The 230,686-nt window shown below is 41.3% G+C and carries 225 protein-coding genes, 2 tRNA genes, 6 pseudogenes and 2 riboswitches (2 of these 235 running past the window's edge); of the genes and pseudogenes, 175 read left to right on the forward strand and 58 right to left on the reverse strand.

The features are described 5' to 3' along the window. The 58 genes and pseudogenes from AC4PHI_RS00730 to AC4PHI_RS01015 form a co-directional block, all read left to right on the forward strand. Window positions 1–424, forward strand: the 3' end of a protein-coding gene (locus AC4PHI_RS00730) for a Cna B-type domain-containing protein (protein WP_492200424.1). Its footprint begins 2,606 nt before the window's first position; the window shows 424 of its 3,030 coding nt (coding positions 2,607–3,030); the start codon falls outside the window, past its left edge; the stop codon is at window positions 422–424. Between the two features lie 186 nt (window positions 425–610). Continuing rightward, window positions 611–922, forward strand: coding sequence for a DUF7768 domain-containing protein (locus tag AC4PHI_RS00735; RefSeq protein WP_492200425.1), 312 nt, complete (start codon window positions 611–613; stop codon window positions 920–922). After that, the gene (locus AC4PHI_RS00740) at window positions 919–3,162 is read left to right on the forward strand and encodes a phage/plasmid primase, P4 family (protein WP_492200426.1); all 2,244 of its coding nucleotides are present in this window, start codon (window positions 919–921) and stop codon (window positions 3,160–3,162) included. The genes AC4PHI_RS00735 and AC4PHI_RS00740 overlap by 4 nt, the downstream gene beginning before the upstream one ends. Before the next feature lie 164 nt (window positions 3,163–3,326). Next, complete coding sequence (locus AC4PHI_RS00745) at window positions 3,327–3,608, forward strand: PDDEXK family nuclease (RefSeq protein ID WP_492200427.1); 282 nt, start codon at window positions 3,327–3,329, stop codon at window positions 3,606–3,608. Continuing rightward, window positions 3,589–4,935, forward strand: a complete 1,347-nt coding sequence (locus AC4PHI_RS00750; RefSeq protein ID WP_492200428.1) for an SNF2-related protein — start codon at window positions 3,589–3,591, stop codon at window positions 4,933–4,935. Before AC4PHI_RS00745 ends, AC4PHI_RS00750 begins: the two co-directional genes overlap by 20 nt. Continuing rightward, window positions 4,928–5,446, forward strand: coding sequence for a hypothetical protein (locus AC4PHI_RS00755; protein WP_492200429.1), 519 nt, complete (start codon window positions 4,928–4,930; stop codon window positions 5,444–5,446). The genes AC4PHI_RS00750 and AC4PHI_RS00755 overlap by 8 nt, the downstream gene beginning before the upstream one ends. Next, the gene (locus tag AC4PHI_RS00760) at window positions 5,436–5,879 is read left to right on the forward strand and encodes a hypothetical protein (RefSeq protein WP_492200430.1); all 444 of its coding nucleotides are present in this window, start codon (window positions 5,436–5,438) and stop codon (window positions 5,877–5,879) included. The genes AC4PHI_RS00755 and AC4PHI_RS00760 overlap by 11 nt, the downstream gene beginning before the upstream one ends. 102 nt (window positions 5,880–5,981) lie before the next feature. Further along, window positions 5,982–6,335, forward strand: coding sequence for an HNH endonuclease (locus tag AC4PHI_RS00765; protein WP_492200431.1), 354 nt, complete (start codon window positions 5,982–5,984; stop codon window positions 6,333–6,335). A gap of 127 nt (window positions 6,336–6,462) precedes the next feature. Beyond that, window positions 6,463–7,044 (forward strand): P27 family phage terminase small subunit, encoded by a 582-nt coding sequence (locus AC4PHI_RS00770; RefSeq protein WP_492200432.1) that lies wholly within the window; start codon window positions 6,463–6,465, stop codon window positions 7,042–7,044. A gap of 1 nt (window position 7,045) precedes the next feature. Further along, window positions 7,046–8,175: pseudogene (locus tag AC4PHI_RS00775) on the forward strand (DNA cytosine methyltransferase). Next, window positions 8,162–9,286, forward strand: coding sequence for a methionine adenosyltransferase (gene metK, locus AC4PHI_RS00780; protein ID WP_492200433.1), 1,125 nt, complete (start codon window positions 8,162–8,164; stop codon window positions 9,284–9,286). The pseudogene AC4PHI_RS00775 and the gene metK overlap by 14 nt, the downstream one beginning before the upstream one ends. Then, complete coding sequence (locus AC4PHI_RS00785; protein ID WP_492200434.1) at window positions 9,283–10,527, forward strand: site-specific DNA-methyltransferase; 1,245 nt, start codon at window positions 9,283–9,285, stop codon at window positions 10,525–10,527. The genes metK and AC4PHI_RS00785 overlap by 4 nt, the downstream gene beginning before the upstream one ends. A gap of 126 nt (window positions 10,528–10,653) precedes the next feature. After that, entirely contained in the window at window positions 10,654–10,830 is a 177-nt protein-coding gene (locus tag AC4PHI_RS00790) for a DUF6900 domain-containing protein (RefSeq protein WP_164845520.1), read from the forward strand. Window positions 10,831–10,832: 2 nt separating this feature from the next. Then, window positions 10,833–11,483, forward strand: a complete 651-nt coding sequence (locus AC4PHI_RS00795) for a hypothetical protein (protein ID WP_492200435.1) — start codon at window positions 10,833–10,835, stop codon at window positions 11,481–11,483. Next, window positions 11,470–11,694, forward strand: coding sequence for a DUF4314 domain-containing protein (locus AC4PHI_RS00800; RefSeq protein ID WP_492200436.1), 225 nt, complete (start codon window positions 11,470–11,472; stop codon window positions 11,692–11,694). Before AC4PHI_RS00795 ends, AC4PHI_RS00800 begins: the two co-directional genes overlap by 14 nt. Next, window positions 11,691–11,885 carry a DUF5049 domain-containing protein gene (locus AC4PHI_RS00805; protein WP_492200437.1) on the forward strand — a complete coding sequence of 65 codons (195 nt, stop codon included), beginning with the start codon at window positions 11,691–11,693 and terminating at the stop codon, window positions 11,883–11,885. The genes AC4PHI_RS00800 and AC4PHI_RS00805 overlap by 4 nt, the downstream gene beginning before the upstream one ends. 118 nt (window positions 11,886–12,003) lie before the next feature. After that, window positions 12,004–12,162 carry a hypothetical protein gene (locus AC4PHI_RS00810; protein ID WP_492200438.1) on the forward strand — a complete coding sequence of 53 codons (159 nt, stop codon included), beginning with the start codon at window positions 12,004–12,006 and terminating at the stop codon, window positions 12,160–12,162. Beyond that, window positions 12,159–12,413 carry an Nmad4 family putative nucleotide modification protein gene (locus tag AC4PHI_RS00815; protein ID WP_492200439.1) on the forward strand — a complete coding sequence of 85 codons (255 nt, stop codon included), beginning with the start codon at window positions 12,159–12,161 and terminating at the stop codon, window positions 12,411–12,413. Before AC4PHI_RS00810 ends, AC4PHI_RS00815 begins: the two co-directional genes overlap by 4 nt. 93 nt (window positions 12,414–12,506) lie before the next feature. Further along, entirely contained in the window at window positions 12,507–14,108 is a 1,602-nt protein-coding gene (locus tag AC4PHI_RS00820; RefSeq protein ID WP_492200440.1) for a terminase large subunit, read from the forward strand. A 23-nt stretch (window positions 14,109–14,131) separates the two neighbouring features. Beyond that, complete coding sequence (locus tag AC4PHI_RS00825; RefSeq protein WP_492201506.1) at window positions 14,132–15,358, forward strand: phage portal protein; 1,227 nt, start codon at window positions 14,132–14,134, stop codon at window positions 15,356–15,358. Beyond that, window positions 15,345–16,109, forward strand: coding sequence for a head maturation protease, ClpP-related (locus tag AC4PHI_RS00830; RefSeq protein WP_492200441.1), 765 nt, complete (start codon window positions 15,345–15,347; stop codon window positions 16,107–16,109). The genes AC4PHI_RS00825 and AC4PHI_RS00830 overlap by 14 nt, the downstream gene beginning before the upstream one ends. Before the next feature lie 13 nt (window positions 16,110–16,122). Continuing rightward, window positions 16,123–17,319, forward strand: coding sequence for a phage major capsid protein (locus tag AC4PHI_RS00835; protein WP_492200442.1), 1,197 nt, complete (start codon window positions 16,123–16,125; stop codon window positions 17,317–17,319). Between the two features lie 11 nt (window positions 17,320–17,330). Then, entirely contained in the window at window positions 17,331–17,648 is a 318-nt protein-coding gene (locus tag AC4PHI_RS00840; RefSeq protein WP_492200443.1) for a head-tail connector protein, read from the forward strand. After that, entirely contained in the window at window positions 17,645–17,989 is a 345-nt protein-coding gene (locus tag AC4PHI_RS00845; RefSeq protein WP_492200444.1) for a head-tail adaptor protein, read from the forward strand. The genes AC4PHI_RS00840 and AC4PHI_RS00845 overlap by 4 nt, the downstream gene beginning before the upstream one ends. Beyond that, window positions 17,982–18,413 (forward strand): HK97-gp10 family putative phage morphogenesis protein, encoded by a 432-nt coding sequence (locus tag AC4PHI_RS00850; RefSeq protein WP_492200445.1) that lies wholly within the window; start codon window positions 17,982–17,984, stop codon window positions 18,411–18,413. Before AC4PHI_RS00845 ends, AC4PHI_RS00850 begins: the two co-directional genes overlap by 8 nt. Further along, complete coding sequence (locus tag AC4PHI_RS00855; protein WP_492200446.1) at window positions 18,410–18,745, forward strand: hypothetical protein; 336 nt, start codon at window positions 18,410–18,412, stop codon at window positions 18,743–18,745. The genes AC4PHI_RS00850 and AC4PHI_RS00855 overlap by 4 nt, the downstream gene beginning before the upstream one ends. Before the next feature lie 12 nt (window positions 18,746–18,757). After that, window positions 18,758–19,351, forward strand: coding sequence for a major tail protein (locus AC4PHI_RS00860; protein ID WP_492200447.1), 594 nt, complete (start codon window positions 18,758–18,760; stop codon window positions 19,349–19,351). A gap of 13 nt (window positions 19,352–19,364) precedes the next feature. After that, window positions 19,365–19,748: a hypothetical protein gene (locus AC4PHI_RS00865; protein WP_492200448.1), complete on the forward strand. Its 384-nt coding sequence runs from the start codon at window positions 19,365–19,367 to the stop codon at window positions 19,746–19,748. Window positions 19,749–19,953: 205 nt separating this feature from the next. Beyond that, window positions 19,954–22,554, forward strand: coding sequence for a phage tail protein (locus AC4PHI_RS00870; RefSeq protein ID WP_492200449.1), 2,601 nt, complete (start codon window positions 19,954–19,956; stop codon window positions 22,552–22,554). A 19-nt stretch (window positions 22,555–22,573) separates the two neighbouring features. Next, complete coding sequence (locus AC4PHI_RS00875) at window positions 22,574–23,350, forward strand: distal tail protein Dit (RefSeq protein WP_492200450.1); 777 nt, start codon at window positions 22,574–22,576, stop codon at window positions 23,348–23,350. 4 nt (window positions 23,351–23,354) lie between these two features. After that, window positions 23,355–25,877 carry a phage tail spike protein gene (locus tag AC4PHI_RS00880; RefSeq protein ID WP_492200451.1) on the forward strand — a complete coding sequence of 841 codons (2,523 nt, stop codon included), beginning with the start codon at window positions 23,355–23,357 and terminating at the stop codon, window positions 25,875–25,877. A 12-nt stretch (window positions 25,878–25,889) separates the two neighbouring features. Then, a complete protein-coding gene (locus AC4PHI_RS00885) occupies window positions 25,890–26,087 on the forward strand; it encodes a hypothetical protein (RefSeq protein WP_492200452.1) in 198 nt (65 codons plus the stop codon). 4 nt (window positions 26,088–26,091) lie between these two features. Beyond that, window positions 26,092–26,664: a hypothetical protein gene (locus tag AC4PHI_RS00890; RefSeq protein ID WP_492200453.1), complete on the forward strand. Its 573-nt coding sequence runs from the start codon at window positions 26,092–26,094 to the stop codon at window positions 26,662–26,664. Next, entirely contained in the window at window positions 26,661–27,305 is a 645-nt protein-coding gene (locus AC4PHI_RS00895) for a glycosyl hydrolase family 18 protein (protein ID WP_492200454.1), read from the forward strand. The genes AC4PHI_RS00890 and AC4PHI_RS00895 overlap by 4 nt, the downstream gene beginning before the upstream one ends. After that, window positions 27,305–29,125, forward strand: a complete 1,821-nt coding sequence (locus AC4PHI_RS00900) for a glycosyl hydrolase family 18 protein (RefSeq protein ID WP_492200455.1) — start codon at window positions 27,305–27,307, stop codon at window positions 29,123–29,125. Before AC4PHI_RS00895 ends, AC4PHI_RS00900 begins: the two co-directional genes overlap by 1 nt. Window positions 29,126–29,206: 81 nt before the next feature. Continuing rightward, window positions 29,207–29,623, forward strand: coding sequence for a phage holin family protein (locus tag AC4PHI_RS00905; RefSeq protein ID WP_492200456.1), 417 nt, complete (start codon window positions 29,207–29,209; stop codon window positions 29,621–29,623). Next, on the forward strand, window positions 29,610–30,716 hold the full coding sequence (locus AC4PHI_RS00910; RefSeq protein WP_492200457.1) for an N-acetylmuramoyl-L-alanine amidase: 1,107 nt from the start codon (window positions 29,610–29,612) through the stop codon (window positions 30,714–30,716). The genes AC4PHI_RS00905 and AC4PHI_RS00910 overlap by 14 nt, the downstream gene beginning before the upstream one ends. A gap of 102 nt (window positions 30,717–30,818) precedes the next feature. Beyond that, window positions 30,819–30,992, forward strand: coding sequence for a hypothetical protein (locus AC4PHI_RS00915; protein ID WP_492200458.1), 174 nt, complete (start codon window positions 30,819–30,821; stop codon window positions 30,990–30,992). 220 nt (window positions 30,993–31,212) lie between these two features. Continuing rightward, window positions 31,213–32,016, forward strand: a pseudogene (locus AC4PHI_RS00920) (transketolase-like TK C-terminal-containing protein); the annotation flags it as partial. A 278-nt stretch (window positions 32,017–32,294) separates the two neighbouring features. Beyond that, complete coding sequence (gene deoC, locus AC4PHI_RS00925; RefSeq protein ID WP_492200459.1) at window positions 32,295–33,005, forward strand: deoxyribose-phosphate aldolase; 711 nt, start codon at window positions 32,295–32,297, stop codon at window positions 33,003–33,005. Between the two features lie 17 nt (window positions 33,006–33,022). Continuing rightward, complete coding sequence (locus AC4PHI_RS00930; RefSeq protein ID WP_492200460.1) at window positions 33,023–33,481, forward strand: PTS sugar transporter subunit IIA; 459 nt, start codon at window positions 33,023–33,025, stop codon at window positions 33,479–33,481. A gap of 38 nt (window positions 33,482–33,519) precedes the next feature. Beyond that, window positions 33,520–34,020: a PTS sugar transporter subunit IIB gene (locus AC4PHI_RS00935; protein WP_492200461.1), complete on the forward strand. Its 501-nt coding sequence runs from the start codon at window positions 33,520–33,522 to the stop codon at window positions 34,018–34,020. Between the two features lie 53 nt (window positions 34,021–34,073). Next, entirely contained in the window at window positions 34,074–36,476 is a 2,403-nt protein-coding gene (locus tag AC4PHI_RS00940; protein WP_492200462.1) for a pyruvate formate lyase family protein, read from the forward strand. A gap of 2 nt (window positions 36,477–36,478) precedes the next feature. Then, on the forward strand, window positions 36,479–37,351 hold the full coding sequence (locus tag AC4PHI_RS00945) for a glycyl-radical enzyme activating protein (RefSeq protein WP_492200463.1): 873 nt from the start codon (window positions 36,479–36,481) through the stop codon (window positions 37,349–37,351). A 1-nt stretch (window position 37,352) separates the two neighbouring features. Continuing rightward, window positions 37,353–38,990, forward strand: coding sequence for a PTS system mannose/fructose/sorbose family transporter subunit IID (locus tag AC4PHI_RS00950; protein WP_492200464.1), 1,638 nt, complete (start codon window positions 37,353–37,355; stop codon window positions 38,988–38,990). Between the two features lie 213 nt (window positions 38,991–39,203). Then, the gene (locus AC4PHI_RS00955; protein ID WP_492200465.1) at window positions 39,204–40,079 is read left to right on the forward strand and encodes a class II fructose-bisphosphate aldolase; all 876 of its coding nucleotides are present in this window, start codon (window positions 39,204–39,206) and stop codon (window positions 40,077–40,079) included. A gap of 17 nt (window positions 40,080–40,096) precedes the next feature. Then, a complete protein-coding gene (locus tag AC4PHI_RS00960) occupies window positions 40,097–41,263 on the forward strand; it encodes an iron-containing alcohol dehydrogenase (RefSeq protein ID WP_492200466.1) in 1,167 nt (388 codons plus the stop codon). Between the two features lie 20 nt (window positions 41,264–41,283). Continuing rightward, window positions 41,284–42,333 (forward strand): zinc-dependent alcohol dehydrogenase, encoded by a 1,050-nt coding sequence (locus tag AC4PHI_RS00965; protein ID WP_492200467.1) that lies wholly within the window; start codon window positions 41,284–41,286, stop codon window positions 42,331–42,333. 138 nt (window positions 42,334–42,471) lie between these two features. Beyond that, complete coding sequence (locus AC4PHI_RS00970) at window positions 42,472–42,822, forward strand: recombinase family protein (RefSeq protein WP_492200468.1); 351 nt, start codon at window positions 42,472–42,474, stop codon at window positions 42,820–42,822. 70 nt (window positions 42,823–42,892) lie between these two features. After that, a complete protein-coding gene (locus AC4PHI_RS00975) occupies window positions 42,893–43,354 on the forward strand; it encodes a PTS sugar transporter subunit IIA (RefSeq protein WP_492200469.1) in 462 nt (153 codons plus the stop codon). 18 nt (window positions 43,355–43,372) lie between these two features. Beyond that, window positions 43,373–44,218, forward strand: coding sequence for a PRD domain-containing protein (locus tag AC4PHI_RS00980; protein WP_492200470.1), 846 nt, complete (start codon window positions 43,373–43,375; stop codon window positions 44,216–44,218). Between the two features lie 422 nt (window positions 44,219–44,640). After that, on the forward strand, window positions 44,641–46,056 hold the full coding sequence (locus AC4PHI_RS00985) for a PTS transporter subunit EIIC (RefSeq protein ID WP_492200471.1): 1,416 nt from the start codon (window positions 44,641–44,643) through the stop codon (window positions 46,054–46,056). Between the two features lie 176 nt (window positions 46,057–46,232). After that, window positions 46,233–47,210 (forward strand): LacI family DNA-binding transcriptional regulator, encoded by a 978-nt coding sequence (locus tag AC4PHI_RS00990; RefSeq protein WP_492200472.1) that lies wholly within the window; start codon window positions 46,233–46,235, stop codon window positions 47,208–47,210. A gap of 203 nt (window positions 47,211–47,413) precedes the next feature. Then, window positions 47,414–48,793 (forward strand): annotated as a pseudogene (locus AC4PHI_RS00995) (sucrose-specific PTS transporter subunit IIBC); the annotation flags it as partial. Window positions 48,794–48,823: 30 nt separating this feature from the next. Next, window positions 48,824–49,204 (forward strand): hypothetical protein, encoded by a 381-nt coding sequence (locus tag AC4PHI_RS01000; RefSeq protein WP_492200473.1) that lies wholly within the window; start codon window positions 48,824–48,826, stop codon window positions 49,202–49,204. After that, a pseudogene (locus AC4PHI_RS01005) lies at window positions 49,140–49,730 on the forward strand (glycoside hydrolase family protein); the annotation flags it as partial. The gene AC4PHI_RS01000 and the pseudogene AC4PHI_RS01005, both read left to right, overlap by 65 nt. A gap of 87 nt (window positions 49,731–49,817) precedes the next feature. After that, entirely contained in the window at window positions 49,818–50,270 is a 453-nt protein-coding gene (locus AC4PHI_RS01010) for a GH32 C-terminal domain-containing protein (RefSeq protein WP_492201507.1), read from the forward strand. Beyond that, the gene (locus tag AC4PHI_RS01015; RefSeq protein WP_492200474.1) at window positions 50,257–50,748 is read left to right on the forward strand and encodes a PTS sugar transporter subunit IIA; all 492 of its coding nucleotides are present in this window, start codon (window positions 50,257–50,259) and stop codon (window positions 50,746–50,748) included. The genes AC4PHI_RS01010 and AC4PHI_RS01015 overlap by 14 nt, the downstream gene beginning before the upstream one ends. 271 nt (window positions 50,749–51,019) lie before the next feature. Here the strand turns inward: AC4PHI_RS01015 and AC4PHI_RS01020 are convergent, their stop codons facing one another. Then, window positions 51,020–51,799, reverse strand: a complete 780-nt coding sequence (locus AC4PHI_RS01020; protein WP_492200475.1) for a glycyl-radical enzyme activating protein — start codon at window positions 51,797–51,799, stop codon at window positions 51,020–51,022. Between the two features lie 299 nt (window positions 51,800–52,098). Between AC4PHI_RS01020 and AC4PHI_RS01025 the strand changes: the two genes are divergently transcribed. The 16 genes from AC4PHI_RS01025 (at window position 52,099) to msrB (ending at window position 68,343) form a co-directional block, all read left to right on the forward strand. Beyond that, window positions 52,099–52,857: a DeoR/GlpR family DNA-binding transcription regulator gene (locus AC4PHI_RS01025; RefSeq protein WP_492200476.1), complete on the forward strand. Its 759-nt coding sequence runs from the start codon at window positions 52,099–52,101 to the stop codon at window positions 52,855–52,857. 13 nt (window positions 52,858–52,870) lie between these two features. Further along, entirely contained in the window at window positions 52,871–53,620 is a 750-nt protein-coding gene (locus AC4PHI_RS01030) for an N-acetylmannosamine-6-phosphate 2-epimerase (protein ID WP_492200477.1), read from the forward strand. Window position 53,621: 1 nt separating this feature from the next. After that, window positions 53,622–55,907 carry a pyruvate formate lyase family protein gene (locus tag AC4PHI_RS01035; RefSeq protein WP_492200478.1) on the forward strand — a complete coding sequence of 762 codons (2,286 nt, stop codon included), beginning with the start codon at window positions 53,622–53,624 and terminating at the stop codon, window positions 55,905–55,907. Between the two features lie 137 nt (window positions 55,908–56,044). After that, window positions 56,045–56,497: a PTS sugar transporter subunit IIB gene (locus AC4PHI_RS01040; RefSeq protein WP_492200479.1), complete on the forward strand. Its 453-nt coding sequence runs from the start codon at window positions 56,045–56,047 to the stop codon at window positions 56,495–56,497. A 12-nt stretch (window positions 56,498–56,509) separates the two neighbouring features. After that, window positions 56,510–57,280 carry a PTS mannose/fructose/sorbose/N-acetylgalactosamine transporter subunit IIC gene (locus tag AC4PHI_RS01045; protein ID WP_492200480.1) on the forward strand — a complete coding sequence of 257 codons (771 nt, stop codon included), beginning with the start codon at window positions 56,510–56,512 and terminating at the stop codon, window positions 57,278–57,280. Continuing rightward, window positions 57,273–58,091: a PTS system mannose/fructose/sorbose family transporter subunit IID gene (locus AC4PHI_RS01050; RefSeq protein ID WP_492200481.1), complete on the forward strand. Its 819-nt coding sequence runs from the start codon at window positions 57,273–57,275 to the stop codon at window positions 58,089–58,091. Before AC4PHI_RS01045 ends, AC4PHI_RS01050 begins: the two co-directional genes overlap by 8 nt. A gap of 24 nt (window positions 58,092–58,115) precedes the next feature. After that, window positions 58,116–58,532, forward strand: coding sequence for a PTS sugar transporter subunit IIA (locus tag AC4PHI_RS01055; protein WP_492200482.1), 417 nt, complete (start codon window positions 58,116–58,118; stop codon window positions 58,530–58,532). A 71-nt stretch (window positions 58,533–58,603) separates the two neighbouring features. Beyond that, window positions 58,604–59,215, forward strand: a complete 612-nt coding sequence (locus AC4PHI_RS01060) for a histidine phosphatase family protein (RefSeq protein ID WP_492200483.1) — start codon at window positions 58,604–58,606, stop codon at window positions 59,213–59,215. A 499-nt stretch (window positions 59,216–59,714) separates the two neighbouring features. Beyond that, window positions 59,715–60,569: a 4-(cytidine 5'-diphospho)-2-C-methyl-D-erythritol kinase gene (gene ispE / locus AC4PHI_RS01065; RefSeq protein ID WP_492200484.1), complete on the forward strand. Its 855-nt coding sequence runs from the start codon at window positions 59,715–59,717 to the stop codon at window positions 60,567–60,569. Between the two features lie 106 nt (window positions 60,570–60,675). Continuing rightward, window positions 60,676–61,161: a PTS sugar transporter subunit IIA gene (locus AC4PHI_RS01070; protein ID WP_492200485.1), complete on the forward strand. Its 486-nt coding sequence runs from the start codon at window positions 60,676–60,678 to the stop codon at window positions 61,159–61,161. 287 nt (window positions 61,162–61,448) lie between these two features. Continuing rightward, window positions 61,449–62,249, forward strand: coding sequence for a TIGR00282 family metallophosphoesterase (locus tag AC4PHI_RS01075; protein ID WP_492200486.1), 801 nt, complete (start codon window positions 61,449–61,451; stop codon window positions 62,247–62,249). Window positions 62,250–62,293: 44 nt separating this feature from the next. Then, a complete protein-coding gene (locus tag AC4PHI_RS01080) occupies window positions 62,294–62,692 on the forward strand; it encodes a YlbF family regulator (RefSeq protein ID WP_492200487.1) in 399 nt (132 codons plus the stop codon). Window positions 62,693–62,720: 28 nt separating this feature from the next. Continuing rightward, window positions 62,721–65,306, forward strand: a complete 2,586-nt coding sequence (gene mutS / locus AC4PHI_RS01085; RefSeq protein WP_492200488.1) for a DNA mismatch repair protein MutS — start codon at window positions 62,721–62,723, stop codon at window positions 65,304–65,306. Between the two features lie 41 nt (window positions 65,307–65,347). Beyond that, window positions 65,348–67,327, forward strand: a complete 1,980-nt coding sequence (gene mutL, locus AC4PHI_RS01090) for a DNA mismatch repair endonuclease MutL (RefSeq protein ID WP_492200489.1) — start codon at window positions 65,348–65,350, stop codon at window positions 67,325–67,327. Between the two features lie 15 nt (window positions 67,328–67,342). Beyond that, window positions 67,343–67,894 carry a Maf family protein gene (locus AC4PHI_RS01095; protein ID WP_492200490.1) on the forward strand — a complete coding sequence of 184 codons (552 nt, stop codon included), beginning with the start codon at window positions 67,343–67,345 and terminating at the stop codon, window positions 67,892–67,894. Between the two features lie 17 nt (window positions 67,895–67,911). Continuing rightward, window positions 67,912–68,343, forward strand: a complete 432-nt coding sequence (gene msrB, locus AC4PHI_RS01100; protein ID WP_492200491.1) for a peptide-methionine (R)-S-oxide reductase MsrB — start codon at window positions 67,912–67,914, stop codon at window positions 68,341–68,343. A gap of 61 nt (window positions 68,344–68,404) precedes the next feature. On the opposite strand, the gene AC4PHI_RS01105 is transcribed toward msrB, so the two are convergent. The 12 genes from AC4PHI_RS01105 to AC4PHI_RS01160 form a co-directional block, all read right to left on the reverse strand. Beyond that, the gene (locus AC4PHI_RS01105; protein WP_492200492.1) at window positions 68,405–69,376 is read right to left on the reverse strand and encodes an NAD-dependent epimerase/dehydratase family protein; all 972 of its coding nucleotides are present in this window, start codon (window positions 69,374–69,376) and stop codon (window positions 68,405–68,407) included. Between the two features lie 25 nt (window positions 69,377–69,401). Further along, window positions 69,402–70,604: a glycine C-acetyltransferase gene (locus tag AC4PHI_RS01110; protein ID WP_492200493.1), complete on the reverse strand. Its 1,203-nt coding sequence runs from the start codon at window positions 70,602–70,604 to the stop codon at window positions 69,402–69,404. A gap of 328 nt (window positions 70,605–70,932) precedes the next feature. Continuing rightward, on the reverse strand, window positions 70,933–71,958 hold the full coding sequence (locus AC4PHI_RS01115) for an aldose epimerase family protein (protein WP_492200494.1): 1,026 nt from the start codon (window positions 71,956–71,958) through the stop codon (window positions 70,933–70,935). A gap of 372 nt (window positions 71,959–72,330) precedes the next feature. Then, entirely contained in the window at window positions 72,331–73,752 is a 1,422-nt protein-coding gene (araA, locus tag AC4PHI_RS01120) for an L-arabinose isomerase (protein WP_492200495.1), read from the reverse strand. Between the two features lie 22 nt (window positions 73,753–73,774). Further along, window positions 73,775–74,470: an L-ribulose-5-phosphate 4-epimerase gene (locus AC4PHI_RS01125; RefSeq protein WP_492200496.1), complete on the reverse strand. Its 696-nt coding sequence runs from the start codon at window positions 74,468–74,470 to the stop codon at window positions 73,775–73,777. Between the two features lie 34 nt (window positions 74,471–74,504). After that, window positions 74,505–76,115 (reverse strand): xylulokinase, encoded by a 1,611-nt coding sequence (locus tag AC4PHI_RS01130; protein ID WP_492201508.1) that lies wholly within the window; start codon window positions 76,113–76,115, stop codon window positions 74,505–74,507. 119 nt (window positions 76,116–76,234) lie between these two features. Beyond that, window positions 76,235–77,314: a GntR family transcriptional regulator gene (locus tag AC4PHI_RS01135; RefSeq protein WP_492200497.1), complete on the reverse strand. Its 1,080-nt coding sequence runs from the start codon at window positions 77,312–77,314 to the stop codon at window positions 76,235–76,237. Between the two features lie 203 nt (window positions 77,315–77,517). After that, entirely contained in the window at window positions 77,518–78,351 is an 834-nt protein-coding gene (locus AC4PHI_RS01140) for an undecaprenyl-diphosphate phosphatase (RefSeq protein WP_492200498.1), read from the reverse strand. A gap of 272 nt (window positions 78,352–78,623) precedes the next feature. Continuing rightward, window positions 78,624–79,364, reverse strand: a complete 741-nt coding sequence (locus AC4PHI_RS01145) for an amino acid ABC transporter ATP-binding protein (RefSeq protein WP_492200499.1) — start codon at window positions 79,362–79,364, stop codon at window positions 78,624–78,626. Window positions 79,365–79,376: 12 nt separating this feature from the next. Continuing rightward, window positions 79,377–80,972: an ABC transporter permease subunit gene (locus AC4PHI_RS01150; RefSeq protein ID WP_492200500.1), complete on the reverse strand. Its 1,596-nt coding sequence runs from the start codon at window positions 80,970–80,972 to the stop codon at window positions 79,377–79,379. Window positions 80,973–81,056: 84 nt separating this feature from the next. Next, a riboswitch (Lysine riboswitch) is annotated at window positions 81,057–81,232 on the reverse strand. A gap of 201 nt (window positions 81,233–81,433) precedes the next feature. Then, on the reverse strand, window positions 81,434–81,736 hold the full coding sequence (locus AC4PHI_RS01155) for a hypothetical protein (RefSeq protein ID WP_492200501.1): 303 nt from the start codon (window positions 81,734–81,736) through the stop codon (window positions 81,434–81,436). 136 nt (window positions 81,737–81,872) lie between these two features. Beyond that, a complete protein-coding gene (locus AC4PHI_RS01160; protein WP_492200502.1) occupies window positions 81,873–83,222 on the reverse strand; it encodes an FAD-dependent oxidoreductase in 1,350 nt (449 codons plus the stop codon). A gap of 183 nt (window positions 83,223–83,405) precedes the next feature. On the opposite strand from AC4PHI_RS01160, the gene AC4PHI_RS01165 reads away from it, so the two are divergent. The 5 genes from AC4PHI_RS01165 (at window position 83,406) to AC4PHI_RS01185 (ending at window position 86,500) form a co-directional block, all read left to right on the forward strand. Next, on the forward strand, window positions 83,406–84,311 hold the full coding sequence (locus AC4PHI_RS01165; RefSeq protein ID WP_492200503.1) for an EamA family transporter: 906 nt from the start codon (window positions 83,406–83,408) through the stop codon (window positions 84,309–84,311). A gap of 49 nt (window positions 84,312–84,360) precedes the next feature. Next, window positions 84,361–85,071 (forward strand): NAD-dependent protein deacylase, encoded by a 711-nt coding sequence (locus AC4PHI_RS01170; RefSeq protein ID WP_492200504.1) that lies wholly within the window; start codon window positions 84,361–84,363, stop codon window positions 85,069–85,071. Window positions 85,072–85,082: 11 nt separating this feature from the next. Further along, window positions 85,083–85,361, forward strand: coding sequence for a chorismate mutase (locus AC4PHI_RS01175; RefSeq protein WP_492200505.1), 279 nt, complete (start codon window positions 85,083–85,085; stop codon window positions 85,359–85,361). 276 nt (window positions 85,362–85,637) lie between these two features. Then, the gene (locus tag AC4PHI_RS01180; protein ID WP_492200506.1) at window positions 85,638–85,772 is read left to right on the forward strand and encodes a hypothetical protein; all 135 of its coding nucleotides are present in this window, start codon (window positions 85,638–85,640) and stop codon (window positions 85,770–85,772) included. Between the two features lie 146 nt (window positions 85,773–85,918). Next, on the forward strand, window positions 85,919–86,500 hold the full coding sequence (locus tag AC4PHI_RS01185; protein WP_492200507.1) for a GNAT family N-acetyltransferase: 582 nt from the start codon (window positions 85,919–85,921) through the stop codon (window positions 86,498–86,500). A gap of 69 nt (window positions 86,501–86,569) precedes the next feature. Here AC4PHI_RS01185 and AC4PHI_RS01190 read toward each other — a convergent pair whose 3' ends face one another. Beyond that, window positions 86,570–86,995 (reverse strand): Hsp20/alpha crystallin family protein, encoded by a 426-nt coding sequence (locus AC4PHI_RS01190; RefSeq protein WP_492200508.1) that lies wholly within the window; start codon window positions 86,993–86,995, stop codon window positions 86,570–86,572. A 387-nt stretch (window positions 86,996–87,382) separates the two neighbouring features. Beyond that, the gene (locus AC4PHI_RS01195; RefSeq protein ID WP_492200509.1) at window positions 87,383–87,862 is read right to left on the reverse strand and encodes a nucleoside 2-deoxyribosyltransferase; all 480 of its coding nucleotides are present in this window, start codon (window positions 87,860–87,862) and stop codon (window positions 87,383–87,385) included. 153 nt (window positions 87,863–88,015) lie between these two features. On the opposite strand from AC4PHI_RS01195, the gene AC4PHI_RS01200 reads away from it, so the two are divergent. Together AC4PHI_RS01200 and AC4PHI_RS01205 are read left to right on the forward strand one after the other, a co-directional pair. After that, window positions 88,016–89,137, forward strand: a complete 1,122-nt coding sequence (locus AC4PHI_RS01200; RefSeq protein WP_492200510.1) for a 3D domain-containing protein — start codon at window positions 88,016–88,018, stop codon at window positions 89,135–89,137. A gap of 73 nt (window positions 89,138–89,210) precedes the next feature. Beyond that, the gene (locus tag AC4PHI_RS01205) at window positions 89,211–89,771 is read left to right on the forward strand and encodes a GNAT family N-acetyltransferase (RefSeq protein WP_492200511.1); all 561 of its coding nucleotides are present in this window, start codon (window positions 89,211–89,213) and stop codon (window positions 89,769–89,771) included. Between the two features lie 84 nt (window positions 89,772–89,855). On the opposite strand, the gene AC4PHI_RS01210 is transcribed toward AC4PHI_RS01205, so the two are convergent. Continuing rightward, on the reverse strand, window positions 89,856–90,287 hold the full coding sequence (locus tag AC4PHI_RS01210; protein WP_492200512.1) for a NusG domain II-containing protein: 432 nt from the start codon (window positions 90,285–90,287) through the stop codon (window positions 89,856–89,858). Window positions 90,288–90,638: 351 nt separating this feature from the next. Beyond that, a complete protein-coding gene (locus tag AC4PHI_RS01215) occupies window positions 90,639–91,325 on the reverse strand; it encodes a DUF2238 domain-containing protein (RefSeq protein ID WP_492200513.1) in 687 nt (228 codons plus the stop codon). Window positions 91,326–91,490: 165 nt separating this feature from the next. Here AC4PHI_RS01215 and AC4PHI_RS01220 point away from each other — a divergent pair, with 165 nt between their 5' ends. From AC4PHI_RS01220 to AC4PHI_RS01270, 11 genes are all read left to right on the forward strand, one after another. Beyond that, window positions 91,491–93,647 (forward strand): HelD family protein, encoded by a 2,157-nt coding sequence (locus AC4PHI_RS01220; RefSeq protein ID WP_492200514.1) that lies wholly within the window; start codon window positions 91,491–91,493, stop codon window positions 93,645–93,647. 150 nt (window positions 93,648–93,797) lie between these two features. Then, window positions 93,798–94,502 carry a response regulator YycF gene (gene yycF, locus AC4PHI_RS01225; RefSeq protein ID WP_492200515.1) on the forward strand — a complete coding sequence of 235 codons (705 nt, stop codon included), beginning with the start codon at window positions 93,798–93,800 and terminating at the stop codon, window positions 94,500–94,502. 12 nt (window positions 94,503–94,514) lie between these two features. Continuing rightward, complete coding sequence (gene walK, locus AC4PHI_RS01230) at window positions 94,515–96,338, forward strand: cell wall metabolism sensor histidine kinase WalK (RefSeq protein ID WP_492200516.1); 1,824 nt, start codon at window positions 94,515–94,517, stop codon at window positions 96,336–96,338. Continuing rightward, window positions 96,335–97,642: a YycH family regulatory protein gene (locus AC4PHI_RS01235; protein ID WP_492200517.1), complete on the forward strand. Its 1,308-nt coding sequence runs from the start codon at window positions 96,335–96,337 to the stop codon at window positions 97,640–97,642. Before walK ends, AC4PHI_RS01235 begins: the two co-directional genes overlap by 4 nt. After that, the gene (locus AC4PHI_RS01240; protein WP_492200518.1) at window positions 97,642–98,475 is read left to right on the forward strand and encodes a two-component system regulatory protein YycI; all 834 of its coding nucleotides are present in this window, start codon (window positions 97,642–97,644) and stop codon (window positions 98,473–98,475) included. Before AC4PHI_RS01235 ends, AC4PHI_RS01240 begins: the two co-directional genes overlap by 1 nt. A 38-nt stretch (window positions 98,476–98,513) precedes the next feature. Then, on the forward strand, window positions 98,514–99,323 hold the full coding sequence (locus AC4PHI_RS01245) for an MBL fold metallo-hydrolase (protein WP_492200519.1): 810 nt from the start codon (window positions 98,514–98,516) through the stop codon (window positions 99,321–99,323). Between the two features lie 215 nt (window positions 99,324–99,538). Further along, window positions 99,539–100,171 carry a helix-turn-helix domain-containing protein gene (locus AC4PHI_RS01250; RefSeq protein WP_492200520.1) on the forward strand — a complete coding sequence of 211 codons (633 nt, stop codon included), beginning with the start codon at window positions 99,539–99,541 and terminating at the stop codon, window positions 100,169–100,171. 154 nt (window positions 100,172–100,325) lie between these two features. Beyond that, window positions 100,326–100,793 carry a MarR family winged helix-turn-helix transcriptional regulator gene (locus AC4PHI_RS01255; RefSeq protein ID WP_492200521.1) on the forward strand — a complete coding sequence of 156 codons (468 nt, stop codon included), beginning with the start codon at window positions 100,326–100,328 and terminating at the stop codon, window positions 100,791–100,793. A 2-nt stretch (window positions 100,794–100,795) separates the two neighbouring features. Then, window positions 100,796–101,734, forward strand: coding sequence for a ring-cleaving dioxygenase (locus AC4PHI_RS01260; RefSeq protein ID WP_492200522.1), 939 nt, complete (start codon window positions 100,796–100,798; stop codon window positions 101,732–101,734). A 167-nt stretch (window positions 101,735–101,901) separates the two neighbouring features. Next, the gene (locus AC4PHI_RS01265; RefSeq protein WP_492200523.1) at window positions 101,902–102,180 is read left to right on the forward strand and encodes a GNAT family N-acetyltransferase; all 279 of its coding nucleotides are present in this window, start codon (window positions 101,902–101,904) and stop codon (window positions 102,178–102,180) included. A 356-nt stretch (window positions 102,181–102,536) separates the two neighbouring features. Then, window positions 102,537–102,845: a hypothetical protein gene (locus tag AC4PHI_RS01270; protein ID WP_492200524.1), complete on the forward strand. Its 309-nt coding sequence runs from the start codon at window positions 102,537–102,539 to the stop codon at window positions 102,843–102,845. A 68-nt stretch (window positions 102,846–102,913) separates the two neighbouring features. On the opposite strand, the gene AC4PHI_RS01275 is transcribed toward AC4PHI_RS01270, so the two are convergent. The 3 genes from AC4PHI_RS01275 to AC4PHI_RS01285 all read right to left on the reverse strand — a co-directional run bounded on the left by AC4PHI_RS01275 (window position 102,914) and on the right by AC4PHI_RS01285 (window position 106,348). After that, complete coding sequence (locus tag AC4PHI_RS01275; protein WP_492200525.1) at window positions 102,914–104,332, reverse strand: sensor histidine kinase; 1,419 nt, start codon at window positions 104,330–104,332, stop codon at window positions 102,914–102,916. Further along, window positions 104,329–105,009 carry a response regulator transcription factor gene (locus AC4PHI_RS01280; protein WP_492200526.1) on the reverse strand — a complete coding sequence of 227 codons (681 nt, stop codon included), beginning with the start codon at window positions 105,007–105,009 and terminating at the stop codon, window positions 104,329–104,331. Before AC4PHI_RS01280 ends, AC4PHI_RS01275 begins: the two co-directional genes overlap by 4 nt. Before the next feature lie 505 nt (window positions 105,010–105,514). Beyond that, window positions 105,515–106,348, reverse strand: a complete 834-nt coding sequence (locus AC4PHI_RS01285; protein ID WP_492200527.1) for a MerR family transcriptional regulator — start codon at window positions 106,346–106,348, stop codon at window positions 105,515–105,517. Window positions 106,349–106,433: 85 nt separating this feature from the next. Between AC4PHI_RS01285 and AC4PHI_RS01290 the strand changes: the two genes are divergently transcribed. The 3 genes from AC4PHI_RS01290 to manA all read left to right on the forward strand — a co-directional run bounded on the left by AC4PHI_RS01290 (window position 106,434) and on the right by manA (window position 109,671). After that, on the forward strand, window positions 106,434–107,462 hold the full coding sequence (locus tag AC4PHI_RS01290; protein ID WP_492201509.1) for an NAD(P)H-dependent amine dehydrogenase family protein: 1,029 nt from the start codon (window positions 106,434–106,436) through the stop codon (window positions 107,460–107,462). 366 nt (window positions 107,463–107,828) lie between these two features. Next, complete coding sequence (locus AC4PHI_RS01295) at window positions 107,829–108,569, forward strand: hypothetical protein (protein ID WP_492200528.1); 741 nt, start codon at window positions 107,829–107,831, stop codon at window positions 108,567–108,569. A gap of 133 nt (window positions 108,570–108,702) precedes the next feature. Further along, a complete protein-coding gene (manA, locus tag AC4PHI_RS01300; RefSeq protein ID WP_492200529.1) occupies window positions 108,703–109,671 on the forward strand; it encodes a mannose-6-phosphate isomerase, class I in 969 nt (322 codons plus the stop codon). A 46-nt stretch (window positions 109,672–109,717) separates the two neighbouring features. On the opposite strand, the gene AC4PHI_RS01305 is transcribed toward manA, so the two are convergent. The 3 genes from AC4PHI_RS01305 to AC4PHI_RS01315 form a co-directional block, all read right to left on the reverse strand. Next, window positions 109,718–110,251, reverse strand: coding sequence for a 3'-5' exonuclease (locus AC4PHI_RS01305; RefSeq protein WP_492200530.1), 534 nt, complete (start codon window positions 110,249–110,251; stop codon window positions 109,718–109,720). Window positions 110,252–110,356: 105 nt separating this feature from the next. Further along, on the reverse strand, window positions 110,357–110,875 hold the full coding sequence (locus tag AC4PHI_RS01310) for an Ig-like domain-containing protein (RefSeq protein ID WP_492200531.1): 519 nt from the start codon (window positions 110,873–110,875) through the stop codon (window positions 110,357–110,359). Beyond that, entirely contained in the window at window positions 110,872–111,624 is a 753-nt protein-coding gene (locus AC4PHI_RS01315) for an exodeoxyribonuclease III (RefSeq protein WP_492200532.1), read from the reverse strand. The genes AC4PHI_RS01310 and AC4PHI_RS01315 overlap by 4 nt, the downstream gene beginning before the upstream one ends. 226 nt (window positions 111,625–111,850) lie before the next feature. Here AC4PHI_RS01315 and AC4PHI_RS01320 point away from each other — a divergent pair, with 226 nt between their 5' ends. Both AC4PHI_RS01320 and murB read left to right on the forward strand, forming a co-directional pair. Beyond that, window positions 111,851–112,810 carry a TraB/GumN family protein gene (locus AC4PHI_RS01320; protein ID WP_492200533.1) on the forward strand — a complete coding sequence of 320 codons (960 nt, stop codon included), beginning with the start codon at window positions 111,851–111,853 and terminating at the stop codon, window positions 112,808–112,810. Between the two features lie 82 nt (window positions 112,811–112,892). Beyond that, window positions 112,893–113,792 carry a UDP-N-acetylmuramate dehydrogenase gene (gene murB, locus AC4PHI_RS01325; protein ID WP_492200534.1) on the forward strand — a complete coding sequence of 300 codons (900 nt, stop codon included), beginning with the start codon at window positions 112,893–112,895 and terminating at the stop codon, window positions 113,790–113,792. A gap of 110 nt (window positions 113,793–113,902) precedes the next feature. Here the strand turns inward: murB and AC4PHI_RS01330 are convergent, their stop codons facing one another. After that, window positions 113,903–114,757 (reverse strand): helix-turn-helix domain-containing protein, encoded by an 855-nt coding sequence (locus tag AC4PHI_RS01330; RefSeq protein ID WP_492200535.1) that lies wholly within the window; start codon window positions 114,755–114,757, stop codon window positions 113,903–113,905. Window positions 114,758–115,177: 420 nt separating this feature from the next. Here AC4PHI_RS01330 and AC4PHI_RS01335 point away from each other — a divergent pair, with 420 nt between their 5' ends. Next, window positions 115,178–115,378 carry a cold-shock protein gene (locus AC4PHI_RS01335; protein ID WP_492200536.1) on the forward strand — a complete coding sequence of 67 codons (201 nt, stop codon included), beginning with the start codon at window positions 115,178–115,180 and terminating at the stop codon, window positions 115,376–115,378. 39 nt (window positions 115,379–115,417) lie between these two features. Here AC4PHI_RS01335 and AC4PHI_RS01340 read toward each other — a convergent pair whose 3' ends face one another. Continuing rightward, window positions 115,418–116,056 (reverse strand): GyrI-like domain-containing protein, encoded by a 639-nt coding sequence (locus AC4PHI_RS01340; RefSeq protein ID WP_492200537.1) that lies wholly within the window; start codon window positions 116,054–116,056, stop codon window positions 115,418–115,420. A 540-nt stretch (window positions 116,057–116,596) separates the two neighbouring features. On the opposite strand from AC4PHI_RS01340, the gene AC4PHI_RS01345 reads away from it, so the two are divergent. From AC4PHI_RS01345 to AC4PHI_RS01370, 6 genes are all read left to right on the forward strand, one after another. Then, the gene (locus AC4PHI_RS01345; RefSeq protein WP_492200538.1) at window positions 116,597–117,295 is read left to right on the forward strand and encodes a response regulator transcription factor; all 699 of its coding nucleotides are present in this window, start codon (window positions 116,597–116,599) and stop codon (window positions 117,293–117,295) included. Further along, on the forward strand, window positions 117,270–119,447 hold the full coding sequence (locus AC4PHI_RS01350) for a histidine kinase dimerization/phospho-acceptor domain-containing protein (RefSeq protein WP_492200539.1): 2,178 nt from the start codon (window positions 117,270–117,272) through the stop codon (window positions 119,445–119,447). Before AC4PHI_RS01345 ends, AC4PHI_RS01350 begins: the two co-directional genes overlap by 26 nt. A gap of 92 nt (window positions 119,448–119,539) precedes the next feature. Next, window positions 119,540–119,612: transfer RNA gene (locus AC4PHI_RS01355), tRNA-Lys, on the forward strand. Between the two features lie 487 nt (window positions 119,613–120,099). After that, window positions 120,100–121,740: a MucBP domain-containing protein gene (locus AC4PHI_RS01360; protein ID WP_492200540.1), complete on the forward strand. Its 1,641-nt coding sequence runs from the start codon at window positions 120,100–120,102 to the stop codon at window positions 121,738–121,740. Window positions 121,741–122,962: 1,222 nt separating this feature from the next. After that, window positions 122,963–123,859, forward strand: coding sequence for an ABC transporter permease family protein (locus AC4PHI_RS01365; RefSeq protein ID WP_492200541.1), 897 nt, complete (start codon window positions 122,963–122,965; stop codon window positions 123,857–123,859). Next, window positions 123,846–124,520 carry an ABC transporter ATP-binding protein gene (locus tag AC4PHI_RS01370; protein WP_492200542.1) on the forward strand — a complete coding sequence of 225 codons (675 nt, stop codon included), beginning with the start codon at window positions 123,846–123,848 and terminating at the stop codon, window positions 124,518–124,520. The genes AC4PHI_RS01365 and AC4PHI_RS01370 overlap by 14 nt, the downstream gene beginning before the upstream one ends. A 301-nt stretch (window positions 124,521–124,821) precedes the next feature. Here AC4PHI_RS01370 and AC4PHI_RS01375 read toward each other — a convergent pair whose 3' ends face one another. Beyond that, complete coding sequence (locus tag AC4PHI_RS01375) at window positions 124,822–125,253, reverse strand: hypothetical protein (protein WP_492200543.1); 432 nt, start codon at window positions 125,251–125,253, stop codon at window positions 124,822–124,824. Between the two features lie 225 nt (window positions 125,254–125,478). After that, window positions 125,479–125,658 carry a hypothetical protein gene (locus AC4PHI_RS01380; RefSeq protein ID WP_492200544.1) on the reverse strand — a complete coding sequence of 60 codons (180 nt, stop codon included), beginning with the start codon at window positions 125,656–125,658 and terminating at the stop codon, window positions 125,479–125,481. Window positions 125,659–125,834: 176 nt separating this feature from the next. Between AC4PHI_RS01380 and AC4PHI_RS01385 the strand changes: the two genes are divergently transcribed. After that, window positions 125,835–126,077 (forward strand): hypothetical protein, encoded by a 243-nt coding sequence (locus tag AC4PHI_RS01385; protein WP_492200545.1) that lies wholly within the window; start codon window positions 125,835–125,837, stop codon window positions 126,075–126,077. A 99-nt stretch (window positions 126,078–126,176) separates the two neighbouring features. Here the strand turns inward: AC4PHI_RS01385 and AC4PHI_RS01390 are convergent, their stop codons facing one another. Continuing rightward, entirely contained in the window at window positions 126,177–126,398 is a 222-nt protein-coding gene (locus tag AC4PHI_RS01390) for a CsbD family protein (protein WP_492200546.1), read from the reverse strand. A gap of 91 nt (window positions 126,399–126,489) precedes the next feature. Here AC4PHI_RS01390 and AC4PHI_RS01395 point away from each other — a divergent pair, with 91 nt between their 5' ends. The 9 genes from AC4PHI_RS01395 to AC4PHI_RS01435 all read left to right on the forward strand — a co-directional run bounded on the left by AC4PHI_RS01395 (window position 126,490) and on the right by AC4PHI_RS01435 (window position 134,500). Further along, on the forward strand, window positions 126,490–126,903 hold the full coding sequence (locus AC4PHI_RS01395; RefSeq protein ID WP_492200547.1) for a hypothetical protein: 414 nt from the start codon (window positions 126,490–126,492) through the stop codon (window positions 126,901–126,903). A gap of 127 nt (window positions 126,904–127,030) precedes the next feature. Then, a complete protein-coding gene (locus AC4PHI_RS01400; RefSeq protein ID WP_492200548.1) occupies window positions 127,031–127,921 on the forward strand; it encodes a diacylglycerol/lipid kinase family protein in 891 nt (296 codons plus the stop codon). 411 nt (window positions 127,922–128,332) lie between these two features. Next, window positions 128,333–128,797 (forward strand): hypothetical protein, encoded by a 465-nt coding sequence (locus AC4PHI_RS01405; protein WP_492200549.1) that lies wholly within the window; start codon window positions 128,333–128,335, stop codon window positions 128,795–128,797. A gap of 9 nt (window positions 128,798–128,806) precedes the next feature. Then, window positions 128,807–129,451: a response regulator transcription factor gene (locus AC4PHI_RS01410; RefSeq protein ID WP_492200550.1), complete on the forward strand. Its 645-nt coding sequence runs from the start codon at window positions 128,807–128,809 to the stop codon at window positions 129,449–129,451. 2 nt (window positions 129,452–129,453) lie between these two features. After that, complete coding sequence (locus AC4PHI_RS01415) at window positions 129,454–130,563, forward strand: sensor histidine kinase (RefSeq protein WP_492200551.1); 1,110 nt, start codon at window positions 129,454–129,456, stop codon at window positions 130,561–130,563. Window positions 130,564–130,938: 375 nt separating this feature from the next. After that, window positions 130,939–131,625, forward strand: coding sequence for a response regulator transcription factor (locus AC4PHI_RS01420; RefSeq protein ID WP_492200552.1), 687 nt, complete (start codon window positions 130,939–130,941; stop codon window positions 131,623–131,625). Beyond that, the gene (locus AC4PHI_RS01425) at window positions 131,615–132,730 is read left to right on the forward strand and encodes an ATP-binding protein (protein ID WP_492200553.1); all 1,116 of its coding nucleotides are present in this window, start codon (window positions 131,615–131,617) and stop codon (window positions 132,728–132,730) included. Before AC4PHI_RS01420 ends, AC4PHI_RS01425 begins: the two co-directional genes overlap by 11 nt. Window positions 132,731–132,808: 78 nt before the next feature. After that, window positions 132,809–133,687: a D-alanyl-D-alanine carboxypeptidase family protein gene (locus tag AC4PHI_RS01430; protein ID WP_492200554.1), complete on the forward strand. Its 879-nt coding sequence runs from the start codon at window positions 132,809–132,811 to the stop codon at window positions 133,685–133,687. Between the two features lie 276 nt (window positions 133,688–133,963). Then, complete coding sequence (locus tag AC4PHI_RS01435; RefSeq protein WP_492200555.1) at window positions 133,964–134,500, forward strand: helix-turn-helix domain-containing protein; 537 nt, start codon at window positions 133,964–133,966, stop codon at window positions 134,498–134,500. A 137-nt stretch (window positions 134,501–134,637) separates the two neighbouring features. Here AC4PHI_RS01435 and AC4PHI_RS01440 read toward each other — a convergent pair. Then, window positions 134,638–134,708, reverse strand: a tRNA-Gly gene (locus tag AC4PHI_RS01440). A 36-nt stretch (window positions 134,709–134,744) separates the two neighbouring features. Further along, a pseudogene (locus AC4PHI_RS01445) lies at window positions 134,745–135,258 on the reverse strand (transposase); the annotation flags it as partial. Between the two features lie 144 nt (window positions 135,259–135,402). On the opposite strand from AC4PHI_RS01445, the gene AC4PHI_RS01450 reads away from it, so the two are divergent. The 5 genes from AC4PHI_RS01450 to AC4PHI_RS01470 all read left to right on the forward strand — a co-directional run bounded on the left by AC4PHI_RS01450 (window position 135,403) and on the right by AC4PHI_RS01470 (window position 140,537). After that, window positions 135,403–136,062, forward strand: coding sequence for a bifunctional 2-keto-4-hydroxyglutarate aldolase/2-keto-3-deoxy-6-phosphogluconate aldolase (locus AC4PHI_RS01450; RefSeq protein WP_492200556.1), 660 nt, complete (start codon window positions 135,403–135,405; stop codon window positions 136,060–136,062). A gap of 304 nt (window positions 136,063–136,366) precedes the next feature. Next, window positions 136,367–137,245, forward strand: coding sequence for an AraC family transcriptional regulator (locus tag AC4PHI_RS01455; RefSeq protein ID WP_492200557.1), 879 nt, complete (start codon window positions 136,367–136,369; stop codon window positions 137,243–137,245). Between the two features lie 85 nt (window positions 137,246–137,330). Beyond that, entirely contained in the window at window positions 137,331–138,407 is a 1,077-nt protein-coding gene (locus tag AC4PHI_RS01460) for a Gfo/Idh/MocA family protein (protein ID WP_492200558.1), read from the forward strand. Window positions 138,408–138,493: 86 nt separating this feature from the next. Beyond that, complete coding sequence (locus AC4PHI_RS01465; protein ID WP_492200559.1) at window positions 138,494–139,462, forward strand: sugar phosphate isomerase/epimerase family protein; 969 nt, start codon at window positions 138,494–138,496, stop codon at window positions 139,460–139,462. A 19-nt stretch (window positions 139,463–139,481) separates the two neighbouring features. Beyond that, a complete protein-coding gene (locus AC4PHI_RS01470) occupies window positions 139,482–140,537 on the forward strand; it encodes a Gfo/Idh/MocA family protein (RefSeq protein ID WP_492200560.1) in 1,056 nt (351 codons plus the stop codon). Window positions 140,538–140,677: 140 nt separating this feature from the next. Here AC4PHI_RS01470 and AC4PHI_RS01475 read toward each other — a convergent pair whose 3' ends face one another. Continuing rightward, window positions 140,678–140,839, reverse strand: coding sequence for a hypothetical protein (locus AC4PHI_RS01475; protein ID WP_492200561.1), 162 nt, complete (start codon window positions 140,837–140,839; stop codon window positions 140,678–140,680). Window positions 140,840–140,924: 85 nt separating this feature from the next. Here AC4PHI_RS01475 and AC4PHI_RS01480 point away from each other — a divergent pair, with 85 nt between their 5' ends. Continuing rightward, window positions 140,925–141,779: a helix-turn-helix domain-containing protein gene (locus tag AC4PHI_RS01480; protein WP_492200562.1), complete on the forward strand. Its 855-nt coding sequence runs from the start codon at window positions 140,925–140,927 to the stop codon at window positions 141,777–141,779. A gap of 183 nt (window positions 141,780–141,962) precedes the next feature. On the opposite strand, the gene AC4PHI_RS01485 is transcribed toward AC4PHI_RS01480, so the two are convergent. The 5 genes from AC4PHI_RS01485 to AC4PHI_RS01505 form a co-directional block, all read right to left on the reverse strand. Next, window positions 141,963–142,265, reverse strand: coding sequence for a hypothetical protein (locus AC4PHI_RS01485; RefSeq protein WP_492200563.1), 303 nt, complete (start codon window positions 142,263–142,265; stop codon window positions 141,963–141,965). Beyond that, on the reverse strand, window positions 142,262–142,648 hold the full coding sequence (locus AC4PHI_RS01490; RefSeq protein WP_492200564.1) for a helix-turn-helix domain-containing protein: 387 nt from the start codon (window positions 142,646–142,648) through the stop codon (window positions 142,262–142,264). Before AC4PHI_RS01490 ends, AC4PHI_RS01485 begins: the two co-directional genes overlap by 4 nt. Before the next feature lie 162 nt (window positions 142,649–142,810). Further along, window positions 142,811–144,016 (reverse strand): hypothetical protein, encoded by a 1,206-nt coding sequence (locus AC4PHI_RS01495; RefSeq protein ID WP_492200565.1) that lies wholly within the window; start codon window positions 144,014–144,016, stop codon window positions 142,811–142,813. 14 nt (window positions 144,017–144,030) lie between these two features. Then, a complete protein-coding gene (locus AC4PHI_RS01500) occupies window positions 144,031–144,879 on the reverse strand; it encodes a YitT family protein (RefSeq protein ID WP_492200566.1) in 849 nt (282 codons plus the stop codon). Window positions 144,880–144,881: 2 nt separating this feature from the next. Continuing rightward, entirely contained in the window at window positions 144,882–146,006 is a 1,125-nt protein-coding gene (locus AC4PHI_RS01505) for a M20/M25/M40 family metallo-hydrolase (RefSeq protein ID WP_492200567.1), read from the reverse strand. 198 nt (window positions 146,007–146,204) lie between these two features. Between AC4PHI_RS01505 and AC4PHI_RS01510 the strand changes: the two genes are divergently transcribed. The 12 genes from AC4PHI_RS01510 (at window position 146,205) to AC4PHI_RS01565 (ending at window position 163,127) form a co-directional block, all read left to right on the forward strand. Next, the gene (locus AC4PHI_RS01510; protein ID WP_492200568.1) at window positions 146,205–147,644 is read left to right on the forward strand and encodes an AcpB/EbpR/MafR family transcriptional regulator; all 1,440 of its coding nucleotides are present in this window, start codon (window positions 146,205–146,207) and stop codon (window positions 147,642–147,644) included. Between the two features lie 237 nt (window positions 147,645–147,881). Then, a complete protein-coding gene (locus AC4PHI_RS01515) occupies window positions 147,882–148,091 on the forward strand; it encodes a hypothetical protein (RefSeq protein ID WP_492200569.1) in 210 nt (69 codons plus the stop codon). 344 nt (window positions 148,092–148,435) lie between these two features. After that, on the forward strand, window positions 148,436–149,869 hold the full coding sequence (gene treP, locus AC4PHI_RS01520) for a PTS system trehalose-specific EIIBC component (RefSeq protein WP_492200570.1): 1,434 nt from the start codon (window positions 148,436–148,438) through the stop codon (window positions 149,867–149,869). Between the two features lie 13 nt (window positions 149,870–149,882). Next, window positions 149,883–151,547: an alpha,alpha-phosphotrehalase gene (gene treC, locus AC4PHI_RS01525; RefSeq protein WP_492200571.1), complete on the forward strand. Its 1,665-nt coding sequence runs from the start codon at window positions 149,883–149,885 to the stop codon at window positions 151,545–151,547. Between the two features lie 64 nt (window positions 151,548–151,611). Continuing rightward, the gene (locus tag AC4PHI_RS01530; protein ID WP_492200572.1) at window positions 151,612–151,734 is read left to right on the forward strand and encodes a transposase; all 123 of its coding nucleotides are present in this window, start codon (window positions 151,612–151,614) and stop codon (window positions 151,732–151,734) included. 464 nt (window positions 151,735–152,198) lie between these two features. Next, window positions 152,199–152,666, forward strand: a complete 468-nt coding sequence (locus AC4PHI_RS01535; protein WP_492200573.1) for a helix-turn-helix domain-containing protein — start codon at window positions 152,199–152,201, stop codon at window positions 152,664–152,666. A gap of 5 nt (window positions 152,667–152,671) precedes the next feature. Then, the gene (locus AC4PHI_RS01540) at window positions 152,672–153,073 is read left to right on the forward strand and encodes a hypothetical protein (RefSeq protein WP_492200574.1); all 402 of its coding nucleotides are present in this window, start codon (window positions 152,672–152,674) and stop codon (window positions 153,071–153,073) included. Between the two features lie 327 nt (window positions 153,074–153,400). Next, window positions 153,401–154,693, forward strand: coding sequence for an MFS transporter (locus AC4PHI_RS01545; RefSeq protein WP_492200575.1), 1,293 nt, complete (start codon window positions 153,401–153,403; stop codon window positions 154,691–154,693). Further along, the gene (locus AC4PHI_RS01550) at window positions 154,690–156,459 is read left to right on the forward strand and encodes a glycoside hydrolase family 2 protein (RefSeq protein WP_492200576.1); all 1,770 of its coding nucleotides are present in this window, start codon (window positions 154,690–154,692) and stop codon (window positions 156,457–156,459) included. The genes AC4PHI_RS01545 and AC4PHI_RS01550 overlap by 4 nt, the downstream gene beginning before the upstream one ends. 163 nt (window positions 156,460–156,622) lie before the next feature. Further along, on the forward strand, window positions 156,623–157,615 hold the full coding sequence (galE, locus tag AC4PHI_RS01555) for a UDP-glucose 4-epimerase GalE (RefSeq protein ID WP_492200577.1): 993 nt from the start codon (window positions 156,623–156,625) through the stop codon (window positions 157,613–157,615). A gap of 302 nt (window positions 157,616–157,917) precedes the next feature. Further along, window positions 157,918–159,432, forward strand: a complete 1,515-nt coding sequence (locus AC4PHI_RS01560) for a DUF1846 domain-containing protein (RefSeq protein ID WP_492200578.1) — start codon at window positions 157,918–157,920, stop codon at window positions 159,430–159,432. A 758-nt stretch (window positions 159,433–160,190) separates the two neighbouring features. After that, window positions 160,191–163,127 carry a Cna B-type domain-containing protein gene (locus tag AC4PHI_RS01565; RefSeq protein ID WP_492200579.1) on the forward strand — a complete coding sequence of 979 codons (2,937 nt, stop codon included), beginning with the start codon at window positions 160,191–160,193 and terminating at the stop codon, window positions 163,125–163,127. Between the two features lie 333 nt (window positions 163,128–163,460). On the opposite strand, the gene AC4PHI_RS01570 is transcribed toward AC4PHI_RS01565, so the two are convergent. Next, window positions 163,461–164,162 carry a beta/alpha barrel domain-containing protein gene (locus AC4PHI_RS01570; protein WP_492200580.1) on the reverse strand — a complete coding sequence of 234 codons (702 nt, stop codon included), beginning with the start codon at window positions 164,160–164,162 and terminating at the stop codon, window positions 163,461–163,463. A 108-nt stretch (window positions 164,163–164,270) separates the two neighbouring features. Here AC4PHI_RS01570 and AC4PHI_RS01575 point away from each other — a divergent pair, with 108 nt between their 5' ends. The 6 genes from AC4PHI_RS01575 to AC4PHI_RS01600 all read left to right on the forward strand — a co-directional run bounded on the left by AC4PHI_RS01575 (window position 164,271) and on the right by AC4PHI_RS01600 (window position 170,824). Beyond that, the gene (locus AC4PHI_RS01575) at window positions 164,271–164,903 is read left to right on the forward strand and encodes a helix-hairpin-helix domain-containing protein (RefSeq protein WP_492200581.1); all 633 of its coding nucleotides are present in this window, start codon (window positions 164,271–164,273) and stop codon (window positions 164,901–164,903) included. A gap of 26 nt (window positions 164,904–164,929) precedes the next feature. Next, window positions 164,930–165,442 (forward strand): ComE operon protein 2, encoded by a 513-nt coding sequence (locus AC4PHI_RS01580; protein WP_492200582.1) that lies wholly within the window; start codon window positions 164,930–164,932, stop codon window positions 165,440–165,442. A 211-nt stretch (window positions 165,443–165,653) separates the two neighbouring features. Further along, window positions 165,654–167,765 (forward strand): DNA internalization-related competence protein ComEC/Rec2, encoded by a 2,112-nt coding sequence (locus tag AC4PHI_RS01585; protein WP_492200583.1) that lies wholly within the window; start codon window positions 165,654–165,656, stop codon window positions 167,763–167,765. A 90-nt stretch (window positions 167,766–167,855) separates the two neighbouring features. Further along, window positions 167,856–168,881: a DNA polymerase III subunit delta gene (holA, locus tag AC4PHI_RS01590; RefSeq protein ID WP_492200584.1), complete on the forward strand. Its 1,026-nt coding sequence runs from the start codon at window positions 167,856–167,858 to the stop codon at window positions 168,879–168,881. Between the two features lie 192 nt (window positions 168,882–169,073). Continuing rightward, a riboswitch (TPP riboswitch) is annotated at window positions 169,074–169,164 on the forward strand. Between the two features lie 88 nt (window positions 169,165–169,252). Further along, window positions 169,253–169,831 (forward strand): energy-coupled thiamine transporter ThiT, encoded by a 579-nt coding sequence (gene thiT / locus AC4PHI_RS01595; RefSeq protein WP_492201510.1) that lies wholly within the window; start codon window positions 169,253–169,255, stop codon window positions 169,829–169,831. 174 nt (window positions 169,832–170,005) lie between these two features. After that, window positions 170,006–170,824 (forward strand): ZIP family metal transporter, encoded by an 819-nt coding sequence (locus tag AC4PHI_RS01600; RefSeq protein WP_492200585.1) that lies wholly within the window; start codon window positions 170,006–170,008, stop codon window positions 170,822–170,824. 174 nt (window positions 170,825–170,998) lie between these two features. On the opposite strand, the gene AC4PHI_RS01605 is transcribed toward AC4PHI_RS01600, so the two are convergent. Beyond that, window positions 170,999–171,187, reverse strand: a complete 189-nt coding sequence (locus AC4PHI_RS01605) for a hypothetical protein (RefSeq protein ID WP_492200586.1) — start codon at window positions 171,185–171,187, stop codon at window positions 170,999–171,001. 514 nt (window positions 171,188–171,701) lie between these two features. Here AC4PHI_RS01605 and AC4PHI_RS01610 point away from each other — a divergent pair. Continuing rightward, window positions 171,702–172,547 carry a YitT family protein gene (locus AC4PHI_RS01610; RefSeq protein ID WP_492201511.1) on the forward strand — a complete coding sequence of 282 codons (846 nt, stop codon included), beginning with the start codon at window positions 171,702–171,704 and terminating at the stop codon, window positions 172,545–172,547. 138 nt (window positions 172,548–172,685) lie between these two features. Here AC4PHI_RS01610 and AC4PHI_RS01615 read toward each other — a convergent pair whose 3' ends face one another. After that, window positions 172,686–173,945, reverse strand: a complete 1,260-nt coding sequence (locus AC4PHI_RS01615) for a S1C family serine protease (protein WP_492200587.1) — start codon at window positions 173,943–173,945, stop codon at window positions 172,686–172,688. A gap of 350 nt (window positions 173,946–174,295) precedes the next feature. Here AC4PHI_RS01615 and rlmH point away from each other — a divergent pair, with 350 nt between their 5' ends. Beyond that, a complete protein-coding gene (rlmH, locus tag AC4PHI_RS01620; protein ID WP_492200588.1) occupies window positions 174,296–174,775 on the forward strand; it encodes a 23S rRNA (pseudouridine(1915)-N(3))-methyltransferase RlmH in 480 nt (159 codons plus the stop codon). 206 nt (window positions 174,776–174,981) lie between these two features. On the opposite strand, the pseudogene AC4PHI_RS01625 reads toward rlmH, so the two are convergent. Continuing rightward, window positions 174,982–175,399, reverse strand: a pseudogene (locus tag AC4PHI_RS01625) (transposase); the annotation flags it as partial. Between the two features lie 300 nt (window positions 175,400–175,699). Between AC4PHI_RS01625 and AC4PHI_RS01630 the strand changes: the two are divergent. The 6 genes from AC4PHI_RS01630 (at window position 175,700) to ucpA (ending at window position 182,871) form a co-directional block, all read left to right on the forward strand. Next, window positions 175,700–176,281, forward strand: a complete 582-nt coding sequence (locus AC4PHI_RS01630; protein ID WP_492200589.1) for an ANTAR domain-containing response regulator — start codon at window positions 175,700–175,702, stop codon at window positions 176,279–176,281. Further along, window positions 176,278–177,693 (forward strand): sensor histidine kinase, encoded by a 1,416-nt coding sequence (locus AC4PHI_RS01635; protein WP_492200590.1) that lies wholly within the window; start codon window positions 176,278–176,280, stop codon window positions 177,691–177,693. Before AC4PHI_RS01630 ends, AC4PHI_RS01635 begins: the two co-directional genes overlap by 4 nt. Window positions 177,694–177,885: 192 nt before the next feature. Then, on the forward strand, window positions 177,886–179,277 hold the full coding sequence (gene gcvPA, locus AC4PHI_RS01640; protein WP_492200591.1) for an aminomethyl-transferring glycine dehydrogenase subunit GcvPA: 1,392 nt from the start codon (window positions 177,886–177,888) through the stop codon (window positions 179,275–179,277). Window positions 179,278–179,307: 30 nt separating this feature from the next. Further along, window positions 179,308–180,867, forward strand: coding sequence for an aminomethyl-transferring glycine dehydrogenase subunit GcvPB (gene gcvPB, locus AC4PHI_RS01645; RefSeq protein ID WP_492200592.1), 1,560 nt, complete (start codon window positions 179,308–179,310; stop codon window positions 180,865–180,867). A gap of 68 nt (window positions 180,868–180,935) precedes the next feature. After that, window positions 180,936–182,066 carry an ATP-NAD kinase family protein gene (locus AC4PHI_RS01650; protein WP_492200593.1) on the forward strand — a complete coding sequence of 377 codons (1,131 nt, stop codon included), beginning with the start codon at window positions 180,936–180,938 and terminating at the stop codon, window positions 182,064–182,066. Between the two features lie 13 nt (window positions 182,067–182,079). After that, entirely contained in the window at window positions 182,080–182,871 is a 792-nt protein-coding gene (gene ucpA / locus AC4PHI_RS01655; protein WP_492200594.1) for an SDR family oxidoreductase UcpA, read from the forward strand. Between the two features lie 181 nt (window positions 182,872–183,052). On the opposite strand, the gene AC4PHI_RS01660 is transcribed toward ucpA, so the two are convergent. Next, window positions 183,053–183,916: a DUF438 domain-containing protein gene (locus tag AC4PHI_RS01660; protein WP_492200595.1), complete on the reverse strand. Its 864-nt coding sequence runs from the start codon at window positions 183,914–183,916 to the stop codon at window positions 183,053–183,055. Between the two features lie 729 nt (window positions 183,917–184,645). On the opposite strand from AC4PHI_RS01660, the gene AC4PHI_RS01665 reads away from it, so the two are divergent. Continuing rightward, window positions 184,646–185,518 carry a metallophosphoesterase family protein gene (locus AC4PHI_RS01665; protein ID WP_492200596.1) on the forward strand — a complete coding sequence of 291 codons (873 nt, stop codon included), beginning with the start codon at window positions 184,646–184,648 and terminating at the stop codon, window positions 185,516–185,518. Between the two features lie 61 nt (window positions 185,519–185,579). Here AC4PHI_RS01665 and AC4PHI_RS01670 read toward each other — a convergent pair whose 3' ends face one another. After that, complete coding sequence (locus AC4PHI_RS01670; protein WP_492200597.1) at window positions 185,580–186,548, reverse strand: VOC family protein; 969 nt, start codon at window positions 186,546–186,548, stop codon at window positions 185,580–185,582. A 36-nt stretch (window positions 186,549–186,584) separates the two neighbouring features. Between AC4PHI_RS01670 and AC4PHI_RS01675 the strand changes: the two genes are divergently transcribed. Beyond that, entirely contained in the window at window positions 186,585–187,175 is a 591-nt protein-coding gene (locus AC4PHI_RS01675; protein ID WP_492200598.1) for an alpha/beta hydrolase, read from the forward strand. 15 nt (window positions 187,176–187,190) lie between these two features. On the opposite strand, the gene AC4PHI_RS01680 is transcribed toward AC4PHI_RS01675, so the two are convergent. Both AC4PHI_RS01680 and AC4PHI_RS01685 read right to left on the reverse strand, forming a co-directional pair. Further along, entirely contained in the window at window positions 187,191–187,466 is a 276-nt protein-coding gene (locus AC4PHI_RS01680; RefSeq protein ID WP_492200599.1) for a GNAT family N-acetyltransferase, read from the reverse strand. 4 nt (window positions 187,467–187,470) lie between these two features. Further along, window positions 187,471–187,716 carry a (4Fe-4S)-binding protein gene (locus AC4PHI_RS01685; protein WP_492200600.1) on the reverse strand — a complete coding sequence of 82 codons (246 nt, stop codon included), beginning with the start codon at window positions 187,714–187,716 and terminating at the stop codon, window positions 187,471–187,473. A gap of 548 nt (window positions 187,717–188,264) precedes the next feature. Here AC4PHI_RS01685 and AC4PHI_RS01690 point away from each other — a divergent pair. From AC4PHI_RS01690 to apf, 8 genes are all read left to right on the forward strand, one after another. Then, entirely contained in the window at window positions 188,265–190,943 is a 2,679-nt protein-coding gene (locus tag AC4PHI_RS01690) for a cation-translocating P-type ATPase (protein ID WP_492200601.1), read from the forward strand. 103 nt (window positions 190,944–191,046) lie between these two features. Continuing rightward, window positions 191,047–191,484, forward strand: coding sequence for a hypothetical protein (locus tag AC4PHI_RS01695; RefSeq protein WP_492200602.1), 438 nt, complete (start codon window positions 191,047–191,049; stop codon window positions 191,482–191,484). A 347-nt stretch (window positions 191,485–191,831) separates the two neighbouring features. Next, window positions 191,832–192,989, forward strand: a complete 1,158-nt coding sequence (gene queG / locus AC4PHI_RS01700) for a tRNA epoxyqueuosine(34) reductase QueG (RefSeq protein WP_492200603.1) — start codon at window positions 191,832–191,834, stop codon at window positions 192,987–192,989. 66 nt (window positions 192,990–193,055) lie between these two features. Next, complete coding sequence (gene udk, locus AC4PHI_RS01705; RefSeq protein WP_492200604.1) at window positions 193,056–193,691, forward strand: uridine kinase; 636 nt, start codon at window positions 193,056–193,058, stop codon at window positions 193,689–193,691. A gap of 286 nt (window positions 193,692–193,977) precedes the next feature. Beyond that, window positions 193,978–194,814: an AraC family transcriptional regulator gene (locus AC4PHI_RS01710; protein ID WP_492200605.1), complete on the forward strand. Its 837-nt coding sequence runs from the start codon at window positions 193,978–193,980 to the stop codon at window positions 194,812–194,814. 96 nt (window positions 194,815–194,910) lie between these two features. Beyond that, on the forward strand, window positions 194,911–196,188 hold the full coding sequence (locus tag AC4PHI_RS01715; RefSeq protein WP_492200606.1) for a PTS sugar transporter subunit IIC: 1,278 nt from the start codon (window positions 194,911–194,913) through the stop codon (window positions 196,186–196,188). 1 nt (window position 196,189) lies between these two features. After that, window positions 196,190–198,409 (forward strand): beta-glucosidase BglX, encoded by a 2,220-nt coding sequence (bglX, locus tag AC4PHI_RS01720; RefSeq protein ID WP_492200607.1) that lies wholly within the window; start codon window positions 196,190–196,192, stop codon window positions 198,407–198,409. A gap of 769 nt (window positions 198,410–199,178) precedes the next feature. After that, window positions 199,179–199,745, forward strand: coding sequence for an aggregation-promoting factor (gene apf, locus AC4PHI_RS01725; protein ID WP_492200608.1), 567 nt, complete (start codon window positions 199,179–199,181; stop codon window positions 199,743–199,745). Window positions 199,746–199,797: 52 nt separating this feature from the next. Here apf and AC4PHI_RS01730 read toward each other — a convergent pair whose 3' ends face one another. Then, window positions 199,798–200,106, reverse strand: coding sequence for a GIY-YIG nuclease family protein (locus tag AC4PHI_RS01730; protein ID WP_492200609.1), 309 nt, complete (start codon window positions 200,104–200,106; stop codon window positions 199,798–199,800). After that, window positions 200,096–200,830, reverse strand: coding sequence for a tRNA1(Val) (adenine(37)-N6)-methyltransferase (locus AC4PHI_RS01735; RefSeq protein WP_492201512.1), 735 nt, complete (start codon window positions 200,828–200,830; stop codon window positions 200,096–200,098). Before AC4PHI_RS01735 ends, AC4PHI_RS01730 begins: the two co-directional genes overlap by 11 nt. 147 nt (window positions 200,831–200,977) lie before the next feature. Here AC4PHI_RS01735 and AC4PHI_RS01740 point away from each other — a divergent pair, with 147 nt between their 5' ends. Then, complete coding sequence (locus AC4PHI_RS01740; protein WP_492200610.1) at window positions 200,978–201,595, forward strand: lysophospholipid acyltransferase family protein; 618 nt, start codon at window positions 200,978–200,980, stop codon at window positions 201,593–201,595. A 76-nt stretch (window positions 201,596–201,671) separates the two neighbouring features. On the opposite strand, the gene AC4PHI_RS01745 is transcribed toward AC4PHI_RS01740, so the two are convergent. The 5 genes from AC4PHI_RS01745 to rpsT all read right to left on the reverse strand — a co-directional run bounded on the left by AC4PHI_RS01745 (window position 201,672) and on the right by rpsT (window position 205,200). Then, window positions 201,672–202,211 (reverse strand): HAD-IIIA family hydrolase, encoded by a 540-nt coding sequence (locus AC4PHI_RS01745; protein ID WP_492200611.1) that lies wholly within the window; start codon window positions 202,209–202,211, stop codon window positions 201,672–201,674. Between the two features lie 125 nt (window positions 202,212–202,336). Beyond that, on the reverse strand, window positions 202,337–202,555 hold the full coding sequence (locus AC4PHI_RS01750; RefSeq protein ID WP_492200612.1) for a hypothetical protein: 219 nt from the start codon (window positions 202,553–202,555) through the stop codon (window positions 202,337–202,339). 464 nt (window positions 202,556–203,019) lie between these two features. Then, window positions 203,020–203,616, reverse strand: a complete 597-nt coding sequence (locus AC4PHI_RS01755; protein WP_492200613.1) for a TVP38/TMEM64 family protein — start codon at window positions 203,614–203,616, stop codon at window positions 203,020–203,022. A gap of 157 nt (window positions 203,617–203,773) precedes the next feature. Beyond that, on the reverse strand, window positions 203,774–204,634 hold the full coding sequence (locus AC4PHI_RS01760; RefSeq protein ID WP_492200614.1) for a polysaccharide deacetylase family protein: 861 nt from the start codon (window positions 204,632–204,634) through the stop codon (window positions 203,774–203,776). Window positions 204,635–204,939: 305 nt separating this feature from the next. Continuing rightward, window positions 204,940–205,200, reverse strand: coding sequence for a 30S ribosomal protein S20 (gene rpsT / locus AC4PHI_RS01765; RefSeq protein WP_492200615.1), 261 nt, complete (start codon window positions 205,198–205,200; stop codon window positions 204,940–204,942). Window positions 205,201–205,457: 257 nt separating this feature from the next. On the opposite strand from rpsT, the gene AC4PHI_RS01770 reads away from it, so the two are divergent. The 10 genes from AC4PHI_RS01770 (at window position 205,458) to mgsA (ending at window position 215,810) form a co-directional block, all read left to right on the forward strand. After that, the gene (locus AC4PHI_RS01770; protein WP_492201513.1) at window positions 205,458–206,492 is read left to right on the forward strand and encodes an inorganic phosphate transporter; all 1,035 of its coding nucleotides are present in this window, start codon (window positions 205,458–205,460) and stop codon (window positions 206,490–206,492) included. Window positions 206,493–206,519: 27 nt separating this feature from the next. Further along, window positions 206,520–207,143, forward strand: coding sequence for a DUF47 domain-containing protein (locus AC4PHI_RS01775; RefSeq protein WP_492200616.1), 624 nt, complete (start codon window positions 206,520–206,522; stop codon window positions 207,141–207,143). 378 nt (window positions 207,144–207,521) lie between these two features. Continuing rightward, window positions 207,522–208,553, forward strand: coding sequence for a branched-chain amino acid aminotransferase (locus AC4PHI_RS01780; RefSeq protein ID WP_492200617.1), 1,032 nt, complete (start codon window positions 207,522–207,524; stop codon window positions 208,551–208,553). 179 nt (window positions 208,554–208,732) lie between these two features. Continuing rightward, on the forward strand, window positions 208,733–209,272 hold the full coding sequence (locus AC4PHI_RS01785) for a DUF924 family protein (RefSeq protein ID WP_492200618.1): 540 nt from the start codon (window positions 208,733–208,735) through the stop codon (window positions 209,270–209,272). Window positions 209,273–209,506: 234 nt separating this feature from the next. After that, entirely contained in the window at window positions 209,507–210,748 is a 1,242-nt protein-coding gene (locus tag AC4PHI_RS01790; protein ID WP_492200619.1) for a glycosyltransferase family 4 protein, read from the forward strand. 135 nt (window positions 210,749–210,883) lie between these two features. Next, a complete protein-coding gene (locus tag AC4PHI_RS01795) occupies window positions 210,884–212,137 on the forward strand; it encodes a competence/damage-inducible protein A (RefSeq protein WP_492200620.1) in 1,254 nt (417 codons plus the stop codon). 182 nt (window positions 212,138–212,319) lie between these two features. After that, window positions 212,320–213,360, forward strand: a complete 1,041-nt coding sequence (gene recA / locus AC4PHI_RS01800; RefSeq protein ID WP_492200621.1) for a recombinase RecA — start codon at window positions 212,320–212,322, stop codon at window positions 213,358–213,360. A 196-nt stretch (window positions 213,361–213,556) separates the two neighbouring features. After that, entirely contained in the window at window positions 213,557–214,507 is a 951-nt protein-coding gene (locus AC4PHI_RS01805; protein ID WP_492201514.1) for an AEC family transporter, read from the forward strand. A 55-nt stretch (window positions 214,508–214,562) separates the two neighbouring features. Beyond that, a complete protein-coding gene (locus tag AC4PHI_RS01810; protein WP_492200622.1) occupies window positions 214,563–215,264 on the forward strand; it encodes a DUF554 domain-containing protein in 702 nt (233 codons plus the stop codon). Window positions 215,265–215,378: 114 nt separating this feature from the next. Beyond that, window positions 215,379–215,810 carry a methylglyoxal synthase gene (gene mgsA / locus AC4PHI_RS01815; RefSeq protein ID WP_492200623.1) on the forward strand — a complete coding sequence of 144 codons (432 nt, stop codon included), beginning with the start codon at window positions 215,379–215,381 and terminating at the stop codon, window positions 215,808–215,810. 49 nt (window positions 215,811–215,859) lie between these two features. Here the strand turns inward: mgsA and AC4PHI_RS01820 are convergent, their stop codons facing one another. After that, window positions 215,860–216,531 carry a MarR family winged helix-turn-helix transcriptional regulator gene (locus tag AC4PHI_RS01820; protein WP_492200624.1) on the reverse strand — a complete coding sequence of 224 codons (672 nt, stop codon included), beginning with the start codon at window positions 216,529–216,531 and terminating at the stop codon, window positions 215,860–215,862. A 248-nt stretch (window positions 216,532–216,779) separates the two neighbouring features. On the opposite strand from AC4PHI_RS01820, the gene AC4PHI_RS01825 reads away from it, so the two are divergent. After that, the gene (locus tag AC4PHI_RS01825; RefSeq protein WP_492200625.1) at window positions 216,780–217,235 is read left to right on the forward strand and encodes a LytTR family DNA-binding domain-containing protein; all 456 of its coding nucleotides are present in this window, start codon (window positions 216,780–216,782) and stop codon (window positions 217,233–217,235) included. Then, window positions 217,220–217,639, forward strand: coding sequence for a hypothetical protein (locus AC4PHI_RS01830; RefSeq protein ID WP_492200626.1), 420 nt, complete (start codon window positions 217,220–217,222; stop codon window positions 217,637–217,639). Before AC4PHI_RS01825 ends, AC4PHI_RS01830 begins: the two co-directional genes overlap by 16 nt. A 116-nt stretch (window positions 217,640–217,755) precedes the next feature. Here AC4PHI_RS01830 and AC4PHI_RS01835 read toward each other — a convergent pair whose 3' ends face one another. The 3 genes from AC4PHI_RS01835 to AC4PHI_RS01845 are packed head-to-tail and all read right to left on the reverse strand — an operon-like array spanning window position 217,756 to window position 220,537. Beyond that, window positions 217,756–217,899, reverse strand: coding sequence for a FeoB-associated Cys-rich membrane protein (locus tag AC4PHI_RS01835; RefSeq protein ID WP_492200627.1), 144 nt, complete (start codon window positions 217,897–217,899; stop codon window positions 217,756–217,758). Window positions 217,900–217,914: 15 nt separating this feature from the next. Continuing rightward, window positions 217,915–220,062 carry a ferrous iron transport protein B gene (feoB, locus tag AC4PHI_RS01840; RefSeq protein ID WP_492200628.1) on the reverse strand — a complete coding sequence of 716 codons (2,148 nt, stop codon included), beginning with the start codon at window positions 220,060–220,062 and terminating at the stop codon, window positions 217,915–217,917. A 4-nt stretch (window positions 220,063–220,066) separates the two neighbouring features. Then, entirely contained in the window at window positions 220,067–220,537 is a 471-nt protein-coding gene (locus tag AC4PHI_RS01845) for a FeoA family protein (protein WP_492200629.1), read from the reverse strand. A gap of 296 nt (window positions 220,538–220,833) precedes the next feature. On the opposite strand from AC4PHI_RS01845, the gene AC4PHI_RS01850 reads away from it, so the two are divergent. From AC4PHI_RS01850 to dagF, 6 genes are all read left to right on the forward strand, one after another. Next, on the forward strand, window positions 220,834–223,656 hold the full coding sequence (locus tag AC4PHI_RS01850; RefSeq protein ID WP_492200630.1) for a sigma 54-interacting transcriptional regulator: 2,823 nt from the start codon (window positions 220,834–220,836) through the stop codon (window positions 223,654–223,656). Window positions 223,657–223,878: 222 nt separating this feature from the next. Continuing rightward, window positions 223,879–224,274 carry a PTS sugar transporter subunit IIA gene (locus AC4PHI_RS01855; RefSeq protein WP_492201515.1) on the forward strand — a complete coding sequence of 132 codons (396 nt, stop codon included), beginning with the start codon at window positions 223,879–223,881 and terminating at the stop codon, window positions 224,272–224,274. Then, window positions 224,271–224,762 carry a PTS sugar transporter subunit IIB gene (locus AC4PHI_RS01860; protein ID WP_492200631.1) on the forward strand — a complete coding sequence of 164 codons (492 nt, stop codon included), beginning with the start codon at window positions 224,271–224,273 and terminating at the stop codon, window positions 224,760–224,762. Before AC4PHI_RS01855 ends, AC4PHI_RS01860 begins: the two co-directional genes overlap by 4 nt. Window positions 224,763–224,786: 24 nt before the next feature. Beyond that, complete coding sequence (locus AC4PHI_RS01865; RefSeq protein WP_492200632.1) at window positions 224,787–225,536, forward strand: PTS mannose/fructose/sorbose/N-acetylgalactosamine transporter subunit IIC; 750 nt, start codon at window positions 224,787–224,789, stop codon at window positions 225,534–225,536. Then, entirely contained in the window at window positions 225,536–226,357 is an 822-nt protein-coding gene (locus tag AC4PHI_RS01870) for a PTS system mannose/fructose/sorbose family transporter subunit IID (protein ID WP_492200633.1), read from the forward strand. Before AC4PHI_RS01865 ends, AC4PHI_RS01870 begins: the two co-directional genes overlap by 1 nt. Before the next feature lie 107 nt (window positions 226,358–226,464). Beyond that, on the forward strand, window positions 226,465–227,211 hold the full coding sequence (gene dagF / locus AC4PHI_RS01875; RefSeq protein ID WP_492200634.1) for a 2-dehydro-3-deoxy-phosphogluconate aldolase: 747 nt from the start codon (window positions 226,465–226,467) through the stop codon (window positions 227,209–227,211). A gap of 44 nt (window positions 227,212–227,255) precedes the next feature. Here the strand turns inward: dagF and AC4PHI_RS01880 are convergent, their stop codons facing one another. The 3 genes in view from AC4PHI_RS01880 to AC4PHI_RS01890 are tightly spaced (at most 28 nt apart) and all read right to left on the reverse strand, a layout consistent with a single transcriptional unit that may run on beyond the window. After that, window positions 227,256–228,239 carry a LacI family DNA-binding transcriptional regulator gene (locus tag AC4PHI_RS01880; protein ID WP_492200635.1) on the reverse strand — a complete coding sequence of 328 codons (984 nt, stop codon included), beginning with the start codon at window positions 228,237–228,239 and terminating at the stop codon, window positions 227,256–227,258. A gap of 28 nt (window positions 228,240–228,267) precedes the next feature. Beyond that, on the reverse strand, window positions 228,268–229,743 hold the full coding sequence (gene galT / locus AC4PHI_RS01885) for a UDP-glucose--hexose-1-phosphate uridylyltransferase (protein WP_492200636.1): 1,476 nt from the start codon (window positions 229,741–229,743) through the stop codon (window positions 228,268–228,270). 26 nt (window positions 229,744–229,769) lie between these two features. Further along, a protein-coding gene (locus tag AC4PHI_RS01890; RefSeq protein ID WP_492200637.1) for a galactokinase crosses the window boundary here: on the reverse strand, window positions 229,770–230,686 show its 3' portion. 250 nt of this gene lie beyond the right edge of the window; 917 of the gene's 1,167 nt are visible here — the last part of the coding sequence; the start codon falls outside the window, past its right edge; it ends in the stop codon at window positions 229,770–229,772.

Genomic DNA, 230,686 nt, shown 5'->3' on the forward strand with positions numbered 1-230,686 from the left:
GACAGCAACCAACAACTGGACGGATACCTTCACAGATCTTGACGAATACAAGGCCGGCCAGAAGATTGTTTACACAATTGAAGAAGTAGCCGTTGGGAACGGCTACACGAGCGCTGTTACCGGTAATGCGGAAACGGGCTTTACTGTAACCAATAGCTATACACCTCCAACAGAACCGACAGAACCAACGACTCCAACAGAACCGACAGAACCAACGACTCCGACAGAGCCGACAAAACCCACAACTCCAACAGAGCCGACGAAGCCGACAACTCCAACAGAGCCGACGAAGCCGACAGGTCCTACAGAACTTCCGAAAACAGGAGAGGATAGTGGCCCTTATTTGTGGCTTAGTTTGATGTGTATGTCAGTGGGAGCGTTGTTGCTTTTATTCAGGAGAAAAACAAAAATACAAAATGATTAAAAGATGGTCGTGAAGTAGGGACCAAATCAGAGGGAGCCGGATATATTTTCTGGCTCCTTTTTTCTTGATGTGTATTTTATCTTGCTCATTGCCCAAAACCGCATAACTTGTCCAAGGGGATAGTGAGAGGATCATTATCCCTTTTGTTTTGCTCCTCTCGAAAATTATCGAAAGGAGTTTTTTTATATGAACAAACTCATTTATGTCTGCTCCCCTTATCGGGGAGACATCAAGACGAACACGGAACAGGCCAAGGGATACTGCCGAATAATTGTTCAGGAAGGCGATATCCCCATCGCTCCTCATCTTCTCTTTCCGCAGTTTATGGATGACAGCAAAGCCGCCGAGCGAGAGCGAGCAATGGAGATGAACCTTGAAATTATGCGCCACTGCGATGAGGTTCATGTCTTTGGCCATCAGATTAGCTTCGGGATGTTTGAGGAAATGCAGGCGGCAAAGAAGCTGGGCATCCCTGTGGTGCAGGAGGAAGTCGAATGAAACTAACCATTTACACAGCAGATACCTGCGGACAAGAATCCAATGTCTACTATCCGAACAGGCTTGATGTAACGGACGAAGCGGCTTTCAAGGATGCGGTCTCCTTTGACCATGTGGCGGCAAAGTATCAAAACAAGTATCGCAGCAATGCAAATTTTATCGAATCCGATCATATCAGCATGGACTGTGATAACGAAAAAAGCGATGATCCTGAGACTTGGATTCTACCTGAGGATATCCTAAGTCTCTTTGACGGTGTCTCTCTCGCTATCGCTACCAGTAGAAATCACATGAAGGAAAAAGGCATGAGATCCGCAAGGCCGAGATTTCATGTCTACTTTCCCATCCCTGAAACAAGAGATAGCGAAGGCTATGCAGACCTCAAAGAAGAACTGGCCGATCTCTTTTCCTTCTTCGATGCCGGAGCTTTGGGAAGTGCCCGTTTCATGTACGGAAACCCCGATACGGAGGTCATTTGGCGTGAAGGAGATCAGCTTATCACGGACTTTATCCGAGATGATTTTGCAAAGTGGGATGAAGCACAAAGCGAGATTCCGGAAGGCGCAAGAAATAAGACACTCTCGCACTATGCCGGTCGCATCATCATAAGGCTTGGCGCAACGGAGGAAGCCCATGAGATGTTTCTTAAAAAGGCTGACCTCTGTAATCCTCCGCTTTCGGATCATGAACTTCAAACCATCTGGCAAAGTGCGATGCGCTTCGGAAAGAAAGTATCTGCACAGGAAGGCTATATCCCTCCGGAAGAATACGGCAAGGACTTCTCACTTATGCCGCCCGATTTTTCAGATATCGGTCAGGCTAAGGTCTTGACCCGAGAAAAAGGCGAGATCCTCGTCTACACCGATGCGACAGACTACATGACCTATAACGGGACGCATTGGGAGGAATCAAGGCAAAGAGCGGTCGGTGTCTGTCAGGACTTTCTGGACAAACAGCTGGAAGAAGCAAAGGCTGTGCTTGGAAAAGCGACAAAGCTTCTCACGGAATCAGGGGTAACCCAAGAACTCATTCAGGCAGGCGGCAGGACGCTGGAGAAAGCTATCGAGCCGGAACAAAAGAAAACATTTGATTTATATCGAGTCGCCCTTGCCTATAAAAATTTTGTCATGAAAAGGCGTGACATGAAGTATGTCACTTCCGCACTTCAGGCGGCAAAGCCCATGCTCCTTAAAATGATTCAGGATTTTGACAGTCAGGATTTTATGCTGAATACGCCTACTGCTGCCTATGATCTGACAAAAGGCCTTCAAGGAGCGGTGCCACATAAGCCTGAAGATTATATGACGAAAATCACTCTGGTCTCGCCCGATACGAAAAATGAGAAACTCTGGCTTGATGCGGTCTCGGGCTTTTTCTTAAGTGATCAGGAACTCATCGAATATGTCCAGCAGATTGTAGGGCTTTCCGCTATCGGCAAGGTCTATATGGAAGCCCTGATTATTTCCTATGGAGAAGGTTCGAACGGCAAGTCGACCTTTTGGAACTCCATTGCTAAGGTGCTGGGAAACTACAGCGGTACAATCTCGGCAGATGCTTTGACGGTCGGATGCAGAAGAAATGTAAAGCCTGAGATTGCTGAGCTGAAAGGAAAACGGCTGGTCATTGCGGCAGAGCTAGAAGAAGGCATGCGGCTTAATACTTCCGTCATCAAACAGCTTTGTTCTACAGACCTTGTCTCCGGAGAAAAGAAATATAAAGACCCTTTCAAATTTACCCCGACTCATACCCTTGTCCTTTATACGAACCATCTCCCCAAAGTTGGGGCCAATGATGACGGCACTTGGCGAAGGCTCATCGTCATTCCCTTTCAGGCCAAGATTAAAGGCAAGGCGGATATCAAAAACTATGCGGACTATCTGGTGGAACATGCGGGCGGAGCGATTCTTTCCTGGATTATTGAGGGCGCGAGAAAAGCCATCGATAAAGACTTCAAAATCCCCATTCCGAAATGTGTGGCTGATGCCATTCATAGATACCGGGAGAATAACGACTGGCTCTCAGGCTTTCTCGAGGAATGCTGTGAGATTGATCCATCATACACGCAAAAGTCGGGTGAGTTTTACCAGGATTACCGGGCCTATTGCCAGAGAACAGGCGAATGGACGAGAAGCACGGCGGACTTTTATACAGCCCTTGAAATTGAAGGCTATGAACGCAAGAAAACGAAAGCCGGAATGGTGGTTTTAGGGCTTCGTTTAAAGTCTGAATTTATGGACTAAAAGTCAAAAGGTGCAGGTCGGTGCAGGTCTTTGTATAAAACCCCTTTAGGGCGAAAATTTTAGGTCAAAAATTCTATATAGAGAAGTTTATTAGATGACTTGCACCGACCTGCACCCTCTCGGAGAAAAGCCTGAAATATCAACGTTTGACGGAGGAAATAAAAATGCTTGAAAAACAGATAGAACATAAATTATTGACGGAAACCAGGGAAAGATCCGGGCTTTGTTTAAAGTTTGTCTCTCCCGGATTAAACGGTGTGCCGGATAGACTCATCCTTCTTCCTGGAGGAAGGATGGGATTTGTGGAAGTAAAGAAACCCGGCAAAAGTCCCGGAGCCTTGCAGCTTCAAAGGCATAAACAAATCAGGAGCTTGGGCTTTCAGGTTTTTGTCTTGGACGATCCGGGAGATATCGGAGGGATTCTTAATGCAATACAAGGCTCATGATTATCAGGAATATGCCAAAGAGGAAATCATCAAGAAAAAAGCCTGCGGCCTTTTCTTAGAGCCCGGACTTGGGAAGACAGTGATCACACTTTCCGCCATCTGGGAATTGATGTTTGACTACTTTGAAATTTCAAAAGTTCTCGTCATCGCTCCGCTTCGTGTAGCGGAGAATACTTGGACAGAAGAGCTTGAAAAATGGGATCATCTGACCTTTCTTCGAATCTCCAAGGTTTTGGGCAGTGAAAAGGAAAGAATCGATGCTCTTAAAACACCTGCCGATATCTATGTGATTAACAGGGAGAATGTCGCCTGGCTTTGTGATCTATATGACTGGGATTTTGACATGCTGGTGATTGATGAGCTTTCGAGCTTTAAAAATCCGTCCAGTAAACGCTTCAAGGCACTTCGGAAAAAGCGTCCCGGCATTGACCGTGTTGTAGGCCTTACGGGAACGCCCTCGACCAACGGGCTGATGGATTTATGGTCAGAGATTTATCTTTTAGATCAGGGTAAGCGTCTCGGGAAAACAATCGGAAGCTACCGGGCGGATTTCTTTGTTCCTGACCGAATGAACGGCTATATCGTCTATTCCTATAAGCCCCGTTCCGGTGCAGAGAAGTTTATTTACGGTCTTTTATCCGGTCTATGTGTTTCTATGAAAAGTTGCGACTTTCTCAAGATGCCGGAAAGACTGGAGCGAGATGTGAAGGTCAAACTTTCGGATACAGCAAAGAACATCTATATGGAGATGGAGCGGGAGATGGTGGCGGAGTTAATGGACAAAACCATTGATGCTGTAAATGCTGCCGTCCTTACTAATAAACTCATCCAGATGGCATCGGGTTCTGTCTATGACGACCAAGGAAGCATCGCAGAGCTTCATTCATCCAAGCTTGATGCCCTGGAAGACCTAATCGAAGCGGCAAACGGAAAGCCCGTTCTTATCTACTACAACTATCGCCATGAACGAAGCCGGATAAAAGAGCGTTTCAAGGAAGCAGTGGAAATTAATACACCTGAGGACTTTAAGGCCTGGAACAAAGGCGAGATCTCAATCGCTATGGCTCACCCCGCATCAATGGGACATGGTTTGAATCTCCAACACGGCGGTTCTACCGTGATCTGGTTTTCCCTTCCCTGGTCACTGGAGCTTTACAGTCAGGCCAATGCCAGACTCTGGCGGCAAGGACAAAAGGATACGGTTGTCATCTTCAGGCTTCTTGCCGAAGGGACGATTGACCGGGATGTAGCACGTGCTTTGGAGAAAAAGGACGTCACGCAGGAAGCTTTAATGCAGGCGGTGAAAGCGAGGGTGACGGATGGATAGCGTAAAGAAAGTCAAAGAAATGCTTAAATGTTACCCCGAGAACGCCAAAAGGATGAAAGAGCTGGAACAGGAAATGGCACAGTTTATTCCCATTACGGCAAGCGAGGTTTTGGAGATGCTGACCTTTCCCGGAAAGACCGGCGATGAGGTCAGAGTACAAAAGCAGCGTTCCAATAACCGCATTTTTTACATTGCCACTTCTTATCGCAGGCTTGCCTGGCTCATCAATCACAAGGCGGAAAGAGAGATGACGGAGGAATACGAAAAGGCGGCCAAGGAAGTGGAATTTATCCGCTATGCCATTCGTGCCCTGCCGAGCTTTTACCGAGACCTGATGACCTATGACATTTTGGAAGGCAGACGCTGGGGTGAGGTCTGTGAACGCTTTTCTTTAAGCGGCGTAGAGTTTTTAAGAAAGAAAGAGAAAGCCACCCTGCGAATGGCTAAGACACTGGAAAGACAATATCAATACTTCGGTTTTCGGAAGGAGGAATTTTACGATGAGAATTAACGAGCTTTTAAGTAACTACGAAAATTATCATAACGAACTTGAGGCAGACCTATGCCTCTTACAGGGTATGCTTCAACAGGACATGCCGGAACCCGGCGGTTCTCTGCCGGAGCTTAGCTTTATGTTGAAACAACTCGGCTGTTGTGCGGAATTTACCAACAATGCCGTTGTTGACCTACGCCTACAGCATGCGAAGCTTCGTATGCGTCAATTGTCCATTGCAGAGTGGGCAATCAACAGCCGGCCTGAAAGACAGAGATTGATTTTACAAGGTTTGTATCTTGAAGGTAAAAGCTGGCAGGAGTTACAGCTGGAGCTTCATATCAGCCAGACAACGATTGCCAGAGAACGCAATAAGGCTTTGAAAGACATTCAAAAGGAACTGGATACTTGGCCTGAAATCAGAAACTTAATGTTAGAAAGTTGCAAGTAAATGTGAGTGCTTTGTAACTAGTAACCCTGATACTATTAAGCTAGGAAAAAACTCAGAAGACCTGCGGCGATGCTGCAGGTTTTTTTATGCGGGAGGTGCTTGATGCCAAGAAAACCGAAGCGCCCCTGTTCTTATCCCGGCTGCCCCGAGCTTGTTGAGGGAAGATTTTGTAAGAAGCATGAGCAGGAGGAAGCAAGACGATACGAAAAATACCAAAGGGATCCTGAGACAAGAAGACGCTACGGCAGAGCGTGGAAGCGCATCCGTGACCGCTACATCAAGGCTCACCCTTTGTGTGAGGAGTGCAAACGAAACGGGAAGCTCACTCCCTCAGAAGAAGTTCATCACATCATTCCTTTGTCCGAAGGCGGAACAAATAAAGAGCAAAACCTAATGGCTCTTTGCAAGTCCTGTCACTCGAGAATCCATGCCGAGCGTGGCGACAGGTGGAGCTGACCCGGTAGGGGGGTCTCAATCTCTACGGAAGATTTTCCGAGCAACGGGCGGTGGGTGCCGTGCAAAAAAAGTTCAATTCAAACGGGGGATTAACCCCCTTTTTTATTTTCAGGAAAGGAGGTGCCTTGTGGCAAGAGACGGAACATATCGAGGCGGCAGACGTGTCAAGGCCGGCAGTAAGCCGGAACCCTTAGTCGATAAGATTGCCGCCGGAAAAGAAGCAAATGTATTAGAAACACACGATTTTGACCCGGAGGCCCTGTTTGCTCCGGATGAGCCGGAAGGCATCTCGGATTTATACGGTGAGGATATGCCTGAGCCGTCAGACTATCTATCCGCACGGCAAAAAGACGGCAAGCCCTTAGGCGCAGATGAAATTTACGAGGAAACCTGGCACTGGCTAAAGGAAAGACGCTGTGAGAAGCTCGTCAATCCGAGACTTATTGAATCCTATGCGCAGGCCTTTGCCCGCTTCATTCAGTGTGAGGAAGCGGTCAGCACCTATGGCCTCTTAGGAAAGCATCCGACAACAGGTGGAGCCATCGCCAGCCCCTTTGTTTCCATGAGCCAGAACTTCCAAAAGCAGGCCAACCTCATCTGGTACGAGATATTTGACATTGTAAAGCAAAACACGACGACCGCTTTTATCTCCACACCACAGGACGACATGATGGAGCGTCTCCTTCGAAAGAAAAAGGAGCGTGACTAAGATGCGGACGATGATTGATCTTTTTTCAGGCATCGGAGGTTTCCGCTTGGGCTTTGAAAGAGCAGGCTTTCGCTGTATTGGAAGCTGTGAGAACGATAAATTTGCCCTTGAATCTTACAAGGCAATGTTTGACACGAAGGGAGAATGGTTTTGTGAAGACATACGAAGCATTAAATCAAAAGATATCCCCTTTGCCGACTGCTGGACCTTCGGCTTTCCTTGCCAGGATATCTCAGTTGCCGGCTTTCAAAGAGGAGTCACTGCAAAAAGAAGCGGCCTATATTTTACAGTCCTTGACCTCGTCAAGGGCAAAGAAGAAAAAGATAAGCCCCGATGGCTTGTCGCTGAAAACGTTAAAAACCTGCTATCCATTCATGACGGATGGGACTTTGCCCGTGTTCTCCTTGAAATGGACGAAGCAGGGTACGACGTCTTCTAGCAGGTGCTCAATTCCAAAGACTACGGCGTGCCCCAATCAAGAGAGCGTGTCTTCCTTATTGGACATCTTAGAACAAGAGGTCGATTTGAAATACTACCTTTCGAGGGAGAAAACGATGCGCATCTTAGAAGGCTTGTAGGCGGGTCTCAAGGCTACCGGGTCTACGATCCCGGAGGTGTCGCATGCACAATCCAATCTTCAGCAGGAGGGCTCGGTGCGAAAACCGGGCTCTATTTAATTTCACAGGAAGGAATGACGGTTAGCAAAGGCAAGGTAAAAACGAGGGATCAATCGACCTGCATCGTTGCGACCTACGGACACGGCCTTGATAACAAAGGCATGCGGACGGGAGTTCTTGAAGCAAGAAGTGTATCTACACCTTTTCGCACATCGCCAAGATCCAAGACAGCAAGGCGTGTGAAAGAAGACGGCGAGCCGTCCTTTACCCTAACCGGGCAAGACCGACACGGTGTGCTTTTAAGCGACGGCAATCACTATGCCATCAGAAGGCTTACGCCGAAAGAGTGCTTCAGGCTTCAGGGCTTTCCGGATCATCTCTATGAAAAAGCAACCGCTGTCTGCTCGGAATCTCAGCTTACAAACAGGCAGGCAATGCCGTGACGGTTCCTGTTGCGGAAGCGGTGGCAAGAAGAATCATTGAAGCGGAGGAAAAACAAGATGAAACATTATAAATCAGCCGAGTCCGTGACGAAGGGTCACCCGGATAAGCTCTGTGACTATATAGCTGACAGCATTCTGGACGGCTATCTGAAAGGTGACGAAAGTTCCAGAGTTGCCGTAGAAGTGATGGCGACAAAGGGGCTTATTTTAGTTGCGGGAGAAGTGACGAGCAAAGCGGCTCTCGATGTAGAAGATATTGTGCGAGAGGTGCTTTTTGATGTGGGCTATGAACCTCAAAACTTCGAGATCGAAGTAAGACTTCACGCACAAAGTCCCGATATCGCACAAGGTGTTGACCGGGCGGAAAACCTGCTCGGTGCGGGCGATCAGGGAATCGTCTACGGCTACGCAACGGATGAAACCCCTGAACACCTTCCGCTTCCTCAAGTCTTGGCAAGAAGGCTTACGATGAGACTTGAAGAAGTGCGAGAGAAAAACATCATCCCTGAACTTATGCCTGACGGCAAGTGCCTTGTGACCGTGGAATATGAAAACAGTGAAGCGACAAGGATTCACTCGGTCGTATTATCCAGCCAGCATGAGGAGAGTATCTCCAATGCGGATCTCAGGAAGGCGATTCACACTCATGTGATTCGTCCTGCCTTAGAGGGCGTGCTTCCCTTTGAGGAAGAAGATATCCATATCAATCCGACGGGCAGGTTTGTCTTTGGGGGTCCTGAAGCCGACACCGGCTTAACCGGCAGAAAGCTTGCTGTTGATACTTATGGCGGACTTTCAAGACACGGCGGCGGTGCTTTTTCCGGCAAGGATCCGACCAAGGTCGACCGGACGGGAGCCTATATGGCACGGCTCATTGCACGAAGCGTTGTCTCGGCCGGCTTTGCCAAAGAGTGCGAGGTGACAATCGCTTATGCCATTGGAAGGCCGGAGCCGCTTTACTTTGATATTGACTGCTTTGGCACGGAGACAAAGGACATAGAAACGATTAAGGAAGAGTGCGAGACACTCTTTCCCTTGTCGGTTTTGCCCATGATTCACTACTTAAAGCTCAGGCAGGATTCCTATGCTCCTCTTGCCATCAAGGGGCACTTCGGTGACAGTGAACTTCCCTGGGAAAACGACCTGGCAGGACTTTTGTTTCATGCGGGGGTGAGCCTATGAAAATGACGGAGCATCTTGAGAAAGTACCCATTGATAAACTCGTTCCCTACGCCAGAAATGCTAGGACGCACAGCAAAGAACAAATTCTTCAGCTTCGATCTTCCATCAGGGAGTTTGGCTTCATCAATCCCTGCCTGGTTGACAAGGACTACAACATCATCGCAGGGCACGGCAGAATTATTGCGGCCAAGGAAGAAGGATTAACGGAAGTCCCTTGCGTATTTGTGGAGCATTTAACCGAAGCACAAAAGAGAGCCTATATTTTGGCGGATAATCGTCTCGCACTGAATGCCGGCTGGGATGAAGAAATGCTGTCGATAGAGCTTTCGGAACTGGAAGGAGCGGACTTTGACCTCGACCTTTTAGGCTTTACCGACGCTGAACTTCATAAACTTTTAGGCGAGATTGAGACCGAGGAAGACGACTTTGACCTAACTTCTGCCCTGGAAGAAGCAAGCTTTGTAGAGCCGGGCGATGTCTGGACAGTAGGAAGACATCGTCTTATTTGCGGAGACGCGACCAATCTTTCGGATGTGGAAACGCTCATGGACAAAAAGAAAGCAAACCTGATTTTAACCGATCCGCCCTATGCGGTAAGTTACGAGAGCGCATCGGGTCTTTCCATCAAAAACGATAACCTGAAAGCGGAGGAATTTTACGATTTTCTCTTAAATTCTTTTAAGAACATGATCGAGGTTTCCGAAGCCGGAGCTTCCGCCTATGTCTTTCATGCGGATACGGAAGGACTCACCTTCAGAAAGGCTTTTGAAGATGCGGGCTTTCACTTATCCGGTGTCTGCATCTGGGCAAAAGACTCGCTGGTGCTGGGAAGATCTCCCTACCAGTGGTCGCACGAACCGATTCTCTTCGGCTGGAACAAAAGGGGCAAGCATGAATGGCATGCGGGCCGTGCGGAAAAAACAGTCTGGCAGTTTAATAAGCCTAAGAAGAACGAGAACCATCCGACCTCAAAACCGATAGACCTACTTTCCTACCCGATTCAAAACTCAAGCCGAGCAAACAGCATCGTATTGGATCTTTTCGGCGGCAGCGGCTCTACTCTTATCGCCTGTGAGCAAACAGACCGCATCTGCTATATGGCAGAGATTGATGATAAGTACGCATCGGTCATTTTAAGGCGGTATGTGGAATTTAAGTCAGGCGACAGTTCGGACGTTTTTGCATTACGAGGCGGCAAGAAAATCCCTTATAAAAAGCTTGTCAAAACTGTCGGTTTATAACAAAAATACGGGTGTAAAATTGTCCGGTAAATAGCCTGAAAACCCTGCAAATAAAGGCTTTTATGACTTGGCTTATCCTCCTTTTAGAGCGAACATGTACATACAAAAACGAAGGAGGAAAAAGCCATGAAAAAAGATTTAGAAAAGAAACTGGAAGCTATCGTCAAGGAACGCTATCCCGACATTGAAACGCTTGAGAGCAGAAACAGCGACTCGCTCGATTTTCACGAAATCAGCGTCTGGGGACTTAGAGAACTTCTGGAAAAAGCCTATGAGCTTGGACGCTCGGAAGCGGGGAGGTAGTTATGGAAACAAGATTCTTACTCGAAGGATACAAAAGAAAAGACCTCGCCAAAGCCTTGGCGGGCATTCTTGAAACGGAAGTGAACTACCTAGGTATGCCGTCCATGAGCTATCGCATCGGAAACTCTTTTTTAGAAAAAGACGGCACCTTCATCTGGGGCGTAAACTTCTTAAAAGAGGATGTGGAGAGGATTGAAAAAGAACTTGAAGCTCAGGGCTTTAAGACCTCAAAAGACAGCTTTACCATCTCACTTCCCACAGAGTATTTTTCAACGGAAACCATGCAAAAGCTTGATCGGATTTTAGAGTCCAAAGGTGCTCTTATCAAAAAGGCGTTAAACGCTGACAGAACGGTTGCACTTAGAGAAATTGAAACCGTGGATTTTCCTTGGTTTGACCGAGTTCTTGATGCCGATGAAGCAAGGATTTATACGGAATTTGTGTCAAAACTCTGCTGGATGGCCAAAGAACAAAAAAGAGTTCTGGAGCGAGAAACCGTGACGGACAACGAAAAGTACAGCTTCCGCTGTTTTCTCTTAAGGCTCGGCTACATCGGAGACGAGTACAAGGAAGCAAGAAAGATGCTCTTGCAGCACTTAAGCGGTTCTTCTTCTCATCGATATTCCAAGGAGGAAGCCCATGAGAACGCTTAATAAATATGCCCTTGAGGGTTTAAGAAAAGCCTATCCGAAGGGAGCCAGAGTAGAACTTTTAAAGATGGATGACCCGCAGGCACCTCCTGTCGGAACAAAAGGCACAGTCATTGCCGTGGATGATATCGGCAGCATTTTAGTCAGCTGGGATAACGGCTCGGGACTGAATGTCGTCTACGGTGAAGACTTGGTAAGGAGGATTGACCGATGAGCTTAAAAGAACAGATTATAGCCGTCCGTGACAGCGGAAAGACCAATATGCTGGATAGCCGCACGGTGCAGTACATCGCTAGTGAAATGAATTTTTTCGAGCTTGTGATTTTCATCGAAGAACACCGAGACAGGTATTCAAAGTTTATCTTCACGGGTGATGAGAAATACTTGTCGGTCAGCGACAAATAAAGAAGTGTATCTTTGTGCAGAATATCCCTAAAAACCTCGCAAATAAAGGGTTTTATGACTTGGCTTATTCTTCTTTTAGAGCGAATATGTACGTACAAAAACGAAGGAGGAAAAGCCCATGACAAACAAGGAACTGAAGAGACAGACCTTTTTAGAAGCAACGAGACGAAGAAACGAAAAGAAGCGTTTAGAAAGAGAAAAGGATCCTGCAAAAGCAGACTATGAAGACGGCAAAATCAGCTGGAATGAGTACCTTAAAAGGAGTCTGAAGAAATGAGAGAGTTTACAACGATTGAAAAACAGGCCATGAAGATCAGCCCCTGCTACGGTGCCATACTGCAATGGAAAGAGCGGGTTTTTGTAACAGACATGAACCGATTCGGCAAATATACCGCTAAGATTTACGAAATGGTGGATTTGGAAGATGCTCCGAGCAGGATAGAAGCAAGGCTTTCGCTGATCAAAGAAGCCGATGAGAGTTTTCCTGACAGCGGTCATGCCATCAAGTGGTGCTTTAAGCAGGATTAACTAAAAGAAAAAATAGAAAGCATCAGCCCTTAGGGGCTTTTGCTCGTGGTACGGCCTTAGGGGTCGTTTTTTTTATGCGTAAAGGAGGCTTGGATGCGAAAACTAGAACACTACAAACCGACAAAATTTAAGCTTCCCTCCTCCCGTTACGACAAAGATGCGACAGACCGCGCCGTTACCTTTATCAGCCTTTTGAAACATACCAAAGGCGAATGGTACGGCAGACCTTTCGAGCTGATTGACTGGCAGGAACAGATTGTAAGAGACCTCTTCGGCATTTTGAAACCGAACGGCTATCGGCAGTTTAATACGGCCTATATTGAGATTCCAAAGAAGCAAGGCAAGTCTGAACTTGCGGCAGCCATTGCCCTTTACCTTACCTGCGGAGACTTCGAGCACGGCGGTGAGATTTACGGCTGTGCGGCCGACCGCCAGCAGGCATCCATTGTCTTTGATGTGGCGGTGCAGATGGTGGAACAAAACCCTGCGCTGAAAGCCCGCATCAAGCCCTTGATCTCACAAAAGCGGCTCATCTATAAGCCTTTAAACAGCTTCTATCAGGTCTTATCCTCAGAAGCCTATACCAAGCACGGGCTTAACGTTCACGGGGTGGTCTTTGACGAACTTCACGCTCAGCCGAACCGTCAGCTCTACGATGTTATGACCAAAGGCTCTGGTGATGCCAGAAAACAGCCGCTCTACTTTCTGATTACAACAGCTGGAACGGACAGGCACTCCATTTGCTGGGAAGTCCATCAAAAGGCGGAGGATATCCTTGCAGGAAGAAAAAGGGATCCGAGCTTTTATCCTGTCATCTTCGGAGCGGACGAGGAGGAAGACTGGATGGATGAAGAAGTATGGAAAAAGGCTAATCCTTCTCTTGGCATAACCGTCGATATTGAAAAATTAAGGATCGCCTGCAACAGTGCAAGGCAGAACCCGGCGGAAGAAAATATCTTCCGTCAATTAAGGCTTAATCAATGGGTGAAGCAATCAGTCCGCTGGATGCCGATGGAAAAGTGGGATGCCTGTAGCATAGCAGTTGATGAGACAAAACTTGAAGGCCGCGTCTGTTATGGCGGGCTTGACCTCTCAAGCACCACAGACCTGACGGCCTTTGTCCTGGTTTTTCCTCCGGAAACGGAAAACGAGCCATACTATGTTCTTCCCTTTTTCTGGATACCGGACGAAAATATCTCGCTTCGGGTCAGCCGAGACCATGTGCCCTATGACGTCTGGGAAAAAGAAGGTTTTCTTCTTACGACCGAAGGAAATGTCGTGCATTACGGCTTTATCGAACAGTTTATTGAAGACCTCGGTACGAAGTACAACATCAAAGAGATCGCCTTTGACCGCTGGGGTGCGGTGCAGATGAGCCAGAACCTCATGGATATGGGCTTTACCGTCGTTCCCTTCGGCCAGGGCTATAAGGATATGAGCCCTCCGACCAAGGAGCTGATGAAGCTGGTCTTGGAAGAAAAACTTGCTCACGGAGGACATCCCGTCCTTCGCTGGTGCGTGGATAATATTTTCGTAAGAACTGATCCTGCCGGAAACATCAAGCCGGACAAGGAAAAATCGACCGAGCGGATTGACGGTGCGGTGGCACTCATCATGGCGCTTGACCGGGCGATCCGAAATCAGGGAAGCGACCTCGGCTCTGTATACGACGAGCGGGGCTTGCTGCTCTTTTAGAAACGATAAGGAGGTGATGTCCTCTGGGACTTTTAAAGAACCTATTCAAAAGCAGGGACAAGCCGGAGCTGACCAAACCGTCGGTGTTCCGGTTTTTCTTTGCCCCGTCTTCTTCCGGAAAACAGGTGACGGAGAAAAATGCCATGCAATCGGCGGCGGTTTATGCCTGTGTCAGAGTGATTGCTGAGACTGTTGCGAGTCTACCCTTACACCTTTACCGACATGTCGAGGAAGGAAAAAGACGGGATACACTCCATCCTTTGTATTTCCTCCTGCACGACAGCCCAAATCCTGAAATGACATCCTTCATCTTCCGGGAAACCCTGATGACCCATCTTCTTTTATGGGGCAATGCCTATGCACAGATTGTAAGAAACGGGCACGGTGAAATCATCGGGCTTTATCCTTTGATGCCGGACAAGATGCAGGTCAGCCGGGCGGAGACGGATGAACTCATCTATCTTTACCAAAGCGGGATGAGCAGCATTGCCTTTCGAAGAGAAGAAATTCTCCATATCCCCGGGCTTGGCTTTGACGGACTGGTGGGCTACTCACCGATTGCGATGGCACGAAACGCCATCGGCATGTCGATGGCAACCGAGGAGTTCGGTGCGAGCTTCTTTCAAAACGGGGCCGCTCCTGGCGGTATTTTAGAGCATCCTGGCACGCTTAAAGACCCGTCCAAGGTCAGAGAAAGCTGGAATGAGCTTTTTAAGGGTTCGGGAAACGCCAACAAAGTCGCTGTCTTGGAAGAAGGCATGACCTATAAGCAAATTGGGATTCCGCCGAATGAAGCACAGTTTCTTGAGACAAGAAAGTATCAGACGGAAGAAATCTGCCGTATCTACCGAGTGCCGCCACACCTGGTGGCAGACCTCGACAAGGCGACCTTTTCCAATATCGAACACCAGTCCATCAGCTTTGTCGTTCACACGATAAGACCCTGGCTGGTACGGCTCGAGCAGGCCATGAACAAGGCTCTTTTATATCCCGCTGAAAGACAGCGTTATTTCATTGAGTTCAATGTCGACGGGCTTTTAAGGGGCGACTATGAAAGCCGAATGAGGGGTTATGCAACGGCAAGGCAAAACGGCTGGATGAGCGCCAACGACATCAGGCGGCTTGAAAACATGAATCTCATACCAAAAGAAGAAGGAGGCGATCTGTACTTGATCAACGGCAACATGACGAAACTTGAAGATGCCGGCATCTTTTCCGGCAAGGAGGCGAAAAGAGATGGAGAAACGTAAATTCTGGGTCTTTCAAAGAGGAGATCCAAAGGAAGAAACCGTCCTGAGACTGGACGGTCCGATTGCAAAAGAGAGCTGGTTTGGCGATGAAGTCACACCGGCTCTTTTCTTATCGGAACTGGAAAGTCATCCGGGAGATATGACGGTGTGGATTAATTCACCCGGCGGCGATGTCTTTGCGGCATCGCAGATCTACACCATGCTCATGGATCACAAAGGCAAAATCACGGTGAAAATCGAGGGCATTGCCGCTTCTGCCGCTTCTGTCATTGCGATGGCGGGCGGCGAGGTGCTCATGAGTCCTTCTTCCATGATGATGATTCACAATCCCGAAACTTCCGCCTACGGCTGGAAAGACGAGATGGAAAAGGCACTGGACATCTTGGACGAAGTCAAAGAATCCATCATTAACGCCTATGAACTTAAAACCGGACTTTCCAGGCATAAAATCTCTCGCCTGATGGATGACGAGACTTGGATGAATGCGAAGAAGGCAAAGGAACTCGGCTTTTGTGACCGCCTTCTTTTCACCGGCGACGACGAAGAGGAGGAAGCGGAGGAAGAAGCTCAGGAAGGTATGGCTTTTGCCGCAAGAAAGATGATGAGCACGGTCTTAAACAAGATCAGTGCCGATGCGGTTTTAGCAAAGAAAGAGGAAGAAGCGGGGTCCGATGAAGAAGCGGACAACTTGGAAGAAACAGGCACGAAATACAAAGAGCTTACAAAACGGCTCGAACTTTTACGTCATTAAGGAGGACGAAGAAATGAACAAAATTCAGGAACTGAGAAACAAGCGCCTTGAAACCTGGGAAAAGGCCAAGACCTTTTTAGAGGACAAGCGAGACGAGAAAGGCATCGTCTCAGCAGAAGACACGGCGGCTTACGAAAAGATGGAAGAGGAAGTTGTAGACCTCGGAAAAGAAATCGACAGGCTCGAACGCCAAAGAGACATGGACATGAAGCTTGCTGAAGCAATCAGCCGTCCGGTGGTGGGAAATCCCGTGCAGGGAAAGGAAGACAAGACCGGCAGAGGAAGTGACGCTTATCAAAGGGACTTCTGGAACCTTATGCGAAAGAAAAATGCCCCTGTTACCAATGCCCTGCAGGTCGGCACCGACTCCGAGGGCGGTTATCTGGCCCCGGATGAATTTGAAAGGACTCTGGTAGAAGCTCTGGAAGAAGAAAACATCTTCAGACAGCTTGCTCATGTCATCCAGACTTCTTCCGGCGACCGAAAAATCCCTGTCGTTGCGACGAAAGGTACAGCCAGCTGGGTGGATGAGGAAGCGGCTATCCCGGAATCCGATCCCGCCTTCGGTCAGGTCTCCATCGGTGCCTATAAGCTGGCAACCATGCTGAAAGTCTCCGAAGAACTCTTAAACGACTCGGTCTTTGACCTTGAAAGCTACATTGCGAAAGAGTTCGGAAGACGCATGGGCTCTAAAGAAGAGGAGGCCTTCCTCATCGGTGACGGTGTGGGCAAGCCTGTAGGCGTTTTCCAAACTACGGGCGGAGGTGAAGTGGGCGTTACAGCCACTTCGGACAAGGCAGTAACGGCCGATGAGCTGATTGACCTCTTCTATTCGCTTCGTGCACCGTACAGGAAAAATGCCGTCTTCATCATGAACGATGCGACGGTGAAGCTCATTCGAAAGCTGAAAGACACGACCGGGCAGTATCTCTGGCAGCCGGCCTTGACAGCAGGTACACCGGATACCATCCTCAATCGTCCGGTCTATACGTCAAGCTTTGCGCCCTTAGCGGAAGCGGGAGCTCTTGCGATTGCTTTCGGCGACTTCTCCTATTACTGGATTGCCGATCGTCAGGGCAGGTCTTTCCAAAGATTAAACGAGCTTTTTGCCGCAACGGGTCAAGTCGGCTTTAAGGCGACACAGCGGGTGGACGGAAAACTCATCCTGCCTGAGAGCGTGAAGCTTTTACAGATGAAAGCCGGCGTATAAGGAGGATATAGATGAACGCAGAGGATCTTCTTTATCCGTTAAAAGAAAATCTGGTGGTGGAGCATGATGCGGACGATCCCCTCATGCTCCGCTGCCTCTCCTCTGCGATTTCCTATGCAGAGGGATACCAGAAAAAAGGGCCGGATTATTATCTTACACACCCAATGACGGAGAGTACCAAGCAGGCTGTGATCGTCCTTGCAAGTTTCTTCTATGAATCAAGAGACGGTTCAACGGCCGGCTTCTTTTCCGATTCTCCTGAAGCCGCACGGCAGGTCTGGGAGACGGTTAAAACTCTTCTTCAGGGCGATAAGGATGTGATCCTATGAGCATTAAACTAAATCACTTTATTGAGCTTTTTCGTGTGGAGCAGGAAACGGATCCGGACGGCTTTCCGGTGGAGCGAGACGTCTTTCTTGCAAGTGTCAGAGCTTACCGGGAAGACCGCTACGGGAGTGAGACCTGGAAGAATCGAAGTCTTTTTTCGACAGCAACGACGCTTTTTAGAATCAGGCGAATTCCCGGTATCACACTCGATACCCGATGCGTCGTGGTGACGGAAGACGGCAGGCACAACATTCTCTCCGTGGAAGACATCCGAAGAAAAGGGCTCTATTGGGAGATTTTGGCTGAAAGAGTCGATACGGAAGGGGTGGTAAAGGATGGCTAAATGCGAAATGAAAATGCCGAATGAGTTCTTGGATAAGCTCTCAAAACTCGGTGACCGTTTTGATAAAGCCGCTCCTAAGATTTTACAAAGCGGCGGCAAGGTCGTGCTCTCGGCGATGAAAGCAAACCTTGAAGGCCGGATCGGAAAAGATACCAAGTACCCTTCCCGCTCCAAGGGCGATCTTTTAAGAAGCCTTGGCATCACCCCGGCTTTGCAGGATCGAAACGGCGAGTGGAATATCCGGGTAGGTGTCGGAGACTCTATTGACCGGGAAGGCGTGCCGAATGCACTGAAAGCTCAGGTCTTGGAGTACGGAAAATCCGGTCAGAAAGCAAAGCCCTGGATGAAGCCGGCACGAAGAAAAGCGAGAAAGCCTGCCGTTCAAGCGATGGAAGAAACATTAAAAAAGGAGCTTGATCTATGAGTGCATTGGCAGAACTAAAACAAATAGCGGAAGGCTTAAGGATTCCTTCGGGAGCCGTGACCTTTGAAAAGAAGGCTCCTGAAACCTATCTGGTCTTTACACCGCTTTATGACGATTTACTCTTCTATGCCGACAACAAACCGCTGGTGGAGACGGAAGAAATCCGCATCTCTCTCTTTTGCAAGGAAAACTATCTTCTTTGGAAAAGGAAGCTGACGGACGCTTTGCTTGAGCAGGATTTTATCATCACGGAGCGGAGGTTTTTAGACCTTGAAGAAGACACGGGATACTACCATTACAGCCTGGACGTGGCGAAAGAATACGTCCGATAAGGAGAAATCATTATGGCAACAATAGGCCTGGATAAATTGTACTATGCAAAAATTACGGAGGATGCTTCCGGCATGGAAACCTACGACACGCCCGTACAGCTGGCAAAAGCCATCACGGCGGAGCTGTCGGTGGAACTTGCGGAAGCGATCCTTTACGCCGATGACGGTGCATCGGAGATTGTAAAAGAGTTTAAAACAGGGACGCTCTCCCTCGGTGTGGACGATATTGGAAGTCAGGCGGCATCCGATCTTACGGGAGCTGTTATCGACACAAACAAAGTCCTGATTTCCTCGTCTGAAGACGGGGGACTTCCTGTCGCTATCGGTTTTCGTGCAAAGAAATCAAACGGCAATTATCGTTATTTCTGGCTTTACCGAGTGAAGTTCGGCATACCCGCTACAAACCTTGAAACGAAGGGAGACTCGATAACCTTTTCCACACCGACCATTGAAGGCACGATCATGCGAAGAAACAAGGCGGACGCTGAAGGAAGACACCCCTGGAAGGCGGAAGTGACGGAAGGAGATGAGGGGGTAGCCCCCGAAGTCATCACAGGCTGGTACACATCCGTCTATGAGCCGGTCTTTACGCCGATTGCCCCATAAGGAGGATGGTTTTATGTATCAGGAATATATGACAAAGATTAAAGTCGGTGAAAAAGAGTATGAACTTCTTCTTACGACCAGGGCGACCAAAGAAATCGCAGGACGCTACGGCGGTCTTGAAAACTTAGGCGACAAGCTCATGAAGGCGGAGAACTTCGAGATGGCTTTGGGAGAGATCATCTGGCTGATTACGCTGCTTGCCAATCAGCCGATCTTAATCCATAACCTGAAAAACAAGAACGACACAAAAGAACTTCTCACCGAGGAGGAAGTGGAGCTTTTGACCTCTCCTTTGGATCTTGCGGAATACAAGGATGCCATTACGGACGCTCTTTTAAAGGCGACCAAGCGAAATATTGAAAGCGAGACGGACTCAAAAAACCCGGAAGCCGGGTAAAGGGTGAAGCCTTATTTACCCGGCTTTTGTATTTCGGGCTGAGCCGGCTTTATCTTTCGCAGGATGAAGTCTGGCTCATGCCCTTTTCTTTGCTCTTAGACCTTATTGAATGTGACAGACAGTATCGCGGGCTTTCCAAACCGAAGCAGGAACTTTTGATTGATGACGTGATCCCCTATGGAATTTGATAGAAAGGAGGCAGCTCATGGCAGATAATTTCGGCTTAAAGATTGGCCTTGAGGGTGAAAGAGAATTTAAAAAGGCCCTTGCCGACATTAACCGATCCTTTAAGGTTTTAGGCTCGGAGATGAAGCTTATCACCTCCGAGTTTTCTAAAAACGACAAATCCGTGCAGGCTCTTTCCGCACGAAACAGCGTCCTTAATAAAGAGATTGAAGCACAAAAACAAAAGATTGAAACCTTGAAGGCGGCTCTTGATAATGCCGCTGCTTCCTTTGGTGAAAACGACAGAAGGACGCAGAACTGGCAAATCCAGCTGAACAATGCCAAGGCGGCATTGAACGGCATGGAGCAGGAGCTAAATGACAATAACGAAGCTCTAAGAGAAGCCGGTAAAAACTACGATGATGCGGAAAAATCCCTCTCCGACATGGATAAAGAAATGGATGATGTCACGGAAAGCGCTGATGACATGGGAGAGAAAATAGAAGATGCGGGCGATGCTGCCGATAAATCCGAAGGAAAATTCAGAAAGCTCGGCTCGGTCTTAAAAGGGATAGGTGCGGCGATGGGAGCCGTGGTTGTCGCTGCTGGAGCTGCCGCCGTTAAGCTTGGCAAAGAAGTCATTTCTTCTTTTGCCGACTATGAACAGTTGGTTGGCGGTGTCGATACTCTCTTTAAGGAATCGTCCGGGAAACTCCAGGACTATGCGGCAAACGCCTATAAAACGGCGGGGCTTTCTGCGAACGAGTACATGGAGACGGTGACGGGCTTTTCCGCAAGCCTGATCCAATCACTTGGCGGAGATACGGAAAAAGCGGTGAAATATGCCGATATGGCCATCACCGATATGTCGGATAACGCCAATAAGATGGGCACGGATATGACCAGTATCCAAAACGCCTATCAGGGCTTTGCCAAGCAAAACTACACCATGCTCGATAACTTGAAACTGGGCTATGGCGGCACGAAATCCGAGATGGAACGGCTGCTGGCCGATGCCGAGAAGATTTCAGGGCTTGAGTTTAATATCGACTCCTACGCTGATGTAGTACAGGCGATTCATGTCATCCAGGATAATTTGGGGATTACAGGCACGACGGCCTTGGAAGCGGAAGAGACCATCACCGGCTCCATCAATGCCCTGCAAAGTGCCTTTGGAAATCTCCTTGTAGGCTTCGGACGGGCGGATGCCGATATTCAAATGCTGACAGGGAATGTGGTCGATGCTTTTAAGACCGTCGTTACCAACATTACGCCCGTCATCGAGAACATGATTCAGGCGCTTCCTGCCGTGACAGGGGCACTCCTTGAAGCGATTTCGGAGCTTTTGCCTTCGCTTCTTACCATGATCACCGATCTATTCACACAGGTTTTGGAAACGTTGATGAGTCTTCTTCCAAGTCTTATCCCGGTGGCGGTGGAAGCGATCCTGACGATTATAAATGCCATTATTGAAAACCTGCCCCTTTTGATTGAAGCGGCGGTTTTACTGATAGCAACACTGGTGCAAGGTTTGGGAGAAGCCATGCCAAATCTCATCCCGGCAGCCGTTTCAGCGATTGTGACGATTGTTCAGGGCTTAATTGAGAATCTGCCGCTCCTCATTGAAGCGGCTTTGCAGCTGATCATGGGGCTTGCGGAAGGTCTGATTGCGGCGATTCCAATCCTGATTGAAGCGCTCCCTCAGATTATTGAAGCGATTATCACTTTTTTACTGGAAGCGATTCCTCAGATCATTGAAACGGGCATAACACTTCTGACAGCGCTGATTGAGGCTTTGCCCGACATTATCACGCAGATTGTGACGGCGATTCCGCAGATTATAGATGCCCTGATTACGGCAATCTTAGGCTCTATCCCGCAGATCATCGAAGCCGGGATTGATCTTTTGGTTGCACTTATTCAGGCCCTTCCTCAGATTATTACAACAATTGTGCAGGCCATCCCGGAAATTATAGCCGCCATTGTGAACGCCTTTGCCGGAAACATCGACAAGATCATCATGGCAGGGGTAGAGCTTTTTGTTGCCCTTATCGAGAATCTTCCGACCATCATCGTCGAGATTGTAAAGGCGGTGCCGCAGATTATTGAGGGCATTGTCAGTGCCTTTGGCTCTCTTATGTACAAGATCGTGGAAGTCGGCGGCAATATCGTCAAAGGTCTCTGGGAAGGCATCAAGGGACTGGCAGGCTGGATCTGGGACAAGGTATCCGGATGGGCATCCGATCTTTGGAGTGGCATCAAGAGTTTCTTTGGTATCAGCTCTCCGTCAAAAGAAATGGCCTGGATCGGTGAAATGCTGGTAGAAGGACTTGCAGGTGCCATTGAACGCTCAGGCGGCGACGCGGTCAGAGCCAGCGAGGGCTTGGCAGAAGACATCAATAATGTGATGGGTCAGCTCGGAAAAGATATGAGCGTGGCGCTGCCGACTGATTTTCAGGTTCAGGCGGAAACGGCGGTAAGCGGTGCTTTGAGAGGAGTTGCTCCGATAGGAGCTGCTCCACAGATCACAATCGAGCAGATGTTTGTTCGAAGCGAAGACGATATCCGAAAAGTTTCGCAGGAGCTCTATAACCTGATTGAAGCAGGTTCCAGAGCACAGGGCCGCTTCTCGCCGGCGTAAAAGGAAGGAGTGATGCAGGGTGGGATTTATCTATAACGACATTTCATCAAAAGACATGGATGTAAAAGCACGGCTCACTTCCTGGCAGGTGTCCGGCATGCTGAGAAACTACTCGGCTTCCATTCCCGGAAAATACGGCGTGGCGGACTTTGGCGCAGATATGGATGCCAGAGAAATCTCGGTGTCCTGTTCCATCTTCCCCAAACTTCGCTTTTCCGATCTGGTAGAAACCTTAGACCGGATTGCGCTCTGGCTTTCCCCGGTCGACGGCTTAAAACAGCTGATTTTTGACGATGTGCCGGACCGTTATTTTATGGCAAGGCTAAAGGACAAGGTGGACTGCGAAAGAGTCATCCGTGCGGCCGGAGTATTTGACCTTTCCTTCTATTGCCCCGATCCCTTTGCCTATGCTTTGGAAGATGAGGTCTTTACGATAACGAAAGCGGGAGAAACACTCATCACACGAAGCCTTGGAAATATCGCATCAAGGCCTGTTTATTTCCTCAAAGGAAGTCTTACGAAGTCTCCGGAAAACTTTATCTCTATCTCTGTGAACGGCGTGGAGATGAAACTTATCAATGCGGAGCTTTCCTTGGGAGAGATCCTTGTAATTGACACGGAGAAGATGACGGCTTATGTGGAAGATGGAAGCGGACTTGTGCTGAGAAACGCACTCCCTTATCTCAAGGAGCTGAACTTTCCTGAGCTTAGAATCGGCGAAAACAGCGTTCTTATTCAGGCTGTTAACGGAACTTTTTCAGAACTGAAAATCAATGCGCGAAGTCGCTGGAGGTGATGACATGGCGCTTAAATTAACGATTCAATCACAGGAAGATTTTACGGGCGAGTTTCCGGCTGCCCTTGCTAAATCCGGTCTTTGGCGTTTCAACGAGGACAGCTTCGATGACCTGGGGTTTCTTATGGATTCCTCCGGCAATCATCGCAAGATGGAAGTCATAAACCGAAGCGGCACAACGGCAGGGATTAGCTCAGGCGTGATGGGAAACTATATCCAGTTAAACCTCCATGATCCGGGAACGGAACAGTCCTATTTAAAGCTTACCAATGACGGCAGCATTTTTCAGAATATCGGCGATACGATTTTAGTCGGTGGCTGGATCAAACCGACGATTTACTCTATCGGGAATACCTACTGCCCGCTTTTTAATACCAGATCAGGTCCGGGGCAGCCGATCTTTTATCTTTCCTTCTTTCAGGGAAGACCGCGCGTCATGCTCTATAACGAAGCAGGCTCGCTTATCTTAGACAGGACGACCTCTCCTTCCTTTACTTTTAAGAACGGCGGGATTTATTTTATTGCCTGTATCATTCGGCCGAATGCCAAAACGGCACAGTATGTCATAGGCGACAGGTCGGATGGCAAGTGCTGGGTATCGGAAGTCTATTCTTTTACAGGTGAACTGAACCGCTTATGTACAGCCGATATCATCATGGGCATGCATGCCGGAAGCTACTGGTATGCAGGCGGCTTTGACGACTGGTTTTTGGATACAGATTCAGAACTTACCATGCAGGATCTGGAAGAGTACTTTCGCTCCTCTTATTTTGCAAGCGGCGGTGACAGCGCTTCATCGGTGGATGCATTAACTGAAACCGGCAAAGTGCTCTTAAAGAAAGCAGACGGCATCTATCCTTTAACCGGAGAGCTTTTAACAACGGCAAAACCGCTGTCTCTTTCCGGTACAGGAAGGATCGCCATTACTAAGGAATATGAAGCGGGCGTAACGGATATTTCAGCGGTGGAATTTGGCCTAAGCTCCGACCTCAGTACATGGGGTGAATGGACTGCTCTTCCGGAAGACGGAAAAATCAAGGCTACAGCCGACTACATCCGCTTTCGCATTACACTTACGACAAATGATACAAAGAAAACGCCAAAGCTTCTTGATATCAGAATCTACGATATCCCTAAAGCCCCTTATGAAAAGATGGGCTTTGCAAGGCCCGTACTTTTGACAAAAGAGGGTGCTTGGGAAGCGGTTCTGGAAAACGCCTACGACATCATTGTCACAAGTGAGGTCAACGGCGAAGATACGCTTCACTTCAAGCTTCCTTTCAGAGATGAGAAGCGGAGCTATTTAGAAAACGAGAAGAAAATTCAAATCGTTGATGATATTTATAAAGTTAGAACCATCAACGATATCAAGGACGCTTCGGGAAACACCGTGACGGAAGTCTATGCCGAAGCGGAGTTTTATGATCTGACCTTCAGCGTCCGCAAAGAAGAAAAAAGCTTTGATGCAGAGACGGCGGAAACGGCGATGGCTTACGCTCTTGAGGGCACAGAGTGGCATGTCGGCACGGTCAATGTTAAGACAAAACGCACCTGGGTATCGCAAGAGAAGAATGCTCTTTCCATCCTTCGTGCTGTCGCAAGCCTTCACGGCGGAGACCTGGTCTTTGACTCGTCCAACAGGCTCGTTCATCTCTATACGGTGAGCGGCAGGGATTCAGGCGCTCTTTTTGCCTACAGAAAGAATATGAAAAGCATTGAGCGGGTCATAGATACGAGAAATCTTGTGACACGCTTGTATGCACTGGGAGCCGACGGGATGACCTTTTCCGATATCAATGGCGGCAAGCCCTATCTGGAAGATTTCGCCTATTCAAATGATGTGCGCATCTCCACACTTGACTGTTCTTCCTTTACCAATCCCTACCAGATGAAGGAGTTCACGGCAATGCGGTTGGCGCAATACGCCAAACCGAAAATCTCCTATGTCCTTCATGCGATGGACTTATCCGTCCTTACGGGCTTTTCTCATGAAGCCTGGTCGCTGGGAGACTATGTCCTTGTGGAAGACAAGGAGCTGGGGATTTCCGTTACGACAAGGATTGTGCGAAGAGAATATAACCTGCAGGAGCCTTGGAATACGGTGCTGGAACTGTCGACGACCTTAAAAAATCTCGGATCTTCCGTGGAAAGGCTGGAGACCATCGCAGATACCCTGGAAGGGGCAGGAGCTTTTGGCGGCGGCAACATCTCCGATATGGTGCCTTTTAACCATCTGAAAAACTCTCGGGCGGATGACGGGATGGCCTACTGGCTGAATTCCGGCTTTGAAGCCGTGAGCGAGACGGGCGGTACGGGAACGGCCGCTTTTAAGGCGGAAGGTGCGGCAGGACTTACAAAGTCTATGGCACAGACCGTCTATCCTTCCAATCGTAAAAGCTATACCCTGTCTCTGGCCATCGCTTCGGAAAACTTGGAGAAACTTTCGGATACTTCTCAGGTCGGCGTGGAAGTGGAAATCGAGTACGAAGACGGAAGCGTTGAGACGAGATTTATCGACCTTTATTAGGGGGGTGAGCGGATGGCCTATTTTAGAAAAGTAAAAGATAGCATTGCGCCTAAGGGCTATATGTCAGGGCTAAAATCCGTCACGGTGCGTATCTTTATTTCAGACTGCACCGGACAAATCTTCGTGACGGACATCCTCCTTCAGGGCGGCTCTCTTGCGACCGGCTGGGTGCCGCACCCTTCCGAGATTCGCTTTACGCTGGACGGGTGATGCTATGAAGAAGTTTTACAGGCTCTCTGAGACCATAAATAAAAAGCAGGACAAACGAGTCGTGTCCGTGACAATAAAGCCGCTTTTAACCGACATGGCAGGTGTTGTTTGGCTAACCGATCTCATGCTTCAGGAAGGAGACCGGGTGACGGGCTTTTATCCGCACACGGAGATCATGCTTCAAAAAGAAAGTGAAGGCGGCGTGGCTAAGGATCCTGTCTGGTATAACGGCATCGTCCGAGGACAGGAAACCCTGATTCTTTTTAATCTCGGGAAGACTTCGACAGGTCTTGATATAAAGCTGTACCCCAAATCGGATATGGAAGGTGTGACGTTCTCGCAAGCGGCAGGCGGACAAAGAGCCTTTTTCCCCGGGATTTTGCAAAGAGACGATGAACTGATCTTTTCCGCATCGGAAAGAAAGACAACAAGTAATGGGCAGCCCTTTCAAAAAGAAGGCTTTTATTCATACAGTGCCGCTTGGGATTCCAAGCACAAGATCGAGCTTCCTGAAGGAAAATCCGCGAGAGTGCTCTTTACCTTGCAGCAAATGGAGGAAGGAGGTGAGCCGTTTTGATTGACCCCTTAAAAAATAGAGAAATCATGGTCTGGACCTTTATGGGAAATGCCAGAATGTATGAAGCCTTGGAAAAGTACGGAGACCGCATCAATCAGATCGGTCTTTTTTCTTTTAAGGTACGGGCGACAGGTGAAATCTATGAAACGGGAGTTACTATCTCGGACATGATGCCTTATATAAGGAAATGGCCGCATATTCGCTGGCTTTTAACTGTCGCTAACGACGGCTACAATTCCATCTTCAGAGCCATACGGGAAAACACAAACGGTGCTCAGGATATATTTTTATCCGAGCTTATCCGCATCATGGAAAAGTATCCCTGGTGTGATGGTGTGGATATTGACCTGGAAGGCGGAGGAGATTACTCCACAGCGGCTAAGTCCACAGCGATGTTTCAGAATATCTATCAGGCCGTTAAAAGCTATGACGGAAGAAAACGCATCAACATCTGCCTTCCCGGTATGACAAGCGTGAAAGGCTCGGTCGGCGGTGAAAACTGGTGTGTCTACGGCGACCTTGCACCTTACTGTGATACGGCATCCATTATGAGCTATGGCATGGCCTGGGCGGGTTCTGCTCCGGGCCTGTTTCTCCAAGAGACTGGCTGGAAGGTATCTATGACTATGCCGTATCCGTGATGCCGCCTGAAAAGATTTATTTCGGCATGCCGGCTTACGGCTGGAACTGGCAGATTTATGACACGCCGGAAAACTTAGGCGACACCTACCGGGGCGTATCGCATACCTATTACGGAGCAAAGAACTGGATGACGGGCTACTATCAATTTAAGGAAACAGTGCCCGCATCTCCTCAAATCCCTATCGTTGCTTACTGGGATGATTATAACAAGGGACCCTTTGCCCTTCCGCATGTCTATGACTACATGGAAGGACGGGATGCTGAACATTACAGTTACCCCTTGATGGGTGAAGTCTATAAACGAAGGCGGTATCTCACCTCCTACGGAAAGACGCAAAAGACAAACTTTGACGGTGTCGTTGTTGACAGAAATGCAGAGCCTGATTCCTATTCCGGCATTGTTTCCATCTCGGACGGAATGATTACGCTCGGTGATAACGGAGAAGCCGTCTATGAATTTAGTGTGCCGGCTGCCGGAAGCTACGATTTGGCCGTTAAGCTCGGCTTTCCACTGTGGGATAAAAACAGTGTCCGGCTTTCGCTTGACGGCACAAGCGTTCTTGTCGAGGAGCCCAGGCTCTGGTGGCCCTACTGGCGGACGACCTTTTGGAAAGGGGTATGGAAGGCGGTCTCCCTATCTGCCGGAACACATACGCTTACCGTATCGGTTGCCGCTAAGGGCGTGCAGTTTTACGGCTTTAAGGTCTGCAGCTCTTTCAGTGAAGAAACATCCGTCAGTGAAGCGAGCTACCTTTTGTCTCCGAGAGAGTTTAAAGACATACACGGCGTGATGGTGGCTCCAAGAGAAGGCTTTAAACTTACTTTCGAGATGCTTCGGAGGAAAGCGGACTCCGCCCTCATCTGGTATGAGGATTTTAGAGACCGGCCACCGCTTCCTGAAAGCTACTGGAGTGTCCTTTCCGGTGAGTGGCAGGTCTGGCAGGAGGATGAGTTCGGGAAAAACCGTCCTTACTCACAGCTGGAAGGCTACGGAGAGCTTGCCTTAAATTACGGCGGCTTTCACGACCTTCACCTGCGGGCACAGCTCATCTTCCCTCAAAGCTTTACCGGAAGAGCGGGTGTTTTCTTAGGCGATCTGTTCTGCTGCCTGAACTACGAAGCACAGGCGGTGGAGCTTTATCAGGGAGATATCTTGCTGGGAAGTTATGCGACCTCCTTTGAAAAGACAGCTGATGCCAAGATACGAGATGCCCCAAATCTTTATACGATTGAAATGAGAAAAAGAGGCACGAATGTCAGGGTGTATTCCGGAGCGTCAAGCAGTCTGCGTTTTCAAAGAACGGTAACAAACACATCAGGCTTTGCAGGCATACGCTCAGACAGCAAAGTACACTGCCAGCTTTTTCGTGTGGGAGACAGCTTCACCTATGAACCCTACGAGTGCTTTGATGTCGTGCTGCCTGATGGAAGCCGGACGAGTTTTGGCAGGATTCCAAGAACGGGCGTCACCTGGGATGAGGAGTTTCAGGTTTTTACCGTCACCTCCGATATCGAGGAACATGAGACGAGAACGGAAAGCATCTCTCTTGATTATGAGTTTTTCCATTCGAATCTTCTGTCTCTGGTCTGCGGAAACGACTATCAGGTGAAGGTCATTCCAAGAGACATCAATGTCTGGATTTCACGGCTTTTCTTAGGCGATTCCGACGGCTTTTCCATCCTCTATTACCAGGATGTGGACTCGCTCATCTACTGGGCAAACGAAGCCGCTTATCGCTGGAAAGTCAGGGGTATGTGCATGTGGTCACTCGGCCAGGAGGATTTAAGGCTCTGGGAGTGGCTGCCAAAGCAAATATAGCTTTCATCAATCACATCATTTTGTACAAGGAAGTGTCTGCCATAGTGCAGGCATTTTTTATTTGGAAGGAGGATTTTTAACATGAAACAAATCTGGTCTGTCGTACAGACGGCATTTACGGCTGTAGGAGGTTTCCTGGGCTGGTATCTGGGAGGGCTTGACGGCTTTCTCTATGCCCTCATCGTCTTTGTTGTCGCTGACTATATCACAGGCGTTCTTTGTGCCGTCTACGACAAAAAGCTCTCAAGCGAAGTCGGCTTTAAGGGCATCGCCAAGAAGGTGCTCATCTTTGTGCTGGTAGGCATCGGCAACATCATCGATGTCTCCATCTTGAAAGAAGGCGGCGCCATAAGGACTGCCGTCATCTTTTTCTATCTCTCGAATGAAGGCATTTCCATCTTGGAAAATTCGGCACACTTGGGGCTTCCCATTCCGAAAGCCCTGAAAAACGTGCTGGAAACATTATCGAAGGAGGATGAGGAAAGTGAATCTAAATAAACTGATTTTTACAGAAAACGCCTGCTACAAGGCAGGCAGGAAGATTAAGGTCAAAGGCATCATGGTGCATTCGACCGGAGCAAATAATCCGTATCTGAAGCGCTATGTCGGTCCGGATGACGGAAAGCTTGGGAAAAACAGATACAACAATCACTGGAATCAGCCGATGGATCGACAGGTCTGTGTACATGGCTTTATCGGGAAGCTGCAAGACGGCACGATTGCTACTTACCAGACGCTTCCCTGGGATCACAGGGGCTGGCATGCAGGAGGAGCGGCTAACAACACGCATACGAGTTTTGAAATCTGCGAGGATGGGCTTAGCGACCGCTCGTATTTTGAGAAAGTCTACAAGGAAGCGACGGAGCTTTGTGCTTATCTTTGCGGGCTCTATAATCTTAATCCTTTAGAAGACGGGGTCATCATCGGCCACTACGAAGGTCATAAAAGAGGGATCGCTTCCAATCACGGGGATCCGAGACACTGGTTTTCAAAATTCGGAAAGAGTATGGACACCTTTCGTCAGGATGTAAAAAGGTTGGTGGGTGGAAGTACGGTCACTCCGAAACCGCCTAAATCTGAAGGTGTTTTATATCGAGTCCGAAAGTCCTGGCAGAATAAGAAGAGCCAGATTGGAGCCTATAAGGTGCTTGCCAATGCCAAGAGAAAGGCGGATGAAAACAGCGGCTACTTCGTATTTGATGAGAGCGGGAATGCTGTCTATCCGGAAAAATCTGCCGCTGAATACAGCACCTATACTGTAGTTAGTGGCGACAGCCTTTGGCGGATTGCTGCAAGGCTCTTAGGCGACGGAAGAAGATATCCGGAAATCAAAAAACTTAACGGGCTGACCTCCGACATCATCCATGCCGGACAAAAACTCAAGATTCCGAAAGCAGCTGCGTCTTCTGCTCTAAAGGTCGGAGACATGGTGAAAGTGACGGCTTCCCGCTATGCGACGGGAGAAACCGTGCCTGGATGGGTGAAGGAAAGAACACACAAGGTGTCGCAGATAGAAAAAGATAAAGTCCTCCTCGGCTGGCCGGACGGCATTGCGTCATGGCTTCCGATTGACGGCGTGAAGAAAATCTAAACACTGCAGTCTAAGGCTCCGATTTGGAGCTTTAAGTGCAAGACCTTCTTGTTTCGTCTAAGCTGTGAGCAATCAATCTTAATGAACAGAGGGCAAGGCAAAATGAAGACTATAACAATCAGAGTCACGGATGACGAGTACGCTCACCTTCAAGACATGGTAGGAAATGACCTCCAACAGGATCAGACAATGGAAGAGTTTGTGCTGGAAGTGTTAGCAGACAGTTTGCCGTATCTTCGGGCAAATCACTGGCCAAAATACAGGCTGCAAGACTGACGACAAATCCATCACGACATTAATTTTCCCCACGGTCTATTTTGAACATAGGTCGTGGGGATTTTTTTTATTTCCTTCAAATAATTAGCTCTCGACGTAGGTGCACCCAAGGGTTCACCTGCACCCGAATTTCAATTTTGCACCCAAATGCACCCAAGGCAAACTTTCAAGTGGATTGTATTCGTTTTGTTGTAGGATGCCAGAAAAAGAATTCCAATCAGACTCCTATGAGGGCCGGAACATTTGGTTTGGGGTGCGGGAATTTGCGATGGCCGCTGCCATGAACGGAATTCATTTGCATGGAGGCACTCGCGTGTACGGAGGGACTTTCTTCGTCTTCACTGATTACCTGCGACCAGCTATTCGCATGTCGGCTCTTCAGAATCTGCCTGTTATTTATGTATTAACACATGATTCTGTTGCAGTGGGAGAAGATGGTCCGACTCATGAACCGATTGAGCAATTAGCTAGTGTTCGCAGCATGCCGAATGTTCAGGTCATTCGCCCCGCCGATGGGAATGAGACATCAGCTGCTTGGCAGGTGGCCTTAAAAACTACTGATAAACCAACTTTGTTGGTTTTAAGTCGTCAAAATCTGCCTGTCCTACCTGGAAGCAAAGAAATGGCCAAAGTAGGGGTGGCAAAAGGTGGATATCTCTTGTCGAAGGCCAAGTCATCGGTTCCTGAGGGTATTTTGATTGCGACTGGATCTGAAGTGAATTTGGCAATAGAAGCTCAAAAAAGGCTGAAGGCTCAAGGGAAGGATGTCTCGGTAGTCTCCTTGCCAAGCTTCGATTTGTTTGAAGCTCAAGATGATCAGTATAAAGAATCCGTTCTGCCTAAAGTAGTTACGAAAAGGTTAGCAGTAGAGGCGGCCTCTTCATTTGGTTGGCATAAGTATTTAGGTGACCATGGGAAAATGATCAGCATTGATCATTTTGGAGCTTCTGCACCAGGCGATTTTGTCCTGCAGCATTACGGTTTTACCGTTGACAATGTAGTAAATATGTACAATCAACTTTAAACTAGTTTTTTGCTTATTCAGCCGTCCTTCAATGAGACTGAATAAGCCTTAGATTGTGTATTAATTTTTGTAGTAAAAAAAATAATAGGTCTGATATTGGGGGAAAATTTCTTTTTTTGAACAAAACTACAAAACGGGTTGACTTATATGGTAAAAATAATTTATCCATGTGCCTGTATCAAAGCAAGAGGAACGGAACAAATTTTTCAAAGAAAAATTGATTCATAAATAAGAAAAGTGAGGGAAAACAGATGAAACCAGAGAAAAAAGCAAAAGACATGAGTGTAGCGGAGTTAGCGAGTTATATTGACCAGTCAGTATTAAAACCGGAATTTACTTTAGAGGAAACCAAGAAGTATATTCAAGAAGGAATTGACTACGGCTGTAAAACAGTCTGTGTGAATCCTTGGGCGGTATCGTTGGCTGCAGAAATGTGTGAAGGAACAAATACGATGGTTTGTCCGGTATGTGATTTCCCGTTTGGTCAAAGCTCAACTGAATCTAAGGTAGCACAAGCGGAGATCATTTTGACAGATTATGCAAACGCTATTTCTGAATTGGATATTGTGGCAAATTATGGCTGGATAAAAAGCGGCATGTTCGACGAGGTAACTGCTGACTTGAAAGCGGTGACGGATGTTTGTCATAAATATGGGGTAGAGGTCAAAGTTATATTAGAAACAGATGCATTAACGGTGGAAGAAGTCAAAAAAGGTTGTGATTGTGTTGTTGCTGCAGGGGGGGACTTCGTTAAAACCAGTACTGGGTTCTTAACTGGTCATGAAGGAAATGGTGCGACGCCGCAAATTATTCGGATCATGATGGATCAAGTTGCTGGTAAAGCTAAGGTCAAAGGTAGTGGTGCGATTCGCACGCGGGAGCACTTCTTGCAATTGATTGATATGGGTATCGACCGCATGGGTATTGGCTATCGTTCGACACCAACTGTTCTAGGCGTAGATGACCAAGTGAGCACAGACAACTATTAAGAGAGTAGGAGAAAGGTATGAAACGGTCAACCCCAGCAAACGTGAATCCCAATATTCCTGGAATTTTGATTATGAGTCACGGACCGCTGGCAGTTGGAATTTTAGAAACTGCCAGAATGATGTTCGCGGATGCAGAAAACTTAGCTGCCTTTTCACTGGAGGAAGGCGATGATCCTGATGATTTTCGTCAAGCGTTTGTCGAAACCTATGAAGCCTTTCCAGAAGGTAGCGTGATGATGGTGGATATCTTTGGAGGATCCCCTTGTAATCAGGCCCTACGCTATGCCCAGGAAAAAGGAAAAACCTTCGAACTAATTACCGGATTAAATTTACCAATGGTGTTGGATGCAGTGGCCAGCCGAGAAGCAATCAAAGGGAAAGATTTTTCTGAAAATGTGGTAAAAAATGCAAAATCGGGGATCACTCGAGTTGATATTGAGGCTTTTCTGACTATCGAAGATGAGGATGAAGACTAAAGCCTGCAATTAAAACATTAAGGAGATGAATCAAACAGATGGCAAAAAAAATGATGGTCCGAGTCGATGATCGGCTGATACACGGACAAGTACTCACACAATGGGTAAGTACAATTAACGCTGAAAAAATTGTGGTGATTGATGATGAAATCGCAAAAGATACGATGCGAAAAAATGTCTTAAAGTTTGCTGCACCCGAAGAATTGAAGATCAGTATTCTTTCTGCTGAACGGGCGGTAAAGATTTGGAACAAAAATAAATTTGGTAAATACAATGTGTTTGTTTTATTTAAAGATGTAAAAATGATTCGAAAATGTAAAGACCTAGGCTTAACTTTCCCCGAGATTTCTTTGGGTCAAATGGCTGTTACCGCTGAAAGACTAGCAGTCTATCGCTCACTAGGACTGACAGAAGAAGAAGGGGAAATCCTGTGTGACTTGGAAAAAGAAGGTGTCAATCTATATTTCCAAATGACACCAACGGATAAAAAAGAATCCCTGGATTGTGTCAGAAAGGTCTTCCCAGCTTTAGTGGGCTAAATCGGCAACATGCAACTAAAAATCAGTTCATCATCTTATTTTGGAGGGATTATATGAATCAACGAATCAAACAATTAAAGGAACACATTCAAGAACTAAATGAGGGAGTCAGAGCTAAAAAACTCACTGAATACGTGGGGGAATCACTTAAACAAACCGTAGGTGAACCAACGCAGCTTCGACGGGCTAAGGCGTTTCAGCATGTATTGCGGCGAACGAAGCAGGTGGTTCATCCATATGAGCTAGTAACCGGAACGATGCTGGGACAGCTGCCCTTAGTAGAGGACCTACCTTCAAAAGAAGAACAAATCCGAATGGGGGAAACCATCATTGACCAGTATTTGAAGGACAAAAAGCAAAACAAGACAACTGGCGAAATTATTTTTGATGAAGATCATGTCAAAAGCTTTGAAGAAAGCTTTGGCAGCAAGAAAAGCCGCTGGTCGTTAATGTCCAGAGTCTTGCATGATTCATTAATCACTTATGATGAATTCCAAGAGCTGATCCAGCTAATGAAGGGAAAATACAGCACAGAAGAGATCGAGCCGTTTGAAATTGGACGGGAATTGGAACGGTCCTTTAAAATTGAATACGATGCTGAATCAAAAGAACTATTTGACAGCTTGCCGTATTTTATCGGCAATCATATTTCCTTGAATTATGAACGAATTATCAATGTTGGTATGGGCCCTACACGAGATTTAGTGCAAAAGTTATATCTGGAAACCGAAGATCCGCAGAAAAAAGAATACTATCAAGCGGCGTTTATTGCGGCTGAAGCCACCATCACCTTCATCAAACGTTATGCCAAAACAGTGGAGGATCTGAGTCTGGAGTCAACCGTATCAGAAGAGCGGTCGCAGGAATTAAAACGAATGGCCCAAATTCTTTTCCATATTTCAGAAAACCCAGCTTCGAATTTTTACGAAGCCATCCAGCTAATGTGGATGTTGCACATCATTGCAAATATTCAAGGTGGTTCAGCTTTGTCGCTGGCTCGGATTGACCAATATTTGTATCCCTTCTACAAAAAGGACTTGGAGGAAGGGACTATTACTGAGGAGTTTGCGAAGGACTTGCTGGCCTGTGTTTGGCTGAAGGTAAACGAGCCGCGCATGCGAACGGTTCAAAGTGCGACTTTGGGAGGAATTGATCGGGAAGGCAATGATGCCGCCAATGATCTGACGCGTATGTGTCTACAGGTTGCGGCCGATGTCTGTATGCCTTATCCCAATATTGGCCTACGAATCAACAAAAAGAATCCTGATTGGCTGTATGATGAGTCGATTCTTACCACCGCCTCTGGAACCGGTCAGCCAATGCTGTTAAGTGACGAGGTGTGGATTCAAAGTCTGATCAATCTTGGTTTTTCTCAAGAAGATGCTAACGATTATTACAACATGGGTTGTGTAGAGTTGGAAGTACCAGGCAAGCAACCAAGCTATGGAGTTTGTGAGTCAATCGCCTTTCCAGTCTTAATTGAAGAGGTCATGCGAAAATACAAGGCAGGAATTTACACGATTGAAACCTATGACGATTACTTCGAGGCTTACAAAAAAGAATTAGACCTGGCGATCGAAGCCGATTATGAAGAAGCGGTAGAAAAACGAGCAGCCATGAAAGACCGCTGTTATGACCCCTATTCTTCCTTGTTAATCGACGGCTGTATCGAAAATGGTAGAGACATGCTGCAAGAAGGAAGTGAGCTTCCGATGGAATGGTCGGTTTATGCTTACGGCATTGGAACTGCTGCGGATTCGTTATATGCAGTGAAGAAAGTAATTTTCGAAGATAAGGCGATGACCTTGGATCACTTAGATGAGGCGCTGAACGCCGACTTTGCAGGGTTTGAGCATGAGCAACGACTGTTGTCCGAATGCGGGCAGCATTACGGTAATGATCAGCAAGAAGTCGATAGTATTGCTAACGATGTCTTGAATCATTTTACTGATCAAGTTTCTTCGCTCAATCAACGGGACGGCCTAAATGATGTATTTGTTTCTACCTTGTTCGGTTATTTCTTCCATATTTACCATGGGGAAATTGCCAATGCCACTCCTAATGGTCGCCGTAAAGGGGAACCCTTCAGCGACAGCATGGGACCAAGTCAAGGCAAGGATGTAAATGGGCCCACTCGTCTGTTGAATTCTGTTTTAGCCTTAGACGCTGAGAAAATCAGCGGAGCTTTTGCCTTAAGCTTTAAGGTCAACCCTTCTTTCTTCAAAGAGGAAGCTGGCCGTGAAGCGATTAAGCAGCTTTTGAAAACTTATATCGAACAGGGCGGCCCGCAAATTCAGCTGTATACTACCAATGCAGAAGATTTGGAAGATGCGATGGTTCACCCTGAAAAACACAAAGATTTAATCGTTCGGGTAGGCGGGTATTGCGAGTACTTTGTGAATTTGGATCGAACACTGCAAAAAGAAATCCTCGCACGAACGATTTACGGAGAATAGCTATGGAAAAAGGATTAGTCTTTGGTATTCAGCATTTTTCGATCCACGATGGGCCAGGGATCAGGAGTACGGTTTTTCTAAAAGGATGCCCGCTGCGCTGTTTGTGGTGTCACAATCCTGAAGGCTTATCATGCAGTATGGATTTAGAGTATTTTGCAAAAGATTGTACCAATTGTGGCGCCTGTGGGTTCATTTTTAAAGACATGAAAAAGGCAAAGCGCCTCAGCGATCAGGAAAAAGAAGCACTTGTCAAAACCTGCCCCTCCAATGCTTTGCGTACGGTGGGCAGGTTGATGAGTCCAGACGAGATACTAACGGAAGTAATGAAGGACAGCCATTACTTCCAATCCTCGGGTGGAGGATTGACTATTTCAGGTGGTGAGCCGATGATGCAGGCTGCTTTTGCGACAGAATTGGCCAAAGCAGCTAAAGAACAAGGCATCTCAACGGTTTTGGAAACAAGCGGTTTTTCATCACTGGAGAATTTCAAAAAAATTATGCCTTATATCGATTTGTTTTTATGGGACTACAAAGCCAGTGATGAAGCCACACACAAACAAATCGTTGGTGCTTCGGATCAGGGAATTTTAGAAAATTTATCTTACCTCTATGATCAGGGGGCGGAGATTCTTTTACGCTGTCCTTTGATTCCTGGAATCAATGATTCGCAGGAGCATTTGCGAGGAATTGCTGAAATGTACAAAACCTATCCCAAGTTAATGGGAATTGAGCTGATGCCTTATCATCAGTTAGGAGTCGGTAAAGCGAAGCGAATCGGCTTCGATCAGGAACAGTATCAAGTTCCTGATAAGGAATTAAAGGAGCAATGGAAAGGAAAAATTGAAAAATACGGTGTGAAATTAAAGGAGAAATGAGATGAATATAACATTAGCTCAAGCAATCCTATTAGGGTTGACTTGTGGTATTTGGAAGTCCTGTATCTTTTATTCAATCGGCGGATTCAATATCAATACGGTAATCTTTAATGCCGTTTTTGTCGGTCTTATTATGGGTGATATGGCCAATGCGATGATTATCGGGGCATCTATACAGTTGATTTATTTGGGGACCGTAGCAGCTGGGGGGAACCAGCCTACAGATCCGTGTTTAGCTTCTTACGTGGCAATTCCAATTGCCTTGGCCTCTGGACTGGACACCAATGCAGCAGTTGCTTTGGCCGTTCCTGTAGGTCTGTTAGGGTCACAGTTGACCAATCTGGTGTACCTAATTAACGGAATTTTCGCTGAACGGGCAGATGTATCTGCCAAAAATGGTGATGGTGGAGGCGTAAGTATTTGGGGAATTTATATTCCAATGTTTGTTCGGGTGATGCTGGTAGCGCTTCTAGTATCGATAACCGTTTACTTTGGCAGCGGCGCTTTAGCTGGTATCATGAACGATATTCCACAATGGTTAACCAATGGCTTGTCAGCAATGGGTGCATGTCTGCCAGCGGTTGGGTTTGCGATTATTGCTAATCTGATTGCCAAACCTAAGTTTTTGATCTTCTTTTTTGTTGGCTTCTTTCTAGTACAGTACACAGGAATTGCGACGATGCCTTTGCTATTGATGGGTGTTTTCATTACTTGGTTGTACATCACTTGCACTAAAAATGATGTACAGGCAGCTAATAAAGATGATGATGAAGAAGACGAAGAAGACGAAGAGGAATCGGTCATTCCATTGGTGGAAGATCGGATGTTGTCCCGCAAAGATATTCTAGGTGCTTGGACCAACTGGTGGGTTTGGAGTGAAGTGGGGCATAGCTTTGTTCGAATGATGGCACCTGCTTTCTGTAAAGCGGTTATTCCGGCATTGAACAAATTTTATCCGGAAAAAGCCAATGATTTCCGTTACAAGGAAGCAATGGAACGTAACATGAACTTCTTCAACAGTGAGGCCCATTTTGGCGGTGGCTCGATTTTAGGGATCACATTAGCGATGGAAGAAGCAAAATCAAAAGATTACGATTCAATGCCTGGTGAAGTAATTATCAACATCAAAACCAGTTTGATGGGCCCTTTATCAGGAATTGGCGACACAATTACCTGGTCTACCTTGATGTACCTGTTGATCGGTTTGTTTTTGCCAGTTGCTCAAGCAGGCAGTGCTATGGGAGGGATTGGGCCTGTTGTCTGCTTCACGATTATCTGTTTTGCGATTGGTTTTATCTTAACAGATCGCTGCTACAAGTTTGGTTATTCCTTCGCAGAAGATATGCTGAAATCAGGCGTGATCAATATTGTTATTACTGCCGCAAGTGTCCTAGGGTTATTCATGATGGGCGGCTTGGCAGCGACTTATGTAACCGTGACTACTCCAATTCAATGGAATGTTGGAGGTCAAATTACTGAGCTGCAAGGTATTTTCGACAGCATTTTGCCAGGTATACTGCCGTTAGTAGTTGTATTGCTAGTTTGGAAATATTTGCGCAAAAACAGAAACTATTTCATGGCAGCTATTTTAGTCACGATCTTCTCACTGCTTTTAGGCAGCCTAGGATTGATTATTTAGTTACGTTGAAGGAAGAGAGTGCTAAGCGCTACTCTTCCTTTTTTCATGATTAAAACCGGCAATCTGGATGCTAAAACAGGAAAATATGATCCGACCTTTTGAGCGTTGCTCATCTTTTGCGCCAGCTATTTTATTTTTGCTAAAGTCGATTAAACTATAAGTAAGCAAACAATCAAACGTTTTCAAAAAAAAACGAAATGGGAGAGATGAGTTATGACTTTAGTAAACACAACCGAAATGCTGCAGAAGGCCAGAGCAGAAAAATATGCCGTAGGAGCCTTCAATATTGTCAATTTGGATATGGTGCGGGGCATTATTGCTGCAGCGGAAAAAGAGAATTCACCAGTAATCATTCAATTTGCCGAAGTTCACGAAGAGTTTGTTCCTTTAGAAGTTATTGCACCAATCATGGTACGAGAAGCCCAGCGTGCTTCGGTTCCAGTTGCGGTTCATTTAGACCACGGAAACACCTATGACTACATTGTCAAAGCGATGCATCTTGGCTTTACTTCAGTGATGATCGATGGTGCTGCATTACCAATCGAAGAAAATATCGAAGTGACTAAGGAAATCGTCAAGGTGGCTCACGCGTTAAATATTTCGGTGGAATCAGAATTAGGAGCCATGCTGAATTCAGACACCTCAACTGAAAAGACGGATGAGGTGATTGATCCCGACCAAATCTTTACCGATCCTACCATGGCTAAGGACTTTGTGGAAGCAACCGATACCGATATTTTGGCCATTTCCTTTGGCACCGTACACGGGATTCCACTAGCCGAACCGAATTTAGATTTCGAGCGATTGGAAGCCATCGCAGCTAGTACGCCGGTTCCCCTAGTGATGCATGGCGGATCTGGCTTGGCTGTCCATGAATACAAAAATGCGGTGAAACGCGGCGTCAGCAAAATTAACTACTACTCAGATATGGCCTATAAAACCAGTATCAAGATTAATGACCGGATGAATGAAATGATCAAAGCTGGCGGTAAGCCGTTCTTGAATGATTTGTTGGATTGGACGTTGGAATACGTGGAAGAAGAAGTCAGCACGCGGATGAAGGACTTCGGCAGCAGCGGCAAGGCGTAATTTTTGGGGGAAAGAACATGGAAAATTTTGTGTTTCAATGCAAAACGGAAATCATTTTTGGTAAGAACACGGTTGAGGCCTTAAACGAGAAGGTAAAAACCTATGGTAAGAAAGTGCTGTTTCATCACTATGGCGACGGCGTGATTGAGAAAATTGGTCTACATGAAAAGGTCATGGAGATTTTGAACAAGAATGGCTGTGAAATTTTTGAGTTAACCGGTGTGCGGCCCAATCCACGCTTAGGTCTTGCTCAAAAGGGGATTGACCTGTGTAAAGCAGAAAAGATCGATTGGATTCTGGCGGTTGGCGGCGGCAGTGTAATTGATTCGGCGAAAACCATTTCTATCGGTAGCAAGTATGCAGGCAATGTTTGGGATTTCTACGAAGGCAAAGCGGAGCCTACAGATTATCTGCCATTAGGAGTAATTTTGACGATCCCGGCTACCGGCAGTGAATCCAGTGACGGTGCGGTGATTACTAATGAAGACGGCATGTACAAACGCCCGATGCACAGTCAGCTGATTCGACCGGAATTCTCGATTCTTGATCCGGAAATTACCTACTCACTGCCTAAATTCCAAACTGCAGCAGGGGGCATCGATATTATGAGTCACGTGATTGAGCGCTATTTTACCCCGACTAAAAATGTCGAGTTCACCGATCGTCTCTGCGAAGCAACCATGAAGACGGTCATCATCAGTCTTGACAAGGTTATGCAGAACCCAAGAGATTACGATGCACGGGCAGACTTGATGTGGGCCGGCTCGATTGCTCATAACGATCTATTAGGAACGGGTCGAACCGAAGACTGGGCTTCTCATATGATTGGTCATGAAATCGGCGCCATGTTTGACTTGGCTCACGGAGCAACCTTGTCCGTCGTTTTTCCGGCTTGGATGAAGTATGTTTACAAGACGGATGTTCCGCGCTTCGCCCAATTTGCGGTACGAGTATGGAACCTGGATCTGGATTATCAACATCCAGAAAAAACTGCTTTGCTGGGAATTGAACGCATGACGGAGTATTTTAAAGCAGTTGGTCTGCCGACGAGCTTTCAAGCGGCTAATATCGATGCAACTAGAATTGAAGAATTAGCTGAAAAATGTACCAAAGACGGCAATGTTGGCGGCTTGCAAAGCTTAGAAAAGCAGGATGTTATCAATATTTTAAAATTGGCTGAATAAATCCTAGGAGGTATAACAAAATGATTCCAGATAAATTCAAGTATGGTGTACTTGTTAAAAAGGGCGTAGCTGAGGTTCACGAGGAGCCGTTACGAGCAATTACAGACGATGAGGTGCTAGTAAAACAAGAGGCTTGCAACATCTGTACGACGGACTATACTCAGTGGCTGGGTTTACGGGAACATCAGGGATACCCGATGGCTGGTGGGCACGAAGGAAGCGGAATTGTTATTCAAAAGGGAAAAAATGTGGTGGAGTTCGAAGTCGGTGATCGAGTAGCAGCGATTTACAACCATTGCGGCAAATGCGAATATTGTAAAAAAGGCGAAATTAACCTCTGTACCGAAGCGAAAAAGTTAATGGCCTTTAAAGGTGGGACAGCATTTTTCGGTTTTGCCGACTATGCCGTTCGCCACACGATGGAATTGGTGAAGTTAAGCAAGAAGTTAGACCCTTCTGCTGGTGGCTTCGTTGAACCGTTGGCAACTGTTGTCTGCGCCCAAAAGAAACTGAAGCATCAATTGGGTGATATCGTCGTCGTCATTGGTGCTGGTACGATGGGTATTCTGAATGCTATGGTGGCTCGTCTACATGGTTCAAAGGTTTATATTTCCGAGTTATTAGACAAAAAGATTGCTAAGGCGCGCGAGTTGGGGTTTGAGGTGATTGATGCCAAGGTAACCGACCCAATTGAGTTTATTGAAAAAGTAACCGATGGTAAAAAAGCCGATACGATCATCATGGCTGTGGGTGCTACTGGTGCCAATGCACAAGCTTTGGAAATGATCAAAGGTCGCGACGGACAGATTCTCTACTTTTCAGCTGGTTATCCAAAACCAGAACTATCTATCGATTCCAATGACCTGCATTATCGCCGGTTGGATTTAATCGGGGCCTATGCTGCTGAGATGGAAGACTTCTATCTGTCAGCTAAGTTATTGAATACCGGACTGATTGATCCTTCGCCGCTAATCGAAGTGAAATATCCGCAAAAAGATATTCAACAAGCCTTTGAGCATGCGGCTAAAGAAGGAATGTACCGCGTATCTTTACTGACCAATGATGAATAATTGAACTCTTCAAAGGAGGTATCCCCTAGGATGGTCTCCTTGATTTTGATAATTAATGGAAGCGGTTAAGAGAAATGACTAACGCTAAAGCGAACATGTCCGTTGACATTCAGCCATTCTGGTAAGGGGGTATCAAAGGTGTACAATCAGTGTTTAGATTCACGGATACAAAATATCGACCGTAAGATTAAGAAGATGCAACAGGGTGATGTGATCGTTGTGAAGGAATTATCTTCCTTAGGATCAACTGTAGAGGAAGTGCTGGATAAAATTGAATTTTTGTTAAGCAAAAATTGTCTCATAAAGATTTTGAATTTTGGTGTAATTGAAAGAAATGCTGTTGGTTTGGAAAACTTTGAACGTCTGGAAAAGCTGCTGAAGGTAAGGGGATTAGACTTCAGCCCTTCACCAGCCAGTGCAGCTGAGGCAGAAAGCCAACAGGAGAAAAGAACGTTTAACAAGCTGATTGGTCAAATTTATAATTGTTAGCTGAGTTTTAAAGCTGGATCTAGACATAAAAACAGGAAAACATCCAAAAATTTTCGAAAGGGAGAAAAAAATGTTTAAAGCACTATTTGGAAGAGATCAGGATATTTACGCCCCAGTAAAGGGACGGTGTATCGATATTACTAAGGTACCCGATGCTATGTTTTCTGGCAAAATGCTAAGCGACGGTGTAGCGGTTATGCCAACAGAAGAAGTGATTTGTTCACCGATGGACGGCACTTTGGTAATGATTGCAGAAACCAACCATGCGTTTGGGATCGAAAGCAAAGAAAGAGAACTCTTGATTCATATTGGAATTGATACCGTTGAGCTAAAGGGATTAGGGTTTGAAGCATTAAAAGAAATAGGCAGCAAGATCAAGCATGGCGAGCCAATTATCCGATTGAACAAAAAAGTGATTCCTGATACAGTTGATTTAACGACGATGGTGATTGTCACTAAGGGGAATCTCAGCGCAAAAGCGAAACCCAGCTTAGACAAGGAGGTCACCACAAACGACGTAATCCTGGGCTGATTAAAGGAGAAATGCACCATGCAAATCATTAAGAAGATCAATAACAACGTGGCCATTGGCTTAGATACAACAGGAAAGCAGGTCATCGTTTTTGGTCCCGGAGTGGGCTTTCCTAAAATCCCTTATCAGTTAAGCGATCAGACAAAGATTGAGAAGCTTTTTTATGACGTTGACCCGCAGTATCTCAATCTAATTGACAGTATCCCCGAGGAAATTCTGCAGATTGCTTCTAAGATCACAGAATTGTCCAGCAGCAGAATCAACAAGTATTTGAATCCCAATTTAGTGATGACTTTAGCCGACCACTTAACCTTTGCGATTCATCGCTACGAAAATAATATGCAGCTGGATAATCCTCTCATGTCTGAAGTGATACGACTTTATGAAGAAGAGGTAAGAATTGGTGAAATCGGGTTGAAAATGGTACAACGACAGCTGCAGCTTGAATTGCCCTACAGTGAAGCCATCAGCATTGCTCTGCATATTGTGAATGCTGAAGCCTCTGCTTTTGATATGCAAAATACCTTGAAGGGTACGAAGATTTTAGCGACGACCATTAAGATCATCGAACAGGATTATCAGATTGACTTTTCTACCAACGAGGGCGCCTTTACTCGTTTGAAGACGCATCTGCTGCTGTTAAGAGCTTCTCCCAATGACAAAAGAGCAACGGCGTTATCCAATGAAAACCGGGCCATTTCTCAGCTTTTCAAAAAAGAATTCCCCCAGGTTTGCCAGACTGTTCGTAAGATTGCCTTTCTATTTCAGCGGGAAAGAGATTGGGTGTTGAGTGAGGATGAACAGCTTTACTTAATGCTGCACATTCACCGAATCATTCAGAGTGTCAAGGGTGAGGAGTCTTAATGAGATGATGATCGCGGTTTTTGATCATTGCGCAAATTTGGCGCCAACTATTTTAATCAGCACCAAGAAGACGTAAAATAAGAGTATAGAAAAAGCGGTTACAATATGTTGGGTAAACGAGCATGGATCAGTTTTACAGGTAGTCACCTGTTGAATAGCTGGTACGTGGTAAATAATTGAATTGAATATTGACTAAGGATTGTTACTCTTCGAGGCATCACCTGGTCTTATATGAACTCATATAGGATAGGTGTGTCTGGAAGTTTTTTTATTAGTTGAAGAAGGACAAAAGTGGAGGGATGCTCTGGGGAATTGCTAAGACATGCGTATTACAAAAAAGGAAGGTGAGTTTGTTCATTAAAGCTAGTTTGGGGTAAAAAGAATTTAATCAATCAAACAAAAACAGCAAGGAGATGAAAAGAATGAATTACGCAGAAAAAGCAGCATTAATTATCAATTATTTGGGTGGCAAGGAAAATATTACTCGTTCATGGAATTGTGTGACTAGACTGCGGTTTAATTTGAACAATGATCAATTGGCCGATTTAGAGAAAATCAATGGGATTGAAGGAGTCGTCGGTACCAATGTTCAAGGGGATCAAATCCAGGTAATTATTGGCGGCGAGGTGGATAATTACTTTGCTGAAATCGAAAAAATTGTCGGCGGCGGTTCGGAACAGAGTCTAAACACAGCACCAAAACAGAAGCAAAAATTAAGTGTCAAATATATCTTCAATTTAATGATCGATACGATTTCCGGTTGTTTTACTCCGATTCTGCCAGCTATTATTGGCGCCGGGATGCTTAAAGGAATTATTGCTATTCTATTACTTTTGAATGTGGTATCAACTGGTTCTGAAACACTGGAAGTCTTGAATTTAATTGCCGATGCACCGTTTTATTTCCTGCCGTTCCTAGTGGCGGTATCTTCAGCGAATAAGTTCAAGGTCAACACCTATCTAGCTTTGTGGTTGTCAGGGTGTATGCTTTACCCAACGATTGTTAACGCCTTTGAGGCGGGGGCCATGAACTCGATTTCCTTCTTCGGATTGCCAGTTTTGATCGTGAACTATACGTCTTCGGTAATTCCGATTATTTTAGGAACTTACTGTTTAAGTCATATCTACCGCTTCTTTGACAAACGAATTCCAGGAATGCTGACGATGATTGTGGTTCCGATGGTTACCCTGTTAATCGTGGCTCCGCTTCAGTTGGTTGTTTTAGGACCGATCGCCACTTATGCCAGTGTTTATTTGGAAGCAGGAATTTCTTGGTTGTTTGGGACGAATGGCATTATCGCAGGTGGGGTCTTTGGGTTTGCTTTGGCACCGATTGTTATCACCGGGATGCACTATGCCTTTTATCCAAGTGTACTGCAAAGTATCGCAGGATCCGGCTTTGACTATTTCTTCATGCCAGTAGGAGTGGTTTCGAATTTGGCTCAAGGCGCGGCAACCTTAGCCATTATGCTGAAAACCAAGGACAAAGATTTGAAGATTCTAGCTGCATCTACCGGGATCACCGCACTATTTGGTGTTACTGAACCAGCGATGTATGGGGTTACCTTGAAAAACAAGAAGGCCTTTTACTTCTCGTTGATTGGCGCAGCCTGTGGAGGAGCATATGTCATCGGAACAGGCGTCGTTGGTTTCGCCTTTGCTACACCAGGCGTTGCGGCCTTGCCATTGTTTATTGATCCGTCGAATTCTATGAACTTAATCAATGTATTAATCGGTTGTGCCATCAGCATGGGAATTGCCTTTACTCTAACTTACTTTTTTGCTTTAAAGGGAGAAAAGACGGACAAGAAAGTAGAACTGGAGCCAAACAGAGTTTAACTTTAGTTACATCATTTAGTCGTTAGCCTGTGATATTTTTTGTCACGGGCTTATTTTTTTTCCAGTTGAATACTCTTTTTATAAAGTGAACCCGAGTACCACAAGTATTATTTGAATTACAAATAGAAGTTGATCTGTGATAAACTCGTAGTAGCTTTGATGGAGGGAGCAAGAATATGGTCACAATTAGATTTATCGCCCAAGAGGCCGGCGTCTCAAAGAGTACCGTCTCACGGTATCTAAATCAAGGATATGTCAGTCCAGCAGCCGCTAAAAAAATCGAAGACGCCATCGCAAAGCATAATTATACGCCGAATGACTTTGCCAGAAATTTGAAAAGCGGCGACAGCAGCTTTATCGGTGTGATCATTCCGCGATTCGATTCGGCTGCTACCATCGGAATTTTGGACGGGATTGATGAGTACAACTTCTCAAAAAAATATCAAAAACTGATTGTCAATTCCAAGCAAACTGCTGAAAATGAAATTGATGCGATTTATAGTCTGGAAAAGAATAAGGTTGCAGGCATCATTTTAATTGCGACGGAAATTACCGATGCACATATTGAGGCCATTCAATCAGTCGGTGTCCCTGTTTTGATTGTGGGACAATATGATGAGAGTCTGTACTGTGTAACCCATAATGATTATGAGGCAGCTTATCGTTTAGCGGAGTCTTTAATCAAGGATACCGTGTATACAGGAATTGTTTACGTAGGGGTCTCAGAAAAAGATGTATCTGTCGGCAAGGAACGAAAATTCGGTATACAGGATGCCTTAAAAAAATACCAGGCTGCCAATATTTCGTTTTATGAAACAACCTTTGACATTGATGATGCGTATCAGTTGGGACATTCTGTGTTAAAAAAACATGCAAATTGTTTGATTATCTGTGCCACTGACAATATCGCAGTGGGCTTCATGAAGGTAGCTCGTGAACTGGAAATAGCGATTCCCGATGAGGTATCCCTTGCCGGTTTTGGCGGCTACAGCATAGGTGAGCAGGTATCGCCAACATTAACAACAGTAGATTATCATTTTTCCGAAGTTGGTATTGCAGCAGCTCAGCGAATAGAAGCCTTGATTAACCAAAGCGCAATCCCTCGAAAAACACTGATTGAGACAACCATTATCAAAAGAGAAAGCACAAAATAGAAAAAAAGACTTGAAACCCCTTTCTATATGAGCTATACCTAAAGAAATTAAATGAGGGACCGCTACCGCAAGAAGCTCTAAATAGTATAGGTATGAGTGACCGGCCAATTGGGATTTTTGTTCAGTTATCATTCCTTTATTTGTGAAACGTGGCACAATAAGAGGTTTAGTGAAGAATTGTTATTCTGAGGAGGAAAAAAGGAATGGAAAATAAACGGATTGCAACTGAAATTATCACAGCTGTTGGAGGATCGGGCAATATTTCTTCAGTGGCACATTGCGCAACGAGATTGCGGTTGATTGTAAAAAACGAAGAAAAGATTGATAAGGACACAGTAGAGGATATCGACAAAGTTAAAGGAGCCTTCTTCAATTCCGGTTAGTATCAAATTATTCTCGGAACGGGAACTGTAAACAAGGTCTTTAGTGAAGTGAATCAGCAGCTGGGTTTGGCGGAGAGTAACACGACGGAAGATGAGGCGACGCAAGAGGATCACCAGAATCCAATCAAAAAAGTGATTCGGGTGTTCGGGGATGTCTTTGTTCCAATTATTCCGGTATTAGTAGCCACAGGTTTATTCATGGGACTGCGTGGCTTGGTTACTCAACCGCAAATTTTAGCTATTTTTGGTATGACACCTGATTCAATCAGCGAAAACTTTTTGATGTATACTCAGATTCTGACCGACACAGCTTTTGCCTTTTTACCAGCATTAATTGCTTGGTCCACCTTTAGAGTATTTGGCGGGTCGCCGGTGATCGGGATTGTTCTAGGATTGATGTTGGTTAATCCGGTATTACCAAATGCCTATAGTGTGGCTGCGGGGGATGCTACACCGCTTATATTTTTCAACTTCATTCCGATTGTTGGCTATCAGGGAACCGTTCTGCCAGCCTTCATCAGCGGCATTATCGGCGCCAATTTAGAAAAGAAATTGCGTAAAATAGTTCCTGATACTTTTGATTTATTAGTTACACCGTTTGTGACGCTGCTAATCATGAGTGTCATTTCATTGATGGTTATTGGACCGATCTTCCATTCCTTGGAAACAATTGTACTAAATGGAACCGAAGCGATTCTGGGCTTGCCGTTTGGTTTAGCTGGCTTGATTCTAGGGTTTTTAAATCAATTGATTGTAGTAACAGGTGTGCATCATATCTTCAATTTCCTGGAGGTCCAGCTATTAGCCAACACAGGAAGCGATGCCTTTAACGCGATCATTACTTGCTCGATTGCCGCTCAAGGCGGAGCAGCCATTGCCGTAGGAGTGAAAACGAAGTCTGCTAAGCTAAAAGCGTTAGCCTTTCCATCTGCACTGTCTGCCTTATTAGGAATCACAGAACCAGCGATCTTCGGGGTGAACTTGCGCTACATCAAGCCGTTTATTATGGGACTGATTGGTGGAGCTGTTGGTGGTTTTGTGGCTAGCCTGATGGGACTTGCCGGTACGGGAATGGCGATCACCGTAATTCCTGGGACCTTGCTTTATTTAAATGGTCAGCTATTCCAGTATTTGCTGGTAAATGTCATTTCAATTGCAGTAGCCTTTGTTCTGACTTACATGTTTGGCTATAGCGACAAGATGCTGAAGCAAAGATAGGAGAAAAACAACATGCAGCAAATGAATCCAGATTATTTAGGCTATCATATTTCACCAGAATACGGACTGCTGAATGACCCTGTTGGTCTGATTAACTACCAAGGAATTTATCATGTTTTTTATCAGGTGAATCCTAAAGGCTTTACCCATGCCAACAAAAGCTGGGGCCATGTCTATTCGGAGGACATGGTTCATTGGAAACGGGCAGAAATAGCGCTGGAGCCGGATTCTTGGTTTGATAAGAATGGCGTTTATTCAGGAAGTGCTATTGAGCATGAAGGGAAATTATACCTGTTTTACACGGGCAATGTCATCAATGATGGGGTCAATGAAAGCTATCAGTGCGCTGCTATATCAGTGCGCTGCTATATCAGAGGACGGTTTTTCCTTTAAAAAAATAGGGCCGATCATTGATCATCCAACAGGATATACTCGTCATGTTCGTGATCCAAAAATCATGAAAAGTCCTTTCCGCGAATCAGAATGGTACCTGTTCTTAGGAGCGCAAACGGTTGACTTAAAGGGAGATATCCTGGTTTATCGCTCAAGCGACTTAATCAACTGGCATCCGGTCTCTCATCTTAGAGAAAACAATCAGCAGGATTTTGGCTACATGCTGGAATGTCCTGATCTGATTGAGATCGATGGACAATTTGTTTTGATCTGCTCACCGTAGGGACTGGAGAAAGAAGTGTATCGTTTCCAGAATCGCCATCAATCAGGCTACTTCTTGTGCGACTTCAATGAAGCTGGCGACATTCTGCTGCACACGGAGTTTCAAGAGCTGGATAGCGGGTTTGAGTTTTATGCACCGCAAACCTTCCATTGTAAAGGGAGAAACATTCTCTACGCTTGGATGGGTGTTATGGAGGATGATAAAGAAGCGAATATTCCGACCATCAAGTCAGCGGAATGGGTGCACAATTTAAGTATCCCTCGGAAACTTGAATTGGTAGGCAATACGTTAGTGCAGCAGCCAGTTGATGAATTGACTAGGCTTCGATTGATGGATCGAATTGTAGACGAAGCGTTTGATCACAACGTGACTCAAGAGCTATCTTCCCTGCAGGTGGAAATAGTAATTGATTTTCCCGATGGTTGCGACCAAGTGGCCCTTGAGGTAGAAAAAGGTTTTGATTTCTCTTTTTCTAAAGAAGAAGGCTTGTTGACTTTGAAACGGGAAAGTTGGACAACGGGAACTACCGACGTACGACAGATCCGTTTTGACGAGGGAATTAGTAAACTGCAGCTGTTTCTGGATCGTTCAGTAATGGAAATTTTTGTGAATGATGGAGTGAATGTTTTTTCTTCTCGTTTCTTCTCCAATGCAAGCAGACATTGTTTGAAAATAAATGCGAATCATGCGAAAGGAAGACTGCAAGTATTTAATTTGAAAACTGTTGAGATGGGCAGTTCCAGCTGTCCTCTAAGAAAAGGAGCCGTTCATGGGAATTTTTGATCGATTCAAAAAGAGTGCACCTACATATTCCGTTGTTTCACCAGTAAATGGAACAGCAATGACGATTACCGAAGTAGCGGATCCAGTCTTTTCTTCGCTTGCTATGGGTAATGGAGTTGGGGTTAAGCCAGAGGATATTCAGCTTTATTCACCAATAGAAGGGAAGGTTGTGTCAATTTTCCCCACAAAACATGCGATTGGACTAGAGTGCTCAGCCGGAGAGGTAGAGGTATTGGTGCATATCGGGATTGAAACAGTGAATCTGAATGGGGAAGGTTTTGATCTGTCTGTTTCTCAAGGACAGAAGGTAAAACAAGGAGAGCCGATTGGAATGGTTGACTTCGCCACGCTTGAGGCTAAAGGATATGACACAACAGTCATGGTTGTCGTACTGAACTCACCTAGCTTCAAAGAGTTTGACTACAGTGTGGGTCGCAAAAATGCTGGCGATACAATAATGACCTTCCAAGAGAAATAAAAAGAATTAAAACAATTTATGGAAAAGCTGGGCGCAGCAAATTTGTGTGTGCAGTAGGTGATGAATAGCTGTGGAAGAAGACTCTCCATATTCCTAATTTGGAGGGATGCTTAGTTTCTTCAGACTTGGAAGACAATGCTTCTACTTTCGGTTGGTTGTTTAGCACTTGCCAAAGGCATAACAGACTAGAACTTATTTTAAAACAAAACAAACGCTTGACTGTATTAATAGAGTCAAGCGTTCTTTGTATTATAAAAGGCTGCTTAGGTCATTAAGCAATCAAACAGTCAATGCCAAAATCCTTTACGATTTCCGCATAAGGAATCAGATCCTTACTGGTCAATTGAGGCACGCCTTCAAATTCATAGGTTCGATTCAAGTAGCGGTATTTACTCTTGCCAAATTGATGAAAGGGCAGCAGTTCCACTGTTTTTACCTGATGCAGCTTAAGCAGCTCGCCAAAGGCCTGGGCATCTGCAAGGGAATCGTTAAATGTTGGAATAATGGGAATTCTTAGAAGCAATTCTTTGTCTGCCGCAATCGCTTGATCCAAGTTAGTCAGAATCCTTTCTAAATATACCGCTGTCTTTTGTTTGTGAGATTGACTATTATGGTGTTTGATATCCATAATCAGCAGGTCAACCTGATCCATCAATTCTCGGAAATCTTTCTCAGAAGAATAAGCCGAAGTTTCACAAGCGGTATGGATGTTTTCCGCCCGACAGCGTTTCAACAGGGCCAAGACGAATTCCTTTTGTGCTAAAACCTCACCGCCAGTAACCGTGACACCACCACTGGATTCTTCGTAATAGTCACGATCTTTCCGGATGATTTCCATTACCTGATCCACCGTGTAATATTCCCCAGTGATAATTTCCTGTTTTTTCACATTATCCCAAATAGGCTCTGGGGACCGGCGCTGTGATTCTGGGTTAGAGCACCAAGTACATCTTAAAGGACAGCCTTTAAAGAATACCGTGGTTCGAATCCCTGGTCCATCATGAATACTAAACCGTTGAATGTTAAAAATACATCCTTGTGCCTCCGCCATGTTCCTTCCTCCTCGTTGTATCTTAGCCTCATTATACTAGAAAACAGTTCGTAAATAAATACTAAATGACTTATTTTGACCTAAAATGACTAAAAAAGACCAAAAAAGACTTGATAAAACATTTGTGAGCTGTTAAACTAAGTGTACAAAGTAATTGATGCGAAATATCAGTAAACGTTTTCGGCTAGTGGTCGTATCGTTGGGTCAATGTGACCTGAAATGATTCAATTGGATGTATAAGGATGAAAAATCTTCTCCGAGTTAGTATAATAGAAAGAAAACCCAAAGGAGAGTTTTTCATGTTAGCAAAAGAACGTCAGCTTTATATATTGTCTCGTTTAAAATCACAACCAATGATCAGCATCAATAGTCTTTGTAAGGAAATGAATGTGTCCAAATCAACCGTTCAAAGAGATCTGAAATATTTAGAAGATCAGGGAAAGGTTGACCGTGAACGAGGAGGAGTCGTCCAGGTTGGTCTGGAAGAAACCATCAGTGATTTAACTGAAGGACCCGTCTTCGAAAAGGAAAGTGTCAATTTAGAAGCGAAGAAGCGAATTGCTGAACTGGCAGCCGAAGAAATTAACGATGGCGATCTGATCTTCTTGGATTCTGGTACGACACCGATTCAAATGATTCCCTATTTACACAACAAAAAAATCAAGATTGTCACCAACAGCTATTTTCTCTTAGCCCGGCTGAATCAGCTGGATGTCGAGGTGTATATGCTAGGTGGAAAATACAGCAAAAAACACGAAATTTGCTACGGGCCATCTACGATTGAACAGCTAAAGGAATTTCGCTTTGATAAAGCCTTTATTGGTGCAAATGGTGCGGATATTGAGCTGGGAGAAATATACACTAGCGAGCTGGAGATCGGCAGCATAAAGAAAGCCGTCTTGAACCGCAGCAAACACTCTTATCTATTAGTAGACGATTCGAAATTTAAATTAACGGCGTTAAGCACCTTCGGGTATTTTGATCAATTTGAAACGATCATTACCAATAAAGTTCCCGACGGTGGCAAAAAATATAAAAATATAGTTGCTACAGACTAAAGGAGAATGAGAAATGAAAACAAATGATCCAAAAAAACGTGCCTTGCTGGACTCTTTAGCCAATGGCTTGATTGTCTCTTGTCAAACCCAAAAGGATGAGCCGATTTACACGGAAGATATGGTAGTAAAAATGGCTGAATGTGCGAAATGGGGCGGAGCAGTTGCCCTTAGAGCAAACATGCCGGAGCAAATCAAAAAAATCAAAGACAACGTGGACATGCCAGTGATCGGCTTATGGAAAATTTGGCATGAGGATACAGATGTTTTCATTACTCCAACCTTGGAAGCTTGTCAGGCAGTTTGGGATGCTGGAGCAGAAATCATTGCGCTAGATTGTACCACTCAAATCAATCATGAAGGAAAAGTTGCGCGGGATTTATTACCTATTCTGAAAAAAGAAATTCCAGAAGCGATTATCTTTGCCGATGTAACTAACTATGATGAAGCACGTTGGGCAATTGACCACGGAGCAGATATCGTGGCACCAACATTATATGGTTATACTCAGGAAACGAAAAACATTGAAGGTCCTGATTACCGTGAATTTGCCCGCATGTGTCGCGACTTCAAGGATGAAGCGTATGTCATGATGGAGGGCCACATTTACACACCAGAAGACGCTATGAAGGTATTATACTTAGGGGCTCATTCGGTTGTTGTCGGCAGTGCCATTACTAGACCTCATTATATTACGAAACGATTCACTGATTTATTGTCTGGCTACCAAAACAACTGGCGTGAAGCCGAAAGGGGTAAACACTAAAATGAAAAAGGCAAGTATTGCTGGTGCTCAGAATGTTGAAGTCAGTATCAAATTGCCAAGTGAAAAAACTCCGCTGGAACAATTAGAAATCATGGAAGCTTATACGAAGGCCCACCGAGAATCAAGTGGGCTTTCCAAAGAAGCTCGAGAAATCAAATGTTTGCAGGTCATCTACCCAACCTTATTTCGAAGTATTGAGACAACTGACTTAATCGCTGGCCGGCTGGATTTCCTACCGATTGGTTTTGGCTGCGTGACTTCTCTTGGCGGTGTAGGACACTATTGTGTGTTTGATAAGCTGACCAAGTTCAAAGACGAATTAGACTCAGAAGAAGAAAAGGCTCGAGTTGATGCGCTGTATAATTATTGGGAAGACCATGATGTGAAAGCCCTTTACTGCGGAGATGTACTGCAGGAGAATATTATCAGCCGATTCATCGACGGAACAGCGCCGTTAATGGCTACTGCCCGCTTGAGTGGTATGATGCTGGACTATCCAAAACTTTTGGATAATGGAATTGAAGGACTAAAGGAAATCATCCTGAAGCAGCAGAAGGAATTAGGCAATAATGAATTCTTGAAGGCTTCGATTGATTCCTTGAATCTTTACCAAACAGTTTGCGATCATTTAAGAGAACTAGCCGTTGAAGCGAAAAACAAAGCAACCTCTGACAAACGGATTCAGCAGTTGGAGTTGATGGAGAATGACTTAAAGGTCATCACCTATGACACGCCGAAGACCTTCCATCAAGCCCTGCAAATGATCTGGGTCTATGCTCTCTTAGCTGGCTGTATCAACTATGGTCGATTGGATGATTATTTAGGGTCTTACTTAAAGAATGATTTGGAAAAGGGCACGATTACCGAAGAGGATGCCTATGACTACTTGAAATCATTGTGGGCCTTGATTGAAAACCGTCGGACAACAGTAAATGGCCGTATTATCGTTGGCGGGTATGGACGTAAGAACCCGGAAGCCGCTGATATTTTCGCTAAAATTGCGATCAAGGTAACGAAGGACTGCAAGTATGTAGAACCACAATTTACCTTGCGTTTTAACAAGAACACGCCAGAAGAAATCATGGATCTGGCCTATGACTGTATCGGAGCAGGGGCAACCTATCCAACCCTTTATAACGATGAAGTCAATGTGCCTTCCGTTATGTACGGAATGCGGGTAGATCAAAAAACTGCGGAGCAATATGTGCCATTTGGTTGTGGGGAGTTTGTTATTCAAGGTCAAAGTGTGGGAACACCCAACACCTTGTTGAATCTTTTGAAATTACTGAATATGACCTTGAATGAAGGGGTCGATCCGATGGATGGGATCAAGAAATCGGGACCGGTAAGTATTAAAAAGACAGAAGATTTTGAATCTTTTGAAGATTTTTACAATTCATACAAGGAACTATTGGATTACTACTTTGACTTGTCGACTGAAGCACAATATTACAGCTATGAATTAATGAATCGAGAAGTATCCTTTATGTTTGCTTCGATTTTGATGGATGATTGTATTGCCCGGGGCAAAGCCATTTTAGATGGCGGCATTCGATACCTTGGCGGAACCAATGAAACCTATGGCAACATCAATTCCAGTGATGCTTTGTATGCTATCAAGAAGCTGGTTTTCGATGAAAAGAAATATACCTTAAAAGAGTTGAATGCTGCAGCTGTTAATGACTTCGCAGGCCAAGAAGCGCTTCGGGAAGAGCTGTGGAGCCAAGGAAAATACGGCAATGATATTCAAGAGGTGGACGAATTAGCCAATGATCTCTATGAATATGTCGCAAAAGGGATTAGAGACCGCGGGATTGAAAAAGGCATGCAGTATTATTTGATTGTTATTTCGAATAATCAGACCAATACTGAATGGGGCAGAGAAACCTCCGCTTCCTTAGACGGCCGACATGCTGAACAATTCATGAATCCAGCGAACAACCCGCAAGGCGGCGCAGCTCAAAGCGGACCAACGGCAGTTTTGAACTCGCTAGCAACCTTTGATGCCAAATACCACGGTGGAGCGGTTCAAAATATTAAGTTCACACCTAATATGTTTAACAAAAACCGGACGAAGATCAAATATCTTTTCAATACCTATTTCAAAAAGGGCGGCTGTCATTTGATGGTCACCATTGTAGATCATGGTATTTTAGAGGATGCCCAAAAACATCCTGAGAAATACCCGAATCTAATTGTTCGTGTCAGCGGATTTAGTGCTATCTTTGTGAATTTAGACAAGGATGTTCAAGACGAGCTGTTAAGCCGAACACTTTACGACGAGTAAACCGTATGAGAGGTGGCTCACCAATGAGGCATCTCTTATATATAGCATTCACTTGTGAACCTTAATTCAAGCTAATAACTTGACAAGTGAATGTGATAATAAATAAAAGCGCTCACAGAGCGAAAGGGAGAATGGATATGTTTATTAGAATTGATGACAGACTGGTACACGGACAAGTAGTAACTGCATGGATCAAGCAGTTGGGCGCAAAACGGATTGTGGTAATTGATGATGCTGCCGCAAATAATTCGATTGTATCCAAGGCATTAATCATGGCAACACCGAAGCATGTGGAATTAGTAATTAAATGTGTAGAGGATGCGATGCAGTGCTGCGGTGATTTTGATGAAAATGAAACCCTATTCATTACGAAAGAACCAATCAATGCCAAAAAAGTTATCGATGCCAATGAAGGTCGTGAATGGAAATTGAATGTGGGCAATGTTGGTATGGCTCCAGGACGCAAAAAATATGCCCAAACCGTTCATTTAGATGATGACAATTATCAAGCAATCCAAGAATTAAACAGCAATGGTGCAGTCGAAGTGTTTATGCAAACAGTTCCTGGCCAAGCAGTAAATAAATTCTAAAGGAGAAACACTATGAGCTTAATGCAAGCAATTTTAGTCGCACTATTCACCTATTTAGCTTGGATCGCCACACCTTGGCTAGGTGGACAGGGAATCTCGTACCACGTATTTGGCAAACCGTTAGTCGCTGGGTTGATTGTCGGAATTATCATGGGGAACGTCACCAATGGAGTAATTATTGGGGCTACTATTAATGCCCTTTATATCGGTGCAGTTACGCCAGGTGGCGCAATGGCTTCTGATATAACCATCGCCGGCTATGTCGGAACCGCTTTGGCTCTTTCAACTGGAGTTACTGCTGAAATGGCGGTATCAATTGCTGTTCCGCTAGGCTTGATTGGTACCTTTGTATGGCAATTGTTCGCTACCATCAACTCATTCTTAGTTCATAAAACAGATGAGTACGCGGCGAACGGAGACGTTGCGAAGTTAACCTTTATGACTATTGGGCTTCCACAAATTATCGCTTTTGTTATGCGTTTTGTCCCAGCATTTTTAGTTCTTTATTTTGGTGCCTCTGCTGCTCAGGACATCGTAGCAGTCATTCCAGATTGGTTAACAGATATTATTACAGTTATTGGCGGCATGCTCCCAGCATTAGGGATGGCCGTTTTACTAAAAATGTTATTAACGAAGCCGAGCTTGATGGGATACTTTATTGTAGGATTTATTTGTGTCACTGCCTTAGCTCTTCCAATCTTCACGGTTGCTTTGATCGGAATTGCCTTAGCAATGATTAGTTTCTTAAATAAAGAAGACAATGGAGGATACGAGAATGCCTAGTACAGAGGTAACGAAAAAAGACATTTATAAGGTTGGCGTTCGTTGGATTATGTCGAATACATCCGCCTGGAACTGGGAACGGATGCAAAATGTAGCGTTTGCCTGGAGTATTGTTCCAGTATTGAAGAAACTAACCAATGGAGACAAAGGAGAGATGGGGAGAGCCCTATCTCGTCACATGACCTTTTTCAATACGGAACCAACGATTGGCCTGCCGTTAATTGGTGCTGTTTGTGCGATGGAGGTTTCAAAAGCACAAGGGGAAGATATTCCCGATGATGTGTTTAATGCCATTAAATCCGGTTTAATGGGACCAATGGCTGCCTTGGGAGATTCACTCTTTGCCAGTACAGGGAACGCACTGCTGTTAAGCTTTGGTATGGGACTAGCCCTAGACGGCAACATCTTAGGGCCAATCATCTTCATGGTAGGCTGGACGGCGATTACTTTAGGCTTTGGTCTTTGGGGCATTCAGTTTGGCTTTAGAGAAGGCATGAAGATTATGGATTCAGAAATCTTCTTACCAGCTATGATTGAAAAGGTGACGGGTTTCTTATCTATCTTAGGATTGACCGTTGTCGGTGGACTGTCTGCCCAGTTTGTATCCCTGTCTACCTCTATCAATTGGGGCAGTGGTGGAGCGAAAACCAATCTGCAGGATATCGTGGATGGCTTAATGCCGGGACTATTGCCGTTTGTCTTGGTGATGGTGGTTTGGTATCTGCACGATAAGAAAAATGTTTCAGTAATTAAATTGTTATTGATCCTGATAGCTGTGGGTACAATTGGCTCATTGCTGCATGTATTCTAATAAATAAAATAAAGGAGAAGCACAATGGAAACCAATATGAGTAATGTTATAGTAATGACCCACGGCGAATTCGCAACGGGAATCAAAAAATCAGCCGAAATGATTATTGGACCCCAAGAGAATTTTGAAACCTTAGTTTTTACTCCAGAAATGTCATTGGATTCTTTGGTGGCAGCCTTAAAGGAAAAAATTAAAAGCTTCAATAACGAATACCCAACGATTGTTTTCGTGGATTTATTTGGCGGGTCCCCTTCAAATGCGGTTGCTTTACTTTTAGCCGAGGGGTACGCGATTCAAGCAATCTCTGGTGTTAATCTGCCGATGCTATTAGAGGTGCTGGGAGGAAGAATGATTTTCCCAATCGAAAAACTAGTGTCAACTGGGGTTACGGCCGGCAGCGAAGGAGTCATTGACATCGTAAAAAAATTTACAGAAGATTAATAACAGGATAAATCCGAAAAGAATCAGAAGCCTATTCGGGTTCTTTTTGGTTTAGAAGAGAGGGAATCAAAATGACGAAATTATATTTTGTTCGCCATAGTGTCACAGCCAATAATCAAAAACGATTGTTTAACGGAGGAAGTGTCGACTCTGAATTACTGCAGGAGGGCGTTGAACAAGCTAGAAAATTAGGGAGCTATCTAGCTGGAACTTCTTTTGATCAAGTCACATCGAGTCCGCAAAAAAGAGCCAAAGAAACCGCCAAACATATTTTAACGGGAATGGGTCAGGACACAGGTAAAATAACCCTCAACGACAACTTGAAAGAGATTCACTTTGGCGAATGGGACGGTACTTTAATTGCTGAAAAAGAAGGACACCCGCAGTTAGCTAACTTAGTATCTAAACCAGCTGAATATGATCCCGGTTCTTTTGGTGGCGAAAACTATGAAGACCTGGTTAACCGCGGACTTTCCTTTGTTTCGCAGCTAGACTATTCAAAAGAGAATTATTTGATCGTCGGTCACGGGGTTATGCTGACTAGTTTATTGATTATTCTTAGTGGGAAGAAGATCAGTCAGATTCGGGACAATGGGTTATTGGATAATACAAGTTTGACTGTATTTCGAAGTGATGATGGTGTGGAGTTTGAACAGCTACTTTGGAATTATAGAAAGTACTAAGAAAATGCATACTCGTAAGTGCCAAACCAGTCAGTAACTACAATCGATGTGTTAGATAGGATACTTCAAGACACAGTTATTTAACCCCAAAAGAGACTAAATCAATAGTTGTGAGTTTTCCAATTTTCTACCAAAACAAAAAAGGACGTTGTTATATCAACGTTTTCCTTGGTTATTTCCAGTCTAAGATGCATAGGAGATAGTGTGGAAAATCTAGATAGGACTTGATGTTTGTAAAATTAATACAGCCTAAATATATTTTTCTATATTAGTCAAACTTTTTCAAAGAAGATGAGAAATCTATAAGCCGTTTGCTAGGCACTCGTTAATTTCTTGGATGAGAAAAAATCTGAGTGCATTGCAAATGTTTTTTTTTGCTTGAAAAAACAACAGAAAGCTGACTTCACCAATTTTAGGGGGCCATTTTCACCTATTTTTTCATGTTCAACCCAAAATATGTTATCATACTTATAAATTTGAATGATTAAGGATGAAGAAGATGGAGATCATGGAAAAAGCTCCTGCTAAAATCAATCTGGGCCTGGACGTTTTAAAAAAACGTGAAGAGGACGGTTATCATGAGTTAGAGATGGTGATGGCCAGCGTTGATTTGGCAGATAAACTGCTGATTAAAGAAATTCCGCAAAATAAAATCATCGTGCGGACAAACGCCACCTTTCTTCCAGTGGATGAAAAAAACAATGTCTATCAAGCTCTCTCGTTGGTAAAAGAAAAACTGGGGATTACCAAAGGAGTGTTCGTAGACATCAAGAAGAACATCCCCGTTGCCGCAGGACTTGGAGGCGGCAGCAGTGATGCAGCCGCTGCTCTGCGGGGAATCAACCGCCTGTGGGACTTGGGGTTGAGCAAAAAAGACCTGTGTGAGATTGGATTTGAAGTAGGAACGGATGTCCCCTACTGTGTCCACGGAACGACAGCTTTTGTTGCCGGAAGAGGCGAATTTGTAGAAAAATTGCCTCCCATGCCCCAGTGCTGGGTGGTCTTGGTGAAACCCCAGTTCAGCGTTTCTACAAAGAAAATTTTCGCCAGTTTGAAAATGGAAGGAATGGAGCACCCAGACATCGGCAAACTGAAAGAAGCAATCATTGAGCAGGATTATGAAAAGATGGTTGCCTATGTGGGCAATGCGATGGAAAAAGCAACGATGGAAAGACGTCCGGTGGTGAGGGATATCAAAGACCGGATGATAAAATACGGAGCTGATGCAGCTTTGATGAGCGGCAGCGGCCCCACAGTCTTTGGTCTATGTCAGAATTATTCCCGGGCAAAACGGATTTATAATGGATTGAGAGGGTTCTGCAAAGAGGTTCATATCGTCCGTACGATTAAGTAAATAAGAAACTATCAAGTTAACATTACTTAAAGGGAAAAGGTTGGTAGTTTTCAACAGATATCGTATAATAGACCAATAAAGAACTTTCAAAAACGGAGGAACACTTATGTTTAAAAGGTTTAAAAAAAATAAAAAATCTTCGGTCTTTCACGCTGTGGCGTCTGGAACATTGCTGCCAATCAACGCTGTAGAAGACGGTGTGTTTTCTGAAAAACTGCTGGGTGACGGTTATGCAGTCCAGCCTGCCGATGGAGACGTCTATTCCCCGGTGGAAGGTAAAATTTTAAGTATTTTCCCGACAAAGCACGCCATTACGATCGAAACCACTGCCGGGTTTGAGATTTTGCTTCATATGGGATTAGATACGGTGGAACTAAAAGGGGCACCTTTTGAGATTTTTGTCACAGAAGGGCAAAAAGTAACAGCAGAAACGAAATTAGCCGTGATGGATTTGGAACAACTGGCAGAAACAAACACATCTTCCACAATCGTGGTAGTTATTACCAACATGGACAAAGTAAAAGATATGCCGAAAATAAGTGAAAAAGCAGTCAACGCTTCAGAAGATATTTTTTCTTTAGATGTGGGATAAAGCGGAAAATTCGAAAAGTTCTCTTTTCGAATTTTTTTAATATAGTCGGGTAACGTTCTAGCCAAGCCGCTTGCAAGCTGGTTACCGTAAGCATGATTTATAATTTTATCGTGTATCTTCCGATAGTTTAGCACCGTGTCCGCTAAAATTCGGTCAGTTTGTTGCGCTTATCGGTTAAAGTAGCGAAAGTGTTTGGGATATAAAACTTCTTTTGCTCCTTTTCTTTTCATTAGGTTTGATTATTGATAAAATAGAGCTATTGGATAATTAGAGAAGAGGAAGCGTAAATGCGCATTTTATTTATTGGAGATGTTGTCGGGTCACTTGGTCGTCAGACACTCAGCGAGTATTTGCCCCGTTTGAAACACAAGATCAAACCACAGGTAACGATTGTGAATGGGGAAAACGCAGCTGCCGGACGGGGAATCACAGAGAAAATTTATAAGAAAATATTGCAGGACGGGGCTGATGTAGTCACATTAGGCAATCATGCCTGGGACAATCCGGCTATTTTTGAGTTTATTGAGGGGGCGCCTAAGCTGGTCCGTCCTGCCAACTTTCCTGAAGGGACCACACCGGGACGGGGGATAGTCTATGTGAAGGTTAACCATTCGGAATTAGCAGTAATCAATTTACAAGGGCGTGCTTTTATGGTGGATTTAGACGACCCTTTTAAAAAAATTGATGAACTTATCAATGAAGCGTCAAAACGCACACCGTTTATATTTTTGGATTTTCATGCAGAGACGACCAGTGAAAAACAAGCCATGGGCTGGTACTTAGACGGACATGTCTCTGCGATTGTGGGGACACACACCCATGTGCAGACCAATGACGGGAGGATTTTGCCGCAAGGAACGGCCTACTTGACAGATGTGGGGATGACCGGACCTTATGACGGAATACTGGGTATGCAGAAAGAAGCAGTCATCAATAAGTTCATGACAGCACTTCCTCACCGCTTTGAGGTAGTGGAACAAGGACGGAGTATCTTGTCTTATTGTACGATTGAATTAAATGACAAAACCGGTAAAGCTGAAAGAATCGAGCATGGGGTAATCAACGAAGATCATCCGTGGCATGAGTAGGGAAAACTAGGACATACAACCAATAAGGGAGAGGCACGAAACGAATGACAGCTTCAGAAGAAAAATTTCAAATGGAACCTGCAATTGAAGAAGCTCTGGATGGGGTGTTGGACTTGCTTCGCAGAAGCGAAGTCATTCAGGGATATCAAAAGATTGAGCAGCAGGCAAAAAGTCATCCCCATCTTCAAGAACTGATTGAAGCAATAAAAGCAGAACAGAAAAATGCAGTGGCATTTTCTCACTATGATAAACCTGTAGCGGAACAGTCAGCAATAAAAAAAGCCGATGAGCTCACACAGGCATTTGATACACATCCTTTAGTGGTCGCCTACCGCGAGAAACTGATACTGGCCGATGATCTGCTGCAGCACATGACACGCCTTCTGGAAAATGATCTCAATCATTCTCTGGAACAGCGTTATCAGAAAGAATTGAAGAAGTGACATGAAAGAGAATGAGGAAGTGAAGGGTTTGTCGAAAAAAACAAAACTAACTCCGATGATGGAACAATATTTAGGAATCAAGGCACAGTATCCTGATGCCTTTCTCTTTTATCGACTCGGAGATTTTTATGAAATGTTTTACGAAGATGCAGTCAATGCATCACAAATACTGGAAATTACCTTGACTAGCCGGAACCGCAATGCGGAAGATCCTGTGCCGATGGCCGGGATACCTTATCATTCGGCACAAGGTTACATTGATACTTTGATTGAGCAAGGTTATAAAGTTGCAATATGCGAGCAAGTGGAAGATCCGAAAACAACTAAAGGGATGGTTAAACGGGAAGTTGTCCGTCTGGTCACCCCAGGAACAGTGATGGAATCAAAAGGACTTGACTCAAAGGATAATAATTATCTGACGGCCGTCGTCTTTGATGAGAGTGCCCGTTTATTCGGTTTTGCCTACGCCGACTTGAGCACAGGAGAACTGAAAGTCAGTACACTGGCGGATGAAGACAGTGTGCTGAACGAGTGCAGCAGCCTGCAGACGAAGGAAATGGTTTTAGGGAGCGATATCCCCGAGAGTTTGCAGAAAAAACTCACGGACCGTTTGAATATTTTGTTTTCTGAACAAAAAGACAGTGAAGAGAACACAGAAATTAACTTTTTGGCAGAACATGTGACAGACAATCTCCAAAAAATAGTTCTCGGGCGTTTATTGGCTTATTTAAGTGTGACTCAAAAGAGAAGTCTGGGACACCTACAAAAAGCTGAAAGTTATGAGCCGGCACATTTTTTAAAGCTGGATCACTATTCCAAGTTCAATTTGGAATTGACCCAGTCGATTCGTTCAGGAAAAAAGCATGGGACATTGCTGTGGCTGTTGGATGAAACCAAAACAGCCATGGGCGGACGGCTGCTGAAAAACTGGCTGGACCGGCCCTTGATTCAATTGTCGCAAATCAAAGAGCGGCAAAATATCGTTGATTCACTGATGAAGGCTTATTTTGAACGAAGCGATCTGCAAGAATGCTTAAAAAATGTTTATGATTTGGAACGCCTGGCGGGGCGGATTGCTTTTGGGACAGTAAACGGCCGGGATTTACTTCAGTTGAAACTGTCATTGCAGCAAGTGCCCCACATTCGTCAGTTAATCGAGGGCATCAATCAAGGGGAGTGGCAGAAGCTGCTGCTGGATTTAGACCCTGTCAGCGATGTGGTCGATTTAATCGAGTCAGCCATTGATGAAGAAGCTCCTGTGACGATTACTGAAGGCAATGTGATTAAAGAAGGTTTTGATTCTCAACTGGATGAGTACCGCGATGCCATGAGAAACGGCAAACGCTGGTTGGCTGAGATGGAAAGACAGGAGCGGGAAGAAACAGGAATCAAGAAGCTCAAAATAGGTTTTAATCGAGTGTTTGGTTATTATATTGAAGTGACAAGAAGTTATTTAGATCAAATTCCTGAAAACCGCTACGAGCGCAAGCAGACATTGGCCAATGCGGAACGTTTTATTACACCGGAATTGAAAGAGAAAGAACGTCTAATTTTGGAAGCAGAGGAAAAATCTCAGGATTTGGAATATTTGCTTTTCCAAAAAGTAAGAGAGGACATCAAACAGGCCATTGTCCGTCTGCAAAAGTTAGCCAAAGCCCTTTCGGCTATTGATGTACTGCAAAGTTTTGCGGCTGTCAGCGAGAAATACCAGTATGTGCGTCCGGAAATGATGCCTCAAGGGAAAGAATTAGTGTTGATTGAGGGACGTCACCCGGTGGTGGAAAAGGTGTTGGGGCATCAGCAGTACGTGCCGAATTCTGTAACGATGAAAAAAGACACTACGATTTTGCTGATTACCGGTCCTAATATGTCAGGAAAGAGTACTTATATGCGGCAATTGGCGCTGACTGTGATTATGGCACAAATCGGTTGCTTTGTGCCGGCCCAATCTGCTAAAATGCCTATATTTGATCAGATTTTTACAAGAATCGGTGCTTCGGATGATTTGATTTCAGGGCAAAGCACGTTTATGGTGGAGATGATGGAAGCAAATGAAGCCTTGCGCCATGCCACTCCCCAAAGTCTGATTCTCTTTGATGAAATCGGCAGAGGCACAGCTACTTACGACGGTATGGCTCTGGCGGAAGCCATCATCGAGTTTATTCACCGCAAAGTAAAAGCTAAAACATTATTTTCCACTCATTATCACGAACTGACACAACTGGAAGAAACTCTGGAAGGTCTCCGGAACGTCCATGTAGGTGCGGTGGAAAAAGATGGAGAAGTCGTCTTCCTGCATAAAATGATGGAGGGACCGGCGGATAAAAGTTATGGTATCCATGTGGCTAAATTAGCCGGCTTGCCCTTAGAATTACTGGAAAGAGCCAGTACGATTTTAGCCGCCCTCGAAGCAGCTGAGCCGGCAGCTGTCTCGAAAAATAAAGCGGAAAAACAGGAGCAGGACAAGTCAGAGGCAGAAGGGCAACTGTCCTTGTTTTCAGAAGTCTCTACGGAAGAATTGTCCGTAATTGATTCACTGAAAAAGGTCAATTTATTAGAGATGACACCTTTGGAAGCATTGAATTTGCTCCACAGTTTGCAAAAAAGGATTTAGATTAAAATATTAATAACTATTATGTACAAGGAGGTGTCCGAATGGGAAAAATTCAGGAATTATCAGAACAATTGGCGAACCAGATAGCCGCCGGAGAAGTGGTGGAACGTCCAGCTTCAGTGGTAAAGGAACTGGTTGAAAATGCCCTTGATGCCGGCAGTACACAAATTGATATCATTCTGGAAGAATCAGGGATGAAAAAGATTCAAGTCATTGATAACGGCGAAGGAATCGCCAGCAGCGAAGTTTTGAATGCTTTTAAGCGTCATGCCACAAGTAAAATCCATTCACAAGATGATTTATTCCGGATTCGGACATTGGGATTTCGCGGAGAGGCTTTGCCAAGTATCGCTTCGGTGTCGAAACTGACATTGGAGACTTCAACCGGAACAGATGAAGGAAGTTTTATTTATCTGGAAGGGGGAAAAGTTCAAGAACATCGGCCCGACTCTTTGCGCAAAGGGTCTAATCTAACCGTCTCAGAACTGTTTTACAATACCCCTGCCCGTTTGAAATATGTGAAATCTCTTCAAACTGAATTATCGAATATTGCGGATATCATCAACCGTCTGGCTATGAGCCATCCCAGTGTTGCTTTTCGCTTAGTCCATGATGGTCATCAAATGATGAGCACCACCGGAAACGGTGAGCTGAAACAGGCTATCGCCGGTATTTACGGTTTGGCCACGGCTAAAAAAATGCTGTCGGTCAGCAAGGAAGATTTAGATTTCCGGCTATCAGGTTATGTTTCTTTGCCGGAGCTGACGAGAGCCAGCCGGAATTATTTGTCAGTAATCATCAATGGACGTTACATTCGCAACTATTCATTAAATAAAGCAATTGTCGCCGGCTACGGTTCGAAACTGATGGTAGGAAGATTCCCGATTGCCGTGCTGCAAATCGAAATGGATCCTTTGCTGGTCGATGTGAATGTCCATCCGACAAAGCAGGAAGTCCGTTTGAGCAAAGAAAAAGAACTGACTTTGTTGATTCAACAAGGAATCAGTCAAGTGTTTCAAGAGCAGCGTTTAGTGCCGGAAGTGGACACGAGTCAATTTTTCAAGAAAAAAAAGGCGCAAGAACCTTTGTCACCACAACTGAAACTGACCGAGGAGAAGGATCCGCCTTCTGCTTCCCCAAGTTTTGAAAAGAGCCAGCCGGGAGTTAAACTTTCTCAAACAGGTTTGGCCTATGATGCCAAGGAAGGTAAGTTTTATGTGGAGCAAGTTTCTGAAACCGCCGCTGTTTTGGAAGATAAAGTATTGGTTGAAAAAACAGCCTTTAAGTCTGAATGGACGGAGGTAGAAGAAACAGGGACTAAAATTGTGGATTTGGCTCAAGTTTCTCTTGATAAATTAGGCAATCCGTTTGATGAAGCGACACCGACAGCATTGGATTTAGCGGAAGAATTACAGGAAACTACGGCAAAAAGTTTTCCTGAACTGGAATATTTCGGTCAGATGCACGGGACCTATTTATTTGCACAAAATGAAGAAGGACTGTTCATTGTAGATCAGCATGCGGCCCAGGAGCGGATCAAGTATGAATATTACCGAAAAAAAATCGGAGATGTGGGCGAGGAATTGCAAGAGCTGCTGCTGCCTATCGTACTGGAATACCCCCAAAGCGATGTAATCAAGCTTAAAGAGCAGAGACATTTACTAGAAGAAGTCGGCATCCATTTGGAGGAGTTTGGTTCGAATAGCTTCATTGTGAGAGCCCATCCCACATGGTATCCTCTAGGGGAAGAGGAGCAGACTATTCATGAAATGGTCGACATCGTTCTTCAGACAGGCAAAATCGATGTGGCGACTTTTAGAGAAGATACCGCCATCATGATGAGCTGCAAACGTTCAATCAAGGCTAATCATCATCTGTCGGCTATTGAAGCCAGACAGCTACTGGCGGATTTGTCGCGGTGTGAGAATCCTTATAACTGTCCCCATGGCCGGCCGGTACTGATTCATTTTACGACTATGGAAATGGAAAAGATGTTTAAAAGAATTCAAGACCCACACTAGAAAGAAGGATGAAAAATGACTGTGATTTTAGCTTCCCAGTCTCCCCGCCGACAGGAATTATTAAGAAAAATCGTAACCGAGTTTCAAGTGATTCCGGCAGATATTGATGAAACAGTGTCAGAAGGATTGACACCCTCCGGCTATGTACAGCAAATGGCGTACGAAAAAGCAAAATCAGTTCTTGAAAGTAATCCTGAAGCAACAGTGATTGGCTGCGATACTGTGGTGGTTTTAGGTGATAAAATTTTGGGGAAGCCTAAAAATCACGAAGATGCCAAGCAGATGCTCATGTCATATAGTAATCGGACCCACCAAGTGCTGACCGGTTTGGCGATACTGTCGCAAGAAAAAGAAGTGGTACGGCTTTCTTCAGCAGAAGTTACTTTTTATCCTTTAGATGAACAGCAAGTGGCGGATTATGTTGCCTCAGATGAACCTATGGATAAATCAGGGTCCTATGGGATTCAAGGAGGAGCCTCGATTTTTGTGAAAGAAATCAAGGGAGATTTTTATGCCATCGTGGGTTTTCCGGTAGGCTTGGTCAACCAGTTATTGCGAGAGTTTTAAGAAGGGGAGTGTATACTATGAAAAAATCTGAAAAAGAATTAAGGAAAATATTGACACCGTTACAATATCAAGTCACCCAAGAAAGTGGAACGGAAAGACCTTATTCCAGCGAGTATGACCAATTTGATGAAGAAGGTATCTATGTGGATATCGTGGGCGGTGAACCTTTGTTCAGCTCTTTGGATAAGTATGATGCGGGCTGTGGTTGGCCGTCTTTTACTAAGCCGATTGCTACGTTGAAAGAATTAGACGATTTTACTTTGAATCGTGCCCGCGTAGAGGTTAGAAGTGCCAAGGCCGACTCCCATTTGGGCCATGTGTTTCCTGACGGACCTGTGGATGCTGGCGGTTTGCGTTATTGTATCAATGGGGCGGCATTGAGGTTTATTCCTGTGGCAGACTTGGATAAAGAAGGGTACGGGGAATATAAAGTATTGTTTGAAAAGTAATCCAGCGAAATAACTCCCACTGAAATTATTTTTGATTTCAGTGGGGGTTATTTTTTTAAACTCAATACTTTATCAAATCGGCAAGTATCAGTTTCTCGTTTAATTTTTCCAGCATTTCTTGTGTCATGGTTTCCAGATCATAGAAAGGTGTGAAGGACCATTCTTTTCGTGCCGCTTGGCAATCCAGTTGGTCCGGCCATGATTCAGCAATCTCTTGAAGCTTTTTATCTATTTGGTAATCCATAGTAAACTCAGGCAGAAATTTTTGAATGGCATGTTTGATTGCTTCAGGGTCAACGGCCATACTGGAAATATTAAAGGCATTGCGGTGAACCAGTTTTTTAGGATCAGCTTCCATTAGTTGAATGATGGCCTGAATGGCATCAGGCATATACATCATATCCATGTAGGTACCAGCCTTGATGGGACAGATATAGTGTCCGTATTTAATGGCTTCGTAGAAAATTTCTACTGCATAGTCTGTGGTGCCGCCTCCGGGTGGCGTTTCGTAAGAAATCAACCCCGGGAATCTCACCCCGCGGGTATCCACAGCATATTTCGAATAATAATAATCACACAACAATTCCCCCGCTACTTTTGTGATACCATACATCGTGGTGGGACGCTGCAACGTGTCTTGGGGTGTATTTTCTTTAGGAGTGTTAGGACCAAAAGCGCCAATGGAACTGGGAGTGAAAAAGCTCACGGCAGTTTTGCGGGAAACTTCCAGTGCGTTAATCAACCCCTCCATGTTGATTTTCCAAGCATCTAGGGGGCGGTCTTCTGCAACAGAAGACAACAGCGAGGCCAGATGAATGATAGTATCTGCCTGAAAACCACGGACCAGTCTGCCCATTTTTTCCTCATCTAAGACATCTAACGGTGCAAAATACCCTTCCGTACAAACAGCATTGCCCCTGTCTTCTCTAATATCGGTGGCCAGTACATTCTCTACCCCGTAAAGCTGGCGTAATTGAATGATTAATTCTGAACCGATTTGCCCAAGACTGCCGGTAACAAAAATTTTTTTCATAGGCTTCTTCCTTCCGCTTCTTAAATCAAATCAGATTCATTTCTTTGCCGACTTTTTTGTATATCTGTATCGCTTCATCCAACATCTCTTTCGTATGTGCGGCTGTCGGCATATTGCGGACGCGCCCGGCACCTAAAGGGACCGTTGGGAAGACAATGGGTTTGACGTACACGCCATGTGTAATCAAGTTTGCGGCAAATGATTGAGTTAATTTTTCATCGCCAAGAATCACAGGAGTAATCGGTGTTTCAGACTGGCCGATATCAAAACCGATACGCTGGAGTTCTTTTTTGAAGTAACGGGCATTTTCCCACAATTTATCTACATAACTGGTGTCTTGTTCCATCAAATCAATGGCTTTGATTACAGCACCGGCAGCTCCGGGTGTCAGTGACGTGGAAAATAAAAATGGACGGGCCTGTGATTTCAGCCAAGTAATCAATTTTTGCGAACCTGCGACATAACCGCCTACGACTCCGATAGCTTTGGATAACGTCCCCATCTGGAAATCAATCTTGTCTGACAATCCAAAGGACTTAACGGTTCCGGCACCGCCTCCCAGAATTCCTGAACCATGGGCATCATCAACGTATAAAATCAAATCATATTTCTCTGCTATTTTAACGATGTCATTCAATTTGGCAATATCTCCATCCATGGAAAAAACCCCGTCTGTGATGAACATGATTTTTTCGAAAAGTCCGCTCTCACGTGCTTCTTGTGCGTGTTCTTCCAAGTCCCGCATGTCTGAATGTTTGACGCGGATGATTCTGGCACCGGAGAGCCGACAGCCGTCGATGATGGACGCATGATTTAACTCATCGGATAAAATCGCATCATTTTTATTCATAACAGCTGAAATGGCCCCCATATTACAATTAAAACCGGACTGGAAAGCGATAGCGGCTTCTGTTCCTTTGAATTTGGCCAGTCTATCTTCTAACTCTTGATGGATTTTCATAGTACCGTTGATGGTTCTGACCGCTCCCGCTCCCACCCCGTATTTTTCAGTTGCCTTTTCGCTGGCTTCTATCAACTGGGGATGGGTGGCAAAGCCCAAATAGTTATTGGAGGCTAAATTGATTTTCTTTTGTCCGTTGATTGAAATTATAGGACCGTTGGCTTGGTCAAGAACGTCAATATCAGAGAACAGTCCCTTGGCTTTCAAATCGCTTAGTGATTGATCTAAAAATGTTTCCAGACTGGAGTTTACATGCGGCTGTGTCATAATTATGTCCCCCTTCTTTTGCTGAATCATTTTAAGTATACAACGATAAGTATACGCTTACAAAAACGGCGGAAGTTTATTAAGGAAATCTAATAATGTTCAGATGTTTTTGTAATGAAGCAGCAAAAGGTGTAAGCAGGTTTGTGCAGAGTGAAAGTTATTTCAGGGCATAAGATTTTTTTACGGTATATAGTATAGTGATTATATTTTTTTCCCTTCACATTCATCAAAAACTCCCGCAGCATCGCAAGATTAAAACGATGCCGCGGGAGTTTTAAATTGTCAGTTAAAAGTATTTACTGTATCTAAACGTTTAAATGATTCAGTGCTAAAAGTTAACTTTGAAAGTTGTTGTTGATGTGAAAGTGTTCTCTGGTCGCAGGACGATGTCTCCAAAGTTTTCGAACTCCACAGCACCCGGCAGTTCTTGAGTTTCTAATGTAATCCCAGTGAAGTTTTTAACTTTTTTTACACCTGATACTTCCGGTCCGAAATTCCCGGAGAAGATGACCACAGCAGGTTCAGTCGTTGTCATTTCCACGCTGATTTTTTCATCAGGACTGATTAATTTTGCTTGCACAGCTGCCTCTTTATTTAATACGAAAGGATGATCTAAACCGCCGACTACAGTGTTTTGAGAATAGTCTGACTCATAGATTTGAGCTAAGGGCTGAATTTCCCTAAAATCAAAAGGTGTCCCTGCCACTGCCCGCAGTTCTCCTGTCACGGTGACATCATCATTGATGACCGCAAAGCTGTCAGAAGCCAGCTGCATCTTATGCTGATGCAGGGTTTGTTCGTGATCATCAGTCAGATTAAAGTAAACGTGATTCGTCGGATTGAATAACGTTGCTTTATCTGTGGTAGCCTTGTAATCAATCCGCCATTCGTTCGCATTATTTAATGTGTATGTGACAGTGATATCCATGTTGCCCGGGAAACCATTTTCGCCATCAGGACTTCGATAGTTGAAAATCACTTGGGCATAATCACTGCCTACAACAGTTTCAGCTTGCCACAATTTTGTTTCAAAACTGTCAGGACCGCCATGCAGAGTGTTGTCATTTTGGGCAGGTTGTGTAGTTACTTGGTACTTTGTTTCATTGATTTCAAATTTTCCCTTTGTGATTCGTCCGGCTACACGTCCGATAGTGGAACCCAGATAAGTATCAATAGTTTGATAGTCTTCGCCCTTATCAAAACCAAGAACGATGTTTACAGTTTTTTCCGTCTGGGGAACGAGCCATTTTACGATTCTGGCTCCCAGATCAGTAGCCATCAACTTGACGTTATGATCATTTTCCAGCGTATACAATGTTGCGTTTGCTTCAAACTCTTTTTTTGAAATTTTCATTAATATCACCTCGCTATCATTTTGTCATTATTTGAATTAAATTACAAGGCACAAAAAGGGATGTTTCTAGCCGACAAAACAGAGGTTTGACAATTAACTGTCTGTTGTTGGATTTTCACAATTCATAAGGCTACTTTAACTGAGTATACTGAACCATTGGTGAGATGTTTCGCAGATATGTTTATAATCCGCAAAAACCTGTTTTCACATTACAACGGGAGTCAAGTCCTGTCGGCGTTTTAGCATGATGTTGCAGAATGATGAAACCTCCATATAGAAGGGGACAAATCATCTATATGGAGGCAATTTTCGCTGGTTAACTTTAAATGTTATCAGATGAAAAATAATAGTTTAAACGTTGAGTTATATAAATTACTTGATTACCACATATTCCAAGCCGACTAATTTTGCCCATGAAATAATCTGGTCGGTGGTTAAGTTCAGGGAAACGACGGTATGATGACCGCCGCCAGCTTGAATCCATGCATGGACTCCCTCTTGGAAATTAGGTTTGACTTCCCACAGCACTCTTGCCACTGGAAGTTTTGGTGCTGGTACAGTCGGTTCAAAGGCCGTGACCTCGTTGATCAAAAGCTTATAGTGTGTACCGAAGTCAGCCATGGAAACGACTACTCCTTCACCGGCTTTCCCGTCAAAAACTAAGCGGGCAGGGTCTTCCCGATCTCCCATGGAAAGCGGAGCAACAACGATTTTTGGCTTGTTTACAGCAAGGGTAGGGTCTACTTCCAACATGTGGGATTGCAGAATAGCCTCTTTGCCGGCTGCCAGTTCATAAGTATAATCTTCCATAAATCCGGTATTTTGATTATGGGCCATGACTTTCATCAAACGATCCAGAGCGGCTGTTTTCCAATCTCCTTCTCCGGCAAATCCGATACCTTGGGCCATTAAACGTTGGACAGCTAATCCTGGCAGCTGTTGCATGCCGTACAAGTCTTCAAAGTTTGTCGTAAAGGCATTATAACCGCCGGCATCAAGGAAACGTTTGAGACCGATTTCTTGTTTTGCTTGGACTTTTACATGATTTTCCCAAAGAGCTTGGTCGTAGTCCCCGTAATCAAAATCATAAAGTTCCTTATATTCTACAAATAATTTTTCCACATCTTCATCGGACACAGCGTCGATATATTGGACAAGATCGCCGATGCCGAAGTAATCCACTGTCCAGCCGAATTGGATTTGAGCTTCGACTTTATCTCCTTCAGTGACACCTACATTACGCATGTTATCTCCGAAACGGGCGACTTTGATGTTGAAACTTTCATTGAAAGCAACTGCCACATCCATCCATTCTGCAATTTGTTCTTGTACTTCAGGACGTTTCCAGTAGCCGACAACGATTTTGTTTTGTTTGTTCAGGCGGGCATTGATAAAGCCATATTCACGGTCGCCATGAGCTGCTTGATTCAGATTCATGAAGTCCATATCGATGGTTTCCCAAGGGATATTTTCATTGTATTGTGTGGCTAAGTGCAACAAAGGTTTTTGAAGCAACTTTGTTCCACGAATCCACATTTTGGCAGGAGAGAAAGTGTGCATCCAAGTGATAACTCCGGCGACTTTGTCTTGATAGTTTATTTCTTTCATAATGCTTGTAATTGCATCCGCTGAAACAGCCAGTTCCTGAAGGACGACCGGGTAAGGCAGTTTTCCGGAGTTGTTCAATTCAGCAGTCATTTCTTCCGCATGCTTTTTAACTTCGTTTAACGCTTCTTCACCGTACAAATGCTGGGAACCTACCACAAACCAAAATTCTTTTTTTTCTGTTAACATGTTCTACCACTCCTAATTAGTTTTATTTTTGACCGTAATAAGCATCTTTTCCGTGTTTGCGCAAATAATGTTTGTCCAAGATATATTGAGGTAGCTCTTCCGCATAGGAATTAAGCTGTCTAGTATAAAAGTTCATTTTACAAATTTCGTCCAAGACAACGGCATTCATCACCGCTTCATCAGCTGATTTTCCCCAAGTGAATGGGGCGTGTCCGTGCAAGAGAACACCTGGGACTTCTAGGGGATCAAGTCTGCGTTCAGAGAATGTTTTGACGATCACATGTCCAGTTTCTTTTTCATATCCCTGTTCAACTTCTTCCGGTGTCAAAAATCTGGCACAAGGAACGGCACCATAGAATGTATCAGCATGGGTAGTGCCCATGGCAGAAACGTCTAATCCAGCCTGTGCCCAAGCAGTTGCCCATTGGGAATGAGTATGGACGATACCGCCGATGTCCTCGAAATGTTTGTAGAGGACCGCATGGGTAGGGGTATCTGAGGAGGGGTTCAACTTCCCTTCAACCACATTTCCCTCAAAATCACACACGACCATGTCTTCGGCAGTCATTGTTTCGTAGCTGACACCGCTGGGCTTGATGACAAATAATTGTTGTGCCCTGTCTACAGCACTGACATTTCCCCATGTGTATTTGATTAGGCTTTGTTTGGGCAGCTCTAAGTTGGCGAGGAAAACTTCTTCCTTCAGCTTTTCTAACACACTATCCACTCCTTTGAATTTTTTGAAATTATCATTAAATCAAATGCTCTACGGCAGCTCTTTCGATAGGCAGGCCTTTTTTATACCGGTTGATAAAGGCTTCGAAACCTGCGATATCTTCTGAGTCCGGGGCTAGACTTTTGGCAAGATTGTCCGCAAAAACTTGTTTGCTCAAAAATTCGGGCAATTCTTGGTCAGAGACTTTTTGTATCATGTAAGCAGCCAATAGAGCCATTCCCCATGCGCCGCCTTCACCAGCAGTTTCCATCACAGAGACAGTTGTGTTCATAGCAGCAGCCATCATTCTTTGTCCAACTTCTTCTGTTTTAAAGAAGCCGCCGTGACCGAGGATTTCATCTACGTGCACGTCTTCTTCATTAACTAAAATGTCCATACCAATTTTCAGTGCACCAAGAGCAGACATTAAGTGGGTTCTCATAAAATTAGCGAGATTAAAGTTGTCATCTGGTCCATGGACGAATAGAGGCCGACCTTCTGCAAACTCGGTAATGTTTTCTCCAGAGTAGTATCCATAGGAAAGCAATCCTCCGCCATCCGCTTCCCCTTCCAGAGCTTTTTTAAACAACGTTTCGAATAGGGTGCCAGTATCAACAGGCATACCAAGACTCTCAAGTAATTCAGCAAATAGCTTTACCCAGCTGTTGATATCTGATGAACAATTATTTGCATGGACCATGGCGACTAATTTGCCGTCAGGTGTGGTGACTAGATCAATTTCCGGATGGACTTTCTCTAGCTCTTTTTCCAAAACAATCATGGCGAAAACAGAAGTACCAGCCGAGACGTTTCCTGTCCGTTTAGCTACGCTATTTGTGGCGGTCATACCGGTCCCCGCATCACCTTCTGGCGGACAAAGTGGGATACCAGCTTGGAGATGACCACTCACATCTAGTAATTTTGCACCAGCTTCAGAAAGCTTTCCAGCCTGTTCACCTGCCAGTTTGATTTCAGGGAGGATATTTTCTAGCTTCCAGTCAAAACCAACAGGGGCTGTCAGCTCATTGAATTGCTGAATCATTTTTGCGTCGTAAGCGGCAGTATTTGGATCAATAGGGAACATCCCAGAAGCTTCCCCCACACCTAGCACTTTTTCACCAGTTAGTTGCCAGTGCAGATAACCTGCTAAAGTTGTAAAGAAATTAACGTCTTTCACATGGGGTTCATTATCTAAAATTGCCTGATACAAATGGGCAATACTCCAACGTTGAGGAATATTATAGTCAAAAAGCTTTGTTAGTTTTTCAGCTGATTTACCGGTATTGGAATTACGCCAAGTTCTAAAAGGAACCAGCAGCTGATCGTGGGAGTCAAAAGCCAAATAACCATGCATCATGGCACTGAATCCAATGGAGCCGACCTGACGGAGAGGTTCCCCCGTAAGTGCTTGAACATTTTTATTCAGGTCAGCGTAGCAATTTTGTAACCCTTTCCAAATATCTTCAATAGAGTAGGTCCAAAAACCATCTACCAGTTTATTTTCCCAGTCGTGATTGCCGGAGACGATGGGGGCATACTGGGAGTCGATCAATACTGCTTTGATTCTCGTGGAACCTAGCTCAATGCCTAGAAACGTTTTGCCATGGTTGATTTCGTCAATAGTTGTTTGTTTGATTGTCACTGAAATAATCTCCTTTCCATATTTCCTTATATACAAAAAAACTTCTCATAGTCCATAAAAATGGGTTCTATAAGAAGAATTATAAAATATATGTCCGTACATGTCAATTTTTTATATGTTTTTGTTCAGACTAATTTACGGGTGGAGTCTCGTACAATAATCTTTGGGGAATACGTTTTATTTTCCAAAGGTTTTTGCTGTTCGATTTTTTTAATCATAGCTTGTGCAGCTTCAGCCCCCAATTGTTCTTTTGGATGGGAAACAGTCGTCAGGGCGATTTCTCCGGCTGTGCTCAAGAAGGAGTCGTCATTTCCAGTCAGAGAAAAATCTTTAGGAATAGTAAATCCGCTCCGAATCAGCTGTTGGCTCAGCTGATTCGCAATTTCGTCATTGTAACAAACGATACCTGTGACCGAGATGCACTGTCTATTTAAATCTGCCAAGATGGTTTCTATCACTTGCTGTTTCGTCTCTGTTGTATAGGTGTAAATGCAATTTGATTCAAATAACTGGTTTGCCTCTGTGTGGGCATTGATAAATCCTTTCATCCGTAGCTTACCTTGCAGATCATCGATTTTTGTAATCATAGCCAGCTTTTTGTGCCCCTGATCAATCAAATGTTTAGTAGCCAAATAACCAGAAGCCACATCATCTACTACGAGAAAAGGAAAATCCAGTTCTTCATAATAAGCATTAATCATCAGTACTGGAATCTCTCTTTCTTTTAGTGATACATAGTAAGAAAGGTTAGGATTGTATTCATTGCTTTTAGTCGGCTCAACAATCAGTCCTGACACACCTTGATGCATCATCATCTCCAGACATCTTCTTTCTGTGGACAAATCATTGTTTGTACTTGCCAACAAAAGACCATAATTATTTTCCCTTAGTTCTTGCTCAATCCCACGAATGATGGAGGGGAAAATATAATCTGACAGGTAGGTGGTAATGACACCGATTTTTTTTTGTGCGCCGTTTAAGGTCTGGAGGGCAGGCATTTGGACGTAGGTCCCTGAGCCTTTCTCTGCTTTCAGATGTCCTTCATTTACCAACAGGGCAATCGCCTGTCTGACGGTATGGCGGCTGACGTTGAAATCTTTTTGAAGTTGTGTTTCCGGCGGGATAACATCGCCGACATTATATTCTTTTGCTAATATTTTTGAACGAATTTCATCCGCAATCAATTGGTATTTGGCTTTTGCCATGATAATTCACCTTTATTCTGTATGTTTACAGAAAATTATAGATTAAATGTCCGTACAAGTCAAAAAGATATCAGATGAAGTCGTGTGAGCTATCAATATCTAAAATTAGAATCAGAAATTATGGCGAATAACACTGACATAAAATCATATCGGCAGGATAGAAAAAACTATCTATTCCTTTCCAGAACAGATAGTTTTTCTTTTTACATAAACAATCCCCAGTAACCAATCAAAATAGCACCTAAGATAATCCGATACCAGCCGAAAGGTTTGAAATCGTTGGTTTTGATAAAATTCATCAAAAACTTGATAGCTATGATGGAAACAATAAAGGCTACGAAAGAACCTACCAACAAGAAGGTCAGTTCTCCTTCTATGAAATTTCCTCCTGCCTTAAAAAACTTGAGAAGCTTGTAACCGCTAGCTCCGAACATCACGGGAATACTGAGGAAGAATGAAAATTCCGCTGCTACATAACGGGAGGTTCCAATAAGCAGTGCTCCGATGATGGTGGCTCCCGAGCGGGAAGTTCCGGGCATTAATGACAACACCTGGAACAATCCGATGATAATAGCGGTCTGATAAGTAAATGTTTTAAAGCTGGTGATTTTTGGTTCACGATTTTTATTGAAGTTTTCCACAATGATGAATAAGACACCGTATAAAATCAACATGATGGCAATCGGTAAAAATTTGTGGAAATGTTCATCAAACCAGTCATCAAAAAGCAGTCCCAAAACACCGGCAGGGATACACCCGACAATAACTTTAAACCATAAATCCCATGTGTCTTTTTTTTCTGCAGTTGTTTTTTTAGGAGAAAAAGGGTTCAACTTGTGGAAATATAGAATAACTACCGCGAGAATCGCTCCCAACTGGACCACCACATTAAACATTTCGATAAATTCGGGCCGGGCATCCAGTTGCATAAATTCCTGCACTAAAATCAAATGTCCGGTACTGCTGATAGGCAGCCATTCGGTCACCCCTTCGACTACACCTAAAATAATTGCTTTAATTAGTTCATACCAATTCATATTAAGATCCTTTCAGTTACTGACATTAAAAAACTTTCTGCCCATTAGTATACCTATTTTTTCAAAAAAAACAATTTGAATTTGAGATTTTAACTAGAACTTAAAATTCAATAAAAAGTGAAAATCAAGTAATTTTATGAAGTTATCCACATAAAATTGTTAACAACTTTATGATTTTGTTAATAACTCTTAGAAACAAAGGGATAAAGCTAAAAAAAAGTGGACAACTTTCCACAAAGTTATCCACATTGTCCACAAGATGGGTATAAGTATCAATGTTGTTCTAAAATCCGTTTTAAAAATTCTTTTGTCCGTAATTCTTTAGGATGGTTAAAAATGTTCTCCGGCGTATTTTCTTCTGCAATCACGCCTTGGTCCATAAAAACAACCCGGTCGGAGACATCTTTGGCAAATCCCATTTCGTGAGTGACGACGACCATCGTCAGACCTTCTGCTGCCAACTCGCGAATAGTTTTCAAAACTTCACCTACCATTTCAGGGTCTAAGGCAGAAGTGGGTTCATCAAAAAGCAGGCAGTCCGGATTCATCGAGAGTGCTCGTGCGATAGCGACCCGCTGTTTTTGTCCGCCTGACAGTTGTTTAGGGCTGGCGTTTTGGAATTCTCCCATGCCTACTTTACGAAGATTTTCCATTGCGATTTTTTCTGCTTCTTTTTGCGATCGTTTCAAGACTTGGACTTGCCCAATCACACAATTTTGCAAAGCATTTTTATTTTCGAACAAATTAAACTGTTGAAAAACCATCCCCAGATGTGTGCGTAATTGAGAAAGTGAGCAGTCTTCCGACATAACACTTTCTCCTTTAAATAAAATATCACCGCTGGTAGGTTCTTCCAACATATTGATACAGCGTAGAAGTGTGGACTTGCCCGAGCCCGATGAGCCGATGACTGTCACAACTTCTCCTTTATGAATGGTTAAATTGACACCTTTTAAAATATGGTTTTCACCAAAATTTTTATGCAGATCTTTTATCTCAATCATTTTCTCCATCAAAAATCCCTCCTAGTCAGTGGTTTTTGGCTTTTGAACTTGCATCTGATTTCCATAGGGTTCGTAATGACCGGGACCGTCCAGCTTTTTCTCAATACGACGCAAGATTTGGGTCACAGCGAAGGTCATGACAAAATATATGACACAAACGACAGAGAAAGTTTCGAAAAATCTAAAGTTTGCCCCAGAAACGGTTTTTGCCTGGAAAAACAATTCTGAAACGGCAATCACGTTCAAAACAGAAGTATCTTTGATGTTGATGACAAATTCATTGCCTGTCGCCGGTAAAATATTACGGATGACTTGGGGAACAACAATGTGCCGCATCGTTTGAAAGTGGGTCATCCCGATGGCTTGTGCCGCTTCAAACTGCCCCTTATCCACAGCAAAAATTCCGCCGCGGACGATTTCAGTCATATAAGCGCCCGTATTGATTGACACGATAAAAATTGCAGCAATTGTACGATTGATATTGATACCGAATGCTTGTGCCACACCATAGTAGATGACCATTGACTGTACGATCATCGGTGTTCCGCGGAAGATTTCGATATACACAGAGAATAAAGCATTCAGAAAGTTGAATATCCCTCTTTTACCAGCTTTTTTAGGGGTTGGAATCGTTCTGAACATCCCGATAGCCATCCCAATCGCTGTGCCTAAAATCGTTCCGATTAGTGAGATAAGCAAAGTCATTCCGGCTCCCCGTACGAACATCACGCCGTTTTCTTCCACGATTTTTTTGACCCAAAAGAAAAACCCTCCGGTAGCCTCGTCCTCGGCTCCGGGTTGTTGCCCAATTGCAGTAGCCATGATTTCTTCCCGTTGTTCTCTGGAAATATTTCCCAAAATCTCATTAATCGGTTCAGTCAGCGGGCTTCCTTTTCTTAATCCTATGGCAACAGTCGAATCGGCTTCCGACAGTTCGAAACCTTTCCCTTCAGCAAATTGCACCATGACGAAATTTGGATTGATTTTTTTCGCGGTGATTCCTTCAACATTTTCAGACACGTAACCATCAATGACTCCAGACTCCAGTGCTACGCGCATGGCCGGAAAATCATCCATGGCTAATTCTTTTTGCACACCGGGAATTTGGTCGATGGCATCGTAATGGAGAGTCCCCAGCTGACCGGTGATTTTGGCACCTTCAAAGTCGGCTAGTGATCTGGCTTCTTCAAAGGGAGAGCCTTTTTTTACCATCATCACAAGTTCTGCATGGTGATAGGCTTCTGAAAAATCAATGGCTTTCTTCCGTTCGGCAGTCGGGGACATCCCCGCAACAATAGCATCAATTTTCCCTGAAGTCAGTGCAGGAGCCAAGCCGTCCCAAGATATTTTCACGATGACCAGTTCTTTTCCTAAACCATCGGCGACTTTTTTTGCGATTTCAACGTCATATCCACCCGCATACTCTTTTTGTCCGTCAATGGGTACAGCATTATTTTTATCTGTTTGCTGGGTCCAGTTAAACGGGGGGTATCCGGCTTCCATTCCTACTCTAAACACAGCTTCATCGCTATTTTCTGCTGACGCACTGCTGGTGCTCCAAGTCACAGCAGAAAAAATCAGCAGGAAAGCACACAACCATTTCATTCTTTTTTTCATTTGTTTCCTCCTATGGATAATATTGATAAAAAAAGACCTCGTGAATTTCACGAGGTCTCGGATTGCACAAATTTTCCTCCGCTTGACGAAAATAGCGCAACTTAGTCTTCACAGACTAAGACAGTCCAGCAGTTGTTCGCTGCTGTCCCAACACTTACCAGAGAGGCTGGTAAGCATTTCGGCGACTTTCCCTCTACTTAGTGTCTTCGTTCCCTCAAACTCGACCAAGCTTCTTGATTATCGCGACCTCTACCTCATCATGAGGCAATTTAATTGTTTCTATAATAGCCTAGAAAATTGACTGCGTCAAGTCCAGCTGGAAACAATGGAAGGGATTATCGGATGCGTTTAAAAACGGAATGATTTGTGAAATTCGCAAATGATTAACATGTGGATGAAATATGTGATAAAACTTAGATAAAAACAAAAACCCTGCCAGCAAACTTCCGGCAGGGTTGATTTTATGAGTGTGCTACTTGTGGTTTTTTGACTCGACCCAAGATGGCTTGAATCACTGACAGGCCTCCGTTGGCAATCATCAGTGCCCGGATAGCAGAACTGTATAATGTGATATCGAAATCCCAAGTTTTATAAACGACTAGAATAATTGCTAGAAAAACAATTACCAGAAGATTAAAGAAGGCAAAAGCCCACAGGTTACCATTTTCTTTTCTTGCAAGGTAAAACAATGAGAATCCGATACTAAGGATGACCCAAGCAAGACTGACAAAAATGCTGAACCAATAAATTAAAAATGCCACCATTTTTCTCGCTCCCTTTCATTTTTATCTTGGACAATCATACCATTTTAACGTGAAAAAGTCATGCAATATTTGTTATTTTGACTTGGGTAGAAAAAAACCGAGGCAGAGTCTGCCTCGGTTTGAATCTTGCTTAAGTTTATCTTTCCTGCTGGAGTGCTTTTAATCCAGCCATGTTTAACAGGTTCCAAGGTGTATCAAATTCAGGTTGGAAGAAGAAATCCGCATAAGCCAGTTCTTCAATGGTGAATTTCGTTTGTATAGCAATAGAAATCGCATTGATATTCGCAGTCAAATCCTGTTTGGATAAAATTTGTGCCCCTAGAATTTCCAATGTCTGAGGATCGTAAACTAATTTGAACATGACCCGTTCCTTCATTTTTTCTGGAATAAAGTCCATTAAAGTATCTTGATCCAACAGAACTGATTTGATGTCAATGTTTAATTTTTCTGCCATTTGGTCATTTAACCCAGTTGAAGCAAATTTATAATCAAAAACTCTTAAAGCAGACGATCCCTGAACTCCAGGAAATGGTGCGACAGGTTCGATCAGGTTTTTGACAGCATAGCGGCCTTGGCGTCTGGCGTTTGTGGCAAGAGAAATATTGACCTCGGTCTTGCCGGGATTGTACTGGATTAGCGTGGCATCTCCAATCGCAAAGACATCCGGCTGGCTGGTCTGCATATAGCGGTCTGTTTTGATCATTCCGTTAGGATGCAAATCAACAGCATCTTTCAGCCATCGAGTATTAGGACGGACACCAGCAGACATGACGACTAAATCGGCAGGATATTCTCCTTTGTCAGTAATGACCGACGCAACTTTTCCTTCACCGGTAAAGCTTGTCACAGATTCTCTCATTGCTAAATGAACGCCGTTTTCTTCCATTTCTTTTTCAAGAACATCGGTAAAGTCTTTATCCAGATAGACACCAAGCGGACGGGGAATGATATCGATTACCGTCACATGTTTGCCTGCCAAAGCGAAAGCCTCAGCAGCCTCGATACCGATATACCCGGCACCGATTACGACCACATTTTTGATTTCCGGATCAACGGAGAGCAATCTTAAATCAATGGTATCCTGACGGCCGCGCATAGTTTTGATGTTGCCTAAATCATTTCCCGGAACAGGAAGAATAAATGGATCAGCCCCCGGACTTAAAATGATTTTATCATAAGACTCTACTCGCTCTTCGCCAGTCAAATGATCAAGCACCCGTACTTGATGTTTGTCAGCTTCCAGTTTAGTGATTTCTTGGTTTACGAAAACGTGGACCCCACGTTTTTCCATCTCTTCGGCAGTCATGTAACGTATTGAATTAACGTCAGTGACTACTCCTTCGAGATACATTTGAGTCCCTCAACCCATAAATGAGATGAAGTCGCCTTTTTCATACCACTGAATTTCAGCATCTGGATGAGTCAGCAATAATTCTTCAACTGCTTCATAGCCGCCGTGGGAAGAACCTAAAACGATGACTTTCATGAAAATTACCTCCTATAATTATTTTTATACATCTCCATTATAACGAATAACCTTTGAAATAAGCAAAGATTAGCCTGTGTCTTTGCTTTAAAAAAAGGAGGCTGGGAAGTAAAACGTCATTGACGATTATAAAAAATTACGGTACTTTATGTAAGGACGATAATTGAAAGGTTGGGGATGTTTATGTGGTTTATACCTGCGATGATCTCAGTTTTGGCTTGGGGGACCGCCGATCTGTTTTATAAAAAAGGAAATCACCCTTCGGAAAAATACAGCGCTTTGCGAACTGTAGTCATGGTAGGCGGAGTCATGGGGCTTCACGCAATCGGCTACATGATTTTTAAAGGTGTGGCATTTGATTGGATGAATTTGATTAAGTACCTGCCTGTGTCGTTTATGTATATCCTATCAATGACAATCGGCTATGTGGGCCTGCGCTATATCGAGTTATCGATAGCCTCGCCTATCAGCAATTCATCAGGGGCGGTTTCAGCACTGCTGTCATTTTTTCTGTTGGGCAGTTCCATGAAGAAAATTCAGTTTCTTGCAGTAGCGATGATTTCAGTCGGGATTTTCTTGCTGTCTTATTTTGAAAAACAAGAAGCAGACCGTCAATTAGCCAGAGAAGGAGCAATCATAGATAAAAAATACCGGAAAAGTGCAGTGGCGATTATTTTTCCGATTTTATATTGTGTCATCGACGGCCTAGGGACTTTTTTAGATGGTTATTATTTGGAGACAAAGAAAATCATGTCTGAAGATCAGGCACTAATCGCCTATGAATTGACTTTTTTAATTGTAGGAGTAGCTTGCTGGCTCTATGTTCGGATGATAGGCAAGGAAGCCATTGCTTTACGTCAGGAAAAAAATCGTCTGCTTGCTGCAGGTTTTGAAACTTTGGGACAATTTTTTTATGTGGGAGCGATTGCCAGCAATGCTATTGTGGTGGCACCGCTGATATCTTCTTACAGTATCGTGTCAGTCATCTGGTCACGGATTTTTTTGAAAGAAAAATTAACGGTGAAACAGTACCTAGTAATTGCGCTGATTATGGCGGCCATTGCTATCCTTGGATTTTACGACGGCTAAGGGACCAGAGGCAGGTGTTCTTGTGATATACTGTCCTTGGGTGATAAAAATGGAAAAAGAAATGAAAAAAGGATTACAGTTGATTGCAGACAGTGAGCAGCTTGTTTTTATGACAGGGGCCGGAGTATCTGTTCCGTCAGGGATTCCAGACTATCGTTCTTTAGGCGGTGTTTACAGCGGCATCGACCATCCGGAATATCTCCTGAGTCATACCTGTTTGGATAAAGAGCCAGATAAATTTTATGAATTTACAAAACTGCTGTACCATCCGCAAGCTGAACCCAATGTGATTCACCGCAAGATGGCAGAACTGGAAAAAGTAAAAAAAGACTGTACTGTAATCACGCAAAATATCGACCAGCTCCATGACAAAGCCGGCAGTAAAAATGTCCTGCATTTCCACGGCAGTTTATATGATGTGTATTGCCGTAAATGTCGTCAGCCGGTGCCGGTGGAAGAATATTTAAATTCTGATAAACATGAGGGTTGTGGCGGACAATTGCGGCCAAATGTTGTTTTGTATGAAGAACTGTTGAATGAAGGCATCATCAAGCAGTCTGTCGAAAAAATCATGGCGGCAGACACGATTGTCATCGTGGGAACAAGTCTTAAGGTTTACCCGTTTGCGGGCATGATTCAGTATAAAAATTCTGACAGCCGTGTGATTTTGGTCAATAAAGAATCAGTGCTGATGAGTGACAACGATGTCCAAGTGTTGGGAGATGCAGCAGATTTTTTTGAAAAAGTACTTATTGAGTAGGAGTCGGGAAAATGGAAAAATTAGAAGTGCAAAGAAAGAAAATTGATGATATTGATCGGGAAATCGTTCATTTATTAGAAGAACGATTAAAAGTGGTGGAAGAAGTTGCCCGGATAAAAAAAGAGCAGAATATAGCAGTGCTGGATACTGCCCGTGAGCAGAAGGTTCTGGAGAAAGTTGCCCAGTACGTTGAGGATGCTAAGTATCAGAAAATCATTCAGGAAACCTATCAATCTTTGATGGATATTTCTAAAGACTATCAAAAAATGAAATTAGAGGATAAAACTTAGAACACCCCATCATGAAAATATTAGGAAAAGCTCCCCCATGTAACTACGTTGGTAGTTATCATGGGGATTTTTTTAAAAGATAGAAGTATTGGTTCCTAAACCTGACAACTTTGTAAGATTGTTGTCAGATAAATCCATGGCATCCGTCTTTAAAACACTTTATACTGAAGAGTAAGGTTGCGAAGTTGGGGCAGTCCCGCTATTTTCGGCGCAACTTGCTTTATTCACAGTAAGCAGAGGTTGTTCCTGACGTTCAGGACAAAAGGGGTGTTGACGGTGGCTGTGAGGGAAATGTTGTTGGTGATTTTTACGATTGTTTTTTCCAGTATTCTGATTTATGGAATTGAGCGGTTGTTTTCCATTTTTGTAAAGTCGCGGGACAAACGTGATTGGAAAGAAGATAAACATTAAAAAAATTTGAGACAACTTTTCGTTTATTGAAAAGTTGTTTTTGATTTCAGCGCGAATCACTGCCCAACTGTTAGAAAAAGCTGTTCTTGTAGGGGCAAGACTTAAATGATACACTAAAACATACTACATTAGAGGAGGCGGTTTAGATGAGCGAAGAAAAAGAGCCGGTGTTGGAACTGATTTTAGCAGAACACTTGTATATGGAGACGGACCGTTTACTATTACGTCCTATCAGCTTGGAAGATGCGGAAGATATGTACCGCTACGCCTCTGATGAAGAGGTATCAAAATTTATTTTCGAGACCCACCGATCCCTTCAAGAGACAAGAGAAACGATCGCCAGTTATTTTCTTCCGAAACCTTTAGGGAATTATGGAATCATTTGTAAGGAGACTGGCCGACTGATTGGTGCGGCTGGCATCAATAATTTAGATAAAAACAATAAAAAAGCCGAAATTGGCTATGCGCTGGCACAAGATTTTTGGGGGCAAGGCATCATGCCGGAAGCGGCTTCGAAAATTTTATGGCTGATTTTTGAGAAATTAAATCTGAATGTTGTCTATGCTATCCATGATTTGGACAATCCTAAATCAGGACGTGTCATGGAAAAAATCGGCATGAAAAAGATAGGGATTTTCCCTCAATATGTGATGATTAAGGGCAAGCCCAGCGACGCCGTCTTTTATGCCATTACAAAAGAAGAATATTTTAAAAATCAAGAGAACTGATCGTGTCAAGGACCATAAAAAACCAGTGCAGCGTTGAAACGCTGCACTGGTTTTAAACTTTTAGAAATTTTAGTCTATCAGAATGTTGGAATCGCTGCTGGTCTTTTCTTCTTTTGGAAGTTTTATCGTCAATTCTCCGTTTTTGTATTTTGCAGTAATCTCATTTTGTTTGACGTTAGGCAGACGGAAACTTCTATTAAAGGAGCCATAGTGTCTTTCGCTGCGAATAACACTGCCCTTTTCGTCTTTTTCCTCCGTAGAAACTTCACGTTTACCTTTAACAAACAGGGTGTCATCCTTGAAATCTATTTTTATGTCTTTTTTGTTCAAGCCAGGCATATCGATGTTTACAGTATACTCATCATCTGTTTCAGAAATATCTGTTTTCATCACTGAGTCGCCTGCGAAGGATCTAAAAAAATTTTTCCCAAAGTTGCCAAAAAAATCGTCCGGAATGAAGTCATCAAAGTCACGTTTCATTAAGTTGTGTACCATAATAAATCATCTCTCCTTGAATTTTTTTCCTTCAATATAATTGTAGTACCTAAAAGCATTCTTTTCAAATAATAACCCTTATCTGTCAATGTTTGCGACAGAGATTGCTTTATCCGTTTCTGAAAGTACTGGTTGAACAGAAGACAAAAAAATCTCTTCCAATCCCAGATTGGAAGAGAAAAGGAGATTTTATTTACTTTGGAGGAGTAAATAATGAAAAGTTTTGTTAGGGTTGTTTATTGGTATGTCTATAATATAAACGCTAAATGTGAACAAACTATGAAGAAGCTAACATATAATAGTGAAATTTTCTTTAATGAATGGTAAAGAAATAATCACTGACTTAAAAATGCTGTCTCATTTCACAACAATTAAAATTTTGTCATGTTACAAATATGTGTCAATTTTATCTAACCAGTCCTCTTCTGTTGCTACAACAAACCCATTCAACTTGACAAGACCAATCGTATAGAGATTGGCGTAGGGAAATTGTGATTCAGCCACGTCTTTCAAGGCTTCCAGCTTTTCTTGGTTATCTGCGCCCTGCTGACGGCTGTCAGAGAACAACCCGATGATGGGAATACCGGCTTGATAGGCAATGCCAATTTCAGAAGCGACTCCCACATCGATGACGGGACCGTCTAAAACAGCTGCCATCAGTTTTGAAGACAGCAAGGCGTTGGTGTCATAAAGGGCGATTTGTTTTGAATCAGCGTATAAGCTTTTATCGTTGATATCACCTTGTTCTTGCGGAACATAAAAGGTTTCAGCGGGGAATCTATCTCTTAACTTGGTAACCAGATAGTTATTGTATTGTTTTTCCATATTTGAGAATAAGGGTGCGGCATAATAAATTTGAGTTGACATTTTATCTTACTCCTTTAAAATTAATGCTATGTGCTTTTAAGATTACACCATTTCGTAATATAATGTAAAGAATTTGTCATACACTTGGGGCTTTAAATGAGTATAATAATATGAGTGAAAGTATCGGTAAAACGAGAAAGGTGTTGTAAACAGTTGGGAGTCAAGAAGAAAGTATTACTATTTTCAGCCTTTGTTCTACTGCTGGGGATTTTTCCGATTTCGGCTGCGGCTGATTCTGTGTCGGAATTGAAATCAAAAGAATCCGCGGCAAAAGAAAGTGCAGAACAAATCGAGTCTGAAATTAATACAGTAGTTGCTGAAATCAACGGCAAGTATGAAGATCTTGCTAAATTGGAGGAAGAACTGAATACTTCCAAGACAACGATACAAGCAACAGAAAAAGAGATCGAACAAATTAAAATAAGTATTGGCAAACGTAAAGAATTGGCTGCCGAGAGATTACAGGAGCTGCAGCTGAACAGCTCGGCGACAGGGTCACTTCAAGCAGTTTTAGAGTCGGAAAATATTTCGGATTTTATCACACGGATGTTCGCCATGAGAGTGTTGCAAAATGCAGGGAATTCAAAAATCGAAAGTCTTTATGAAGATCAAGAAAGACTGGAAGTTTTGGAACAAAGTCTCGTAAGCACTCAAAAAGAGCTGGAAGAACAGCAGGCGGCTGTCTCCTTGGAAAAAGAAAGCTTAGATGCACAGGTAGCAGGCTTAAAAGAAAAATATGACGCCAACGCGGCATCATTGCAGCAATTGGTTGCTGAGCGGGTCCAAAAAGAGGAAGCGCAGCGTGCACAAAAAGAAAAAGAGAAGGCACAGATGCAGCAAGTGGCTGTGAATAAAAATCCGCAAAATACTGTTGTGCCTCCTTCATCTTCAACTACCGGGTCTGGAACTCCGAATTCTGATCAAGCGTCAGGCGGCGACTCCGTAATAGCACCACCGGCTCCTGAGCAAAATGCACCTCAAGAAAATACAGGCGGCAATACGCTTGGACAGGCAACAGCCTATATTGCTACAGGGAACAACACAGCTACCGGAACAGTGCCTACGCCTTTTAGAACGATTGCGGTTGATCCGGGTGTGATTCCATTAGGCTCTTTGGTAAGGATTGATGTGCCAAGCATGCCTCAATACAGCGGTGTTTACCGGGCAGAAGATACTGGCGGTGCAGTCCGGGGGAATATCATTGATATTTTCATGGGCAGTAAAGAAGAAGCCACTCAGTTTGGCCGACGTACAATTTATTTTTCAATCTTATAAACTCTTAAAAGAACTAGTTTGCTAGTTCTTTTTTTTGATGTTAAACTGGTAAATTGTAAGGAGTGTTAAATAAATGATCAGACGTGCTGAAAAAAAGGATATAGAAAGTGTTTTGCCGCTGCTTTTGGTAATTTTAAAAGATATGGAATTAGATTTCTTGCTTAAATATGGTGAGGAAACAACGCTGGAAGTTTTGCGACAAGGCTATCTTTCAGAAGGCTTTCGCTATTATTACAAGAGAGCCATTGTGGCGGTGGTAAATGAAGAAGTAGTTGGTGCGGCTTTCGGTTATTTGAACACGGAAGAAAGCGTGATTGATGCACCTTTAAAAAATATTTTTGCTCGTATGGGCATTGATTCCGATGAGAAAATGTTTGTCGATAAGGAAGCAGGGGAAAATCAGTGGTATCTGGACAGTATCGCTGTCAGAGCGGATCAGCGGGGCAACGGTATCGGCGGGAAGCTCTTGGCAGCTTTGCCGACATTTATTGATACATCAGAAAATATTGGTTTGAATGTAGACAAAGCCAATCCAAAGGCGAAAAAATTATACCAGAGATTTGGTTTTGTGAAGGCAGGGGAAATGATGATCAGCGGACACAGCTATGACCATATGCTGAGAGAGCTGGATTAAAGTTATTAAAGTAAAACAAAGCGGGGCTTGTTAAAAAGCCCGCTGTGTTTCTTTTTTGCAGTATGATTTCTGTTGACAGAATGCTCAATAAGAAATAATCATGTCATCTTCATCTGCCGAGACACCTTTTACTTCAATCATCAGGCGGTGAGGCAGACAAATGCTGACCTGCCCGGGTTTTTCAATCCAGCTGGTTTTGACCGCAATCTGGTCGGGACTGTTGTCTTCCTTCACCCGGATTTTTGTTCCCTTGACTTCGATGATGTTGTACTTATCATCTCCGGGATAATACGTTTTCTCTTTATGAGCTGTTTTTTTAGACAGAATGAATTGATCCACTTCTTTGCCGTCAATCGTGACGATAGCTAAAGTTTCGTTGCGTTTGAAGGTTTGGCTGTTATTGGATACGGCAAACACAGCATAGGGTGCAAAGGAAAGCACGACCAAGGCAACAATCAGTATGCCGTCCATATATTTAAATTGTTTTTTTAATTCGTTGATGAGCTTCCAAGACATGACAGACACTCCTTCGATGAAATAACAAGTGTTATTATACTATCATTTTGTTCAGATTAACAGTTGGATGCATTTGGCGAATTATTTGTGTCCTAGGCATTTGATTTTCGGAAAGGATTGTCAGTTGGCAGAAAAACGTGAGAGGACGAATGGTCTGAGTAGAGATAAATCTATAGAACTGGTTGAATTTGTCCTGCGTATGAGGAGACGATTGGCCGAGAAAGCGAGAAGAAAATATAAAAGGTTGACCCTAAAGTCTCAAAATAGAGAAAATCCCGTGACATCCCTTTTCTAACACAGTGATGTCATGGGATTTTTAATTGAAATTTTTTTCTATTTCAGATTAGAAAATTATTTATGAGTCTGCTTCTTTTTGCTCATTACCTTTCTAAATGAAATGATTTCAATCCAACGGGGTTCTTTTTTTAACTTGAAGTAAGCATAAAGTGAAAACAGAAATGCCCCCAAAGCATTGGTAAACAGATCTCCCATGGTATCCATCAGTGCCTGACTTCCTTTAAAGTTGATGCCGGTGCTGGTTGCGAAGCGCTGCATATTCATGCCAAGAAGTCTGTCAAAACTAAACTCGTAAAATTCCCAGAAGACACCCATCGCCAAAGCAAAACAAAAACCAAATAGCACGATAAATAAAGGAGACATGGTGATCATTGCTTCTTTTTTGAAAAAGAGGCTGAGTAGTGCCAGTCCTAGCGCGACCAATAATGCTGCACTCCAGCAATGGAGAAATTTATCCCAAAGCTTGATTTTATCATAATAGTGAAAGCCGGTCCCAATAAAGACCGCAAAGTAAATGAACGCCCAATAAAGAATTTTTAAGGGATTAGGTATCGTGTAGCCGATGAATTTAGCTAAAAGTTCAGGAAGCAACAACAGGCCGACGCCTAAAAGCATTTCGAAAGCCAAGAATAGTCTGGCAGATTGTTTAACTCCCGTTAATTGAAAACTTTGAAAGAGAAAGAGCAGTGTGATAGCCAAGCCTATGATGACAAGCGACGTCAGCAAATAATTTTTTTTCATTTAAAAACCCCTTTAATAATGTTTCATTCTTCTATTTTATCATAAAACGACCTTTATTTGTCGTTTGCCCCCTCTCTCTGACAAAAAATAAAAAATCTGAAAAGTTGACTTTTTCATAAACTATGCGTAAAATTATTTGTCATGAATAACACTAGGAGGAGTTTCGTGGGAAATAAAAAAGAATGGCAGGCAGAGCAGGCGTACTTGACTTTTGTTTACGACAAACTACTGGAAACCCAAAAGCAAGTGACTGCTGAAGCCGAAGATACGAATGAAAGCTCCAAACAATTTGTTCAAGAGTTATCAAGTGATTTGCGCATGAGTTCCGACTCTGTCTCAGATAGTTTTGAATCACTAATCGAAGTGGAACAAAAGAATCAGGAACTGGCTCAAATCAACTACAAAAGAGAGTGGTTGGAAAAACAAAAACACAACTTATCCCAATTGTTGAGCACTCCTTACTTTGCTAAAATTGATGTTTTGTATCCGGATGAAGCAGAAATAGAAAAATTTTATATCGGAGTGGCGGGCTTCAGTGACGAAAAACATCATCAGTATATCTACGATTGGCGCTCTCCTATTGCCAACCTTTATTATGAAAATAATCTAGGACAGACAAGCTACGAAGCACCTATGGGCAATATCCCGGTAGATTTAAAAAACCGCCGGCAGTTGAAAGTTGAAAAAGATCAGCTGATTGATTTTTTTGATACTTCCACAGCAATCGAAGATCCGATGCTGCTGCAAGTATTAAATGAGGAGTCAAGCGCCAAGCTTCAAGACATCACTAGCACGATTCAGCGGGAGCAAAATGAAATTATCCGCGACACCCAAAGTCCTGTTCTGTTAATCGAAGGGATTGCCGGCAGTGGTAAAACCTCGACGATTTTACAAAGGATTGCTTTTTTGCTGTACAGATTTAGGGAGAACTTGCTGCCGGAGCAAGTGCTGCTGCTTTCGCCGAACCCTATGTTCAGCAAGTATATCGAGGAAGTCCTCCCTAGTCTGGGAGAAAAAAATCCTAGACAAATGACTTACCGGGATTTGATAAAAAATCAGGGGCGCATGTTGCCAGTAGATTCGTTGGAAGATCAGCTGAAAAGAAAAGGTTACACCAGCAGCTTGGCGAAGATGAAAGACATCGAAAAACATGTGGCACAGCTTAAAGTGGAAGGGTTGATTTTGCGGGATATTACCCATGATGGAAAGGTGCTTATTTCTAAACAGTGGATTTTTGATGAATTGTCTATGCTGCCTCAAGGAACAGAAGTGTACCGTCAACTGGAGTTTATCCGTGAGAAGATGACAGACCGTCTGCAGGCATATATCACCAATGAAAGCCGTAAAGATTACTGGCGTGACGAAGTACAAAGTTTGTCCAATGAAGAGTATCAACAACTTTTCCCACGAGGCATGAAGGGGAAAGAAGAAGTGAACATCGAAAAAATTGCCTACCGGATATTAACGAGACGGCATCAGAAAACCCGCAGCCGAATCAACCGCTTTGACTGGCTGGATATGGAAGGGCACTATGAACAGGCGACAGGACAAAAATTACAGCCGCCTTTATCCTTGGACCAAGGGACAGAATTTGCTTATTTGAATTATCTGATGTTGCGTAAACGAGATGAACGCCGTGTAAAATATATGATTATTGATGAAGTGCAGGACTACAGCGACACACAATTGTACTTTCTGGCTCAGATTTTTCATCAGGCTCACTTTACACTGGTAGGGGACGGCTTCCAGTCGATTTTTGAGCAGGGGACAACTTTTGAGAAAGTGAAAAATATTTTTGAAACTGTAGGACTTGAAGTTACTTTCCGGGAATTAAAAAAATCCTATCGCTCCAGCGGTCCTATCAGCCAGTTTATGAAAAATTTGGCAGGAGGAGAAAAAAGCGGTATTGAAGTGGTCAATCGTCCCGGAAAAGAAGTAGAGACGCAAAAATTTGCAGATGAAGAAAGTTATCTGCATCACTTGAATCAGCTTATTGCAGAACGGCCCGCCTCTTACCGCCAGGCGATTTTGACGAAAGACAGCGAAACAGCGGTAAGTTTATTTAAAAAGCTGGATCGGGTCAACGAGAGCCGTCTCGTAGCTGACGGCGGCAGTATGAGTTTTTCCATGAAAACATTAATCATGCCGGTGTATTTGGCCAAAGGACTGGAGTTTGACCGGGTGATAGTGCACAATGTATCTGAAATGAGCTATCAGACTCCCTTGGACTTGAATATTTTGTATACTGCAAGTTCCCGGGCCATGCACGAACTATACTTGCCCTATATAGGCAAACCTTCTTTGTTTCTCAGTAGCTTATAACAGGGCTGTCCGTTTGGGAACTCCCAGACGGACAGCTGTTTTTTGCAAAAAATAAAAAAGTGAATGGCGCCATTTAATGGAAAGGTTTTATATTTTGCTGAAATAGGGTATAATAACTTAGACGTCCTTTGATATGAGGAGGAAACTATCATGAAAAAGATTTTAGTTGTAGACGATGAAAAACCGATTTCCGATATTGTGAAATTTAATCTATCCAAAGAAGGATATGAGGTCTTTACAGCCTACGATGGTGAAGAAGCAATTGCAAAAGTTGAAGAAGTAGAACCTGATTTGGTTTTACTGGATTTGATGCTGCCTAAGATTGATGGACTGGAAGTATGTCGTGAAGTTAGAAAAAAATACGACATGCCGATTATTATGGTAACTGCAAAGGACTCGGAAATTGATAAAGTTTTAGGATTGGAATTAGGTGCAGACGACTATGTGACTAAGCCGTTTTCCAATCGGGAATTAGTGGCAAGAGTGAAGGCTAATTTGAGACGTCAAGGAACAGCAAGTACAAAAGTACAAGAAGAAGAAACCAATGAGCTGGAAGTTGGGGATTTGACGATCCATCCTGATGCCTACATCGTGTCAAAACGCGGTGAAAAGATTGAGTTGACCCACCGTGAGTTTGAACTGCTGCATTATTTAGCGAAACATTTGGGTCAGGTAATGACTCGGGAACATTTGCTTCAGACGGTTTGGGGTTACGATTATTTTGGCGATGTACGTACAGTAGATGTGACAGTGCGCCGTCTGCGTGAAAAAATCGAAGACAGCCCGAGCCACCCGGCATGGCTGATCACTCGCCGCGGGGTAGGATATTATTTAAGAAACCCTGAGCAAGATTAGGAGAAGGGAACAATGAGGAAAAGAATAAAATTTTTCCAATCTGTTCATTTTAAAATAGCCATGGTGTTTGCTCTGCTGCTGCTTGTTTCAGTAGAGATCATCGGGGCTATTTTTATTCGTGAACTGGAAAGCTCCACAATCAGTACCTTTAAAGAGAATGTGGACAGTCAGGTAGAGCAGTTGGCATCTAATTTGAGCAATGAGTTGTCTGCCAGCAAAGACGAGCAGGACGACAGTAATTTAAAACGTCTAGTCAATGAGTTTTCCCGGAACGACATTCTGGAAGTGCGTGTCGTCGATGATAAAGGTATCGTGCGTGCCACTAGCGAAGTCGCCAAGCAAAACGATATCGGCAAGAAAAATGAGTTCGGCAGTCTGAATGATTTTGAGGCCAAGGGAGAAGAACGCAAAGACCCGGAGACCGGCAAGCGCGTGTATCAGAAAAATCAGCAGATTTATTCAGCAGCAGGCACTTCGGTGATTGGTGCAATCTATGTGACCAGCAATTTGGAAAGCCAGTATCAGCAAGTCAGCGAGATTGCGTTCATATTTTTTTCAGCCTCGATGATTGCTATGGGAATTTCTCTGGTTATTGCCCTGCTTGTGGCGCGGACGATTACCAAACCGATTGGCGAAATGCAGCAGCAGGCGATGAAAATAGCCCAAGGAGTCTACTCCGGAAAAGTAGAGGTTTATGGACAGGATGAGTTAGGGCAGCTTGGGGAAACGTTTAACGAGCTCTCCGACCGTGTGGAAGAAGCCCGGGAGACTCTTGAAGCGGAACGCCACAGGCTGGACAGCGTGCTGTCCCATATGACCGATGGTGTGGTGGCGACAGACCGCCGCGGAAAAGTAGTTATTATCAACGAGATGGCACAATTGCTGTTGGAAAAAACGAACGAAGAAGCTATCGGTTTATCGATTTTAGAATTGTTGAACATCAAAGAAGATTATTCTTTGCGTCAATTGTTGGAAGAACACAACGAGAAATTGATTGATGTGATGAATGATCAAAATGAACTGACCATCTTGAAAGTGGACTTTGCGATGATCCGCCGGGAATCGGGTTTCATCAGCGGACTGGTTTGTGTGCTGCACGACGTGACGGAGCAGGAGAAAAATGAACAGGAACGACGGGAATTTGTTTCCAATGTATCCCACGAACTCCGGACACCACTGACAAGCATGCGCAGTTATTTAGAAGCTTTAGCCGATGGTGCCTGGGAAAATCCGGAAGTCGCACCGAAGTTTATCAATGTGAGCTTGGAAGAAACGGACCGGATGATCCGAATGATTTCAGATTTGCTCGAACTATCCCGTATGGACAGCAAGAGCCAGCCTCTCCAAAAGGAGCTGGTCAACTTGAACGAAATGTTCAATTTTGTCATCGAGCGTTTTGAGATGTTGATTACAAGCAACAATATGAACTATAAAATCCGTAAAGAGTTTACGCGCCGGACGATTTGGGTGGAAGTAGATTCTGATAAGATGATACAAGTGCTGGACAATATCATGAATAATGCCATTAAATATTCTCCTGACGGCGGCGAAATTATTTGCAGCCTGCTGGAAACCCATAACAATGTGATCATCAGTATTGCTGATCAGGGGATGGGAATTCCGAAACGGGATTTGAAACGTGTCTTTGACCGTTTCTTCCGTGTGGACAAGGCTCGCTCCCGTTCGCTGGGCGGATCGGGGCTGGGGTTGGCGATTTCTCGTGATGTGATACAAAACCATGGAGGAAGCATTTGGGTAGAAAGTGAAGAGTCAAAAGGTTCGGTCTTCTATATCTCTCTTCCATATGTACCGGTAGAGGAGGATCTTTGGGAATGAAGCTAAAAGATAAAGTTGTCAGATTGTTGCTGGTTGCTATGATTCTGCTGAGTTTAATTTTATCTTTGCGGATCTGGACTCATTCAAGTGATGAACAAGCGAGGACGGCGGAAACAGAAGGCATCGACAGGTTACAAGTCCTGCCGGCCAACCGGGTGTTTGTCCCTTTGAATCTGGTGTATCATACGAAAAGTGGAGAGATACTTTCTACTAATCGCGAAAGTGTTATTCAGGGTGTGACAGAAGAGTGTTTAAAATTGAACGTGGATAATGTGGCAGAGCTGCCCATATCCTCAAGAGATGCCTATTTGGAGTATTTGCAGCAAACAGAGACTGTAGAGCTGGTTTTTTCTAATACTATCCCACTCGATTATTATTTGGCGATTAATGACAGCCATATCGGCGGAGAATTTGATGACAGCGTGATGGTAAACCGAATTTTAATCAATTACGGGCGAAAAAAAATGTCCTTTTTGGACGATAGACAGGAAAAAATCTATGCAGCAGACTTTAAAGGCAACACTGCCGAATTGGAAAAACTTGTGAAGGACAAAGATAATCGTTACACTGCGGCAGAATTGGAAGAACAAGCCGACCCGATTTTTTATAGTTATTTAGGAGAAGTGAAACTAAAGAAATATAGTTATATTTTGGAAATTCAGTCTTATACGATGTTTTCAAAAATGTTTTTCAGCAGTACGGAAGATGTTTTTTCTTCAGACAACGCCAATAAGGATGTACGCCTGATTACTAATTCAGGGCAAAAGCTGACGGTTTCTTACGCCACTGGGGAAATTCTTTTCACCGATCCGCAAGTTGTGTCTCAAGAACTTGCAGTCAAAGAAAATAATAATTTCCATGAGCAGACTTTCCGTTATATCGAAAAAATGGGAAAGACAGCAGACGGGGTCCGGTATTTTGATAAGACCGGTGCAAAGATAACTTATCGAAGGTTTGTAGAGGGTTACCCGATTTTCAGCGATTACTACCGGGGAAGGATAGAAATAACTGCCAATCAAAGCGGGGTCAAGCTTTTGACAAATCAAAACATCGTACAAGTACCGATTCCTTCAGATGAAGAAGTTTCCTTGCCCCCAACGAAGGAAATAATCCGGCAATTAAGGGAAGCAGGCATGAAAAACGAAGACATCCAAAACATTCAAGTGGGTTATTCTTGGAAAATCAATCCAGACAACAAACAAATCGTCGACCTGGAGCCTGAATGGTATGTAAAATACCATGATGAGTGGCACAAAGTATCCGATACTTTGGAGCTTTTGGAAAAGCAAGGAGGACAGCTGTAATGGATTTTAAACGAATCGAGCTGATTTTTTTATGCACGTTTTTAACCTTGAACATTTTCCTGCTGTATACTTTTTTTCAAGGGAAAACCGAGTCTGTCGCCTCTAATGGGATAAATAGTATGCAAAACATCGAGGCCCGGTTGTCAGAGGAAAAAATAAAATACGATCATACGTTTTCCAAGGAAATCCGGGAAGCTTACTACTTGAGTGCCACTCCGACGGATTTTTACGCATTGGATTCTCCTCTTACTTCCGGGGCTAAAATCATTGACCGCAACGTAATCAGTAAAGATATCAGTGCACGGCAAACGGTTATTTTTGATGAGGAGAATGCAGCAGCAGAAGCAGAACACTTTATCCATAAGGGCAATCAAGTTGCTTTTGGTGAGGATTATGAGTATCATGGAAATCTAGTGACAGATAAAAATAGTTTTTATTTTTCCCAAGAATACAAAGGCATTCCTTTTTATGATGAGACTAGCGCCTTGATTTTGAATGTGGAGACAGAAGAGGGCGGGAATTACCAACTGCTGGACTATACTCAGACCCATGTTTCCAATGTGGAAGAATTACGGGAAAAACAGTCGGTCATTACGGAACGGGATGCCATCGTTACCCTGTACTTGAGTAATAAAATACCGAGCGGTGCATCCATCGAAAAGTCGGCGTTGGTCTACACGCGTATCTATGCAGTCAAAGGGAAGCATGTCTATGTGCCTGCCTGGTATGTGTGGGTGAATACGAACGGCAGCAACACAGGCCAGCTGGAGAAAGTCAATGCTTTTTCCAACACGATTATCACAACAACGGTTTCGGATTTGAAAAAAGAGTAGTATAATAGCAATGACAATAGAGGAAGCGGTGTACGAAAGTGAGTAAAGAAGCAGCTTTTCATGTGAGTGTACTGGCCAGCGGCAGTACAGGGAACTCTTTATACATTGAAACAGAGCAGAAAAAAATCTTGGTGGATGCAGGCTTGAGCGGGAAAAAAATCACCAGTCTGATGGCTGAAGTTGATCGGTTGCCCCAAGACCTTGATGCCATATTAGTGACCCATGAACATACAGATCATATCAAAGGTGTGGGTGTGTTGTCGCGGAAATATGGTATTGACGTTTATGCCAATGAACCTACATGGACGGCTATGTCTAAAAATGTGGGGAAAATTGCTGAGGAACACCGCCATATTTTTTCTATGGGCTCCGTGCTGACTTTGGGAGATGTGTCCATCGAAAGCTTCGGGGTGTCGCATGATGCCGTTGCGCCGCAATTTTATCAGTTTCATAAAAATAATAAATCCTTTGCGATTTTAACTGATACAGGTTATTGCAACGACCGTATCCGGGGCACGATAAGAAATGCTGACGGTTATGTGATTGAAAGCAATCACGATTTGGAAATGCTGCGGATGGGCAGCTACCCATGGAGTTTGAAGCAGAGAATTTTAGGTGATACCGGGCACTTGTCAAATGAAGACGGGGCCTTGGTAATGACTGACTTGATTGGAAATAAGACCAGAAAAGTTTTTCTGGGACATTTAAGCCGTGAAAATAATATCAAAGAGCTGGCTCATATGACAATGCAGCATGTGTTGAATCAGCATGATATCGACACAATCAACGGGGTATGTTTATACGATACAGACCCGGATTATGCGACAGAATTGTTTGCCATCGGCTGATCAACTAACAAAAACGACCTGAAAAAGACAGGTCGTTTTTTTGAACCGGAAAAAGTAATCCGGGATTTATTTTTTGAAAATGGCTCTATCCGTTGATACAACAAGATGACAGGAAACTTAGCAAAGAAATTTCCCTGAAAATAGTAGATGACAGTTATCTCATCTAGTATGCTGAGGTAGGTTCCTATAAGATGACAAGTGAAAGGAAGATAGCAATGGAATTTGGTGAAAGATTGAAACAAGCTCGGATGACTTTGGGGGTGACACAGGAAAGGGTGGCAGCAGATTTACACGTTTCCCGCCAAACGATTTCAAGTTGGGAAAACGAACGGAGTTATCCTGATATACACGCTTTGATTCAACTAAGCGATTACTATCGACTTTCGTTAGATATCTTATTAAAGGAGGATAACGGTATGGTAGAAGAAATCAAAAGGAAAGAAGAATTGGCAAAGGTCAACAGAATTTGGATACTTTCATATGCTATCAATCTTGTGCTGACGGGACTGATACTTATGAGTTCATTTATCAAATCAGAAAATTTCAGTATGGGTACAGGGATACAAGTCATTTTGGTTTTAGTAATGGTGTTGAACATGACACTCCTGCTGATGGTGACTTTTGAGAAAAACAAATTACAAACGTCAGATAAAAATATTTTGGAAACAAAATCTAAAATAGTCAAAGGACTGCTCTTCTTGGCAGCGCTGATTTCAGTCGCTGGAATTGTTTTGATCAAGTCAAATTCTCATCAAGGTTATCACGTTTTTGGACTCGGAATGGGAATGCTGGCAGGTGGTTTGCTTTTTATGGGGATAAAAAGATTTTTAATCAGCCGCAATAATTAATTGACACTTGATGTTTTAGAAAATGGGAAATATCACAGAAACAGCTTGCCTCTGCACAAGAGAGGGAGCTGTTTTTTCTTACACCAGTATTTATTGCTAAAAGCAGAAGAATTGTTTTTTTGTCGATTGACATGTAAACTGATGGTAGAAATATGTGAAAGGGCTGATTGATGTGAAGGTTTCCCGTTTAGGTATTGTTGTCTGGCTGAGATTATTGCGATTTGTAAACCGCAGCAACAGCCTGTCTAATGAATACTTAGCGCAATATAATTTATCTATTGCCAAGTTTGATGTCTTGAATCAAATCTATGCCGCAGGTGCATTGACACAAAGAGAACTGGCGGAAAAGTTAATGATTACTCAAGGGGGGATTTCCCGCATGCTGGCCCGTTTAGAAAAAGAAGGGTACATTCAACGGCAAGTCGACTGGAAAACAAAAACAATCACATTGACTGAAGCTGGGGAGGATTTGATGAAGATTGTCCTGCCAAAACAAGAAGCATTTTTATCTTCAATGTTTGAAGAGGCGCTAACCAAGGAAGAGTTAAAAGAATTCAGCCGGATGCTAAACAAAGTTTATGAGGTGAGTCTCAAAAGGAAAGTTAGAGAGGAGAAGTATTAACGATGAAAATTTTGGGACACCATCATGTTTCGATACACACAAAAGATATCAAAAAAATTGATGATTTTTATCGTGATATTTTAGGGTTTCGCAGGGTGAAAAAAACTGTTAATCAGGAAGATATCAGTATGTATCATCTTTTTTATGGGGACAAGGTGGGAACTGCCGGGACAGAGATGACTTTTTTCGATATTCCTCAATTAGGAACCACCTATCGCGGAACGAATGCTATCAGCCATGTAGGCTTGCTGGTTCCCGCCGATGACAGTCTCAAGTTTTGGAAAAAGCGGTTCGAAAAACGTGAGGTGTTTCACCATCAGCTGACTACTATTCATGGGCGCAAGGCTTTATATTTTGAAGACCCGGACCGTCTGCAAATTTATTTGTATAGTAATGAGGGATACGATACTAATCCGGCTTGGAATTGGGATTTTCCGTCAGATATCCCGGTTGAGCACCGTCTGCTTGGTTTAGGGCCGATTATCCTGTCTGTCAGAGATTTGGAAAAAAGCCGGGAAATATTATTAAACGTGCTAGGTTTTCAGGAAATCGCTGTTGGTGAAAATGAAACCGTCTTTCGAACGTCTCCAAACGCAGCTTATGGTGAAATTGTTTTGCGGGAATTGCCGGGGGAGCGGGAAAAGTCTGGTCGGGGTGCTGTTCATCACGTGGCACTCAATGTAAAAGATAAAAAAGATCTGGAAACTTACGCAGAACTTTTGCGGGCAAAAGGCATCCGTCACAGCGGCATTGTAGATCGATTTTATTTTTCCAGTTTGTATTTTAGGGATCCAAACAGCATTTTGTATGAACTAGCAACGGAAGGTCCTGGTTTCACGATAGACTCTTCGGTTGAGACTTTAGGACAGAAGCTGGATCTTCCCCCATTTTTAGCAGACAAACGAAATGACATTGAAAATAAATTAAGGCCGATTCCTTAAAGCGGGTTGACTTGATATTTATCTAAGATTTTTTAAAGAAATAGTATTTGTTGTCTGCCTGAGTATTTTGCGTTAAAATAACAGTGCTGTACCAGAAAAAACACTGCCATGCAGTTGAGTAGTAAGGCAGGAGTGTTTACTCTAATAAATCAGGAAGAGGCGAAAATATGAAAGTGATTGATGAGAAGGCTCGTGTCGCATTCGTGGATGATGAAGGAAAATTGATTGGAGAAATCACCTTTCAGCTGCAAGGAGCAGACACATTGGTTCTGGATCATACGGGAGTTGAGCCGCAATACCGGGGGCAAGGGATTGCAGGGCAATTGATGGATTTAGCGGTAGAAAAAGCTCGCAGAGAGGGCAAGGAAATATTGCCGCTGTGTTCTTACGCGGTGAAAGCATTTGAAAAGAACCCTGATTATGGGGATGTTTTGAAGGAATCTTAATAGTATTTTAAAAAATCTCAAAGGTGACCGGAAATTCGAAATCCGGTCACCTTTGAGGTTTTATTTTTTTATGTGATGGTAGTGTTGCGCTTTGTTTGGGATTTTTTTATTTAAAGCACCCTTTCGTGACAAATATAGTATATAGAGAAGCAGATAATATTAAAAAAAGTGGATGAATAAGCCACGTATTTTTAACTATGATGAATGGCTAATGGCGTGCCCTGTTATATAAAGTGGCTAAAAAGTTTATTTCTACACCTAAATCGAATATTTCGAGTGAGATTGAATGATTGCATGGTATAATGTAGGTAAGTTAAATTCAAAATTTTAAAACTTATTTTCAAGGAGGGGGTTGAATGGAGACAAAAAAAGTATCTCTATTTTCACTGCTTATTTTTTTAATGGCTGTCATTTGCTCTTTTCCTCTTTTTTACTTTATGTCACCTTCTCACACGCTGCAATCAGAAACTGTGACTAAATACTTTAGTTTTGTTCGTTTGCTTTTAATAGGCGGGAATTTTTTGTCCCTCTTTTTATCCATTTCTTTATTTAGGAGAGTTAGAAATAAAATAGTTTTGATTCCTCTTATATTTTCTTCGGCCATCTTACTTTATTTTGGCGGGCTCTTGCTACTGGGCTGGTTGATATTCGGACATGGCCCTTAACAAACTATCAGCAGATAAAAATAGACATAAAAAAGTTCTCCATCAAATAATATTGATGAAGAACTTTTTTATATGTGTCGCAATGGCAACGTAATCGTAAAACGGGTTCCTCTCCCAAGGCGGCTTTGTACGGTGATATCCCCGTGGTGAGCTGTCACGATGCTTTTGACGATGTAAAGGCCGATGCCTTGCCCGCCCGAGTGGCGCGACCGTGACGCATCGCTTCGATACAGGCGTTCGAAAATCCGCGGCAAATCATTTTCAGAAATACCCAAGCCGTCATCTTCGAAAATAATGACCAAATTGTCTTTTTTTACTTGCCATTGACAACTGATTTTCCCGTTATTATTTGAAAAATTTAGACTGTTTGCCATTAGATTCGTCAACACCTGCTGGAGTTTGTCGTAGTCTCCTTCGATTTGGACATCAGGTCCTTCTATCTGACAATCAATCTTTTTTTCGTTAAATTTATGAGAAAAAGTAGTTGTCACTTTTGACACCAGCTCTTTAAAGTTGAATGTTTGAATCATCAACGTGTCAGTATTTTTTTCCAGTTCCCCCATGTTGTCGATATCCCGGACCAGCCGAGTCAGACGGGTTACTTCTTCGCGGCAGAGATGGAGCCGCTCAGGAGTCACTTCCCAGACGCCGTCAGCCATAGCTTCCAGATTTCCTTGGAGCGTGGTGAGCGGTGTGCGGATTTCATGGGCGATATCTGTGGACATTTGTTTTCGATACTGTTCTTGCTGGCTGAGGACGGCACTCAATTTATTTAAAGCGTCTGTTAATTCGTTCAATTCTGTGACGTGAGTTTTGTAATCCAGCCGTTCATCATAATTGCCCTCTGCTATTTTTTTTGTCAAAACAGTGGTTTGGGTGATAGGACGGCTCAGATGCTTCGCAAGAAAAACAGCAAATAAAAAGGCAGCCGGCAGGGATAAAATAAAGATGACCACTAAACTTTTCTTGATGTCTTCAGCAAACTTTTGGTCTTGTTCATTGTACAAGCTTTCTTCATAATAGTGGAAAAGCACAGAGCCGATAGGAGTACTTTGTGCATAAAGACTTACTTGCTGTTCCGTAAAATTATCAGCTGTTTCGTCTAATCGGGCTCTTCCGTGATTGTTCTCTCTGCCATGTCCTTGGTTGTGTTGCCCAGCCCCGTTCATATGACCGTACCCCTTGTTAGCTGCGGAGTCCCAGACGACAGCATCGTCAGTATCATAAACAATGAATTGTAAACCTTCTTTATTTGTTTGCTGGGTTAGGGCGGACAAAATATCTTCAGACCAAGCTGATGTTTCAGTATCGAAAGCAAGCTCAATTTCCGTTGCATAGTCCGTCAATTTATCCTGATGTTTTTCTGCCACATAGTCGTCAAAGTGTTTGTCAGATAGGTAAAAGGTGACTGCGCCCAAAGAACCAATCAACAGTATCAAAATAGCGAGAAAAGATAATGAGATATAGGTTTTTAAATTTATTTTCATACAGATTCTCCAAATCGGTAGCCAACACCGTGGACAGTTGCGATGAAATGGGGAGATTTAGGAGTATCCCCCAGTTTATGTCTGAGATTTTTGATATGGGAGTCGATGGCCCGTTCGTAGCCTTCGAAATCAGGTCCAAAAACCTGCTCAATCAACTGTTCCCGTGAAAAAACTAATGTGGGATGTGCCGCCAGAGTGAGCAGCAAGTCAAATTCTGTTGCAGTCAAAGAGATTGGGATACCTTGCAGGGTGACTTGACGGGAGTTTTGATCAATCGTCAATCCGCTTTTTGGGAAATCGAGTGTACCGTTCATCTCAGGATAACAGCGTTTAAGCACTGTTTTGATTCTTGCCACTAATTCTTTGGGACTGAAAGGTTTGGTCAAATAATCATCTGCTCCCATATCCAGTCCAAGCAAGATATCCTCTTCAGCAGATTTTGCGGTCAGCATGATGATTGGCACGTTGGATTGTTGTCTAATTTTTTTTGCCACACTTATTCCGTCTAATTTAGGCAGCATTAAATCCAGCACAATCAAATGAGGCGCATTTTGTTTAAATTGTTCCAATGCTTCCATACCGTCTTTGGCAGTCACGAGTTCAAAATTTTGTTTTTTTAAATAGGCAACAATGATGTCAAGAATATTTTGTTCATCTTCTACAATCAAAATCTTCATGGTAAAGCTCCTTGCACGTTATTTTGAATCAATTTTTCTGATAAATTCTGCCGTCAGATTCCCCACAGCATTTTTTCAGCTAAAATTATCTTGTCGAACTCTTGATAAGGGATATTTTACATCTTATGGGATATGTCTTTTAGTTAAAAAAAGTCATCAACACTATCATACCGATAACCAGTAAGATTAACCAGAGAAAACCGCTCCCTCTTGCGGATTGAAGTAGGTTGCGATTGTATCTGATTACCGGCTAAGTAATGAGCCATTTTTGTTACATCCTTTTGGCTATAAAATAATTATAAGGAAAAATTATGGAGAGATTATGTAGATTTGTTGGATTTGAAATAAATTCAACAAATCTACATAATCTCCTCTTTGATAAATCTCCCAACTGCTTACTTCTTTGAAAAATCTTTTCTTACTGGCTGTCATTAGAAAATAAAAAATATGCGAAGCTATTTTCAAGAGTATGTTAATCATCAATTTTGTTCAATCAAAAAACAAGTCAAAAAACCGGGACCTGCATACGGATAAACATGTTCCGTGAGAGCTGATTGGAATGAGGGATTTCATAAACCACTTCGCAAATATAATCTCCGGCGACTTGCAGATTTCTTTCCTCTAGCTTTTTCTTCAAGACTAAGATCTCCGCTGCTTCCTCCTCGAAAGCATCACAATAATGGATAGCATATTGCTGCCGCGGCAGTGTGGTGAAATTTTCCAAGCGGCTGAACTGTCTATCACAAAAGATAAACATCATTCTAGAGTCAAGATTCTCGTGCCGGAAATTGTCTTGGGACATGATAGACCCCACACGATTAAATTGATACACCGGGATACGATGGGCTACGAGGCTCTGTTTGAATTGGCGCAGGTGCAGCTCATATTCCAAGAGAGTCATTTCATAAATATTTTTTGAAATAGGGAATGTTAGGATATCTCTTTTAGGCAAGGTAGCGACTTCGAAGGATTTTTGTTCGCTTTTTTGCTGGTAGATATGATTTGTTTCTTTGAAAGATTGAATCAGTCTCATTTTTTCTTCTATCGCCTTTTTTTCAGCGGACAGCTCAAGATATTTTTGTTCAACTTTTTCATTTAGTGTATCCACAGTATTTCTTTTATCTAAAATATTTTTTATTTCTTCCAGTGAAAAATTAAAACTTTTCAAAAACTGTATACTGTCAACGATGGTCGACTGCATGACGTCGTAATAGCGATAGTTCGTCAGCTTATCCACTTTGACTGGCTGGAGCAGCTGGATGCTTTCATAGTAACGCAATGTTTGGATGGAAATATTATTCAACTTTGCAAAGTCCCCTATTTTAATCAATGTATCCATTTTCATAACTCTCCTTGACTCTATAGTTACTATAGACATTATACTTTAATTGTGAATATATTAACAATTAAAAACCTGAGGAGGCATTCACATGGAAAAAGTAAGACTGATTCAGTATGGTTGCGGGAAAATGTCAGAAGTCCTATTTCGTTATTATCACAAACACGGTGTGGAAATTGTCGGAGCTATTGATAACAACCCAGAGATTGTAGGTCAAGATGTCGGAGATTTCGCAAACTTGGGTATAAAAACGGGTGTGAAAATTTCTGACAATGCAGAAGAAGTTTTTGAAAATTGCGATGCTGATATTGCCGTAGTGACGATTCTTAGTTATATGCCTGAAATGTATTCTTTTTTTGAATTAGCATTAAAACATGGGGTAAATGTTCTGACTACTTGTGAAGAAGCAATCTATCCATGGAATACGTCCCCGGTGGAAACAAACAAACTTGACAAATTAGCCAAGCAAAATAATGTGACAATTACAGGCAGCGGCATGCAGGATATTTACTGGATTAACATGCCTTGTTTGATGATGGCAGGAATGAATGATATTAAAAAAGTCAAAGGGGCAGTCAGCTATAACGTAGAGGACTATGGTTTGGCTTTGGCCGAAGCTCACGGTGCCGGGTATACAATGGATAAATTTGAGAAAGAAATCGCTCAGGCCGAAAGCTTCCCATCTTACATGTGGAATGCTGCAGAAGGGATTTGTTCTAAGATGAACTGGACGATTGCTTCCATCTCTCAAAAGAGCGTACCGTTTACTTTGGCTGAAGATGTTTATTCTGAAACTTTAGGACGTACTATTCCAGCAGGTGAAGCGACAGGAATGTCCGCAGTCACTACGATTAAAACCCATCAAGGTATTGAGCTTGAAGTGGAATGTATCGGTAAAGTATATCGTGAAGATGATGGAGATATGTGTGATTGGGAAATTATCGGTGAGCCAGGAATGAAGTTCTCAGTTGAGAAGCCTGACACCGTTTCCCATACATGTGCGACAATTGTTAATCGCATTCCATCTGTCCTCTACGCGCCAAGCGGTTTTGTAACAGCAGAAAAATTGGATAATCCGGAATATTTGACCTATCCGATTCATCTAAGCTTGTGATATTAAAAGGGCTGCCCTATAAATAGTTTAAAATTCAAAAGTAAAGAAATTTATAAATTAAAAATCCACGAAATCGTTTCTCAGATCCTTGATTTCGTGGTTTTTTTCTAGCTGTTTTATTGTTCATGTTTTTGAAGCTGGCTTTGATAATCAGTGGTCAAGGAACATGACTCTAACCTTAAATCATCTGTTGGCTAAATAAACTGTACAGTTTTTAATTTCTTTTTATCTTCAGGTCGAGGAATTGAAGAATATGCTATAATTCAGGTGTGTCGATTGTTTAATTGATGCTTTGATATTTAAGGCAAGACAAATTATTGGATACGTTTGAAATATAGACATAAAAACGGATGGGGGTCAGGGCGGATGACGGAAAACAAAGCAATGGTTTATCCTGAGGTTTTTAGTTCTGGGCGGGGAAGATATGGTGCCAATCAAGGAGAACTGCTGCGCAAATGGGAGACTAAACAATCTGCTGAACAGGAAAAAATCCGTCAGTTGATAGCAGGTGTGTTAGGGAAAAAACTAACAGATAAAGAAATTTTTTGCTATTTGAAGCGATTGAATTTTCAAGGCTGCGGTTTTGCGGCGGCAACGAATATCATTTTAGAAAAATATGCCGGAAAAGCAGCAGAATTTAGATGGCGTTACGGTATAAATTATTTTGATGAACAAGGACGAGTGAATTTTAATGAATTGCTGCTTGCCTTTTATCATGCCGAGAATAATTGGCGTCATATCCCGTTGACATCTATTCAATTCAAATTTCTCTATCCCGGAGTGAGAGCAGGAGATTTGCGGATAAACATTCAAAATTTCTCAAAGCGGCACGGCAAAGAAATTTCCGGGCGCTGGTTGTGGAGCGGCAGTGATGTGCAGACAAGGCAGGAGCTGGCTTCAGGTAGATTGGTCACATTGACATGTTATCTTAACTCCATGCACCTGATTGCACCGGAGAATGCAGGCTATAAAACTGTTGACAGCAGGTTTCATACGGTGACGCTGACCGGTTATGATGAAGATAAAGAGGCCTTTGTGGCAAGTTCTTGGGGCAACAAATATTTTTTAAAGACGTTGCCTCCGGTAGTGAGTCTTTTTGCCTACTAAAAAGATGGTGCCGGCTATGACAAGAAACAAATTGACAGCTGGAAGAGGGGCTGATTTTTTACAGATTGTCTCGGATTGTACTCTTAGCTAAAAAACCTTTATAATAATAAAAGAAAAAAACAGGAGGATAAGGATGATTTTAAACAAACCGCTTTTTATTGAACCCGTATTGCAAGAAAAAATTTGGGGCGGGACCAAATTACGGGATATTTATCATTACGATATTCCAAGCGAAAAAACAGGGGAGTGCTGGGCGATTAGTGCCCATGAAAATGGCATGGGCCATGTACTGTCACCTGAAGAATTTCAAGGGACATCTCTGGCAGATTTATTCAGCACACAGCCGGAACTTTTTGGAAATCCCGGAGTCAAAGAGTTCCCTTTATTGACGAAAATTATTGATGCAGCTGATGATCTTTCCGTTCAAGTCCACCCGGATGATGATTACGGACGGACCCACGAGGGAGAGTTGGGAAAAACAGAATGCTGGTATGTGATTGCTGCTGATCCAGGAGCTGAAATCGTGTTTGGACATACAGCACAAACCAAGGAAGAATTTATCGACAGAATAGACAAAGGCGAATGGAACCAGCTGCTTCAATCGGTGAAAGTCAAAGCCGGGGATTTTTTCTTTGTGCCAAGCGGGACGATTCATGCCATCGGTGCCGGCGTCATGATTTTGGAGACACAGCAGAGCAGTGATACCACCTATCGTGTGTATGACTATGACCGTAAAGACGATCAGGGAAATGTTCGAGAATTGCACATTCAGCAGGCGATTGACGTGACGACGATTCCCCATCATGTGCCACCATTGGCAGAAAAAACTGAAAGAATAGGCGACAGTGAGCTCAAAACATTAATTGAAAGCGACTATTTTAATGTGGCCCATTGGCTGATACGGGGCGATGTCACCCTTCATCAGAAAAATAAATATACTTTGGTCAGTGTGTTAGAAGGTCAAGGAACTATTATTATTGACGGGAAAGAGTGGGAGTTGACAAAGGGACAGCACTTTATTCTGCCGGCAACGGTAAAAGAATGGAAGCTTTCTGGTAATCTTGACATCATCAGCTCAACACCGGGGACAAAAAATAATTAATAAAAACAGCGGATTCTCTTTTCAAAAGGAGAAGACCGCTGTTTTTTTAAACCATTTTAACGAATTGTTTTAATTGCTGTGAGCCAAATCTTTTTTCTTGCTCCAAGACGATGGAAGCACAGGCAACACTATCTTCCAGTGCGTCATGGTGATTGTCTAGCCGGATTCCCAGATTAGCACAAACGGTGTTTAACCGATGATTGTCAAATTGAGGAAACAGCTTGCGACTGCTTCTGACAGTACACAAAGAAAGAAAATGGGCGGGCTCAAGATCGTAATAGTCAAGGCAGCCTTTCAGCACACCATTATCAAAGGGTGCATTGTGAGCTGCAATTAGATGATTGCTTTGAAAAAAGTCCTTGATTTCCGGCCAGATATCAGCAAATGTGGGAGCCTCTTTTACCATTTCCGGACGAATGCCGTGAACTTGGATGTTGCGCCAGTGAAAATCAGTTTGGGGATTGATGAGAGAATAATATTTCCCGATGATTTTGCTGTCTTGAACGATGGCCAAAGCAACGGAACAGGCACTGTGTCTTTTGGCGTTGGCAGTTTCAAAATCCAATGCGATAAAATTCATTTTTTCCACCTCTTATTTGTTTGGTTCTTTCCGCTTTATCTTCTTACAAGTGTATGATTTTAAATGCTTAACGTTTCTTTCTTCTTCTGACGAAGTGATGTTCTCTTAGTTTTTCCGATGCTGATGTGCTAGAAAAGCTAGACTGCCGCCGCCTAAAAGGATGATAACTATAAACAGAATTGGCGGAGCAAGAGATTTTTTTGACTTTTCGTCAGTCTTTTTTATTTCGCTATCGGAAGTGGAGTCTGTTTTAGTTTTTGTTGACGAGAACAGGGTGCTTTCTCCAGCAGGCTCAAGAATCGTCTGATTGATTAAGTCGTACGTCAGTGAGAACGAGCGGTTTGTCAGATAATCAAAAATCATCAGTTTGATGGTTTTTGATTGTTCGTCTATGGGTATCGCAAAATGTCCTTGTGCGTCTGCAACGATTTCTCCCACAACATTTTCTATTGAGATGTTGGCATTAGGAGTAGTTGTACCTTGAAGCACTGCGTTTTCCGCATCATAAAATAAATCTTGAACAGTTATTTCTTCCGTTACCTCATCCGCAAGAAAAGGAGTGGGAAACATCCACAGGCTCATAATCAACAGCAAAATAATTAGTTTAAGGTTGGTTGTGTTCAATCAATCACCAGCTCAACGGGACAATGATCACTTCCCATGATATCTGTGTGGATGGCAGCGGAATTCAACCGGGGATTCAGCCTTTCTGAAGCAACAAAGTAATCAATCCGCCATCCTGCATTATTTTTTCTGGCATTAAAGCGGTAGCTCCACCAGGAATAAACACCCTCAAGGTCGGGATAAAAATAACGGAAAGTATCGGTAAAGCCAGCATCCAGCAGTTGGGAAAATTTTTCTCTTTCTTCATCCGTAAAGCCGGCATTTTTCCGGTTCGTCTTCCAATTTTTCAAATCAATGTTCTGATGGGCAACGTTTAAATCACCGCAGAGGATGACAGGCTTTTTTTGATCCAAAGCTGTGAGATAGTAACGGAAATCATCTTCCCACTGTATCCGGTAATCCAGCCGCTTTAGTTCAGATTGGGAGTTTGGCGTGTAACAGTTGACCAGATAAAAATCCGGGTATTCTAATGTCAAGACCCGTCCTTCCTGGTCGTGTTCAGGTATATCCATTCCGTAGGTGACACTGAGAGCTTTTTCTTTCGCAAAAACTGCAACTCCGGAATAGCCTTTCCTTTCAGCATAGTTCCAATACTGATGGTAGCCGGGCAATACTATGTCCACTTGGTTTTCCTGTAACTTTATTTCCTGTAAAGCAAAAAAATCCGCATCCAGCTGCTGGAAAATTTGCATAAAATCTTTTTTTAAGATGGCACGAAGTCCATTGACATTCCATGAGATAAATTTCATACGACGCCTCCTTTTATGGTTTGTTCTAATTGTATCTAAAAACGTGATAAATACCAACCCTAAACAATCCAGCAAAAAAAATGAGAAGAATAATAAATAACAATTGTTGTTGAAAGTTTTTTTTGAAAGGAAAAACTGGTAGAATAGGTAAAGATGAACATAAACATAAAGGAATAAAAATATCTGATTTGAGAAATAAAAAAGTTAAACTAAAGAGGGGAATCTAATGACTAATAAAAAAGTGAGACTGTGGCTGGCAGCACTCTTGTTGAGTTTAGGTCTGTTCAGCGGCTGCACTGGAAAAGAACAGGAAACAGAGATTCAAAAAGCCACAGGAGAAACTGATGAGCTTCTCACAGAAAATCAGAAGCAAACAAAGGTCAAGTGGCCATACTATGAGATAGTCAAGGACGGACAGGTGAAGGGGCATCTGATTGGGACAATCCATATTGGCAAGCAAAGCATGTACCCATTCCCAGAGCGGATATTGATGGATTTGAAAAAAAGCGACAACTTTATCACAGAAATAAAAATGTCAGAGTTTGAAAACCCGGAAACCGGGAAAAAAGCGCAGGAGGCAATGGCCGCAGAGACACCTTTGACGACAGACATGACCAGCGATGCAAGGACAAAGTATCAAGAAATTTTAAAAGACTACGGTTATCAGGAGAAAGATGTTGCTAAGATGAATCGTTTTGGTGTTACTCAAATGCTTCAGGCGAAAGTAATGACTCCAGTCGCCGCTACCTATGGCGTAGATATGCAGTTGAGTGCCCATGCTAAAAAAAATAAAAAGCAAAAAAATATCGGCTTAGAAACGGTTGCTTTTCAGTATCAGGTGCTGCCGAAACTATACGAAGAACCTGAAGATATTAATGCTTGGATTGAGACTCTTGAAACTAAAGAAAATTTTAAGAAAGCAATGGATGATTTGCTGCAAACGTACATAGACGGTAAAATTAATGAAATGTATGAAAATCCGGAAGCTTCAGGGATGTCAGCGGAGCAAAATGACTTACTGCTGGTTGAGCGGAATTTGGCTTGGATGGAGCAGCTGCCTGACTATCTGCAGCAGGAAAATCAAAGTTTTGTTGCTGTGGGGGCGGGACATTTACCGGGAGAAAAAGGTTTATTGAAGTTGTTGTCCGAGGCAGACTACGAAACATCTCTTGTGACATTTGAGTAAAATGAGAAACAAAAGCAGAGACTATTGTTTTTATAAAAACTCGTGGTAGAATGTAGAAAATAGATTTAGAGGAGAAAGACGCGTGGATAAGAACCAAATTCAGCAAGATTTACATGGGATTCAGCTAAAATTTGACGCACCGTTGTCAGAGTATACATACACAAAAACTGGCGGCCCGGCTGACGTACTGTTATTTCCCAAAACTCAGGAAGAAGTGCGCCAGATTGTGGCTTATTGTTCTGCCAACCACTATCCTTGGATGGTGCTGGGCAATGCCAGCAATTTAATTGTGCGGGACGGCGGCATTGAAGGTTTTGTTTTAATGCTGACAGAAATGAATGCTATTCAAATAGAAGGTACTAAAATAATTGTCGAGGGCGGTGCTTCCCTGATAGAAACAACGAAGCAGGCATTGGGAGCTTCGTTGACAGGATTAGAATTTGCCAGCGGGATACCGGGAAGTATCGGTGGTGCTGTTTATATGAACGCAGGAGCTTACGGCGGAGAAATCACCGACGTTTTCGAGTCCTGCACAGTGGTATGGGAGGACGGGCAAGTAGAAACTGTCTTTCATGATCAAATGGCTTTTAGCTATCGCCACAGTTGTTTGCAGGAGAGAAAAGGGACAGTCTTATCAGTCACCTTCGCCCTGAAACCGGGAGATGCCGAGGAGATAAAAGCGAGAATGGATGAGTTGACTTGTTTGCGTGAAAGTAAACAACCTTTGGAATTCCCGTCTTGCGGCAGTGTTTTTAAACGTCCGGAAGGCTACTATACGGGAAAACTTATTCAAGAGGCTGGACTGCAAGGGTTTATGGTGGGCGGTGCCCAAGTCTCTACCAAACATGCCGGCTTTATCGTCAATACGAATAATGCAACGGCAACGGACTATGTGGAGCTGATCCGCCACATTCAAAAAGTCATCTTTGAAAAGAACAATGTAAAACTTGAAACAGAAGTCAGAATCATCGGTAGAGAATAGCAGACCTGTCGCGTTTGTGAATATAAAAATGGCCGCTTCCATCATTGGTGAGCGGCAGTTTTTTGTTTTCTAGAGAAATATTTCTATAAGATTCCCAGTGTCACAGGATTTTAGATATCAGCGGACAGATTTTGGTGCCTGACCGCTGCAGAAGTCAATGTATCGATCAGCCTGACTGATTCTAAAGTTTCCGGGATTTGTTCATGTTTTTGTTCAATGATCCCCTTCAATAGAAAAAGCTGGTCCAGATAATAGAGGATATGTTTTTTTTGCGCCCAGGTGATTCCTTGTTCGACAGCTTTTTCGGCTAAGTTATATAGATGGTGGCTGATAAATGCTGTCCCCACGTGATACATGGCACGCACAAGTTCTATATTAGTTCTTTTTGCCGGGTTACAGCTGAAATAGTTAAGACTTTTTTTCATAAAGGCAAGTCCGACATTTGTCTCTCCCCGACTCAAGTACAGGCGCCCCAACTCACTTAAAAGAATGATTTCCATATCGGAAGCGTTGTTCTGCTCAATGCTGTACGTGCAATCTAGGCTCTCCTGAAGCAATTTCGGCACATCGTTTGAATGTGGAGCTAAAGAAGACAACGCACACGCTTTATAATAATGGTAAAGTTGCAGTTCTTTCTTGGTCCAGTAAGCGGGCAGAGAATGCTGTTGTGAAATCAGCAGGCTCAATCGCGTGTATTGATGGGTTTGATGTAAGTATTGCATTTTTTCAAGGAAGTCCCGTGATTCTTGTGTGCTGGAAGAAGACTCACCGTCCATTATTTCTTCAACAGAAATATTTAAGCGGTTGCAAATTTCTTTCATGATCAGCGCATTTGGAATCACTTCATTATTCTCTATACGGCTAAGCATTGCTTGAGAACAAATATCTTTTGCTAATTGTTTTTGCGACAACTTCATTTTTTTACGAACTTTTTTTAAATTAGTTCCATAGGTGTGGTCGTTCATTCATTTAGCTCCTTTCGAAAATAAGGCCTCAAAAAAAGTTTAACTAACTATCGGAAATTAAGCAACTTTTTCGACTATTTATGTTTTTTATTTATGTTTTAACATATGTTATATAAACATATAGGAGTATATTGAGTGTTTTTTAAATAGCGGCTGTTTTGCTGGAGCAGCAGGAAGCATTTATGACTTGGCAGGAAGTAAAGAAAAATTTTGAAAAACCAGATCAATCAAAAGAATTTTTAAGCTTTATTAGAAAAATTTTAATTTTATAACAGAAATCCTTTGCCGAACGGGTAGTGTTGTGGTAGAATGAATTTAGTGATTTTTTGTAACGGAGCTACAGGTGAGTTGTTTTAAACTTTTTCCTTAAACTTCCATTCAAGAACTACACAAATATTTTGGGAAAAGGAGGAGTTTAGAATGACTGAAGGAACAGTAAAGTGGTTTAACGCTGAAAAAGGTTTCGGATTCATCACTGTTGAAGGTGGCGACGATGTGTTTGTACATTTCTCAGCTATCCAAGGCGACGGATTCAAAACTTTAGAAGAAGGTCAAGCAGTTACTTTTGACGTAGAGTCAGGAGACCGTGGACCTCAAGCAGTAAACGTAAACAAATTATAATCATTACGTAAATACTGATAATTAAAACACTCACTAATTTTAGTGAGTGTTTTTTTCTGTCTGTGCTACAGGAAAGCGGAGCACGGTTTTTAATTTTTCAGTAGCGGTCTTTCTTGGGTCGGATAAATAAATTTCTTTATGTTGATGACCGATACGCCGATAACCCTGGTTTTTACAAAAGTCAGTCATCCGGGTGAAACTCTCTGCCTCATGGTCAAAGCTGCCTTCGTGAAGCAGTTGTACAGCCAACCCTTCTTCTAAAGTTAAAAAGAATAGTTTTTTTCTGAATTCTGCCGGTACTTTCTTTAGTGTTAAGGGATGTATCAGTGAAAGCATCTCTTCAGCAAAGAAATCCGGCTGGCGGATCATTAAAGTGTAAACGAGCTGGTTTTTGTCTAAAGGTTTGTCTTTTGTGACCGGTGTTTTAGCATCCCAAATGCCTTCTAAGGGGAAGACAGTGTAGTCATAAAAACCCGGCAAATCAATTCCTTTGCGCCACGACATTTTGATAGCATAAGAATAAGCATACAAGGCCGCAACTTTGTGTGAAAACTCTTCTTCGTTTGGGTCCCCCTCTCCAGTGATGGCCAAATAATTCATTTTTGGCACCATGATTACTTCCGGAGACTTTTTCGGCAAATACAAAGCCTTGTCCCGCTTGCGCCATTCGTATTTCATTTCATCCCTCCAGCATTGTCATAATATCCCAATCATATCACCTGACGCAGGGTCAGAGTCTATAAAGTTAAGAATAAATTAAGAGTTATCCTAGTATTTTTTTCAGAATCATTTTTTATAATGGTTTTATGGAACGGGAAAAAATTGTGGGAGGCCAGTTAAAATGAGTGTGAATCTAAAATCTGTTCTTTTTATTTTTAGCGGAGAAAATGCTGCTGTCTTTTTTGAGTCCGGCACTGTATAGTTCAGTATGAGCAAACTTTTGATTGTTTTTTTGATATGGTGGATTTGATTTTAATTGTTTTTGGCACTGCGGCGGATTCAGCCGTTCCAGATTTTTCTAACTGAAAAGAGAGCCAAAACATATCAAATCCGCTCAGCAGTGAGATTATAGCAATTAGAGTCAAGCAGGACTTTAAAAATAGCTTCAACGTATCCACCCAGCTTAACAAGTTTAAAAAAGAAACTAGTTTGCGGATACCTACGGCGCAATTAGATTGGAAAATAAGAGCAGAAACAGTGACGGTTAGGAGAGAGAAAATGGAAAAAGTAATTTTGGTAGTAGATGATGATAAGGAAATACGCGAAGGGGTCCGTATTTATCTGGAACAAGAAAATTATCAAGTTTTGGAAGCGGAGAACGGAGTGGAGGCTTTGGAGATTTTATCCCACAAAGAAGTTCATTTAGTGATTTTGGATATTATGATGCCGAAGCTGGACGGGACACTCACTGCTTATAATATCAGGAAAGAAAACAATGTCCCCATACTTATGTTGAGTGCAAAAAATGAGGAAGTGGATAAAATCACAGGTTTACAAATCGGTGCAGATGATTATCTGACGAAACCGTTTAGTCCTATGGAATTATTGGCGAGAGTGAAGTCTCTTTTACGCCGCTATATGAGTTTAGGTAACTACCAGCAGGAAGAAAAGCCTGCACATATTCTCGAAGTTAGCGGACTGACATTGGATAGATTGAAGAAAAAGGTTTTCGTGGAGGGACGTGAAGTGAAGTTGACTCCTACAGAATTCAAAATCACGGAGTTGCTGATGCAGTCTCCCGGCAGAGTCTTTTCCATTGACGATATCTACGAGTCAGTCTGGAAAGAACCCAGTTTTAACTCTGACAATACTGTGTCTGTTCATATCCGGAAAATCCGCGAAAAAATCGAGGTATTTCCCAAAGAACCAAAATATCTGAAGGTGGTGTGGGGTGTTGGCTATAAAATTGAAAAATAATTATCTGTTATGGCTGTCGGCTTTTCTCATATCGGCAAGTTTGATTGTTTTTGGGCTATTGTTTTTCCGGTTAAACAGTTTAGCACAAGAAAAAGGAGCACAGTGGGACTTGTATTTACCTGTCTCATATATTTCTATGGCAGATAAATTGGCAGAAGATGAGGAATCACTCCTTTTGCCGGAAAATGTTTCCGAGGACTATGTTCAGCTTTACCGTGATTATTATGGGTCTTTAGACACACAGCTGGGAGATATTTCCCGTCAATATACTTCCAAAATAAAAAAAGCCGAAGATGAGCAGGAAGTAAAAAAAATGAAGAAAGAACGGGATGCCAAATTTCAGGCGATTATTGATAATTTTAGTGATGATAAAATCGTCCGAGAAAAAATTATTGACATTAATAAGCAGTGGCTGAAAAAACATGGTGATGAGACCGAAAAAACTTTGGCAGAAAGTGTCAAAGAAATCAATCGCGATTATTATTACTATATTACAAAAAATGATGGACGTGTCCTGATGAACACTCCCTCCCTAAAACGAGAGAAAAATCAGCAAAAGGTCGAAGATTTCTTTGAGAAGAAAAGCGGGTACCCGGTCTATCAGCAAAAGATGTACACTTCTTTTCCGTGGTATGAACTAGGTATCAATCAAGAGGAGTTGACCGATTATCAGTTTTTGGATTTCGGTGAAGAAGTAAGTGTCACTATGGGAATGAAAAAAAATAGTCCTGCCATGATACAGATGAAAGAAGTAGAAAAAAGGGAGCAGGCGATTAAAATATGCATGTTTTTATGTGTGATTTTCTTGCTGATCGGCTTTTTTGCTGCTTATCATTATTTGAAATATACACAAAAAGAACGACTGAAATATCTGGCTATTCTAAAAAAAGTCCCTCTAGATGTAGGCATCATTCTTTCATTGGGGGCAGGTCTCCTAATGGCATATACTCTTAGCAGGATAGGATTTAATAGAACTTTGTTATCACTGGGAGAAATATTCCTACTGTGGGCAGTGCTGATGCTGTGGGTGACTATCTTAATTGCGGCAATCAAAGAATTGTCAGCAGTCTTTCGCAAGGAAAAATGGTTGGGAGTAAAACGGCTGTTCAGAGAAACATTGATTGCGAAAACGTGGAGAATTATTTGTGTGTATTATCAGCGGTTGCCTTTTCTTGTAGTGCTGATTTTAATCTTACCGGGTATTTTTGCAACACTCTATATTTTTGAAAACTATTTTTACCGTGACTTTTCTTCCCTGCCTTTCAGATTTTTATTAATGTGCCTATCTATTGTAAGTGTGAAACTGCTCTATCGGCATCAAAAATTTTATAAACAGACAATTTATTTGACGGAACAATCCCAGAAATTATTGACAACTCATGGGGCAGAAGTCTCTCCATTAGGAAATCTAAGGGGATTGGAGGAAAATGTTGAGAGATTAGGTTTGATTATTGAACAACAAGAAAAATCCAATCAGCAAAACGAAGGATTGAAGCATGAATTGTTGACCAATGTCAGCCATGATTTGCGAACGCCATTGACTTCGCTGATTACTTATAGTGAACTTTTGCAAAAAGCAGAAAACACTCCGGAAGAGCAGGAAAAATACCGGAAAATCATCAGTGATAAATCTCTGCGAATGAAGCGGCTAATCGATGATTTATTTGAGGTCACCAAAATGAGCAATGGGGAAGTCTTATTAAATAAATCAACAATCAATTTAAAACAATTGTTGGAGCAGGCTATTGCAGAATATGAAGAGATTTTTAAAAAGAAAGACCTTAAATTGATGTATTATAAACCTCATGAGAGTATTAAAGCGATGGCTGATGGAGATAAAATTTGGCGGGTGATGGATAACTTGTTTGGTAATGCGGCAAAGTACACAATGCCCGGCACAAGGATTCATCTGAAACTCCAACAGAAAGATGATGAGATTTTGCTTGAGATGAAAAATATTGCCAATTATGAATTGAATCAGGAAGCTAGCGGTCTGGTAGAACGTTTTAGACGGGCGGACAATTCAAGAAATACTGAAGGGTTCGGTTTGGGACTGGCTATTGCCAATTCTATTATTGAACTGCATCAAGGGACGCTTCAAATCATCGTAGACGGAGACATGTTCAAAATTTTGATTTCTTTGCCGGCTTAGTCAAAAAAACTCCCAAATTTTTTGGGAGTTTTTTTAAATTTGGGTTTGACTATTTGCTTTGATAGGTATAGAATTTAAGGGTACTTGTTTTTGGGCTGTTAGCTCAGTTGGTAGAGCAACGGACTCTTAATCCGTGGGTCGTGGGTTCGATCCCCCCACAGCCCATTGGGTGCCAAACCCACGAGAATGGTGTCATGTCGGCGTCTTAGGACGTTTCGAAGACGTGATACGCATTCTCTTTTTTTATGGTTTTTAATTTATGGGCAACTTTATGGGCAACCCTAGTTCAAAATATATAGATTGTTCGTGATTTAGTATTGATGGACTAACATCATTTAAACTATGAAATTAATTGATAGGGATGATTTTTCTGTCGATTTTTTATGCATGTTGAAAAATATAGATAAGTAGCTGTTTGTCAAATACTCCTAAAGCATGGGAGCGGAGCATCAAGCGTGAAGGCTCACTTGACGAGCGATCAAGCTAGGGAATTAGCTGAGTGTGTAATTAAATTTTATTACGCTAACGGGGAAGAACTAGCTAACAAATAGTAGGAGAAAATTTGAAAATACAATAGTATAAAGGTATAATGATGAAGTAAAAAAATTAAAATAAATCATACAAATATTACTGGAGAGGAAATTAGATAATTATGTTAAAAATGGCCAAAAAATTTTGGGGTATACTTTTTTTATGTTTTTTTATAAACGCAAACGAGGTCGAGGCTTCTGAAGTTGTGCAGAGTCCTATGAGTGTTTTACCTGGGGAGTCTTATCATCTGACTATACCTCCGTTCGTTTATCCTAGAGAAGAAAAAATAGATCCGGAACAGGAACTTGTTAAATTCAATTCAATACATTTTGGCATAAATGGTGGAGATGGATGGCATGGGACACTAATTGAAGGAATACGGCTACCGCCTATGTCATTAATATTTGAAGAGTTGTCAACTGCTGATGATGTAGCTTATATCAGAGTTGAGATTGGGCCAAATGGGTCGGGAGTGGCACCGTTTACGAAAGAGGTAACTTACGAAGAATTTTTGAAACAAGGTATGACAATTACTTTAGAGGATCTTAGCAACACTCAATCTAATTATTCCTATGTTTATCTAGATATAATACCTTTAGATAGTCAAAAAATTAGGTTTTCAGAAAATGTTTTTTCCGAGATAAAGTTACTGGACAATCTCGAATTTGATGTAGTTGCAGCTAAAGACTACACTCTAAATACTGCAATAAGTATTTTTACATTTCTACGTGGGACAGACCTTTATGGTTATCCTGGATTGGTAAATCAAACGAAGCATTATACTAGTTATCATGAGGATGCAAAAGATATTAACTTGACAATTTCTCCGCTTAAGGACCAATATCAAACAGGGGATGAACTTAACTTAACAGTAGAACCAAACCATCTATATGAGGGATATCCAGTTAATTTAGGGTTGCAACGTTTTATCTTTAACGACACAGACTACATACATACTGAATATGAGTACGAGCCATGGGATATTGATAATTATATGAATCATTTAGAAAGACTTAGGCAACATGAAATCTTTGAAAATATGACTGATAATGAGTTTATAGATGAAGTAAACAAATCTTATGTTTGGAATGAAAGAAATAACTCGCTGCCAGTTTTTATGATTGGGAAAAGTATAGGGGACGATGCAATCTCGTTTGGATTGAAAAAAAGTGTATCTATTAAAATACCCGAGGATTATACGGAACGTGAAATTAGTCTCGTATCAAGTTTACTTGTGCCTAACACAAATAAAGGGTATACAAATGAAGGGCGCCATTATGTAGAAGATAGAGATTATTCAGAGCATTACCATGAAAAAGTTTTAAGCCTAAGATTAAAACGATCAAAAGTAACTACATTGTATCTAGATGAGCAAGGACAACAATTAACTGATTCAATTGTGCAGGAAGGAAATGTAGGGACAGGCTATCATACTGAAAAGAAGCATTTCGAAAATTATACATTGATAGAGGAACCAAAGAATTCATCCGGTGTTTTCCTAGATGATAATCAAGAAGTGATATATAACTATCGGGAAAAAACAGAGGAAAGCAGTACAGAAACGATTGACTCGTCAGAAAGCCCTGACAAAAAGAATGATAAGGTAAATCAATTTATAAGTGACAAAAAGGAAAAAGAAAAAATATTACCGCGTACTGGATCAAGAAAAAGTACTTCGGCAATTATTTTAGGAATTCTTCTTCTTACGATAAGTTTGATTGTCCTATTGAGAAAAAATTATAAAAAAACGAATGTTTCTTAAAACAACCTTTCATTAAGCAGAGTAGTAAAAATTCAACATGATTGTTTCTATCTGACTAAAAATATAATGAAGAGGCTGACCCCCTATATCTCTCAATTTGTGTAAACTTACCATCTCGATGCCCTTTTTTTGACTCCGAGAATGACCTCGGAGACGATATAATAAAATGTATTTGATTGAAATTGTTTTATTGGTTTTGCAATGAAAAGATACTGATTTTATCACGTTAAAACTGATTAAAAGTCGTTATATATACCCCCACAGCCCATTGGGTGCCAAACCCACGAGAATGGTGTCATGTCGGCGTCTTAGGACGTTTCGAAGACGTGATACGCATTCTCTTTTTTTTGTTTTTATTTTTTGTGGCTGGGTTGTGTGCTGAGAAATTAATCTATTAAGGCCTATTTCTTAGAATAGTTGGAAGCAAGCAGAGCTTGAATGTTAAAAGTAACGTCGCTTCATTGTACTTTTGGTTGCGATGCTTTAATTCCTTGATAGACCATGTTTTGTAATTTTCCTTAAAGATACAGTTTTTAACAGAGTAAACATTCTTGTTCTCTACTCTTCATGTTATAATGCGAATATAATATAATTTTAATCGAATTTGGCATGGAGTAAATAAGTGGAAACCACTAAGGTAGGTTTAATATTGTTATGAGCAGCTAAATCCTTCACCAGCACGTCAGAGTGATAAAAGTATTTGGGATTCCATGAATCCCAATGCGTCTGGAAAGCAGTTGTTAGTATGTTTAAAGAAAGAGAGATAATAAATTTTAGTCATTCAATGTTTTAAGCATTGAATGGTTTTTTAAAATTATTTATAAAAATTATGAAAAGAAGAGCTAAAGTATCATTGGTCATATTAAATTTGTATACCGTATTACTATTAGGAATATTTATAAATTTAAAAAGCAATAATACCCTACTTTTTTTATTATTTCTTTGATATTAATTAATACATCTGTTTTTATTGTGACTATTTTGTCTAATAAAAGAGAAATAAGAATACACTTTATTGTTGGGAAACCGCACAAAAGGGAAATCCTTGAAAATACGATTTTGGATGGTCTTTCTCTAATCACAGGTATTATGGTCTTTAAAATACTTTTTTTACTTTTTTACAAAAACCTGAATCTCAAGAGTATTTTAATACTGCTCTTGGTAAGTTTTTTTTACTAATCATAAAACAAATCTGCTTATATTTAATATTGGAGAAGATTATATGAAAAAAATAAATTTGATTATGTTTAGAAAAAAGTTCTTTTTGTTTGTTTTACTCTGTATCAGTATTTTTCTAATGAATTTGTTTCTTTGGAATGAAACAAGTCAATTAGTAAGAAGTATTCCTTTATTGACAGCGTTAAAAGATAGAGCGTCAGATGATTTCTACGAATTTCGATATAGACCGAATGTAAACGGGAGCGGAATGGTAAAGGAATACACAGAAGATGAAAAAAATAATATATATGAATTTCTATTAGAAACCTTTTACGAATCTGACGGGACTTCTAATTTGTTTATAGGGAAAAATGATTATATTCTCAACTCTAATGAGAAGTGGGAGTTACAGGATATGACCCCTGTTACTACAGATATCCTTGAAGAACAAATCGGAGCAAAGCATTTAAGTCCTACTTTTTTTAACGATATTTTAGTTAGTAACATTGATACTATGTCAATAAAAGAAATAGAACGGTCAGCCGAAGACTTAAACTTTCACATTCGTCTATACTCATTTGAACAAAGTTTTCAAGAAACCTATGACTATTATTTTGGTAATTTTATGTTTGGTTTAGTTTTCTCGTTGGTTTTTCTATCATTCAGCCTTTTAATTGTCTATTTAGTTATTTCCTCTAGTTTTAAACTTCTTAAAGATGAAATAAAAATGTTACGAGTGATAGGCTTGTCAAATAAAAAACTTGTTTTCAATTTTAGTTTGTTATTTATGCTTCCAGTCATAATGGCGACTATTTTATTTACAGTAATTGTCTACTCAGCACGTTTTAATTTAATTTTGGCAGATATTATGTATTTGTTCTTAATAAACATGAGTGTGATTCTTTTTATCATTTTAATTGTTTGGAAAAAAATGAGAGGTATTTTAAATGTTGGAACTTAAAAAAATAACGAAGTATTACAATAGAAAAGCTGTTTTTGTTGATGCTGACTTTACAGCTGATTCAGGTGAAGTTGTTTTACTTACAGGCGATTCCGGCATTGGTAAAACAACGCTTCTTGATATAATATCGGGGATTAGAACTTTTGATTCCGGAGAATATTACTACAACAAAAAAATAATATTTCCAGAAAATGATAAAGAAATGAGTGCCTTTCGAAATGAAAACATAGGCTATATTTTGCAGGACTTTACTTTGCTTGAAGATTATTCAGTGATGGAAAATATTATTTTACCTTCTATGTATCATTTCAAGATAAGCGAAACTGAAGCGAAACAGCGGGCAGAAGCATTAGCTGTTCGCTTTAATATATTTGACTTATTGAATAAAAAAGTAAAACAAATTTCAGGAGGACAAAAACAAAGGGTAGCGATTATTAGGAGTTTTATATTAAACCCTAAAATTATTTTAGCGGATGAACCAACAACAAATTTAGATTCAGCAAATTTTGAACTTGTAGTAGAAAGTTTTAAAGAATTGATGCAAAACGATAAAATTATTATTATTTCAACACATGATGAACGGTTATTCACTATTGCTGATAAAATTTATAACATAGAAAATTACAAACTTGTGGAAGTTGAAAAAACAGCGTTAGTATGAGATGGAGCGGTATCTAGAGAAGCAAAAAATGGAGGCTACTAAAGATTTTATTTGAAATATTCAAAGCATGATTATTGTTCCGAGGTGAGCAGTTAAAAGTCCTTGGAATGACAAATAAAAACGGAACAGATTTCTCCACTCCGATGAAATTTAATTTTTAAAAATTTAGAACCAAAAGGGAGCCATTGTTGCATCCAGCATGACGCCTTCATAAATTAAAGCTATAAAAGAATAAGCTTATTTTATGAACGAGCAAATTAACTTTCCAACAAAGAGAACAAGGAAATGCTGATAACTATAACTAATCAGAACTAACACGTTTATATTTATATGGAGCGGATGTCCCTCTGGCGTTCGGATCGTTGGTGGATATATAGTGACGTAATATGTTCTGGTCGTCAAAATAAAAATTAAGTTGAGCCTCATTATCAGTCGTTAGAAGAAATAAAGACTTATCGGACAGTTCGGAAAACAACAATGTTTCTTTACTTTTGGGAAGTTCTTCAATGGAACTAGCTTTAGAATAGATCAATTCTTTTTTATTATCTATCTCAAGTGAAATGTACTCAATCGGGACATCAGGTTCATCAATTTCCCAAATACCAGTGAATAATGCGGTGATGTCTGTCATTTCTTTTCCTGTCATAGCAGAAGGGGATGAAACAGATTCTTTTGAACAACCCGTTAAAAACAACAAAATAATAAAGGGAAATAGTAGGATAATACGCTTCATAATGAACTCCTTTTAGAATTATTATAACGATTTATGAGAAATAAATAAAGTATTCATTAGAACCACTATTTTAAATTTTCAGAGAGATAGTTGAAATAGAGAAAATGCCGAGTATGTAACGTAATAGTAACGGGAGGGAAAAAGGAATTCTTAGAACAAATAAGGGAAAATCAGATGCGAAAGACATAATCACTCTTTCATTTAAAAAGAGTGATTATCCATAAACTATTTTTTGTTTTTTTCTTTTCTGTCAACTGCAAAGAATTTTACTTCTTTAGTTTCAGGGTCAACTGAAGCGCGTAGTTCCAGATCCCCAAACGCTTTAAAAATGCTATCTTCAACAGGATATAGTCTAACAAGTTTACCTTCACGAGTTCGAACATTATACAATTGTTCTTTTTTCATAAGTTCATCACCTCCAGCCATAATATTACAAGGTAATGAACCAGGCAACACAAAACGAACCTATAAGTTCGAAACTATAAAATAAAATGGTATTTTATAGGCTAATTCAAATGTTTTTTTAATAATATAGAAAAAAGTGAGTGTTTACGGTAATCAGCAGAAAGGGAGAAATACAAATGAAAATAAATCCAATCAAAGGTTATTTGGTAGTTTGTGATGATGACAGCTATGCATTTTGCAAAAGAAACAGTCGATATGGCATCATTCAAAAATTGGTAAAATTCGAAGATGACGTTGACGCATATCAGATGTGCCGTGATTTTTATGGATATAGCGAGACTGGCAAATTAGCGATTTTAAAAGTTCTAGCTGACAGGTATCCAATTATTAAGACTGAAGCAGCTGTTGATTACTACTAATAATTGGTAGAAAAATCAAGGTTATAAATTCGAAACTGCTGATAATACAGAGTAATCAAAAATATTAAAAAGACTCCCGTACGCTGGGAGTCTTTAAATTTATTTGTCTTTGTCTAGTTTGTGTTTCACATCGTCTAATTTATCCTTGGCTTTGTCCACAAGTTCTTCGGTACTTTCTTTGATATCAGAGGTCACTTTTTTTGCCTTCCCAACAGCCTGATCAACCAAACCTTCAGCTTTTGTTGACTTGTCGCCTGTGATTTCTCCAGCGACTTCTTTTGCCTTGCCTTTCACTCTGTCTTTAAAACCTTTGTCAGTCATAAAGAAACCCTCCTAATATTTTGTACACAATAATTGTATCAAAAATATAAAAAGTTGAAAAATCTTTTGATTTGCTGAATGAGCAAGCGGTATGGGCGACTGGTATGCTGAAACACCGGACGGTTTAGTGCTCGTTCAACAACAACACCCTGAAGGCAGACCGGGATATGATTATTATTCGATTCACGAAATTGGCGGTGTGATTTTTTACTATTCCGTTTTTGGAACGGTTGGAAGAACGGATGAAGTGAACCGGCAAAACGGGACAACAGCAGCCGGCTATTCTTTTGTGGCAGATAGAAATAGACCTATCGTTAAGTATATGCTGTGTGACAATGGGGTTGTTTATGAGATGGAGAGTACCGGTGCGTACTCTGATGGTTTCAAAGTGATGGACGATGACGGAAGACCAATGGCTTGGCCAGAGGGAGGAAATAGTTTTGAAATCTCACAAGATATAGATGCACAGCAGGAATGGCGCCGTATTTTGTCAAATTATCAATGAAAATATGTCGAGCTGATATTTAATTTTTTGTCATCAGGGTCATTTGAATACTGCTAGAGGAAATATCTATAAAATATTTATTTTTTCGTGCAATTATTTGATACAATAAGATACCACAGAAAAAGGGGTGAGTCTGATTAAAAAATTTATAATTTACTTCAACAGCAGTGCTGGAAACAACGAGAATGACGAAATAGCCGAACGAGTTCAAAAGAAGATGTCAAAGCATGGCCATGTGACAGAAACATTGACCAGACCGACAGTCGAAGAAGCACTAGATGCTTTGAAACTGCAGATTCCTCGCTACGACGGTATTATAGCTATCGGTGGGGACGGCACGCTAAATGTTGTTGCCACAGCTTTTATTCAAGCTGGACAGAGCATCCCTCTAGGTATCGTTCCAGGGGGGACCATCAATAATTTTGCCAGGCGCTGGAAGATTCCTTTGGATGTGGACAAAGCGATAAAAATAATCTTAGAGGGTCAAACGAAAAAGGTCGGTATCGGCGCATGCAATAACGAAAAGGCTGTTGTCAGTTCCTTTACGATCGGGGTATTGGCGGATATTTCCAATGATGTGCGACAACAAGAGAAGAAAAAATTTGGTCTCATTGTTTATCCGTTGACAGCATTCAGGAAAATCGGCGTTAATAAATCTCATTCTGTGGTTTTGGAATCAGAACGGGGCAAAGAAAAGATGAAAGTCTGGGTTGCACTGATTACTACCACAGATTCGGTGGGAGGCATCAAGTATTTGCCCGAGGACACCAATGCTTTTCACGTCAGTATTCTTCATGATATGGGATTTAAAAAAATGGCCTCTTTCTTACGCTACGCCTTCACTGGAAGTTTAAAAAAGGTTAAAAGTGTGACCTATTTTGATTCAGAACATTTAAAAATTTCACCAACCAATGACAATGAAAAAATTTATTCCCGAATAGACGGAGATGCCAGCCTAGCATTGCCATTGGATTTAGAATGGAAGAAAGACTTTCTTACTCTCTTTGTTCCTAAATAAAAAACGATTGATGCTCCAGTGGATTTGAATGGATCGGGGAATTATGAGCCACATAGGTAAAAATAGATAATATTCTAAGGAATTGCAGGATGTTAAAAAATCGCAACAAGAGTAAGATGGGGGATTTTAACGTCCATTCAGAATGTCATTCTAATCACTTGTTTCCACGTGTTTCTGATATACTTTTAACAAAGCAGATTGCTGTAAGATGCCATGGGAATTTTTTATTTAAGCATACAATTGACTTAGCTTAACAGTTTTCAACACCATTAATTTATATTCTCAACATAACTGCTATATAATATAATTTAATTTATTATCGGTTGACAGGAAAACGTGAGTTAATTTTTTGTTAACAACTTGGAAATATTTCTTCTTTATCATAATGATTAGAAGAAAGGAATGATAAAAATGAAAAAATCTATGGTACTTACATTAACGCTGATTAGTTTAGGGAGCATGATATTATTTCTTGGCGGTATCTTTGGCACTCGCTATTTGTCGCAACGGGTGCTTGCCGATACTGATAGTATGGGCAGTATTGAAGCTGCTTTCTCTCAGCCGCAATTATTGAGTGAGGAAAAAGTAAGCGACTTTTATGACATTTGGCTGGATAGTCCGATTTTAGCAAGAAATGAAGAAAAGAAAGCGGGAGAGGTCGTTTTGAATCAGGCGGGAGAATATGCCTATTCTTTAGAAACTTTATCATCGGATACTGCGGCTCTATCGAGCGAAATCGATTCAGAAACTCCGATCATTGAAATATGTCAGAAATATAGTGTTGATCCTGAAGGAAAGATTAAAGACCTTCCCGATGAGGCGATAGAAGAAATTGAAAATGTCTTGGTTGCCTTATCTACACACGGAGAAGAATGAGGTTTTTTTATGAGTAATATTTTAATTGTTGAAGATGACCGAGGGATCAATCAGTTGGTTAACTCAGGGTTAAAAATAGCCGGATTTCACTGCTTCCAAGCCTATTACGGCATGGAAGCTCTTCGTATTTATGAAAAGGAAAAGATAGATTTGATTTTGCTGGATATCAACTTGCCAGATAGTGATGGCTTTTCTTTATTTGGAAGTTTTAAGAACACACCTATTATTTATTTGACTGCCCGGGATGGGCTAGATGATAGAGTAAAGGGATTAAATTTAGGGGCGGAAGATTACATAGTGAAACCTTTTGCTTTGCCGGAATTAATCGCACGTGTACAAGTCGTTTTACGGCGGTTCAATCGTGAAGACAATCTTTTTATTCTGGATGGATTAAGCGTGGATTTAGAAAAACGCAAAATATCTCGTGGCGGCTCTCCAGTGAGTCTGACCTATCAAGAATATGAGCTGCTAACTGTGCTGATACGGCATAAAAATCTTGCGCTGACACGCAGTCAATTATTAGATTTGGCGTGGGGCTTTGATTATACAGGAGATGAGCGAACCGTTGATGTTCATATCCAGCGCTTGCGTAAAAAATTAAAGTTGGATTCGCTGAAGACGGTTTATAAATTAGGCTATCGATTGGAAGTGTAAAGATGCAATTATGGAAAAAAAACTTTTTATTAGCCTTCATTCTTTCTCAGCTCTTGATTTTTAGCGGTATTTTATTTTTTAACGGTTTCTTTTTCCATCAGATGTTGAAGGAACAACATGCTCATTTTTATCAAAATCAAAAGAACAGCTTGTCACAGATCGACCTTATCTTAGCTGAAGACACACCGGATTCGTTAAAAGAATATATAAAAAAAATAAATAGACAGCAAGATTTTTATTATCTTATCAATAAAGAGAATCAGATTATTTTTGACAGCATCTCTGAGATTAAACATTCATACTCACAAGAAGATCATGCCGCGGTTATGCCAAAAAATCAAGACGAGCGTGTTTTATCGCAAAAAATTGATTATGGCTCAGGCGTTAATGTGGAATATTTTCAGGATATTTCTTCTTTGTACAGACAGCAAAACAAGCAGGTACTATTTAGTTTGGTTTTCGGTTGTTTCTTGTCAACGGTTATTGGCATTTTTTTATATTGGCAGATGAAGAGGATTTACCGCCCGATTCAAAATATTTCCCATGAGTTGCGGACACCTTTGACGCTGATTGCAGGGTACTCAGAGCTTTTATTCCGGACTAAGACAACAGAACAGGAAAAAATCGAAATGAGTCAATTGATTTATAGTGAAACTGAACAATTGATGGTGCTTATTTCTCAACTGCTGATTATGGGGGACCTGAAAGAGGGAGAAATAAAAAGGGAACGTTTATATTTTTCAGAAAGAGTCAAGTATTTGCAAGAAAGATACCCGCTCCTCCAATTGGAAATCAGTGAAGAACAAGCTTTTTATGGGAATAAAACACTGATAGACCGGCTATTAGTCAATTTGCTGGACAATGCCTCTCGTGAAAGTACTAAGGTGAAAGTAAAGATTGATGGTTCAAAAATGATGATTGAAAATGACGGCCCCCATATTGAGCCGACCGTATTAAAAAAAATGAACAGCGGGAAAGAATTGTCTCCGGGTGAGTACCACGGTTCAGGTAAAGGTTTTCAGCTTTGCCGTGAAATTATTTTTCTCCATGAAGGGGAAATCGTTCTTCATTCTCAGCCGAATCGTACTCAAGTGTTTATATCTTTGAAATAAACCTGCTGAAAATAATTGTTATGGCGGTATTTTTTGCGAAGAATTGTGAGAGAATTGTTCGCTTGGTTGTTTTTCTCTGATTTTATAAAAAATGCACCTTTGCCTTAAATGCTTGGAAAATTTGAATATTCATCAAGATATGGCTATAATTTTGTCAGACAACCGTAAATTAAACGGTCTTTCAAGCAAAAACGGTAAATCAGATTTTAAATTCAATAGAACCTATATACAGGGTGAAAAGTTCTGACTGGTTAGAAGCTTGTGATAAGAGTCTCAATCAATCTAGTACTTTAAAGTTGCTCTTAAAAGGGATTCAACATGACTCAGCTTTTCCCATTGCTTATGATTATTTTTGAAAGAGATCGGAGGACGGAAATGACAATTCTGCTGGTGGAAGATGAAGAAAGTATCTCTAATTTGGTGGCAGTCTATTTAAAAAATGAAAATTATCCGGTAAACGTATGCCAAACCGGGAAAGAGGCGTTGAAGAAAATCAATGAAGAAGAAATTTCTCTCGCTATTTTGGATGTCATGCTGCCTGATATCAGCGGCTTTGAAATATGCCGGTATATTCGCGAAAAAGGGTTCACCTACCCAATCATCATGTTGACAGCTAAGGGAGAAGAATTAGATAAAATCACAGGATTGACGCTGGGGGCAGATGATTATGTAACCAAACCGTTCAAACCGCTGGAGTTAGTGGCAAGAGTAAAAGCACAGCTGCGCAGGGTGCATGCGTATAATCTTCAACCTGAGACGAAGCTGCTGACGGTGAAAGGGTTAGAAGTTGACACTGTGAAGCGAACGGTGACTCTGAATGGACAGCCGGTGAATTTAACGCCGAAGGAATATGATATTTTAGTTTTGCTTTTAGAAAATCGCGGTCACGTTGTCACAACAGAGACATTGTTTCAAGAAGTTTGGCGGGAAAAATACTTTGAGACTTCCAGCAATACCGTGATGGTCCACATTCGTCATTTGAGAGAAAAGTTGGAAGACACATCAGAACAGCGAGCCTATATTCAGACGGTTTGGGGAGTGGGGTATAAAATTGACGAATAAACTTTATAAGAAGATGCTCTACACCTTGTTGTTGATTACAGGTGGTTTTATAGCACTGATGATTCTAGTCAATCAAACATTCATCGGCAAGGCTCTCGGAAAATTGATGGATGAAATGCTTGTAAGCTATTCCTATGATGAGGCTGCCGGTATCGGCATGAGCGAGGTAGACTGGCCGCGTTTTAAAATGTTTTTTGTCGTGGTGACTATCCTCCTGCTTTTGCTTATCAGCGGGGCAACATTTTTGGTTATCCGCAATATGTTGAAAAAAGAACTGGGAGAGCTTGGTAAAGCGGTGCCCAAATTCATGAAAAATGAAGATGCAGATTTATTGGAAGATTATCCGGAACTAGGTTATCCCTTGGCAGAAGTCAGGAATGACTATCAACAGGCGGAGGAATTATACCGTAAAGAATCCCAGCGGACGAAAGACATGATTACCTATTTGGCCCATGACTTAAAAACACCTTTGGCATCTATGATCGGCTACTTGAACCTTCTGTGTGATATCCAAGATCTGCCGTTGGAAAAACGGGAAAAATATCTGACAATTGCTTTAGAAAAAGGGGATCGCCTGGAAGAATTGATTAACGAAATGTTTGATGTGGTTCGCTTTGACTTAGACAGCATGGGGCTTCACTTGGCAGAAATTCCTGTTCATTTTTTACTCAATCAGATGGCAGAGGAATTTTATCCGATGCTGCAAGAAAAACAGCAGAGAATCACTTTAGAAGTGGCAGAAGATTTAACGATGACCGCCGACCCCGAAAAAATTGCCCGAGTGATTAATAATCTTTTGAAAAATGCAGTCTATTACGGGAAAGCCGGCAGTGAAATCACAATAAGAGCTGAGCGATCTGATGACAATCGATTGACCATAAAGGTAAGTAACGAAGGAAAGACCATCCCGGCAAAAGAGCTGGAGATGATTTTTGAAAAATTTTATCGTTTGGACAAGTCCCGCAGTACTAAAAACGGCGGCGGCGGACTAGGTTTGGCCATCGCTAAAGAAATCATCCATGCCCATCAGGGGACCATTGTTGCTGAAAGTCAAAAGGGTTTGACAACATTTACCATTGAACTGCCATTTCTTAAGGAAACTTAAGAGTAATATAAGATTAATTTCACACATCGCCTGCTCTTTCTTGGTTAACTGGTAATTAAGAAGAGGAGGTTGTTTTTTATGAAAAAATTGATCGTCAGCCTTATTGTTTTGCTGGGGATGGCAAGTCTGCTGCTTGCTTTTCATAATCAATCAAAAAATGCAGTCTCATTGAGAGGGTTGACAAGTGAATCTGTCATTTTGACAGACTTTGAAACCGGAGAAGTTCTCGTGGAAAAAAAGTCTGACAAGAAAATTCAAATAGCTTCATTGACAAAGCTGATGACTGCTGTCTGTGTCATCGAATCCACGGAAAACTTCAACGATACAGTGATACTTTCTGAAGAAAATTTGAATCGACTGGCAATGGAAGGGATGGCTGTCTCAGGATTTTCTGCCAATGATGCAGTGACTGTCAACGATTTATTGTACGGCATGCTATTGCCGTCGGGGGCAGATGCAGCCGAAGCGTTGGCTTATTATGTGTCGGGCAGTATGGATGACTTTGTGGAGTTGATGAATAATAAAGCACAGGAGCTGGGGCTGAAGCGGACTCACTTTTCCAATGTGATAGGATATGACGACAAAGGAAATTACTCTACTGTGCAGGATATCGCAAGTTTATTGACATATGCACTGCAATACCCGCTGTTTAAAGAGATTTTTATGACCCAGCAAAAAATCTCCCAGCCGACTGTTTTTTCTCCAGAGGGTGTGCTTTTAGAAAGTACCATGATAAAGTCAGGAGAATATTTAGGGTTTGAGGGGGGAACAATCCTTGGCGGCAAAACAGGCTATACTCGCAAGGCCGGTTTATGCTTGGCGAGTATTGCAGACATTCATGGGCGATTATATCTTTTAGTCAATTGCCATGCAGATGGAAGTCCAAATACAGAGCCGGCTCACTTGATTGAAGCAAAAGAGATTTATCAAAGGCTTGCAATGAATGAACGAGAGTGATTTTTATAGATGCAATAACTAACTAATTTTAAAGAAAAGTGATGGGAGAATTAAAATTTTAGAGATTATTACATAAGCGAGTGTGCTTCCTTTGATATTTTAAATGCTCAATTTTTGTTTGCGGATAGACGTGGTGATAAATAAGCTCATTATAAATTTAAATTCATTTTAGTAGTGTCAAAGTTTCTTGACATTGCTATAATATAGGCTAATGTCAAGGAATCTTGATGGAAATTTAAGTGCAACTTTTATAAATTTATGAGTGAGGAGACAACAATGACTATCGGTGAAAAAATTAAACAGCAACGACAAAAACGAAAATTTACTCAGGAGGATGTAGCTGAAAAAATTCATGTTTCAAGGCAAACAATTTCCAGTTGGGAAAACTCCAAAAGTTTGCCTGATGTCACCAGTTTGATTTTATTAAGTGATATTTATGGTGTCTCTTTAGATGAATTAATAAAAGGAGATAGCATTATGATTGATAACATTAAGAAAAATGAACAGTTGGCCAGAGAAAGTATAGAGTTGAAAAGGAACAGGTTAGTCACGGGGATTTCTATAACGGGAGCCGTTGTAGCATATGTGGCAGAAAGTTTAACTTCAATAAATACTTACTCATTGGTTCCGATACTGTTGCTGATAGGATTATTAGCCAGTAGCATCCCAACACATCTTTTAACTGAACAAACTAAGGAAAACAAATTACGAATAAAATCTCTACTGATAAAAAAGGGAGTACTTATTTCTCTGGGGATTATTACCGGATTTATAGTCGCATTTATTTTCTCTAAGTGGTTTATATCGATTTAAACTAATCAAAGACACCCAACAAGGGATAGTTTACAGTCTATCCTTTGTTGGGTGTTATGATTTAGAATAAATTTTTTTCATTTAAAAACTAGGCGCAAAAAATATTTGCTCTTTTGTAGCAAAGAATGGAGCAAATAAGCGGGTGACGAGAATCGAACTCGCGACGACAGCTTGGGAAGCTGCAGTTTTACCACTAAACTACACCCGCATATAATAATGATTATAAAACTAAAAATATGATTTTTCAAGGAGATAATTTTATGTAAAATACTATATAATGTTTCACTGCACTCTTAGTGTTCAAACCTATATACTTTCTTGTAGAACTCAGCCACTCATCATGGAGGTATCAGGACTGCTCCGATCAATCGATTGGCTGACACGCTGTTAGGAAAGATACGAATAATCTTTTCTCTTCTGCGTACTTTTTGATTCAGTTGTTCAAGAAGGTTGGTACTTTTCAGTCGATGGTGTCCATTGCCGATATCTGCGTATTGAAATGCATCTTCAATGCCATCATCCAAGGTTTCACAAGCTTTTGTATGTTTCGTTTAATCGCTATAGCTGGCAACGATTCGATTTTTAGCGTCTCGCGCTGAGTTGATATTTGTCATCTTAAAGATGGCTTTAACCGCTTCTCGAAAAGGTTTTGAGTTTTTCTTTGGAATGGTCGTAAGGATATTCCTTAAGAAGTGTACTTGGGATCTCTGCCAACTTGAGTTAGTAAATGACTTACGAATCGCAGAGACGAATCCTTTATCCAGCGCATAAATAGTTGTTATTGTATTGATATTTTTTTAAGGCTACTATTATCTGGAGATTAATATTATAATAGACAATGTCAACATATAAAACAGTGGAGATGGCTGTTTTTTTGAGGTAATGAAAAAGGAGGAATAATCATGTCGCAGAAAGCGAAAATTTTAAGAAAATTGAGAGAAAATTATTTGTTTGCGGTGGTCAGAGGTCAGACCGAGGAAGATGGTTACAAGATTTCAGAAAGTTGTATTGCTGGTGGAATAAAAAATATCGAAGTCACTTACACAACTCCAGGAGCAAGTAAGGTTATCCAAAGGCTGTCAGAGACAGTTGAAGATCCGGCAGCGGTTATCGGGGCAGGAACGGTGTTAGATCCAGCGACAGCAAATGAAGCAATACTTTGCGGTGCAAAATTTGTGGTCAGTCCTCATTTTGACAGCAGTATAGCTAAAGTGTGTCATCGTTATGCAGTGCCTTATTTACCAGGATGCGGTTCGGTGACGGAAATCATCTCTGCTATGGAATCAGGTGTGGATGTTGTTAAATTATTCCCAGGCGGATTATTGGGCGCGAGCTTTATTAAAGATGTTCATGGTCCGTTGCCTTATGCGGCAATGATGCCTTCTGGGGGTGTTTCCTTGGATAATTTAGACCAGTGGATTAAAGCAGGTGCATGGGCGGTTGGCGTTGGCAGTGCTTTGACGACTGACTTGGAACAACTTGGTTTTGACAGTGTACTCGAAAAAGCAGCTGCATTTAGTGAAAAAGTCAAAAAGATCAGGCTTGAAATTAGCGATTTGTGACCGAGAGAATAATAATTGACATTGAGCGTTAAAGCAGCTCAAACAAGATATTTTAGCAAATAATATTTTAATTACAAGATAAGACAATCGTAAGTTGTTGAATAGTTTAAACTTTCAACTCCTTGCGATTGCTTTTTTCTAATAATGACTTATCAGTCTTTTTTAGTGATTAGAGGGAAAATGAATAATAACATACCTCCTTCTAACACTTGCTCTTTTCGGATATTTCCACTTGATATTTGTCCCTAAAACTCAGAAGTGTTAGAATTTAGAAAAGAGAGAGACCTTGAAAGGAGAGAGAATCTTGAGTAAAAGCCGTTTTTTAGAAATACCTAAGTTGGACAGCAGATTTCCTTTCCGGTGTTTTTCAGATCTGGGAGAGGTATTTGTCTACCCTCATTGGCATAAAGAAGTGGAAATCATCTATGTTGTTCGGGGACTGATAAAAATCGGTGTGGAAGACGAGTTGATTGAGTTGAAAGAAGGGGAAATCTATTATTTTGACAGCGGAGTTCCTCATTATTTTCTGGCTTCCCCTGAAAGCAAGCGCTTGGTTTACCAATTTGATTTAAGTGTATTCAGTAAAATTTTTTTAGACGGGCAATATGGGGAGACTGTACAGGAAGTATTTTTTAGACGGGAAAACTGGAGCAAAAACTGGCCACAAGAAACGGTGGAAAAGATGCGGTCAGTGTTAGAAGATCTTTACAATCAGTTTCAATTGCTGGACTCGGGAGGATTGTATCTGTTTTACTTTTATCTCCATCAGCTTCTGCTTTATTTCTACGGGGAGCTTCCAAAAAAAAGCAAACAGACCCGACAAGTAGTTTCCAATGAATCGTTGAGAAGCCAAGAGGTCATTCAAAAAATGGATGTAATTTTTTCGTATCTGGAAACTAATTATCAGGAAAAAATTACTTTGGAAAGTGTGGCACAAGAAGTGGGATTCAATCCCCAATACTTTTCCCGCTTTTTTAAAAAAAACACCGGCATTACTTTTATGGCATTTTTAACGGAATATCGTATCAATATTGCAAAATCGATTTTGAGTTCCGAAGATTTGCCGATGATCGATGTGGCGGAAAAAGCCGGGTTTAACAGTGTCAAGACCTTCCATCATGTCTTTAAAGAACACGTGGGTGTTTCACCGAAAAAATATCAGAAGTCAATATCCGGGAATTAGTGCCTAATCTTTGGGAAGAAATCCTTTTCATTTTTTTGTATAGTGGAGGTATCAGAACACATACGAAAGAATGGGGGATTTTTTTATGACGTTAAAAGTAGGAATCATTGGCTGCGGAGGCATCGCCAATGGGAAACATTTGCCGAGCTTGGCACAAGTGGCGGAAGTGGAACTTGTTGCTTTCTGCGATATTGTGTTGGAGCGGGCGGAAAAGGCTAAAAAAGAGTATGGCGGGAAAGAAGCCAAAGTTTATAAAAATTATCAGGAGTTATTAGAAGACGACACTATCGAAATCATTCATGTGTGTACGCCAAACTGTTCCCACGCAGAAATATCTATTGCCGCCATGGAAGCCGGCAAACATGTCATGTGTGAAAAACCGATGGCAAAAACAGCAGCAGAAGGGCGTGCGATGCTTGAAGCGTCGAAAAAAACCGGTAAGAAGCTGACCATAGGGTATCAAAACAGATTCCGGGGCGATTCGAAATATTTGCATGAAGTTTGTGCTGACGGGGAATTGGGGGATATTTATTTAGGCAAAGCAAAAGCAATCCGGAGACGAGCGGTGCCCACATGGGGAGTTTTTCTGGATGAAGAAGCCCAAGGGGGAGGTCCTTTGATTGACATTGGCACCCACGCACTGGATCTAACTCTGTGGATGATGGATAATTATAAACCAAAATATGTGGTAGGGAATACTTACCATAAGCTGTCCCAATCAGAAAATGCTGCTAATGCATGGGGACCTTGGGATCCTGAAAAATTCACAGTGGAAGATTCCGCTTTTGGTTTTATCACGATGGAGAACGGCGCAACGATTATTTTGGAATCAAGCTGGGCCATTAATATGAGAAAAGCCGGTGAAGCTCAGACCACCTTGTGCGGAACAAAAGGCGGTGCGGATATGGACGATGGTTTATACATCAACGGAGAAGACCGGGGACTGTTGTATGACAGAAAAGTTGAGCTGGAAACAGGCGGTGTGGATTTTTATGATGGGACAGACTCTGCTCCTGAACTATTAGAAGCACAGTCTTGGATTGATGCGGTGAAAAATGACACTGAGCCAGTGGTCAAACCGGAGGAAGCGTTAGTAGTGACGGAAATTCTGGAAGCAATCTACCGCTCAGCTGAAACTGGGAAACCTGTTTTCTTTGATTAAACCTTTCAGTAAATGCACCGGGACTATTTTTATAAGAAGAAAATCTAATCTGTTTTTTTAAAAAAGTATAGAAAGTAGGAATAAGAATGAAATTAGGTGTTTTCACGCCATTGTTTAATGAGTTATCTTTTGAAGAAATGATTGATGTTGTCTCAGCTGCTGGGTTGCAGACAGTGGAAATCGGTGTGGGCGGAAATCCAGGCAATGCCCATTGCGATATGGAGAAATTGCTGAATAGCGAAGCAGCCCGGGAAGACTATCTAGCTAAGTTGGCCGAGAAAGGTTTGTCTATCAGTGCGTTCAGCTGTCATAATAATCCGATTGCACCAAACCCAGTTGAAGCAGCCGAAGCGGACAAAATATTGCGAAATGCTATCAAGTTGGCTTCATTGATGAATGTGCCTGTGGTCAATACATTTTCAGGTGTGTCAGGAGGCAATGACACGGATACGCAAGTGAACTGGCCGGTGCTGCCATGGCCGACAGAGTACAGCGACAATTACAGCTACCAGTGGGAGAATAAATTAATTCCTTACTGGAAAGAAATCAACCAAGTGGCAACAGATGCCGGTGTGAAAATAGGAATCGAACTTCACGGAGGATTCTTATGCCACACACCTTACACTATGTTGAAGTTGCGAGAAGCTACGGGACCAGCAATTGGTTGTAATCTTGACCCAAGCCATTTGTGGTGGCAAGGTATCGATCCTGTAGCAGCAATTAAAATATTAGGGAAAGCTGGGGCGATTCATCATTTCCATGCCAAGGACACCTATCTAGACCAAGACAATATCAATATGTACGGATTGACGGACATGCAACCTTACAGCAATGTGCAGACACGTGCTTGGACATTCCGTTCGGTAGGTTGCGGTCACAGCATGGGCGAATGGTCTGATATCATTAGTGCCTTGAGAACTTACGGCTATGATTACGTGTTAAGTATCGAGCATGAAGATCCTTTAATGTCAATTGACGAAGGATTCCAGCGGGCAGTCACAAATTTACAGTCAATCACGATTAAAGACGAATCATCAGACATGTGGTGGGCATAGAGTTAGGAGAATAGAGTCAATGAAGAAATTAAACTTTGTCATTATTGGCTTCGGCGGTATGGGAAGCTACCATGCACGGGATTTGATTGGAAAAAATGATTTCGTGACAACTTATGGCGTTTACGATATTGCCGAAGACAAGCAAAATAGTGCTGCAGAAGAAAAGTTTAAAACCTACCGTAGTTATGAAGACGTTTTGGCAGATGAGGCAGTGGATGTAGTGCTGATTGCTACGCCCAATGACAGTCACAAAAGTTTAGCGGTTCGGGCATTGGAAGCCGGCAAGCATGTGGTTTGCGAAAAGCCTGTAACGATGGACGTAAAAGAATTTGATGACATCATGGAGGTAGCGGAAGCAACTGAAAAAGTGTTTATGGTGCACCAGAACCGTCGTTGGGACGAAGATTTTTTGATTATCCGCGAATTGTACCGCAATCGCCAGATAGGCGAACTTTTCCAAATTGAATCCCGCGTCCACGGTGCTAATGGTATCCCGGGTGATTGGCGTCATCTGAAAAAATACGGAGGGGGCATGGTATTGGATTGGGGCGTTCATTTGCTTGATCAAATGCTGTTTATGGTGGGCAGTCCAGTGGCCTCTGTCTATGCGGAATTGAGTTATGTGCTTGGAGATGAAGTTGATGACGGGTTTGTCGCTCATCTTACCTTTGCCAACGGGGTGAAAGCACAGGTCGAAGTAGGAACCAGCAATTTTATCAAACTTCCCCGCTGGTATGTCAAAGGCCTCAAAGGCACAGGCATTGTTTATGATTGGGACTTATCGGGAGAATTGGTGATGCAAAAAGAAGCCACTGAAAAGGTGGCACCTACGCCTATCCGGGCCGGACAAGGGTTGACTAAAACGATGGCTCCTCCATCTGAAGAGATGATTGTAAGGGACACATTGCCGGCAGGAAAAGCCGACTTTCCAGAGTTTTACGAAAACTTTTATCATGTGGTTGCCGGGGAGCAAGAACCCGTAGTGAAAAATGAAGAAGTGCGTGACGTGCTGGTGCTGATCGAAAAGATTTTTGAATCGGCAGAAAAGAACCAAGTGTATCATTTTGAAGGATAGCCTTTAAACTTTTATTTTATACGAAAATATCCCTCCTGAATTTTCAGGCGGGATATTTTTTTGATAAAGACACGCTGCTATACGGATAGGCCCAAAACGAAAAGTTTTGAAAGTTTTCTTTAGCAGGGGAAGGTTATCCATCACGATTTTGCTTTGCTGGTGCCTCGCAAAGCGACAATCACTGCTAAGATCAGAAAAATGAGAGAGACCATCCAGTTTTCCCCAACTAGAAATGATCTGGCTGCATTGAAAATAAAAATAACAGCTACAATCCAATTGACATACTTAGTGATAAATTTCATTTTAAATTCCTCCTTTAAATGAAGTTTATAGTATAATTATAAAAGTGGCATTAAACGAACTTATAAGTTCTTAGGAGGGCGAAAGATGAATTTCGGCGGAACTTTTAAAAAATTCCGATTAAATAAAGGGTTATCACTAGTTGATGCGGCCAAAGAGATTGTTTCTCCTCAGTTTTTAGGCCGTTTTGAAAAAGGGCAAAGCGATATGACTATCAGCAATCTTTATTTGTTGCTGCAAAACCTTAACGTTAGTTTAGAAGAATTTTTCTATGATTATGAAAAAAATACAGAGGCGTTTTCTTTGGAAAAATTTGAAGAGCAGTTGGATATTATCTACCATACGAACGACAAACTACTTTGGAATGAATTATATAGAAAAAATTTGGTGAAACTTACAGAGGAAAAAAATCAATCCTATCACATTGATCAATGTTTGAGGAAATGGTCAAATCATGTGTTTAAAACCGGCTATGTTCTTGATGTCCAAACTATCACCGACTACTTGGAGTCCATCGAAACTTGGGGCCAATATGAATATTTCTTAGCCAGTCTTTTTATTGTACATGTTCCGGCTGAGCGGTTAAGTTTGCTTTTTCAAAAAGTTTTCCATAAAAAAATCAAACAACTGCCTTTAAAAATACGGATTTTTGATTTTTATTTTAGTGTTTGTATCTATCTTATCTTGGAAAAAGAATTTGAACTAGCCGCCAAAGTGGTCAATTATTATGAGAAAATCGAAAGTCCTGAAGAAGTCCTGTTAAATATGCCGATACTGGCTTGCCAAAAAGTATTAAAGGCTATTTTGCTGCTTGAAAAAGACCCGCAGCAAGGTCTGTTGAAGTGCCGACAGGCCATTGAGCTTTTCGAGATGTTAGGATTTTCTCTTTATGCTGAGCGTATAAAAAAACTCGTTTTTCAGATAGCAGGAGAAAAAATATAGGCCAATCAAATATCCGGCAGTTTCCCTTTTCTCGGAAGGAACATACCAAGGTTAGTTCAGTCATAGGAAAAACGAATAAAAAATATCCCCTAAATTTTGAAGCAACCCCCAAACGTTAGACCAAAAATCTAACTTTTGGAGGTCTCTATTTTTATGGCAAAGTATAATTTTGAATACGAATTACTATTTCGATGTAATAAGAGGAATCAGAGCTAATGCAAAAGTTAATAGTCGGATACCGTGATGAGCCCAATTTATATCGCCTTGCTTGGAGCCATTATAAATTGCGCTATCTATGATAAGTATGATACCGATAATTATGTGCCACCACTTAATTTCATATGTTTTAAGTCCTAAATATATTCCAAATAGAATCAGAAGTGAGCCGATAATCATTACCCATGGACCTACATGACCAATTTTTATATTTAAACCAGCTGTTAATAAATGAATGAGTGCAAGTATTATCAAAAGGGTATATTTCATAAAGTAAACGTCTCCTCATTTTCTAGATAGCTTAATTTCGTTAGTATTTTATTGATGTTCATTTCAGCTTTCTCAATATCTTCTTTTTGTTTTATCAGTTTTTCTAATTTCTCTTCAAAAAATTGTTTGTAGGCTGCTACTTTTTCTTTCTTAACTTGGCTTCCATCCAATAAATCTTCACTGGCGTGAAAAATATAGTGTATGTCATTAATAGAAAAATCCAAATTCCGCAAAAATAAAATATGTTTAACTAAGAGTATTTGATCCTCAGCAAAATCCCAATATCTGTTTTTATGGGAGTATTTTAGTAATTTTCTTTTTGCATAAAAACGAAGGGTATCCACACTAACTCCTGTCTTTTTTGATAGTTCACCAATTTTCATCAAATATCACCTCACTATGATTCTACTCTATGGAGTGCACTTCATGTCAAGCATTGAAATAGATTGTGTAGGTGGCAAAAAAACAGATGTTGCCAGAGAACCTTAACGTTCTCTGACAGCATCTGTTTTTGATAAAGAATGTGTAGTGTCTTTGGGACAATGTTAACCGATAATCAATCCCACAATCAATCCGCCAGTGATAACGGAAGTAATCGTAATCGTGGAAAATCCAGCTGTAACCATGATTGGCAAGATATTTTGCTCGATGACGGCAATTTCTTCTTTGGTTTCGCCCACGACCGCGGCGGCTTCTTTTGATAACACCATGGTTCCCGGGAAGCCGAAGAAAGTGGTCATACCGACAGCGATGGAAAGAGCCCCGGAGTAACCAAGTTTCCGTCCGATAAAGTAAGCGGCAATAAAGACCATCAAGACTCCTGTGACCAAGTAGAAAACAATCGGCCACACAAGTGATAACAACTCAGCTGGTACCACATCAGCTAAAGGCGCAAAAGCGATAACCATGATTGAAATCATCAGCAAACCAAAAGAGTCAGTAGAAGATAGAGCGCTCGGCTTTAAAATTTTAAAGTGGCGTAAAACAATCCCCATCAACAAGGCAATAACAAATGTATTGACTCTTCCTGCAGTTAACTGGCTCAAAAGACTGGATATATAGACAGTCGCCCCTAGTAAAAATAGTTTGGCATAAGGTGTCAGCAAGAAATCCGGCAAGATGCTGGTGCTATTGTCAGTAGGGTCTGCGACAGCTGCTTCCTCGACATACTCCAATTTACCATCACGGTAATCCTGTTTAACTTGGAGTGCCTCCTTTTTCAAAATGTTAGCAGTGACCAGAAAGCCGACAAGGTTTTTCAAGTTTAAAATCAGCAACGGGAAAACGGCTAACAAGTATCCTGACAAAGCGCCAAGATCTCCACCGGCTTTCATAATGTCGGCAGCTCTGTCTTGTACCATCAAGACGTTGACTGTTCCTCCAGTGATAGCAGCTGTTCCTGCAACGGCGATGTTTCGGTCGAAAATCAGATTGCCTACAAAAAACAGGGCAATGGTCATGATGACGACTGTTAGTGAACCGATAACGAAAGTCCTCCACTGGGCTTTTAAATCCTTAAAACTCATGGTTGTACCCAGATGGACGATAATGACGCCGATGACGGCATTTCCGATGCCCAGCAATCCGGATTTTTCAATAAGGTCGTAAGGCAAAAAATCTGCCGCAAAACCTACTAGAAATATCATGGAAGCAACAAGCATCATAGAGACAAGTGCTTTGGTCTTTTTTGAAATAAATTCTCCGATTGTCCAAATCAACATCACAACACTAAAAGCTAAAATAGGTTCCATTTCTTTTTCTCCTTCTATTGAATTGGGTGATAAGTAAAGCCTAACCCGCTCACTTCTGCCACATTATAAGTAATGATAAAAGCGTTGGGGTCGATTGTTTGAATGATTTCTTTTGTCTTAGGGTAATTTTTATCGGAAACTACCAGCAAAATCATTTCCTGATTTGTGGGCGTTTCGCATGAGCGGACATCAAAAAGAGTTAAGTCCGCCGGGAGCACCGTTTGTAATTTTCCTCTGAATTTTTCCGTTGCGATATTGCTGACAAACATGACAGCTTTCTTTCGATTTGTTCCTGTTTCTATATACATCATGACCATAGAGGTGATAGTAATCGACATGATAGCAAAAAGAAATTCTTCCATACCAAAAACATATAGACTGAAGCAAACAATCAGAGCGTCTGAAAAGAGCAAACCCAAAGAAGTGTTCAAATGAAAATATTTTTCAAAAATCAATGGCGGAATGGTGGTCCCACCGCTGGATGCTTGGATTTTGTAGAGGATAGCTACCCCGATACCGAAGATGATGCTGCCAAAAATCATTGATAGCATTCGGTCTGCTGCTACCATGATTTCGGGGACGATGGCCAGTGCCACAGGAAACATCAGGCTGCCATAGAAAATGTTCATAAAAACTTTTCGCCCCAGAAAAATTGCAGCAAGGATCAGCATGACCACATTAAGGACAAAAACAACCACTGCCCTGTCGATATCTAATACGATTTCCAGCAAAATGCCAAGACCGCTCACACCACCTGCTGCGATATGATGGGGGCCGAGAAACATATTGATACTGACCCCCAAGATCAAAACAGCAACGGCTATTTTGACCAATTGTAAACCTTGTTCTTTGAGTCTGCTCATTCTTACCTCCTTTTGGCGGGAGTTCGTTTAGCTAATTCAATCACTAAGGCTACTGCTTTTTCCATCTCAGAGATGCTGACACTTTCTTCAGTGGTATGCATATCTGCGTATCCAATGGATAGGTTTGGCGTACTTTTTCCTTGAGCATTAAATATATTCGCATCACTTCCGCCTCCGCTGATTTCAGAGACTACATCAAATCCTAAGTGAGTCGCAGATTCTTTTAGCAGGGCCATGATCGGCTGGTCGTCTGTAATCCGGAAACCTGTGGCCATTTGGTTGGCAGAAATTTCTACTTTTCCGCCAAATTTATCGGCAGCCTGCTTAAAAGCTGTTTCCATCTGCTGTACTAATTGTTGCGCTCTTTTTTCAGAAATAGCTCTTACTTCCCCTTTAAGCTGCAACTCGTCCATAACGATATTGGATGCTTCTCCCCCTTGGATAAAGCCGATATTCGCTGTGGTTTCCGCATCCAATCGGCCGGTTTCGATATGAGGGAGGGCATCTGCTAGAATCGAAACAGCAGAAATACCTTTCTCAGGTTCCATACCAGCATGGGCTGCCCGTCCTGTAATTTTTACGTCATACATGAACAGGAAGGGACTGGCAATGGTCACATGACCCACTGGCCCGGCACTGTCAAGCACGAAACCATAATTTGATGTGAGTAAACTCATATCTAAGGCTGCTGCACCAATCAGACCGATTTCCTCACCCGGGGATAATACAAATTCCAATAAACCGGTAGGAATTTTTTCTTCTTGAATCCGGCGGATGGCTTCAATCATGATGGCAATTCCGGCTTTATTGTCTGCTGCCAAAATCGTGTCCCCTTTGGAATACAACACACCGTCTTTTTCAATAACTTCAATGTCTTTTCCGGGGGAGACGGTATCGGTATGGGATGAAAAGAACAAAGGTTCAACTTCTTCCTTGCCCTCCAACTTGGCGATCAAGTTGTTCGCCCCTAGACCTGTTTGTGCCATGCTGTCATCTTCAATGACTTTTAAATTCAAAGAAGTGAACACATCTTTTAGGTACTCGTGAACTTTTTTTTCATCTTTTGATTCAGAGTCGATGGACACCAAATCGATGAATGTTTGGACTAATCTGTTTTTTGTTTCCATGTTTTTTCCTCCTAATAATTTTTTCAGACGTGGACTACAATCAACTGTGGTCTATTTTGAAGGAATATAATAGGAATAAATGGTCAATTAAATTTTTATTTTCTTTTTTTTTGACTACTTGTTATATTTATAGTTGAAAAAAAGTGATAAAAGAATCATAATACAGGTGAAAAGAAACCTTTGGAGGAAGGTGTTTTTATGTTTTTGAATCTGCTTTCGCGCTCGGAGCAAAAAAAATTGAGCATGATTGAATTGCTGCTGCACAGGAAAGATTTGGACAGCAGAAACGTTGCTGACAAATTGGGCATTAATCAGTTGCTTGTCGAAAAATATTTAAGCGAATTGATGGAGGAAGCAGACTTTTTGATTATCGACTATTTTTCGACGCCGGATATTTCCCTGTCATTGGCGCCCTCATACGGGATTGATGAACTTTACAGCTTTTTTTTGGAACGTTCATCCGCCTTTCAGCTGTTAGAAGTACTTTTTTATTCTGATTACGGCAGCTATGAACTTTTAGGTGTAGAATTGAATTTAAGCAAATCATCTGTAATCCGTTTAATCCAGCAAATCAATGCAGAAATCAAAAAGTACGATTTTTACATTGCGAAGAAACCGCTCAGGATTATTGGCAACGAAGTGGCTGTGTCGCAATTTTTCTCGATTCTTTTTGTTGAAAAATATCAAAATAAACAGTTTCCCGAAAATCAGAATTTAGAAAAAGAGTTAAAGCTGGCGGCTTTGGAATTACAGCGTCATTTTCCGGTGGAACCATATTTTTCTGATATTCAAAAACTGATTATCATGATTTATGTCCACAGGATTAGGGAAAGAAACGGTTATTTTCTACTGATGGATGGAGATGAGGAAGCTCCTGCAGATTTTTTAAACAAGGAGAAAAAAAGTCGTTTATCTCTAGGGCGGATTCAGTATTATTTGACCCGCCATGTCTTCAATGACGTGGAAAACAAGGAGGAAATCGGACAGGCACTAAGGGAGATTTTCGCCGCAGTATTCGACACGTATAATTATGAGCCGGAAGATTTTGAAACGGTGTTCCCTAAAATTCTTTTTCAATATTTGATTGGAGTCAACCTTCAAGTACCTTATTGTATCCTGAATAACTACCTGCACCGCTTTGTGATGTTTCAACGGCGAATAATGACAAAAAAAATCTACAAAACGATAGAACTGGCGTTTGAAAAGTCAATGCTGACAGATAAACATCAGGAAAATATGGAACATCTCTGCTATCTTTTCAGTAATTTTTTCCCGAATTACGAGGAAAAAATCTCCCGTAATCAAAAAGTGTTCCGGCTGGGGTTGTTTTTTGACACCAATTCAGAGCATACGGAATATTTGAAATACCAAATAGAAAAATTGTTACCCTATGAAATTATCATCACGATCATCAATCCCTTAGATATTTTTTCCATCCCCTCCTCGGGCGATACTTTCGATTTGATTCTTAGCAATATTTCTATCCCTCAGAGTACTTTTTCGCTGAGATATAAAGACTATCATTTTATAGACAGCACATTGGTCCCGCAAGATATCGACTTTATTACCGAAAAAGTTGAAAAATATATTTCCCAGTCAGCAGGAGAACCGGGTTTCCAGGAATACAAAAGTTTCTGAAGCGGCTTACCAAAAGAGATGCTGATATCTATACAATGCTGACATTTTAGTGCCTTTTCTTTCATAATGGATTTCAGGTCGAAAAAATGTTTGATAAATGGTATCATTATGATTGAAATTTAAAGAAGACAGTTCATAGCATGTTGTAATTACCGCTAAAAATAATCATTATAAATTCGCCGGAAGTCCGGGAAATACATCGCAGAAATTTTATGATAAAGGTGGAGGTGGCACATTTTGATAGTTATCGTTCAAACTTTAGGACTATCTTTTGCTTTTGGTCTCATTATCACTACTTTGCTGCACGTTTTAAAAAAATCTCGTGAACACAAAGGTTTATCCCCGTGGCATTTTTTTATTGGCACGCTGAGTTTGACTACTTTGGGTTACGTCATCATCGTATTGATCAATTTGATTCTTTTGTTAAAAGACAGAAATTTTATTTGAGAAAAAATTATATGGATGATGGGACTGATGAATCGAAAGTTGATTCATCAGTCTCTTTTTTATTCCAATGGGACGATTATATGGAGTTTTTTTATCAGTGGAAGAAAAGTATTGGTCTTTGAATGAGACTGGACATTGTTTTGATTGTTGTTATTTTATATTGGTTGTTAGTCATCTTGTTTATTTAAAATCAAGCGAAAAGTTTGATTTTTAATTGATAAATAAAGGTTTGTATAACTGTTCGAAACAAACGAATAAAATGATTGAGAGATTTTATTTGTTTTTTTAAAACAAAAAAACTACAATGGGAGCGTGAACATAAATTTGGCAAGGAGGGAAAAAGTTTGGGGAAATTTATGGATGATGCAGAAAAGCTGTTGAAGGCAATCGGAGGTTCAGAAAACATTTCGGCTGTTTCTCACTGTGTGACCCGGATGCGTTTTGTGTTAGAAAATCCGGAAGCGGCAAATGTGAAAGAAATTGAAGAAATTCCGTCAGTTAAAGGAACATTTACTCAATCAGGACAGTTTCAAGTAATTATTGGCAACGATGTTGGAGAATTTTATAATGATTTTCGGGCGATTTCCGGCAAAGAAGGCGTATCGAAAGAGGATGCTAAAACTGCAGCCAAAAAAAATATGACACTTATTCAACGTGTGATGGCGGCCTTGGCAGAAATTTTCACCCCTTTGATTCCTGCTTTAGTTGTGGGGGGATTGATTTTAGGATTCCGTAATGTTTTAGAAGGTATCCCATTTGAGGCCCTCGGCAATCAGACAATTGTTGACGTTTCTCAATTTTGGTCAGGAATCAATGCACTATTATGGCTTCCCGGGGAAGCAATTTTTCATTTTCTACCAGTAGGTATCACGTGGAGTATTTCTCGTAAAATGGGAACAACCCAAATTTTAGGTATCGTCTTAGGGATTACGTTGGTTTCCCCTCAACTGCTGAATGCTTTTGCCGTCGGCGGTGCCGCAGAAATACCTCAATGGGATTTCGGTTTTTTCCAAATAGACATGATTGGTTATCAGGCCCAAGTGGTTCCGGCAATGCTTGCAGGATTTTTGCTGGCATATTTAGAAATTGGATTGCGCAAGGTTATTCCTAATGCTATCTCAATGATATTTGTTCCATTTTTTTCATTATTGCCTACGATTTTAGCTGCCCACGTTATTCTGGGCCCTATCGGTTGGAAAATCGGCAGTTTTATTTCAACTATTGTAAATGCTGGATTGACCAGCAGTGTAAATTGGCTGTTCGGTTCGCTGTTTGGTTTCTTGTATGCCCCCCTTGTAGTCACAGGTCTGCACCACATGAGCAACGCCATAGATTTAGAGCTGATTAACGAATTTGGCGGAACAAACTTATGGCCGATGATTGCTTTGTCTAATATCGCTCAAGGCTCCGCAGTTTTAGGAGTGATTTTATTGCATCGCGGGAATAAAGAGGAAGAACAAGTGTCTATCCCCGCCATGATTTCCTGCTATTTAGGTGTAACCGAGCCGGCCATGTTTGGTATCAACTTGAAATATTTGTATCCATTTATCGCCGCATTAATCGGTTCCGCCCTTGCAGGGACAGTTGCCATGCTGTCTGAGGTGACCGCTTATTCCATCGGTGTCGGAGGGATTCCGGGCATATTAGTCATTCAGAGTCAATCATGGGTATGGTTTTTAATCTGTATGGCAATCGCAATAGTCGTTCCGGTATTTTTAACAGTCCTGTTCCAAAAAAATAAACTATTTCATAAAGTGGAAGCGTCGTTAGAAAATTGAAAAGGAAAAAAGAATGAAAACTTTTAAAGAAATGACTGTTTATCAAATTTATCCTAAATCATTTTATGATAGTGACGGAGACGGTATCGGAGATTTACAGGGAATCATAAAAAAAATCCCTTATATAAAAAAATTAGGTGTGGATATGGTTTGGTTGAATCCGATTTTTCCGTCACCTCAAAAGGATAATGGTTATGATGTATCAAATTATCAGGCAATCGATCCTCTTTATGGTACGATGGAGGAATTTGAATCCTTAGTTTCATTGTTGGATCAAGAAGGTATCGGTGTCATGCTGGATATGGTATTTAATCACACTTCTACAGAACATCCCTGGTTTCAGAAGGCGTTGAAGGGGGATGAAAAATACCGAGAGTATTATTTGCTGCGTAAACTAAAAGAAGATGGTTCGCTGCCGACTAATTGGCAGTCCAAATTTTCCGGTCCGACTTGGGCGAAATTCGGCGACACAGATTATTACTATTTGCATCTTTTTGATGTGACCCAAGCGGATTTAAATTGGCGGAACCCGAAAGTTCGCCAAGAACTCCGACAAGTATTGTCTTTTTGGCTGTCCAAGGGAGTTAAAGGATTTCGCCTTGATGTGATTAATTTGATAGGCAAAGATGTTCAGTTAGTCGATGCAAAACCAGAGGAAGAAGATAAATTGTTATATACTGACCGCCCGATTGTCCATGAGTTTTTGCAGGAGATGAACGAAAAAGCATTTGGCCCGGATGCCAATGTTGTGACAGTGGGTGAATTGTCTTCCACAACAGTAGAAAAAGCTCAGCAATATTCAAATCCGGCGAATCGCGAGCTGGATATGGTGTTTAATTTCCACCATCTGAAAGTTGATTATAAAGACGGACAAAAGTGGACGCGGATGCCATACGACTTTATGGAATTGAAAAAAATATTAAATGAATGGCAAACAGGGATGGCAGAAGGGGACGGCTGGAGTGCCCTATTTTGGAACAATCACGATCAGCCGAGAGCCTTGAACCGTTTTGGACACACCGGTATTTACCGCGAAAAGTCGGCCAAAATGTTAGCTGCTGCCATACACTTGCTTCGGGGAACGCCTTATATTTATCAAGGGGAAGAGATAGGGATGATTAACCCCGATTATACTCGCTTGGAAGATTATAGAGACGTGGAATCTTACAATGCCTATGAGGAAATGCTGAAGAAGGGATTGACAAAGACTCAGGCCTTGGAAATACTTCAGGAAAAGTCAAGGGATAATGCCCGTTCGCCTATGCAATGGAATCACAGCAGCCATGCCGGATTTACCGAAGGAAGTCCCTGGATTAAAGCAAGTGAAAGTTACAAAACTATCAATGCGGAATCTGAAATGAATAAAAAAGAAGGGATTTTTCAATTTTATCAACAGTTGATAGCCTTGCGTAAGGAGCAGTCAGTCATCTCGAGGGGAAATTATCAACCATTTCTAGCAGAGCACCCGTCTGTTTTTGCTTATAAACGGGAAGATGAAACTCATGAATTATTAGTCTTGAATAATTTTTATGAGGAAGAAGTCGCCATAAACTTGCCAGATGAATTTGTGAATGAGAAAAGTTTCATCTTGATTAGTAATGAAAAAAGTGCCAAAATCACCAAAAAATATCGGCTGTCCCCTTTTGAAAGCACAGCTATTTTGAGACCAAAAGCCTAGAGATATTATGAAGCGACCCCCAAAAGTTAGACCAAAAATCTAACTTTTGGAGGTCGCTATTTTTATGGCAAAGTATAGTTTTGAATTCAAATTAAAAGTTGTTGGAAAGTATCTTAATGGAGCAAGTGGATATGCTTATCTTGCAGACAAATATGGAGTTGCAAAAAGCAGCCAAATATTTTTGTGATTTTATGAGTGGTTGTGAATCAGTTTAGCGAAATACTGGGGTCTAGCAATTTGTTTCTGAAATAATAAGGCGAAACAAAACTTTGACAACGATTTATGAAACCAGTTTTGATTGTGATGTTATGCAAATCCGATAGTAACACGATCAACCGTTTAACATTTTTGTTGGTTAGTCTTTCTGTAACTTCTATAGTAAAATAAATCATGAAACGTTCACTAAATAAATTTTGTGTGTTTGGTTTTCATTTTATTGAGGGGTCGTTTTTTACTGCCCGATCCCCTGTTTAATAACAGCTTTTTAATCAAGGTGAGCAATGGAATCTAAACAGATGGCTGGCAAATGAATCCCGGAGTTTTTAGCTGATATATATAATTAATGCACTAAATTTAACTGTTATTATCATGCGCAAGGGATACTTGCTTTATTATTATGGGGGTTAAACGTATCTTTAAGAGGAGGATGAAATGGAATTTAACGAACTAATAAAACAAAGACGATTAGAATTAGGCTTGACTCAAGAAGAAGTGGCGAAGCAATTATTTGTTTCCAGGCAGGCTGTTTCTAATTGGGAGACAGGGAAAAATATGCCTGATTTTTCCTCCTTAGTTTTAATTACTAAGTTATATAATGTTTCACTTGTGAAGTTGATTGATCAAAAATACCAACATTTACTACACGATAAAGATGTTATTCTTTGGAAAAGATATAACTATTTAATGTTGGGACTTACATTGGTCATTGCCTTATTTATGATACTTGCTCTAAATTTTGATGATAATGATATATTTTTTTATTTAGCGATTATCAGTTGGGTAGCTCTGATGTTTGTTTGTTGGCTAGCAGAAATACTAAAAAAGCGGCAAAATATTTCTACTTACAAGGAAGCACGTAAATTTCTCAAAACCTCACAAAAAAATAAAAAGGAGGTATAATGTTTATGAGTCAAGAGAAAAAAACAGTTGTCAATCAGACTACAATCCTATTGTTTGCAATCGTTGGTGGTTCGGTTCTCAGTGATTTGTTAAAACTTTTGATCCCGATTTTCGATTCTAATATGTTGCTAAAAAGTTTGGTTGATATTGTTTTCATTTTCGCGGCTTTTATTTCTTTGACGTACAATCAATCAGAAAATAAAAGCATAAAGTCTTCTCATACACTACCAGTGATTATTTCGGTAATTTTAGGAGTGTCCCTTTTTGACACTCTACTTCTGCAATACTTATCCGAAATTTTGCCAATTGTGGTGGAATCACAAATAGTTTATATGGTCTATATGAGTATCGGCATCCTGTTAGTTTATAAAATCATCTCGACCATCAGCGGCAAAATGAATAATTAGCACTTAAAAAAAGATTTATTTTATTGAGAAAAATTAATAAAACCTTCCATTATCAAAAACCCATCTAAAGGACAATTAGATGGGTTTTTTGTCTGGAAAAAAGGACTGGTGATGCACCCTTGATCCGTCAGTCATGTAATTTATGGCGCTTGAAATTTAGATAGTATTATTTTCTAAGTCTAACGAAATTATTTTTTTCAGCCTGTACTTAACCACTGGAATTAACAGAAACCATGAAGACCCTTTGACCGAGTATGTTAAAATAGAAGGTGCTGATAGTACAAAGCTATTATTTCAGATGAAGAAACAGGAGAAAGAGGTCGTTGAATGACTGAAAGATTATTAACGAAGCGAAATTGGCTGGCTATTTTGATATTCGGTTTATTTGGTCAATTTGCGTGGACTATTGAGAATATGTATTTCAATGTGTTTATGTATAATACCATCACAACCGACAGTCGAATGCTGGCCAATATGATTTTTGCCAGTGCAGCGGTGGCGACTGTCACTACGCTGTTAATGGGGGTTTTAACAGACAAACTGGGCCGTCGGAAAGGTTTTATCGTACTCGGATACATATTATGGGGAATTTCTACCCTATCATTTGCATTTATTTCTGTAAATAATGTGGCACTGTTGTTTCCGGCAGCCAATGCGGTGACAATGGCTGCTGTTTTGGTTATTGTGATGGATTGTATCATGACTTTTTTTGGAAGCACCGCCAATGACGCTGCCTTTAATGCATGGATCAATGATATTACCCCCGCCAGACAAAGAGGACGGGTGGAAACAGTGTTGGCAGTGATGCCTCTAGCAGCGATGCTGATTATTTTTGGTGGATTTGACTGGCTGACGCAAGCAGGCCGCTGGCAATTGTTTTTTCTGGTTTTCGGGGTGATGATTATAATTGGGGGCCTCATAGGCATGTTTGTGATAGACGAACGTCCGCCGCAAGTCAGTCCCGATACTACCTATCTTGCTAACATTGTTTATGGTTTTAAATGGAAAATAGTAAAAGAAAACCGTGTGTTATATGCTGCTTTGGGTATGCTGGCCGTGTTAGGTATCAGTACTCAAGTGTTCATGCCTTATCTGATTATTTATATGCAAAAGTATTTGGGATGGAGTAATTATGCTTTGCCTCTTGGTGTGATTTTAGTACTGAGCAGTATTGTGAGTGTTTTAAGCGGCAAGTGGATCGATCATTTCGGTAAGCTGACATTTTTATCTTACGCCCTTGTGCTTGAGATTATCGGTCTGTTGGGATTATATGTTTTCCGCAGCATTTTTCCGATTATTTTTGTCGGAGTGTTGACAGTTGGCAGTAATATGATTGCCACGGCGTGTATCAACGGTATCGTTCGTGACTTTACACCGAAGGACCGCTCAGGGCATTTTCAAGGGGTGCGAATGTTTTTCAATGTCTTGATTCCCATGGCTTTTGGTCCTTATATCGGTTCTTTCGTTATCAAAGGCAGCGGCGAAACATATCGGGAGCTGGGAGAAATCAAGGAAGTACCCGTGCCGACAATTTTTTTTGCCTCAGCTGTCGTTTTGATATTTTTACTTGTAGCCCGCTGGCTGATGAATAGTTTTTGGAAGGAAGGGAAAATTAAATGACGGAATCAATAGATTTATATACACCATGGGGGGAGAAAACGAAAACGGAACAAATACCTCTAGACGATTATCCCCGGCCCCAATTAGTCAGGAGTAATTGGCAAAATTTGAATGGTATTTGGGAATACAGTATCTCACAAGCAGAAAGACAGCCGGAAAAATTTGATGGAAATATCCTAGTGCCTTTTTCCCCGGAATCTTTGTTGTCAGGAGTTCAGCGGTCGGTAACTCCAGAGGACATTCTCTGGTATCGTCGCAAGTTTACAGTTGAAAAAGAATCCAGTGAGAAAGTCATCCTGCATTTTGGTGCGGTAGACCAGCTGTGTGAAGTCTTTGTCAACCAAAAATTAGCGGGAAGACATGAAGGCGGCTACTGGCCATTTTCATTTGATGTGACAGAAATGCTGGAAGAAGAAAATGAGTTGCTGGTGAAAGTGATTGATTTGAGTGACAATCCAACATATGCTTTCGGGAAGCAAAAACAGGAACATGGAGAAATTTGGTACACGCCTCAAAGCGGTATTTGGCAAACCGTTTGGCTGGAGACAGTACCGGAAAATTACATAGAAGATTTGCGATTGACGCCGAATTTTGACGGCGCACAAATTGGGATAAAAGTCAAAACCAGTCAGCCTTTTGAAACGGGCCGCGTCATTATCAAATCAGAATCAGAGATTGTTTACGAAGGTTCTCTTTCAAACGATGAGAGTTGGATTTATTTGCCTGATTTTATTCCTTGGTCACCTGATGCACCGCATTTATACGATTTAGAAATAAACGTTGATGAGGATTCAGTCAAAAGTTATTTTGGCATGCGCAAATTTTCTGTGGGAAGAAATCAAAAAAGCCAGCCGGTCCCTATGCTGAATAACCAGCCGGTTTTTTTCAACGGTTTATTGGATCAAGGATATTGGAGCGACGGTTTATATACGCCTCCCAGTGACGATGCCATGGTTTGGGATATTCAAAAAATGAAAAATCTGGGTTTTAATATGCTGCGCAAGCATATCAAAATCGAACCCTTGCGCTGGTATTATCATTGCGACAGGTTGGGGATGCTGGTGTGGCAGGATTTTGTCAGCGGCGGCGGTCCAGAGTACAACAATTGGCTGATCAAGTATCTACCTTTTGTCAATATTCATGTGAAAGACCATCGCTATCAGTGGTTTGGACGTGAATCAGCCACAAGTCGCAGTCAATTTGAAAAAGAGCTGGAAGCTACGGTAGATTTATTGAAAAATACTGTTTCATTGGTTGTTTGGGTGCCTTTTAATGAAGGATGGGGGCAATTTGACAGTACACGAATTGGGGATAAAGTCCGTGAGCTGGACAAAACCCGTCTAATTGATTACGTCAGCGGTTACCACGACCAAGGGGACGGAGATTTTAAAAGTCCCCATATTTACTATAAAAAATATCGGCTGAAGACTGATCCTCACGATCGAATTCAGATTTTAAGCGAGTTCGGAGGTTACAGTTGCCCTACGGAAGGACACATGGGGTCGGACCGATTGTTCGGCTATAAAATGTATGACACGAAAGAAAAATTTACGTCTGCCTATGTTAAGTTATTTGAGGAAGAAATTCTTCCTGCCATTTCAAAAGGATTAGCGGGGACAGTATATACCCAACTTAGTGACGTGGAGGAAGAAATCAATGGTCTAGTGACTTATGATCGCCAAGTGGTAAAAGTGGTTGAAGGGACTGTCCGTACCCTAAATCAGAAAATATTTGAGGAATTTAAGAAAAATTTGAATAGTCAATGAGATATCTTTGCGTGAGAAATATTAAGGGAAAAGTTTATTAAACATCAAAGTAATATATTTACTAAATAAAAAGTAAAAATTTATTAATTGTCTTGTTATCTTCTTAAAATTGTTTTATGATAAAGGAAGAAATTATCCTTTAAAATATAGGAGGAGTTTATCTATGACAATTGCAGTGCTTGGCGGTGCAGGCTATATTGGTTCCCATGCGGTGGATCAGTTGATTAAAAAAGGGTATGACGTTGTCGTCATCGATAATTTATTGACTGGCCATAAGGAAGCAATTCATGAGGAAGCACGTTTTTATGAGGGAGATATTCGGGATAAGGAGTTCATGCAGTCGGTGTTTTCAAAAGAGCAGATTGAAGGTGTTGTGCACTTTGCTGCAAGCTCTTTGGTAGGTGAATCTGTGGAGCACCCCTTAAAATATTTCAACAATAATGTTTATGGCACTCAAATTACATTAGAAGTCATGAAAGAGTTTGACGTGAGATACATCGTCTTTTCATCGACTGCGGCAACTTATGGGGAACCGGAAGAGATTCCAATATTAGAAACAGCTAAAACCCTTCCGAAGAGTCCTTACGGCGAGAGCAAGCTGATGATGGAGAAAATGCTTTACTGGTGTGATGTCGCTTATAGTATCAAATCGGTTGCTTTGAGATATTTCAATGTGGCCGGGGCACAACTGGAAGCAAAAATCGGTGAAGACCATACGCCTGAAAGTCATTTGGTACCAATCATTTTACAGACAGCTTTAGGACAGAGAGAAGAAATCACTGTCTTTGGCGATGATTACGACACGCCCGATGGCACATGTATCCGGGATTACGTTCATGTGGTGGATTTGTGCGATGCACATATTCTTGCTTTGGAATATTTAAAGGAACACGACGAAAGCAATGTCTTCAACCTTGGAAGCAGTGAAGGTTTTTCAGTCAAAGAAATGATAGATGTTGCCCGAGAAGTTACAGGAAAAGAGATTCCTGAAAAAATCGGGAAACGCCGTGCTGGGGACCCAGCAATATTAGTGGCTTCTTCGGAAAAAGCACAAAAAGTTTTAGGCTGGCAGCCGCAACATACGAATGTCAAGACAATCATGGAAACTGCATGGAGATGGCACAACACTCATCCAAAAGGATATGGCAGCAAATAAAATAAAGGTAAAGACCGACCTTCAAAAGCAGTATTTTGGAGGTCGGTTTATGTTTTGCAGGTAGGCTTGATTTTCTGCTGCGTAAATTTAAAAATCTATCAAGTGATTTAGAAAAATTCTCTCATTGAAGTATGCGGAGAGAAATTAAGTTTAAAAGACACAAGTGATTAAAACGTACGACAGATCATTCTATATTATAGTTTTTGAAAGTGACAGAAGTTTTTCTTGTCTATAAGCTATTTTTTTTATATGATTGAAGGGATGGTTTAAGAGCTAAATTTATGAATGAGGGGTAATTTCTTGTGAAAAAAATCGGTTTTGATCCACAAACGTATATCGAGGAACAATCAAAGTATATTTTAGAACGTGTGAACCATTATGATAAGCTGTACCTTGAATTTGGCGGAAAGCTGATTGGGGACATGCATGCCAAACGAGTATTGCCGGGCTTTGATCAAGATGCTAAAATCAAACTTTTGCATAGACTGAAGGAACAAATTGAAATCATTATCTGTGTTTTTGCCGGAGACATCGAACGTAATAAAATCCGCGGAGACTATGGCATCACCTATGATATGGACATCATGCGTCTGATTGACGAATTGAGCGATTATGAACTTGAAGTCAACAGTGTGGTCATTACCCGATACAGCGGACAGCCTACAACAAAAATTTTTATTAATAAATTGAAACAACGGGGAATCAAAGTTTATACACACGAGGAAATTGACGGATATCCGGTAAATGTCGATAAAATCGTCAGCGATGAAGGCTTTGGGAAAAATCCATATATCCCAACAACAAAACCTATTGTTGTAGTCACAGGTCCCGGCGCCGGTAGTGGCAAGTTGGCCACCTGCCTGAACCAGCTGTATCATGAAAGTCGTCATGGCAATGCAGGAGGATACTCCAAATTTGAAACTTTTCCAGTTTGGAATGTGCCTTTAAGACATCCTCTCAATATTGCTTATGAAGCGGCGACTGTAGATTTGAAAGACGTGAACATGATTGATTCTTTTCACTTTGACTATTACGGAGAAATCGCTGTGAACTATAATCGGGACATTGAAACTTTCCCAATCATCAAGCGAATCATTGAAAGAATTACCGGGCGAGAATCTGAATTTCATTCTCCCACCGACATGGGAGTCAATCGGGTGGGATTTGGTATCATTGATGATGAGGTGGTACAAGAAGCATCCAAACAGGAAATCATCCGCCGTTATTTTGCGACGGAATGCGATTTTAAAAAAGGGTTGCTGGATTTGGAAACACTGAACCGCATTCAAATCTTGATGGAAGAGTTAGAACTGCGACCAGAGAACCGTCACTGCGTTTCTCCTGCAAGAGAATATTCTGAACGTTTAAAACATCGAGCGGACTGGGATCAAGAATTTACGCCGGCAGTGATGTCCATCGAGTTGATGGATGGACAAATCGTGTCAGGCAGAGGATCAGAATTGATGGATGCCAGCGCCTCGGCCATCTTGAATGCTATTAAAGTTTTGGCGAATATTGGAGATGAAATTTTACTGCTGTCGCCGAATATTTTAGAGCCGATCCAAAAACTGAAGGCTAACGAGTTGTCAGGACGGATCACATCTTTGAATACAGCGGAGATTTTAATTGCCCTTTCAATCAGTGCTGTAACGAACCCGACCGCACAGCTTGCTTATGACAAGTTGAAAAAATTGAAAGGGACGCAGGCACACTCAACGGTAATGTTGAATAAGGACGATCAGCAAGTCATACGAAATCTAGGTATAGAGTTCACGTGTGACCCGATATTTTCTTCAAAGAATTTGTTTTATGTGTAAAAAATATTAGATTGACTAGCGTTTTAACTAAACATTTTTTGAATGAGACTAAAAAACCTTTCCGGTCTGTGTATGCAGTCGGAAAGGTTTTTATCATTTGACAAAAACTATTTAGTTAGATTTGCGAAAAAACCTTAAAAAGAATCTGTATGTTGGTTAGTTTCTTGAAGAAGCGAATCAAAGGCTTATAACCTTCAAATGCCTCTTTTTGAATATATTTATCTACCGATTCAATTGCATATTGTGCTATACTAAAGTTAGATAATAGGATGGTTTTTTGTCTATTGTAAAATAAAACAAACTATTTCAGCTTATTTAAGAGAATAAAAGGTATATGCTTTCCAGTTTGAGAACAGTCCATTTTAATATTTTATTGAAAACAATAAGTCATAAATTTTTTTAACACTGACTTGCTTGAATGATTAATTTTAGATACAAATCATCTTCAGTTGTTCAAAAATCACAGAAGTCCTTAAGTTTAAAATTTCCCACATAAAGTTTCTTCTTCCTTTTGGTTGCTTCAAACTTCCCTTCAGCTTTTCATAATAGTAGTCAGATGTATAATTTTGTATCGATTCCGAATTGACTTCTCCTAGTAACCCCAGCAATGAAATCGTCTATGTTGAATATTCAGAATATTCAGAATGTTTCCCGAAATAGTATTGTCATGTGCATAGTAAAGGTATTTGAAAGATTGTTTACTGTAACTAATGACTATTGGTGCCGCTCTAGCCAAGAAAAACAAAGGAGACATTAACATGAAAGGGAAAAAAGTACTCAAGATATTATTTGAAATTATTGCTTGTTTTGTTTTGATAGGTGTTGGATTGAGTAATTTATTTGTTCCCGAGACAACAGTAGTCGCTGCTACAGATATATCCGACCGAATCGTTAAAGAAAAGCATGATTTCCATATTCTCAGGGGCACAGAGGTCATTCCGGTTATCGTGAACGGCGTGGCCCAAGATCCGCTACCGGATTTCAACGTTGGAGATAGAGTAAAATTTGTTTATCGTTTCAGAATAGATGATTTGTCCGGTGTGGGAGACGGTGATTTTTTCAACATTGATTTACCTAATCAAGACTATATTCGTATCCCTAATTCTCTGAATGACCTGAATCTTATGAGCAGCTCAGGAGAACAGATGGGTGTGTGGAGAGTAAAAGACGGAAGAATTTCTGTTGAGATTAATGATTTGGTAGCCTCAAGTGACTGGGCAGAAAATGGTTTTTTTGAAGTCGAAGGGAGATTGATAAAAGAAGGAAAAGGTATAGAAATTGAAAGAGAAGGAGACTTGACGATTATTATCGACATAGGACCTGACCCAGGAGAAGAGCCCGGCGAACCGGGAGGGCATAAAGATATTCCTGAATTGCCGGAACGGTTTGATGATTTCTATAAGGAAGGAACTCAATGGTCTGGTCAAAATGTCATTCATTGGAACACATCGTTCAATTTGGATCAGCTCAGAAATATGTTTAATGGTGTCCAAGTGGTCCAAAAGAAACAAATGATGTTCATTGATAAACTGGCACCTCAAACATCGCTACTAAATCAGCCTTCTATTAACGTCCCTGTATTTCTATCAACCAAAGACGGAAAATTAGGGGATTACGCTATTGCAACAGTTGATTTAGTGAAGGGAAAATTAGCAGAAGAAATGATTCCGCAAACAGGGGAGACTTATGATGAATTTTATACTCGTCTGCAAGAAAACGGAAAAGTTGCCTATGGCGTTCATGATAATACTTTATTAGTCAGTTTGGGAGATGTTCCTGGAAACGGGATTACATATTATGATTTATTTGGCGGGAAAGAAGCTTTTGAAAGCTATCTTGACGGACTTGTAGCTAGTGATGTGATTCTCCAAGAACAAGCTGAAAGAATGAAATTTATTTACGGAACTGAGGGGCCTTCACAAGGAAACATTGTTGGTCTAGGTATTTCTTTTGATGTGGCAGTGGAGGGTGAGACTGGCGATTATAAAAATCAAGCACTGTTGAAGTGGATAGAAGATGGAGATGAAACCGATGAAATTGTCGTCGAATTCACACAGGCGACGGGCGGTTTGGATGTTGTCAAAGCTGGTTCGGTTTTAATCACAAAAATAGATGGAGACACAGGAGTCAAAATCCCTGACGTAGTTTTCCGATTATTGAAGTGGAATGAGACCGAAGAAAAACATGAAGAATATACACCGCGAGACAACGGGCCCATCCAGAGAAAGACGGATGAGGACGGAAAAGTTACGTTTGCTAAATTAGATGATGGAAACTATAAAATCGATGAAGTCCAAGGAGTGGAAGGCTATTCAGATGAGATAATAATCACTCCTGATAATGGAGAATTCACTATTAATAATTCTTCGAACGTTAAAGGATTTTCTTTTAAAGCTGAAAATTTTGTCAAGCCTGCTTTAATAGAAAAAACGGTAAAAAAAGTTTGGGAAGACAGGGATAATCAGGACGGCCTTCGTCCAAAAAATATCCGGGTCCAATTGTATGGCGATGATCAAGCTGTCGGAGCAGAGATTACACTAGACGAGACGAACAACTGGAGTCACACGTGGAAAGATTTGCCGGAGAAAGAAAATGGCAACGCCATCACGTATACAGTGAAGGAAACAGGAGTGCCTACGGGTTATAAGAGCACCAGTGAAGTGGTAGATGGAGTCATTGTTTTAACCAACCGCCATACACCGGCTGTAACCACCATCCGTACACAAAAAGTTTGGGAAGACGGAGATAATCAGGACGGCTTTCGTCCAAAAAATATCCGGGTCCAATTGTATGGCGATGATAAAGCCGTTGGAGCAGAGATTACGCTAGACGAGACGAACCATTGGAGCCACACGTGGAAAGATTTGCCGGAGAAAGAAAATGGCAAAGCCATCACATATACAGTGAAGGAAACCGGAGTGCCTACGGGTTACAAGAGCACCAGTGAAGTGGTGGACGGGGTGATTGTTTTAACCAACCGTCATACACCTGAAATGATAACGATCCGAGGAGAAAAAATTTGGGAGGATAACGAAGACAAGGCTAAAGACCGACCTGAAAGTATTACGGTTAATCTGCTGGCAGATGGTAAAGTAATTCTCAATCAAAAAGTCACTGCGAAGACAGGATGGGCGTATCAATTTACCAATTTGCCGAAATATGTTAAAGGAAAGGAAGTTGCCTACACAATTACAGAAGAAGCTGTTGCAGGTTATACCACAAAAATTGCAGGTTATAATCTCATCAACAGTTACATTCCGGACAAAATTAATATCAGTGTGACCAAGTATTGGGAAGATCAAAACGATCGTGCTGGACTTCGCCCTGAGAGCGTTAAAGTTCAATTGTTGGCCAATGGGGAGAGAATTGGCAAGGAAGTAGTCCTTAATGACGCTAACGATTGGAAATATACTTGGGAAGAATTAGATGGCAAAAACGAAAAAGGCGAGAAAATCGAATACACAGTCGCTGAAGTCGATGTCCCTGCTGGCTACAAAGAAAGTATCACAGATGATAGTACAGGAAATATCGCCGTGACCAACACTCTCAAGTCTGCTAAACCGTCTATTAAGAAAGACTGGATCTTACCGAAAACTGGAGAAGAAAAAGCGCGGTTTGGAATACTGATTGGAGTCGCGATAGTTGCTTTAAGTTTGCTGATATATTTCAGCAGAAGAAAAAATATGAATAAATAAAGATATCAGCTTTGATTCCAAAAAAACAGTTATAAAAGTGCTCATCAGATGTTGTTAAATATCTTCGGCAAAGTATGAACAAGTTTAACCTCATAGGGGATTGTCAGTCGCTGACATAAAAGGATAAAACAGAAGTGTTGAAAAAGTTCAAATAAAAATCTGCCCATCTAAATATATCGGCCTCGCAAAAGTTAGTTTTGGTCTAACTTTTGCGAGGCCGATTCTTATGGAAATATGATTTCGAATTAATAATGACCGCATAAAATATTTTCAGAGCAGATTTCACTACTCCAAAAAATTTAATTTTTCAGGCATCTTCCCAAGATACCACGTCTATTCTTCATTTTCTAAAGAGCGCTGTTTTTCCTTTTCCCGGTAAATTTCCATTTTACGACTGAACAACTCACCATTACTTGGCGGTGTGTAAGTGATGGCATTGGCCCCTGCTTGGATAGTTTCCATGATTGACTCGTCCGTAGGTCCGCCGGTAGCGATAATGGGAAATTTTGGGAATTCTTTTCGAATATTTCTAACGACTTCCGCTGTATCTTTCCCTCCGCTGACATTTAAAATTTTAGCCCCCGCTTCAATTTTTTCCGCCACATTTGAATAGACAGACGTGACAGTGGCCACAATAGGGATGTCAACTGTTTTATAAATATCATTGATAGTTTCTTTAGGTGTGGGGGAATTAACGACGACCCCTATGGCTCCTTGAGCTTCGGCAAAAATACTCATTTGAACAGAACGTTTGCCTTGAGTTGTCCCGCCGCCTACACCGCAAAACACAGGAATATCCGCGGCTTCTGTAATACTTTTGGTAATAGTAGGATGGGGACTGAAGGGATAGACAGCAATCGCAGCATCAGCATCGATATTACGAATGATTGCAATATCTGTCGTATAGACGATAGATTTAATCCTTCTGCCGAAAATACGTATGCCGCTGCAATATCTGATGACGGGGGGCACTTTAATAAGGTCAAGTCTTAAGGCTGTCATTATTTCTGGTATTTCGATTGGATAATCACGCATAGCTATCACCTCTAAAATATAAATTTTCTTTCGCCTCAATCATACCCTAAGGAAGAAAAATAAAATAGTTCTTTTTGCGAATTCTAATGATGAAGAGAGGTGATCTTGTTGAAAAAAGGGAAGATGTGGCTGGATTATTTGAATTTCAAGACCTTTCTGTTGATTTTTTTAAGTGTTTTTCTGCTGGTGATTTTGTTTAGAAGTTTAAATTCTCGTGAAAAAGAAATAGAAGCTGAGAATCAGACACTTTTTTCGACAGAACAGATTGCTCAGGAAGAAACCAAAACCAGTCAATCAATGGAAATAAAATACATAGACGTTAAAGGGGCCGTTAATCATCCTGGCATGTATGAGTTTTCTTCTAATATGAGAGTTCAAGATGCGATTTCATTTGCCGGCGGCTTCACTGATACTGCCGATCAGAATCAAGTTAATCTGGCACAACTGTTAACAGATCAAATGGTGGTCTATGTGCCTGAAAAGGGAGAAGAACAAAGGACAGCTTTTTCTCAGTCATCATTCACAGCAGCTGGTTCGGAAAAGAAAGACAAAGTCAATATCAATCGTTCAGATGCGGCGGAGTTGCAGACTTTGAACGGTATCGGAGAGAAAAAAGCAGAAGCAATCATTCAATACAGAGAAGCACATGGTTCGTTTCAAACATTGGAGGATTTAAAAAAAGTGAAAGGAATCGGTGAAAAAACCTTTGACAGTTTACGGGAATCGATTACAATTGATTAGAGAATGACTAATCAGGAGGGAAAGCAGTGAGCTTTGAAAGAATCCCATGGGACCAATATTTTATGGCTCAAAGTGTGTTGTTGTCTTTGAGGAGTACTTGCAGCAGATTAGCTGTGGGGGCGACGATAGTTCGTGATAAACGCATCATTGCCGGCGGGTATAACGGCTCTGTCAGCGGAGATGTCCATTGTATTGATGAAGGGTGTTATGTGGTGGACGGTCACTGCGTGAGGACGATTCACGCTGAGATGAATGCCATTTTACAGTGTGCTAAATTTGGTGTGCCTACTGAAGGTGCCGAAATCTATGTGACACATTTTCCTTGTCTTCAGTGTACTAAGATGATTTTACAGGCGGGCATTCGTAAAATCCATTATTTAACAAACTACCGTAACGATGATTATGTTATGGGGTTGTTGAAGCAAACCAAGGTGGAGATTCATCAGGTCCAGTTGTCAAAAAAATATTTTGCCGAATTAAATTTTGGAAATGAAAAATTTCAGCAAGAGTCCGGCGGAGAGCTATTTACAGAAGAGTAATCAAATCAAGAGTCTGCAGAATTATTGGGTCTTTCCAGCACTCAGTCTTTTAAGTATTTATGCGGTTTTTTTCTACCGTAATTTTCCCAGTGTTTTATTTTGTTTATTTGTATGCCTGCGATTGATTTTTACCAGACAGAGAGTAATGATAGGTTACTCTCTTTTTGTTGTGCTGTTTGGTGCCGCTTTTTTTATTTGGCAGGGAAGACAGATGCCTTTTCCGGTAGCACAAAGCCCCGCCAGCTATCAACAGACAGTAGAAGTCGATTTCAATGATTGTCAAATCAATGGGAACTTTCTCAGGTTTACCGGTACGGAGCAGAAAACTTCTGAGCCAAAGCTTTTTGAATATGTTTTGACAAATCAAGAGGAAAAAAATTGGTGGCAGTACCAAAGTACCCCTGTTGTTTTAACTGTTACAGGAACGGAAGGATTGCCGGACACGGTACGCAATCTGAATGGCTTTGATCAGCGCAAGTATTTAGCAGGGAAAAATATTAATAAAATAGTAACGGTGGAAGACGTAAAGGTCATCGAAGAAAGTATCCCTAAACATCCCGTCAAAATGATAGAGTTTATTCGACGGAAGTTGTCCTTGCAGATCGACCAGACTTTCCCAAAATTTACCGCATCCTATCTGAAAAGTTTGTTCCTTGGTATCAAGGATACAGGATTTCAGCAAGAAAAAGAGGTGTTTGAAGGGCTGGGAGTGTTGTATTTTTTTAGTATCTCAGGGATGCACATTTCTTCATTTATTTCTATTTTTCGTTATGTGTTCAGAAGGTTGGATATAACTTTAGAAACTATTTTTTGGCTGGAACTGCTGCTTCTGTTTTTTGTTTATGTTTTAGCGGGGCAAACTATCAGTGTGTTAAGGGCGGTTTTGCTTCTTGTGATTCAGAGTAGCAATCTGCGCTTCCGATGGCACCTGTCTGCTCTTGACTCTTGGAGTTTGACCTTGTTGGCCAGTTTGCTGTTTTCACCTTCTGCTGTTTTCAGTATAGGCGGGCAGTTTTCTTTCGGCATGTCTTTATGTATCCTTTATCTCCAGCCGTACCTTAAGTTATTTACTGTTTTATGGCAGCGGCAGCTGATGTTTTCTCTTTTACTGACGTTATGTTCTTTGCCGTTAACAAGTTTTTATTTTTTTGAATGGAACCTGTTGAGCTTAGCTTTATCCTTTGTTCTTTTACCTTTCTTTCAATGGTTCCTGTTGCCAGCCTTGATGTGTTGTATTTTTTTAGGGGTCCTGTTCCCTGATATATTTTTGCTTCACTGGTTTGAAGGGCTATTGCAGAAGTTCCATCAAGCTCTGTTGTTTCTGGGGGAGTGGCGCTTCACTCAAATAACAACTGGGACTTATTCATGGCTTTTGTGCTGTGTATTATTATTTTTATTGGGAACGGCGCTGCATTACTTTCCAGAAAGCAGTAAAAAAAGCTGGCGGTTTCTGTTTCTTTTGATATTGCTTTTGGGCGGACAGAAATTTTTGAAGTTTGATGGCATTGTTGCTTTTGTGGATGTGGGGCAAGGAGACAGCATTGTCATACAGGAACCATTCCATGGGAAAGTAGTTGTAATCGACACAGGGGGAAGATTAAACTTTTCCGTTGAGAAATGGCAGGAAAAAGAAATAAGTCGTGCAGGGGCATCTTATACAGTCATTCCTTTTTTAAAAAGTCGGGGAATCTCTCAGATTGATTTATTTTTTGCCAGTCATGGCGACGAAGACCATATTGGAGATTTAGCTGAACTGGCGGAAGAAATCCCCATCCTTCATCTCGTTTTTGGCAAGGGACTTGAAAAAAGTCAAAGTTTTCTGACGGAAGTGAAAAATTTAAAAAGAACTACGAAGCTGGTACCCGCTCTGGGACCCCGGCAACTGAAAATTGGAGATTTGACCTTTGACCTGCTTTACCCGCAAAAATCAGGAGAGGGCGACAATAATCACTCTTTAGTGTTGCGGACGGTCATTAAAGGTACGAGCTTTTTATTTACTGGAGACCTAGAAGCAGAGGGGGAACGGGAGCTGATTCAAACTTTCCCTGACTTACAGACCGATGTTTTAAAAGTAGGCCATCATGGCAGCCGCACGTCATCCACAGCGGAGTTTGTCCGCACTTTGAGTCCTCAAACAGCAATTATTTCCTGCGGACGGGAAAATCGTTTTGGACATCCCCATGAAGAAGTCCTTGAACTACTACAAGAAAATAAAGTTGAAACCTTCAGGACCGATGACTCCGGCATGGTGTACTATCAGTGGCGTCTTTGGGGGCAATCATTAAGCAAAATCAGAAAAATCAATCCTGAGTCTGGTTTATAGAATAAAGTACTAAGGTTCTTCCTTTTTAAGCTTTTTTCACAAAAAAATGCTAAAATTGACAAAGAGAGAACAGAACGGAAGGATATGGACATGACTTTACAAAATGAATTAGCCAAAATTCGTAAGGGAAATATTTCATCAGTTTATCTAGTGACAGGAACTGAGCAATACTTGAGCGATATGTTTAAAAAGACTTTAAGGGAACAGGTGTTGGAAGATCAAGACGATGAAATGAATGCCATTCGCTTTGATATGGAGACTACCCCGCTGGCTCTAGCCTTGGATGAAGCTCGCACGCTGCCTTTTTTTGGAGAGAGACGGCTGGTCCAGATTGACAATCCTTATTTCTTAACGGGAGAACGGGGCAAAGGCGGTGTGGTACACGATGTGGAGGAGCTGATTGAATATTTGCAGCACCCTTTGGAAACCACTGTTTTGGTAATCTATGCGCCTTATGATAAGTTGGATAACAGGAAGAAAATAGTGAAAGAGTTGAAAAACAAAGCTGTTTCGATTGCTGCACATACCATGAAGGAAAAAGAAACGCGGCAGTATATTAGCCACGCTATCCGTGACATGGATTACAGCATAACCCCGGAGGCGCTGGAAGCCTTGTTCCAATTGTCAAACATGGACTTATCAAAAATCATGGGTGAACTGGAAAAGTTATTTTTATATACGTCAGATGATAAAAAAATAACGAAACCGATAGTGGAGAGTCTGGTGCCCAAATCTCTGGAACAAAACGTCTTTGAACTGGTGGAGTTTGTGATGAATAAAAGACCGAACAAAGCTTTGACCCTCTACCGGGAATTATTACTATCCGGCGAAGACAGCATCAAATTAAATGCTATTTTAATGCAGCATTTCCGTTTACTGATCCAAGTAAAAATAATGTTGACCATGGGTTACCAGCAGAGCAATATGGTCGATGTGCTGAAAATCCACCCTTATCGTATCAAGCTGGCTACAGGACAAGTCCGCAGATATCAACTCAAGGAGCTGGGCAGTATTTTTGATGAACTTGTGGAAAATGATTTAAAATTTAAAACAGGACAGATGGATAAAGAATTATTATTTGAATTATTTTTGTTGAAACATGGTGCTAAAGTCTGATTGTTCGTGTGGCGATGTTTATCTTGTAAAATCTAATCATCTATATTTAAAGCATATCATCTTTGGTAAAAGGGACATTCTAAAGCCAACTGACGGTCAGGATGATAGGAAACTCTGATGACAGAAATCATATTTTTGGTTGTCGGCGGGAATTATGGTACAATATGACTGTAAAAAAATTAAATAGAACTTACCATCACAAAGGGGTGCCGTAAAAAGCTGAGATTATACCCTCTAACCTGACTAAGTTAAGACTTGCGTAGGGATTGTGATAGAGTTGCAACTATCATCTTATTGACTTGCTACTCCTCCTTTCGTTGTATGGTTAATTTCTATACTAAATGAAGGAGGATTTTTTTATGAACAATCAAGTGAGTCACACAAGAAATTTGAGTGTCTGGTTGGAAGGGACAATCATCGCTGCCATGGGGATGGTTTTGACGTTAGTTCCGGCTAATATCGGATTTTTTGATTTATCTTTGGGTTTGGTGCCGCTGGTGCTGTATTCATTTCGCAGAGGACTCGCACCAGGAATGACTTCCGGTTTTCTTTGGGGATTGCTGGCAATCGTTTCAGGGGGAGCGATGAAATATTTCCTGAGTGTGCCTCAAATCATTTTTGAATATCCGTTCGCATTTGCTTTCGGCGGTCTTGGGGGCATTGTTGCGAAGAAATTGCAAGCTGGAATCATGTCCGATAATGATAAGACTGTCCACACAATGATCATTCTTGGCGGTGCTTCAGCTGCCTTGGCAAGATTTTTTTGGCATTTCTGTGCCGGGGTTGCCGTTTGGGGAAGTTATGCGCCAAAAAACATGAGCCCCTATGTGTATTCTTTGCTCATCAATGGGACCAGCGGTGTGGCAAATGCAGTTTACGTTGTCGTTGTGCTTCTCGTTGTCTATAAAATCAGACCCCAATTGTTTGTGCCGACTCCTCGCCGGGCCTGATTTAGGGATATTTTATCTGTTTTGACACGTTAAAAAAGCCCGTCTCTGTATGAAAACTAGTATCTCCCTTAAATTTATTAAAAAAATTTTGGCATGTCTAAAAAAATTGTTGGATTTCGTGAGATGTGTTACTATTTATATGAGAGGACAATATTTAGACGGGAGGCTAGTGTAGTGATAGATTGGTTTATAGGTCTGCTGCCATGGCAGCAAGCGCTGTTAGGCACATTGTTTACATATGGTATGACTGCTTTAGGAGCAGGCCTTGTATTTTTCTTTAAAGACATCAAAAAAGATATTTTAAATCTGATGCTGGGATTTGCTTCTGGTGTGATGATTGCTGCAAGTTTTTGGTCGTTGTTAGATCCGGCAATCGCACAAGCAAGAGAAAATGGTGATATCCCTTGGTTAGTAGCCGGGATCGGCTTTGCGGCGGGCGGTTTGTTTTTGTATATCGCTGACAAGTTAATTCCCCATATGCATTTTGGTCCCAATCACCAACGAGAAGGAATGCCGAGTCATCTGAAGAGGACGGTCTTATTGGTTTTCTCAATCACTTTGCATAATATTCCTGAAGGACTGGCAGTAGGAGTGGCTTTTGGTGCGGCAACACAGGCTTCTAATCCTGTACAGGCAGTCATGGGAGCGTTGGCTGTTGCTATCGGAATTGGTATTCAGAATTTTCCGGAAGGGGCCGCAGTCTCCATTCCTCTGAGACAGGAAGGACTCAGCCGTTGGAAATCATTTGTTTACGGTCAAGCTTCAGGATTGGTGGAACCGATTGCAGGGGTTTTAGGGGCGATTTTAGTTACTAGAATGACCTTTATTTTACCCTATGCATTGGCTTTTGCAGCAGGAGCGATGATTTATGTGGTGGTGGAGGAATTGATACCTGAGGCACAGCAGACTACGACGAAAGGTGCCCACTACGGTGTTTTTGGTGTGATGGTGGGATTTATTATTATGATGGTGTTGGATGTGGCTTTAGGCTAAAAGCAAAAAAGCAGTTGAGCCGTCACAGCTTAACTGCTTTTTGTATTGTTCAAAATGATAGTTTCTTAGTTTAATTTGTGAAAAAGGGGAGTCCCCCTTTCGCATCGGTTTATTTGTTCCAGTCCCTTGACGAAACAATGGTTATTGATAAACTGCAAAAAATCAGGAAGCCTATCAATATTTATAACGATTATTTTTATCAGGATTTGAGATGAAACGTACCAAAAAGACGATGATTGCAACAGGAATCAGGATTTTGATTGCAAAGGCCAAGATTCCGCTCAGCAAGGACAAACCAATGGCCGCAATAACGATGAATCCGACGATGGCAAATAAATTATGTACAGAAGATTGATTTCTCATTTTTTAGACCTCCATTAAACTTTCTTTATACATTAAGTTTAGCAAAAGAAATTAATTTTGTAGTGGTCCTAAAGCCTGATTTTTTTCTAATCAATTGGTAGGAAAGAAACTGATGATAATTATGAGATAAAATTAATTTATCGTAGGTTTATGACAAATGCTGAAAAATATTTTTTGGTATCTAGTGTTGGTCTAAGTCAATCCGTGCTAAGTCCTCATCTGATCATCATACGTACTTTTTATTCTGACACAAAAAGAGAGCAGTAGAGACGATGAAACTCTACTACTCCATACATAGGGGAAAACTTTTGTAAATAAAATCAAAGTATAGAACGAAAAAATCCTCATCTATATTTAATTTTATTAATTATAATCTCATAAATATGCAGGGAAAGCAAGAGTTTTTTGCATTTTAGCCTAGTTGACAGTGATTGTGGGGATTATTTATACTGAATATTATACGTGGAATAAATTTTTCCGGTGCATTTTATTCTCTAGGAGGAATCAATGAGTGATACGAAATAATTTTGAAAAAATAAAATCTTTCGGGTTTGTGACAATAGGTGCACTTATTTTGGCCTTGTCCATGCATGCATTTATGGAACCCAACAATATAGTTGCCGGAGGCGCTACGGGGATCAGTATTATCGTAAGTTATATGTTTAAAATCCCTTCATTTGTTGTGTTGTACGCCATAAATCTGCCCCTTCTGATTCTTTGTTTTTGGCTGTTAGGAAGGGAAGTGGGAATGAAAACAATTTACGGCAGTCTTATTTTCCCTTTTTTTGCTTGGCTAGTTCAGGATGTGCCTGTGTTGACTTCTAATTTGTTGCTTGCCGCTGTTTTTGGCGGTGTCATGACGGGCATAGGGTTAGGTCTGGTTTTTAAAGGAAATGCTTCTACTGGCGGAACAGCAATCCTTTCACAAATAGTAAATGTTTATTTTAAAATCCCATTGGGTTTGAGTGTGTCTATCGTTGATGGCATAGTCATTCTCTTAGCACTGTTAGCCTTTGATGTAGAACAAGTGATGTATTCTTTGATAACATTATTTATTATCGGACGGGTGGTGGACTTGGTTCAAATGAGTTTCAACCGTTCCAAAAATGTGATGATCATCTCCCAATATCCAAAAGAAATCACTGAGATGATTGTAAATAAAATGGATCGCGGTCTGACCAAGTTCCAAGTAGAAGGCGGATTTGACCAAAATAAAAAAACGATGTTGATGTGTGTGTTGCCGGAAAAAGAGTTCCACACATTAAAAGAAGAAGTTCTTGCCCTAGACTCTCACGCATTTGTTGTGGTCATGCCGGCAAGTGAAGTTATGGGGCGCGGGTTCAGCTTGAGTAAATTATAGGAAAGAGTCTGAATTAAAAGTCTTTCAATAAAGAAACTCCCATGAAATCAATGATTTAAAAAATTGATTTCATGGGAGTTTTAATTTACACATTTTTCTCTTTCGGATTTAAAATCATTTACTGCTCAACCTGATTTTTTATTCATTAGACTTGAGAGCCGACTGGTCGATGGACAATTCTGTCTCAACAGTTTTTTTCTCGCTGCCTCTGTAAAATGTGATGCTTATTTTGTCGCCTACTTGTTTTTTGTAGAGGATGGATTGTAAATCTGAGGAAGACTCAATAGCTTCCCCGTCCATTTCTACGATGACATCATATTTTTCCAGTCCGGCTTTTTCTGCGGGTGTGGCAGGAGTGACACCAAGTATGACTACACCGCTAGTCACATCTTTTTTCAAGTTCAAAATTTTCTCGCGCTGGTCTGAACTGATGGTTGCCAAATCGTACATGCTGATTCCCAACGCCGGACGAGTAACTTTGCCGTCTTTTTCCAGTTGGTTGATGATATCCACGACATCGTTGCTTGGAATCGCAAAGCCCATACCTTCCGCGGAAATCCCGTTGCCGGATGAGGCGATTTTGACGGAGTTGATGCCGATGACCTGACCGGCAGCATTCACTAAAGCCCCACCGGAGTTGCCGGGGTTGATTGCGGCATCCGTTTGAATCGCATTGATGCTGATGAGCTCTCCTTCGTTTTTGTTTGTGATAGACCTGTCCTTGGCAGAGATAATTCCTTGAGTGACTGAGCTGGCATATTCTGTCCCTAAAGGTGAGCCGATAGCGATGGCAGGCTCTCCCACGTTGATATTATCGGAGTTGCCAAACTCTGCTACGGTTGTCACTTTGTCACTGCTGATTTTAAGAACTGCCAAGTCGGTAAAAGTATCGCTCCCTATCAGCTCGGCTTCCACCGTGGTACCGTCTTTGAATAAAACTTCCAGTGCATCTGAACCTGATACGACGTGATTATTTGTGACGATAAAAGCATAATTTCCTTCTTTTTTATAAATCACACCGCTGCCCTCGCTATTAGTCTCAAGCTCTCCAGAATTTTCTCCGTCTGAACCTGCTTCAGAATCATTTGTTCCAAAAAGACCACCGAAAGGATTCACTTGATCTTGTTTTTTTCTCAAATTAATCACTGATACAACAGCATCCTGTGCTTTTTCTACAGCTTTCGTTGTGTCGCTTTTTACATTGTAAGTAATATTGCTTACCTTAGTAGTTGTGTTTTGTGCAGAGTCTGTCGTGGAAGAAGTAGTATCGGGATTATTTTGCTCTAAAATCACATAGGCGCCGCCGAAAGTTAACATTCCTCCTATAACGCCTCCGATAAGGCCTGTACCGAATCTTTTCATAAAAGACTGATTATTACGTGTATTTTTTTTTATCATGCCAGTGGTGTAAACACCAATCCTCCCTTACCATTCGTTATCTTCAGTATAACTTACATTACAAATATAAGTCTAACCATATAGTTTGAATTTTTTATGAAAATCTCTAGATAAAATAGGCATGAACTATTGAATAAGATGGGATAAGTCATCCACAGTATCCACAGAAGTTATCCACAGAACGTCTGTTTTGTGAATTGTGGATAAATTTTTCCCCTAAAAAAGATAAAATCAAGGATGTGACAAGATGTTTTTTATGTAAATGTGTATAAAGCTGTGGATAAGTGTGGATAACTTGTTTTTGCTGTGCTAAACTGAATCATGTAAAATTTCGTGAGAGGATTTTAAAATTGAAGGTTACTATTATTGCAGTGGGAAAATTAAAAGAGAAGTATTTAAAACAAGGGATATCAGAGTATGCTAAGCGTCTAGGGAAGTATACAAATTTCAACATCATTGAGGTGGCTGATGAGCAGGCTCCGGAAAATTTGAGCAGTAATGAGATGATTGCTGTGAAAGAGAAAGAAGGAGCCAGAATTTTAAGTAAGATTAAAGAAACAGATTATGTGTATAGTTTGGTTATTCAGGGGAAAAAAATTTCTTCTGAAGAGATTGCTCAAAGTATGTCACAAGCGATGTTGCACGGTAAAAGCAGTCTGGTGTTTGTTATAGGGGGGTCTTTGGGGCTATCAGATGAGGTAATCCGGCGCAGCAATGAACAGTTGTCCTTTGGCAATATCACCTTACCCCATCAGCTGATCCGTTTAGTATTAAGTGAACAAATCTATCGAGGATTTAGGATTATGAAAGGAGAACCGTATCATAAATGATGCGGTTTTTTTGTTTTTGATGATCCTTTAACATTAACGATTTAATCGTTAGGCATTGTATATCTGACATAACGCTACCCTAGATATTTATCTTCGCTAGGTAGTCGTTATGGAGGGGCGTAACGATATAGTGGGTTGGTAAAGAAGTAGGAAATGGTTATTTCAAGAATTATGTGTAAATGGAAAGTCCATCCCGAATGATTAATTTAGAACATTGATTCCAAAGTATCTTGAATTTCTTCGCACTCTCCGTGATCACGACCTAAAAAGGCCTGGTTATAATTATTAAATTAAGATATCAAGAATCTCTCAAGAGATTCTTCATTGTATATTTTTTCAGCTGTTTATTAAAGCTTTCAATCAGATTAGTCGAATAGATGGTTCGTCTGATGGAGGGAAATTTAAAAATGTTAATATGGCAGGATTCAGGAGTATCTTGACCACTCTTGGATACTGCTTTTTCCATTTTTCACTCATTAAATGTATTTGATTGATCGCTTCTTCTTTTGAATCGGCTTGATAAACTCGTTTAAAATCGTCACATGTTTCTTTTCTATCGCTTACCCTTACCTTAAGAGCAATGTTTCTAGCAACATGAACACAACATTGTTGAAATTGGGCATGAGAAAGTCCTCCTAGGTATGTTTTTGTGGTTAAAAACATTGTATCGTAAAAGGGCTGTTGCATGGCCTTTTATCTTTTACACAATTATATTGACTTTATCGATTATCATTTTAGGAAAATAAACTTAATTAAAATACAGATATACCCTGTTAAATTTCTCCGCTTTCTACAATAAACGACCCTTATTCATAGCGCAGAAAAATTTTACATTTTTTCTGATTAGTGCTAGTATGAAAATGAGATGGTGGGTCACTTCTGATTTTTTGGGTGTTGGAAAATAGTCAGAAAAGGTGAAAAATCATGATTAAATTATTGATTGCAGATGACGAAACTTTGATCAGAATGGATTTGAGAAGTGCGTTCAAAGGAACTTGCTTTCAGGTAGTAGGAGAAGCCCGAGATGGTTTTTCGGCGATCAAATTATTTAAGCGTTTTCAACCCGAAGTCGTTTTGATGGACGTAAAAATGCCGGTGATGAATGGCTTGGATGCCAGCAAAGTTATTTTAAAAATGAATCCTTCCGTCAGCATCATTTTGTTGACGGCTTACTGCAATGAGGATTTAATGATGGAGGCTAGGAAGATTGGCCTTTCCGGTTATATTATGAAGCCGATCAATAGTTCAAATATCGTACCAACAATAGAAATGATGCATCGTAATTTTAGAAAATATCATGCTGCTCAGTGTGAGCTGGAAAAAACACAACGACGTTTGGATAATCGTATTGTCATTGATAGAGCAAAGGGTATTATAATGAGACAAAAACAATGTTCCGAAGAAGAAGCTTATCAGGAAATTAAAAATATCAGTAAAGAAAGAAATTTTGCCATGTCAAAGGTTGCTCAGTTGATTATCAACAACGATCAGGTGAAAGTGACATGAGTGAGATGGATGAAAAAAAGATTTCCTCCCTTTGCCGGAACCGGACAGGACTTTCTGAGGACGATATTCGAGAAATTGTTGCGGTGGCTTCTACGATTCAGCACATTGCTGATTTAACTAATGCAGATGTGTGTGTGGACTGCTTGACTAGAAAAATCGATACTGCAGTAGTTGTGGCCCATGCCAAACCGACAGCGGCACCGTCGATTTATCATAAAGAAATTGTCGGCGAACTGGCACATCGGAAAAAAGAGCCGGGAACACTGAGAACCCTTGAACTAGGACTTGCCTCCAAAGGGTTGAGGGCAATGACACAAGAAGGGGTATGGGTGCAGCAAAATGCAGTCCCGATTATCAATAACCACCATCAAAGTATCGGGGCAATCGTGATTGAGACACCCACAAGAGAAGATAGAGTCGAACCAAAAGTGTCTTTCTCAGAACCAACAGTTGCAGATTTTATGAATGCTAAACAAAATTTAGGGCAATACTTAAATGACGCAGTGATTATTTTTGCCGAGGATCAAAAAATAAACTATGTGAATCAAGCGGCGCAGGAACTCTATGAGGCATTAGGCTATAAAGAAAAGTTAACCTCTTTGACCTTTACTAATATCAGTTTAGGTAATTATTCATTTTCAGCGTTGGAGAGACTTTCTCAAAAAAGGAAATCTTCAGACCAAAAAAATCCGCTGGTAGTGGAGGAAGTCGAAATATCCGACAGAGTCCTGTTATTGCGTTATTTTTATTTCAGCGGATCTTTACTCATGTTTATCGTGGATAAAACCGAACTGAAAACTAAAGAAAAAGAATTGAACGAAAAAACAGTGGCTCTCAAAGAAGTCAATCATCGTATCAAAAATAATATGCAGATTATTGCCAGCTACCTTAACATACAGGCAAGAAAGATAAGTGACACAACAGCAAAAATTATTTTTATGGAGGCAGTCGATCAGATTTTATCTATGGCATCGACCTATGATTTTTTGTCAGTCAATAATTTTGAAGAAGTAAATATTACAGCTTTTCTTCAGCACCTTTTCAAAAAAATGCAGTATGATTCCATTCATGATGTGAGACTGCAGATAGAAGGGGATTCTGTGATGATGTCCTCAGAGAAAGTTTCGATTATTGGGATGGCGGTCAATGAATTGGTTACAAATTCACTTAAGTATGCTTTTCAAGAAAGGGTTGAATCTTCTGGATGCAACAACACTATCTTGATTCAAGTGTTTCAGAAACAGCATGCTCATATTGCAGTGACTGACAATGGCGGCGGCTTTGATTATCAGCGGGATGATGAGAGTCTATCTGGTCTGGAATTGACACGACGTCTGGTAGAGGATAATTTGGAAGGGGTCCTGGAAATCGCTTCTGATTCAAGAGGAACCAGAGCGATCATCATAATATAACTACTAAAATAAAAGGAATAAATAAAAACGCCGACGATAGGCGGAAAATTTGTGCGATGGAGTGCAAATAAACAGAACAGCATCTTTAAATGATGTTTCTGTTTGTTTGCGCTTTTTTAATGTTACCTTAACTGAAAGGAGGGCAGTGTCGTCGTTTACTGTTGCTTTAGAAAAATAAAGGAGGATTTTTGCATGAGCAAAAAATTTGTACATCCATACATACCCAATGGTGCTCCTGAATTAATGGAGCAAATGCTTAAGGAATTGAACATTTCCAGCTCAGAAGACATTTTCAAGGAAATCCCTGAGCATTTACGTTTTAAAGGTCGAATGAACATTCCGAAACCTAAATTATCTGAATATGAACTCAAAAGACATGTGGAAGGTATTTTGAAAAAGAATCAGACAACTTCGGACAATCTAAGCTTTCTTGGCGGCGGCACTTGGGACCATTACGTCCCGGCTGTGTGTGACACGATTGGACAAAGGGATGAATTTTTGTCAGCCTATGTGGGTGATGCTTATTCTGATCACGGAAAGTATCAAGCCCTATTTGAATCTTGTTCAATGATTGGTGATTTACTGAAAATGGAGGCGGTAAGTACGCCGACCTATGACTGGGCTAATGCTATCGGGATAGCTGCACGAATGGCGTCTCGTGTCAATGGCAGAAAAGAAGTATTGGTAGCGGGCAATATGAGTCCTTCACGTTTTTCAGTAATAGATAACTATTTGAAACCAGAAATCAGTCTCATAAAAATCGACTTCGATCAGACAACAGGTCTGATGGATCTGGATGATTTAAAGCGAAAGTTATCAGACAAAACGTCTTCTGTTTACTTTGAAAATCCGACTTATTTTGGACCAGTGGAACATCAGGGGGAAGAAATTGCAGAGATGGCTCACGCAGTCGGAGCAGAAGTGATTGCCGGTGTAGATCCGTCATCTCTGGGAGTGATTAAAGCTCCTAGCGACTATGGGGTTGACATTTGTGTGGGAGATTTGCAGCCTTTAGGTATCCATATGCAGTACGGAGGAGGTTTATCAGGATATATCGCTTCTAGAGATGAGGAAAAATATGTGGCAGAATATCCGACCTTGCTTTTTGGAGTCACTTCCACACTGCAAGAAGGGGAATATGGTTTTGGTCATGTGTTTTATGAACGGACCTCGTACGCCAACCGTGAGAAAGGAAAAGATTTTATCGGAACGACCACATCACTGTTTGGGATTATCGCAGGCGTGTATCTGGCTTTGATGGGACCCCAGGGAATGCGTGAACTAGGTGAAGGTATCATGCAGCGGGTAGCCTATGCGGTGGAACAAATCAATGATATTCCTAATGTGAAGGTGCTCTACAAGGATAACTTCTTTAAAGAGTTTGTCATTGATTTCAATCAAACAGGAAAAACAGTGGAGACCATCCATAAAGCGTTGAAAACTATGGGGATTTTTGGCGGTATTGATTTGTCCTGTTCCCGTCAGTTCCCGGAGATGGGTGAAGCAGCTATATATGCAATCACTGAAAAGATGACAAAAGAAGATATCGACCGTTTAGTCACAGCGCTGAGAAAAGTGTGCTAGATGTCAAATTAGAAAGGAGACTTGAAAAATATGCCTAAAGGAAAAGCACGTAATAAATTCCAGCAAGCGAGATGGGAAGAGCCTATCATTCATGAATTGTCTAATAAAGGAGTAAGAGGTCTTATCCCGCCAAGAGTGGAAACTGAGATTCAGGCAACGACTGAAAAGGTACTGGATAATTTGAAAACGATGAGACGGGAAGACACACCTGAATTGCCGGAGGTTTCGCAAAAGACAGTATTGTCTCACTGGTTGAGACTATCGCAAGAAACGATGGGATCAAATATCGGAAATGATATCAGTGAGGGAACGTGTACCATGAAGTACAATCCTCGAATCAATGAAGAATTTGCCAGCAATCCGTTATTTACTGACTTACATCCGATGCAGGATGAGGATACTGTCCAAGGGATGCTGGAAATCTACTATAAGTTTCAAAATTTCATGAAAGAAGTCTCAGGTTTAGATCATTGTTCCTTGCAGCCGGGCGGAGGGAACCATGCTGTATACACTGCCGCATCCATGGTTAGACAATATTGGTCCGACAAGGGAGAACTGGACACACGGGATGAAATCATCACCACCATCTTTTCACACCCGTCCGATGCGGCGACACCGGCAACTGCCGGATTTAAAATCATCACGATTTATCCGGACGAAAATGGTATTCCGGACATTGAGGCTATCCGAGCAGCAGCGTCTGAACGCACTGCAGCGATCTTTATGACCAACCCGGAAGATATCGGTATCTATAATCCAAGAGTGGATGAAGTAGTCAAAATCATCCATGATGTGGGCGGGCTATGTTTCTATGACCAAGCCAATGCTAATGCTTTCTTAGGAGTGGCAAGAGCCAGAGAAGCTGGTTTTGACATGTGTCACTTTAACGTCCATAAGACTTTCGGAACTCCTCACGGCTGTTCGGGTCCCGGAACAGGAGCATTCTGTTGTTTGGATCGAATGTTCCCGTATATGCCGGTGCCGGTAGTTGGTTTTGATAACGAAAAATACTTTCTTAATTACGATATTCCAAAAACGATCGGCCACGTCCGCGATTATGCCGGTGTTTCAGGAGTGGTATTAAAGGCTTATGCTTGGGTGATGAGTATGGGACATGATTATATGCGCCAGGCGGCAGATATTTCAGTTATCAATAACAACTATTTGGAAAAACAAATTTTGCAAATCAAAGGCATCACTAGCGCATTTCAAGATAATGGTATCACCAGACAGGAACAAGTCCGCTACAGCTTTGAAAAATTAAAAGAAGACACTGGCATTGGAACAGACGACGTGAATGCGAGGATCGTCGACTTTGGATTGCCGTCTTATTGGACTTCTCACCATCCATGGGTGATTCCAGAGCCGATGACGCTGGAACCTTGCGAAACCTATTCTCTGGATGACTTGAACGAATACGCAGATGTTTTACGGAAAGTGGTCGATGAAGCCTACAGCGACCCTGAGTTATTGAAAACAGCTCCTCATGCCTCGTCTTCTCATCGGAGGAACAAGCCGGAAGAATTGGATGATCCTGATAAATGGGCCCTGACTTGGCGGGCGTATCAAAGAAAACACTTGAATGGTTAATAAACAGCAGAGAGAGGGATGAGATATCCGCTCTCCTGCTGCAGTATCTTTGATAAGGGGGAAATCAGATGATTCGGAAAATCGGCTTAATTATCAATCCCGTCGCCGGTATTGGCGGCTCAGTAGGACTAAAAGGCAGTGACGGAGAGGAGATACAACAAAAAGCAATTGCTTTGGGAGCAGTTAAAAAAGCAAACATCAGAGCAGAAACGGCATTGAAAGAACTGATACCATTTAAAGATGAGATTGAATTATTCGCCTATCCGGGAGAGATGGGCGAGAGTGTTTGTCGTAAGTTAGGCTTTAAAGTCAATGTTTTAGGAGATTCGGCAAGAGAGAGGACAACTGCCGAGGACACAAAACTTGCTGCTGCTGATATGAAAAATCGGGCAGTGGATATTATTTTATTTGCCGGCGGAGATGGTACGGCGCGGGACATCTACACAGCAGTAGGAGATAACACTTTGGTTCTGGGGATACCGGCAGGGGTGAAAATCCACTCAGGTGTGTACGCGTTGAATCCACAGAGTGCAGGGAAGTTGATTGCTTTAATGATTCAGAACGACAACTTCGAAACCCAGGAAGCGGAAGTTATGGACATCGATGAAGAGGCGTTTCGTCAGGGAATCGTGACTGCTAAGCTGTACGGGTATTTGAAAGTGCCCTATGCCAAACATTATGTGCAAAATATGAAATCAGGTGGAGTCGCGGGAGAGAAGCTGACGTTGGAAAGAATCACACACTATATTATAAAAACAATGCTCAATGATGTTTTGTATATTGTAGGTCCCGGGACTACCACAAGAGGGATTGCAGAAGAATTGGGTTATGACAATACTTTGCTGGGAGTAGATTTGATTTACAATAAAAAAGTAATTAAAAACGATGCCAATGAAAAAGATATTTTGCAGACTTTAGAAGAACACCCTCAAGCAAAGATTATCGTGACGGTCATAGGGGGACAAAACTATATTTTCGGTCGAGGGAATCAGCAAATAAGTGCAGAAGTCATAAAAAAAGTGGGGAAAGAAAATATTATCATCATCTCAACACAGGACAAGTTGAATATAAATTTTAATGTGCCGTTGATTGTGGATACAGGAAGCCCTGAGGTAGACGACTATTTGAAAGGCTACTATAGAATTATTGTGGGTTATGAAGAGATGATCATGTATAAAGTAGGAGATTATGATTACTGATAAGGAGAAAATCATGAAAAAACTAGCTGGGAAAGTTGCATTGGTAACAGGCGGAGCAATGGGAAATGGCTTAGGTATCGCCAAAGTATTAGCGCAACATGGTGCTAAAGTCGCGATTGCTGATATTTCTCCAGAGCTGACTAAAACCATTGAAAAACTCAAGGAAGCGGATTATGATGTTTTTGGTGTTGAAATGGACGTAAGCGATACGGCAAGTGTGAAAAAAGGAGTAGAAGAAATTGTCGCCCACTATGGCACCATAGACGTTTTGATGAATAACGCAGGTGTCATTCGTTTAGGTTCGCTTCTGGATACAACAGATGAAGAGCGTGATTTTCAATTTGGTGTGAATATCAATGGGGTTTGGAATGTGACAAAAGCAGTTTTGCCGTTGATGATTGAAAAGCGGAAAGGACGTATCTGTAATATGTCCAGTGTGACCGGGATAATGGTTGCCGACCCGGGGGAGTGTGCGTATGCAACGACTAAAGCCGCTGTCTTGGGTTTTACTAAAGGGTTAGCTAGAGAAGTTGCAGAATACGGCATCACAGTCAATGCTATTTTGCCGGGCTATGTACAGACACCCATGGCGGAGCAAATTGCAAAAGAATCAACGCCTGAAAATCCTGATTTGACTACTCAGGGGATTATTGACGGTGTACCGTTGGGTCGTATGGGATGCATTGAAGAAGTTGGCGATTTAGCCGCATTTTTATTGAGTGATGAGTCCTCATATATCACTGGAACATCAGTAGTTATCGATGGGGGCAGCACTTTGCCTGAAACGATTTCTGTAGGGAAATAGTAACATGTAAATAAAAGTTGTTTCTACTGGAAAATCAAAAAAAGTAAAACAAAAAAGACATTGTCATAAGTATCGTACACCCTGAAAATCAGATTTTTAGTCTTACTTTGGGGGGTCAATACAAAGACAATGTCTTTTTTATTTATGTCAAAAGTAGCTTATTGTTAATCAATTAATCCAGTTAAGTTGCCAGTTTCACAGTGAGTGTGTCTAAGCTGTCCACTGTTTTCTCTATGGCAATCAGACGCAAGGGTTCGTTTTCATTTTCTATTTCTAATGCCCGTTTGCTAGGCTTCCATTGCGGAGGGGCAGGAATATAAGCATACCCTATAGTACGGCTTTCTTCAGCTATGGTTGTCCAGTCTTTTAAGTTGAAAATTTCCAGTGCAACAGGGATTAGAATGTTTTCTTCTTTGTGAATCATAGTATCTATTTTTTCTTTTAAAAACAGCCATTTTTCCAGCAACTCTTCGCAATTGATTTTTTCTCGGTCAAAATAATTGGTCAACTCCGTGATTGCTTCGAGAATTGTTTTGTCTGACTGTATCATTTTTTTGAAGGGAGTATCAACACCATACTTTTCCAGTATGGGAATGATTGAGGTTTCTTTCCTCGTGTAATGTTTTTTGATTTGTGCCAAGTCGGCAACGGCATTTTCTAAACTGTCTCTCTGTGAGCAATCGTCTTTTTTTATTCTTTCCAGCAGTCCGTCGATTTCATCTGTCAGCAGCGACTCCAGGACTTGGTTTTCTAATCTAAAAACATTCACCGGATGTCCCAGTTGTTCATGTTCGTAGTTGGACACGTGTATGTCACTGACAGAGCCATTGAAAACAGCAGCATGTATATTGCATAATTTTTGGATTTCACTTGGCTGCAGTCCCTGTTGGATCAAACTTTTTTCAGCTGCAGCGATATCGCTCACATCCACACCATCGAATTCCTCACGAAACATTTTTTTGGCCTCTTCAAAAGTGCCGCCTTCATTTAGTAAGGCGAGAATCTCCAAAATACGCTGTTGACGTTGTTCAAATTTATTCCCCATTAGATGTGACTCCTTTAACAATAAATTTTTGCGCGTGCCAGCACAGTTCCCGGCACTGCATTATAGATGTGTAATTTCCCCATAATGATTGTCGGTCGGTAGATGCCGGCTTATTCCTCCTTCTGTTCTTTTAGCTGCACGGACGGAAAACGTTAACAATCTACTCTATTATAGCGTGAATGAGCGGCTATTTCTATGTGATTTAATCATTTTTTCATGATAGATCGAAACGGGCAAATGAAAAGGTGTATTTGAGTGTTTAACTGGAAGAAGGTATCAGAAAAATAAGTTATTCGAAGTGATAACAGAGAATGAACGGGCGTAAATTCAGTTTTTTTAAAATACAAAAAGCTTTACATCAAAGGAGTTTCACAAAGGACATCAAGGGGACAGCCTTGATGAATTTGTAAAAAACACTTAACACTCAATGAACGGATTAGAATTCTTTAGTGGCGATGATGTAAAGCTATGAGATGATTATATCGTATTTTTGAGTTTATTAAAAGGGGGATTTGTGAATTGGAGGAAGGATGTTGGGAGGATAAAGTATGAGTGACAAAAATAAGCAGGTGTTATGTTAACTGGTGAATAGAAAACAACCGCGGCTTTGAGAGGCTGATTAAAAGAAATTTCGATTTATTAGAGAAAAATTTGTTAAAATAAAGTTAAGAGTGACATTGATAGATTAATCATGAAAAAAGGGGAAAATTGTGGGAGAGTGAAATTAAAATGAGGCACAAGATAGGATTACTAAGTGATATTCATGGTAATGTGACTGCTTTGGAGGCAGTGATTGAAGATTCTATACGAGAAGGGGTTACAGAGTACTGGTTGCTGGGGGATTTAGTGATGCCAGGTCCCGGCGCATCAGAGTTGTTCCAGTTGATTGAAGGACTGCCTTTGTCTGTTTTTGTCAAAGGGAATTGGGAGGATTGTTTTTTGGCAGGCTTGGCGGGGGACATCAACTGGGACGACCCTACCGATATTTATATAGGAAGACTGTCAAAGTATCTGTGGGAAAACATTTCTGCCAAGGAATTGGATAAAATCAAAGAATTACCTTTATATGATCAGCGCACAATCAATCAGTTGAATTTTGGTATTTCTCACAACTTGCCTGCGAAAAATTATGGCGGGTTTTTAGCAACAATAAAAAGTCAAGAGAACTTTGATGAGCTGTTTCCTTCAGGAGAAATCGATATTGCGGTTTATGGACACATTCATCATCAGATGTTGAGATATGGCAGTGCCGGACAGATGATCATCAACCCGGGAGCTGTGGGACAGCCTTTTTCATTTCGCGAGAAATTGCGTAAAGATTTAAGAGCCTATTATGCAATTTTAGAAATCGATGATGAGGGTCTTGCCCAAGTAGATTTTAAAAAAGTGTATTATGATGTGGGAAGAGAAATAGCTAGAGCAAAGCAAGCCCGACTGCCTTACGTAGATTTGTATCAAACTTTATTGACAACGGGACGGACTCAGACTCGAAATCGGGAACTGCTTGCTGAGATCAATGAGCAGCTGGGGTATAAAGAAGAGTTGGAGAGTTTTTTTAAAAGTCTTGGTTCTAGCAATAAAGACGGAAAAATCTCAAAATGAACGGGAGATTTAAACAAATCAGTCTGGAAATGTCTGCGCTGTGCACATTTCCAGACTGATATTAATTCTTTTTCCGATACTGATCTATTTTTGCCAGTTCTTCTTCAATTCGTGAGCGGTGAGGTTCAAGGAAATCCGGAAGATAAAGCGGCAGTTCGTCGACTGTGACCGTCTCTTCAACAACAGGGACAGGTCTGGTTTTAGTCGCCACTTCAAAAAGCAAGCCGTTAGGTTCTCTGAAATAAGTAGCATCAAAGAATTCCCTTGGTAATATACCGGAAGTGACCATGTTTTTATCTTCAATTTTTTCCTGAATTTCCAGCAAATCTCCGTATGTTTTCACATAGAAAGCTAAGTGGTGGATACCGCCGATGCCTTGATCTTCCAACGGGTTTATGGTGTCCTCTATGAGATGAACTTCGTGTTGGAAAATACTGTTTTTATTAGTCAAAACCGTCACCGGAAAACGGGCATCATCGATTTTTTGAGTGCAAGTGAAATCTAACCACTGTTCCAAAATTTTTTGGGTTGCTTTGGGATAGCGAATTCTCAGATGGACGGAATGAATACCCAGAATAGCATAATCAGCAGGAATATTGCTAGACGTGTTTGGCAGAAATTCTTGCTCCGGTTGTCGCAGTACTGAAAAACCTAACTTCAAACCATCCGGGTCCTCAAAACGCAGGATGAGATTCTCGCCATACTGCTCGATTCCCCAGTGTTCGATTTGATGGTCGTCCAGACGCTTTTCCCAGTAGTCAAGAGCTTCCTTGCTGGAAACGCCGAAGATAGTTCTTTCAATAGAATTAGTCCCAAACTTATTCTGTTTAAATGTATTGATTTGAAAAACGGTGAATTCTGTTCCCGGACGTCCTTCCATATCGGAGAAAAACAGATGGTACATGGAAGTGTCGTCTTGGTTAACAGTTTTCATTAAAAGTTTCAATCCCAGTATGTTATGATAAAAGTCGTAGGATACATGACTATCAGATACTAGGGAAGAAACATGGTGCAGACCTAAACTTTTCATAATATCAAATCCTTTATTCTAGATTGGAGGAAGCTGATGAATTATTTTATATCAGAAAAAAATCATGACGAATTATTTGTGTTGTTCCACGGCACAGGGGGCAACGAATACAGCCTGTTGTTTTTAACAGGAGAACTCAATCCTCACGCCAGTATTATAAGTTTTCTAGGAAAGAATGGAAAGGGAAAAGATCGGCGCTTCTTTGCACCCTTAAATAACCAGAAATTAGATGAAGGGGACTTCGAACAGGAAGTTTCTGATTTTTTACGGGAATGGGACCAACTCTCTTTGACCTCTGTGTATACTAAAATCATTTTTATAGGTTATTCTAACGGTGCCAATTTTATTCAAGGTATTTTGCAGGAGCGGCCCGATATTGCTGACAGGACACTATTACTCCATCCTCAAGAGTTTGAACTGGCATTTTCTAAGAAAAGCGAAAAAAATCAACTCTTGATAACGACCGGGGCAAACGATACGCTCAGTGTTCCCGGGAACATCCTGCAATTAAAGAAGCGCTTGAGCGATTCTTTTCCAGTAGTTGAATTGATTATCACAGACAGCGGTCATGAAATTTTCGATGAAGAAGTGTCCCAAGTCAAGACGTGGTGTCAAAAAAAAGCGTAAGCAGAGCCTTACGCTTTATTTACGCCATACGTCAGCATATTCCTCTTTTGTTTCAAACTCTTTTTTGGCAAACGGGCACAAAGGAATAATTTTTTTCCCTTCTTTTCTAGCTTTGGTGACAACTTTTGCTACCAGTTGTTCAGCCAAACCTTGGCCGCGATACTCATCTTCAACGAATGTGTGGTCAAGTATCAGCAGCTCATCCCCAGCAATAGAAAATGTCACTTCACCAATCTCAACCTCATTATCATTCAATAGTTGAAAACGTCGAGTTTCTTCTAAAATTTTCACTTGATTACTCCTTTACGATATATTTCAGTGCACCGCTGGGACATTTGTCGATCAGTGCAGTCAAATCTTCTTTTTTTGCGTTATCAGCCAAAATCCATGGCTTTCTGTCTAAATTAAAAACTTCAGGATTTCCTTTGACACAGACACCTGAGTGGGCACAGATTTTACTGTTGAAAAAAACATCCACTTCTTTTCCGGTATATTTTCGGTAACCCTGTGCTAATAGTTCTTGTTCATTCAAACTAATCATCCTCTCTGTTGGCAAGTCGTTCGTTAATAGCTCAATACTTATTTTAATCCATAAGAAAAATAAAGTCTAATATATTTCCTCGCGCCGGTACTTGATGAATGTTTGACAGGGGTGATGATAATTATCGTGATTTTAAAAGTTGGGAATAACAGGTAGACAAGATAAAAATCGGACTTTGAAGTTTTTATTGTGTTTCAGTGAGTATCTTCTTCATAAAGGGGAGATTTGCTCTCACTCCTTCATTAAAATTTTTCTGTGGTCATGCTGTGTTTTGTTGTTGAGAGCAGTAGAAAAGGTTTCCGTAAAAATAGTCTTTTTCATTTATCCATGATATTGCATCCTCGGATAATTCATGTATAATGTATAGTGAAATCTATCCATAAGGGAGTAACTTGCGGACATACGATACCGTGGCAACATCACCATCATGAAAGAAATTTCTGGTGTTGTCTTAAAAAGTGAGACTTATGTATGAACAAGGTTATTGCTCATACATAAGTCTTTTTTAGTTCTAAGTGGGCAGAAGGGCAAAATCTAGGAGGGAAAAAATGTCGGAAACAAGGAAGAAACAACTAGTTGAACCTTTTTATACTCAAACTGAAGATGAAGTATTGAAAAAGTTCAACGTCACCCGCGAAGGATTGAGTGAAGCGGAGGCTGGCAAACGTCTGGCAGACTATGGAGAAAATCAGCTGGATGAAGGAAAGAAAAAAACGCTGCTTTCCAAATTTCTCGATCAGTTCAAAGATCTGATGATCGTCATCCTGCTGGTCGCTGCGCTGGTTTCTGGAGTTATGGGAGATGTGGCTGAAGCGGGCATGATCGTGGCGGTCGTTATTTTGATGGCAATCTTTGGGGTGGTTCAAGAAGCTAAAGCTGAACAGGCTATCGAAGCTTTGAGAGATATGTCAACGCCAAATGCCAATATTTTACGAGACGGCAATACCAAAGTCGTAAAAAGTACGGAAATCGTCCCGGGCGACATCGTTCTTTTAGAAGCTGGTGATGTGATGCCGGCAGATGTACGGTTGATCGAAGCCAATTCTTTAAAAATTGAAGAGGCAGCTTTGACAGGTGAATCAGTACCGGTAGAAAAAAGTTTGGCTGTCTTGTCTGATGAAGAAACAGGCATCGGCGACCGTTTGAATATGGGTTATATGAATACCAATGTCACCTATGGACGGGGTGTCGGCGTAGTCGTTGGGACAGGTATGAACACAGAGGTTGGGAAAATCGCCAGTATGCTGGCTCAAGCAGATGAAACCAACACTCCATTAAAGGAAAACTTAAATCAGCTCGGCAAGTGGCTGACTTTTGCAATTTTAGGAATTTGTGTCATCATGTTTGCTGTAGGTATGGCTAATCTAGGTGCTGGAAAAACTTGGGTTGATATGTTGTTGACTGCTGTTTCTTTGGCGGTTGCAGCGATCCCTGAAGGCTTGCCTGCGATTGTAACTATTGTTTTGGCTCTGGGAACACAAATCATGGCTAGAAGAAATGCTTTAGTACGTAAATTACCCGCAGTGGAAACACTAGGGAGCACAGATATTATTTGTTCCGATAAAACAGGAACTTTGACCATTAATCAAATGACTGTGGAACAAATCTTCACAAATAATGAAGTTCAGGCATCAGCAAGTGACATCTCTCATGAGGATATGACTTTGAAAGTCATGAATTACTGTAATGATACGAAGTTTTCTTCAGAGGGTGCTTTGATTGGAGATCCTACGGAAACAGCCTTGGTGCAGTACGGGCTGGATAAATCATTTGATTTGCGTCAAGCGTTGGAAAAAGAACCGAGAATCGCAGAAGTTCCTTTTGATTCTGAACGTAAATTGATGACAACTATTCATAAATTATCAGACGGACGCTATTTTGTAGCGACAAAAGGGGCGCCGGATGAATTGTTGAAACGCACGGTCTCCTTTGATTTGAATGGTGACGTTCGGCCGATGGATAAAATGCAAGAAGAATTGATTTTGACGACGAATACTAAGTTGGCAAAACAGGCACTGCGTGTTTTGGCAATGGCTTATAAATATGTAGATGAAGTACCGGAAAACATGGTTTCGGAAGAAGTCGAGAAAGATTTGACTTTTGCCGGTTTAGTGGGAATGATCGACCCAGAGCGGGAAGAAGCGGCAGAGGCTGTTCATGTTGCTAAAGGCGCAGGCATTCGACCTGTGATGATTACAGGCGACCATCGGGATACGGCAGAAGCAATTGCTGAACGCTTGGGTATCCTTGAGAAAGGTCAGCATGACGCAGTCATTACCGGTGCAGAACTGAATGAAATGTCAGATGAAACATTTGCTGAACGTGTGGATCACTATTCAGTCTATGCCCGTGTGTCTCCTGAACATAAAGTGCGAATCGTAAAAGCATGGCAATCCAAAGGAAAAGTTGTTGCTATGACCGGTGACGGAGTAAACGATGCACCAGCACTGAAAACAGCGGACATTGGTATCGGTATGGGAATCACCGGTACAGAAGTTTCAAAGGGAGCCAGTGACATGGTACTGGCAGACGATGACTTCTCTACGATTATTGTGGCGGTCGAAGAAGGACGTAAAGTCTTTTCAAATATTCAAAAGACGATTCAGTATTTGCTGTCTGCAAACTTGGGAGAAGTTCTGACGTTGTTTATTGCTACGCTGCTTGGTTGGGATACGTTACTTCCAGTACACCTTTTGTGGATTAATGTGGTGACAGACACTTTCCCTGCGATTGCTTTAGGGTTGGAACCGGCGGAACGGGACGTGATGGAGCAGATGCCACGTGGGCGGGACTCCAGCTTTTTCTCAGGGGGAATTTTGAGCAGTATCGTGTATCAGGGGATTTTGGAAGCGGGTATCACTCTTGGTGTTTACTTGTATGCCATCGAATTCCCGGTACATCATGGAAATGAAGTAGCGATTCATGCGGATGCTTTGACGATGTCCTTTGCTACTTTGGGATTAATCCAACTGTTCCATGCCTTTAATGTGAAGTCGGTCCATGGCTCCTTGTTTAAGGTTGGACCGTTTAGAAACAAAGCATTTAATTATGCTGTGCTGCTTTCTTTCGTTTTATTGGCTGCGACAATCGTCGTTCCCGGATTAAACGATTTGTTCCAAGTAGCTCACCTTGATGTCCATCAATGGGCCGTCGTGGCAGGGGCATCACTTTCTATTTTGCCGATTGTGGAAATTGTGAAGTTTTTCCAGCGCAAGCTCCTCTATTAACATAAAAACTAAAAGAGCAGTATTTTTTACTGCTTCTTTTTTTTATGGTCAAAAAAAGGTACAATAGGGCAATGGAATACTATTGTAGAAGAAAGGATACGAAATGAAAAAAAATAATCTCACTTATTATATTCAAAAAATAAATCAGGTGGTCGAAGAAACGGAAAAAACAGGAGAAACTATGCACCCTTCTTTTGAAATTATCCGCTCCGCCATCGACGAAGACAAGGCAGGTGAATTGACCCCGGAACAAATCATTGAGATCAGAGGTTCGTTTGCCGATGGAGTTTTGAAGTATCAGGAGCTGGTGGAAGTTATTAAATCACTGAAAGCTCCAGCAAGAGTGATCGGAATTCACAAAAAACTCGAACGTTCTTATGGTTTGTATGTGGAGGGGTGTCAAGCGATGGTTGAATCCTTATCAGAGGACGGATCGGGTGTGGCCATAGATGATTTCAATGACGCCGAACAAAAGCAAGACGAAGTGACAGACAAAATAGCCTTCTGTATCCAACGTATGACAAGCATATTATTAAAATAAGAATATTTAGGATTTGTAGAATCTTTTTTGTGGACAAAATACATAAACCGTAGTATCATGGGTCCATAACCAACAACAACCTTTTTATTTTTCATTTTACTCCTCCAGAGTAAAATAACTCCTTTTTTCCACTACGGCATCCAGCCGTGGTGGTTTTTTGTTTGTGAAATAAAAATTAGTTGCTTTCATTCAGTAAGCGTTCTTTTATGAGCCGTTTTTTAAAATCTGTCAGGCATGATAGAATAAGTAGAAGAGAAGTGTTTGACACGGGCTCTTAAAATGAGCCTGTTGTTTAGAATTTTTTTTGCTGTCGGCAACAGCTAAGTGAAGATGATAGGGGAAAGAAAATGAATCACGCACTCAAAGAAAAAATCATTGTTGAAAGTAAAAAGATCGGTATCGATAAAATCGGCTTTACTGATGCGGCTCCGTTCAGCCATTTGGAAAAAAGTTTGCGGGAGCAAAAAGATGCCGGGCACACCACCGGCTTTGAGCATCCTAATATCGACGAGCGGATATATCCTCAGAAAATTTTTGACCATCCCCGTTCCATTATAGCTATCGCACTGGCCTATCCCACAAAAATATTAGGCAAAGCCGACATTGTCCGGGGGGAACGGCGGGGCAGCTTTGCCCGGGCTTCTTGGGGGACAGACTATCATCAGATTTTGCGGGAAAAAATGGCCCGCCTAATTTCATTTATTGAACAGGAGGTCTCCAATGAACTGGGGCCTAGGTTTAAACCCATGGTGGATACGGGGGAACTAATCGATGTGGCAGTTGCCCAGCGAGCTGGATTAGGATTTATTGGAAAAAATGGTTTGCTAATCACGGAAGAATTCGGCTCCTATGTATATTTGGGAGAAATCATCACCAATATTCCTTTTGAGAAAGATATGCCAATGGAAAGTCAATGCGGCAAGTGTACCAAGTGTGTGGATTTATGTCCCACGAGTGCTCTTCTTGGAGATGGCAGGATGAATGCTCAGCGTTGTTTATCTTATCAAACCCAAACGCGTGGCATGATGCCGGAAGAATACCGTGAAAAAATCCGCACAGTTATTTACGGCTGCGATATTTGCCAACAGGTTTGTCCTTTTAATCAGGGCAGAGATGCCCATCACCATAAAGAAATGGAGCCGGACCCGGAAATCGTGACACCTTTGTTGAAACCTCTTTTGACGATTTCCAACAAAGAGTTCAAGCAGAAATTCGGTCATCTGGCAGGAGCGTGGCGGGGGAAAAAACCAATCCAGCGCAATGCGATAATAGCTTTAGGTAATGCCCGTCAACGTAATGCTTTACCTGATTTGTTGACAGTGGCTGAAAATGATCCGCGACCTGATATCAGAGCCACGGCAATCTGGTCAATCGGAAAAATTACTGGACGCAGGCTGGATGAAAGTGTTAAAGCATCTTTAGTCAGACTTTCTGCTCAAGAGAAAGATGAAATTGTGCTTTTGGAAATCAAAAAAATCTTGTCGCCGTCCTCTGAGACGGAATAAAACAATTGATTCTTGCCAAAAGATAGTCTACTATTAGGAAGAGTAAATGATGAAAGAGGTAGTCTAATGGCGGATAGAAAAAGCCCCGTGTTGATTGGTGTCACAGGAGGTTCCGGCAGCGGAAAAACAAGTGTCAGCCGGGCGATTTTGAAAAAATTTACTACAGAGCATTCGATCGTTCTCTTTGAGCAAGATTCTTATTATAAGAATCAAAGTCATCTCACGTTTGAGGAACGTCTGAAAACCAATTACGATCACCCGTTAGCGTTTGATACTGACTTGCTGATTAATCATTTGACAGCTTTGTTGAATTATCAGGCGATAGAAAAACCGGTGTATGATTATGATGCTCACACACGCAGTGAGAAGGTTGAACATCAGGAACCTAAAGAAGTCATTATCATCGAAGGCATTTTGATTTTAGAAGATAAACGTCTACGCGATTTGATGGACATCAAAGTTTATGTGGATACAGAAGATGATATCCGCCTGATTCGCAGAATCAAACGGGACATGGTGGAAAGGGGCCGTACCTTAGAGTCGGTAATCCATCAATACTTGACGGTGGTCAAACCGATGTACCATCAGTTTATTGAGCCTACCAAAAAATACGCGGACATCATTGTTCCTCAAGGCGGAGAAAATCAAGTTGCGATTGATTTACTGACAACTAAAATTTCATCTATCGTTGAAAAACATTGATATCATAATTCTGACAGGTCTGTAGGGGGGTTGTTCTCCTTAAGACCTGTTTTTTTATCCTTTAAGTCTGGAAAAACTAGCCATTGGATTGCGACGAGAGTTTAAAATAGGTAAAATAAAGTAAAGTGAACGGTTTTTGAACAAAAGTATTAAAAAAGAGTTGCAGGGTCGTTTAAAGAAAAATTATGGATGGTAAGTTAACTTATAACATTAGTGTGGAAATATTTTTTGCATATTTCCGTCTGTCTGGTCTGTCGGAAATGACTTTATATCAGGAGGTAAAAACATGTCTAAACCATTTTTTTATGAAAGGATTACTCCCACCGACAATTATCCTTATAAGATTTTTACGTTTCAAACGAAATCGCCAGACCGTTTTATTTCCCCTCATTGGCATGAGAGTGCAGAGCTGCTATTTTGTTTGTCAGGTGAGTTGGAAGTCAGCTTTCATAATAATAAGTATTTGTTAAAAGGAAATGAGAGCCTCTTTATCAATTCGAATCATGTTCATTCCTCTAGAAGTCCCATTCCAGCCGAGTGTCTGGCACTTCAATTTCCTTTGGACTTTTTACAAGAAATCACCATCGGAAAATATTATAAAAACATATTGTTTGATTTGAATCCTGAAAATACTGACCCGGGGATAACTGAAATACTAAACTCGATTGCCCAGTTTTTTTCTACGCCCTCAGTGAGCAATCATCTTCTTGTGAAATCACGTATTTATGAAATGTTTGCAATTCTTTACGAAAAGCATACGTACCCAATGCCGGAAGTGAAAGAAGTGAAGTCAGCAAAGCATCTCGAAAAAATGAGGCAAATCAATCAATACATTTTAGACAACTATACGAGAGATCTATCAATTGAAGAGGTCGCTTCCGAGTTTAATTACAATTCCTCCTATTTTTCCAGGTTTTATAAAAAATTTATGGGCATCACTTTCACTGAGTATTTAAATTCTGTTCGTTTAGAAACAGCCTACAAAGAATTGCGGGACAGTGACCGGACGATTTTAGAAATCAGTTTAAACAGTGGTTTTGCTAACATTCGGTCATTTTATAATGTTTTTCATAAAAATTTCGGTCTTTCACCACAATATTACCGGAAAAAATATTTTAAATAAAAGTCATTAAATTTCCGATTTATCGTCAAAAAGAGCCAAGAGTTGAAAGCGTTATTATCCTATAATAGAGATAATAAAGAAGTAGGAGGAATAACAATGAAAGATAAGATTATAGGTTTTTTTGACAGGCTCTCTCCTTGGTTTGACAAAATGGGAACAAATCCTTATTTGCAAGCAATATCGGGAGCAATGATGTCCACGTTAGGACCCGCTTTTATCGGTTCTATCTCGGTTCTTTTTATCGTTTTGATGAACATGGTCCCGTCTCTCGGCAAGTTAACCAATGTTGTGAGTCTGTTGGCAAAAGTAAATACAGTGACTTTAGGAGCTCTGGCAGTTTATATTGCTGTATTGATGGCTTATCACTTAGTAAGGAGATTGGATGAGAACGAAGATCCGATTTCAGCAGCAATTATTTCATTACTTAGTTTTTTAATTATTACACCTTTAGGACAAATGGCAGATGAATCTATGGGGATTCCAACAACGTGGCTGGGAGCACAAGGTGTTTTTTCAGCTATGATTGTTGGTTTGGTCAGTGCCCGCCTTTACTTAGCCATTAAACACCGCGGCTGGACAATAAAAATGCCTGCTGGCGTACCGCCTATGGTCACAAGAATGTTTGAAGCACTGATACCGACGATTTTACTAGGAACAGCATTTGTACTTATTGATTTTTTTTTCAGTATGACAGCTTTTGGCAGTATGCACCAATTTGTCTATACAGTTATTCAAGTTCCACTAAAAGGTATCGGTGGTTCCATTGGCGCCATGATCCTGTTGAGTCTGATTCAGCAAGTGCTGTGGTTTTTCGGTATCCATGGCACCAACGTCATTTTGCCGTTGGTCACACCACTATGGATGGCCATGGATGTGGAGAATTTGGAAGCTGTTCAGGCAGGTTTAGCACCGCCAAATATTGTGGGACTTGCATTCTTTAATATTATTACTTGGGGCGGTCTCGCTTTAGGGCTTGTCTTATTGATGTTGCGGGCAAAAAGTAAACAATATCGAGAAGTCGGAAAGATATCACTTATCCCTGCATTGTTTGGGATTACTGAACCGGTAATTTTCGGAACGCCGTTAGTCTTGAATTTTAATTTGGCAGTACCCTTTATCACAAACAATACCATTTCCTTGATTTTGGCCTATGTCTTGACGAAAGTGGGCATAGTAGCACGATTCAAAGGAGTCCAAGCAATTTTTGGTCTGCCTTTAGGTTTTCACGGTGCGGTACAAGGAAGCATTTCGATTATTCTCTTACAATTATTTATACAGCTGATTCTTTCCACACTTCTATGGTATCCATGGTTCAAGAGGATGGATAATCGTACATATCAACAGGAGCAGGAAGCAGAAAAGGTGGCGGATTAATATGCAAGAATCCAAACTTCTTGAATTATTACATTCATTATCATGGGCAGAAAAAGTCGGGCAACTCGTCCAATTATCAGGTGATTTCTTTCATGATGAAGAATTATCAACCGGTCCAAAACAAAAGTTAGGGATTACTGAAGAAACCGTAAGATTGTCGGGTTCTGTGTTGAATGTGACAGGTGCAGAAACTACTAAAAGGGTTCAGGAACAATATTTAGCAAACAGCCGACACAAAATCCCATTATTATTCATGGCGGATATTATTTATGGTTACCGGACCGTGTTTCCGATTCCCCTTGGCTTGGGGGCAACATGGAATCCCGAGTTGATACGCCAGGCCTTTGAAGTGTCTGCTGAAGAATCTCGTTCTGCTGGAGCTCACGTTACTTTCGCTCCAATGATTGATTTAGTTCGGGATGCCAGATGGGGACGTTGTCTGGAATCGACTGGTGAAGACCCTCTTTTAAATGCTGACTTTGCAGCAGCGATGGTCAAGGGGATTCAGAAAGAACAAAATGGTGTACTGGAAGGCATTGCTTCATGTGTAAAACATTTTGCCGCTTATGGGGCTGCCGAAGGGGGACGCGAGTATAACACGGTGGACATGAGTGAACGACGTTTGAGACAAGATTATTTAAGCGGCTATAAGGCTGCTGTTGATGCGGGATGTAAACTTGTGATGACTTCTTTTAATACATATGATGGTGTTCCTGTCACAGGAAATGAATTTTTGTTAAAGCGTTTATTGAGAGAAGAATGGGGCTTTGACGGTGTTATCATTTCGGATTATGCTGCAGTACAAGAGTTGATCGCTCACGGAATAGCGAAAGATGAAAAAGACGCTACGCTGCTTGCTATGCGGGCAACCAATGATATTGATATGAAAACTGGATGCTATGCCAATCAGTTGGAACCGTTACTCAAAGAAGGAAAGATTGATCCTGAACTAATCAATGAAGCGGTATGGCGTGTACTGAAATTAAAAAACGATTTAGGTTTGTTTGAGGATCCTTACCGGGGCGCGACCGCTGAACTTGAGGAACAGACACTGTTAACGCCAGAAAATAGATTACTGGCCCGTCAAGTGGCATCAGAAGCCGTAGTTTTATTAAAAAACAAAAAGGATGTTCTTCCGCTAGTGCCGGACAGAGAAAAAATCTTATTAGTAGGTCCATACGGTGATAAACAAGATATCATAGGACTGTGGGCGGTTCATGGCAAATCCTCTGATGTTATTTCTATAAAGGCAGCAATGGAAAGAAAATTATCCCCGGATAGATTTACATTTGAAAAAGGCTGTGATTTGCTGGATGACTATCAATTCCTTGGTGAATTTGGAGCAACGAAGGAACAGATTGCCTCTGTTGGGATGTCGCCAGAACAGCGAATCGATGCTTTAAACGATGCTCTGTCTGCCGGGAAAGAAGCAGATGTCATTATTTTTGCAATGGGAGAGCATACCATGCAAAGCGGTGAAGCGGGAAGTCGGACAGATATCACATTGCCAGAGATTCAAAAAGAATTTATCAAACAGATGATAGCCTTGAACAAAAAGAATATCTTGCTTTCATTTAGCGGTAGACCCTTGGTTTACACAGAAGAAATGCAGCAGATGGATGCTATTTTACAGGTATGGTTCCCGGGACTGGAAGGTGGCAATGCTATTGCGGATATTTTATTTGGAGAGACGAATCCTTCGGGACGTTTAAGCATGTCTTTCCCCTATTCTGTGGGACAAATGCCGCTGTATTATAATGAATTTAAAACTGGCCGACCTTTAGACAGCACCACCCACAAAGGAAGATTTGTTACAAAATACCTTGATAGCCCGAATGAAGCTCTCTTCCCGTTTGGCTATGGTTTGAGCTACAGTGATGTTAAGTACAGCGATTTAGTGTTGAGTGATAAGGAAATGACCAATCAGCTGACTATCAGTGTGGATATAAAAAATGAATCGGATTGGGCTTGTTTGGAGACCGTTCAACTGTACATTCAAGATGTGACTGGTTCCGTTGTACGTCCAGTCAAAGAATTGAAGAAGTATAAAAAAATCCGCTTAAAAGCAAAAGAGAAAAAGACAATTCATTTTGACTTACGAAGAGAGGACTTGCATTATTATCAGCAAGATATGAGCTTTGGCGTAGAACCGGGAGAATTTATCGTGTTTGTCGGGAAAAACTCGCGGGATACTCTTGATGACCGTTTCGAGCTGCTCTAGCAAATTGATAATTAGGTAAACTTGGGTATAAAATAAATCAATGGTAAAAAAACATTGTTACTTGTAAATATTTTCCAAGTCGAAAGAGACTGACCGATAAGTTGTCTTCATATCTAATGCAGAAAAATTTAAAAATTAAAAACCCCTTGAAATCATTTTTTTAGAAAACTGGTTTCAGGGGATTTTTTTATTTTGTGACTTTCGGTTCAGCCTCTTCCAATTTTTTGTTTAATTATTTAACTTCTTTTCTTGATTTTCTGAAAATCGCTGGGTTAAGGAAAATTTGATTTTAGCAGGTGTAAAACAATTAACTATGGTAAGAGACCCGCCATAATGCTTTGTTTTCAGTAGTTTTTTCGAAAAAGTGTCAGTAAAGATTGTAATAATTCGTAATAAACAGACTGAAAAACAGTGTTCTCACTTGGAAAAAACAGTTGAACTAAAAAATAAAATGAATTTTTTGCAGGATGTTCTCGGTAAATTGTTATTCTTCTTTTTCTAAAAATGCACTTTAAATTTTTCGCTAATTTTAAAAACGTGATGCATAAAGCGTTGATATAGCAATGCTAACTAATAATAAGTGTTTTTTATGCTCATTTTTTAACAAGAAATTATTATTTTATTTTTTGGTTATCTATTACAAATCGTCATATTTAAAGCGGAACTGTTATAGTTTAAATAAATTTGTGTAATATTGCTATGGTTTAATAGGTGACGTGCTAAAGAGATGGCACGGAATAAACTTTAGGAATCAAAGGAGAAATATTTTATGAAATTAACAAAGTTACTTGTAGGACTGAGCATTGCCGGAGTAGCAACATTATTACTCGGAGCTAAATCAGCAAGTGCAGCAGAAGTTTCCCATACTGTTCAAAGTGGTGAGACTTTATCCAGTATCTCAGAAAAGTATTATGGAGATGCTTCTCATTACGTGACAATCGCCAACGAAAATAATCTTTCAGATGTTAACTATATCGTGACTGGACAAGTCTTGACATTCGATACAGACAATAAAGAAGTAGATACTGTGCTTCAAAATACATCTGTGAATCAGGCACCAGCAGTACAACAGGCTGCACCAGCAGCTCCGGCACCGGCAGCCAACTATACTGGTGATGCTTCTTCCGCGAAAGAATGGATTGCCATGAAAGAATCTGGCGGCAGCTATTCCGCTACGAATGGTCGTTACATTGGTCGTTACCAGTTAGATAGTTCTTATCTAAACGGAGATTATTCTCCAAGCAACCAGGAAAGAGTGGCAGACAGCTATGTTGCTGGCCGCTATGGCTCATGGGAAAATGCCCAACAATTTTGGTTGGCTAACGGCTGGTACTAAAATTTTTAAATAAACAAAAGAAATGAATGAAAAACATCCCCAAACCTGACGCTCAGTGTTTGGGGATGTTTTCTTTATCGCTTAGATTTTTATCTGGGGACTGCTTTTGGAGATAAACTTCCTTTTGCGGACGTGTGAGTTGTTTAAATGCATATTCAGCTTTGGTTGCCTTGCTCCTTGTGTCGAAACTTTCCAGATGAATCATCTTTGCGGGGCGTCTTTTGGGCGGATGAGTATACTTGGCCCCTGTACCGCTATTATGTTCCTTCAGTCTGCGTGCCGGTTCGGTCGTGTAGCCGGCATAAAAAGTATTGTCGGCACACTGAAGCACGTAAAAATAATGTTTCGGTTTATTTTCCATAAAGCATCTCTGCGACTTCCGGCAAATATTGGTTGTCATCATCATAGACATACAAAGGAGGCAAAATTTTAAGGCCGCCGGATTTTCCGTTGCGGATACCTTCGATCAGCAAAACATTGGCTTCTTTATGTTTTTTAGGATAAACTAACTGCATCCGTTTGGGAGTCAGCAAGTGTTTTTCCATAAGCTGTAAAATTTCCACTAGTCTTTCCGGACGGTGAACCATACTGAATTTACCGTTCATTTTTAAAAGTCCCGCTGACATGGCGATTACTTCTTCTAAATTTGTGTGAAGTTCATGTCTGGCTATGGCTAAATGTGGATTAGGGTTTTTGGTGTTTGTCGGCAATTCCTTAAAATATGGCGGGTTGCAAACCACCGAATCTACGCTGTCTTTTGGGATAAAGCGGGTTGTCTCTTTTAAATCAATGGTCAAAATTTCCATTTGATTGTTCAAGTCGTTTAGCAGGATACTTCTTTTTGCCATATCTGCCAATCGTTCCTGAAGCTCTACGCCGATGATTTTTCCGTTTGTCCGCTGGCTGATGAATAATCCTACGGCCCCGTTTCCGGCACACAAATCCACAATGGTTCCCTTTTTCGGAACTTTGGCAAAATTAGCCAGCAGCACCGCATCAAGAGAAAAAGAAAATACCTCAGGGCTTTGGATAATCTGTACCCCTTCGGCTATTAATTGGTCGATACGTTCATTAGAATAAATGATAGGTTTCATTGTTTACTCTCCCTAGTCATGATCGTGTTACATTATAGCATGAAAGCTGTTAATTTTTTAAAAGATTATTCGAAAAAATAGATAACTATGGTAAAATCTAAAGAGACTTCTATATAAGAACGAAAGAGTGGATAAAAAATGTTTTTTAGATTTATGCGTCAAGTGGCGAAAATCATTGTCTTCCTAGTCAATGGGCGCGCCTCTTATGAACAAAAAGAAAAATTGCCTGAGGGTAACTATATATTGGTTGGTCCTCACCGCACGTGGTGGGACCCAATTTATTTCGCATTAGCCGCTTCTCCGAAAGAATTTTGCTTTATGGCAAAGTCGGAATTATTTAAAAATCCTGTTCTTCGCTGGATTTTGGTCCATGCCCATGCTTTTCCTGTGGATCGGGATAATCCGGGACCTAGTGTGATTAAAACGCCTGTAAAAAATTTGCGGGGAAGTGAGCTGAGTTTGATCATGTTTCCTAGCGGGACACGCCATTCTGAAGAACTGAAAGGCGGTGCGGCCTTGATTGCTAAAATGGCAAAAGTGCCAATCGTTCCGGCAGTCTATCAAGGACCATTGACTCTTGGCGGTTTGTTTAAGAGAAAGAAAGTTACCATCCGCTTTGGTGACCCTATTGATATCTCTGATATTGGCAAATTAGACCAAGCTGCGATTGAAGTAGTGGAAGAAAGAATGCGTGCTGCATTTAATCAAATCGATAAAGAAATCGACCCTGATTTTAAATACGAAATCAAATCTTAAGGCGTGTTGAAGTGTTGCAGAGTCAGTCTGCATTGAATCGAAAAAATTAAAACTATCCTTCTTGGCAGTGTTGCTGTCAGGAAGGATAGTTTGTGTGGTTCAGTTCATCGATGATTTCTGCGGCGTCCAGCAAATTTTTTGCTATATAGGTGGGGTGCATCCGTGCATGATACAGTTGTTCAATAGTAAAATCTTTGCTTACACCTGTTGTGACCAACAGGCTGTCTATCCCTACATGATGGGCACAAGCAATGTCTGTCTCAAGGGAGTCGCCGATCATGAGACATTTTTCGGGAATCAACTGGTATTTTTTTCTGGCTTGCTCGAATAAACCGGTTTTCGGCTTATGGCATCGACAATCTGCCAGTTTGTGATGGGGACAGATAAAGACATCGGTCATCCCTAATGTATAAAGCTCATTCACGAAATCTGCCTGATTGATTTCAGGCGTGTAAAATTTAGGCTGATTTGTTAAGACAATAATATCTAGAGACATTTCTCGCAGCATGGAAATGGCACTCACTACTTCTGGATAATAGACAAATTTGTTTCCGGTATAGGTTTTAATTGTTTCTCCTAACGTGCCATCACGGCTGATTAAGATGGTTTCTATCATAAGGCCCCCCAAGGTTGCGACGTCTATTTTATTGTATCAGTGAACCATCAGGAAAGAAAGAGACAGAGATGGTTTGTTTTTTGATGCAGTTATGACACCCATTATAATTTCCTAAAATTGATATCTTAAAGATTTAAAGTGAATTTATCTATAAATTTATTAATAGCCCATAAAAAAATGATTGCTCCTATAGTTTTTGTGGCTAGTTTTCCGAGAAAAATAGCTACAAACAACTCTCCAAAATAACCAGCAGCTTCAATATTATAAATGAGATTTTGTGGCATGAAATATAGATATACTACAAAGATAATGGTAACTATTAGTTTTATGATCTCTTTAATCATGAAACTCACCTCCTCTTAGACATTAAAAAGTTAATCTGCTCTCAATATGCGATATTTATTGTGTTCATAGGCATTCTTTATTGCAAAAATAACAGCCGCACTTGTATCCATATATTTATATCAGTACTATTTTTCGTCGGTGCTTTTATATAATAGCTAGTTTTAATCTTCTAAGTATACTCATATTTTACCACTAAATTGTTTAAACATACCCTAGTATTCTCAAATCATATTAATTTCTCTAAATCCACCAGCTTCAGGTGTTTCCCAATAAACTCTCATTATTGGTTATATTTGCTAGTTACAGTATATTGTTGAGAGAATGTTTTTTATGGAAGTGATTCGGGGACTATAAAAAAATCCGAAAAGAGGATCCTCTTTTCGGATGTTCAGTCTGTACTGAAATTAAAATGTTATTGAGAAATTCTGTTTAAAAGAAATGGATGATAAGAAAACCAATCAAATTATCCCAGTAATCCCGCCAGCAGATTTCCGCCATGGACCAGTGCCATACTGTACATGAAGATGGAAAGGGGTTTGCCTAGCAAAATAATCATGGTAAATTTTTTTAAAGAAATGCTGGTCAAGCCAGCCATCAAACACAGAGCATCATCTGGAGCCATCGGCAGGAAAATTGCCAGTGAAAATAATTTGTCAAATCGGCCTTGATTGTCCAGCCAACTCAAATATTTATTGTAAGTTTTGTCGCTAATCAAACTCAGGACAAAAGGTTTTCCATAAGCTCGGCCTAGCAGGAAAATGATAACCGATCCGATGGCGATTCCTACATAGTTATAGATAAAACCCATCAGCGGTCCGAAAATCAATACGCCGGCAGCAGTGCTGATCCCACCGGGAATAATGGGGATTACTACTTGGATGATTTGGATAAGGATAAAAATCAGCGGTCCGATAATACTAGAAGTGCCCACAAGACTCTGGAGAGCATTCATGTCTTTGAACACACCTAACTGGAAAAAATAGATAGTCAAAAGAATGGAAACGATCAGTCCGCCCATTGAGATGTAATTAATTATTTTTCTTGAAGTTGCAACGTTCATGACATTCAGCTCCTCCGCAATATTACTTAGACAAGAAAAGTTTAATTTTTGTTTCTATACTGAATATAACGTAAATCAAAAACTTTTGCATCATACTATAGGCCTATTTTTTAAAAAAGGGAAAACTTTAAAAAATTTTAATGAGACAAGGTGTTCTCTAATGATAAATGACGTAATTTTCGACGAAATCTCCAAAGGAAATACCATCCAAACCTGGAGGAACAGTGATTCTTTTAAGAGCATAGAGACTGTCAGAAGCCCGCGCTAATCCCGTTTCCATTGTAACTGCCAAAGCGTATCCTGCTTCTTGGGCAGCTTCAATGGAGTCGGCATTGTATTTGCCGTTTGGATAGCTGAGAAGCATGATTTCCTGACCCAGTGTTTGGTCCAGCGATTTTTTTGACTGGGACAACTCTTTCAACTGGTCAGCAAAAGTCATGGCATCCAAGTCGAAATGACGGACAGTATGACTGCCGATGCTAATACAATTGCTGTTGATCATTTCTTTCAAATCATGCTCATTGCAGTAAGTATTGGCATTGAGTTTGCCTTGAATGACATTGATAGTTCCGTGCAGCTCCAATGCTTTTAAAATGGGAAAAGCTTCTTGGTAATTATTTAATAAGCCGCCGTCAAGAGTAACCCAAATGATTTTTTCGGCAGGCTTTATATTGCGAGTCAGCACGATATTTGCCTCTTTGGGACTGAGCGTGTGATACCCCTGTTCTTTCAGCCAGTTCATGTGTGCTTCGAACTCCGCTGGCGATACATTTGAAAGGGAATCGTCACTTTCAGCGATGCTGTGATACCTTAAAATCGGGAAAGCAATCTCTGTGTCAGAAGAAAGCCAGTGAGAGGTGTCTATCTGTGCCTGTTTTTTATCTTTTGCAGCTTGCTTTTCATCTTCTTTGCTATTGCCCGTTGTTTTACCTGTTGACTCTGCAGGCGGTTCGACCAATGTGGCCTTCTTTTCATCTGAACGAATCAAAACGACCGCAAGAATCATAAGTTCTATCAATAAAACGGCAAGCAGTGCCAGAAGTATTTTTCTTTTGATAAAAAAATCCCTCCTTTTTTAACCCGTACTTGCATAATATCATGGAAAGAAGAAATTCACAATCAGTCATGTTAACGTTTTCTTGGGATGGGGAATTGTATCAAGAAGAGTGCGGAGATTTGGAAGCACTAAAAAGTTCAGAAGCGGTTAAGGAGATGGAATCATAAAGAATCTGCATCTTATGGAGATGACTAATTTCATTAGTGAGAATGAAAGATTAAAAAAAGCAAAAAAAAAAAGAGAAGTCGTCCTTCTCTTACTCATGACTATTCAGCTTTCATCATTTTCGCATGCAAACGTGATTTGTCGCGGGCAGCTTTATTTTTATGGATCAAACCTTTTGATTCAGCCATATCAATAGCTCTGTTTGCTATTTTTTGTAAATCAGCCACATTGTCAGCACCTGCTTCGATAGCTTTTTCAAAGTTTTTGATAGCAGTACGCATTGAAGCTTTTTGGCTTGAGTTCAAAGTATTCGTTTTTTCAGTTGTACGAACGCGTTTGATAGCAGATTCAATATTTGGCATATATGTCACCTCCATTAATGTGGGCTTTGAATGTATGATACCAGATACAATTCAACATTCTTCATTATACATAATGGGATTTTAATTTGCAATAATTTTGTGAGCAAAAACCATTTCAGAGCTAAAATACTTTTTAGGATTATTCGCACATAAAAGCGTTTTCTTGCCATAAATAAATGGATACCAATACTGATATTTATGATATGATAGAAAAGAAGTAATTAATTTGATATGGGTGGGTGGATTGATTGGAAAGTATCGATTTTTCGGCTGGGACATTCAACCTGGCATTGATTGTCACGATAATTCTTGTTGTCGGCGTCATATTTGTCAATGGTTGGACAGACGCTCCCAACGCAATTGCGACGGCTATCTCAACTAGGGTGTTGAGTCCGAAAACAGCAATCAGACTAGCAGTCGTGATGAATTTTTTAGGCGCCTTGGTGATGACAGCATTCAACGCGGAAGTAGCCGAAACGATTAGTAATATAGTGTCATTTGGTGATGATCATACAAAAGCACAAGTTGCTTTGGCAGCCTCGCTTTTTGCCATTGTTACGTGGGCGACTGCAGCCTGGTATTTTGGGATACCGACCAGCGAGAGTCATGCACTGATTGCCGGATTGACGGGTGCAGCGATGGCATTGACCGGTTTGAACGCTGTAAATATGAATGAATGGTCGAAAGTGCTTGTTGGTTTGGTGTTTTCAACGCTGGCAGGTTTTTTTGGCGGGTACTTGGTAGTCAAGCTGCTGGCGATAATTTTCAGGTGTGCAGACCGCAGAAAGGCAAATAGTTTTTTTGCCGGCGGACAAGCTTTTGGTGCAGCAGCCAACGCTTTTTTACATGGGGCACAGGACGGACAAAAGTTTATGGGTGTGTTCATGTTAGGGCTTTCATATAACGGGTTTGTAGAAAGCAGCGGCGGGGGATTTGTCATTCCCATCGAAGTTATGGCATTGTGTTCTTTAATCATGGGATTCGGAACATCTGTGGGGGGAATGCGAATCATTAAATCTGTGGGGATGGATATGGCTAAATTGGAGAAGCATCAAGGGTTCGCTGCTGACTTGAGCACGGCGATTGTTTTACTTGTTTGTTCCCTTGGGGGTATCCCAGTTTCAACGACTCACACGAAAACAACTGCTATTATGGGAGTGGGTGCTGCCAGAAGGTTATCCAGTGTGAATTGGACCATAGTAAAAGAAATGGTGTTAGCTTGGGTATTGACGTTCCCGGGATGTGGTTTGATTGCCTATTTGATGGCAAAATTTTTCTTGACGATTTTTTAATTAAGGCAACTATTTAGGAGGATTTCAATGGCTAGAAAAAAAGAATTTGACTATTTTGCAGCATTGACGCAACTGGCACAAAAAGGCGAGGCTGCGGGTAAAGTTTTGTTTGAGATGGTGGAAAATTATGATATCGAAACAGTTCCTGAAAAGGTAGAAAAAATCCATCAGTTAGAAAATGAAGGAGACGATATCGCCCATCAGATTTTGGATGAATTGAACCGCTCATTCATCACCCCTATCGACCGTGAGGATATCGTTTCTGCTACGGAAACACTGGACGACGTGCTGGATGGGATTAATTCTTTAGTATATTTGTTCGATACATACGTCATCGAAGAGATACGTCCGAAAACTGAAAAAATCGCCGGCTATATCGTTGAGGCGACTGAAGGTGTGACTGTGGCAACAAAAGAGTTTGCCAAATTTAAAAACTCCAAAACTTTGGGAAGCATGATTAGTCAGATTAATCATATCGAAGAGAAAACAGATGATTTATATCGGGCATTGTTAAAAGAATTATTTCTCAATGAAGACGACATGCGTTTAGTCATTAAATGGAAAGCTATCTATGAAGGCTTTGAAGCTGTGATCAACTCAGCGGAAATCGCTGCAGATAATTTGCTGGGCTTGGTGATCAAAAATACCTAGTGTGGGTTGTTTTTCTGTTGAGATAGTGCGGTTGAAAACAGAGAAGTCTACTCTTAAAAAGGCGATTAGCACACCATTATGAAAAAACAATGAAAAAACTCATTGACTTCTCATTATTTGTAAGGTAAGATTAGACCATTAAAAGGAGGAATGATGATATGTACCAGTCAACAATAACAGAATCACTCAAACAGACGATCATTCCCCAATCTGCGGATGTCTTATTTATTATTATCTAGTAAGGGATTCTATGACCTAGAGTCCTATTTTGCTTGAAATAAATGGGACGTCAAATAAAGCAAAGTAATCTTTATAACGTCCTTTGACAACAGTCAGGGCGTTTTTTTGTTAACAAAATTTAAGAAAAGAGGATGCAGCATGGAGCAGAAAAAACAGTTGGTCGATTTAGATTGGAAGAATTTAGGTTTCTCTTACATTAAAACAGACTATCGCTACATTTCTTATTGGAAAGACGGAGCATGGGATGAAGGGGAGTTGACAGAGGATAATCAAGTGCATATTAGTGAAGGATCGACCGCTCTTCACTACGGGCAAACTTGTTTTGAAGGACTGAAGGCTTACCGCACAAAATCAGGAGACATACAGCTTTTCCGTCCAGATAGAAACGCCAAAAGGCTGCAGGAAAGTTGCGAGCGTCTGTTGATGCCGGTTGTTTCAGAAGAGAAATTCATTGAAGCCGTGAAACGAGTGGTGAAAGCAAATGAACATTGGATACCGCCGTATGGGACAGAGGGCACGTTGTATATCCGCCCTTATGTGATCGGTGTTGGAGATAATATCGGTGTGCAGCCGGCCAGAGAATATATTTTTTCAGTTTTTGTGATGCCGGTGGGAGCTTATTTTAAAGGCGGCTTAACGCCTACTAATTTTATCGTATCGGAGTATGACCGGGCAGCCAGTCAGGGCACAGGTGCTGTTAAAGTGGGCGGCAATTATGGCAGCAGCTTTTTGCCGTGGGATAAAGCAACGAAACGTCAATTCAGCGATTGTATTTATCTAGACCCTGCCACCCATACTAAGATTGAAGAAGTAGGTTCAGCAAACTTTTTTGCTGTCACCAAGGATGGAACATTTGTCACCCCTGCTTCGCCGTCAATTTTGCCAAGTATCACCAAATATTCTCTTCTTTATTTAGCGGAACATTACCTGAAAATGCCTGTGGTCGAAGGGGATGTTTTCATCGACAAACTGGATGAATATACAGAAGCCGGGGCTTGCGGCACCGCTGCAGTCATCACACCTATCGGCGGGATACAATATAAGGATGATTTCCATGTCTTTTACTCAGAAACGGCAGTCGGTCCGGTAACAACTGAGCTATATGATTTGTTGACAGGGATTCAATTTGGAGATGTGGAAGGACCTGAAGGCTGGATCGTAAAAGTTTAATTTTTTATGAGCTGTCAGATATTTCAGAGCAGGTCTTAGCAAACGGGCATGAAGGTTACTTTTGAACAAAAAATATGTTACTCTTTAGTCGAAGACGCAAGGGCTAGCTACTTAAAAATTTAAAACAGAATTTTGTTTTAAATGAAGTGACCGTGCGACACACTAAAAGGAGTGATTAAATGGGTTATCAAGAAGTGTTAACGTTTTGGTTTGAAGAGTCTCAACCTGAAGACTGGTTTACCAAAAATTTAGATTATGATGAGCAGATTCGTCAGAGATTCAGTTTGCTGCATCAGCAGGCCGCAGCAGGGGAGTTGTGGGAGTGGCGGGAAACGATTCAAGGGCGTTTAGCAGAAATCATCTTGCTGGATCAGTTTTCTCGCAATATGTTCCGCGGGGAGCCACGCTCATTTGCCTATGACAACATGGCTCTTGCGCTCGCACAAGAAGCTTTAAAAGATCCGTCGCTGGATCAGCTTCCTGTTCAGCAGAAAGCCTTTCTGTATATGCCGTTTATGCATTCTGAATCTTTGCGCATCCATGACATCGCCATGAAGCTTTTTTCTGAGGAAGGATTGGAGCACAATTTGACATTTGAAATCAGACATCGTGAAATCATTGAGCGTTTTGGGCGCTATCCTCACAGAAATGAGCTTTTGGGCAGAACATCCACACCGGAAGAATTGACATTTTTGACGGAGCCGGGTTCTTCTTTTTGATAAATTATAAAAAAATCCGGGAGATGGAGACGAACCTGTCTTTTCCCGGAGTTTTTCGCTGCTTAATTTTTATACTACTTTTGTTTTAGAGTATTGAGATAGATACCTTTTGGTTGGTACAGTATCTTTTTAGTGCTGATTTGCCTCCCTTTTATTTCCAGTTTCCATGTATCCGACTATATACAGAGTGAAATATCCAACTTTGGTTGGATATTTTTTATTTGGAAAGAGTGTATGATTAATGTAGTTGGAAATCAAGTGTATGCGGGTTTGAAAAATAAAGGGGAAATTATTATGAAAATAGGGATTTTTTCAGATACGTATTTCCCGCAAGTGAGCGGGGTATCGACATCGATTAAAACATTAAAAGAAGGTTTGGAAACAGCGGGCCATCAAGTGTATATTTTTACTACTTCAGATCCGGCGGCAGAAGCCAGTGAAGAAGGAATCGTGCGTTTGCCGAGTATTCCGTTCTGGTCATTTAAAGATCGCCGCATTGCCGTTTTAGGCAAGAAAAAAGCATTGAAGACGGCTAGAGAATATCAATTGGATGTTGTTCACACGCAAACAGAATTCAGTTTAGGTTTTGTTGGAAAATATGTGGCCGAAAAAATGAACATCCCTCATTTGCATACTTATCATACAATGTATGAAGATTATCTTCATTACATTGCCGGCGGGAAAATGTTGCGTCCGCAACATGTGGCATACTTGTCTCGCTATTTCTGTAATAGTGCTGACGGTATCATCGCACCCAGCAGCAAAGTTGAAAAGCAGCTGCTTCAGTACGGTGTTACAAAACAAATAAAAATTATTCCTACAGGTGTAAATCTGAAAAAGTTCAGTCGGCAATCTGAGGGAAGAGATATCCGGAGGGAATTGGGAATCGCAGATTATCAGCCGCTGATTTTATCTTTGAGCCGTTTATCTAAAGAAAAAAATATTGAAGCCATACTAAAGAGTATGCCTAAAATTTTGAAAAGCCAACCTAATGCGATGTTTGTAGTCGTAGGAGATGGTCCCCAAAAAGAAGAGCTGGAAATACTTGCGGAAGATCTGGGAATTACTGCTTCAGTAATCTTCACCGGTGAGAAAAAAAGTGAAGAAGTCAAAGATTACTACGCTGCTGCAGACGTTTTTGTCAGTGCGTCATCCTCTGAATCTCAAGGATTGACTTATATTGAGGCAATATCCAGTGGCACGTCAATCGTGGCAAAATTAAACAACTACACTCAGAGTTTAGTTGGTCCTAAAGGTGAGCTGGGCAGTCTTTTTGTCAGAGATGAGTCGTTGGCAGAAGTTATTTTAAATCAATTATCAAAAAATGTCTCTGGCGAGGAACAGAAAAAATTTAAAAAGATATTGCTGAATGAAATTTCCAGCGATACTTTTAGTCGGAGAGTCCAGTTCTTTTATGAGGAAGCGGGAGAAACCGCCAAAGAAGCGCCACTCATGCAAATAGTAAATATTTCTTAAAAAGTCGGATAGCAATATCTGGCTTTTTTTTGCTGTGGGGATCCAAACTTATCTCATCTGGCGAAAGTATGTTAAAATTTACTAAATAGTGAGAACATAAGTGTTATGCAAATTATTATGGTAAAGAGGGATAATGTGAAATCAGAAATTATTGCAGTAGGCACAGAGCTCCTGATGGGACAGGTGATAAATACGAATGCGGCTTTTTTGTCGGAAGAGCTGGTGGGATTGGGGTACGATGTGTATCATCATTCCGTTGTTGGAGATAATTTTGTAAGATTGCGTGAAATAATCGAGTTGGCCAGCCAGCGCAGTGAATTGATTATCTTATGCGGCGGTATAGGACCGACAGAAGATGATATTACCCGTGATGTGTTGGCAGATTATCTCGGGGAGACTTTAGTTTTAGATGAGGAGGGAGACAAAAAAATCAAGGCTTACATGGAAGCCCTCGGCAGAAGTGTGACTAAAAACAATCAGCGTCAGGCGTTGATAATAAAAAATGGTCTGGGAATTCAAAATCCGACCGGCTTGGCTGTGGGGACATTCTATCAACGGGAGAATAAAACTTATTTAATCTTACCGGGACCTCCCAGCGAATTGAAGCCGATGTTCTTTGATAAGGTGGTGCCTTTATTGAAGCAAATGTTGCCTCAAAAAGAATTTCTAACTTCAAGAGTGCTGCGCTTCTTTGGCATTGGCGAGTCTCAACTAGTGGCAGAGCTGTCAGAGTTGATTGCCAAGCAAAATAATCCGACGATTGCACCTTATGCTTCCCCTAATGAAGTTCGTTTGCGGTTGACTGTGAAAACTAAAACAGGTTCTGAAGCAATGAAGCTGCTCGACCGAAAAGAAAAGCTGATTATGGATAAGGTCGGAGAGTATTTTTACGGTTATGGGGAAAAAAATAGTTTAGCACATGAGACCATCGCACTACTAAAAAATCGGCAGCAGTCGATTGCTGTGGCGGAGAGTTTGACTGCTGGACTGGTTCAAAGTACCTTAGGGGCCATCCCGGGTGCGTCAGCAGTTTTTTTAGGGGGATTTGTCACCTACACCAATGAAATGAAAGCCAAACTGCTGGGCGTTTCGGAAACGCTTTTGGCGGAACATGGGGCAGTCAGCAGAGAGTGCGCCTTGGCGATGGCGGTACAAACGCAAAAGAAAACAGGTGCAGATTATGCCCTAGCTCTTACGGGAGTTGCCGGCCCGACGGAAGCAGAAGGTAAAAAGGTCGGGACCGTTTGGGTGGCTTTATCAACCAAGACAGGCGAAACCTTGGCAAAAGAATTTCATTTTCAGAGAGACCGCCAGTACATCCAGCATAGTGCTATGATGAATGGTTTAAACATGGTCCGGAAACATATTTTGACAGAAAAGAACAATTAATCGAATGTTTGTTCGCTTTTTATCTTGCTTTTTCAAATAGAAAAAAGTATGATAGACATAGACTTAAATTAGCCGGAAAATGGTGTTTCGCTTTGAAATCATAGGTTTGCAGATGGGAAATCAGCAAGTTGGCAGTCAACCAAAGGAAACATCCTATTAAATAGAAAGAGGAGGATAATAAATTGTCAAATGATCGCAAAGTAGCTTTAGATGCTGCGTTAAAGAAAATAGAAAAAAACTTTGGTAAAGGTTCTGTCATGAAACTGGGAGAGAAAATCGACACACAAATTTCTACTGTTTCCAGCGGTTCAATTGCCTTAGATGTGGCTTTGGGTGTTGGCGGGTATCCGCGGGGGCGTATCGTTGAAGTGTACGGCCCGGAGAGTTCGGGTAAAACAACGGTGGCACTACACGCCATTGCCGAAGTTCAAAAAGCAGGAGGGACCGCTGCTTTTATCGATGCTGAACACGCATTGGACCCAGCCTATGCAGCAAAATTGGGAGTAGATATCAACGAGCTGCTCTTATCCCAGCCAGACACAGGAGAGCAAGGTTTGGAAATTGCCGACGCTCTAGTATCCAGTGGCGCCATTGACATGGTCGTCATTGACTCGGTAGCAGCATTAGTACCTCGGGCTGAAATTGACGGGGAAATGGGCGACAGTCACATGGGATTGCAGGCACGTCTGATGTCGCAAGCCTTGCGTAAATTATCCGGTTCCATCAATAAAACAAAAACGATTGCTATCTTTATTAATCAGATACGTGAAAAAATAGGTGTCATGTTCGGAAATCCCGAGACGACCCCTGGAGGAAGGGCCTTAAAATTTTACTCTTCCGTCCGGTTGGAAGTCCGACGTGCTGAACAAATCAAAAACGGGACCGAAGTAGTAGGGAATCGTACGCGAATCAAAGTTGTAAAAAATAAAGTGGCTCCTCCGTTCAAACAAGTGGAAGTGGATATCATGTATGGTTTGGGGATATCTAAAGTAGGAGAGCTTCTCGATATGGCTGTTGAAAAAGACATCATAGATAAAAGCGGCGCCTGGTACTCATACAAAGAAGAGCGTATGGGACAGGGACGGGAAAACTCCAAGCAGTTTTTGCTTGATAATCCGGAAATCATGGACGAAGTTTATCGCCTGGTACGAGACGAGTACGGCATCGGAGACGGTTCGACAATCGTGGAAGAAGACTTGTCTCTGGAGTTAGATGAGGAGTAATCTGGGGAAATATTTTTAGTTTTTCCTTGTCAAAATAAAATAGGTTGGTATTAAAAAAGCTGTCAAAGATTTTTTGGCGGCTTTTTTCTTTTGATTAAGAGAAGATATCTTTGTTTGCTGGAGAATTATCTTCAAAATTACTTTTATCGTGTTAAAATGAAATGGATGGCAAAAGTATCGAATGGGGGATGGTTATTTGCTTGAAGCTTATTTGAATATTTTAGTTATTTTTTTGATTATTTTGGTGGGCTACATTTTATCGTGGAAGCAGTGGTTCGATAATCATGTGGCAGACGTTTTTTCAAAAGTTGTCCTGAATCTGGCTTTGCCATTAAATATGTTTTTAAATATGACGCAAAAATTTTCTAAAGAAGAATTTCTTTCTCTTTTTAAAGGCTTGGTTTTGCCTGCAACGTCGATTATCCTTACTTTTGGCATCAGCTGGCTGTATGCAAAAGTAACGCGGGTTCCCGATACGCGCAAAGGAACTTTTCAAACCATGTTTACTGCGGCCAATACGATTTTTATGGGATTGCCCGTAACAGTTGCAGTTTTTGGCGAAAAAGCGATTCCTTATGCTTTGCTCTATTATATGTGCAACACCACATTTTTTTTTACTTTAGGTTTGATGCTAATGTCCAGCGACCATCCTGAACGGAAATTTCAACATCAATCCGTCAATTTTTTGGTTTTGCTGAAAAAATTATTCTCGCCGGCCTTGATGGGATTTATCGTCGGATTGTTGTGGCTTTTATTAGAACTACCTTTATTTAAACCTTTACTGGATTTTAGCCGTCATCTAGGGAATTTGACAACGCCGCTATCGCTTTTTGTTATCGGAATTATTGTTTATCAAACGGGCGTCAAACATTTGAGAATTGATAAAGATGTTTTTGGGGTGCTAGTGGGGCGTTATGTGATTTCTCCTCTAGTAGTTTACGGTCTATCTTTTATTTTTCCTGTTCCCAGTTTGATGCTGAAAGTCTTCATTATCCAGTCTGCCATGCCGGTTCAAAATTCGATTCCGATTTTAGCGAGAGGGTATCAAGTGGATGAAAAGTTTGCCACATCCGGTTTGATTTTCTCCGTTTTATCTTATTTGTTTGTTATTATTGTTTATTTATTTTTATTGATCGGCTTACCGTGAAACGGAAATTGAAAAAAAGTCCGATTGGCAGTGAAAAGTTGTTGGGAGGCATGTCATGATTTTGTTAGGGACGATAGTAAACTGCGGAGCGATTATTTTAGGCAGCTTGGCGGGCGCATTTTTGCGGAATATGAAGAAAGAGACACAGGAAACTGTGACGATAGGAATCGGTTTGGGGGTCATCGCTTTAGGCATCCAAATGGCGATAAAAAATGAATCCTTTATTTTGATTTTGATTAGTTTGTGTTTGGGTGCAATGGTGGGGGAGTTCTTGGGGATAGAAAATCAGATGAAACGTTTAGGTCTGTTTTTGGAAAAACGTTTTGCAAAACCCGGCAGCAATTTTGCTGAAGGTTTCGTGACTGCAACCTTGATCTTTTTGATTGGCTCCATGGCAATCATCGGTGCAATCGAGAGCGGGGTTTCCAACAATCATCAAATCTTACTGACAAAATCAGTTATGGACGGTTTTATGGCAATCATGCTCACGGCATCTCTAGGTGTGGGTGTGTTGTTTTCAGCGGTGCCGGTTTTGATTTATCAAGGGCTGATAACGATTTTTTCCAGCTTTTTGATGAGTTATATCCCAACTGAATTACTAGAAATATTAATGACTGAAATCAGTGCCATTGGGGGACTGATGATTTTAGCGATCGGCCTCAATATTTTGGGGCTAGTCAAAATACGTGTCTCGAACTACTTGCCGGGACTATTATTTTTAATCCTGTTTGTCAGTTTGGGCTATTATTATTTTTGATATTAAATTGTGTTGATGGCAATATGTTTTGCTTCCTCTTTTAACAGAGGGGGCAGTGGAAAACTATACTGTAATGAAAGCAGGGATGACGAAATGATAAAAAGGAGTAAGACGATGAAAATAGCTTTAATTGCACACGACCGCAAAAAAGAGTTGATGATGAAATTAACTGGGGCTTACAAACACATTTTTGAAAAACATGAATTATTTGCCACGGGTACGACCGGTTCATTGATTCATAAAAATACCGGACTGGACGTTCATTGTTTCAAATCCGGTCCGCTGGGCGGCGACCAGCAAATCGGTGCTATGATTTCTGATGATAAGATGGATTTAGTTATTTTTCTAAGAGATCCCTTAGCGGCGCAACCCCATGAGCCTGACGTGACTGCGCTTATTCGTTTATGTGATGTGTATGAGATTCCCTTAGCCACGAATATCGGTACAGCTGAAGTTTTAGTGAGAGGACTAGAAAGTGGTTTGCTGGATTTTCGGGAAGTAGTCCATGAAAATGAAAATACACCTCTAGGCTATTCAACTAAATAAAAAGCAGAAAAAACAGCCTCATTCATTTTGGAACGAGGCTGTTTTATTTTTATGAATGTGGAGAATGCTGTTCATCGTGACAGCATTGTCCTTTTCCATGTCCATGCCCATCGTGACTATGATTTTTACATTGGTGCTCTTTTTGCGATTTATCTCTTTCTTTGCAGCATTTGTGATGGTCTGTACCGTGCTCTTGTGTCATTCGCTGAAATTTGTGAAATCTTTTGTTTGCCATGTGTTTTCTGCCATGTCCTTTTTTTCCGTGTGGGTGTGATTTTGAACAATTCGTTGTCATGCTTTCTTCCATCGTTAAGATAACACGGTCTAAATAATCATTGAAAAAAGTTTGCTCTTCATCGGAAAGAGAGGCAAAAATTTTAGGGGTCTCATCAGACGGCGGTTTTTCTTCTGACTTTCCTTTTTCAGTCAGCTTGATCAGCATGACACGTTTATCTTGCTCCGAAGGCTCACGATAAAGATAACCGCCCTTTTCAAGTTTTGCCAGCAGTTCATTCAATGATGATACTCTGATACCTAGCAGATAAGATAATTCTTTTGTACTGATGCCATCTTTGATTTTTAAAAATGCTAAAATCCTTCCTTGTCCGCTGGAAGTATCAGCCATGGGTCCTTCACCGTGATGAGCTGCCCTACGCTGTTGTTTATGAAGAAGCCAGTATAAATAGGAAATTTTTTCAATAAGATTTTTTTCTTGTGACATATGTTTTCCTCCTTTTAATGGTACCTGTTAGAAATTATTCTACAGGTACCTGTAGCTGTTGTCAACAATTTAATGTGAAACTATTCAAGTTTTACTTTAGCTAGAAATAATAAAGGCTGATAAATTTTTCCCATGGATATCTGTAAAAACAAGATATATGTAACGAAGTAATGAAAACATGCAACAGAGTCATATTTCGTTGCTTATTTTTTACTAGGCAATTATGATGATTTTAGAAGGAGGATGCAATGATTATTAAAACTATTTGGGAAAATGATATACCGTTAAATGAATTGCACATCCATGCAAACTTGAAAAATAAAAAAGAAGTGGAGAATATCATATCGAAAGTTGAGCAGAAAACATGTCTAGCATTGATTAATCCGCTGAACAATAGGGTTGTCAAAGTGGAAATCGGCAGGATTTCTTCCATCCAATCTTTCACACAATCGTCTATCGTGACATTATCAAGTGGAAAGCAAGAATACTTTATCCAAAAAAGACTAAAAGAACTCGACTTTCTTAATCGATATGGTTTGTTTAGAGTGAGCAATTCAGTCATGGTCAATCTTGCGAATGTTCAATCATTTCAGGTCGTAGAAAATGCCAGATTAGAAGTATCCACATCTGATAATCGGTCATATATCGTCAGTAGACATTACGCAAAAAAATTTAAGGAGGAACTTTCATGGTTAAACATTTAAAAAACAATTTTACTCAGGCATTTGGCGGAACACTTGTATGGCTCATCATACTGATAACTGTATTCATTAAACAGCAAAGCATAACTTTAAGTTTTTTGTGGCGTTTAGTAGGAATAGCAATCATTTTATCAGTCATCTTTGGAGTCGTCTACACGTATTTGTGGGAGTATTCAACATTTAAAGCAACGACTAATATCGTCATTTCAACGGTTATCAATACATTAGGCGGGTTTGGCAGTGTTTACTTATTTTCATCAGAACTGTTTTCAAAAATCATAGTTTATGTACCATATATTCTTATGGTGACATTGATTGGCCATATTGTCGGCTTCTACCTGTACTCAAAAATCACTAACAAAAAACTTGCCAAGGAAATCAATATGACTCTTGAGATGAAAAAGTAGAGAAACAAACGTACACTTGAATTTATCAGCTTACTAAGGGTTTTTCATAGGTGAGCCGAAATAATAAAGTAAAAAAGCATCCTGTTTCAATGCAGGATGCTTTTCAGTGACAATAATTATTGAGAATCCGAGGAATGACTCTTGATCGGGCAGTCACTTTCGCTGCAGCCGCAACCGCTGCTTTTTTTAGTGACTCTGCGGTAGATAATCACTCCGATATAGCTGAAAATCAGTAAGGAAATGGCAATGGTCGCCCACATTTTTCTAACCCCTCTCTACAAAATCTGAATGGCAGCCGGTTCTTGTTTGTGTTTCTTTGATGGCTTGCGCATAAAGAAGTATATGACTACCATAATCAGTGCAATAGCTAATGCAGTGCTGAAACTGAATTGCTGCTCGCCTAGAAGCACACTGCCTAATTGATAAGTAATAAAGCTGACCCCGTAGGCTAAGGAACATTGATAAGCAATGGCAAAGGCCGTCCATCTCAAATCAGCCATTTCTCGTTTGATAGCGCCGATAGCAGCGAAGCAAGGGGCACAAAGCAAGTTGAACAGCAAGAAAGAAAAACCGGCAATCGGTGCCATGGAAGCCCGCAAAGCTCCCCAGATTTCTGTTCCATTTTCAGAAATCCCATCGGCATGGGCAAACAATACACCAAAAGTCGCCACGACATTTTCCTTAGCAATCAGCCCTGTGATGGTTGCCACCACTGCACGCCAATTACCAAAACCTAATGGTACAAAAATAAATGCTCCTAAATTTCCTAAAGCAGCTAAAATACTTTCGTCCGTTGCTACCATCTGTCCTTTAAAGTTAAAGGACGCCAAAAACCAGAGTAACACACACGTGGTGAAAATGACAGTTCCTGCGCCAATTACAAAGGATTTGCCCCGCTCGTATGTTTGGAAGAAAACATTTTTTAAATGGGGAAAATGGTAGGCCGGCAACTCCATAATAAAGGGTGAAGCTTTACCAGAAAAAATCTTTGTTTTCTTTAAGGCAATCCCTGATAAAATGATTGCACCGATTCCGACAAAATAGGCTGAGGGAGCTACCCAACTGCTATGGGGGAAGAAAGCTCCGGCAATTAAGGCAATCACGGGCATTTTGGCTGAACACGGCATGAAAGTCGTCGTCATTATAGTCATTTTTCGTTCTTTTTCATTTTCAATGGTACGGCACGCCATGACACCAGGGACACCGCAGCCAGTAGAAATCAGCATGGGAATAAAAGATTTTCCGGACAAACCGAATCTTCTAAACAATCTATCCATCACAAAAGCGATACGGGCCATATACCCGCAATCTTCCAAAATAGCCAAGCACAGGAATAAAACGATCATTTGAGGCAAAAAGCCCAGGACAGAGCCTACACCCGCAACAATTCCTTCCAGCACCAACCCTTCGAGCCAAGGTGCCACATTGGCGGCGGTCAGCCATCCTTGGACTGTCCCGGGAATGATTTCACCGAAAAGGACTTCGTTGACCCAATCAGTGGCCATAGTGCCCACAGTTTGGATGGACAAATAATATACCGCCCACATCACCAAAGCGAAAATTGGCAAGGCCCAAACTCTATGGGTAACTATATGGTCGATTTTATCACTGAGAGACAGTTCAAAGTTGGATTTGTTGGTCACTGCTTTCCCAACAAGCCGGGTAATAAATTCGTAGCGTTCGTTGATCATAATCGACGTGCTGTCAGTTTGAAAAATTTTCTCGGTGATAGCGATAATATCGTTGATTTCTATTTGTTGTTCTTTAGTCAAATGCAATTCATTTTTGATTTCTTCGTCACGTTCAAATAATTTGATACTGTACCAGCGCCGTCTGTTTTCTGGGGTGTTGGTTTCGATGACATCAGCGATCTCCTCTAACGCCACTTCCAGTCGTTTGTCGTATCTGATATGAGGCTGTCCGTCGCTTGTGTCATGAGTACGCAGACTGCGTTTCATCAACTCATCAATGTTTTTTTTCTTGGTGACACTTAATCCAACCACTGGTGCACACAGCATTTCAGACAGCAGTTTTGTGTCAATGGTTTGTTTATTTTTTTCAACTACATCCATCATGTTGATACCGATGATTACCGGAACTCCTAAATCCAGCAATTGTGTAGTTAGGTAGAGATTTCGTTCGATATTTGTCCCGTCGATTAAATTGAGCAGCAAGTCAGGCGCATCATCAATAAGATAGTTTCTTGCGACTAATTCTTCTGGCGAGTAAGGAGACAAAGAATAGATTCCTGGTAAATCTTGCACTTCCACATGGGGATATTTGATCAACTTACCAGATTTTTTTTCAATCGTCACTCCCGGCCAGTTCCCTACCCGTTGATTGGTTCCCGTAATTTCATTGAATAAACTTGTTTTTCCGCTATTTGGGTTTCCTGCCAATGCGATTTGTAGTGTTGTTGTCATCGTTCTAACCTCTCTCAATAAAAATCAGTTCGGCTTCGGCTTTCCTTAAAGACAATTGATACCCTCGGATTTTTAATTCAATGGGGTCTCCTAGTGGTGCCACTTTGATTAATTTGACCGGGGTCCCTTTTGTCATACCCATGTCCATTAACCGGCGTCTGATTGCATTTTGGCCGATAATATTTTTTATAATTCCGGTTTCGCCGGCACACAATTGATTTAATGTCATCAGTTCCTGGGTTCCAGCAGATTCTTTTTCTTCGATCATGATGCCTTTTGCGATATTATGATCGATTCCCAAACGGTTATTCTGGTAACAGATAACCATCTGAGCGCCTTCAATAGCTGACATGATTCTAATCGATGTACCATAAACTAGGCCAAGATCGGCTAAATATTTTTCATTAGAGGATTCGTTTGAAAAGCCAACAAAAACATATTCTTTATTTACTTCTCCATCAATAAGCGCTTTCACTTGCGACACTCCTTTTTTCAAACAATTGAAGATTATGAGTTTTCCTGTTGGTACATTTATTCAAGCTCATAACTTCACAAAAAACGACCGCTCGGTGCAATTGATAATCATTATCACTAGTATATACTCTGTCAAAAGGTTAGTCAATCTAAAATTAAAAAAAATTGAAGGAGAACAAATTATTTTTTTGTAAGAGAGTTTATCTCAAGAAGAAAGACTGGGTCATATTTTTCAAGTGTGGTGTATGATATTATAGGGATAAAATACCTTAGGCCACACTATAGGAGGATTTTAGGATGGATAGCCAAAAAGAAACTAGAACTCAAAAAATAATGGAGCAATTGGATAGCATGACGACGACAAAAATCAAAGATGGCCAATCGATTGTGTTAAATGATGGTGCAACAGCCAGTGATATTGGGGAACAGCTTGGGATTGCCAGAAATATTATCAGTCAGGAATTGAATAAGCTATGCGATGAAGGCAAAGCGCTGAAAATCAAATCCCGGCCGGTATTATTTTATTCGAAAGAAGTCATCAAAAAAGGTGTTTCTTACGACATCAGGAAAAATGTTTGGGCTTCAAAAGAAGAGCTGGCTGATTTTCTAAACACGGTCGTCAGAAAAAACAAACAGATTAAAGAAGACGTGTTCAGCCGGCTGATAGGTTTTGAAGGCAGCTTAAAGACCTGTATTAAAAAGGCAAAATCAGCTGTCGTCTATCCGCCCAATGGGTTGAATCTTATGCTTTCCGGAGAGTCAGGTGTTGGGAAAACATTGTTCGCAGAGTTGCTTCATGATTATTTTGAGAAAAAAAAGAATCAGAAGGTGCCGTTTGTTTATTTTAACTGTTCAGAGTATTTTAATAATCCTGAATTACTCACCTCTCATTTGTTTGGACATAAACAGGGAAGTTTTACCGGGGCGATGTCAGATAAAGAAGGCCTGATTGATCGGGCGGACGGTGGTTTTCTATTCTTAGATGAAGTTCACCGCCTTCCTCATGAGGGACAGGAAAAATTGTTTACGCTTTTAGATAAAGGGTATTTCACTCCTCTTGGGGGCGGAGAACTCAAAAAAGCTTCAATCAGGTTTATTTTTGCAACGACAGAATGCTTGAAAGCGACCTTTTTAAAAACATTTTTGAGAAGAATTCCTGTGACGATAAATATGCCTCCTTTAGATGAAAGACCTATTGAAGAAAAAATCCAACTGGTAAAAATGTTTTTTTCACAGGAAAGCCAACGAGTGGAGAAAGATATCCACATTTCTCAAAACGTTATCAAACAACTGGTTTTTAGGAACTATGAAGCTAACGTTGGAGAATTGAAATCAGATATCCAGTTTCTTTGCGCCCAGTCTTATTTGGAAAGTTCTGATTCGATGGACAAAGTGTTAACGATTAATAAGCGTGTGTCTTTTTCTGATGAAAAAACATTAGAGACAAAAGTAAAAGACCAGCTTATCTTCAATGAGTGGGTGGGCAGGGACGGAGTGTACATTTCATGTGAGTACGATCAGGGGATGAGTGGACGGAGACGAGGTGACACTCAGCTTGAAAAGCGTGATATATTTTATAACTTTATTATTGACGAGTTTTCTAATGTGAAAGACCTGCAATTGTCAATGAGAGATAAAGAATCTATTTTACAAGCAAAGATTGATTTGCTGTTTGATATGCAGCTTTTTCAGGAAGAAAATTTGGACGCAGCTTCATTTAGCTATGAGAAAGAATTTTTAACCAAAATAGACGAGTTAGTTCAATTTATTGAATCAGAATTTTCTTTATCCGTTTCAGATACTATGAGATATAACTTGACGCATCATTTGTACATCATGATGTTAATGGAGAATGAGGATGATTTCTTTGACTACATCAGCAGTTTTTTACTTGGTAAAATTGAAAACTTCACCTCAGCGAAAAAAATTGCTGATTATGCCCAAGAATTATTTCAATTGACACTCCCTTCCACTGAAGTGATTTACTTTGATTTATTTTTACGCTTCCTTAACCAAAAAGAGATAGATGATAAAACTTGCGGCATCGTTGTGATTGCCCATGGAGAAACCACAGCAACCAGCATGGTTGAATATACGAACTTGTTGTTTTCCAATGATTTAATGGAAGCTGTGGATATGCCAATCAATCAATCTGTTGAAGAAACTTTGGATAAATTGCGCAAGTTGATTAAGCGGAAGCAATATCAAAAGTTGATTTTAATGGTAGACATAGGTTCTTTAGTTTATTTTGGTAATGTCATCAGTGAAGAGTTTGGGATTGAGGTATTACTAATCAGTAATATAAATTTGCTGACACTGTTAGAAGTTGCCAGAGAAGTCATTTATGAGTCAACGAATTTTGACTATTTACTGCCTGTCATTTCTAATAAAAAGTATAAAGTAAGTTTATGTAAAAAAGGGCAATTTTATGATTCTAAAGTTTTGATTATCTCTTGTTTGACCGGGGTTGGAACGGCATTAAAAGTTGAGCGTTTTATAGTTGATACATTTCCAAAAGAAATTTTATCAAATATAAGAATCATTACTTTGGAAAAGAAAGAGATGATAAATATTGAAAAAATACACGAGCATATTTTTCCAGATGAAAAAATAATAGGAGTTATCGGTACTTTCAAATTTGAGATTCCTGATATTCCTTATGTTGGCTTGGAAGATTTGTTTTCTGATAGAGGGGTAGAAATCTTGCTAACATTATTTGGCTATGACTTGCAAAAAGACAGTACTAAAAAATTATTAAAAGACATATCTAAAAATTATATTCATACCCTTTCCATGGAAGCGATTGTGAATCATCTGACTATTCTTAATCCTCAGCGTATAACGATAGAACTAGGGAAAATTTTTAAGGAAATATGTGTTCAGTTAAGTCTTGTGGAAGATGAAAAGAAGATGTTAAGATTTATTATTCATTGCGCTTGTGTACTTGAAAAGTTGATTCTCAATTCAGAAAATCAAACATTTGGTTATAATCTGTCATATTCAGATCTCCCGAGAGAGGCATCTGTCATAAAAATGTCCTTCAGACCCTTGGAAGTGTCATATAATGTGCAATTATCTCCCTTGGAAATAAAATATATTTATGAATTATTGTTTGATTAGTGCAGAAAAAGGCTTGATTCGCTTGGAATTGTGGATCAAGTTTTTTTGTTGACAAAAGTTGGAACGATAATTGCTTTTATATTGTTAAGCTGATGATCAAGAAGTGCTACTGGAACAATCTTGTATCTGCGGCTAAGAATGAATTAGAAGATAAAATAGTAAAAATATTTAAATCTTCAGAAGAAAGGGGAGTTGGGAGTGGCAAAAGACCAGCCGATAGTAATGTTGACCCACGGTGGTTGGGGGAAGTATTTACTTAGCAGTGTGGAAATGATTATGGGGAAATGTGAAGGAATTTATGAGGTTCCACTAAATCCAGAAGATAATTTGCAAGACTATACTGCTAAGGTGGAAAAAAAATTGAAGGAGTTGACTTGGGAAGGCAGTCTATTAATTTTAACAGATATCAAAGGAGGGACTACTAGTAACGTTGGGTTACGTCTTTCAAAAGATTATAAATTACTTGTTGTATCTGGGCTTTCGACAGCCATGCTTTTGGAAGCAGCTATGAAGAGAAAAGCGCCTTTTGATAAAGAAGTTGTTCAAGAGATTATTGCTTCAACCATTGACAACTGCCAATTACTGCAGGTTCAAGGAATAAAGGAGAGATTATCATGAGAGAAATCGTATTGACAAGAGTAGACAGTCGTCTAATCCACGGACAGGTTGTGACAAAGTGGCTGCAGCAGTCAGGAGCAGAAGAAATTTTTGTTGTAAGTGATGAGTTGGAGCAAGATGAATTTTTAAAAAGTATTTATCTGATGGCAGCACCTCCGGGAGTCAATGTGGTTACTGCGGGAGTAGAAAGTGCTAAAGAAATATGGCCTTCTTCTGATTCCACTAAAAAAGTATTGTTTTTAGTTCCGGATTTAACCACATTAAAAGAGATGGTGGACGCAGGGATTGTAGACAATGATATTCAGATTGGCGGCTTAGGCGGCGGTCCTAACCGGGTAAATGTGATGAAAAATATCAATTTATCTAAAGAAGATGTGGAGATTTTGGAATATCTACTTAATCAACAGAAAAAAATCTATTTCCAAGCCATTCCGGAGGAGAATCCTGTGGCGATTGATAAATTGATTGAAAAATTTAAAACATTATAAGAAATACGAAAGGAGAATAATGTCATGGGCGTATTAGGTATTTCAATTATTATGGGGCTTTATTATTGGTTTTCACGTTTAAGATTCGGTTATACTTTTTCAGGTATGTTATCTCAACCCCTAAGTGCAGCTTTGATTGCAGGTATAGCAACAGGCAAATTATCAGAAGCAATGATTATTGGTGCAGGTATTCAATTAGTTTATTTGGGGGTAACTTCCACACCGGGAGGAAATGTACCAAGTGATCCGGCTCTGGCTTCAGCGATTGCGATTCCTATCGCGTTGGGGGTGGGCATGAATGCAGAAGCAGCGATTGCTTTGGCTGTGCCTTTTGGGGTACTAGGGGTTTTTATGGATCAGTTGCGCAGAACCATTAATGCAACTTGGGTACATATGGCTGACAGATATGCTGAAGAATTAAATTACAAGGGTATTTATCGAGCAGCGTTCATTTATCCCGCTTTGGCAGGCTTTGTGATTAGATTTCCGCTAGTTTTTGCAGCAAATTATTTTGGGCAATCAGTAGTCAATAAAATTTTGGAAGTTATTCCAGAGTGGCTGATGCATGGCTTTGAAGTCATGGGTGGTATTTTGCCTGCACTTGGTTTTGCTTTGACAATCATGGTTATAGGGAAAAAGAACCTTATCCCGTATTTCTTATTAGGATTTGTGGCAGTTATTTACTTTGAAGCAGAGATAATGGCAATTGCAATTATTGGTGTGTGTATCGCTTTCTTACTGAGAAATAAAGGCATAGAGAAGGAGGCAGCATAATGGCTGAGACAAAGAAATTAACGAAAAAAGAAATCAAAGCATCCTATTGGATTTATCAATTAGGTTGTGAAATGTCCAACTCTTATGAGAGATTACAAAGTTTAATTTTCTGTGCATCAATGATTCCCGCAATAAAAAAATTATATGCAGATGATGAAGAAAAACAGAAGGAAGCCTTGAGAAGGCACTTAAACTTTTTCAACACTGAAGGAACAATCGGCTCGTCTATTCAAGGGATTGTGTTGGCAATGGAAGAAGAGAAGGCAAATGGAGCTGATATAGGCGACTCTGCAATCACATCAATTAAAACAGGACTGATGGGACCGCTGGCAGGAATAGGAGATTCAATCATTTGGGCAGCACTAATGCCGATTTTGATTTCCATTTTTATACCTGTAGCTTCTGAAGGTAATGCTCTTGGAGGTATTGCACCACTTGTACTGTATACAGCGATTACTTTGTATGTCAGTTGGGTATTAATTAACAAATCTTATATTTTAGGAAGAAACTCAATTTTATCCATGATGCAAGATGGAAAACTAAAGCAAGTTATCTATGGTGCTAATGTTTTAGGGATGATGATGATGGGGGCTTTATCAGCCAGTTACGTTAAGATTTCAAGCCCTCTAGAAGTGACAGTCCCAGGGGGGGCCACAATCATTGTACAAGAAATTTTGGATCAAATTATGAGAGGCTTGTTACCTTTAGCAGCAGTGTTCTTGATTTACCGGTACATGGATAAAAAAGGTCCGAGATACAGTGTTATCATCACAACAATTGTCATTATTAGTATCATTGGCTCCTTTATTGGTATTTTTTAAAAAGTTAAGCAAAAGAATGTGACTCGGTTACATTCTTTTGTTTTTTGAAAGAATGAATTACAATTGATCATCGAAAAAATAAAAGCAATAGTGATGGGGGATAAATAATGAAAAAGACACCAAATTTTTACCAAGAGCAAGTTTGTTTAAATGTGTTGGCACATTCAGTGGAAAATGCTAAAGATTGCTATGAAGCGGCTGAAGGTCATGTCGTTTTAGGTGTGTTATCTAAAGCGTATGACACGGACGAGGCAGCAATCGAAGACATGAAGCTTTATCAGGAAGCGACAGACAATGCTTTATCTGTTGGACTTGGAGCTGGCGACCCAAATCAAAGCAATATGGTCACTCGTTTGTCAGAAGTTCTTCAACCTCAACACGTCAACCAAGTTTTCACTGGCGTAGGAGGCTCAAGAGCTGTTTTGAAACAAGATGAGACATTCGTTAATGGTTTAGTTTCTCCCACAGGCAAAGTAGGTTATGTGTCCATCACAACAGGACCACTGTCTTCTCAAATCACGCCTGCGGAAGTAACAATCGAAGCAGCGATTGCATTATTAAAAGATATGGGTGGTTCTTCAGTCAAGTATTTCCCAATGAAAGGCCTGGCTCACGTAGAAGAATACAAAGCCGTGGCAGAAGCTTGTGCAGCTCATGATTTTGCTTTGGAACCTACAGGCGGCATCGACTTGGAAAACTATGAAGAAATTTTACAAATTGCAGTAGACGCAGGAGTTAAGAAAATCATTCCTCATATCTACAGCTCAATTATTGATAAAGAAACAGGCAACACGCGTCCAGAAGATGTGAAAACGTTACTTGAAATGACTAAAAAAGTATTAAATAACAAATAAAAAATCTCCCGTCTGAATTACAGCAAATCCAGACGGGAGATTTTTTATAATGAGTCGCGTTCAACAAAAGTTGTACTGACCTCAATCTTCATAGGCGCAGGCTCCTGTTCAAATGCCAAGGAGTGTATTGTGTCCACTGCCTGCCGCCCCATCCACTCGGTGTGAACTTTTATTGTTGATAAAGGGGGGCTGACATATTTGGCTGTACTGATATCGTTGAAACCAAGAATGCCAATTTCCTCAGGAACCTTAATATTTTTTTCATGTAAAGCTTTTAAAGCGCCAATGGCAATAGCGTCACTAGAAGCAAAGAAAACTTCGGGCCAATTTTTCTTGTCTTGATTCAAGAAATTTAACATGGTGTGATAACCATCTGCAACGGTAAATGCCGACTCCAAATGCCATTGTTTATTGTAAAGACTATTTTCTTCAAGTGCAGCTTTTAAAAGTGCCAACCTGATATCAGGTAAAAACTGTTTTTCTGTTTTAGTGAACTCTTTACCGGAAATGATGCCGATTTTCTGATAGCCTTTATGATTTAAGCTCTCCATCACCTGTGTTATCGCTTGGCCGAAATCAATAATGATAGAGGTGTAACCAAAATGAGTTCCGTTAAAATCAACAAAGATGATTTTTTCATTGTGTTCTGACAACAATTTAATTTCACTTGCGTCAAATTTTCCAAGGGCAATGATGCCGTGAGCACGTTCTGCAGAAAGTGTCTCGAGATTTTCTCTAATGATTTGAATCCCCAGTTCCTCCGCCCGTTTTTCAATTCCTAAACGAATGGACAAATAATATAAATCCTCAAGTTCTTCTTGATCGTTGTACCACTGAACTAACTTAAAAGTTGTTTTCTTTTGAGGTTGTTTTTTTTGATGTTTAGTGTAGTTTAAACTTTCCGCAACTTCAAAAATCCTTCTCTTAGTATCCTCTCCAACTGACAAGTCTGAATCATAATTTAATACCCGGGAAACGGTAGCAGGCGAAACACCTGCTTGTGTTGCAATATCTTTGATTGTTGCCATAGCGTCTTCCTTTCTAAAATTTGAGTTTTTAGGAGAGAGTTTTTATAAATTTTTTAAACCCTTCCTGTCCATCTGGATTTCGCTTAAAGACTCCAGCATCCTCTAAAACTCGCAGAAAAACTTTTCCGACAGATTTTTGCACAACTCGGGTTACAGTTTCCTCGCTGATTTTTTCATTTTCTTTGATAGTCATTGCCCACTCAAGATGATAATCTGCAATTTTATTAGGCTGGTCCAGTAAGAATTTTTCCACTTCCGCCAACTCTTCTTTTAGACGGGGCGGAAGGACAGCCAAGCCCATCACTTCGATCAAACCGATATTTTCTTTTTTGATGTGATGAACATCTTGGTGAGGATGAAAGATGCCATCTGGGAATTCTTCCGAAACATTATTATCCCTTAATACTATATCCAGTTCATAAAAATCGCCATTTTTTCTTGCGATTGGTGTGACTGTATGATGGGGAGTGCCGTCAGCTGAGTGTGCTTTAATGCTCAGAGGTTCATCAGAATACTGTTTCCATGCTTCTGAAATAAAAGCTGCACTGTTGACCAATGAAGAAATATTTTTTCCTTGCAGGCGAATCACAGACATCGGCCATTTGACGATTCCGGCTTTCACGTCGGGAAATCCTGCCAAGTCAAAAGGGTATTCGATAGGAGCTTTGCCCATCGGAAATTCATGACGCCCACCTTGATAATGATCGTGACTTAAAATCGATCCTCCTACAATAGGCAAATCAGCATTGGAACCCACAAAATAATGGGGAAAAACTTCAATGATTTTGAGCAATTTTTCGAAAGTATTCTTAGTGATTTTCATTGGATGGTGTTCTTCTGCCAAGAAAATAGCATGTTCATTATAGTAGGCGTAAGGGGAGTATTGGAAACCCCAGCTTTCCCCGTCTAGATTCATACGGATGATACGGTGATTACTCCTTGCAGGATAGTTGATTCTGCCAAGGTACCCCTCATTTTCCATACACAACATACATTTAGGATAATCGACTTTTTTCGCCGTCAATTCCGCTGCGATTTGCTTTGGATCTTTTTCGGGCTTCGATAAGTTGATGGTGACTTCCAAATTTCCGTAGTCAGTCGCCGAATGAAACACGATATTTTTTGCGATGGCCCGGGTTTTTATGTAATCATTTTTTTTGGATAAAGAATAAAAATAATCTGTCGCCTTTTTGGGGCTGCTGTCATAACGCTGGGCAAATAAAGCATTGATGACAGACGGCGGCGGTGTCATCAAGTCCATCAGTTGTCCTTCTAAAATTTCCCGAATAACGTCGGTATTATTTTTGATGGCTTGGTCTATCAGTTGGTCAACTAATTCCAATGGAGAGAGGGAGACAGAAGCAGTTGCCTTTTCATCTTCAAGCCCGTCCTCGCCTATCAAAGCCAATACACGATTTTCCAAATAGATTCGGTCCATTTTTGTCCATCCGCCATTTTCAATGGCAATCGCTACAAATTGCTTAATTAATTCGCTAATAGTCATTTTTTTCTCCTAATCAAATAATCAGATTATAGTTTTTTTGCACCGTCATCAATATTAGCTTTGTAGAAATCTGCCGGGTAGCCGATGGTTTTCTGGTACGCCTCTCCTACATGCTGAATGACTTGATCTAGTTCTTTTTCATTGACGAGTGCGATTGCACAACCGCCAAAACCTGCTCCGGTCATACGTGCACCCAAAACACCTGGCTGTTTTTGGGCCTCATGAACCAATGTGTCAAGCTCGATTCCAGTGACTTCGTAATCGTGCTGCAAAGAGGCATGAGAGGCATTCAGCAGTTGACCGAATTCTTCAAGATTTCCTTTTTCCAAGGCTGCTTTCGCTTTTAATGTTCGCTGATTTTCACTTACTGCATGCCGTGCCCTTTTCTCCAAGACGGGATCATCTATCAAGCCCTTATTTGCCTCGAAAGTGGCTTCGTCCAAGTCTCCCAAGGATTGGATAGGAAGTTCTTTTTGTAATCTTTTTAAAGTTTCTTCACATTCAGAACGGCGCTCATTGTATTTTGAATCGGCTAGTTCGCGGCGTTTATTCGTGTTCATGATAACGATGACGTTATCACCGAAAACTGCTGGAACCAATTCGTAATCCAAAGTGTTAGTGTCCAGTAAAATAGCCATATCTTTTTTACCCATACCGATAGCAAATTGATCCATGATTCCTGAGTTGACACCGATATATTCGTTTTCTGTCTTCTTTCCATATTTTATCAGATCAAGCATAGGGATATTTAGTGAAAACAAATCATTGATGATAACGCCTGTCAATAATTCAATGGAGGCAGAAGATGACAGTCCGGCACCGTTAGGAATTGTTCCATAAAAATAAATATCAGCTCCTGTGTCAATGACGTAACCGTCCTCTTTAATGAATTTAAACATTGCTTTAGGATAGTTAGTCCAATTATCTTCGGTTTTGTAGTCAA

Source organism: Vagococcus sp. QWL-13 (genome assembly GCF_058683555.1).

Excerpts from the sequence above, each read along its gene's own strand:
- AC4PHI_RS00735 (WP_492200425.1), top strand. The coding sequence starts at position 611 with ATGAACAAACTCATTTATGTCTGCTCCCCTTATCGGGGAGACATCAAG.
- AC4PHI_RS00740 (WP_492200426.1), top strand. The coding sequence starts at position 919 with ATGAAACTAACCATTTACACAGCAGATACCTGCGGACAAGAATCCAAT.
- AC4PHI_RS00745 (WP_492200427.1), top strand. The coding sequence starts at position 3,327 with ATGCTTGAAAAACAGATAGAACATAAATTATTGACGGAAACCAGGGAA.
- AC4PHI_RS00750 (WP_492200428.1), top strand. The coding sequence starts at position 3,589 with ATGCAATACAAGGCTCATGATTATCAGGAATATGCCAAAGAGGAAATC.
- AC4PHI_RS00755 (WP_492200429.1), top strand. The coding sequence starts at position 4,928 with ATGGATAGCGTAAAGAAAGTCAAAGAAATGCTTAAATGTTACCCCGAG.
- AC4PHI_RS00760 (WP_492200430.1), top strand. The coding sequence starts at position 5,436 with ATGAGAATTAACGAGCTTTTAAGTAACTACGAAAATTATCATAACGAA.
- AC4PHI_RS00765 (WP_492200431.1), top strand. The coding sequence starts at position 5,982 with ATGCCAAGAAAACCGAAGCGCCCCTGTTCTTATCCCGGCTGCCCCGAG.
- metK (WP_492200433.1), top strand. The coding sequence starts at position 8,162 with ATGAAACATTATAAATCAGCCGAGTCCGTGACGAAGGGTCACCCGGAT.
- AC4PHI_RS00785 (WP_492200434.1), top strand. The coding sequence starts at position 9,283 with ATGAAAATGACGGAGCATCTTGAGAAAGTACCCATTGATAAACTCGTT.
- AC4PHI_RS00790 (WP_164845520.1), top strand. The coding sequence starts at position 10,654 with ATGAAAAAAGATTTAGAAAAGAAACTGGAAGCTATCGTCAAGGAACGC.
- AC4PHI_RS00795 (WP_492200435.1), top strand. The coding sequence starts at position 10,833 with ATGGAAACAAGATTCTTACTCGAAGGATACAAAAGAAAAGACCTCGCC.
- AC4PHI_RS00800 (WP_492200436.1), top strand. The coding sequence starts at position 11,470 with ATGAGAACGCTTAATAAATATGCCCTTGAGGGTTTAAGAAAAGCCTAT.
- AC4PHI_RS00805 (WP_492200437.1), top strand. The coding sequence starts at position 11,691 with ATGAGCTTAAAAGAACAGATTATAGCCGTCCGTGACAGCGGAAAGACC.
- AC4PHI_RS00810 (WP_492200438.1), top strand. The coding sequence starts at position 12,004 with ATGACAAACAAGGAACTGAAGAGACAGACCTTTTTAGAAGCAACGAGA.
- AC4PHI_RS00815 (WP_492200439.1), top strand. The coding sequence starts at position 12,159 with ATGAGAGAGTTTACAACGATTGAAAAACAGGCCATGAAGATCAGCCCC.
- AC4PHI_RS00820 (WP_492200440.1), top strand. The coding sequence starts at position 12,507 with ATGCGAAAACTAGAACACTACAAACCGACAAAATTTAAGCTTCCCTCC.
- AC4PHI_RS00830 (WP_492200441.1), top strand. The coding sequence starts at position 15,345 with ATGGAGAAACGTAAATTCTGGGTCTTTCAAAGAGGAGATCCAAAGGAA.
- AC4PHI_RS00835 (WP_492200442.1), top strand. The coding sequence starts at position 16,123 with ATGAACAAAATTCAGGAACTGAGAAACAAGCGCCTTGAAACCTGGGAA.
- AC4PHI_RS00840 (WP_492200443.1), top strand. The coding sequence starts at position 17,331 with ATGAACGCAGAGGATCTTCTTTATCCGTTAAAAGAAAATCTGGTGGTG.
- AC4PHI_RS00845 (WP_492200444.1), top strand. The coding sequence starts at position 17,645 with ATGAGCATTAAACTAAATCACTTTATTGAGCTTTTTCGTGTGGAGCAG.
- AC4PHI_RS00850 (WP_492200445.1), top strand. The coding sequence starts at position 17,982 with ATGGCTAAATGCGAAATGAAAATGCCGAATGAGTTCTTGGATAAGCTC.
- AC4PHI_RS00855 (WP_492200446.1), top strand. The coding sequence starts at position 18,410 with ATGAGTGCATTGGCAGAACTAAAACAAATAGCGGAAGGCTTAAGGATT.
- AC4PHI_RS00860 (WP_492200447.1), top strand. The coding sequence starts at position 18,758 with ATGGCAACAATAGGCCTGGATAAATTGTACTATGCAAAAATTACGGAG.
- AC4PHI_RS00865 (WP_492200448.1), top strand. The coding sequence starts at position 19,365 with ATGTATCAGGAATATATGACAAAGATTAAAGTCGGTGAAAAAGAGTAT.
- AC4PHI_RS00870 (WP_492200449.1), top strand. The coding sequence starts at position 19,954 with ATGGCAGATAATTTCGGCTTAAAGATTGGCCTTGAGGGTGAAAGAGAA.
- AC4PHI_RS00880 (WP_492200451.1), top strand. The coding sequence starts at position 23,355 with ATGGCGCTTAAATTAACGATTCAATCACAGGAAGATTTTACGGGCGAG.
- AC4PHI_RS00885 (WP_492200452.1), top strand. The coding sequence starts at position 25,890 with ATGGCCTATTTTAGAAAAGTAAAAGATAGCATTGCGCCTAAGGGCTAT.
- AC4PHI_RS00890 (WP_492200453.1), top strand. The coding sequence starts at position 26,092 with ATGAAGAAGTTTTACAGGCTCTCTGAGACCATAAATAAAAAGCAGGAC.
- AC4PHI_RS00900 (WP_492200455.1), top strand. The coding sequence starts at position 27,305 with ATGCCGCCTGAAAAGATTTATTTCGGCATGCCGGCTTACGGCTGGAAC.
- AC4PHI_RS00905 (WP_492200456.1), top strand. The coding sequence starts at position 29,207 with ATGAAACAAATCTGGTCTGTCGTACAGACGGCATTTACGGCTGTAGGA.
- AC4PHI_RS00915 (WP_492200458.1), top strand. The coding sequence starts at position 30,819 with ATGAAGACTATAACAATCAGAGTCACGGATGACGAGTACGCTCACCTT.
- deoC (WP_492200459.1), top strand. The coding sequence starts at position 32,295 with ATGAGTGTAGCGGAGTTAGCGAGTTATATTGACCAGTCAGTATTAAAA.
- AC4PHI_RS00930 (WP_492200460.1), top strand. The coding sequence starts at position 33,023 with ATGAAACGGTCAACCCCAGCAAACGTGAATCCCAATATTCCTGGAATT.
- AC4PHI_RS00935 (WP_492200461.1), top strand. The coding sequence starts at position 33,520 with ATGGCAAAAAAAATGATGGTCCGAGTCGATGATCGGCTGATACACGGA.
- AC4PHI_RS00940 (WP_492200462.1), top strand. The coding sequence starts at position 34,074 with ATGAATCAACGAATCAAACAATTAAAGGAACACATTCAAGAACTAAAT.
- AC4PHI_RS00945 (WP_492200463.1), top strand. The coding sequence starts at position 36,479 with ATGGAAAAAGGATTAGTCTTTGGTATTCAGCATTTTTCGATCCACGAT.
- AC4PHI_RS00950 (WP_492200464.1), top strand. The coding sequence starts at position 37,353 with ATGAATATAACATTAGCTCAAGCAATCCTATTAGGGTTGACTTGTGGT.
- AC4PHI_RS00955 (WP_492200465.1), top strand. The coding sequence starts at position 39,204 with ATGACTTTAGTAAACACAACCGAAATGCTGCAGAAGGCCAGAGCAGAA.
- AC4PHI_RS00960 (WP_492200466.1), top strand. The coding sequence starts at position 40,097 with ATGGAAAATTTTGTGTTTCAATGCAAAACGGAAATCATTTTTGGTAAG.
- AC4PHI_RS00965 (WP_492200467.1), top strand. The coding sequence starts at position 41,284 with ATGATTCCAGATAAATTCAAGTATGGTGTACTTGTTAAAAAGGGCGTA.
- AC4PHI_RS00975 (WP_492200469.1), top strand. The coding sequence starts at position 42,893 with ATGTTTAAAGCACTATTTGGAAGAGATCAGGATATTTACGCCCCAGTA.
- AC4PHI_RS00980 (WP_492200470.1), top strand. The coding sequence starts at position 43,373 with ATGCAAATCATTAAGAAGATCAATAACAACGTGGCCATTGGCTTAGAT.
- AC4PHI_RS00985 (WP_492200471.1), top strand. The coding sequence starts at position 44,641 with ATGAATTACGCAGAAAAAGCAGCATTAATTATCAATTATTTGGGTGGC.
- AC4PHI_RS00990 (WP_492200472.1), top strand. The coding sequence starts at position 46,233 with ATGGTCACAATTAGATTTATCGCCCAAGAGGCCGGCGTCTCAAAGAGT.
- AC4PHI_RS01000 (WP_492200473.1), top strand. The coding sequence starts at position 48,824 with ATGCAGCAAATGAATCCAGATTATTTAGGCTATCATATTTCACCAGAA.
- AC4PHI_RS01010 (WP_492201507.1), top strand. The coding sequence starts at position 49,818 with ATGGATCGAATTGTAGACGAAGCGTTTGATCACAACGTGACTCAAGAG.
- AC4PHI_RS01015 (WP_492200474.1), top strand. The coding sequence starts at position 50,257 with ATGGGAATTTTTGATCGATTCAAAAAGAGTGCACCTACATATTCCGTT.
- AC4PHI_RS01020 (WP_492200475.1), bottom strand. The coding sequence starts at position 51,799 with ATGGCGGAGGCACAAGGATGTATTTTTAACATTCAACGGTTTAGTATT.
- AC4PHI_RS01025 (WP_492200476.1), top strand. The coding sequence starts at position 52,099 with ATGTTAGCAAAAGAACGTCAGCTTTATATATTGTCTCGTTTAAAATCA.
- AC4PHI_RS01030 (WP_492200477.1), top strand. The coding sequence starts at position 52,871 with ATGAAAACAAATGATCCAAAAAAACGTGCCTTGCTGGACTCTTTAGCC.
- AC4PHI_RS01035 (WP_492200478.1), top strand. The coding sequence starts at position 53,622 with ATGAAAAAGGCAAGTATTGCTGGTGCTCAGAATGTTGAAGTCAGTATC.
- AC4PHI_RS01040 (WP_492200479.1), top strand. The coding sequence starts at position 56,045 with ATGTTTATTAGAATTGATGACAGACTGGTACACGGACAAGTAGTAACT.
- AC4PHI_RS01045 (WP_492200480.1), top strand. The coding sequence starts at position 56,510 with ATGAGCTTAATGCAAGCAATTTTAGTCGCACTATTCACCTATTTAGCT.
- AC4PHI_RS01050 (WP_492200481.1), top strand. The coding sequence starts at position 57,273 with ATGCCTAGTACAGAGGTAACGAAAAAAGACATTTATAAGGTTGGCGTT.
- AC4PHI_RS01055 (WP_492200482.1), top strand. The coding sequence starts at position 58,116 with ATGGAAACCAATATGAGTAATGTTATAGTAATGACCCACGGCGAATTC.
- AC4PHI_RS01060 (WP_492200483.1), top strand. The coding sequence starts at position 58,604 with ATGACGAAATTATATTTTGTTCGCCATAGTGTCACAGCCAATAATCAA.
- ispE (WP_492200484.1), top strand. The coding sequence starts at position 59,715 with ATGGAGATCATGGAAAAAGCTCCTGCTAAAATCAATCTGGGCCTGGAC.
- AC4PHI_RS01070 (WP_492200485.1), top strand. The coding sequence starts at position 60,676 with ATGTTTAAAAGGTTTAAAAAAAATAAAAAATCTTCGGTCTTTCACGCT.
- AC4PHI_RS01075 (WP_492200486.1), top strand. The coding sequence starts at position 61,449 with ATGCGCATTTTATTTATTGGAGATGTTGTCGGGTCACTTGGTCGTCAG.
- AC4PHI_RS01080 (WP_492200487.1), top strand. The coding sequence starts at position 62,294 with ATGACAGCTTCAGAAGAAAAATTTCAAATGGAACCTGCAATTGAAGAA.
- mutL (WP_492200489.1), top strand. The coding sequence starts at position 65,348 with ATGGGAAAAATTCAGGAATTATCAGAACAATTGGCGAACCAGATAGCC.
- AC4PHI_RS01095 (WP_492200490.1), top strand. The coding sequence starts at position 67,343 with ATGACTGTGATTTTAGCTTCCCAGTCTCCCCGCCGACAGGAATTATTA.
- msrB (WP_492200491.1), top strand. The coding sequence starts at position 67,912 with ATGAAAAAATCTGAAAAAGAATTAAGGAAAATATTGACACCGTTACAA.
- AC4PHI_RS01105 (WP_492200492.1), bottom strand. The coding sequence starts at position 69,376 with ATGAAAAAAATTTTTGTTACCGGCAGTCTTGGGCAAATCGGTTCAGAA.
- AC4PHI_RS01110 (WP_492200493.1), bottom strand. The coding sequence starts at position 70,604 with ATGACACAGCCGCATGTAAACTCCAGTCTGGAAACATTTTTAGATCAA.
- AC4PHI_RS01115 (WP_492200494.1), bottom strand. The coding sequence starts at position 71,958 with ATGAAAATTTCAAAAAAAGAGTTTGAAGCAAACGCAACATTGTATACG.
- araA (WP_492200495.1), bottom strand. The coding sequence starts at position 73,752 with ATGTTAACAGAAAAAAAAGAATTTTGGTTTGTGGTAGGTTCCCAGCAT.
- AC4PHI_RS01135 (WP_492200497.1), bottom strand. The coding sequence starts at position 77,314 with ATGGCAAAAGCCAAATACCAATTGATTGCGGATGAAATTCGTTCAAAA.
- AC4PHI_RS01140 (WP_492200498.1), bottom strand. The coding sequence starts at position 78,351 with ATGAATTGGTATGAACTAATTAAAGCAATTATTTTAGGTGTAGTCGAA.
- AC4PHI_RS01145 (WP_492200499.1), bottom strand. The coding sequence starts at position 79,364 with ATGGAGAAAATGATTGAGATAAAAGATCTGCATAAAAATTTTGGTGAA.
- AC4PHI_RS01150 (WP_492200500.1), bottom strand. The coding sequence starts at position 80,972 with ATGAAAAAAAGAATGAAATGGTTGTGTGCTTTCCTGCTGATTTTTTCT.
- AC4PHI_RS01155 (WP_492200501.1), bottom strand. The coding sequence starts at position 81,736 with ATGGTGGCATTTTTAATTTATTGGTTCAGCATTTTTGTCAGTCTTGCT.
- AC4PHI_RS01165 (WP_492200503.1), top strand. The coding sequence starts at position 83,406 with ATGTGGTTTATACCTGCGATGATCTCAGTTTTGGCTTGGGGGACCGCC.
- AC4PHI_RS01170 (WP_492200504.1), top strand. The coding sequence starts at position 84,361 with ATGGAAAAAGAAATGAAAAAAGGATTACAGTTGATTGCAGACAGTGAG.
- AC4PHI_RS01175 (WP_492200505.1), top strand. The coding sequence starts at position 85,083 with ATGGAAAAATTAGAAGTGCAAAGAAAGAAAATTGATGATATTGATCGG.
- AC4PHI_RS01185 (WP_492200507.1), top strand. The coding sequence starts at position 85,919 with ATGAGCGAAGAAAAAGAGCCGGTGTTGGAACTGATTTTAGCAGAACAC.
- AC4PHI_RS01190 (WP_492200508.1), bottom strand. The coding sequence starts at position 86,995 with ATGGTACACAACTTAATGAAACGTGACTTTGATGACTTCATTCCGGAC.
- AC4PHI_RS01195 (WP_492200509.1), bottom strand. The coding sequence starts at position 87,862 with ATGTCAACTCAAATTTATTATGCCGCACCCTTATTCTCAAATATGGAA.
- AC4PHI_RS01205 (WP_492200511.1), top strand. The coding sequence starts at position 89,211 with ATGATCAGACGTGCTGAAAAAAAGGATATAGAAAGTGTTTTGCCGCTG.
- AC4PHI_RS01210 (WP_492200512.1), bottom strand. The coding sequence starts at position 90,287 with ATGTCTTGGAAGCTCATCAACGAATTAAAAAAACAATTTAAATATATG.
- AC4PHI_RS01215 (WP_492200513.1), bottom strand. The coding sequence starts at position 91,325 with ATGAAAAAAAATTATTTGCTGACGTCGCTTGTCATCATAGGCTTGGCT.
- yycF (WP_492200515.1), top strand. The coding sequence starts at position 93,798 with ATGAAAAAGATTTTAGTTGTAGACGATGAAAAACCGATTTCCGATATT.
- walK (WP_492200516.1), top strand. The coding sequence starts at position 94,515 with ATGAGGAAAAGAATAAAATTTTTCCAATCTGTTCATTTTAAAATAGCC.
- AC4PHI_RS01235 (WP_492200517.1), top strand. The coding sequence starts at position 96,335 with ATGAAGCTAAAAGATAAAGTTGTCAGATTGTTGCTGGTTGCTATGATT.
- AC4PHI_RS01240 (WP_492200518.1), top strand. The coding sequence starts at position 97,642 with ATGGATTTTAAACGAATCGAGCTGATTTTTTTATGCACGTTTTTAACC.
- AC4PHI_RS01250 (WP_492200520.1), top strand. The coding sequence starts at position 99,539 with ATGGAATTTGGTGAAAGATTGAAACAAGCTCGGATGACTTTGGGGGTG.
- AC4PHI_RS01260 (WP_492200522.1), top strand. The coding sequence starts at position 100,796 with ATGAAAATTTTGGGACACCATCATGTTTCGATACACACAAAAGATATC.
- AC4PHI_RS01265 (WP_492200523.1), top strand. The coding sequence starts at position 101,902 with ATGAAAGTGATTGATGAGAAGGCTCGTGTCGCATTCGTGGATGATGAA.
- AC4PHI_RS01270 (WP_492200524.1), top strand. The coding sequence starts at position 102,537 with ATGGAGACAAAAAAAGTATCTCTATTTTCACTGCTTATTTTTTTAATG.
- AC4PHI_RS01275 (WP_492200525.1), bottom strand. The coding sequence starts at position 104,332 with ATGAAAATAAATTTAAAAACCTATATCTCATTATCTTTTCTCGCTATT.
- AC4PHI_RS01280 (WP_492200526.1), bottom strand. The coding sequence starts at position 105,009 with ATGAAGATTTTGATTGTAGAAGATGAACAAAATATTCTTGACATCATT.
- AC4PHI_RS01285 (WP_492200527.1), bottom strand. The coding sequence starts at position 106,348 with ATGGATACATTGATTAAAATAGGGGACTTTGCAAAGTTGAATAATATT.
- AC4PHI_RS01295 (WP_492200528.1), top strand. The coding sequence starts at position 107,829 with ATGACGGAAAACAAAGCAATGGTTTATCCTGAGGTTTTTAGTTCTGGG.
- manA (WP_492200529.1), top strand. The coding sequence starts at position 108,703 with ATGATTTTAAACAAACCGCTTTTTATTGAACCCGTATTGCAAGAAAAA.
- AC4PHI_RS01305 (WP_492200530.1), bottom strand. The coding sequence starts at position 110,251 with ATGAATTTTATCGCATTGGATTTTGAAACTGCCAACGCCAAAAGACAC.
- AC4PHI_RS01315 (WP_492200532.1), bottom strand. The coding sequence starts at position 111,624 with ATGAAATTTATCTCATGGAATGTCAATGGACTTCGTGCCATCTTAAAA.
- AC4PHI_RS01320 (WP_492200533.1), top strand. The coding sequence starts at position 111,851 with ATGACTAATAAAAAAGTGAGACTGTGGCTGGCAGCACTCTTGTTGAGT.
- AC4PHI_RS01330 (WP_492200535.1), bottom strand. The coding sequence starts at position 114,757 with ATGAACGACCACACCTATGGAACTAATTTAAAAAAAGTTCGTAAAAAA.
- AC4PHI_RS01335 (WP_492200536.1), top strand. The coding sequence starts at position 115,178 with ATGACTGAAGGAACAGTAAAGTGGTTTAACGCTGAAAAAGGTTTCGGA.
- AC4PHI_RS01340 (WP_492200537.1), bottom strand. The coding sequence starts at position 116,056 with ATGAAATACGAATGGCGCAAGCGGGACAAGGCTTTGTATTTGCCGAAA.
- AC4PHI_RS01345 (WP_492200538.1), top strand. The coding sequence starts at position 116,597 with ATGGAAAAAGTAATTTTGGTAGTAGATGATGATAAGGAAATACGCGAA.
- AC4PHI_RS01360 (WP_492200540.1), top strand. The coding sequence starts at position 120,100 with ATGTTAAAAATGGCCAAAAAATTTTGGGGTATACTTTTTTTATGTTTT.
- AC4PHI_RS01365 (WP_492200541.1), top strand. The coding sequence starts at position 122,963 with ATGAAAAAAATAAATTTGATTATGTTTAGAAAAAAGTTCTTTTTGTTT.
- AC4PHI_RS01370 (WP_492200542.1), top strand. The coding sequence starts at position 123,846 with ATGTTGGAACTTAAAAAAATAACGAAGTATTACAATAGAAAAGCTGTT.
- AC4PHI_RS01375 (WP_492200543.1), bottom strand. The coding sequence starts at position 125,253 with ATGAAGCGTATTATCCTACTATTTCCCTTTATTATTTTGTTGTTTTTA.
- AC4PHI_RS01380 (WP_492200544.1), bottom strand. The coding sequence starts at position 125,658 with ATGAAAAAAGAACAATTGTATAATGTTCGAACTCGTGAAGGTAAACTT.
- AC4PHI_RS01385 (WP_492200545.1), top strand. The coding sequence starts at position 125,835 with ATGAAAATAAATCCAATCAAAGGTTATTTGGTAGTTTGTGATGATGAC.
- AC4PHI_RS01390 (WP_492200546.1), bottom strand. The coding sequence starts at position 126,398 with ATGACTGACAAAGGTTTTAAAGACAGAGTGAAAGGCAAGGCAAAAGAA.
- AC4PHI_RS01395 (WP_492200547.1), top strand. The coding sequence starts at position 126,490 with ATGGGCGACTGGTATGCTGAAACACCGGACGGTTTAGTGCTCGTTCAA.
- AC4PHI_RS01405 (WP_492200549.1), top strand. The coding sequence starts at position 128,333 with ATGAAAAAATCTATGGTACTTACATTAACGCTGATTAGTTTAGGGAGC.
- AC4PHI_RS01410 (WP_492200550.1), top strand. The coding sequence starts at position 128,807 with ATGAGTAATATTTTAATTGTTGAAGATGACCGAGGGATCAATCAGTTG.
- AC4PHI_RS01415 (WP_492200551.1), top strand. The coding sequence starts at position 129,454 with ATGCAATTATGGAAAAAAAACTTTTTATTAGCCTTCATTCTTTCTCAG.
- AC4PHI_RS01420 (WP_492200552.1), top strand. The coding sequence starts at position 130,939 with ATGACAATTCTGCTGGTGGAAGATGAAGAAAGTATCTCTAATTTGGTG.
- AC4PHI_RS01430 (WP_492200554.1), top strand. The coding sequence starts at position 132,809 with ATGAAAAAATTGATCGTCAGCCTTATTGTTTTGCTGGGGATGGCAAGT.
- AC4PHI_RS01435 (WP_492200555.1), top strand. The coding sequence starts at position 133,964 with ATGACTATCGGTGAAAAAATTAAACAGCAACGACAAAAACGAAAATTT.
- AC4PHI_RS01450 (WP_492200556.1), top strand. The coding sequence starts at position 135,403 with ATGTCGCAGAAAGCGAAAATTTTAAGAAAATTGAGAGAAAATTATTTG.
- AC4PHI_RS01460 (WP_492200558.1), top strand. The coding sequence starts at position 137,331 with ATGACGTTAAAAGTAGGAATCATTGGCTGCGGAGGCATCGCCAATGGG.
- AC4PHI_RS01465 (WP_492200559.1), top strand. The coding sequence starts at position 138,494 with ATGAAATTAGGTGTTTTCACGCCATTGTTTAATGAGTTATCTTTTGAA.
- AC4PHI_RS01470 (WP_492200560.1), top strand. The coding sequence starts at position 139,482 with ATGAAGAAATTAAACTTTGTCATTATTGGCTTCGGCGGTATGGGAAGC.
- AC4PHI_RS01475 (WP_492200561.1), bottom strand. The coding sequence starts at position 140,839 with ATGAAATTTATCACTAAGTATGTCAATTGGATTGTAGCTGTTATTTTT.
- AC4PHI_RS01480 (WP_492200562.1), top strand. The coding sequence starts at position 140,925 with ATGAATTTCGGCGGAACTTTTAAAAAATTCCGATTAAATAAAGGGTTA.
- AC4PHI_RS01485 (WP_492200563.1), bottom strand. The coding sequence starts at position 142,265 with ATGAAATATACCCTTTTGATAATACTTGCACTCATTCATTTATTAACA.
- AC4PHI_RS01490 (WP_492200564.1), bottom strand. The coding sequence starts at position 142,648 with ATGAAAATTGGTGAACTATCAAAAAAGACAGGAGTTAGTGTGGATACC.
- AC4PHI_RS01495 (WP_492200565.1), bottom strand. The coding sequence starts at position 144,016 with ATGGAACCTATTTTAGCTTTTAGTGTTGTGATGTTGATTTGGACAATC.
- AC4PHI_RS01500 (WP_492200566.1), bottom strand. The coding sequence starts at position 144,879 with ATGAGCAGACTCAAAGAACAAGGTTTACAATTGGTCAAAATAGCCGTT.
- AC4PHI_RS01505 (WP_492200567.1), bottom strand. The coding sequence starts at position 146,006 with ATGGAAACAAAAAACAGATTAGTCCAAACATTCATCGATTTGGTGTCC.
- AC4PHI_RS01510 (WP_492200568.1), top strand. The coding sequence starts at position 146,205 with ATGTTTTTGAATCTGCTTTCGCGCTCGGAGCAAAAAAAATTGAGCATG.
- treC (WP_492200571.1), top strand. The coding sequence starts at position 149,883 with ATGAAAACTTTTAAAGAAATGACTGTTTATCAAATTTATCCTAAATCA.
- AC4PHI_RS01530 (WP_492200572.1), top strand. The coding sequence starts at position 151,612 with ATGGCAAAGTATAGTTTTGAATTCAAATTAAAAGTTGTTGGAAAGTAT.
- AC4PHI_RS01535 (WP_492200573.1), top strand. The coding sequence starts at position 152,199 with ATGGAATTTAACGAACTAATAAAACAAAGACGATTAGAATTAGGCTTG.
- AC4PHI_RS01540 (WP_492200574.1), top strand. The coding sequence starts at position 152,672 with ATGAGTCAAGAGAAAAAAACAGTTGTCAATCAGACTACAATCCTATTG.
- AC4PHI_RS01545 (WP_492200575.1), top strand. The coding sequence starts at position 153,401 with ATGACTGAAAGATTATTAACGAAGCGAAATTGGCTGGCTATTTTGATA.
- AC4PHI_RS01550 (WP_492200576.1), top strand. The coding sequence starts at position 154,690 with ATGACGGAATCAATAGATTTATATACACCATGGGGGGAGAAAACGAAA.
- galE (WP_492200577.1), top strand. The coding sequence starts at position 156,623 with ATGACAATTGCAGTGCTTGGCGGTGCAGGCTATATTGGTTCCCATGCG.
- AC4PHI_RS01565 (WP_492200579.1), top strand. The coding sequence starts at position 160,191 with ATGAAAGGGAAAAAAGTACTCAAGATATTATTTGAAATTATTGCTTGT.
- AC4PHI_RS01570 (WP_492200580.1), bottom strand. The coding sequence starts at position 164,162 with ATGCGTGATTATCCAATCGAAATACCAGAAATAATGACAGCCTTAAGA.
- AC4PHI_RS01585 (WP_492200583.1), top strand. The coding sequence starts at position 165,654 with ATGCCTTTTCCGGTAGCACAAAGCCCCGCCAGCTATCAACAGACAGTA.
- holA (WP_492200584.1), top strand. The coding sequence starts at position 167,856 with ATGACTTTACAAAATGAATTAGCCAAAATTCGTAAGGGAAATATTTCA.
- AC4PHI_RS01605 (WP_492200586.1), bottom strand. The coding sequence starts at position 171,187 with ATGAGAAATCAATCTTCTGTACATAATTTATTTGCCATCGTCGGATTC.
- AC4PHI_RS01615 (WP_492200587.1), bottom strand. The coding sequence starts at position 173,945 with ATGATAAAAAAAAATACACGTAATAATCAGTCTTTTATGAAAAGATTC.
- AC4PHI_RS01630 (WP_492200589.1), top strand. The coding sequence starts at position 175,700 with ATGATTAAATTATTGATTGCAGATGACGAAACTTTGATCAGAATGGAT.
- AC4PHI_RS01635 (WP_492200590.1), top strand. The coding sequence starts at position 176,278 with ATGAGTGAGATGGATGAAAAAAAGATTTCCTCCCTTTGCCGGAACCGG.
- gcvPA (WP_492200591.1), top strand. The coding sequence starts at position 177,886 with ATGAGCAAAAAATTTGTACATCCATACATACCCAATGGTGCTCCTGAA.
- gcvPB (WP_492200592.1), top strand. The coding sequence starts at position 179,308 with ATGCCTAAAGGAAAAGCACGTAATAAATTCCAGCAAGCGAGATGGGAA.
- AC4PHI_RS01650 (WP_492200593.1), top strand. The coding sequence starts at position 180,936 with ATGATTCGGAAAATCGGCTTAATTATCAATCCCGTCGCCGGTATTGGC.
- ucpA (WP_492200594.1), top strand. The coding sequence starts at position 182,080 with ATGAAAAAACTAGCTGGGAAAGTTGCATTGGTAACAGGCGGAGCAATG.
- AC4PHI_RS01660 (WP_492200595.1), bottom strand. The coding sequence starts at position 183,916 with ATGGGGAATAAATTTGAACAACGTCAACAGCGTATTTTGGAGATTCTC.
- AC4PHI_RS01665 (WP_492200596.1), top strand. The coding sequence starts at position 184,646 with ATGAGGCACAAGATAGGATTACTAAGTGATATTCATGGTAATGTGACT.
- AC4PHI_RS01670 (WP_492200597.1), bottom strand. The coding sequence starts at position 186,548 with ATGAAAAGTTTAGGTCTGCACCATGTTTCTTCCCTAGTATCTGATAGT.
- AC4PHI_RS01675 (WP_492200598.1), top strand. The coding sequence starts at position 186,585 with ATGAATTATTTTATATCAGAAAAAAATCATGACGAATTATTTGTGTTG.
- AC4PHI_RS01685 (WP_492200600.1), bottom strand. The coding sequence starts at position 187,716 with ATGATTAGTTTGAATGAACAAGAACTATTAGCACAGGGTTACCGAAAA.
- AC4PHI_RS01690 (WP_492200601.1), top strand. The coding sequence starts at position 188,265 with ATGTCGGAAACAAGGAAGAAACAACTAGTTGAACCTTTTTATACTCAA.
- AC4PHI_RS01695 (WP_492200602.1), top strand. The coding sequence starts at position 191,047 with ATGAAAAAAAATAATCTCACTTATTATATTCAAAAAATAAATCAGGTG.
- queG (WP_492200603.1), top strand. The coding sequence starts at position 191,832 with ATGAATCACGCACTCAAAGAAAAAATCATTGTTGAAAGTAAAAAGATC.
- udk (WP_492200604.1), top strand. The coding sequence starts at position 193,056 with ATGGCGGATAGAAAAAGCCCCGTGTTGATTGGTGTCACAGGAGGTTCC.
- AC4PHI_RS01710 (WP_492200605.1), top strand. The coding sequence starts at position 193,978 with ATGTCTAAACCATTTTTTTATGAAAGGATTACTCCCACCGACAATTAT.
- AC4PHI_RS01715 (WP_492200606.1), top strand. The coding sequence starts at position 194,911 with ATGAAAGATAAGATTATAGGTTTTTTTGACAGGCTCTCTCCTTGGTTT.
- bglX (WP_492200607.1), top strand. The coding sequence starts at position 196,190 with ATGCAAGAATCCAAACTTCTTGAATTATTACATTCATTATCATGGGCA.
- apf (WP_492200608.1), top strand. The coding sequence starts at position 199,179 with ATGAAATTAACAAAGTTACTTGTAGGACTGAGCATTGCCGGAGTAGCA.
- AC4PHI_RS01730 (WP_492200609.1), bottom strand. The coding sequence starts at position 200,106 with ATGGAAAATAAACCGAAACATTATTTTTACGTGCTTCAGTGTGCCGAC.
- AC4PHI_RS01740 (WP_492200610.1), top strand. The coding sequence starts at position 200,978 with ATGTTTTTTAGATTTATGCGTCAAGTGGCGAAAATCATTGTCTTCCTA.
- AC4PHI_RS01745 (WP_492200611.1), bottom strand. The coding sequence starts at position 202,211 with ATGATAGAAACCATCTTAATCAGCCGTGATGGCACGTTAGGAGAAACA.
- AC4PHI_RS01750 (WP_492200612.1), bottom strand. The coding sequence starts at position 202,555 with ATGATTAAAGAGATCATAAAACTAATAGTTACCATTATCTTTGTAGTA.
- AC4PHI_RS01755 (WP_492200613.1), bottom strand. The coding sequence starts at position 203,616 with ATGAACGTTGCAACTTCAAGAAAAATAATTAATTACATCTCAATGGGC.
- rpsT (WP_492200615.1), bottom strand. The coding sequence starts at position 205,200 with ATGCCAAATATTGAATCTGCTATCAAACGCGTTCGTACAACTGAAAAA.
- AC4PHI_RS01775 (WP_492200616.1), top strand. The coding sequence starts at position 206,520 with ATGGCTAGAAAAAAAGAATTTGACTATTTTGCAGCATTGACGCAACTG.
- AC4PHI_RS01780 (WP_492200617.1), top strand. The coding sequence starts at position 207,522 with ATGGAGCAGAAAAAACAGTTGGTCGATTTAGATTGGAAGAATTTAGGT.
- AC4PHI_RS01785 (WP_492200618.1), top strand. The coding sequence starts at position 208,733 with ATGGGTTATCAAGAAGTGTTAACGTTTTGGTTTGAAGAGTCTCAACCT.
- AC4PHI_RS01790 (WP_492200619.1), top strand. The coding sequence starts at position 209,507 with ATGATTAATGTAGTTGGAAATCAAGTGTATGCGGGTTTGAAAAATAAA.
- AC4PHI_RS01810 (WP_492200622.1), top strand. The coding sequence starts at position 214,563 with ATGATTTTGTTAGGGACGATAGTAAACTGCGGAGCGATTATTTTAGGC.
- mgsA (WP_492200623.1), top strand. The coding sequence starts at position 215,379 with ATGAAAATAGCTTTAATTGCACACGACCGCAAAAAAGAGTTGATGATG.
- AC4PHI_RS01820 (WP_492200624.1), bottom strand. The coding sequence starts at position 216,531 with ATGTCACAAGAAAAAAATCTTATTGAAAAAATTTCCTATTTATACTGG.
- AC4PHI_RS01825 (WP_492200625.1), top strand. The coding sequence starts at position 216,780 with ATGATTATTAAAACTATTTGGGAAAATGATATACCGTTAAATGAATTG.
- AC4PHI_RS01830 (WP_492200626.1), top strand. The coding sequence starts at position 217,220 with ATGGTTAAACATTTAAAAAACAATTTTACTCAGGCATTTGGCGGAACA.
- AC4PHI_RS01835 (WP_492200627.1), bottom strand. The coding sequence starts at position 217,899 with ATGTGGGCGACCATTGCCATTTCCTTACTGATTTTCAGCTATATCGGA.
- feoB (WP_492200628.1), bottom strand. The coding sequence starts at position 220,062 with ATGACAACAACACTACAAATCGCATTGGCAGGAAACCCAAATAGCGGA.
- AC4PHI_RS01850 (WP_492200630.1), top strand. The coding sequence starts at position 220,834 with ATGGATAGCCAAAAAGAAACTAGAACTCAAAAAATAATGGAGCAATTG.
- AC4PHI_RS01855 (WP_492201515.1), top strand. The coding sequence starts at position 223,879 with ATGTTGACCCACGGTGGTTGGGGGAAGTATTTACTTAGCAGTGTGGAA.
- AC4PHI_RS01860 (WP_492200631.1), top strand. The coding sequence starts at position 224,271 with ATGAGAGAAATCGTATTGACAAGAGTAGACAGTCGTCTAATCCACGGA.
- AC4PHI_RS01865 (WP_492200632.1), top strand. The coding sequence starts at position 224,787 with ATGGGCGTATTAGGTATTTCAATTATTATGGGGCTTTATTATTGGTTT.
- AC4PHI_RS01870 (WP_492200633.1), top strand. The coding sequence starts at position 225,536 with ATGGCTGAGACAAAGAAATTAACGAAAAAAGAAATCAAAGCATCCTAT.
- dagF (WP_492200634.1), top strand. The coding sequence starts at position 226,465 with ATGAAAAAGACACCAAATTTTTACCAAGAGCAAGTTTGTTTAAATGTG.
- AC4PHI_RS01880 (WP_492200635.1), bottom strand. The coding sequence starts at position 228,239 with ATGGCAACAATCAAAGATATTGCAACACAAGCAGGTGTTTCGCCTGCT.
- galT (WP_492200636.1), bottom strand. The coding sequence starts at position 229,743 with ATGACTATTAGCGAATTAATTAAGCAATTTGTAGCGATTGCCATTGAA.